The organism is Mucilaginibacter sabulilitoris, from assembly GCF_034262375.1.
Classification (GTDB): Bacteria; Bacteroidota; Bacteroidia; order Sphingobacteriales; family Sphingobacteriaceae; genus Mucilaginibacter; species Mucilaginibacter sabulilitoris.
Genome location: NZ_CP139558.1, coordinates 5,301,637 through 5,532,322 on the forward strand (window position 1 = coordinate 5,301,637; position 230,686 = coordinate 5,532,322).

The window sequence follows — 230,686 nt, forward strand, 5'->3', positions numbered from 1 at the left end:
AAGAAAACAGTACACATTATTATATACGGTTTCACCTGTATATCACTGCTGGTTTGTAACCTGCTATTCAACGCCTTTATGTCGGGCACAACAACAGGCCCGCGCGAACCTTCTATTACTCCGTTCAGCAAAAACCTTTACTATTTCGGCACCGTCATGTGCGATTGGATGGGACTTACCCCCGATCAGTATTTTTTGGCTACGCCATTGGCTATAATAATATTGGTTGGCTTTATAGCCGCGCTGGCTTACAATTATTATCGCCGTCATTTAAACAGCTTCGAGAACCTGGCCATTACCTTTGCTTTGGTTTACGGGCTGTTCATTATTTTGTCATCGACCTTTTCGCGCTACGAACGTATCAATCATCGTTTGCTGGCGCCTATTTACATACCTGCGCTGTGGGGTTATACCAGCTGGGGCCTGTTATTATTAAAACGGATAGCCAATATAAATACCCGGAGAATAGTTGCGGCAGTATTTATTATACTGATGCTGGGTTTTGTTACTAAAGAATACCTGATTGATAAGGCCCGCTATAACGATCAGATAGCCGACGAATACGGCAACCCCGGTTATACCGATAACAGCTGGATGGAATCGCCATTTGCAGGCTACCTTAAGCATATTGATAAGAATATGTTTAAACCGGGTATTACCATTTATACGGACGCGCATGAGGCGGTATATTTCTTCTCGGGCATGTCATCGTACCTGGTACCTCATAAATTCTTCAAAAAAGATATTGCTAAGTTTTATCAGAAAAAACGGTTCTACCTCATCTGGTTCAAAAATCTCGAGAACCCGGAACTGATCAATATTAAGGATATTGAAAAAGTAAAATCACTGAAAATGATCAAAGATTTTGGCGATGAGGGTGCTATTTATGAATATAGTGAATAATCGGGGCTAAAATTTGCAAAATTTAAAAATCATCAGATTTCATTACACCTTATTGCGAAAATCTTAAAATTTAGCAATTTCTGATTCAAATATTTTGATTTAAAAAACAACTGTCTATATTTGCGACAGCTAATCTATAGTTTTACTATATAAAAATGAACGGTATCGCACTACATCATCTTCATCTGCATCACCACCATGTGGTGATCAGCTAATATGTATGTTTCTACGCGAAATAACAACCTCCGTTTATACTCTTTTTTATCATAGTTTCTTAAACTCAATCTTTTGAAAACACTTAAAATAGCAATCCAGAAATCTGGTCGGCTCAACGAAAAATCTGTTGAATTATTAAAAAATTGCGGCTTAAACTTCGAAAATTATAAAAGCTCGCTCATCTCCCCGGTATCAAACTTCCCTTTAGAAATTCTTTTTCTGCGCGATGACGATATTCCCGAATACGTTCAGGACGGTATTGCCGATCTGGGCATTGTTGGCGAAAACGTGATACAGGAAACCGAAGTTGAGGTAAGCTACCTGCAGCGTTTGGGCTTTGGCAAATGTTCATTAAAAATAGCCGTGCCAAATAACAATACCATCCAAAGCCTTGCCGATTTAAATGGTAAAGCCGTGGCCACCACCTACCCGGTTATACTGGGTAAGTTCCTGAAAAAGGAAGGTATAAATGCCGATATCCGCACCATTTCCGGTTCTGTTGAGATTTCACCCGGCCTGGGTTTAAGTGATGCCATTTGCGACCTGGTTTCAACAGGCGGTACTTTAAAAAGCAACGGATTAAAACCATTTGTAGATGTGATGTCATCAGAGGCGGTATTGATTGGCTGCAAAGATTCTGAAAAAGACGACCTGATACAGGAACTGATACAACGTATCCAGTCTGTTTTACGTGCCAAAGAAACTAAGTATGTGGTACTTAACGTTCATAGAGATAATCTTGATAAAGTAATCGCCCTACTGCCGGGCGTTAAAAGCCCATCGGTAGTTGGACTGGCCGAGGCCGACTGGGTAGCAGTACATACGGTTATACCTGAACGCGATTTCTGGGACAGGATAAGCCAGCTGAAACAAGCCGGCGCGCAAGGCATTGTGGTAATGCCTATTGAGAAAATAATATTGTAGCCCCCCCGCCCCCCTAAAGGGGGTGGGAATAAGGCTATAACATAAATATTAACCTTTTAAATTCCCCCTTTTAGGGGGTTAGGGGGCTTATGAAACTATTTAATTATTCAGACCTAAGTACAGCAGACATCCAAAAACTGGTTCAGCGCAATGTTGATCCGGCCAATGAGATCCGCACTATTGTTGATGAGGTAATTGCTAATGTACAGCAGCATGGCGACAAGGCCCTGTATGATTACGCCCGCAAATTTGACAAGGTTGACCTTAGTAACCTGTACCTTGACAAAACTGATTTAGAAGAACTTGCTGAATCTGTATCGGCAGAACAAAAAGCTGCGCTGCAAACCGCATATAACAATATCCATAAATTCCACAAATCGCAGGTAAAGGCTGAGGATAAGGTGGAAACCATGCCCGGCGTAACCTGCTGGCGCGAATTACGACCGATTGAAAAAGTGGGCTTGTACATTCCCGGCGGCACGGCTGTTTTACCAAGTACTTTTTTAATGCTGGGCATACCCGCCCGCATAGCTGGTTGCAGCGAAATTGTAGTTTGCTCACCACCGCAAAAAAACGGCAAGGTTAACGCCTTTATAGCGTATGTGGCACTGCTGCTTGGAATTGAGAAAATATATCTGATTGGTGGTTCGCAGGCCATTGCGGCTATGGCTTATGGTACAGAAAGCGTTACTAAGGTTGATAAGATTTTCGGCCCCGGCAACCAGTTTGTAACTAAGGCCAAAACCATCATCCAGTCGACAACTACAACTGCTATTGATATGCCGGCGGGCCCGTCAGAAGTATTGGTAATTGCCGATGAATCTGCAAACCCGACTTACATAGCTGCCGATCTGCTGGCACAGGCAGAGCATGGCATTGATAGTCAATCGGTATTGGTATGTACATCGGCCCAAATAGCGCAGCAAGCACTTGCCGAAGTGGAAAAACAATTACCTGTGTTGCCACGTGCCGAAATAGCCAAACTGGCCATTGATAACTCGTACATAGTAGTTACATCAAATTTGGATGACGCTATGGACTTCAGTAACCAGTACGCTCCTGAACATTTAATACTGGCAACCGAGAGGTGGAAGGAGATAACCGGTTTTATCATTAACGCGGGGTCGGTTTTCCTGGGTAATCTAACCCCGGAAAGTGCTGGCGATTACGCATCGGGCACCAACCATACCCTGCCAACCAGCAGCTATGCGAGGGCTTATTCTGGTGTATCTGTCGATTCGTTTGTTAAAAAGATCACTTTCCAGCACATCACCCGTGAAGGCATCCAAAACATTGGCCCAAGCGTTGAAATTTTGGCAGAACTGGAAGGCTTGCACGCACACAGGAATGCAGTATCAATAAGGAATAGTAATTAAAAAAGTTAAAACATGTCATTGCGAGGAGGTACGACGAAGCAATCGCGAATGGTAAAGATTAACCTTGCAAAGTTCGCGATTGCCACGCTACGCTAGCAATGACATAATTAATACAACAATGTACAATATCAACAATATACTCCGCGAAAACATCAAAAACCTAACTCCCTACTCCTCCGCACGTGATGAGTACCAGGGCGAGGCCAGTGTTTTCCTGGACGCTAACGAAAACGCATTTGGGTCGCCTTTGGAGCAGGCGTTTAACCGCTATCCCGATCCTTTGCAGTACCAGTTAAAAAAACGCATCACCGAAATTAAGGGCGTACCACCTCGCAATATTTTTGTTGGCAACGGCAGCGATGAGGCTATCGATATCCTTTACCGCAGCTTTTGTAACCCGGGTGTGGATAATGTGATTATTGTGCCCCCTACTTATGGCATGTACCAGGTATCAGCCAATATTAATGATGTAGAAGCACGCAAGGTTTTGTTAACCGAAGACTATCAGCTTAACCTCGAGGGCATTGCCGAAGCCATTGATGAGCACACAAAACTCATCTTTATCTGCTCGCCCAACAACCCTACCGGCAATTCTATTAACCGCGCCGATGTAGAAACTTTACTGGCAAACTTTAATGGGCTGGTAATAGTTGATGAGGCTTATATCAATTTCAGTCGCCAAAAAACTTTTATACAGGAACTTACGGAGTATGCAAACCTGGTAGTATTGCAAACACTTTCCAAAGCATGGGGGTTGGCGGGTTTACGCGTAGGCATGGCATTTGCCAGTGAAGAGATTATTGAGGTGATGAACAAGGTAAAACCACCCTATAATGTTAACGAGGCATCGCAGCAACTGGCTTTAGAAGCTTTGAACAATATTGACCAGATCAACGCCTGGATTAGGGAAACCCTGCTACAACGCGACAGACTGGTGCTTGAACTTAAAAACTTTGATTTTGTGCTGGATATTTACCCTTCGGATGCTAACTTTATCCTCGTGAAAACTACCGATGCCAACAATATTTATGACTATCTGGTCGGCAAAGGCATCATTATCCGCAACCGCTCCAAAGTTGAACTCTGCGAAGGCTGCTTACGTATTACCGTAGGCACACCCGAAGAAAACACTACATTACTTGAAGAGTTAAAGAAGTTTTAAATGAAACTTTTTATGCACAGAAAGATGAAATCATTAATTCAATAACTCATTAAATCAATAATTATAATAGATGAGTAATTTACAGAAAATATTGTTTATTGACCGCGACGGCACCCTCATTACCGAGCCTGCCGATGAGCAGATAGACTCCTTTGAAAAACTGGAGTTTTATCCCGGCGCGTTGACCTACCTGCCAAAAATTGCCAAGGAGCTTGATTTTGAGCTGGTAATGGTTACCAACCAGGACGGTTTGGGTACAGCGTCATACCCTGAAGATACTTTCTGGCCGGTGCAAAACTTCATCCTGAAAACGTTTGAAGCCGAAGGCGTAAAGTTTAGCAATATCGTGATTGACCGCACTTTCCCGGCCGAAAAAGCGCCTACCCGCAAACCCGGTACCGCATTGCTTACACAATACCTGGATGCCGAAAAATATGACCTGCAAGGTTCATTTACTATCGGCGACCGCAAGAATGATGTACTGCTGGCCCGTAATTTAGGCGCTAAGGCTATTTGGCTCAATAACAATTCGGACCTGGGTGGTGCTGAATTTACAGAAGCTGATCATATTGGCGATACCATTGCCCTCGAAACTACCGACTGGCAAAAGATCTATGAGTTTCTGAAATTGGGCCAGCGCGTAGTTGAACACCGTCGGGCTACTAAAGAAACTGACATTTACATCAAAATAAACCTTGATGGCACGGGCGATGCCAAAGTATCAACCGGACTGCACTTTTTTGACCACATGCTTGACCAGATAGCCCGACATGGCAGTATTGATCTGGAGATCACGGCTAAAGGCGATCTGCATATAGATGAACACCATACCGTTGAAGATACCGGCATTGCTTTAGGCGAGGTTTTTGCTACCGCTTTAGGTAACAAAAAAGGCATTGAACGCTACGGTTTTTGCCTGCCTATGGACGATTGCCTTGCACAGGCAGCCATTGATTTTGGCGGGCGCAACTGGATAGTTTGGGAAGCAGAATTTAATCGCGAAAAAGTGGGTGATGTACCTACAGAGATGTTCTACCATTTCTTTAAGTCGTTCTCAGACGCGGCCAAATGCAATCTGAACATCAAAGCCGAAGGGCAAAATGAGCATCACAAAATTGAGGCTATATTTAAAGCCTTTGCAAAGGCAATAAAAATGGCCGTTAAGCGTGATGTAGAGAAGATGGTTTTACCAAGTACAAAAGGGGTATTGTAAGCCCCCCGCCCCCTGAAGGGGGTGTTTTTGATTAGCATAATGGACAAGAATCAAGAAAATAAAGTAATCACTTCAAAAGCTCCCCCTTTAGGGGGCGGGGGGGGCGTCGGCATCATTCGATACGGCGCCGGTAATATATTTTCGCTCACGGCGGCTTTAGATCGCTTGGGTATTCCTTACGGTATGATCAACAAAACCGAGGATTTTGACAAGTACGACCGGTACATTATTCCGGGAGTTGGCCATGCGGGCGCGGCCATGAACAAACTGAAACAAACCGGGCTGGTGCCTACCATTAAGGCACTTAACAAACCTACACTTGGCATTTGTGTAGGCATGCAGTTGCTTACCTCCTATTCCGAGGAAGGAGACAGTGATTTATTGGGCATATTCCCTATAAAAACACTGCGGTTTAAGGATAGCAACACCTATAAAGTACCGCATACTGGCTGGAACCAGGTGTTCCCCGAAAAGGAAAATTTATTATTTAAAAATATACCGTCCGGATCACACTTTTACTTTGTACATTCATACTTTATTGAGTATGATAAAGCATACACTTTATCATCGGCCACATACAACAATGAATTTTCGGCATCAATTTGGCATAATAACTTCTACGGAGTACAATTTCACCCCGAAAAATCGGGCGTGTACGGCGAAACATTGTTAACAAACTTTTCAAAATTATAGACGACATGTATATTATCCCTGCTATTGACATATTGAACAAAAAGGTGGTGCGTTTACGTGAGGGCGATTACGGGCAGGTAACAGAATATGATGTTACACTTGAAGAAATGATTGAGCGTTACCAAAGCAATGGTACTAATTTCATCCACATTATTGACCTCAACGGCGCTAAAAATGATTTTAGCAATCAACAATACCTGTTTGATGTGATCCGCAAAACCGACATGAAGGTGCAATACGGCGGCGGCATCCGCAGTATTGACAAGGTTAAAGAACTGATAGATGCCGGTATCCATCGTGTAATTGTTGGCACACAGGCGATTACCAATCCAAACTTTTTGCCTGATCTTGGTAAAGAAATCTGCGGTAAAGACAAATGCTCCGACCAGGTGGTTATCGCTATCGATGTGCTCGACGAGGTGATCAAATACTCGGGATGGATGGAAAGTTCGCCCATTAAACTAAAGGATTACATTGATAAATGCCTTGCATTGGGCTTTTTCCGCTTTTTATGTACCGATATTAATAAAGATGGTAAACTGGGCGGTGCAGGTATTGAGTTGTATGAAAAACTGCTTGACCACTCACCGTTCATCAAACTTATTGCGTCTGGCGGTGTAAGCTCTATGAAAGATATTGAGCAGCTAAGCCGTTTAAAGGTAGAATCGTGCGTTGTAGGCAAAGCCATTTACGAAGGTCACATCACCATCGAGGACGTAAAAAACTGGAACCTGGACGCGCTGATATCGATTTAGAAATTCCTTTTATACTACTTTGTCATTGCGAGCTATAGCGTGGCAATCGCGAATATACAGAACAGACAAGCAAGTTCGCGATTGCTTCGTTCCTCGCAATGACATTTATAGACACCCATGTTAAGTAAAAGAATCATCCCCTGCCTTGATGTTAAAGACGGTCGTACGGTAAAAGGTGTAAACTTTGTTGATCTCCGTGATGCCGGCGATCCGGTGGAACTGGCCTGGAACTACTCCAACCAGGGCGCGGACGAACTTGTTTTCCTGGATATTACCGCAACTGTTGAACGCCGCAAAACCATGGTGGAGCTGGTGAAGGCCGTTGCCCGGCAAATCAATATTCCGTTTACCATCGGCGGTGGTATTAATGAGATTGCCGATGCTGATGCCTTATTAAATGCCGGTGCCGATAAAATATCCATCAATTCGGCCGCGGTGCGTAACCCGGCCCTCATTGATGAACTGGCCAAAGTGTTCGGTGTTCAGTTTGTGGTGATCGCTGTAGATACCCGCCATAATAACGGTAAAAATATAGTTCATTTAAATGGTGGCCGTTTACCAACTGAGCGTGAGACGTTGGAATGGATACTGGAGGCCGAAAGCCGCGGTGCAGGTGAGATCCTGCTTACTTCCATGGACCATGACGGCACCAAGAACGGATTTGATAACGGTTTGCTAAAAACTGTTAATGATGCAGTACACATCCCGGTTATAGCCTCTGGCGGGGCCGGCGCGGTACAGCATTTTGTTGACGTATTTGACAAAACAAATGTAGATGCAGCCCTGGCGGCGTCGGTATTCCATTATGGCGAAATATTGATCCCCGATTTGAAAGCTGTATTAAAAAGTAATAATATTGAGGTAAGGATTTAATTGGGTGCGGGTTGACCGGTTCGAGTTATGAGGTGCGAGATTCAAATCGTACCAGTATGGGCAACAGGAATTTGGCAACACGAACCCCGAACCTTGTAAACACAAACCACAACCCTGGCAACAGGCAACAGATATGAACATAGATTTCAACAAAACCGACGGACTGGTACCGGTAATTATACAGGATGAGCAAACGCTTGAAGTGCTGATGCTGGGCTATATGAACCAGGAGGCTTACGATAAAACCGTACAGGAAAACATCGTTACCTTTTTCTCCCGCTCAAAAAACCGCCTGTGGACCAAAGGCGAAACCAGCAGCAATTTTCTGCATGTAAAAAACATCAGCATTGATTGCGATAACGATACCATCCTGATCAAGGTTAAAGCCGACGGCCCGACCTGCCATACCGGTTCGCGCAGCTGCTTTAAAACAGAATACAACCAGAACTTTATACTGGAGCTGGAGAATATTATTGCCGACAGGTATGAAAACCCGGTTGAAGGATCATACGTGAACAAACTGCGCAGTAAGGGTCTTAATAAGATAGCCCAGAAAGTTGGCGAAGAAGGTGTTGAAACCGTTATAGCGGCCCTGGCCGAAACAGAAACCGATCTGATCAATGAATCGTCAGATCTGGTTTTTCACCTGCTTGTGCTACTCCGCGAAAAAGGTCTCGACCTGAAAACCATTGCAAAAAATTTAGAAGGAAGACATAAATAGCAGTTTGGAGTTTTGAGTTAGCAGTTATGAGTTGGTGCTCATGTTTCAATACTTAACTCAAAACTCATTATTCAAAACTCATCACTCCCTATGAATGTTGAAAAAATAGCAGAACTTACCGGGCATGGCAACCCCATTTTTACGCTGGAGCTTTCTCAAAAACCGGGTATACTATTTACCGGCGGTAACGATAAGGGGCTGGTGGAGTGGAGTTTGAAAGATTTTACTTTCATTAAAGTGATGTTCCCGGTTAATGCTTCCATTTATGCTATTCACGGGCCTGAGGGTTACCCGATATTATTAACCGGCCTGCGCAGCGGCGAAGTGCTGGTATTTGATTTTGTACGGCAAAAACTCATCAAATCGCTTGCGCACCACCGCAAGCCCATATTTGATATTAAATCTGTAAGTAAAAAAAACGAATTGCTTATAGCCTCCGAAGATGGCACCGTATCGGTATGGAACCTTGCCAGCCTGGAGATGGTGCATACCATCAAAGTATCGGCAGATACGGTACGCTGTATAGCCATCTCGCCCAATGAAAAACAGGTGGCCTTTGGATGCCGCGACAACACTATAAAAATTTACGATCTGGACGATTATACGTTGATCAAAGCCATACACGGCCATACCATGTCGGTTTTTGCTTTGGCATACAGCACCGACGGCACCTACCTGGCCTCGGGCTGCCGCGATGCGCAGATCAAGATCTGGGACAGTGTTACCTTTGAGCCTATCAAAAATATCCCTGCGCATTTGTTTGCTGTTAATCATATCCTGTTTCACCCTACCCGGCCATATTTTGCCACGGCCAGCATGGATAAGGGCATCAAGATATGGGGAACGGACGATTTTAAACTATACAAGATCATCAGTCGCGAAAAGGGCCATCCCGGCCATGTGCTATCTGTTAATAAACTGGCCTGGAACGGCGATCAGTTGATATCCGTAAGTGATGATAAAAACGTCGCGGTTTGGGATATAAAATTTGATTGATTCGAAATAACAGACAAATTCAGGAGAAATCAATAGACAAACCTGGGAGACAGATGTAATGTGTCTCTACAAAAAAACCCAAAAAAGTGTGTCAGTCTGAACTTGTCGAAGACCCGCGCCTAAGACCTGCCCACCATGTTTCGACAAGCTCAACATGACAGCCCCCTATTATTATGCGCTCACTACATAAACCTCTTGATACTATGCAACTGATGCGTATGGCGCTTTTGCTCCTTTGAATAAATGCCGGTACTATCTATACTATCAATCTTCACTTTACCCGATGCATGTATGATATATTCATTATTGAGCATGATGCCAACATGCGTTACCTTGCCTGCCTCGTTATGAAAAAAAGCCAGATCACCTAAACGGGCTTCAGTTAAATCATTTACCAAAACACCTTCATCAACCTGCTGACTGGCATCGCGTTTTATTTTAATACCATTCAGCTTAAATACCGCTTGTGTAAACCCGGAGCAGTCAATACCAAAATGGGTGCGCCCACCCCATAAATATGGAGAATTCAGGAACGATTTAGCAGTTGTACCAATATCTTCACGCTCGCCTATTTCACCAATAATCTCAAAGCGTTCAGTACCTATATTGCACGTTGTTCCCTCTAAAAAAGCGAGCGAGCTGCCCACAGGTAAGTAAATTACACTATTATCGGCTGTTTTCCATGCCTGGGTTACTGCACGGTAGGTTAATGGGGCGGATGTCTGTTTAATGCTTTTATAAGCCACATGGCCAAGCATAGTAAACTGCAATCGGCCTATCCATCCAGTATAATTGTCGCTTTCGGTGGTAATTTTCACCCAGCGTTCCTGCCATTCAATAATTTCGAAGGCCTCACCAAATAATACCTGCGACACCTGTTCGCTCCGGTCATTGGGCTCTGCACGCAGCGGTACTACCGCCAGATTACAAATACCGTATTCCATTTACAAATGTGAAATACAAAATAAAGAAAAAAATTAATGCTTTTATTAATAGGCAGGTAATTACCCCATCTCTTTAATAATCATGCTGTCAAAATATGTGGCACAAAAAAAGGGACAGTAAACTATCCCCTTTTTAATATCATATAAAAAAGCTATTACTCGTTCATGTGCAGCCATTCTTTTTTGGCCAGCAGTTCTTCTTCGCTTTCGCGGATGTCTTCATCATCCACGCAGCAATCTACAGGGCATACTGCAGCACATTGCGGCTCGTCATGAAAACCAACACATTCGGTACACTTATCGGGCACAATGTAATATATATCGTCAGATAGTGCCGCCTGAGTTTCCTCGGCATTTAAAGTATTTCCATCGCCAAAATCGATAACACCCTTAAGCCCTGTGCCATCGCTAAAGCGCCATGCCGCGCCAGCATCATAAATAGCATTATTTGGGCATTCGGGTTCGCAGGCCCCGCAGTTTATGCATTCATCGGTGATTTTAATCGCCATATTTCTAAATATCTAATATTCTCAATTAACTTTGCCTGCAATTAACAGGCGTACAAATATAACAAAAAAAGGGTTTCAGGGTTTAAATCCTTACCACATATATGTCAAAATTTAATATAAAAAACTCAATAAATTCATTTTCAAGCTTAGGAACGCTGTTAACGGAGCCAGATGCACCGCTTATGGCCGTAATTAACGACGAGCAATATCACAATGCCTGGTTTACACCCGAAAGCGTTTTGCGGGCAGTAACTGCCATTGGCAAAATGCTCAACAAGGCCGATCTGCAAACATGGCTGTCAAAATATGAATCGGGCAACAACGGGCAAAACAAAAAAGTGGGCCTTATTTTGGCCGGCAACATCCCGCTGGTGGGCTTTCATGATGTGCTGTGCGTACTGGCCTCGGGCAATCACGCGCTTATCAAAGTATCATCGCAGGACGCTTACCTTATCAAACACATTTTGCATCGTTTAGTCGATATTGATGGCAGCTTTGCCGCTCAATTCAGTTTTGTTGAAAGGCTTACTGATTTTGATGCCATTATAGCTACCGGCAGTAATAACAGCTCGCGTTACTTTGACTATTATTTTAGCAAAGTGCCCAATATTATCCGTAAAAATCGTAACAGCGTAGCCTTACTAACCGGTACTGAAACCGCCGAAGACCTGCTTAACCTGGGCCACGATGTTTTTGATTATTACGGGCTGGGCTGTCGCAACGTATCCAAACTGCTGGTTCCGGAGGATTATAATTTTAACCACTTTTTTGAATCTATTGAGAGCTTTAAGACTATCATCCATCATCATAAATACAGCAATAATTACGATTATAATAAATCTATATACCTGGTAAATGGTGATAAGCATTTGGATAACGGCTTTTTAATGGTAAAGGAAGACGACAGGATGGCATCGCCCCTGGCTGTCCTGTACTTTAGCTATTATACCGATCTGCCAGCAGCACAGCAAATACTTATGGAGCAAAGCGAAAATATACAGTGCATTGTTACTACTTCCCCTATCAGCGTACCTAACCAGGTAGTAGGTTTTGGCCAAAGCCAGCAACCCGCTTTATGGGATTATGCCGATGGCATTGATACAATGGATTTCTTGGCAAATCTTTAAAATTACAATACCTTTGGGAGGTGAGCCAAAAGCTGAAAGCCGAAGGCATAAAGCTTTTTATGGTGATTAATTGCTTTAAGCTTTGTGCTTTAAGCCTTAAGCTCAAAAAAATGTATATTATAAAAGTTAAAGGCGTTGCCAAAATACCTGATTATGTACAACTGCGCGATGATAAATTTACGTTGCTGGCTTATTTCAGGGTTGACAGGCCCGATAAATCATTGGACAAGGCGGGACTGGCCGATAAGGCCGAATATATTATGAATATTATAAAAGACCTGCCGTTTGGGCAGATCTTAAAATTAGAGCTATAAAAATAACATGATCGGAAACTCTGTAATTAAGCTAAACAATGTTGATATTTTTCAGCAGTCGCACCTGGTACTATCAAATGTTAACCTGCATGTTGACAAAGGAGATTTTGTATGGCTAATCGGCCAGACAGGATCTGGTAAAAGCAGCCTGCTTAAAGTAATTTATGGCGACCTGAACATAAAAAATGGCACCGGCCACGCCTGCGGCTATGAGTTAAGCAAACTTGCAGGCCGCGAAGTTCCGTATCTGCGCCGCAAGCTGGGCATTGTTTTTCAGGATTTTCAGTTACTTACCGACCGCTCTATTGAACAAAACCTGCTTTTTGTGATGCGCGCCACCGGCTGGACAGACAAAAAACTGATTGCCGACCGTACACTCGACGTGCTTGAAAAGGTAGGCCTGCGTTCAAAATTAAAGAAAATGCCGCATGAACTATCGGGCGGCGAGCAGCAGCGTGTGGTTATTGCCCGCGCCTTGCTTAACGACCCGGAGATTATCCTGGCCGATGAGCCAACCGGTAACCTCGATCCCGAAACATCCGAAGAAATTGTACTGCTGCTCAAACAGATCAGCCAGTCGGGTACTTCGGTATTAGTTGCAACGCATGATTATCACATCATACGCGCTTTCCCTTCGCGCATCATCAAGTGCGAAAATGGCAAGGTACTGGAAGATGCGGAGATATAACCACTGATTTTGGGGTGATTGTTGTAATTGCGTTGATTTTGACCGTTGATTCGGGGTGATTTTTATGATTTCGTTGATTTTTATATGAATCTTAATTGTCTGGACCACGATTTCTGAGATTAAAAGATTATCACGATTATTTGAACAGATTAAAAATATCCTATAATCTCAAAATCTGTTTAATCATGGTTCAGATAAAATCAAAGAGGTAATCAACGCCATCAGCGTAATCAAAAAAATCAACGGTCAACCTGTCACTCCTGCTTAAAAGGCGTCATGGCTTCCTGATAAAATCACATACCACTGACAGCTTGTCGGCTTTAGGGTAATGGCAGGATACTTGATTGGCACTATCAGCTATGAATTTTAACGATATGTTGAAGAAAAAGAAGAAAGAAAATACGGATACTACAGAAAATATGAATACGGCAGAACAGGAAAATTTACAGGACGGGCAGGATGTGGCCCAAACTGAAGCTACTGAACAGGAAACGGTAGCAACACCAACAGCCGAAGACAAATTGAAAGAAGAACTGGCACAGGCAAATGATAAATACCTGCGCTTGTATGCCGAGTTTGATAACTTCAGAAGACGTACCATCAAAGAGCGCGCGGAAGCCCGCGAAACCGAAGGCAAAGAATTGTTGGTTGCCTTATTACCGGTGCTTGATGATTTTGAGCGTGCCCAGCGTTCAATGGAAAAAGCGGTTGATGTGGCTCCTGTTAAAGAAGGGGTTACCTTGATCCAGAACAAGTTAAAAAATATACTCGGGCAAAAAGGCTTAAAAGAAATGGAATCAATAGGCGCACCGTTTGATGCCGACCTGCACGAAGCCATTACCAATATACCCGCCCCTACCGACGACCTTAAAGGTAAGGTAATTGACGAAATGGAAAAAGGCTATTACCTGAAAGACCGGGTAATTCGCTTTGCCAAAGTGATAGTAGGAGCATAATTGATTTCGGATTTGGGATGTTCGATTTGAGATTTTGATATTTCAATTGATCATCCATCCAAACATCAGTGTAAAAATTTAACGATACATAAATCCGAAATCGAAATTTCGGGATCCGAAATAAATAAAGAACATGGCTAAGAGAGATTATTACGATATACTGGGTGTTGCCAAAGGGGCAAATGCCGATGATATAAAAAAGGCATATCGTAAAATGGCTATTAAATATCACCCCGATAAAAACGAAGGTGATAAAGACGCGGAAGAAAAATTCAAGGAAGCAGCCGAAGCTTATGAAGTATTGAGCAGTCCTGAAAAACGCCAGCGTTATGATCAGTTTGGTCATGCGGCCAATGCTTCATCGCCAAATGGCGGCGGCTACGGCGGCGGCGGCATGAACATGGACGATATATTCAGCCAGTTTGGCGATATTTTTGGCGGCGGCAGTCCGTTTGAAGGTTTCTTTGGCGGCGGCGGTCGCCAGGGTGGCGGTGCCGGTGGCAGGCGTGTAGCCCGCGGCAGCAACCTGCGTATCAAAGTTCGCCTCACTTTAGAAGAAATTGCTAATGGCGCCGAAAAGAAAATTAAGGTTAACAAACAAATAATCTGTAAAACCTGCGACGGTTCGGGCGCTAAAGATAAATCATCGTTCCAAACGTGTAAAACCTGCGGTGGCTCGGGCGCGGTGCGCAGGGTAACCAATACCATACTGGGCCAGATGCAAACTACCAGCACCTGCCCTACCTGTAACGGCGAAGGTTCAACCATACTGTCAAAATGTAATGTTTGTCATGGTGATGGCGTAGTTCGCGGCGAAGAACTGATTACTATTAACGTACCTGCCGGTGTAAGTGAAGGCATGCAACTGAGCATGAGCGGCAAAGGTAACGCTGCCCCACGCGGCGGTGTACCAGGCGACCTTATTATACTCATTGAGGAAATACCTCATGAAACCCTTAAACGCGATGGCAACAACGTAATATATGACCTGCATGTAAACTTTGTTGACGCTACTTTGGGCACAACCATTGAAGTACCAACCATTGACGGCAAAGCCAAAATAAAAATTGATCCGGGAACACAGGGCGGTAAAATACTGCGCCTGAAAGGCAAAGGCGTACCGGAGGTAAACTCTTATCACCGCGGCGACCAACTGGTGCACATCAACATCTGGACACCAAAAGCGCTGAGCCGTGAAGAACGCGAACTGCTTGAAAAACTCCAGAACTCACCCAACTTTAAACCCAATCCGGGCAAAAACGAAAAAAGCTTTTTCGAACGGATGAAGGAATATTTTGAATAAGGCTGAGAGCAGAAAGCGGAAAGCCTAAAGCATTTTTTAAAGCCCTGGATTTAATACGAGGGCACTGAAAAAGTCCAATTAATATGTGAGGTAAAAAGGAGGGCTTAAAAAAATCAATTTGATACGTTGAGAATCGTTTATACGACTCGGCGATGAGACTTGTAGGCCTATAAGACAAGGAAAAGGGGTTGTTCGTGCTTATTGAACAACCCCTTCATTTTTGCCGGATTTTCCGGGACTTTTTCAGTGCCCTCTTTAATACTCCGGGGCTTTTTGTTTGTTTGCTTATTGTTTATAACTTGGTACTGAATCAACCATCACTACCTATGAACAATAAACCGGCAACTCAAGTAGCTGTAATTGCTGCTTTTTTACAAATCGCTATTCAACTTATTTTTATCTACATCGGTACAGATGCTTTCGGCATGAACGTATATCTCCGTTATCTTCTATCTGGATTATCCATGCTTATGTATCTCCTGGTACTCGTTTTTTTGTTAAGCGTACTCAAATTCTTCAATGAAAAAAACAGCATCATAACCGCTTTTGGTGTGTACATTGTTTTTACTATATTTTATAATATTTTAAACATGATTGTTGGCATGTGGGTCACCAATCTTGTTACCTATTATACCGTTACGAGCATTTTTCATTTTTTATTGGTGTTGTATGTGGTTACCATGTCATTTATGGTTAAGCATCCGGTAATACGCAAGGGTTTTGTGCTGTTTGCTATTTTATCATTGATAACCGCTGTCACCGTTATGGCTTTGCCTATGTTATTTGGATTACTTCATATAGGCTTTCAGGCATACCGGTATATTTACCTGGTAAATGTGCTGCCGCCAGTTGCCGCCATCGTTATTTTTAACAAAACAACCGAAAGCACCAAAAACCCCGGTTTTACAGGCGACAAACCTTTGTTTAACGACGACCGGTTTAAGCCACTACCCTAAACTGCTGGTGTAACATTCTTTAATTGTCTGTATCTAAACCGTACTAATCATTTTTAAAGCCATTAAATGCTAAGCATACGCCACATTGATAAACAATACGCAGGGCACCGGGCCCTAAGCGATGTAAGTCTTGAAGTAGAAAGCGGACAAATATTCGGGCTCCTGGGGCCCAACGGCGCCGGTAAAACCTCGCTTATACGTATCGTAAACCAGATAACCGCCCCCGATTCGGGCGAGATTTATTTTAACGGTCAAAAGCTTAACCAGTCGCACATTAACCGCATAGGTTATTTGCCGGAAGAACGCGGGCTTTATAAAAAAATGGAGATCGGCGAGCAAATGATATACCTCGCCCGCCTGAAAGGCATGAGCCGCGACGAAGCCAACAAGCGTCTCAAATACTGGTTTGAAAAACTGAAGATTGAGACATGGTGGAAAAAAAAGATCGAAGAACTGTCAAAGGGGATGCAGCAAAAAGCCCAGTTTGTGGCTACCGTGCTGCATGAGCCAGAACTCATTATCCTTGATGAACCCTTCAGCGGTTTCGACCCGGTAAATGCCGAAGTAATTAAAGACGAGATACTGGAGCTAAACCGTAAGGGCGCCACTATCCTATTCTCCACCCACCGCATGGAATCGGTAGAGGAACTTTGCGACGCCATAGCCCTGATCCATAAATCGGAGAAAATACTCGACGGCAAGGTAAAGCAGATCCGCAACTCCTACCGCAACGAAACCTACCTGGTAGAGTATATGGGCCAGCAACTGCACTTTAATGGCGTACAACCTTTTGAGGTTATTGGCGAAACCGTTTCTGACGATAACAGCCATACCATCCGCATTAAATTAAAGGAGGGCAATAACTCCAACGATGTGCTGCAATACCTTATACCGCAAACCCGTGTTAATATGCTGCAGGAAGTGGTACCCAGCATGAACGAAATATTTATTGAAAAAGTAAACCAGATACGTTAAACCATGAACAAAGTATTACTTATTATACAGCGCGAATACCTTACCCGTGTAAGAAAGAGATCGTTCATTGCGATGATATTTGTTGTGCCGGGCCTGATACTGGTTATGGGGTTTGTGATAGCATTGGTAGCCAAAAACAGCGACAAGCTAACCGGCATGCAGGCCATTAATGTAATTGACGAAAGCGGCAACTTCATCTCAAAGTTTCACAATACCGAAAACATCAGGTTTAAACCCGGCGGCCAATCGCTTGAAGCTTTAAAAGCTATAACCAAGCATGATGAAAATCTGTTGATACTCTCTATCCCCGCCGATTATGAAAAAAAGAATAACGTTAAGGTATTTTCCAAAAAGAAAACCTCATTAATTGTTACCGGTGAGATAGAAAAACAAATGAACGAGATAGCCATCAATAACGGTATGCTGAAACACCATATCGACCCGGATATTTTACGTTCCATTAAAAGCAATATTAGCGTAAATGCTGTTGAAGTTACTGATACGGGTACGAAGGACGCCAACGTGGGCGCCAATATGGGTGTAGGTATTGCGGGTGCTATTCTCATCTATTTATCATTATTTATTTATGGTGCACAGGTAATGCGGGGCGTTATTGAAGAAAAAACGAGCCGCATTATTGAGGTGATCATATCGTCGGTTAAACCTTTTCAGCTCATGCTGGGTAAAATTATCGGGGTTGGGCTGGTTGGCTTAACCCAATTTGGCGCCTGGATTGTTTTATCGGTCATATCAACCAAAATTGCCGGGCAGGCCTTTAGTTCGCCCCAGGGCTCTATGATGAGCTTCCTTGCCATTTTGCAAACTATACCACTGGGTTATATTTTGGCTTGTTTCCTGTTTTATTTCCTTTCAGGCTACCTATTGTACAGCGCCCTGTTTGCCGCAGTAGGTTCGGCGGTTGACAGCGAAACGGAAACACAGCAATTCATGTTCCCCATTACCTTACCCTTACTCTTCACCTACATATTATCGGTATCGGTATTATTCCGCGCGCCGGACAGTGCGCTGGCCGTATGGCTTTCTATGATCCCTTTTACATCGCCCGTGGCCATGATGGTAAGGATACCGTTTGGGGTGCCTGGCTGGCAGTTGGCCATATCTATGGGCTTAATGATCGCAGGCTTTTTATTTACTACCTGGGTGGCCTCGCGCATTTACAGAGTCGGCGTGCTTATGTATGGCAAAAAAGTAAGTTTTAAAGAATTGAGTAAATGGTTCTTTTATAAAGAGTAGCAATAGATGATGAGCATACACAATTAAATCAGATACCAGTAAACACAAAAGCCCCCTTTATATGATATAAAGGAGGCTTTTTTAATATTAAAATGAATTAGAATGAGAAGCGTATCCCTAAACCAAACCTGGCTGCAGAGAAATCTGAATTATCGCCTACATAAAACGCGGGGCGCCAATCGAACGACAGATCAAGCGGGGTTGTAGCAATTTTATAATCTAAACCGGCCATCGGGCGGATATAAAAATCGGTATTGCCATTGCCAAAACCTAAAGCCGGGCCAATTCCCAAATAGTAATTTAAACCACCTGCATTTTGGATAGGCGCATTATACTGATAGTATGCGGCCAAATATGTGCCGCCGCCGCCAAATAACAATTCGAGCTGGCCTGCGTTGTTTTTATCAAAAAAATGCTTTAAGGCCGGACCTACCAGGGTAGAGCCATCACCAAAATCAACTGAAAGGCCCGCAGAATTTTCAGTATCTGTGAATCTTTTTTGGGCCTGGGCGTTGTTTACAAAGTAAAAAGAAGCGGCTAAAAATAATAATAGTAATTTTTTCATAATGATTGTTTAGATGAACGAATAAGTACTTTTTTAACATCCCCTTAAACAAATATCATACCGATTGGGCCTCGGCGGGGTAATTTATATTATGCTTTTAAAGCAAATAAAGCGACTAAAAACAGCCTGTTAAACGCTAATTATAGTCTAACAAGCTGCAATACGGCCTTTTATTACATTTGAACAAATAGTATTACAAATTTTTGAGCTGATGAATTACCTATGTATAAATAATAGTACGATGGAAATTTGAAATGTTAAAATTGGGTGTATTGTAAACTATTAAATACAATTTACTGTTCCTTGTATGCTTATTTTACAGCCGCAGCTCTGCCTTGTATTCAAAATAATACTTAATAATGACCTGAATGTTTAAACAATTTTGGCGATTATTTATTTTAGAAGCATGATTAAACGTGTTGCCGTAATGGATCTTGGTACCAATACCTTCCATTTATTAATTGCCGAGGGCTCTGCAGCCAGCTACCGGGAAATCGCACATCGCCAGGAAGCCGTAAAGCTTGGCGAAGGCGGCATAAATAAAGGTTACATTTTACCGGAGGCGTACAAACGCGGACTGGATACCATGCTGAAATTCCATGAGCAGATACAGGCCAGTCAGGTGCAGGAGGTGCGGGCTATAGCCACATCCGCGTTGCGCAGCTCGTCAAACGGGAACGATTTCATGAAGGAGGTAAAAGCCAAAACAGGTATCGAAATAGAGATCATTAACGGCGACCAGGAGGCGGGTTTTATTTATAATGGTGTAAAAATGAGCGGCTGTTTATCGGCCAAAAACTCACTGATCATGGATATTGGCGGCGGTAGCGTAGAGTTTATTTTGGGCAATGCCGATCACATTATCTGGAAACAGAGTTTTGAAATTGGCGCAGCCCGGCTCATGGACCTCTTCCACCGCACAGACCCTATCCCCCCTGCATCTATCGAGGCCCTAAACCTCTACCTCGAAGATCATTTATTCGATCTGTTTACCGCGGTTGCGGGGCACAAGGTTGATTGTTTGATTGGTTCATCGGGCGCGTTTGAAACCTTTGCAGGCGTTATTGAAACAGAGAAGGGCCATACTTTTGATTTGAAAACCATTAAACATTACAGCTTTGATGAAGAAGAACTGCTTACGCAAACCAACAAATTTGTACAGTCAACCCATCAGCAAAGGGTCGGCAATAAAGCCATTATCCCGGTACGGGTTGATATGATCGTAGTGGCGTCGCTCATTACCCGCTTTATTATGCACAAGCTGGATATATACAATGTGTTAATGTGTACCAACTCGTTAAAAGAAGGCGTTTTGGCGGATATGCTGGGTTAATCCCGGTGATGAAGACTCACCCCGGCATCGCTTCGTTCGCCGACCCTACGGCTTCGTCGCAAAGAGGGTGCAGAAAAAAACGCATCATTGCGAGGCACGAAGCAATCTCTACATAGGCAGGTCAATGATGCAGATTTAAATTATCTGCCTTGCTTTGTATAGCATAGAGATTATTAATGTTGTGTTTGTTTTTTTAGTGGTAGCAATGAGCTCACTCCGTTCGGTTGGCTTTGTACCTCGCAAGGACGTGTAGTGATCCAGCATAAGCGCTAATCGGGTAAGTCTAAATTCTGGATCATAAAAGGTACTCCGTAAGATGAAAGATTACATTTCTAAATGACAAAATTTCGCTTGATGCATTGATCATAACCCCCCGAAAGACACACACGTTGAAAAGCCTATTGCCAAAACAAGTATTGCACTCAAAAGCCATATCCAACTTCGCTTGGTTATGGCCATAACAATGCAAACAATTACATGAGCCAGTATTAAAAATGCGTCAAATATAAACCCTCCGCCATTGGTACCAATTGTTAATAGTGAGGTATAAATTACCAGTACAAGAATATTAATGCCCACAATTTTCATCCCGGCAGCACCTTTATTTTGCTGCTTTACGGGGATGCTCTTTAACTCTCCGGGATTATTTTCACCAGTGGGTAATGGGTTTTGGTCTTTATTATCTTCCATTATACAGGTATTTCGCTTCGTAATTGTTCCAGGTATTCGCGTTTATCATCACGGTAAAAAATGTTCATAGTTTCAAACGGGATGATCTGCATGTCTTTATTTACAATATGTACGCATGATTTTTTAATGGCACGTACATCAAAGTTCTGCGCATCGATAAACTGCATAATGATCACTCTGAACAGGTTATCATAACTCAGGCTGGGGGCGTCAATTTCGGGCAGACAGCACAGCAGCGAGTGCAAATGCTCCTTTGCCTTATCAACTGAATTACCCGTGCTGAACATATTGAGCAAATGCCCTTTCAACCGTTCGTCCTGCTCATACACAATGGTGTTACGGGAGTTATCCAGCAGATCGTCGGGGTTTATCATGCGTGTTAGCGGAATTACCTCACCGCCCAGTTTTAGCGCATAGCCCATCACCAGCGCATCCGGGTTGCAGGGTACCGGTATCAGGTCGTTTTTATTAAATATGTTAGTTTGTTCCAGTATGGCAGTACGTACTTCGGTCAGGGTATAACGGTCGGTTTGCTCATTAAAATTCTCCAACCGGCCGGCCTGCTGCGTAGGCTGAAAGGTTACGCCGCGCACGCAAGGCTGTTTCAGCGCGTATTCAATAATCTTCCCTATTTCATCGGTATTTAAGTCTTTTTGCAGGGTAACCACCAACGTGGTGGAGAGGTTATATTTATTCAGATTTTCAATGGCTTTTATCCTTACTTCACGCAGATCTTCGCCCCTGAGTTGTTCTAACGCTTCTTTCCTAAAGGAATCAAACTGCAGGTAAATCTCAAAATCGGGCATATAGCTGGCCAGTCGTTTTACAAACTGTTCGTCCTTGGCAATCCTGATGCCGTTAGTGTTCACCATCAGGTGTTTAATGGGTTTTGTTTTGGCTATGTCCAGTATTTCAAAAAACTGCGGATGTACGGTTGGTTCGCCCCCGCTTATTTGTACCACATCGGGCTGGCCTTCATTTTCAACAACTACATCAAACATCTGCTCAATTTCGTCCAGGGTGCGGTGCCTCCCGTAACTGGGCGAAGACATGGCATAGCACGTAGGGCAGCTTAAATTACACCTGTCGGTAACTTCTACCACAGTAAGGCAGGAGTGCTGCTCGTGATCCTGGCACAGGCCACAATCATACGGACAACCATAATGTGTTTTAGCGTTAAATTTAAGCGGCATTTCGCTGCGCTTAGCGTAGTTACGGCAGTTTTTATAATAGTCTACATCGGTGGCTATCAGCACCTTTTCAAAACCATGCTGGCGGCAGTTCTTGAGCATGTAAACTTTATTATCCTCAAAAACTATCTTGGCATCAACCCTGCGCAAACAGGTAGAGCAAATGCTCTGCGTAAAATCATAATATATGTACGGACGTTCAGGCATAAGCTTTTATAAGTTTTGAGGGATATAAAAATACTTTATAATAATACAAAATACCACTGATACAAACCAATTGTATTACCGACAACCCAAAATCAAAAAAGTAATCGGGCTTTATAAATTCAATCAACAGCCTGAATAGCAGATAGCTCACCATAAACACCTTAAAGCGTGCGCCACCGGCAAAACTGTGCTTCTTTTCAATAAGCTGCAATGCTACCCAAAGCAGCAGCCAGAATATAATCTCATACAAATTGGTAGGATGCCTGCGGATGCCATCGCCAAAATCAATAGCCCAGGGCAGGTTTGATGCTATGCCATAAGTGCCGTCTTCCAGTCCTGCCAGGAAACAACCCGTTCGCCCGATGATCATGGCCAATATAAGTGGATAAACCATCATATCTCCCGATGAAACCGTTACCCCTATCTGCTTTTTGGTAAGCTCTACCCCTATTAAGCCGCCCAGCATACCGCCAACAATGGTTTTGTTGCCCATAAAATAGATCAACCCAAAATGCGACAATAACATAGGGTTCTCCAATACTCCCACTACATGCGACCCCACAAAAGCCCCAAAAGCCGCACCTATAAATATGAGCAGGCGGTTATGATCGCTAATCTGATCAACGGTTTGCCTGCGCAGATAAAGATAGTAACGATAGCCCACAAAGTAACTGAGGGTTTCGCACACAAAATGCACCGGGATATGTGATTTGCCTATGGTTATATTTACCGGAAAATGCAAGGTTATAATAATATAAGCCCTAAAATACTCTTTTTATTTTATGCCTTGTTCTGAAAAGACTCACCCCGGCATCGCTTCGCTTGCCGACCCTCTACGGCTTCGCCGCAAAGAGGGTGCAGGAACTTTTTATTATATGTTGTATTGCATTACTTATTCAGTAACCCTTCCTCTTTCCCCAACCCTCTTTACGGCGAAGCCGTAGAGTCAAGTTCACCCCTGCCTTTATAATAACGTTATCCACAAAATTTCTGTTTTTACCCCCCCCTGCCCCCCCCCATTTCAACAATAACAATAGTTGTTAAAAACTGTCTTTATCAGACCAAAGGAGGGTGATCCAGCGTAGCGCAGATCGGGTGAGTCTCCCCCATTTTTAACTTCCCCCCATCCTTTGTATATTGGGCTCTCAAATACGTATTAATGAAATTAACATTTACCAGCCTTGCATTGCTTGCCGGTTTAGCGCTCAATGTGCAGGCACAGCAAAGAAATATCAATCCCGACGATACTACCTCCAACTACAACCCGGCCGAAGCTTTTTCGCCGCAGTTTTATACCGACAAGGGAAATGATTTTCATGCAGCCAATGGTAACCCAGGTCCGCGGTACTGGCAAAACCGGGCCAACTACACGCTGAACGTAAAGCTGGATACCGCTGCCAAAACCATCAGCGGTACCGAAACTATCGATTATATCAACAACAGTCCTGATGCCTTACAATACTTGTGGCTGCAAATGGACCAGAACACTTATAAAAAAGATGCCCGCTCCAACTTTGTAACCGGCAAAGTGCCTAACCCGGCCGATCATACCACCGGCTACCAGATTGAATCGGTAGCGGTTGAGGAAGGTGGCGTAACCAAAGAGGTGAAATATGTGATTAGCGACGCGCGCATGCAAATACGCCTGTCAAAAGCGGTATTGCCTAACAAAGGAACCATCCGCCTAAAAATTAAATACCATTACACCATTCCTGGTGCTTTCGGGGGCCGTACCGATTATGCAGATACCAAAAACGGGAAGATATTTGAAATTGCACAATGGTTTCCGCGTATGTGCGTGTATGATGATAGTCGCGGCTGGGACACCTTACCATTTTTGGGCAGCGGCGAGTTTTACCTGGACTATGGTGATATTGACTACAGTGTAAATGTTCCCTGGGATATGATCGTAGCCGGCTCGGGTGAGTTGCAAAACCCTAAAGAAGTGTTAACTGCCAAACAAATAGCCCGTTTGGAATCTGCCCGTAACAGCGACAAAACCGTAATGATCCGCGACCTGGCTGAGGTGAACGACCCGGCAAGTCGCCCGGTGCAAAAAGGCACCCTTACCTGGCACTTTAAAATGCTCAACACCCGCGATGTGGCCTTCGGCGCGTCTAAAGCCTTTATATGGGATGCCGCCCGTGTAAACCTGCCCGGTGGCAAAAAATCATTGGCCATGAGTGTTTACCCTGCCGAAAGCTATGGCAACGATGCCTGGGGCAGAGCTACCGAATACCTGAAAAAATCAATCGAATATTTCTCTGAAAAATGGTTTGTTTACCCTTATCCTGTTGCCGTTAATGAGGCGGGTATTGCAGGAGGTATGGAATATCCCGGTATTGTGTTTGATGGCATTACCGACAAAGGCGCTGTATTATACTGGGTAACTGCACATGAAATTGGCCATAACTGGTTCCCGATGATCGTAGGATCTGACGAGCGCCGCTTTGCCTGGATGGACGAAGGTTTGAACACTTTTATTGACGTGTATGCTTCAGATGCGTTTAACAAAGGTGAGTATGCTCCGAAACGCGACAGCGAATATGCTGAGAATGGCGGCAATCCGGCCGATGAGATTATCCCTTTTATTACCGCACCGGGATCGCCAACTATCATGACCGCGCCCGACGCCATTGCCGAAAAATACCGTCACCCCCTCACCTATTTTAAACCCGCTTTCGGACTGGTTTTGCTTCGGGAGCAGATACTGGGTAAGGACAGGTTTGATTATGCTTTCCGCAACTATATAAACCAATGGGCCTATAAACATCCGCAGCCGGACGACTTTTTCCGCTCGATGGAAAACGGTGCCGGCGAAGACCTGAGCTGGTTCTGGAAAGGCTGGTTCTACAACAACTGGACACTCGACCTGGCGCTCATTGATGCCAAACAGGTAGATAATAAGACAGGGAAAGGCATAAGTATTACCGTGGTAAGCAAGCAAAAACTGCCTATGCCATTTACGGTAGAGATAAAATATAAAGACGGCAGCAAAGCCCGCACCTACCTGCCCGTTGAAACCTGGCTGCAAAGCAAACAGATAACCCTAACCCTGCCTACAAACCAGGAAGCAGAAAGCGTAACCGTTGACCCTGATGCCGCCCTGCCCGATTTGAACAGGAAGAATAATATGTTGAAGGTGAAATAGAGCCTCACCCAAGCCCTCTCCTTTGGAGAGGGCTTAAAAATTAACTTGAAATCGCGGAGATAGCCAACGAAAATAATAATGATTTCAGAAATAGAGCAAGAGACATCCGATATTGACTGGTTTTTCACTAATGGAAAAGAAATTGGATTTGTAGCATCAAGTGGTGGTAAACTACCTAATTCTATTTCAAATAAATCATTAGATGAAATAAAGCTACTGGTTGATTATTTTAGGAGTTTGCCACAGAAAAGTGAGGTATCTATAAATCCAAATCTTAATCAATTTATTATACCTGGCACAAATAAGAAAAGCTACCTTTCTTATTTTATTGAAATGACTGAAAAAGGTCTTTTTTCATTTGATAAAAGTGTTTCAAATAGGTTTTCAGATACTAATTATCATTTAGTAACAAAACCCATGGATCCATTTCAAATTTCTGATCTGCCATTAGAAATACTTAAAATATTAACCAAAACAACTATTAAAGGGGATATCGGGCTAAATTTAAATGTGGCCTGTTTTGACAACCAATAATCTCTCTGCTACCGCAAGTGCATTCTACTATAAACTTCGACTCCTGAGACGTCTCTCCTTGTGGTTGCCCGAGTTTTGTCAAATCCCGGTATCCGAAGTCTCCGACTTCGGATAATTATGCCAGTAGTCTTCAGACTACCCGAATAAAATCTTACTATCCTATATCAAATTATTCATCAAAAAAGCCAAAACTTCTTAAACTTTTATAATCCGCCAAAAATTTGTTAAAACGCATTAATATTGATGATTTTATTATTGTTTAGGAATACTTTTGAATGAATTTCGGATGCATTTGAATGTTTATATGTTAAAATAAGAGTTTAAAAAGTTCCGGATAAAGAGCCTCAACCATATTCCGAATTTTAAAAGACAAGGTTCTCAAAAACCGTTCACCTCATTAATTTGTCAATCTTACAATCCATATTAAACTATTAATAACCTAAAGCTTTATCTTTGTTAAATGAACACAGCCGATCTGTTGCAACGCTCTTTGCGGTTTGATTTTTTGACCCAGGATGAAGGGGTTTACCTGTATAATAATGCGTCTACCGCCGATCTGATGTATACCGCCAACGAACTGCGTAAAAAGCAGGTTCCACATGGCAAGGTTACCTGGCAAATAGATCGTAATGTTAATACTACCAATGTTTGTATAGCCAACTGCAAGTTCTGCAACTTTTTCCGCAGGCCTGGCCATGACGAAAGCTATATTACTGATATTGAGACTTATAAAAAGAAAATAGAGGAAACTTTTCGTTACGGCGGCGACCAACTCCTGTTGCAGGGCGGTCATCATCCCGATCTTGGTTTGCAGTTTTATACCGACCTCTTCAGGGAGCTTAAACAGCTGTACCCCAAGCTAAAACTACATTCCTTAGGTCCGCCGGAAATTGCACACGTAGCCAAACTGGAAGGCATGGCTCATATAGATGTGCTGCGCGCTATGAAAGAAGCCGGACTGGATTCGCTCCCTGGTGCTGGTGCCGAAATACTGAACGACCGCGTACGCCGCCTGATATCAAAGGGCAAATGCGGCGGGCAGGAATGGCTTGACGTAATGCGTGCCGCTCATCAATTAAACCTGCCTACATCGGCAACCATGATGTTTGGGCATATTGAAACTATTGCAGAACGCTTTGAACACCTCGTTTGGATTCGCGAAGTGCAAGCCGAAAAGCCTGAAGATCATTACGGTTTCGTAGCATTTATACCCTGGCCATTCCAGGATGATGGCACGCTTTTGCGTAAAGTGCGTGGCATCACCAACAACGTAACCGGCGACGAATATATCCGTATGATAGCCCTGAGCCGCATTATGCTGCCCAATATCAAAAACATACAGGCATCATGGCTTACAGTTGGCAAGCAGGTAGCCCAGTTGTGTTTACATGCCGGCGCAAATGATTTTGGATCGATCATGATCGAGGAAAATGTGGTTTCGGCAGCCGGTGCACCGCACAGGTTTACCGCCAAAGGCATACAGGAATCCATCATAGAAGCCGGTTTTGAACCGCAGCTGCGCACTCAAAAATACGACTGGCGTGATATCCCCGCCGAAATTGAAGAACAGGTTATAAATTATTAGTATCTAGTTTTGGGTATGAGTTTTGAGTTTTACTTCTAATCTAATATTAATATTACTCAAAACTTACCACTCATTACTCACCACTTAAAAAATGGAACATCACATTGAGGCATTAATTTTCGCGTCGGAACAGGGTATCCGTTTAGAGGAAATTATGTATTGCCTGCAGGCCGCATTTGAACGCGATTTCACTACCGAAGAGGTTACTGAAAGTATAAACGCCATTCAAAATAAATATTTGGCCGATAACCTGGCAATTGAACTGGTTAAAATAAATAACGGCTACCAGTTTTTAACAAAAAAGCAGTATCATCCGGTAATTAACCTGCTACAGCTACAACGCTCCAAAAAACGCCTCACCCAGGCGGCTTTAGAAACGCTGGCCATTATTGCTTATAAACAACCGGTAACTAAAACCGATGTTGAACAAATACGAGGCGTAAATTGCGATTACTCGATACAAAAATTGCTCGAAAAGGAGCTTATTGCTATTATTGGGAAGTCGGAAAGTATTGGAAAACCCATTTTATATGGCACCAGCAACATGTTTATGGACTATTTTGGAATAAACAGCATAGAGGAATTACCTCAAATTAAGGATTTTACAACCAGCAGTGTTGCCATTGGCGAGCAAACAGAATAATTTTAAAAGATATTTTTAATAAAAATGATTTTAATTATTTTTACTACTGAATTAGCCGATAAAAGTAACCCATAAAATTTATACTTTTAGGCCTATTTAATTTATATTGATAAAGTTTTACAAATAAAATCCGTTACAATGGGAGCGCCAAAAAAACCGACCACTAAAAAGATCGACAACTCGGAAGATGAACTTGATGAAGACGATGATCAACTTACTCCTGCTAAGAAAAAAGTAGTTGATGAGGATGAGGATGATTATGATCTGCCTTTAGATGATGATCTGGGTAGAGGTTATGAATCATTTGACGATGACGACGACGACGATTATTAATTTTTAATACATAACTAATTTACAAAGCATTCAGAGGTATGCCCCTGAATGCTTTTTTTATATTCAGCCTTCCTAACATTACCTATGGTCATTACAGAAGTAAGCGATAAAGCATCAAAAAAAGCATTTTTAAACGTGACCCGCATCATTTATAAAGATGATCAAATCTGGGTTTGCCCGCTTGATAATGATGTGGAAGCGGTGTTTGATCCGGCTAAGAACAACTTTCATCAGGACGGTAAATGCACACGTTGGATACTAACTGATAATAATGGCCAGTTGATTGGCCGGGTTGCTGCATTCATCAATAATAAAAAAGCCTATCACTATGAGCAGCCTACCGGCGGCATGGGCTTTTTTGAATGTATTGATAATAAAGAGGCAGCGTTTTTGCTGTTTGATACCGCAAAAAAATGGCTGCAGGATAACGGCATGAAAGCCATGGATGGCCCAATTAATTTTGGCGAAAATGACAACTTTTGGGGTCTGCTGATTGAAGGGTTTACCCATCCCTCCTACGGAATGAATTACAATCCGCCTTATTACAAAGCATTTTTTGAGGATTATGGCTTCAAGACCCTTTATGAGCAGATCACCAATCACCTGGATGTACATAAACCCTTTTCTGAAAGATTCACCAAAATTGCCAACTGGGTAATACAAAAGCCAGGATATGAGTTTAAACATTTCAGGATAAAGGAAATGGAAAAATTCGCGGCCGATTTTATTTCTATCTATAATGATGCCTGGCGCGGTTTTGAAAACTTTGTACCTATAACCCAGGCCACCATAGCCGAAAGCTTTGAAAAAATGAGGCCGTTGATGGATGAAAAGCTAATATGGTTTGCTTATGTTGACAATGAACCGGCATCATTCCTGATTATTTTACCAGATGCCAACCAGATGCTTAAGCCACTAAATGGCAAGCTTAACCTGATAGGGAAACTCAAATTTTTATATTACAGATGGAAGGGCGTGTCAAGAATGCGGGCCATTGTAATGGGAACCAAGCAAAAATTCCAGAAACACGGATTGGAGTCGGCAATATTTATTAAATTGAAAGAATATGTATTACCTCTGAAGCAATATGACGAACTTGAATTATCCTGGGTTGGAGATTTCAATGAGAAAATGATTGCCATACATAGCGCTGTGGGAGCTACATTTGGCAAAAAGCATTTAACAATGCGTTATATTTTTTAATAAGCCCGGTTTGAGCCGGGCACAAATTATGCAGTTGCCTTTGAATGTCTAAGCTCTTCAAACAATTCGATTACCTTTTTTTGCAGGTCAATGACTTCTGTTTCACGATCCATTAAACGTTTATTAACAGTTTCAAGCTCGTTTACAAATTTTTGATCCTGCTCGGCATCATTAAATGTAAGTAGCTGAACTACTGACATTTCGAACAAGGTAGCTATTTGCTCGAGCCTTGATAAATTAATATCGGTAATCCCGGTTTCGATCTTTGAAAAAGCGGGAATAGAAATATCTAATCGCTTTGCAACATCCTCCTGGCTCCACCCTTTTTGATGACGTAATAGTCTGATTTTTTTTCCAAGTGTTTTCATGTGATTTAATAATAGTATTAGGTTTCGCGAAAGTTAATTACTTTGCAATATTATTTATTATTGGGTTAATTATCAACTAATTTGTATATTTTTTTATTTAAGAGTGAACATATCTAAAACATTTTGCGTTTAAGTATGTTTACGCCCAAAAAATACCTCCTTAAATATCGCTATTCCAACGCATTAACTCATAATTAATTTGATGATTATCATCAAACCGTAATTTAAAATCATATTTAATAAAGTATTTGCAGATTAAAAATCCTGTTGTATCTTTGTACTGTAACTTTTTATATTACAGATGAACGGGCAATTTCAAATAGCTATACACATACTCACACTCCTCGACCATGCGCCCGGTGAGCTTTTATCATCTGAATATATTGCCGGTAGTATTAATATAAACCCGGCATTGGTACGCAAAGAAATACGCAACCTGCGTAGTCATGGGCTCATTAATAGTAAAGAGGGTAAAACGGGCGGCTATTCGCTGGCTTTGCCATCACAAAAAATACACTTTAGTGATGTATACAAGGCGGTTAATCATCATCCGGCTTTGGGGCAGGCTAAAAATATGCCAAATCCGCAGTGTCCGGTTGGCCGTCAAATTAATCAGCACCTTAATGCCATGGCCAACGAAGTTGATGCGGCTATTATTAATAAACTAAGCACCATTACCCTGGCGGATTTTAGTCAGAAATTCAAATAAAAAAATTTATTAAAAACTGTAACAAATTTAATTACATTAAAAACAAACAATATGAAATTAGCATTGATAGGCGCCACAGGAAATGTAGGCCAAACCATTTTAAACGAAGCATTACAACGCGGGTATGACGTAACCGCAATAGCCCGCAACCCCGAAAAGCTCAATATCATAAATGATAAGCTTACGCTTAAAGCTGTTGATATATTTGACATTGACAGTTTAGCCGCTGTACTTGCCGGACATGACGCCGTGGTAAGCTCTTATAATTCTGGCTGGACAAACCCTAATATTTATGACGACTTTATAGCCGGTTCGGAGGCTATACAGAAAGCGGTTAAGCAATCAGGAGTTAAGCGTTTACTGGTAATTGGCGGCGCAGGCAGCCTGGAAATTGCTCCTGGCGTTCAATTGGTTGATTCGCCTGATTTTCCGGCAGCATACAAACCTGGTGCATCCGCAGCCCGCGACTATTTGAATATTTTGAAGCAAGAACAGGATCTGGACTGGACATTTTTAAGTCCGGCTATTAACATGCACCCGGACGCGCACGGCGAGCCTACCCGCAAGTTCCGTTTAGGCACTGATCAACCCGTATTTAATGAAAAGGGTGAAAATTTTATACTTATTGAAGACCTTGCCGTTGCAATTATCAACGAACTGGAAAACAACCAGTTTATAAAGCGAAGGTTTACGGTAGGGTATTAATAGCCTACCTATTGTCATGCTGAGCGGAGCGAAGCAATTGGCTTCACCCAACCCTCTCCAAAAGGAGAGGGCTTTAAAATGCTTTTTAAAGTCTCCCCCCTTTGGGGGAGATTTAGAGGGGGCATCCTCGCAATGACATATTTAAGAATATAAGTTTCTTATTTAATAAACTTGGCTGCTACCCAATTGTCTGTTTTTTTATGAATAATATATTTCAGTCCATGTTTACGGGCTTCATCAGTAATGATTTCCAGGTCGGGTGATTCGTAAAAACCACTGAAATAGATTTCACCATCGGGTTTCAGCACTTCGGCATACCGTTCCATTTGGTCGAGCAGGATATTGCGGTTAATATTTGCCAAAATAATATCATATTGCTCGTCAGGGATAGCCTCTTTTGAACCACATAGTGGTATTATATTATCGATACGGTTTAACGCCGAATTTTCAATGGTGCTATCAAAGCACACCGAGTCATAATCAATGGCAGTTATTTCAGCTGCGTTGAGTTTAGCAGCCATTATGGCTAAAATACCCGTGCCACAGCCCATATCAAGTACGTTTTTACCTTCAAAATTATTCTCAAGCATCAGTTCGAGCATCATGGATGTAGTTTGGTGGTGCCCGGTACCAAAGGCCATTTTGGGGTCTATTACAATTTCGTACGGAAACTCAGGTTTGGCCGCATGAAAGGTCGCCCTCACGTATATTTTATCAGCTATTTCTATGGGTTCAAAATTACTTTCCCATACCTCGTTCCAGTTTTTTTGCGGAATGAGTGTTATTTCATAGCTAAAAGTAAACATATCCCGATATGGTAGTAATTGCTCACTGAGCTTTTCTTCGTCAAAATCAGTAGTAGGTATGTATGCTTTAAAACCAAATTCCAGTTCTTCAAAAGTATCAAACCCAATTTCACCCAAAGCGTTGATCAGCAGGTCTTGCTGATAATCTTCGGTGGTAATGATAGTAAAAAGCAGTTCGTAGTAGTTCATTATTAAATAAATAACAAATAAGTCATCCTGAACTTGTTCAGGATCTCTCAGGACAATTAATCTGTGCGGCTTAATGCGCGAATGGAATGCCGAAATAAGTTCGGCATGACGTTAATTATACAGAGCTTTCCATTTCTTTATCTTGTTGTATGGCTTTTATAATCCTGGGTTTACCCAATAGGTATAATATTACAAAGGTAATAACCCAATAAATAAGCTGTATTTCAGAAAGGTACCACCAAAAGCTCAGCAAAGGTTTCCGTCCTTGTGTAGGGTCCCATATAATGTAGCTAATAGAGCCTGCAAACGCTATACAAATAAAAGCAATGCAAATCCCGATAATTACGCGGGCTTTTAAACTATGTGCACCTTTACTATCCCATAACGGTACAATAATGAGGTACTGGGTTAAAATGCCCACCACCAGCAGCAAGGGCCAAAAAAGATGAAAGTAAGCCATTAAACTGTATAAGTTGCCGTTACCAATCTCGATCAGCTTCATGGGATGGTCGGGCATGTTGTATTTAACGACCATCCAAAAAATGCCGAAATCAATTAAAACCGGTAACAAAACCTTTAATAGCTTCTTCATGATTTAGATATGAGTATGGAGATATGAGATTATTTGTTTTTAGTCTCTAACATCACAGATTTGTTTCTGTTTGAGATGTACGCGGTTTGATGTTATCTCAATACTCTATACTCATATCCCAAATCAAATTAATTGAATGTTTTTATAATATCAACAAAATCGCGCGATTTAAGCGAGGCACCACCAATAAGGCCACCATCAATATCTGGCTGGGCAAATAGTTCGGCAGCATTTTTAGGGTTACAGCTACCGCCATACAATATGGTAGTATTGTCGGCAACTTCCTGGTTATATTTAGCGGCAATCTCTTTACGGATAAATTCATGAATTTCCTGAGCCTGTGCTGATGATGCAGTTACCCCTGTGCCAATAGCCCAAACCGGCTCATAAGCAAGCACCAGTTTAGAAAATTGTGCCGCATCTAAATGGAACACACCTTCAACAAGCTGGGTTTTAATCACGTTAAAATGCTCATTGGCTTCACGTTCCTGCAGGGTTTCACCAATACAAAATATCGGGTGTAAATCATTCGCTAAAACGGTATCAGTTTTTTTTGCCAGCAATTCATTGCTTTCGCCAAAATACTGACGGCGTTCAGAGTGACCGATAATTACATAAGTGGCACCAACCGATTTGATCATTCTTGCAGATATTTCGCCGGTATAAGCGCCAGATTCAGCCTGATGTGCATTTTGTGCCCCTACTGAAACTTTTTGATAGCCCTTTGCCAATTGAACAAGGCTGTGTATATGTATAAAAGGACTACAAACAACTACTTCCTGTGTTCCGGTTGCTTCATCTTTTACCATATTGATGATCTCTGAAAATACACCCAAACCTTCATTATAATCAAGGTTCATTTTCCAGTTTCCGGCAACAATTTTTTTCCTCATGATTTTTATTTTAGTGTGATTAATGTTAGATGATTGAATAGAATATAATTTTCTATTCCTTGTGTAATTATTAAAACCGCCTGTACTCCTCGGTTAACTCAAATATTTTTTTTAGTATATTTTGTTCGGTTTCGTCAAACACCCTGTGTTCGCGACGGTCAAAAACTTTCCGGGCGGTTTCAAACATTTTATTAATGAGATATACTTCAAAACCTTGTGCTCCTCCCCATGCAAAATCAGGTACAAAATGGCGCGGAAAGCCAGATCCGAAAATATTGGCGCTTACCCCTACCACTGTACCGGTATTAAACATGGTATTAATACCACATTTAGCATGATCGGCCATGATAAGACCGCAAAACTGCAAACCCGTATTACGAAAATGTTGCGTACTGTAATCCCAGAGTTTAACATCCGCATAATTATTTTTAAGGTTGGAGTTATTGGAGTCGGCACCTATGTTGCACCATTCACCTAATACAGAGTTACCCAGGTAACCTTCGTGCCCTTTGGATGAATAGCCCCAGATCACGGCGTTATTCATTTCGCCGCCCACGCGCGAATATGGCCCAACTGTAGTGGCACCATATATTTTAGCCCCCATTTTAACCTGAGAATGTTCGCAAATGGCAAATGGCCCGCGAATGTGCGTACCTTCCCAAATCTCAGTATTGGCCGCTAAATAAATAGGGCCGTTGGTGGTGTTAAATGTTGAACAATCGGCTATAGCTCCTTCTTCGGCAAAAAAATCTTCGCCAATAATAGTATTGGTTGAACTTATAGTGCCGCTTTCACGGCCTTTGGTAAGCAGCTGAAAATCTTTCCGTAACTCTATATCATTCTTCCTGAAAACATCTTCAGGGTAACGGATAGAAACAAACGGATTGGAATATTCAACAACACTGCTAAACTCAGCTTCTGTTGCAAAATTGCCTGCATTAGTTTGGTTTAGTCTTACTGCCAGCAGCTGATCATTGTACTTGAGGGCCTGACCGGTTTGCAGCTTATTAACAGCATCCAATAAATCTTCATCCGGACAAACAGCTCCGTTGATAAACAAATTATCGGCTTCAATTTTAGCAGGAAACTTAACCCGTAAATAATCAAGCGTATGAAAAGAAAATTCCTGGTTTAAATATTTTGCCCACTTTTCGGCTATGGTAAGTATACCTATACGTAAATCGGCCACGGGGCGTGTATAAGTAAGGGGTAGCAGTGTTTGGTGTGCGTTATCGTCAAAAAGGATAATAGCCATGGCGCAAAAATAAAAAAAGTCCCCCGATACGTCGGGAGACTTGTAAATATTTTAATTAAACAACAATTATTTTTTGTTGTAACGTGTACGGAATTTATCGATACGTCCTGCAGTGTCAACCAGTTTCATTTTACCGGTATAGAAAGGGTGAGAAGTATGAGAAATTTCTAATTTCACTAATGGATACTCGTTACCGTCTTCCCATTTTACGGATTCACGGGTATCGATGCAAGATTTAGTTATGAAAGAGTAGTCGTTAGACATGTCTTTAAAAACAACTAATCTATAGTTTGATGGATGCAGATCTTTTTTCATTATATATAAATAAACTTACCTTCTGTACTTTTAAAAGAGGCGCAAATGTAATTAAAAAACTGAAAAGTAAAAAATCAAAAGTAAAAAGTTTTCCACTATTTAAATATCATAAAATCAGCGGTTATCAACACTCTGGCACAGTTCAACCAACACCCCGTTAGCGCTTTTAGGGTGCACAAAACATACCAGTTTATTATCGGCACCCAGCTTTGGCTTATCGCTCAGCAGCACAAAGCCCTCTTGCTTTAAACGCTGCATTTCGGCTTCAATATCATCCACATCAAAAGCTATATGGTGTATGCCTTCACCTTTTTTTGCTATAAATTTGGCTATGGCACTATCTTCATGAGTAGCCTGCAGCAATTCAATTTTGTTGGGCCCGGTTTGTAAAAAGGCTGTCTCCACCCCCTCCTGCTCCACACGTTCGGTCTTATAAACGGTGGTGTTTAATAACTTTTCATATATATCGCCTGCAATTTTAATATCACTTACCGCTATGCCAATATGCTCAACTTTATTCATGTCCAAATATTGTAAATTAATGGTCAGGTTTGATAATTTAGCCCTTGTTTTAAGTGAATTTCAATAAAAACTTGCGTATCTTTGTTTTGTTAATACATTTAGAATATGAATATCCCAATTTATTTAGATAATAATGCAACAACCCCGATGGATCCACGGGTTTTGGAAGCTATGTTACCTTATTTTAACGAAAAATTTGGTAATGCTGCCAGTCGTAACCATCCTTTTGGATGGGTGGCCGAAGAGGGTGTTGATTATGCACGTGAGCAAGTGGCCAAATTAATTGGCGCTTCTGATAAGGAGATCATTTTTACTTCGGGCGCTACCGAGTCAGATAACCTTGCCATTAAAGGTGTATTTGAAATGTATAAAGATAAAGGCAATCACATTATCACTACCGTTACAGAGCATAAAGCCGTGCTTGACGCTTGTAAACACGTGGAGAAATTGGGAGGAAGGGTTACTTATCTGCCGGTTAAAGAAGATGGCCTGATAGACCTTGCAGAGTTAGAAAAAAATATGACCTCGGAAACCATTCTGGTGTCTATCATGTATGGCAATAATGAAATTGGCGTAGTACAACCCATCAAAGAAATTGCGGCTATAGCGCACAAACATGGTGCGTTGTTCATGACAGATGCAACACAGGCGGTTGGTAAAATTCCGGTTGATGTTAATGCTGATGGTATTGACCTGCTGGCATTATCGGCACATAAAATATACGGACCTAAAGGCGTTGGCGCTTTATACGTACGCCGTAAAGGCCCACGTGTTAAAGTTACTGCCCAGATGGATGGCGGTGGTCACGAACGCGGTATGCGTTCTGGCACTTTAAACGTACCGGGTATTGTTGGCTTGGGTAAAGCCTGCGAACTTTGCGGTTTAGAAATGGAAAGCGAAGCAAAACGTCTTTCAGCTTTACGTGATAAACTACAGGCATCTTTAACCCAACTGGAAGAAAGCTATGTAAACGGTAACGTTGAACACCGTTTGCCACATGTAGCCAACATATCTTTCAAATATGTTGAAGGTGAAGGCTTAATGATGGCCATGAAAGATTTGGCTGTATCATCAGGTTCAGCATGTACTTCTGCCTCATTGGAGCCGTCATACGTGCTGAAAAGCCTGGGCTTGTCAGACGATCTGGCACATTCATCTATCCGTTTTGGATTAGGCAGGTTTACTACCGAAGAAGAGGTTGATTACGCTATTGAAGTAACCAAAAAAGCGGTTACCCACCTGCGCGAACTATCACCACTTTGGGAAATGTTTAAAGAGGGCATCGACCTTAACTCAATTGAGTGGGCAGAACATTAATCGTTAATAATAATATGCAGATGTGCAGATTTCAAATGTGCAATGTATCAAAAGATAAATATTACGAGTTTTGATTATCAATAATTCATTAACTCACTAATTCAATAATTAAAAGAAAATGGCATATTCAGATAAAGTAATCGATCACTATACTAACCCCCGCAACGTGGGCACTTTGGATAAAAGCAGCCACAAAGTTGGTACCGGCTTAGTTGGTGCGCCTGAGTGTGGCGACGTTATGCGCCTGCAAATTCAGGTTGATGATAACAATGTTATCACCGATGCAAAATTTAAAACTTTCGGATGCGGTTCAGCAATCGCTTCTTCATCATTAGCTACAGAGTGGTTAAAAGGCAAAAGTATTGACGATGCCATGAAAATTGACAACATGGACATTGTTGAAGAACTTGCACTGCCACCGGTAAAAATTCACTGCTCAGTATTAGCAGAAGACGCTATTAAAGCAGCTATTAATGATTTCCGCGTAAAAAATGGCTTAGCGCCAATTGAAAGCGAAAAAGTACATCATTAATTGGTAGCAAGTATCAAGTAGTTAGTATCAAGATATAATTGGTACTAATCTTGATTAGAATACTTGATACTAACTACTTGATACTAAAAAAGAATAAAAATGGTAACTGTAACTGATAAAGCAAAAAGTAAAATAGAACACCTCATGCAGGATTCAGCACTTGATGCGTCTTATTTTCTGCGTGTTTCTGTTCAGGGAGGTGGTTGCTCTGGTTTATCATACAATCTTGATTTTGATAACGAGGAAAAAAAAGGCGACCAGTTTTTTGAAGATAAAGGCATCCGCTTTGCGCTTGACATGAAATCGTTCCTGTACCTTGCCGGTACCGAGCTTGATTTTACCGACGGCCTTAACGGCAAGGGCTTTGCTTTTAATAACCCTAACGCAAGCCGTACCTGCGGCTGCGGCGAGAGCTTCTCTGTATAAAGGCAGCTTACTTTTTAACAATATTAACACCGGCCCCAATTAGGGCCGGTGTTGTTTTAAATTGATTTTCATAAAAATTTGTCATCCTAAGGCACGAAGGATCTTCTTCAACTATACAAATCACCTAACAGATTCTTCGCTACGCTCAGAATAACAAAAGGGCAAATTAAAACATACTCTCTACCCCATCCGGAGCTACCTGCTCAACACTCCAATGCTCGATTATCTTACCATCAGCAATGCGATATATTTCATAAAGCGCGAACAACTTCTCAGCACGTTTAAAGGACGATTGTACAGCGACAAAATCACCTTCGCCAATAATGCGGTATAACTTAGTATCGCGGGCCGGGTCATCGCTTAAATAATTACTCAGGCTTTTACCACTCTTAATTACCCCGAAGTCATGTTCAATATAATCATGATGAATAAAACCGGCAGCTGGTTGCTTATTGAAAACAGCGTTGTAGAAACCCTCAACTACATGCTTACTATCGACTGTTGTTGCACTTTCGTTAATTTCATTAATGCCATTGGTAGCGGTAACAGATAAGCCCGTTTGATCGGGTATTTCCTGTATCGCGTCCCAGTGTTCGGCCAGCATACCATCTTTTAGTTTAAAAAGATCAATAACCACCATGCGTTTACCCATAAACCGGATATCCAGATGGGTAACCACGAAATCGCCTTCCTGAATAGCCCTGATGATGGGAGATTTTGCCCCAGCAAGCGGAGCCGGCAGTGTTTTTAAATAATTGATCATTTCAGTAACGCCCGCCCTACCCTGTTTTACAGTTGGGTTATGCTGAATATAATCTTCGCGCACAAACTCCGGTATAAGCTCGGCCTTGCGCTGGCCAACAATCAGTTTATAAAACGACAATACTCTTTGTTTATTTGATGTGGTATCCATAATAGTATTTGCTTTAACGGCCGGGTATACGCGTACATAAGCGCAGCAAAACCCCCATGCCAATAGGTTTACAATTTTCATTACCTGTTCTAAAAAAATAAATGTTGTAAAAATTAGTTCGTGCGAAACACTGATGCTAAAAGCTCAGCATTTTTAGCAACCTGCTTAGCAGGCCGGATTTTTGGCAATCCTTCTTTGATATGTTGTAAAAATAATTATGGCTTAAAGATAGATTATTTTAGAGATAAGGATGAAAGATTTTGGGATAAAAGAATTGACTTAGCTATACGGCAAAGACTCGCCCGATCTGCGCTTCGCTGGATCACCCTCCTCTGCACCTGCGGCGCAAAGAGGGTTTAGGAATAAAAAACAAATAAAACGCGTCATTGCAGGTATGAAGCAAAAAGCCCCCTCTAAATCTCCCCTTGAGGGAGACATTAAAATACTTTTTTTAAGCCCTCTCCTTTGGAGAGGGTTGGGTGAGGCTTTCCACCTCGCAACGACGCGTGTTGAAATTTTAAAAACCCTCTTTATGGCGAAGCCAAAGGAGGGTCGTCCAGCGCAGCGATGCCGGGGTGAGTCTCTCCCCCCTATTCCTCTGCAGGGGTTACATAAAATCGGTTGTCGAAATTTACCAAAAACAGCTCGGTAGTAGCGCGGGTACAGGCGGTATAAAACCAGCGCAGAAAATCCATATTGATCATTTCTTCGGTAACATAGCCCTGGTCAACAAATACGGCATCCCATTGCCCGCCCTGGGCTTTGTGACAGGTAATGGCGTAGGCAAATTTTATTTGCAGCGCATTATAGTATGGATTGAGCTTTAATTCGTTATGCATAGCACGCTTATTGGCCAAATGCTCATAATCTTTCATCACCTCCAGGTAAAAACGCTTCTGATCGGCCTGTAAAAGGGCAGGCGAATCGGCATATAGCGTATCAAGCAATACCTTACAATCAAGCACCGGATCTTCGGCATAGTCAATAAACTCAATCTGTACGTCGGCAAAGCGAAACCCATACATATCCTCTATGCGGCGTACCTTTTTAATGCGGGCTATATCGCCATTGGCAATAAAGCCGGTGCTGCTCTCATCCTGATCCTGTAACCAGAAATAGTTGTTTTTAACCACCATGATCTGGTCGCCGCCGGTAAGTTCTTCCTCGCGATATAAAATCCTGTTCCTGATCTGACCGTTATATTGGTTAGCATTTTTGTTAGAGCGGCAAATAATGAGCGTACGGTCGTACCCATATTTCCGATAAGCATACTCCAACCCTTCAGAAAGCCGTTCACCTGTCATCCTGAAAACATCCTTATAACCTTTGGTAGTTATTTTCGGAGTAGTTATTTCCGTTTTACGGATAATGTCCCTGATACGGGTGGCATTATATAATATCCCAGAATTTTTTCCCTGCCGCAGCACATCGGTAAGTTCATAGCTAAATATGGTTACCCCAAATTTATCCTTCATGATTTTCTCATCTAGGGCAGGGCTGTTCTCAGAGCCCACAGGCGGCAATTGGGCGGTGTCACCCACTAATACCAGCTTACAATTTTTAGTGTTATATACGTATTTCAAAAGGTCGTACAGCAGCGATGCCCGATTGCTGCCATTAGGCTCGTCAGATATCATAGAGGCTTCGTCAACGATAAACAAAGTATCGCTGGCCAGGTTATCGGCAATGGAGAAACCCTCATCAATAGTTAAGGCCGATTTTTTGCGGTAAATGCGCTTATGTATGGTAAAAGCCTTCCGGCCAGAATAGTTGGTGATCACTTTAGCAGCCCGCCCCGTAGGCGCCAGCAAAACAGCCTTATATTTATATTGGCGCAAAGCCTTTACCAAAGCACCCAATACAGTGGTTTTACCTGTACCGGCATAGCCTTTTAATATAAAACACTCGTCGCCATCGTCGCTGATTAAAAACTCGTGCAGGCGATCAAACAACTCCAGTTGCTGGCCAGTTGGCTGATGCGGAAAAGCTTTTCGTATATGATCGGTTTCAGTCACCTTGCAAAAATGCTGATAAGTAATTTAATTAAGTAAGATTAGTTTTACATTTGACCATGGAATTTGATGAAAATAAAGACGAGGAAATTGAAGATAAATATTCGGAAGACGATTATGTAGATATTTATTCGAAAGGCGCCATATTAGGCTTTTCGGTTTTTTTTGGAGTTATATTTGGCGGCGTACTACTTATGCTCAATTTAAGGGCTGCCGGATATAAAAGAGCAGCCTGGCAGGTTTTGCTTTTTTCGGCCTTTTATCATATTCTTTCGGGCGTACTCATTAGTGCTACAGGTTTAAGGGTAAATGTAGCTGCTATAAAAGCTGGTGCAAGCGGTACGCCGTTGAACCCGGCAGATATGCAGACTGTTATATCCCTTTATGCCTTAACTTTGCTCATTAATTTAGCGGGTGGCCTGGTGCTAACAAGATATTTCTTCAAAAAATATTTCCCCGATAACGACTATTATCCAAAACCAATATGGACACCTCTATTAGTAGCTATACTGATTGCTATAGCAGCTTCTTATATTGTAAGAATAGGTTAAGGCATTTTTAGGCTATTTATAGAGTATCTGCCTAAAAATCATCTTAATAAAAATACTTAGAAGTTGGATTAATCAGGATTAACTGAGGGGTGGTTTATCTTAAAAAACCGTATAGGATTACAGCTGCAAGTATTACAAGTATCATTATTGCGTGTTTCAATACACTATCAAAAGATTCTTCCATTTTTTAAAATACTCCCGGATAAACCACACCGGGAGACACCTAACTTTAACTAATAAAACGATTATTGAATTTATACGGATGAGCTATTTTTTAAGTTGCAAATAATAAGTCTTGGGTTATTGGAGTTTTGGGGCCTAAACTTTCGGGTTATTCCCGATGCTCCAGTTTTCAAAATTGAATTTCGTCCTGATTTTGCCTCTTTCTGCATTTTTAGTATTGAAATGCATTAATACTTAAAAAATATTACTTTTGTTAAACTGGCATGAGCGAATACAATTATAACTACCATGATGATAACTTTAGCCTTGATGAGGCTCATGGTTATACTTTACTGATTCAAATAGAAAAAACATCGTTTTCATATGCGATAACCGATCAGGATAAGCTGGTGGCCTGTGCAGATATGCATCCGCTTGATGAATTAATTAACCCACAAGAACTGCTCGATCTTTTATCCGCCAATTACAAAAATGTGGTTATCGGTTTGCCGGCAAACGGCTTTACACTGGTACCCCAAGCCCTTTTTAATCACGAACGAGTAACCGATTTTGCCCGTTTTCTTGATGTAAAAGCAGGCGAAAAAATATCTGCCCAAATATTGGACAGCGATAATACCATTGTTTACAAAACTGATGAGGGCGTTGTAAATGCTGCCGAAGAGTTTGGACTGCGCAATACAGTATTTGCATCAAAAGGATGGATAACGGCTATCGCTCAAAATAACCCTGCCGATACAGATCTTTTTCTCCATATTAATAATGGGATTGCCGAGTTTACCGCTTTTAAAACCGGTAAATTACGCTTTTACAATAGGTTTGAATTTCAGAACAATGAGGAACTGACGTATTTTACAGCGTTGGTAACCCAGGAGCTTAACCTACAACCCGCAGATATCAGTGTTTATTTAAGCGGCGATATAGATGCTGACGGTGAAAGCATTGCGCGCCTGGCCGAGTTTTTTGGCAAGGTGGAGCTGAATAACCTGCAGGTTGTACAGATGCCGCGGGAAATAAATTCACACAAAGTATTGTCACTTGCCGCTCTATTTCTATGCGTATCATCGGAGGCAGTTTAAAGGGGCTTAGGCTCAATCCACCCAAAAACCTTCCGGTACGCCCCACAACTGATCTGGCAAAGGAGGCTCTTTTCAATATATTGCAAAATCAGATAGAATTTGAAGGTATTAAGGTGCTCGACCTGTTTAGCGGTACCGGCAATATATCTATGGAATTTGCATCAAGAGGCGCCGCACAGGTAATTTCTGTCGACCGTAGCATCCATTGTGTAAATTATTTAAAAGACGCTTCGCGACAGCATAAACTGGAGCAGATAAAGGTTTATAAGGAAGATGTTTTTAAATATCTGCAAATGGAAACCGAGCAATATGATCTCATATTTGCCGATCCGCCTTATGACCTCAACAAGATTCCCGAAATATCCAAAATAGTTTTTGAACGGAATATCCTAAAACCTGGCGCGTTACTGGTTGTGGAACACCAGTCTATGCAAAATTTGAGCAATCACCCGGCTTTTGTGGAGCAGCGTAAATATGGACATTCTTCCTTCTCATTTTTTCGGGCAGACGAGTAACCTGAAACACACAAACCAATATGGCAAACGATAAAGTAAAAGATCTTAAAACCGAAATCCTCTCGAACAATTGGTACACCCTCAAGAAAGTTACTTTTGACTTGCAACAAGCCGATGGGTCATGGAAAAACATGTCGCGCGAGGCTTATGACCGGGGCAATGGGGCGGTTATCCTGTTGTACAACAAAGCCAGTCAAAATGTGATACTCACCCGTCAGTTCAGGCTACCAACCTATATTAACGGCAACCCAGATGGTTATTTGATTGAATGCTGTGCCGGGCTGCTGGATGAAAACAACCCGGAAGACTGCATCCGAAAAGAAACTGAGGAAGAAACCGGCTATAAGGTTACCGATGTTAAAAAAATATTCGAGGCCTACATGTCACCGGGGTCCGTTACCGAAATCTTATACTTTTTCGTGGCCGAATATGCCAAAGACATGAAAATCAGCGATGGCGGCGGCCTGCCAGAGGAAACTGAACATATTGAAGTACTGGAGCTTCCGTTTACCGAAGCGTACGATATGATTGGTACCGGTGAGATAAAAGATGCTAAAACTATAATGCTGCTGCAATATGCTCAGCTAAACAATTTATTGAGTTAATTTTTGCCGATATATACCTATTTTTGAACTGTATAAACATCAACCTACCATGAAAATCGCTCTTTTCCCCGGCTCTTTTGATCCAGTTACCAAAGCTCATGTTGATATTGTAAAACGGTCTGTGGGTTTGTTTGACAAGGTTTATATTGGCATAGGCGCCAACAGCAGCAAACAAGGGCTCCTGAGCATCGAAACCCGCGAACAAATGCTTAGGGCGGTATTTAAACATGACGAGCGCATACACATAGTAGCTTATGAGGGCCTTACCGTAAACTTTTGCAAAAGCATTGGCGCTACTTACATGATCAGAGGGATACGTACCGTGTCTGACTTTGAATATGAAAAGGCGATAGCCCAGATGAACCACGCACTGGTACCTGATATTGAAAGCATTTTTATAGTAAGCAAACCAGGCTATTCATCCATAAGCTCAACCATAGTACGCGAAATTATGCGGCACAACGGCGATGTTGCCCAGTTTATTCCTAATGAGGCATTAATTTATTTGTAGCCAGTTTTTCTTTATGCAACACATCTAAAATAGATGGGAATGTATTATCGATAATTGGCTCGATATGCTCTTTTTCAAACCAGCGTACATCGGTAATACCTTCTTCTTTCTGGGGTTTTAATTTCTCTTTGCCCTTGCTCTCCATGTTAAACCAGTGCGTTTTTTTGAGCACCACTTCGCCACGATTGATATATACGTGGTAGGTTTTGCATATTTTGTCTTTTAGCTTGCTTACTTTAATGCCGCACTCCTCCTCTACCTCGCGCACAGCAGCTTCTTTCACTTTTTCATCTTTCTCAATTTTCCCTTTAGGCAGGTCCCATTTATCATTGCGGTAAATAAATAAATAATTGCCTGCAGGGTTCATTACAAGCCCGCCGGCAGCCTCAATAAGCGTTATATTTTTTATAACAGATTTTAAAAATGCTTTAGCGTCACCGCACTGTATGTAGAACAGTTTATTTTGATTTGCCAGTATCCAGGTGTAAATAATTCGCAAATCAAACGTCTCTGCGTCAAGCTTTTCATACTTTTCAGCCTTGGCAGGTTCGGATTCTGTTATCAGGATAACCTTTTCGTTAATATAAATTCTGTATTTTTGAGCCATGTTCAATAATAATGAGATCGAGCAGCAAGTAGCTGAATTCCTGCTGCAAATTAAAGCAATTAAATTACAACCTAACAATCCTTTTACATGGGCGTCGGGATGGAAATCGCCAATTTATTGCGATAACCGTGTTACACTATCTCATCCGTCTATCCGTACCTACATCAGGCAGCAATTAACGGCCGTTATACAAGAAAAATTTGGCAGTGTAGGCTGCATAGCCGGTGTGGCTACAGCAGGCATTCCGCAAGGGGCACTGGTAGCGCAGGACCTTGGCCTGCCTTTTATTTACGTACGTTCAAAACCAAAAGATCACGGAACCGGGAGTTTAATTGAAGGTGATATAACAACTACCACAGGAAAAAGAGTTGTGGTTATTGAAGACCTTATATCAACCGGAAAAAGCAGCCTCCAGGCCGTTGAGGATTTGAGAGCGGCAGGTTATGAAGTAGCTGGCCTTGCCGCCATATTTAGCTATGGCTTTGACATTGCCACCGAAAACTTTAAGCAAGCAAATTGCCCGTTTGTCACCTTATCAAACTATAATGCGTTAATTAAATACGCCGAAGAACATCAATATATAGCCGATAAAGACGTGGCTGTTTTAAAACAATGGCGTGAAAACCCATCAGCATGGGGACAAATAGCATCCAGTTAAAATTAGTTTTAAGTGATGAGTGGTAAGTTATTTTTCACCATACACTCAAAACTCAGTACCCATAACTTTCAACTCAAAGAAATGACCACCTTTACAAGTAATATCAGCATCAATAAACCCATAAATGAAGTTTATAATTTCTTGGCCGATTTTAATAATCACCAGAAACTGATGCCAGAAAATATACAGGAGTGGGAATCAACAGCCGACGAGGCTAATTTTAGTATTCAAAATATGGCTAAACTATCTTTGAAGGTAGAAAGCCGTATTCCGGATGAAGAAATAAGAATCATACCGGCAGCCAAACCGCCGTTTGACCTGGAAATAAAATGGTCGTTATCTTCTGATAACGACCATACCAATGTTCTCTTAACTATTAATGCAGATCTGAGCATGATGATGAAAATGCTCGCCTCGGGGCCCCTGCAAAAACTGGCCGATTATGAAACGCAAAGTTTAAGTGAGATATTAAACTAAGTACACATCAACCTTAAGTTAATAAACTTTTCTTTTCTGTATATTATTAATGGCTATTATAACATTTATAATAACCAAAGCGATAATTAGTACTCCCATGACTGTTATTATTTAATAATTGTATAAAATTGTTTAGTCAAAGGCTGTTCCATTTTTTCCGATTAGTTAATTATGCCGTAAAACGCTCTTAAAGGCATTTTCTACACTAAATATACTTATAATTTGGGCAATAATATACACAGCAGTGTCAATTAAGCTAACCACACTATATTCTTCAATCCCCAAATATCCCCAAACATAATGTGAGCTTTATGCGCCGGAAATGAAGTATTTACCGTATTTTTGCCGCAAATTACAGGTGCAGCATGATTACGGTATCCAATCTATCTTTACGTTACGGAAAACGGACTTTGTTTGAAGACGTTAACCTTAAGTTTTCTCAAGGCAATTGCTATGGCATTATTGGCGCCAACGGAGCAGGGAAATCAACTTTTCTGAAAATCCTTTCTGGCGACATTGACCCAACAAGCGGTTCGGTAAGCTTTACCCCCGGTGAGCGTATGGCCGTATTAAGCCAGAACCACTATGCTTTCGACGAATTTTCGGTTATTGAAACCGTTATGATGGGCTACAAAGAAATGTATGCCGTTATGAAGGAGAAAGATGCCATATACCTGAAAGAAGATTTCAGCGATGCCGATGGTGAGCGTGCGGGTGAACTGGAAAATTTGTTTGCTGAAATGGATGGCTGGAATGCCGAAAGCAACGCCGCTACCCTGTTAAGCAATCTGGGTATTAAAGAAGAATTTCATTACAAGCAGGTAAAGGATCTTGATAACACCCAAAAAGTACGTGTGTTATTAGCACAGGCACTTTTTGGTAAACCAGATATTTTATTACTGGATGAGCCTACCAACGATTTGGATATACATACCGTAAGCTGGCTGGAAGATTTCCTGGCCTCGTATGAAGCCATCGTATTAGTGGTATCGCACGACAGACACTTCCTGGATACGGTTTGTACCCACGTAGTTGACATCGATTTTGCTAAAATGACCATTTATACTGGTAACTATACGTTCTGGTATGAATCAAGCCAGCTGGCCTTAAAACAACGTGCCGACCAGAATAAAAAAGCAGAAGACCGTGTAAAGGAACTGCAAGAGTTTATCCGTCGTTTTAGCGCCAATGCTTCCAAATCCAAACAAGCTACCAGCCGTAAAAAAGCGCTTGATAAAATCAACCTCGACGAGATACAACCGTCAAACCGCAAATACCCTGGCATTATTTTCAATAACCTGGGTCGTGAAGCGGGCGATCAGATACTACAGGTTGAAAACCTGAGTAAAACCCTTAATGGCGAACTTTTATTTAACAATATCAGCTTCACAGTAAATAAAGGGGATAAGATTGCTATCCTGTCGCAAAACAGTTTGGCAACCACTGCCCTATACAATATTTTAACCGGCAGGGATACCGATTTTAAAGGCAACTTTAAATGGGGTGTTACCATTAACTCCGCAGACATCCCTATTGATAATGCCGATTATTTTAAAGGAAAAGACGAAAACCTTATTGACTGGCTGCGTGAATACTCACCGGGTGAAAAAGATGACCAGTTTATTCGTGGCTTTTTGGGCCGTATGTTGTTTTCGGGTGAGGAAGTATTGAAAAAAAGCAATGTATTATCGGGTGGCGAGAAAATGCGCTGCATGTTTAGCCGTATGATGCTGCAACAGGCCAACGTTTTAATGTTTGATGAGCCTACCAACCACCTCGACCTGGAATCGATCACTGCGCTTAATAATGGCATGAAAGATTTCAGGGGCACAATCTTGTTCACTTCGCGTGACCACGAGTTGGTAGAGACCGTAGCCAACCGTATTGTTGAGCTAACCCCGGGCGGCTATATAGATAAACTGATGACCTACGACGAATACATTAACAGCGACGTTGTACAGAAACAACGCGAAGATTTGTACGCTATGGTATAACTGTAAACAGTTTTTTTAAATAAAAAGGCATCTTTAAAGATGCCTTTTTATTTATATCTTATTCCTAACCTCTGGCCGGGGTAATATTTTAGGTTCAAAATGTTTCCTGGTTTTGATAATAACGGTCGGCTCATTATCTATAACCTTTGTATCGTTAACTTCGCCTATCTTTTTAGCTTCTTCTTTTAATTGCATTTTCAGCAGGTCGTCCTGGGGTTTCTGAATCCTGAAATACCATCCAAGTATTCCAAGTATGAACAGAAAAACACCAATAGCAAGCAAGGCATAAAAGTATAAATAGTACTCGGTGTACTTGCCGCTTAAATCAGTAATTTTTATATCTGTATCTTCCTTGTCTTTTGTTAAACCATCAGATATTGCAGTAAATAATAAGCTTGCATCATTAAATATGTGATTTTTTGATCTGGCTGTAACTCGTGCTAAAAAGTCCCGCACCTGCTTTTTTGCATCCTTTGGCTGGTTATTTATTATTGAGGCAACCCCTTTTTGAATTTCACGGTTAGCTATCTGAGGTAAAAGCCGGCTTAGTTGTTTTTTTATCTCTTCATTACTTTCATTTACTTTGAGCCTATCCAACAGCACTGTTATTTTTGTGTTGTCTTCATCTGAATAACTTAAAATATTATTAAATAACTTTCTGATATTTGTATTGGTAGTATCATAACTCATATCTGTTTTAAAACCCAGATACCAATCCCTGGTGTCTTTTGCGGTGAACGGGGTATCCGTTTCTTTTGCCAGGGAATAAGCTTTGTAGCTTTCCTGGTATTCTTTTTTCAGGGTGTCAATATTAGCCGATCGTTTTTTTAATGAATCGAGCCGGTGAAAGGTTTGTGATTTATCAAATTTATTTAAATGATTATCATTATAATAAAACGAGTAAACAATGAGTACAAGTCCAAACATAAAGCCAAACTTGTACAAGCTGTCGGTGGGAAACGGCAAATTAAACATAGTGTTAAGGTTTTGATTTATAGATAAATATAAATAAAACCCCACTCTAATCAGCGAATAAATGTAAAAAAGGCTAACCATTTCTGATTAACCTTCACAATACATTTTTGATATGCTTTCCTGACAGAATATTTTAACATTCGTCTTCACTCGTATTATTTGCTATGAAATAACCGAAGGCTGAACTTGCCACTAATGCTATTATTAAAGTAATCATAACTATTATTTTTAGGTAAATGTCTATTAATACCACAAAAAGAAGTTATTATAGTTTTATTGATTTTAATTATCACGAGTTTCATAACAAAAAAGGCCAATCATTGAAGAATAGCCCTTATTTATTCATAATTATTAAAAAAAATTAACTATAGTTTATTGTAGCTTTCTGTTAGGTTATTTTGGATTTGACCATACTGCAACAGCTATATGGGACGGTGAACCACTTTTCTTCAAGCTCATTTCCTGACATATCATAATACACAAAGCGAAACGTTTTGCCTTGCAACCCTCAAAAAAACAAGCTTAACATAAGATGAAATGATAAAAAAACTTAAAAAACCCGCTGTATTACAGCTAAATTTCGTTTATTTGCAACCCGGAAAAAAATAACCTGACTTGGTAGCTCAGCCGGTAGAGCAACTGACTCTTAATCAGTGGGTCGAGAGTTCGAGCCTCTCCCAGGTCACTTAAGGAGACAACACATAGGTGTTGCCTCCTTTTTTTATGCCCATAAGAAAATGATAACCACGTCATTAGGTCCCCACAAAAAAGAGTTCAAAATTTTCCGGTAAGACGTTATACTAATTTAAAGTATTTGCTATCTTTCATTGGCGATTTCGATCTTAGGTTCAAAAGACTTCTATTGTAAAATAAAACTTGCCGGGGCATAAGCACCAAGATCAAACACGAATCCATCCTTTACAACCTTAATTGGCTTTCCGCTTATTTCGCCACGAAGGTTTACTGGCGTGGCCTTGCGAAATGTTTTACCCACGGGTAGCGTAACGCTAACCATATCATTATTGCCTGCTTGTTCCCATAAGCGTAACAATGTCCCTTTATTATTATCGGGGTCTTCGCCGAAGGCCGTTATTAAAACACCAACCCTTGAAACTGAGATGCCGGTTTTACGGGCTGGTAATTTTCCGGCTTCACCTTCCGCCACACCTGTTAACAATGGTAATCGTGTTTCCCATCCATTTTGAGTTAGATTGTTAACTGTGTGAGTACCTTTATTAAGCGGCCATATACGCACGCTTTCGCTCCATGAACCTTCCTGCCATAGAGCGAAGTTGGTATTCCACATATTATTGTAAAGGTTTACAAAAACAGATGCAATGGTTGGCACATAATCCATCGAGTATTTCCACAACCCGGGTTCACCAAGGCTTAGTAATGGCGCATCCGCTGAAGCCAATGCCATACCCGATTTGTTGGCTTGGGTAATGGCGACTCCGGTAGCTGCAGCCATAAGGTACCTGTTCGTGCCGGGGATAATATCTATTGCAGGGTCAATTGGACCTCCCAAACGCCCTACTGTAAACTTCGGCTTCTCCACATTGAACGGAAAACATAGCCATCCACCTTCAGCTTGCTTATCAGACGTTTTTGAGTCCACAGCCCATTCAACATCTACATAAACAGCATTTCTCGGGAAGGTAAACTTCAACGTATATCCCTTTGCAAAGCCATCTGTTGTCACCGCCGTTAATGCGGCAATATCTGCAACGTTGGTGTGCGTAACCGCTATTTTCCAGGCATTTGGTGTGAACGCCAAATAAGGTATTTCTGATGCCTTTGGCATGCCGGGTTTACCAAAGTCGTTTAGTCCCCAACCATCCTTTACGCGGCTGTATGCGTTAAAAAATCTATCTACCTCATTGGTGCTAAAACGCTCATGCAAAAACTGCCCGATAGCATACCTTGATGATTGATCAACCAATTCACGACCGGTTGATTTTTCAATTAAAGAAGTGATACCTCCCTTTTTCAAATCAAAAACAACTTTAAAATAAGGGGTACTAAAACTTGTTGCTTCGTCCGTGGTAATGATTCCTTCCTTTAATTCATTGAAAGCGAAACTGGTGTACCCAGAAGCAGCCACCTCGTTCACGTAAAAATATTTTCCTTTTTCCCAGGGATTTTCGATCATCCCTGATCTTTTCCATGGCAAGGGGTTATATACCACCATACGTTTTCCTTGTTTGTTAACCGCAGCGGCCAATAAATCAAGATCAGTATGGAGCTCTTTGCTTACAATCTCATTGGTGTTACGGATGTACTGCCGCTTGTCATCATAAGAGCGAAGCCATTTTCGTTTACTTCCTGTTGCAGTATTATAGGCATCGCTATTTTTAAGCGCCGCATAATTTCCGTTTTCCGGAAGTGGTTCTGCAGCAGCTTCGTCCATCCATCTTTTCCATGCATCGCCATAGCTGTAACGAGGGCCGAATTCCGCATTCATGCCCCAGGTGTGTTCGGCATATAAAAGGCTCTGTTCGTAAGCTTTCGCCAGCTTTGCGGCAACAGGTGCAAGCGGGATGCCCCATGATTCCATCTGTGTGTGCAAGCCATCGAGCGTTGATTCCAATGGGCGGATATTCCTTGCCATTTTTGTTTCCTGCGGATTTGATTGTAGGCCATGGATCCAGGTATCGGGGCAATCTCCCTTTACAGTTGGCAGATCGGGTTTTTCGGCGAGCACAGCTTTAGCAAAATCGTCAAGTGTACCAAAGTGAATTTTTACACCGGGTAATTCTTTTGCAGCATAGGCAAGAAGTTTGTCAATTTCCGCTGAGGTTGGTGGGCCATGATTATCGCCTGTCATTTGCATGGCCAGGTAGTTCTTACAGGGCCAGTTTGGTGTTGGCTTTATGTCGGATCCATAAAGGGGGGTATAGTTGCATAATACTTTTGATCCATCGGCCCCTTCCCACCAGAACAGCTCGGGAAAACGTGGGTACTGGCTGGCGGGGTTACAGCCCAATTGCAAAAATTGTATGCCTGCATTTTTTAGTAAGGTTGGCAAGATCCAGGAATGGCTTGGTACATCTGTCATTTTTGCACTAATGGGTAACGGTAGACCGTATTTTCTTGCTACGGCTGAAGAAAACCCCACCCCCCTTACCAGATCTTCATAATCCAGCGACTCTGTATGCATGGTAAACGGAAGTGCGTGAACAACAATTGTTCCTTCCTTTATTGCTTTTTCAATTCTTGCTTTTCGTTCCGGTGTTTGTAACGGACCGAGTATTTGTGCCTGCAGGGGCCAGCCGGGAACCGTCCAGGCAAAGCGTTTTTCTTTTGGCTGCGTTCGGCTTTTTTCAATTACCGTCAATGCATTGTCCATCATTTCTTCCCTGTACCGTTTAAATACATTTTCAGGCAGATCAGTAAATCCCAAATCGAAATGGGTTTTAAACACTACCCATATATCGGTTACTTTTGGATTGATATTCTTTTTTTCAACAGCTTGCTGGGCATTAGCCGCAAACCCAAATAGTACAACAAAAAGAGAGTACAGTAATTTTTTTATTTTCATATAATTACATTTTTAAATCAAATAGCCTGCTTGCATTAAGGCACAAATTGTTTGGCGTTGCAGATTAGATATTTTACCAGGCTTTTATTTTTTTTTTACCGTTCTGTTTAATTTCAAAAGGACCTTTGCCATTCATCAATATTACCTGGCAAATTTTGCCTCAATAGTTATAAATCCCATTGCCGGAACGATAATTCCTTCCTCCGCCTCCTTATTGGTATTTTTATCACCATCAATTATGGTCAGCGATTCCGGTTTTCGGCTAAGCCAATCAACTTTTACCAACTCATCTTTTTCCGACACTGACCGAAGCCTCAACTGTGTATTATTCCCGATGCTATCAGTTTTAAGGATTGATATAAGTACCTTAGAGCTACCTTCTAAGGATAAAGGTGGCTTGCTCTCTATGTTCTTGTTTACAGGAGTGGCAATTAATGGCTGTGCTTGTTCAAGTCCAAAACGATTGGATAGCCCGGCATTATAGGCGGAGTTATGTGGAAGAATCCGGTAACGAAACTCTATTTTACCTTCCTGACTTAATGGATAATTGGTATGCCAATGATTATTTAAAGCCCATGAATAAATTGTGGCACTTGGATTAATATTTTTAATCCATTTTTTTGAATCGGTAGCGCTTCCTATAATATTCGCTGTCATATTTCCCACTTCAAAAACAGGGGCATCCAATGAACACCAGGTTACTCCTTTACCATTATTGGATATATCCAACCATCTTTGAAAACCTATCCAATTTCGGTTTGCACCCAATAGCATATCGGTGTCTATTTTCATTACTCCCCATGGGATATCAATCCGTATTATGGGATTATTGACATTAAACGCAAATCCAAAATGTATTCCCTCCTTTTTTAGGATGGCCTGTTTATCAACAATATTTTTAATTTCGAGATATGGGCGCCCAGCAATAATGGTAATCTCCCGCTTTAGGCTATTGCATCCTTCTGCTTGTGATTCCACCAAAATTGAAGCTATCACCGGGCCGTTTTCCTTAATTGATATTTTCACGTTAGAAGTACCGGTAGCTTTTTCCGGGCTATCATCGCCATGCAAGTACCGATAACTATTAAGATTACATGTAGCCTTTGTATCAACAAATTCCTTTGAATCATTGGTTAAACTGGATATATCACCCGTTTGTGAATCAATAACCACACGTACTACTCCATTATCCAATATATTGCCTTGTACAAGTTTCCCTGTATTGCTATATTTCTTATTTTTCAGAAAGTAATTTTTTGACCCAAAAGCAGGAATATCTTTGGCAAGAAAAACCAGTTCTCCAGTTGAAAGGCGTTGTGAAACGATTGTATTTCCCTGATCATCCCTTATACTATTAAAATTCTTACTTTGTTCATTAGAAATATGAACCAATCCGTCGCGCGCCCAGGAAAGGGTATTAAAAACACCTACAATTGGACTTACATTTTGATTAATTGAAGAAAATGCCGAACACATTAGTGATTTACTTCGGTCTTCAGCTTGCTGAAAATAGCCAAATTTAACGTTCAGAATATCATTGGTAATGGGTTGCTTAGAAGGATCGTTATAACACCAGGTATGTTCTGTACCCATACTTACATTTCTCCAGGCCTCCCTGATTTCCTGCCGTGGGGCCGCTTCTCCCGGACGCAGCATCGTCCAAAGCGTCTCATCCTGAATTAAACGTTCCTTTGAAGCCCGATTCATACTGGTTTGCTTTGCAGCAGTCCCCAGACCATCAGTCCAGTATTCGGTAAAATCGCCGGATAAAACCGGCAGTTGATCGCCATATTTTTTTTCAAATGATTGCATGATCTCTGTTGCACTGGCAATAACCAGATGCGGAAAGGCATAATCTTCGTTCCAGCTTTTAACAGCATCCGGCAAATCTGCATCAATTGGTGTATTATCAGCCATTGCCCAGGACATAGCGAAAATATCATAAGGATAGTAGTCTGATTTTTCCAGTTCTGGTAATTTTTCAGCAAGATACTGGTCAACAAAATGATCTCGTGGATGATCTGTTTTTACAATTTGTAATAATTTAGAAGTATCGGTCTGCCCAAGCATTTTTGGCCAGTAATCATGTCCTTTGGCCCTTTCCCCGGGAGTATAATTACCAGGCTGCAGAAAAAGAATTTTTGATTTACCATCAGGACCTTTCCACCAAAATGGTTTAAAACTCATTTTTGTAGAACGCCCGACCCTGTCGGACCCATTATTCATTGCAAGAATGTATTTAATACCTTGTCTTGCGGCAACAGGCACTATTCCCCACGACATACCTGGAACGTCTACCTGAACATACGTTTCGATTTTTCTTTCGGTTAATTTTTCAAGTTCCCTGCTATGACCAAGAAATTCAAACATTTCTTCATCCGCCGCTGCGCTTGTATTGGTGTTGACATAACTGGCATCCAAATGTAGGTAGCCTTTTTGCACAGCATCAATGATATACTGTTTTTGATCAGGAGTGGCTCTTTTAAGAAATCTTTCCACAGGCCATAGTACTTCCGGATTCCACAAATAGCGAGAATCTTTAGGATAATTAGCCGTTTTTTTTGCCAACTCAATACCATTGATCAGATTTCTTCTGTGTATAGTTTCTACGTTGGCCTGTGTATTGGTATAGCCTATATCAACATGCGAGTGCGGATAAATGTAAACGGTCCATTGTCGCAGTGCCGGAACCATGATCGAGCCCTTTAGTTCTCTAGTCCCTCGTTTAAGAATGAATTTCGCCACCCCATCAGATTTTACACTTGCGCCAGATGGAAGTAATACAGCCATGCTGTCAATCCCATTTGTAGTACTTATCCGTGCTATCTCTTTTTTTCCATTAAATTCAACTTCAATTGTTCCTTTGCCCGAAAACTTAGTTCCCCCAAAATACAACATAATCTCTCTCCCTGGATTCCCATCAGGACGATGCCGATAAAAGGATTGCACTTTAAAATCCAAAGCTTTAGGGAAATCCTTTTCAAATAGCAAAGCCGGTTTGTGTTTTGTACTACTCTTAGCCCATAAAATGGGCGTGCTCAATAAGAGGACAACGAAAACATATGAGCTTTTTGAGATAATTCTTTTGTTCCTCATTTAATTAATATTTTTTTAGTTTAGAAATGGTTTCTAAATAGAGACCATTTTGACATCATTTATTGTAACCTAATTTGTTTGACAGCTATATCTTTTGCTAAGGAAAATTCCGTTACCAAGCAACCACACTGTCATAATTAAAGAATTGGTTGCGAGATAGTCTAAACCCGCCCAAATAGATCCAGGAAATAATAAGCTTTATATGTACAAACATATGAACATATAATTTAATTCCAAATTTATTAAAAGATATAGTCAAATACCCCTAATTGTAGTGAAGATTCCTTTATATTCCTATATCATCTTTAATGCTGCGTTCATAAACCCTAATGTATAAGCCATCCCCGCATGCCAGGGTGCATCACACGAAATTTGTGGGCTGTGATCCGGGATCAATACCCCTTTAAAATTCTTACTTTTTAAAATTTTCAATATTTTGAACATATCAATATCTCCTTCATCAACAAATACTTCCCTGTAGTGCGGTGCTTTACCTTTTACATTCCTAAAATGGATATAGGCAATATGATCTGCATATTGTTCTGTAGCCTGATAGACATCTCCTTCGGTCATCTCGGCGATAGATCCCAAACAAAATTCTAAAGCATTCGATTTTGAGGGCTTAATATTTAATAGCTTTTGATACATATCAGGCTGATACACCAACCTCGGGGTACCCCTCAGCACAGGCACGGGTGGGTCATCCGGATGGGCGGCGAGTACTACGCCCGCCTCTTCTGCTACCGGAACCAACTCATCCAAAAAATAATTCAGTCTTGACCATAGCTCGTGATGCGTTATCGATTGCATATATCCTTTTTCAGCATTGGTTTCATAGACCATATTCCATACCATCCCATTTGGAATCGGTCTGTCATCTATTCCATCCATTCCTACAGAAGTAGCCTTTCCGCGTGCGAATCCTCCGGTTATGCGGCTGCTTACACCTGCGAGGCTGAAGTTATAACCCATTATGGGAATCCCCGCTTTCCCAACATTCCTGATGATCTGCTTCACATCTTCCATTTGTTGCTTTTTGCGGGGTCCGTCTAATAAAATATCATGCCAGTTTGCGGGGTCAAAATTTTCAATGGCTTCTAATTCAAGGCCTGAGCTATTTATTTCTCTTTTTAAATCCAACAACTCTTCCACTGACCAAATCTTATCAGGGTCGCCAGCTTTCCCCCAGCCCGAGCCGTCACCTATCGGCTGATCATTATTGCTTATTTGATTCCCTTTATTAAAATAATCTACCAGGTGCACAATCAAATGCGTACACCCACATTGTTTGGCAAAATCAAAATGCTGTTTATTCAGCATATGTTTATATAAACCCAATCCTAATTTCATAGTTGTATTTCCTAAGATCAAAAACGACACTTAAAGTATCCCGTATTTCTTAAAGGCATCGGTGCTGGACATCCCATTTTCTATTTCCTTTCGTACCAGTTTTTCTCCACGCGCTTTGATAAGTGCCTTATTTACGACTTCCACTTCATATTTAGCCGGAATAACAAGTACCCCATCTAAATCCCCAAAGATCAAATCACCAGGCTTTATCCAAACATCACCCATCTGGATATCACAATTATAATCAGCAACCTGTGTCCTGACACCAGAGTCCTGGGCGTATCTTCCCCTGCTGAAAACCGGCCAGTGCTGCTCCATCACTTTTTCGGAGTCCCGGTAAAATCCATTAATGACGGCCCCTACAGCGCCTCTCTTTTTTGCGGTTGCTGTAAGTATTTCTCCCCAGTAAGCGCAGCGCATGTCACCACCGGTTGCCACATAAATTTCGCCTTCTTTTAACTGATCGAGAGCTTCTGTAAGCTTGCCAAACGGCTGTTTTTGCGGGCCATATACATCGATCATCAATACCGTCATAGCCCTGCCGATAAGCTTATCTCCATCATTGACCGGTTTGATGGGCTGTGGCAGAAACTGATGATAACAGCCCAATTCATCAAGTATATCTCCCACAACAGGTGTGTACAATTCTCTTTTGAAGAGCTCAATTAGCTGTGCATCATTTTTCCAGATCGGATTGTTATTATTATTATTATTGGGTTCCATTATTTGTTATATCTTTTGAATTTCTGGTAAAAAAGTATTTGATTGAACAGTTATTTTAAGGCAGATTGAATAATATCGAACAAATCAATCTTCTCATTGTCGTTTAAGGGCACATAAATACAATCGTGAACATGCGTATTGCTATTCTCAACAATGATTAGCTCCGCGTCAGTATCCATAGCTATATTGTGCCAGGTATTAGCCTTGATGTTATAGGTAATTCCAGGCTGCATTTTAAGACAGTAAAAAGAATAGGCATTTCCATTACGCTCTGCTGCTATCAATACCGCCGTCCCTTTTAGCAGGATAAATACCTCATCTGTCTGCGTATGTTTATCGATCTTAACAATGTCTGTAAAACCCTGGCCCGGCATGTAATTTAATTTCGCCACCTGCCAGTTATCCCGAATCAAAAAGGGATCATAACCCTCTCCTTTGTATATGTACGTTTCGATTAACATTTTCTGTCTTTATTTCTTTGGCCTGGGATCATAAGGAATTGTGCTTTCTTTATATCCCCCATCAATATATATTTCTGTCGCAGTATAGTAGGCCGCTTTATCACTGGCCAGAAATGCACAGGTCCATGCCACATCATCAACAAGTCCAACTCTACCCAAAGGGATCCAGTTATTAAATTTCTCTCTGCCGAATTTATCGATCTCCTCCCTGTTCATTTCAGTTTCTATGGCTCCGGGAGAGACGGAAACTACGCGAATGTTACGTTCAGCTAATTCGAGCGCAAGGCACTTTGTCATCATATTTAATCCTGCTTTAGCAGCGCAATAATGGATCAGCCCTTTTCTGGGTACTTTATCATGAATAGATGAAATATTGATGATAACACCACTGTTTTGATCTACCATTCTTTTACCTGCCTCTTGTGAACAGATAAATGCGCCCCGTAAATCAACATTGAATACCCTGTCCCAATCATCCAAATTCAGGTGCAGGGCATGCTCTATTGTTTCACAGGCAGCATTATTCACTAAAATATCGATCCCGCCCAAAACCTGATCAGCAAATTCAAACATCGCTACAACGGATGCCTGATCAGCAACATCCGTACGAAAACAAGATGCCTTTACCCCATATAAAGTCTTCAAATCGCTTACCACCGCTTCTGCTGCCTGCTGATCATGAAGATAATTGACCAATATATCTGCGCCGCAAGCAGCCATGGCATGGCATATCCCCGCGCCAATGCCTTGGCTCGCCCCGGTGACGAGAACTCTTTTATTTTTTAAATCGATACTGTTATTTATCATATTTTTTAATTATCAATTTGATCAAATGCTCAACCATTTAGGGTAATCAGATAAAACGAGGCAGCCGTCAGCTGTAATTAAAACATTATCCTCAATTCTTACCCCGCCATTAATTTCCATTCCATAAATACCAGGTTCAACGGTCAATAACATTCCTTCCTCTAAAACACCAACCGAACCTGGCGATAAAGTTGGCCCCGGATCGTGATACCTGAAGCCGACATGATGCCCCAACGCATGATTGTAGAGATGACCGAAACCTGCTTTATCAATATACGTTCTGGCAGCAGCATCAACTTCTCCCATTTTAACACCTGGTTTCATCATGGATATGGCCAATTGCTGTGCTTCAAAAACCGTATTGAAAATTTTTTTTTGATGGTCAGACACTACACTTGTTTGCCCGGTATGGGTAATATCAGCCCAGTAACCATTTACACAAACACTCATTTCCAGCATTATCATTTCGCTTTCTTCCAGTATTCTCCCGGTCGTTCTGTTAAATCTGCCCCCAAAGGCAGCATTAACACCGGATTGGATCAGGGGCCACGCTTTTGCAAAGTGAGCCCCGTTTTTACCGGTCATGGTCTGCACTTCCATTTCTATTGCTGATGCAATAATCGCTTCGGAATTACCAACTTTTAGATTATTGTAGAATGTTTGTATGGCCATAGCTGCAACTTCATGAACAAGTTTCAAACACCTTACATCTTCCTCATTTTTATATAAATAGAGTTTCAGCAAATCGTTAGTCACATCATTAAAACCGGAATCACTTAAGCCAAGCAATTGTTCAATCAGATCATAAGGCAAATGAGGCTGCTCGCCCGACATTCTGCAAGGGGCAGTGCCTCCAATATTTTTTATAAAAGAAACCGGATATTTATTCAGCCCTCTTTTACCTATTAAATCTTTAAGCTGACTAAATAAATCCTTCCATGGATCAGCACAATTAATGTTTCCCCATGGGAATTTTCTTATTTCTATATTACCTGGCAGGATATCATCCGGTTCCAGCTCAGGAACAAATAAAACCGGTGCATCATCTCTTGTATATACCAGGAATGACAGGCCCCACTGGGGCATATATCCCAAAGCAAGCACCAGTTCGTCGGGTCTCCAAAAAACAAGAGCTCCAAGTGAATGTTGTTTTATAATTTGCTGAAACATCAGGCGTTTTTGCACATTCATTTCGATCGGTTATTTAATGCGTATGGTTTCAATTGAGTAAGGTTTAATCTTTAACTGGATGCCTTCATGTGCTTTAACCGGCGTATCGTCTTCCTCTATTATATTGGTACTGCTAACTGAATTTATTTTACCAAACCAGTTTATTTTGGCATCAACGGTTTTACCCCGCATATCAACCAAGCGCATAATGATGTTATTCTCATCTTCAGATTTCTTTATTGTTGAAATAACAAGATTATCACCAGTTACACCGGCGAAACTAAAGTTCAGGGGCAAACCAGGCCTAAGTTGATCTACGTTCAATACTACGGGTTGAAGGGGTTGATTTTGCTGTTTCCCTGAATGCACACTATTTTGCCAGTCGCCTTGATTGGATGTTAAGCTAAACTGAAAAGAATGATTACCGGTTTGCAAATAATAGTTGCCTTCACTATGACAACTTTTACGGCTTGATAATAAAATAGGCTGAAGAACGGTATTGATATTGGTAGAATCTGTGGCATCAATCCAATCAAATACTGCAACAGAACTGCTAATGGTAACTGATGTGTTATTTTTACTTGCATTAAACCAGTCCTGAACCTCACGCGGATGAACCTTACTGCATTCCGTAGAATAATCCTGAACACCATAAGAAAACCCTGCAGCACCTTTTATTTCGCTCTTTCCAACCTCTACTACGCCCATTGGAACCTCATAAGCAACTTTTGATTGTGTTTGCTTTAACGGGAAAGCCATCCTGTACTCGCGGTAGCGTTCGCCGGAAAACCCTAAGATCTCCGCTTTAAAATCAATCTGCTTTAGGTCGTCATATAACGTCACCGTTTGATGGATGGTGGCAAATTTTGTTTGCTGAGTGAGCTCCCATGTTTTACGTACAGGTCCGTATTCTACACAATTCCATTTGGGTTTATATTGGCTTACTTTTTCAAAACCATTCATTGTTACCGGTTGCACATCATTGAATTCCCCAGCTCCATTACCTATTGATTCCAGCTGGAATATTTCGCCCCCTAATAACTTCTTAGGCTCCAAAAGCTCTGTTTGCAGATCTTTATCGAAAACGCTTTTGAGACCACCATCGGCAAATTCAACTTTATAAAATTTATTCTCATATACATTTATATTAGCTGTGGCGTTAATGGCAGATGCATTGGTTGGCGCTAAAGGGACTCCATTTTTATTCAACCCATTTATATATGGTTGCAGGTAATAACTTTTATATCCAAGCGATGGTACTTTACTTGCAACAAAAGCGAGCGTTATCACTTCGTCTGATCCGTTGGCGGGTTTTGCTTTTACAAGCTGACTCGGAACTTCAATGCCAGAGGCTGCGTCAATAATCTTATAGGACAGGGTATCTTGCCCATACACATTTACACTCACCTCTACCTTATCGCTCCGCTCCCATGATAATGGATTAAAAACTACAATAGCGCGACCCTTTTTATTAAAGCCTATTGATTGCGTGATAGAAGTTAAACTCTTTTTTAATATATCATTAGCTATAGTGTAAGCATTTTCAAACTTATTCCTAAATGTCAGGTCGGTCATATCTCCATGTTTTCCACCCCAGCCATGATCGGGATAAATAGCATTTTCCCAGGCTGTGGTAAAATCTTTTTCGGGATAGTTCGAAAAATCATTTCGAATAGTGGCGTTAATCGCAGCAAATTTTTCGGCTGCTGTAAGCGTTCTGTTAGCCATCCTTGAGTCTGTTAAGGCATGTTCGTGTGTGGGCCCGTGGATATATAACCAAACATTGGGGCGTTCACCGATCAATTTTTCGTACCGCGCGTTTGGCGCATCAAGGCCTTTAAATGAGGCGGCCGAACTCGAAAATTTCAGTTGAGGTAATCCTTCGCTTTTTGCAGATTTATTCCATGATGCCATCAAAGAGCTAAATTCCATAGGTTGTAACCAATCGGAAGAAATAAGAATAGGAAGCGCCGGTTTGAATTTGTTTGTTTTGAAATACACATCCCAAGCATTAAGGTGATTAATTACCCCTTCTTTCTTTTTTTTATCTGTTTTTACGTCCCATATATCCCTGCCAGAACCATCATAATGGCCGGGAGTATACATCAACACATTGCTGCCATCAGGACTGTACCAACGGTAAATGCCTGCCTCGTGTCTTGAAATATCGAGATACTTTATTCCTGCTTTGGCCAATATTTGTGGCATTTGCATAGCCCTTCCTGGGACATCTTCATTTGAGGCCACGGTAAAATCACAGCCAGGAAGTATTTTTTTTAACCATTTCCTCCCCAAATAAGTTTCACGGATCAATGCTTCCCCATCATACATGGATTCATAAGGCATATTATAAGTGCCTCCCCATTCCAGTCTTCCCTCTTTGGTATATTTCAGGATGTCGTTATACCGATCGGGGTGTCTTTTCAAATATTCCCGTAAACTCAAGGCATCTTCTACGCGAAAACAATAATCAGGATTTGTCTTCATGATCGCCAAAACCGGGGTAATCATTTTTTCATCTCTGAATTTTTCACAAGCTGCGATGGAATCCATCCAGGCTATATCCTGATGGCTGGAACTTATGAAATTGACGGTGCCTTTTTTAAAGTAAGAATGATCCGTATTTTTTGATCCATGCGGCCGGTAATTGGTTTGTGCGTATAAATTGACCATGCAACCATAGGAAAGTATTATAGTTGATATGATTAGTTTTTTCATTTGATGATTTTTAATTATCGAATAACTCATAAAATATTTTTTATTCCTGCTCAATCGAGGACAGTTTTGTATTTTCCTTCCAGTAATGTTCAATTTCTTCAAGTGACTCTCCCTTAGTCTCAGGCACATATTTTTTCACAAAATATGCTGCCGGCAACATTACCAATCCATATAAAAGGAAAACATTTCCTACGCCTATCGAGTCTCTTAGAATTGGATAAGTTTGCGTTACAAATGTTGAACCCAGGAACAAAGACAGGGTTGCCATAGACATTGCCCTGCCCCGTATTTTTGTTGGGTAAATTTCAGAGATCACTACCCATACCCCTGGCCCCAGCGTAGAAGCAAAAACGGCGATATAGTATATAAACGAGCTAAGCAGAACATTTCCTGCAACACTTTCACGGGTAAATGCCCAGCCTATCAAAAACAATGCAACACTTAGCCCAATGAACCCCCATATCAACAATGGCTTTCTTCCCCATTTATCAATCTTCCAAATGGCTAACAGTGTAAATATCATATTGAAGAAACCAATTACAGACGCGCTGCCCATCGCGGAGCCTGCCTTTAATCCCGCTTTTTCAAAAATAGCGGGTGCATAATACATCACGGTAGTGATTCCTGATAGCTGGCTTAAAAAAGGCAAAGCCAAACCGATTAGCAAAGCAACACGCATACCTGGTTCCAACAGTTGCCTGAAACTCCCCGTTTCTCCCGAAATGGCTTTTTCTATTTCAAACAATTCAGATTCAGCTGAATCTTTCCCATTTACACGTTCAAGAATCCTTCCTGCTTCAGCGGTTTTGCCCATTTTTACCAACCATCTGGGGCTTTCTGGCACAAACAACAGAAATATGAAAAACAATAACGCAGGCACCATGTTTGAGCCCAGCATTCCCCGCCAAACTTCAGCCACCAGGTAGTAATGCATAAAACTACTGGCGCTTGCAGCCCCATTGCTTGCATAGTTCAAAAGGAATGAGTTTGATAAATAAGAACATAAAATTCCTAAAGTAATGGCAAGCTGATATAGTGAAACCAACCTACCCCTTAATTTTGCAGGTGACAGTTCGGAAATGAACATAGGGGCAACCATAGCGGCGAAGCCAACTCCGATACCCCCGACGATCCTTGCAATTACAAGGAAGGCCGGGGTTATGGCAATGGCACAACCGATAGCAGATACAATAAATAAGATCGCTGAAGAAAGCAATATGAGCCTTCGTCCATATTTGTCGGCCAAATAGCCCGAAATCGAGGCTCCAAATACACAACCCAATAACGCAGAACTCATTAACCAACCTTCCATAACAGCAGATAAATGAAACTGGTTTCGCAAAAAGTTAATCGCTCCGGATATAACAGCTGTGTCAAACCCAAACAAAAACCCGCCTAATCCAGCTGTAAAACAAATCAGTGTTACATATGCGTTGCCCTGTAATTTCATGCTATTAGGTTGTGTAAAATTTTTAAGTCTTTTTGTTGTTTTTTATAATTTAGTTCAGATTGTACACTAAAGGTAATTAATAAGCTTTCTAATATCCCAGATTCTGGGTAAGCTTTGGGTTCGCATCTATTTCTGCCTGAGGTATCGGGAATAAGTAATGTTTAGCCTGAAATTTTGCGGTGTTGTTACCAGGGAAAGTATATCCCACCATGGGAACAAAAGCATCATTTTTCGTATCGTATACCATCCTTGTTCTTACCATGTCAAACCAGGTGATGTTTTCAAAACAAAGTTCATGGTTTCTTTCGCGCCACACAGCCTGGCGAAACTGGTCTTGGCTTAAGCCGGTCAAAGGCGCCAAATTTGCCCTTGCGCGTATCGCATTAATATAACTATAACTATTTGCATCTGCAGTCCCGTCTGCCTCATTTTGAGCTTCAGCATAGAGAAGCATGATATCCGAAAGACGTATTATAGGGAAACATTTACCGGAATATTGCCCACTCGCCTGAGCCACGTCATCCCAAAACTTGTAAATATGTTGCCCGTTTTTGAACTGCACATCCACCCCTGTTGAAAAATTGGGGGCATGAGAAAAAAAGAACTGCTTTTCCTGTTTCCGCTTATCAGATGCGCTATATGATGCAAAAAAAGTATCTTCCGGCAAAAGTGTACCTATTTCTTGCTGTCCGTTAGAAATGAAACTGAAACTTGGGAGCGTAAAGGAAAACATCGGGTTCCCTGCAATTGCAGGCGCAAATTGCACCATAAAAATGTTCTCCATTTTATTATCATTTGCCGCGTCGCGGAACTGATCATAGTTCTGGTAAAGTGTATATTTCCCCGAGTTAATTACATCCAAAGCCTCTTGTTTAGCCAGTGGCAATTTGTCCTTTTGCTGCAAAGGGAAACCTGCCATTGTCTCATAAACCTTTGCTAAAAGTGACTTTACTGCCCCAATAGCTACTTTTCCCGTATTATCTGAAAAGGGTAATCCGCTTTTTTCTGCAGCAAGTAAATCAGGCACAATCAGTTTTTCATAAACGTCTTTCGTAGCTGTGCGTGGTATCTGAAGTCCCGTTGCACTGGTGGTAGGTTCGGTAACTAAAGGAACATCGCCAAACTCTCTGACCAGGTTAAAATAGAACCATGCCCGCAAAAATTTGGCTTGTCCCAGTAACTGATTTTTTTGCACATCGGTAACAATGGAGGATGAAATTAAAGGTATATTCTGAATAGCCAGATTTGCCGCGTTAATACCTTTATAGGAACTGCGCCACCATACATTAAAATAAAGATCTGTAGTTTGCATGGCCAGGTTCCGCAAGTTGGCATTGTTATTAGATTGATTGATATCACTTTTCGCCTGACCGGTTGGATTTTCCAGCATAAGCATGGCATCTTCTTCATAAAGGCCCACAGCTGCATAGAAATCACGCGTAAAAGCATAGATACCATTTACAGCGTTTTGTGCCTGCTGGTAGCTTTTGTAATAATTTTCCGGAGTATAAAAACTTGCGGGCTTTTCATCCAAAAATTTGTTGCATGAAATTGCAGATATGCTGAAAAGCGCAATTGATAATATTATTATTTTTTTCATCATCTTAATTTTTTAATTATAAAGTGGCATTTAAACCAAAATTAAATGTCCTGGCTTTTGGCTGAGCATAGAACTCTATCCCATAAGCGAATGGCTGTGGGTAAGTTGATACTTCAGGATCGTAGCCTGTTTTATATTTAGTAATCAGGAAAGCATTTTGCACCCCTGTAAACAGGCGCAAATTCTTTAAATGCAAGGCATTGCAAAGGCTTTTCGGTACAGTGTATGATAGTGAAATATTCTTGCCCCGAATGAAAGATCCATCCTGAACATAGTGACTATCCTGACGTAATGAAGGGCCATCACCATTTAATCTTACCTGTGCAATGCTGGTATTTTGATTTGCAGGTGTCCAGGCGTTCAGAACAGTCGTATAACCGTTGGCAAGGGTTTGTCTGTCTTCGGAAGTAGCATATCCAAGGTTTAATACATTATTACCCTGACTTACCTGAATATCGACAACCAGTTCAAAGTTTTTATATGAAAATCTATTGATGAATTCTGATACAAAATTCGGATAAGCATGACCCAAAATAGACTTGGTATCCGAATCCTTTATATCGCCAGGTTTGGCACCAACCAATGCAGCCTGTGCAGCTTCATCGGTACCCCAGGTTCCCAAACGGGTAAGTCCGTAAAAAGTTCCAACTGGCTGTCCAACCCGTAATATATTGGTTTGGTCAAGAAATGACGGGCCTGGAAAAATATCCTCATTGTGCAAGCCTAATGCTAATATTTTGTTTCTATTAGCTGAGAAATTTAAAGTAGTACTCCAGTTAAAAGCACCTACAATATTGTTTGTGTTCAGAGCCAATTCAAAACCCCTGTTGCGTACCGATCCTATATTGGTTAAAACATTATCAAATCCCGATGATAAAGGAACCGGGGCATACAATAACAGACCATTTGTAATCTTGTTGTAAACGTCTGCTGTAAGATTGATACGGTTGTTAAACAAGCCTAAATCTACACCCAAGTCGGCCTGATCCGTCTTTTCCCATTTAAGATTGGGGTTAGGAATTGTACCTTGTACTTCACCGCCAGCGCGGTTCCCTGCAAATATCGCTGTATTAGACGACAAAGCTCCAATAGACTGGTATTGTCCAATCTCAGAATTTCCGGTGCTGCCATAGCTTATTCTTAATTTCAAATTGCTTATGGTTTTAGAATCCTTTAAAAAGTTTTCTTCTGATACCCGCCATGCAGCAGCAGCAGAGGGAAAAAATGCATATTTGTGGTTTGCACCAAACTTGGAAGATCCGTCGTATCGGCCTGTTGCGGTGAACAAATATTTATCTGACAAGGAATAAGTTACACGGGAAAAATAAGAGTGAATTTGCCAGTCATAAGCGCTGGATGTGGGCGGATTGGGAACTATTCCAGCACCCAGGTTATTCCATAAATAAAAATCACTATCAAAATTTGACGCGGAAGCACCAACTATTTGATCATGCTTTTTTGCCCACTCCGTACCTAAAACAACATTTAAGTTATTTGCCTTATTGAATTGCTTTTTGTAGGTAAAATAGCTCGAACTCTGCCAGTAAAGTGACTTCTCCGAATTTATACCTGCGGATATATTCTGATAAAGGCCTCGCTGCACAGCCGAACCGCTGGAAGCGTAGTCATTTTCATCGGTATAGCTTTCTGCTGAGAAGCTGGTCTTGAATTCCAGATTATCCGATAAACGGATATTGAAATAGGTGTTCGCTAAAACATTGATCCTGTTATGAATATTATAATAGTTGGTTAAAAGATTTACCGGGTTATCAGCGCCTTCGGAATTTAAATGCATAAAGTTACCTCCCCATTTACCATCAGGCAGTTTTACAGGAATCATCGGAAAAGCTTCCATGACTTCGCGTGGGGCTGTTAAACCACCTACCCCATCATCTTGTATTCTTTCCTTTGATGAAACACCTGATAAGTTTAAGCCAGTAGTAAGCCAGTCGTTAACTTTTGCATCAAGGTTGATTCTTGCTGAATATTTTTTATTATAAGTAAATAACATTAAAGCTTGGTCATTCTGATACCCATAGTTCATATTATATTTCAAGTCAGAATTACCCCCGGAGATCGACAAATTATCATTTTGAGAAAAACTCGGTTTGTATACTTCTTTCTGCCAGTCGGTATTATATTTAGGAGTACCATCGGCATTGTACAGCAGCGGCTCCAGTTTTGCAAAATCCGGATATGCCCTGCCGGGAACAAAAGCATAAGCTGCCCTTTCCATGGCTTGATATTGTGTTGAATTCAATAACGGTATCTCTCTTGGCAATACATTATATCCTCCTGTAAGACTTAAGTTTACTACAGCCTTCCCGTCCTTGCCGCGCTTGGTCGTAATGATAATTACACCACCCGAACCTCTTGCTCCATAAATTGCTGTTGAAGAAGCATCTTTCAAAACATCAATGGTTGCAATATCGTTAGGGTTAATGGTAGAATAATCTACGCCAATTACTCCGTCTACTACAAACAGTGGGTTATTGGAAGCATTGATAGAGTTAAATCCCCTTATATTCACACGCATATCGCCAGGACGACCGGAATTAGAAGTAATGCTTAAGCCAGGAACCTGACCTTGCAGTGCACCAAGTGCATTTGGAGATGGCCTTTCGGTAATTATCGCACTGCTAACAGAGGCCACAGAACCTGTTACGTCTACTTTCCGCTGTGTTCCATAACCGATTACCACTACGTCTTTCAGTGCGGTATTTTCAGACACCATGGAAATATTGATGACTGTCTGTGTATGTACAGCCACCTCTTGTGATTTATATCCAGTGCTGCGGAACACGAGGATAGCGTTGGTTTTTACCCTTAATGAAAATGCACCTTTATCATTAGATGGGGTGGCATTTGCCGTGCCCTTTTCCATTACAGTTACGCCGGGCAAGGGTAGTTTATTTTCGTCGATGATAATCCCGGAAACTGTTCTTGATTCCTGGGCTCTTACGCTGAGGGCGAAAATCGATAGGCTTAAACAAATTAAAACCCAAAGTTTTCCAGATCCATTGAGATGTAGATTTCCTTTCATTAATTTAAATTTTAGTGTTAATTAGGTTTATTTGAATTTATATTGGTAATTCAAAAATACTTGGGTTTCAAGCAGGTTTTTAAAATTCATTTAATGGATACTTAAACTATTTTAATCATATATTTAATTTCATCCATGTATTATTAAAAAAACATTACATTTAAACACATAAACAAACCCTGAAAATTCATTAAAACTTCATGAAACCTAATCTGATTAAAATTGGGAACGATGACATTAATTCCCTCTTAATTAAGAAAATTGAGGAGCATCACTATAGTTCCCCCTTCCATTTTCACAATTTATGTGAATTAAATTATGTGGTTGATAGCTGGGGAAAAAGGATGGTGGGAGATAATATTGATAATTTCTCAGCGGGTGATCTGGTTTTGATGAGTCCTAATCTTCCTCATATTTGGTATAATGATCCTTCTGTTTTAAACAACCCTTCCGAAAATAAATTGGCAAAAGCGGTTGTTATTTATTTTCCGTACGACTTTTTGATGAAGACTGCGGGTGATGATATCGTGATATTGAAGACCCAAAAGTTACTGGAAAAGGCCAAAAGGGGAATAAGGTTTTACGGAAAAACCCAGGAGGAGGTAACTTTAAAACTGAATCGTATCATGGAGAAAAATGGTTTTTCTAAAACCATCGAGTTTCTGGAGATCATGAATATTCTTATTGAGTCAAAGGAATTTGAACCACTGGCTTCCGTGGGCTTTACGCATAACCTAAATGAAAAGGATACAGAAAGAATGAACAAGGTTTTAAAATATATCATGCAGAACTTCGCTAAACCAATTTCTTTAAATGAAATTGCAGAAATTGCAAATATGACCCCGCCGGCGTTTTCCGGTTTTTTTAAAAAAAGAACGCAAAAATGCTTTAGTTCATTCTTAAATGAAATACGGATAGGACATGCCTGTAAATTATTGCAGGATCTTGAAATCCCCATCTCAGAGATTTGCTATTTATCAGGTTTTCAAAACTTTACAAATTTCAATAAATTCTTTAAACATTTCACCGGTAAAATCCCTCGGGAATATAGAAAGCATTGTATTGATTTACAAAGTTAAGGGGTAAAAATGACTATTTGGAGATAGTCACAATCAGACAATAATTTACCTTGATAATGTTACCAGATTTATAACCTTGTATAGATTATTAAATAATTCGTTATAGTTTTCCTCATCGAGTATTTTTTTGCTGATTAACTTGTTACCCATACCGATAGCGCAAACACCCGCCCGAAACCAGGATCTAATATTTCTCCGTTCCAAATCTATTCCACCAGTAGCCATAAAGAGCATATTCGGGAATAACTCCCGAACGGCGGATAAAAAATTAGTCCCTAACACCCCTGCCGGGAAAAGTTTAACCAATTGGGCCCCTAAACTCTGGGCATTAAAGATTTCAGTAGGCGTCATACACCCAGGTATCCATAACAAATCATTTTGTTTTGCCAAATCCGCTACATCAGTATTGACAATAGGCGCTACCAAAAAGTCAGCACCTGCAGAAATAAAGTTTTCTGCATCCTGAGCAGATTTGACGGTACCAATACCCAGGAATAAATCGGGCATTTCGACTTCCTGTATTTTTTTTAAGATCGAAAAATTGTCCAATGCGGCTTCTCCCCTGTTAGTATATTCGACCACCCTTATACCTGTTTTGTATATTAGTCGTATAATTTCAGCGCTTACCTCCACAGAATGACAATAAAACAGTGGCAAAACCCCCTGATGTGCGATAGCTGCGATTAAATTCTGTTTATTTTTTTTCATTTTGAATAGCTTCTTGAATTTCCAGAACATCTTTATCGGTTGCATCACCCTGAACAAATAATTTTGTAAAACCAGCGGCTGTAGCAAATTCCAATACTTCCTTTGCAGACATTCCATTATAAAATCCATAAATCAGTCCGGCCATATAACAATCTCCGCTACCCACTTTATTTACAATATTTAGTGCATTATATTCCGTGGAAACACAAAGAAAGTCATCCGTAAATAGTGTTGAATAATAAATAAGGCCGTTCAGGGTATCAAAGCGGAAGGTATTGGCCACAACCTTGCATTTTGGATATTGCTTAATAATTTCTTTCGATAGAGATTCGGCTTCGTTCATATATGCTGTTTTATTTTCAACTGCAGCATTTTTAAATCCCGGACTTAAAGGGATATCCAACATGGTATTGAAGGCCCAAAGGTTACCCATGAGCAAATCGGCATACCGGGCAAGCTGAGGCATAATTTGTGTAGGTTTTTTTCCATATTGCCAAAGTTTAGGCCGATAATTCAGGTCTATAGAAATCGTTACATTTTTACGTTTAGCTACTTCTAACGCTTCTAAACAAATATCAGCTGAATTTTGGCTCAAGGCCGGGCAAATAGCGCTAAAATGTAACCACCCTACCCCGTTTAAGGCATCCTCCCAATTAATCTGACCTACGTGGAGATCAGCATAAGCACTATGAGCGCGATCATATATTGCACCACCGTGTTTCAGGTCATCGCCGTTGTTTAGAAAGTAAAGGCCAATTCTTTCACCGTGATAAAGCACATTAGATAAATCAATGCCTTTTTCATTGAGGTGACTAATTAATTGTTCCGAAACATTATTGAGCGGTAATGCGGTAAGATAGGCAGAAGGCATGCCCCAAAGAGAGAGAGCAGAAGCTACATTAAGCTCAGCACCTCCAATAAAAAAGGGCAGATTTTTTTGTTCAATCCACCGACCCTTAGTGTCTGGCATGATACGTAGCAATAGTTCGCCAAATGATAATATTCTACCATCGGCCTGTTTTATTATTATTTTGCTCATATTAATCATTATCAGGATTACACTTAATGTCCGGATTTACGAAAACTGAATCCAGTTAATTAGGCAAAAGCATTGTTCTTCGCCTAATTGAGGGGAATTAGTTTCAATAAAAATCCAAAAGTATATTGGTTGGAACTATAATTGTAACACTCTATTAATTGATACTTAAAGTATTTTATTAATATACTTGAATAGTCCGGATGGCTAGACCAAGCCATTCCATGCGCATTAAATCAAATAGTTGTGTTGGGTAAGGATAACAGATTAATATAGTCAAGTGTAACGAAATGGCTTGTTTGCTATTCCGAAATGAGGCGATCAACGACATATCAATATCTATGATACTCAGACTATAGTTAAGATTCTTGAACTTCGTAATAGTAATGACGTTGCATTCGGTCGCGTTGTTAATGAAACCCCATTAATGCTCTTTTTCATAACGGAGAATATTGAGAATTTGACAATTTCTAAAGAAGTGATTGATATTATCAATGGCTACGATAATGTCACATATTACAGATAGATTAATTTACGAAAACAAAAAAGCTATGTCAAACTATCGTTCTATGTATTTGACCGAAATTAATGAGAACGAGGATCAAACTTAGCAATATGGCTGATCGGTTGATTTTACTCATCAATTGTGTTTTATCAATGCATTTTCTCAAACGTCGAATCCTTGGCAATTAATACATCAGCCATTTTATAGGTAGATATCTATTTTACTATCCCGGCAAAGCAGCCAATTTCCTCAAATCCTCCATAAAAAGGTTCGAAAACTGTGGTCGCAACGTCACTTAAGGAGACAACACATAGGTGTTGCCTCCTTTTTTTTTGCCCATAAGAAAATGATAACCGCGTCGTTAGGTCACCACAAAAAAGAGTTCGAAATTTTCCGGCATGACTCTATAGTAATTTTAAATTGGGTCTATTTTCACTCAAATTATTGAGAAATGACATTTTTTCGGAGTTCGATTTCCTGTTCAGGTTATTTAAGTCGGGAGCCACTTCGTGCAACTGGGTAGATTTCGCAATAACGCAGAGAAAATTCAAAATAACAGTAGCCTCGTCGGCATCAACGTTAATGTTATTTTTTTCCAATATACAAATAGCCTTTTTGATAGTCACTTTCTTTTCTTTAAAGCTAAATGAACTTTGATATCGATGGTCATTTAATCAAGTTGATATTTCACGCTTTTTTTGACCGATAAAATTGTTGATAACATTTTATTCAGGCAAAGTGCCCCCCCAATTAACATTGATGTTTATGAGGGGTATCAAATTGATGATATATTTTTTATCATTTATTTCTAAACTTTAAAAAAAGATCATTGCATGGTTTCATATTAACCTGTTTATCGATACAGTTTAACTTAATTGTAACTTTTTGAAGATCACTTTTCAAATCATTCGATAAAACCTGATACTCTTTTTTAGGTTAGTGAAGTCATCGAATTGAATCTTATCATCAATAAATAACCTTCTCGCTTTGGAAACGAAAAATTCCTGGTCTTCAATTTGCTTTTCTACCAGGTTGTCAGGTAGGTAGTTGTAATATGAAGCGATCAAAGCCCAAAAAGAGATTGCGTTATCTCCAAAAGCCAAGGTCATTATAATCGGCGGCCGCAAGGGTAACACGATCATGCTCAGTGATAAGTAGCTAATATGAGCAAGCCGGGTATAATGTTATTAGTGTTGTGTCCGGCCTGCTATTTCCAATGATGTCATCTTTTGCTCTGCAAAAGCCACTGTTCTGTTATCCCCGTTTTTGATATACCCTCATTGCAAAGGCATAAGCCACGAGCATAATTCCTATGCACCAGGCAAGAGCTACCCATATTTCATTACCTACCGGTTGGTTTGAAAGCAGCGCGCGGATGGTTTCCACTATCGCGGTCACCGGCTGATTTTCCGCGAAAGCGCGAACCGGGCGCGGCATGGACCTGGTAGGCACAAATGCAGAGCTGATTAACGGCAGGAAGTGGATGGGATAAGCAATTACACCCGCGCCATCCACTGATTTTGCGGACAATCCGGCAATCGCTGCAATCCATGTCAAAGCCAGCGTAAATAACGCGAGTATGCCAGCCACGGCAAGCCATGACAATACCCCAGCCGGTGAGCGAAAGCCCATCAGGAGCGCCACGAGAACGATCACGACAACCGACATCACATTGGATACAAGCGAAGTCAGCACATGCCCCCACAGCGCAGCCGAGCGCGCAATTGGCATAGAGTGAAAACGCTCGAATATGCCCCTTTGCTTATCTAAGAATAGGCGGTAAGATACGTAGCCAACACTGTTTGCGACCGCAATGAGCAGTATACCGGGCAACAGGTAATTCACATAGCTGCCTGTGCCTGTTTGAATTGCGCCTCCTAATACATAAACGAACAACATCATCATCGCAATCGGCATAATGGTGACTGTAATGATGGTGTCCAAGCTGCGAAAGATGTGGCGCATGGAACGTCCAAGCATGACCTCCATATCTGCGAAAAAATAGTTCTTTATCGTTTCCATTTTAATTTTCCTCCTTTTTGCCGATAATTGAAAGAAATATATCCTCCAACGTAGGCTGTTTTTCAATATATTCAATTTTTGCGGGTGGAAACCGCTTTTTCAGCTCCACTAACGTGTCGCTCACGATGATCTTACCCTGATGAAGAATAGCAATCCGATCGGCGATCTGTTCAGCTTCGTCCAGATATTGGGTGGTCAGGAAGACCGTTGTACCGTTTCCTGCAAGCGCTTTGACGATCCTCCAGAACTCGATACGCACCTCGGGGTCAAGCCCAGTGGTCGGTTCGTCGAGGAAAATGATTGGCGGATCTCCTACAAGGCTCATGGCGATGTCGAGTCTGCGGTGCATACCGCCAGAATAGGTGGAAACCCTACGGTCAGCGGCATTGCCCAGCCCAAAACGGTTCAGCAGATCGTCCGCGAGCTGGCGTGAATTTTTGAGATGCCGCAGCCGGGCAATCATGATCAGGTTTTCCCGCCCTGTCAATATCTCGTCTACGGCGACAAATTGCCCGGCCAGGCTGATCGACTGTCGCACGCTGTTGGGCTTTGACGCCACATCGAATCCGTTTACAGTAACGATTCCCCTGTCTTGTTTCAGCAGCGTGGTGAGGATCTTGACAATCGTTGTTTTGCCTGCGCCGTTAGAGCCAAGCAAAGCGAAAATGCTACCTTTTTCCACCTCGAAATCTACACCCTTCAGCACATAAAGCTGCTTATAGGACTTATGCAGCCCTTTAACTTGAATTGAATTGTTTTGCATATCCGTAGCTTTTATATAATTGTAACTTTTGACAGATCAACCCCTACGCCTTTGAGTGCGGCATAGGTCAGCTTATCCATCGTGGCCCCGTCAAAACGGATGGTTTGGAGTGTACGGTAAAACCGGTTCGTTAAGGCATAGGTGGCGCGAAAAGATACATTCCGGAGTGTTGCGCCATGAAATGTAGCTTCATGCAGCGACGTGCTTTGAAATTTAACGCCGGTAAAAGTTTGCTTATCAAAGCATACTCCGCTAAGATCGGAATATTTAAAAACCACGCCGTTAAAGACACAGTTTTGAAAGACCGTTTTCCTGAGATCGGTCTTGGTCAGCATAACGTCGATCAATGAGGCATTGGTGAATTTTGCATCGTTCAACGCCGAACTGCGGAATTGGGTGCGTACGAGGATGGTCTCATTAAAGCTCGCTCCTGCAAGGTCATTGGCAGAAAAAGTGCAATCTGTCAGGTTCGTCCGATCGAAATTAGTTTCACTTATATCGCTGCCCACAAATGAGCTGCCTGTCAGATCCGCGCCTGAAAAATCAGCGCCACGCAGCGCACTTCCATTAAATTTCCGTTTAGGTGCGGTAACGCCCGAGAAGTCACTCCCCTGCAGGTTGCTCCCGCTGAAGTTCATTAGCTCCTGTGAACCCGACTCGTTCGTAGCCTGCGCTCCCGTTTGTTCTATGCCGGCAATGCCGTCGCTGGCCATTTTAAAAGCTGTTTCATCGGCTGCGGATGGAGCGTTTCCTGAAAAATAATTCAGGTCAACACCAAAAATTTCAGCGAGGCGGTTAACCGTAATAATGTCCGGGATTGACTCCCCGCGTTCCCATTTCCCAACGGCCTGCGGGCTAATAAATAAGCGTTCAGCCAGTTCTGCCTGAGAAATATTTATCTTTTTTCGTGCTTCGGCAATTTTGCTACCGATCATCTTCATTTCCATAATACTGTTTTTTTATTTGAATTTTCGACACTACAAAGATAGATGGGTTCATTTTTAGGGTCAGCAAAAACCTGGCTACTATTAGTTGTAATGACGCTACTTATAGTTGTTATTTAACAATTTACACCTATCAAGGACGTATTATCTCCGAATATTTTAACGTGAACTTTTGTTAGTGGACATTCAGGTATGTTTGACTCTCCCCGCCCCATGTAGTTACGGGTGATAAAATGGTGGATGAAATTTTGCCCCCATTGAACGTAGTATTTAGATCAATTCCATGTCTTCCAATAGTATCAAAAGATGATTCTGAAACCAGATTTTGCCATTGACAATACAAGCGCTAATGAACTAAGTGGATTTATAAAGCTTTAGTTTTTTCAACAAAACTGCAATTATCTCTCTATGGAGATAAGTAGGATTGTCGAAGAGTTTCTCCTGAATTTAATTTAGTATTATAATTGGTGTGCTGCGGCAATCACCTGCAGATTGTCTAACCTTACTACCAGGTGTATATATAGAAATTTCAACGGGTGTGCTATTTTTTTCATCATAATTGTGGCTTTGAATAAAATCCGTTCCCATAAATTTACCGACACTATAAACCAATCTAAAATCCCATTTATCCTATAAGTATGAAGACAAAATTCATAGGAGCTATTATCTTACTTTTTTTTTCCGCACGATCATTTGCCCAGGATTTTCAAAGAACCAAGTTTGGGGTAAAAGCTAACACCCAATCTATAGACATAGAAGTTCAGTTTTACTCCGCAACAATTGTCAGAATTATTAAATTGCCCGAGGGCGGGCTTTTAAAACAGGAAAGCTTATCGGTAATAAAAGAACCTGAAACAACTGCTCTAACTGTCAACGAAAAAAACAATACCGTTTATTTAAAAAGCACAGCTTTGCAGGTTGCATTAGATCTAAAAACTGGCAGGGTTTCTTTTTCAGATGCCGGGGACAATCCATTGTTTACAGAAAAAGATTACGGCACTCAGTTTACGGTAGTGAACGATGCCGGTAAAATTAGCTCTTCGGTAAGGCAGGCCTTTCTGTTAGATAAGGATGAGGTTATTTATGGCTTGGGCCAGCAACAAAATGGTAAACTGAACCAGCGAGGCCAAAAGGTATACCTTCGGCAGGAGAATATGAAGGTGGGTATACCCTTCTTCCAGTCAATTAAAGGCTACGGCGTATTTTGGGACAATTACTCACCGACAACATTTAACGACAATATCCAGGAAACTTCCTTTGATTCGGAGATAGGTAACTGTGCTGATTACTATTACATGTATGGCAAAAACCCTGATGGCGTTGTGGCCTGTATGCGTGATCTGACCGGGCAGACACCAATGATGCCGTTGTGGGTTTATGGTTTTAACCAATCACGAGAGCGTTATAAAACTCAATTTGAGCTCGTTAATGTGGTTAAAAAATATCGTGAATTAAAAATACCGCTTGATGGCATTGTGCAGGACTGGCAATATTGGGGCAAGGATGATAACTGGAATGCAATGGGCTTTGAAGCAACCACTTATCCCCGACCACAAAGTATGGTGGATAGCGTGCATAAATTAAATGCGCATCTTTTTATTGTATCATGGCCGGGTTTTGCCCCTAAAACAAAACAATACCAGGAGTTTAAGGCCAAAAACATGCTCATTAATTTCGACACCTGGCCACCCGGGGCAAATACGCGCCCGTATGATGTTTACAACCCATCTGCAAGGGACATTTACTGGAATTATCTGAATAAAGGTATTTTCTCCCTGGGTACTGACGCATGGTGGCTGGATTCGACCGAACCGGATCATATCAATGTGAAAGATGATGATTTCAATCAGCCTACATACCTGGGCAGTTATCGCAGCGTAGAGAATGCGTTCCCATTACAGCACACCCGCGGAGTATACGAGCACCAACGTCAAACCTCGCAGGATAAGCGTGTGATTTTGTTAACCCGTTCGGCGTTTGCCGGACAACAACGCTATGGTTCTAATACCTGGAGCGGAGATGTTGGCTCAAACTGGCCCACACTTAAAAGACAAATACCCGCGGCTGTGAATTTTTCTTTAACTGGTCTTCCTTATTGGAATGGTGATATAGGAGGCTTCTTCGCCGGCAGTTTTGTAAAGGGCGGCGGTGCTAAGAATCCTGATTTCCAGGAGCTTTATGTACGCTGGATGCAGTTTGCAACTTTTACGCCGATGATGCGTTCGCACGGAACAGATATACCGCGGGAAATATACCAGTTCGGCAAGCCTGGCGACTGGGCCTTTGATGTACAGGAGAAGTTCATCAACCTGCGTTACAGTTTATTACCATATCTGTATTCAACCGCCAGGAATGTAACACACGGCTCAGGGTCCTTCATCAGGGCCTTAAGCTCAGAATTTAATACAGACAAGCAAGGCTTTGAGAACAACAGTGAATATCTGTTTGGCCGCTCCTTCCTGGTAGCTCCGGTTACTGATAAAGGCACTAAAAGCTGGCCCGTTTATTTACCATCGGGTGCTACCTGGTACGACTTCTGGACAGGAGAGTCGATAGCCGGAGGCAAGACGGTAGACCGGACAACGTCTTTAGATATCATTCCGGTATACGTAAAAGCAGGTTCTATTGTACCGTGGGGACCTAAAGTGCAGTATGCTACGGAAAAAAAATGGGATAATCTGCAAATCAGGATTTATCCGGGTGCCGATGGAGATTTTACGCTCTACGAAGATGAGAACGACAATTACAACTACGAAAGCGGGAAATATACGGAGATCATCTTCCATTGGAACAATGAATCCAGCACACTGACGATCTCTAAAAAGAAAGGGGGCTTTACAGGTTCCCTCTCTAACAGAAAGTTTAATATCGTTTTAGTAAACAAAATGAAAGGGACAGGAGAAAAATTATCCAAAAAAGTTGACAGGATCGTTAATTATAAAGGAGAGGCCGTTTCAGTAAAGATGTAGGTTAAAACAGTGCCGTTGCTATTTGTTTAACCGGGGAATGGCAACGGCACACTTTCAAAAACGGTGTATGTTATTTCATAGAATCAGAAATTGTATATTTAAAGCTCATTTTGATTAATTGCTCTAAAGGCAAGCCTAAATTAAAAATCCGGAAACCGCGCGTTAGCAACATATGACCGGAGTTTTTTTATTTCTTTAAATCCTGGCACTATGTTGAATAAGGCGCCATATTAAATATACGGTTGTGAGAGTGTTGTTTATCTTGTTATTGTTGTTGATTACCCATGGATCATTTGCGCAACAATTTCGTGCTTATACCCCTATAGAAAGCAGTAACGGACTTTCAGAAAGCAGCGTCAGGAGCATTAATCAATTGCCGGACGGAAGAATAGCGGTGGTTACGGTGGGCATGGTTAACCTGTATAACGGGACATCGTTTCAATATATCCACATAAATGATGAGCACACCTATCCGTTAATAGGCTATATAGGTTTTCATCATGTTTATGTGGAAAATGAAAACCATCTCTGGATCAAGACACGGGGAAAGCTCATGCTGATTAACCCAGGAACAGAACGATATGAAGAGCACCCGGAAAAAGTATTGGCAAGTATGGGCATTCATGAGCCCCTATCGGACTTTTTTATGGATGCCGGAAAAAACTTATGGTTGATAACAGTTTCCGGCAAGCTATTATACCGGGCTTCGGCTTCCAACAAAACCACGACCTTTTTATCAAGAGTAATGTCTCCGGCGGGATCTTCTGACCCCATTTACGATGTCGCCGTGACTGATGGAAATTTACATGTCTTCTATCGTTCGGGATTAGTGGTTGTTTATGATGTAGTTACCAAAAAGGAGATCAGCAGGCAAAATACACTGGAAGGGTTAACGTCCGGTGCTTATATGAACACTTTATACGTGGTTCAGGGCAACCACACCCTTTATCTGTTAAGAAATGGTAAGCGTGGCGTGATGCTGGTTTATAACGATAAACAGCGAAAGTGGGAAAAGGTGATCGAAACTGACTACTGGCTAAACTCTTTGGCTACCGGGCCCGGAGGGGAAGTTGTGATTTGTTGCAGGAAAGGACTTTGGACAATGGATAATACCCTTAAGGAACAAAGATTCAGCCCGACACTTCACCTGGTAGACGGCACGCTTATCAATATAGAGGTCAGCAACTTGTTTTTTGACGCCCAGGGCGGCCTTTGGCTGGGAACGTTGAATAAAGGGTTGCTATATTTTCATCCGGATCGTTTCCGGTTCAGAAATATCGGAAAATCACTCTTTCCTTTGCAGGAAAACCAGGAATTATATATTACCAGCTTTGCAGAAGATAAAGCGGGTGGTCTGTTGGTCGGAACTGACCAGGGAATTTTCCGCTATTCCGATAAGGAGGAAACACTTACCCTTTTTGCACCTGTTTTAAAAGGTGTAAACTGTAAATCCATGTTATCCGATCAACAGGGAAATATCCTGGTTTGTACATCTGAAGGTTTATTTATTATCTCGGGAACAAAGATCAGTCGTTACGCATTTGGCAACCTGAACAGTTTACTGAAGATAGCGGAGGGACGGTATTATATTTGCACCGAAAATAATGGTCTCGCTGAATTTAATATTTATTCGGGTAAACTAACCAGCATCCCCATAAAAAATGCAGATAGGGACAAACTCAGTTCGATTCGCCAGATGGTCTGGTACCAAGGCTCGTTATTAGGAATCTCGAACAGCGGGTTATTTACTTATAATACGCATACCAATGAGTTTAAATTGATTAACTATCAGCAAAACTTCCGCATGTTTCATCATAATAACCATCAATATAATTGTTTGCTGGCCGACAGCCGAGGTTTGTTATGGTTTGGTACGCAGGACGGTTTAAATGTTTGGGATGGAAGGAAACAAAAGTTGCGTAGTTTTCATACTGAAGATGGTCTTGTCAATAACGCGATCCAGTCGATTACCGAAGACGATCAGAAATCGATCTGGGTTTCAACCGCCAATGGAGTATCTCGTGTCAGGGTGCTTGACAGTATTCCTGAAAGACAGTTTAATTTTATGAATTTTAACCATTACGACGGTGTAATAAATAATGAATTTGCACAGGGGGCATCTTATATGACCCGGAACGGATCACTTTTGTTAGGCGGAATCGACGGTTTTAACAAAGTGGATCTGCGGCGGATCTTTGATGCCCGAAAAAACCTTGATCCGATTTTTGTAGACTTCCAGGTGTTTGGGCAATCCATTAAACCAGGAGACTTTTATAATGGAAATAAAATTCTGAAACGTTCAATCACTACCTCCACGGCCGTAATATTAAACCATAATCAAAATTTTCTTACCCTCGCTTTTTCGGCGCTTAATTATATCAACCCCTCTCAGTCTTATTATCAGTATTTTCTGGACGGCGTGGATGACAATTGGCATGAGACGGCGACAACTGATGGAATTGGCAGGGCCACTTACACCAACCTGGCCCCGGGATCATACCAGCTTAAAGTGCGGGCCGCGGACAATAGCAGGAATTGGGGTGGGAAAACAATTACATTAAAGATCACTATTCTTCCTCCGTGGTGGAAAACTACTTTCATGCTGGCGTTATATTGGATAGCCGGGATCGGGTTCATCTACTTTACCATTTTATGGATCGTCAGAAAAAGTAAGGCCAAACAACTTAAACTTCAACAGCAAAAGCTGGATGAGATGAAATTCAGCTTTTTTACCAATATCAGTCATGAACTGAGAACGCCGCTTACCCTGATCCTAAGTCCGCTTGAGGTGATATTAGAAAAAGTCGGAGATGCACCGCTCAAATCCCAGCTTACGGGTATCTACCGGAATGCACAATCATTATTAAACCTGGTTAATCAGCTGCTTAAATTCAGACGACTTGAACTAAACGGAGAAATCCTGCATTTAAACTATGCGAATGCTGACTTGCTAACCGCCAATTTGTGCAGACCTTTTCAGGAGATAGCACCTGGCAGAGGCATTTCCTTTCAAAGGATTTGTCCGCAAGAACTATGGCTGTTTCTTGATCAGGAAAAATTCGGTATGATATTGAATAACCTGTTATCAAACGCGTTCAAGTTCACTCCGGATGGAGGAGCAATAACCCTTACGATTGAAAACACGCTTTTACCTGACCGGCTTACCCCTGCTATATCCGTCAGTGTTGCTGATACAGGTTCAGGTATACCCGAGGTCGATCTTCCAAAAGTTTTTAACCGGTTTTTCCAGGGGGGCAATCAGGGGGCAACAAATACAGGAAGCGGTATAGGACTTCACCTGGTGCAGGAATATGTACAATTGCATCATGGCACTATAGACGTAAAAAGCGAACCTGGAAAAGGGAGTGTGTTTACATTTTCTATCCCGTTAAATCTTGAGCCTCTTTTATCGGAAACGATCAAACAGGAACCCGATATAAGTAGAACTACTGGCAGGATCAGCATTTTAATTGCTGAAGATAATGATGAGTTCCGTAAATTCCTGGAAGAACAGTTAATACAACTATATGATGTCATTCTTGCTGCTGATGGGAAGGAAGCCCATGACCTGGTGCTAAAACAATCGCCAGACTTGATAATCAGCGACATCATGATGCCTGGCATGAGCGGTATAGGGCTATGCAGCAGCTTAAAAAAGGATATCAGGACCTCGCATATACCAGTAATACTATTAACAGCCTTAACTTCCGATGAATCGCAATATGAAGGATACCAGGTAAGGGCGGACGCTTATGTAACCAAGCCGTTCAATATTAATATTCTTACAGTACGGATACGCAATCTGATTGAGCAGCAGGAACAGCGTAAACAGTTGTTTAAGACAGCTATCGTTATTCAACCCTCTATGGTAACTGCTTCCGAAATTGACCAAAAATTAATAAAAAGGGCTTTGGACTGTGTAGAGAAAAAATTGAGCGACTCGACATACTCTGTTGAAGAATTCAGCAGCGATATGAACATGGAAAGATCGGGGCTGTATCGTAAATTGGTTTCCATAACCGGGCAGACACCATCCGTTTTCATTCGCTCTGTAAGACTTAAAAAAGCAGCGCAACTGTTAGCTTTGCGGGAGATATCCGTAGCAGAAATTGCTGATCGCGTAGGTTTTAGCAATCCGGCATACTTCAGCAAATGCTTTCAGGAAGAATTTGATGTTAAACCTTCTCATTATGCAGATCATCACGCGGCCAGTAACGAAGCTTCTCAAATCAACTAATTGCCAATAATTCTGACGTTAGGCAGCGTTTATTCTTATTTGTAACATAAACAAGCGTTTATTCTTCCAAATTGCCCGCAATTTCATCACAGTTATTATTTTTTTCAACATCAGTGTTTTTTACAAGGGCTTATCCAGCCGTACCTTCAACTGTCTGATAGCCAATATCAGAACCAGTTATAAAACCAATTTTCATTCAAGATGAGACTAACAGCTAGCGCTGATTCGGCTGCCGTTTTTCAAGCCCTCCTATTGATTGTGTAATAGCAATTAATAGATTAAAACTGTAATGAGGTAGCCAGTCACCTTTATGTATATCCCGATCAACTAATTAATCAAGGTTTAACCATTAAAACAAAGCTTATGAACAGACCATACTAATTTTTTATCGATTAATAAGTGTTAAAAAAACAATTATTAATCCCCTTTTCCAAAACCTATAAACCAATAATTATAAACTAATTTCATGAAAACAAACAGACTTTATTCAAAGTGCAGGTTGCTATGTGCCTTTTTCTTAGCATTCCTGTCTCTGTGTGCCAATGCCCAAAACGGTAACATAACCGTAAAGGGGATAGTAAAAGATAACAAAGGTATACCGCTCCCAGGAGTAAGTATCAAGGTAAAAGGAACTGTGACGGGTACCCTGACTTCACTGGAAGGCGATTATAAACTGAACGCCCCCGCTAATTCGACGCTGGTATTTACTTTTATTGGTTTTGCAACCAAAGAAATTCCAGTACACAACCTTAGCGTAATCAACGTCACGCTTTCAGATAACAACCAATCACTGAGTGAGGTGGTTGTTATAGGCTATGGCGCGCAACGAAAAGCTGATGTAACCAGCGCGGTCACGACAGTCAAATCAACGGATTTTGTGACGGGGCCAGTCTCTGATGCCGCTGAATTGCTTAAAGGGAAAGTGGCGGGTCTTTCTGTTTCAAGCCCTTCAGGTGACCCCAATGCCCAATCGCAAATTATGTTACGCGGTAATAATTCGTTGTATGGTAATTTAGGGCTGCTGTATATTATAGATGGGGTTCCGGGTGATTTGTTGACTGTAGCGCCGGAAGATATCGCCGAAATATCGGTATTAAAAGATGGATCATCAGCGGCAATTTACGGGGTACGTGGGTCGAATGGTGTAATCATTATCACAACCAAGCGTGCCAGCGGCAATGCGATCAACCAGGTGGATTACAATGGCAATGAGACTTATAGCCAGATTTCAAGAGAACCAGCCTTACTTACCGGAGATGATTACCGGAGGCAGATTGCTGGAGGTACCAGGCAGGCCTCTTACGACCTTGGAAGCAATACCGACTGGATCAAGGCCATGAGCAATAATTTTCCGGTTTCCCATATTCATGGGCTAACTTTCAGAGGAGGTAATAACCAGACAAATTACCTTGCTTCCCTGAATTATCGTTACAACCAGGGTATTTTCCTGAAAAGTGACCACCAACAGATCACCGGCCGGGTTGATATTAACCATTCCATGCTGGATGGAAAACTAAAATTCAACCTTGGCCTGCTGCAAACTAACTTTAATGACCATCCATTTAATGTTTACGATTATGAGCAGCAACTGAAAATGAACCCTACTGCTCCCGTGAGGATGCCGGATGGAAGTTTTTACCAGGAACCCAACAATTTCGAATACCAGAACCCGGTATCTGACATTTTTAACACCGATCAGCCGCAAACAAGCTTCACCAGCAAATACAACGCTACGATAACTTTTTTACCAATAGAAGGTTTAAGGTTTTCCGCTATCGGTTCCTATACAAAGCACGGTTATCTGAACCGGTATTTCGCCAATTTTGAAAATATTTCAACCATCCGTGATAACCAGGGTGGTGTAGCAGATATTCAGCAGGGGCAGTCTGTAGACAGGTATCTGAATTTTTCGGCTGAATATTCAAAGGCCTTCGGCGACCACCGCCTAACACTATTGGGTGGTTATGAATACCAGGATAACAATTCTTTTACTACCGAAATGGGCAATCATAATTTCCCAACTGACCTATTCGGCTACAATGCCATACAACAGGGGGCCGCGCTAAAAGCAGGTAACGCTTTGATGAATAGCGGGCAGAGTTTAACTAACCTGATCAGCTATATTGGCAGGCTGACTTACAATTACAAGGATAAATACCTGCTACTCGCAAGCCTACGTGTTGATGGAGCAAGCCAATTTTACGGAGCAAGTAAGCCTTTCGGAACATTTCCTGCTGTACAAGCCGGATGGAGGATCACCAAGGAATCATTTATGCAAGATCAAAAAATATTCGACGACTTGAAGTTCCGCGCAGGGTATGGCGTAACAGGCAATCCCCCAAGACAATCTTTTCTGGGTGTCGGTTTACTTGGCTATGGTAATTATATTTTATATAACGGCCAGTTTATACAAACGCTGGCCCCAGCTCAAAATGCTAATCCCGGGCTTCGCTGGGAAGAAAAACATGAAACTGATTTGGGACTGGACTACAGTTTGTTAAAAGGACTGATTACCGGCACCTTTGATGTTTACCAACGTAAAGTAACTAACCTGCTATATAATTTTTCGGTGCCCAGCCCACCTAACCTTTACCCCTCAACGTTCGCCAACGCGGGAACAATGCAAAATAAGGGGCTGGAGGCCGTGATTAATATCAATGCTATACGTAAAACAAATTTTCAATGGACAACCTCCTTTAACTTCTCTACGAATTCCAACAAGTTAATCAGTCTGTCTAATGACCTCTACAAAGCCACAACCCCTTATTTTACCACTGGTAACACCGGCGACCCTATCACCACTTTTACCAATATCGTACAGGTGGGTCACAACATCGGCGATTTTTATGGATTCAAGGTGACGGGCGTATCGCCGGATGGCAAATGGATTTATCAGGAGCCTGACGGTACCACTAAGCAATATGACCAGTTTAACCACAGTTTTAATGACAAGCAGGTATTAGGAAACGGTATTCCCAAATACTACGCTGGGTGGAATAACACGCTCCATTACAAAGATTGGGATTTTGGTGTGACCATGCGCGGTGCTTTTGGTTTTCAGATTCTAAACGCCCTGCGGATGAACTACGAAAACACCTCTGTAACTAATTATAACCGCTTAAAATCATCGGAGGATAAGGTATTTGGTACTGCAGTGCTGAACAAAACCGTACCGCTTGAATTCAACAGTTACTACGTAGAAAATGGTAATTATTGGAAGATCGACAATATCAATCTGGGATATACCTGGCGCAAGCTGAAAAGTAAATTCGTACACAATCCGCGAATTTATCTTTCTACCCTGAACACCTTCACCATTACCAAATATAAAGGCCTTGATCCTGAAGTTGACCGTTTCGGAGATACGAACGGGCTTGCTCCAGGCATGGAATCCCGTGACACCTACCCAACGATCAGGACATATACCATCGGGCTTTCAGCCAGTTTTTAATCACCATGTTATGAAAATTGAAATGAAAAAGATATGTTTTATAATTAGTGGAATAATATTCCTTTTCGGAAGTTTTTCCTGCACAAAACTGGCAACCAAAAACTATAGCCAGATCGTATCGAGTGAATTTACTCCTGGTTCTGCCGATGTTGCGGCATTAGTAGGGGCTCCGTATACCAGTTGGAGGACCTTGGAATTAGGCAGAAGCTCCAACGCCATATGGCGGACAAATGAAATCTCCGCCGATGAAGAGGTAATCCCACAAAGGCCAAACGGATGGGTAGATGGCGGCATTTACAGGCGTATGCATACCCATAAATGGACGGCAGACGAAGATAACAGCTATCAGATCTGGACTAACGCCTATGCGGGAATCACCGGATGCAACAGGGTATTGTACCAGATAGATGCAGGCCTGATACCGATACCTACATCAGGAAAAGCACAGATTACAGCAGAACTAAAGGTACTGCGCGCGTCTTTTTATTATGCACTGATTGATTTTTTCGGGAACGTGCCTATCGTGACCAAATTTGATCTACCGGCAGGTTTTGTACCAACGCAAAGTACAAGAAAAGAAGTATATGATTTCATCATTTCGGAACTGACGTCTAATGTGCCCTTACTAAGTACGCTGAATGATGCTACTACATACGGGCGTTTCAATAAATGGGCGGGAGAAGCCTTATTAGCCAAAATGTACCTGAATGCCGGTGTTTATACCGGAACCCCGGATTATGCGAATTGTATAACCGCTTGCAACACCATTATAGCATCCGGCCTTTATTCGTTGGAAAGCAATCAGGCTAATGTTTTCCTGCAGCAAAATCAAAATTCGAAGGAGATATTGTTCGCCATACCGTTTGATCAGGTTTTTACTGCAGACGGAAACACGGCATGGACCTTACACATGGAAACGCTTCAACCGGAGAACCAGGCGACCTACAATTTTCAAAACTCGCCATGGGGCGGTATCTGCGCCATTCCACAATTTATCAATACGTTCGACCCACAGGATAGCCGTCTGACAAGTAACTGGGTGCAGGGTCAGCAGTACACAGCAGCTGGGGCACCACTGAACGGGACAATAGGGGCTTTTAAAAACAAACCCTTAGCCTATATCAATTCATTGCCCGGAGTCGATTCCTCTGAAGAAGTACATGGTTTCAGGTTGGGCAAATACCAGATCGTTGCCGGAGAACTGGTGGGTATGAGCAACGATTTCCCCTTGTTGAGATATGCCGACGTACTGATGATGAAAGCAGAAGCTTTGCTAAGGTCGGGAGATGCCGCTACCGCAGCAACACTGGTTACCCAGGTAAGGCAAAGGGCATTTACCAGTAACCCTGCCAAAGCCGTCGTTACAGCCGCGCAACTTTCCTCCGGAAGTACAGTGTATGATTATGGGTTGAACAATCACCTCACAACCACCCATGAAACGGTATCAGATATTCAATATGGCCGCTTTCTGGATGAATTAGGATGGGAATTTGCCCAGGAAGGAAGGCGCAGACAGGATCTGATCAGGTTTGGCGTATTTACGACCAAATCATGGTTGTCGCACTCGCCTAATGGCGCATACCGCACGTTGCTTCCTATACCAACCAGCGCGCTTCATACCAATGGCAATCTGAAACAAAATCCGGGTTATTAAACATACCTAATAAAAAGAAGCTAATCGAGTAAATAACAGGGCGAACTTAATGCCGCCCTGTTATTTATCTAATATCATTGACAATCGAGCTAAAAAATTAATCGATGCCATGGCAAAAGAGTTACACCTGTCGAAAAAGAAAATAAGATGGTTTAAGGGATTGGCTATGCTCACACCAATTGTACTGATGATCATATTTGAATGTGTTTTGCGCCTGGTTGGATATGGGCATGATACAAATCTTTTCATACGTTACCCGGACGATCCATCTTATTGGGTGATCAACAAGTACGCTTCAGAACCCTATTTTTCTGATACCGCCAATGCGACAAGGGGAAACATTGAGATTTTTAAAGTAAAAAAGGCCGCAAACACTGTAAGGTTATTTGTTCTGGGCGAATCTACTACTGCTGGATATCCTTACGGTCACAATGGCTCTTTTCACCGCTGGCTGCAATACCGGCTTATGCATAATTACCCCGGTATTCATTTTGAAATTATCAATGTTTCATTAACAGCCATTAATTCTTATACCGTTCTGGATTTTGGTAAGCAGATCCTGGATTATCAGCCGGATGGCGTCCTGATCTATACCGGGCATAATGAATATTATGGAGCTTTGGGTACCTGTTCAACCAGCCATATTGCCAATAACCGAATGGTAGTTAAGCTGGTTATCGGTTTGCGGCATTTCCGGACGGTCCAGTTAATTGAAAATATTTACCGACACATCAAAAACAATCAAACCCCATCTATTGACAAAAGAGAAAATTTGATGAAACGAATGGCGGCAAGTCAGGAAATCAGGTATGGCTCAACAGAATATTACAGTGGGATCAACCAGTTTAAAACAAATATGGATGAGCTTTGCGGGTTATTACAACATCAAGCCATCCCGGTTTTTTTGAGCACACTGGTGAGCAATGAAAAAGACCAGGCTCCCTTCATCAGCAGCCTCAGATCAGCTAACGCCGCCGATAATTATAAAAAGGCAAATATCTTATATGCTTCCGGTAATTACCGGTTAGCCAGACAACAGTTTGTTAAAGCTAAGGAATTGGACATGCTCCGCTTCAGGGCACCGGAAGCAATAAACGACATCATCGAATCTTTTGCCATAAAGTATAAAAATGTACATATCGTAGATGCAAAAAAGACATTTGAACAGCACTCACCACACCAGATATTGGGATATGAAACTCTTTTGGAACATGTACACCCCAATCTTTATGGGTACGCGCTGCTTTCTGATGCTTTTTATCAAAGTATAGAAAAGGCAAACCTGATTAAAGGATATGCACAAAGACAAATGTCATTTCAGGAACTTATACTTAAGATGCCAGTAACCCGTGTTGATTCGCTATATGGTGTATATACAATTATGATGTTAAAATCAGGTTGGCCTTTTAATGACCCTATTCCCGCCAGTTTTAAACGGGGGAATACCACGGAAGAGCAATTGGCAGGTTCTCTATCCGTCAACCGGATCAGTTGGGCTGGTGCTATGGATCAATTGTTCAGGTGTAGTATGCGGTCAAATGATAAGAAAACAGCGTTGAAGGCGGTTGAAGCCGTCTTACTGGAGTCGCCCCAAAATATAACCTATAAAATTTATGCAGCAAGGCTGAACTTCGATCTTAACAATTTTAATGATGCCGAGTTTTATTTTAAGATGGCCTATGACCAGGAACAATCATTCGAAAACGTACAAAATATGTACCTGATGTATTTAAAAACAGATCAGCCGGAAAAATCACTACCATACGTTGAGCAGGCATTAAGACTACGTCCACAGGATGTTAATTTACCCGGTATGAAGTCAATAGTCAAGAATATTACGGACTTGAAAAGTAAACTTAAATCATCACCCGGCAATCCGGAATTAATGAATAAGATCGGATTAGACTATCATATAATAGCAGTTGAAGACGTAGCTCGAAAGTATGGAACAACTTATTAATCATGACTTGATGAAGAAATACTCACCCAATAAAAAATTCGGACTGATACTCGGAATAGGCTGCGTAGCATTCAGTATATATTTAACAATCTCCAAGCACAACCACCTGTTATTACTTGATGTAATAGGACTGACATTGCTTTTAGCTGCATGGTTATTTCCAGATCTGCTAAATCCCATTCGGATATTCTGGGATAAAGTGGGTAAAATTCTGGGATATCTAAATTCTATAATCATATTGTCGATTGTGTTTTTTATTCTCTTAACTCCGATTGGCCTTCTGATCAGTCTGCTTAAAAAAAAGGGGATTGAAACGAAATGGCAAAAGGAAAGCCTAAGTTACTGGCAGGCTTCAGAACAACCGGAAAAAGATTCATTCAGGCGACAATTTTAGCTTGATCTTAAAACTTTCATAAAATGGAAATAATCTTTGAATTTTTACTGTTCCTTAAATCACGTAAGCGCTACTGGCTAATACCTTTATTTGTGATTTTGTTTTTACTGGGGTTTTTATTGGTATTGGCCCAGGCTTCGGCACTTGCGCCATTTATCTACACTTTATTCTAAGCGCATGTATATTCTTGGGATTTCAGCATTCTTTCATGATAGTGCCGCCTGTCTTTTGAAAGATGATCAAATCGTCGCAGCCGCACAGGAAGAGCGGTTTAGCCGAATAAAAAACGATGAGGGCTTCCCGGCATGTGCTATCCGTTATTGCCTGCAGGCCGGTAATATCGGGCTAAATGAGATTGATCATATCGTTTTTTATGAAAAGTCATTTTTGAAATTTGAACGGTTAGTGGAAACCTATCTTGCCTTTGCGCCTAAAGGTTTCTTTTCATTCATCAAATCGATGCCGGTTTGGTTAAAGAAAAAGCTTTTTTTAAAAAAGACTATACTACAAGGCCTGAAAAGCATCGATGAATCGTGGAATTCTTCAAGCCTCAATTTATTATTTAGTACGCACCACCTTTCCCACGCGGCTTCCGTATTCTATCCCTCACCCTTTGAAAGCGCGGTGATATTGACATTAGATGGGGTTGGCGAATGGATAACTACTTCCGTATCAACGGGCAACGGCAATAAAATAAAATTTCACAAGGAAATCAAATTCCCGCATTCTATCGGGCTGTTATATTCTTCATTTACCTATTACCTGGGCTTTAAGGTGAATTGTGATGAATATAAGGTTATGGGATTAGCTCCTTATGGTAAACCTATCTTCGCTGAACTTATTTTCGAAGAGTTGATAGACTTAAAACCAGACGGGTCATTCCGGTTAAACTTGAAGTATTTCACTTACTGTACCGGGCTTACTATGACGGGGGCTGCTTTAGAAAAGCTTTTTGGCGCCCCGCGCCGTAAGCCAACCGATCAAATTACGCAGTTCCATATGGATATCGCCAGTTCTATACAAACCGCAACAGAGCAGATCATGTTAAAAATAACACGTGCCCTCTATCTGGAATTTCGCCTTGAAAACCTTTGCCTTGCTGGAGGGGTTGCGCTAAATTGTGTGGCTAATAGTAAGGTACTTCAACAATCCGGATTCAAAGATATCTGGGTTCAGCCTGCTGCCGGTGACGCCGGGGGAGCATTGGGAGCCGCATATACAGTATACCATGATTATTTAGAAAGCTCACGGAAGAGTACATTCCCCTCGGACAAAATGCAAAATGCCTTACTTGGGCCATCTTTTGAAGATTACGAGATAAAAACTGAGCTGTTAAAGCAAGAAACTGTTTTTGAAGAACTAACCAAAGACAACTATTACAGCGCTGTTGCAGATGAGATTGCCCGGGGCAAAGTCGTTGGCTATTTCAGGGGCAGAATGGAATTCGGCCCGAGGGCGCTTGGTTCAAGAAGTATACTCGCTGACCCAAGGAATCCTCACATGCAAGCCATTCTTAATCAAAAAATAAAATTCAGAGAATCTTTTCGACCTTTCGCCCCAGCTATTTTAGAAGAACATGCTTCTTTCTATTTCGAAAAAGTCGGCAATAGTCCATATATGTTACTGGTTGCTGATATCGCCAAAGGGGTAAGATTACCGCTTAATAATGAAGAAAATGCGTTGTGCGGATTTGATCGGTTAAACCAAGTACGATCAAATATCCCGGCTGTGACTCATGTAGATTATTCCGCAAGAGTTCAGACAGTCCACAGTGAAAACCACCCTGATTTCTACAACTTGATAACTGCTTTTTTTAATCTTACCGGATGCCCGTTAGTGATCAATACGTCTTTCAACCGGATGGATGAACCCATTGTCAATACAGTGACCGAGGCGTTAACTTGCTTCTTACATACAAACATGGACATTTTGGTAATTGGAAGTTTTCTTATCAGGAAATAGGTAAAACCTTAAGACTGTCAATAAAAACAGCCACTTCTGTCGGCTCCGCAATTAGTTTTCTGCTTAGATATCTTTCAGCATCAATAGCCGCCATACAACCGGTACCCGCCGCTGTCACCGCTTGCCGGTAAACATGGTCCTGTGCATCGCCACAAGCAAAAATGCCTTCGATGTTTGTTTTGCTTGATCCGGGCTGAGTAATGATATATCCATTCTCGTCCATATTGATCCAGGCATTGAATATTTCGGTATTAGGATGATGGCCAATAGCGACGAAAAATCCGGTCACATTTAGTGTTCTTTCCTCAGCGGTTTTATTATTAAATATGCTTACACCGGTCACCACCTGTCCGTCACCAATGATCTCTTTGGTTTCCGTATTGTAGAGCACCTCGATATTGTGGGTATTTTGAACCCGATGTATCATGGCCTTTGAAGCACGAAACTCATCACGACGCACCAGCATATATACCTTTTTACAAAGTTTAGCAAGGTAGGTGGCCTCTTCAACGGCGGTATCCCCCGCCCCCACGATAGCAACCTCGTGCCCGCGAAAAAAGAACCCATCGCAAACAGCACAGGCTGAAACACCAAAACCGTTGTATTTTTGTTCTGATTCCAGTCCAAGCCATTTGGCTGAAGCGCCCGTAGAAATAATTATCGTATCAGCCGTGATGATTTGACTGTCGTCTATTATAACTTTATGCGGAAGGCTGGAAAAGTCGACTGATGTCACATAACCAAACCGAATATCCGTACCCAGGCGGGCTGCCTGTTTCTCAAAATTCTCCATCATGGCTGGCCCTGTAATTCCATCCGGATAGCCTGGATAGTTTTCAACTTCGGTAGTTTGAGTCAATTGTCCTCCGGCAACCAAGCCCGTGTATAACACAGGCTTTAGATCTGCACGGGAGGCATAAATGGCTGCAGTATATCCCGCCGGACCTGAACCTATGATCAGGCATGTCACATGTTCTATGTAGTTATTTTCCATCTTCATTGTTTGCTAAGGTTCCGTTGAAAGTAGTTTTTCCGCATTTAAGCCAGTTCAGATATTCGTGTACACTTGGAGTATAGCCGATGGGATTGTTGACAAGTCTTTGCTTATTATCCACTATGGCATACAAGGGCTGGGAAACCTGGCCGAAATTTTCTGCCTCAAAGGTAGCCCACCTGTCGCCGTAGGTCAGTATATCTTTCTTGTTTTTATCCTTAGTCTCGAAAGTAAAGCGCTCGAGCACGGGCAATTTTGCCCGGTCATCGACGTAAAGGGATACGAGAATATAATTCTCCTTGATGTAGGTGTTCACAGCAGACTGGCTCCAGACATTTTCCTCCATTTTCCGGCAATTGACACAAGCCCATCCTGTAAAGTCTATTAACAGCGGCTTATGCAGGGAATCGGACAGTTTCAATGCCTTTTCGTAGTCATTGATCACGTTCGCCTCCAGTCTGCTGTTGTCACCGACACTTTTGTTATAGATGCTGTAGGTAAGTGGCGGCGGAAATCCGCTGAGTAACTGCATATTGGTCTTATCACCAGGCAAAGCGCCCGGAATTAAATAAGCCGCGAATACCAGCGCAATAATGCCTATGACCTTGCGGCCTATACTGCTCTTTTGTCCTTTATAATCATGGGGCAATCTTAAAATGCCGAACGAGTACATTGCCAGACCAAGCGCAATAACTATCCACGTAATCAGGAATACCTCGCGCTTTAGTACGCCCCAGTGCATCACCAGATCAGCATTCGACAAAAATTTCAGCGCTAAGGCGACTTCGATAAATGCCAGTACTTTCTTGACAGTATCCAGCCAGCCGCCTGATTTTGGCAGCGATTTGAGCATACCGGGAAAAATGGCAAATACAGTAAATGGCAATGCCAACGCGATACCGAAGCCTGCAAGGCCGGCAGTAAGCGGCCACGCGCCTCCACTCAATGAGCCCACAAGCAGCGATCCCAGGATTGGCCCGGTGCAGGAAAATGATACCACAGCTAAGGTAAGCGACATGAAAAAGATACCGCCTAAATTGGTAATGCTGCTCTTTTCATCTGTTTTATTGACAACGCTACTCGGCAATGTGATCTCGAAAAAACCGAAGAAAGATAGGGCGAAAAAGATAAATATGGTGAAGAACGCCAGGTTAAGCCACGCATTTGTGGAAATGGTATTGAAAATCTCAGGGTTCACGTTTCCCAGGATATGAAACGGGACACTCATCAAAATATATATCAGGAAAATAAAAAGCCCGAAGACCATCCCATTCTTTATAGCAACCTTCCTGTTAGGCGAAGCTTTGGTAAAAAATGACACCGTTAGCGGTACTATCGGGAAAACGCAAGGCGTCAGCAATGCGATCAGCCCCCCGGCAAATCCCAAAAGAAAAATAGCCAGCAGGCTTTTTTTCTCCATTGTATAACCGCCACAGCCGGAAATCGGGCTTTGCAGATCGATCGACGCTATCCTTATTTGGGGCTGATCGGCATTGGAGCGTGCAACCCCGGCTACAGGGATTTGAAAATCAACATCCATAGGATAGAATTCCTTACCATTACTGGCGAAAATGGTTAGCGTGCCTTTAAAGTCGGGAGGAACAATGCCGTCAACTGCCACTTGCACTGAGATAGAAATGTTTCCTTTATAAATGTTTGTTGACTTACCTTCAAACAGCGGGTCTTTCAGCGCTGCAGCAAAAGAGCCAAAAGTTGGACCAGATTCGATATGCACCTTTTCATATTGAAATTTAAAAGCTGGCGGAGTAAGCCCTTCTACGTTATTGTTTATGCCATAAACATACCATCCATTGGGCAATGTTGCCATCGCCTTTATGTTGTAGGCTGAAGGGCCTGTTTTTTTGCAGGAAAACCCCCATTTTAACACTGGCTGCGTCTGACCTGTAAATGAAGCCGTTACAATTGCCGCCAATATTATAGCAAGTTTGACAATGATCTTTTTCATCCTTTTTAATTTATGGCAATGTCGAATGGTATTGTTTCAGGCGGGAGGCACTTTTTGTCGTTGCAAACCATGTATTCAATAGTGCCGTGCAAACTTGTTTTGGCTTTTGAAATCACCTTGATGGTTTGTACAAAGCTTACGTCCCCTTTAAAATATTTGACATCCACTCCAAAGTTTTTGTCGTGAACTACTTTGAGCTCGCCTTGCTCGTTTATCTGGCCGTTCATTTTCAGAAGCGGATTTCCGCTAAATGTTATTTTGGTTGGGACAGGGCCACCTGCCGGGGTGGTTTCGGAATAAATATGCCAGGGTTCTGAAACTGTGGCAGACAAAAAGACATTATAGGTGTAAGCAGAAACTTTTTTGTAACTGAAGTTCCAGCTAACCGGCTTGTTTTGCGCATGCAATGGCAGCCAAACAGCCAACGTGAGGATGATTGATAATAGCTTTTTCATTGTATTAGCTTTTATAGGAATTGATTGTCCTGATACTTTTACCTATGCTTGGAAATGGTTCTGCTGCGGCTTCATGTTCAATAAAATAGTATTGTAACCCGGCTTTCTGAGCAGATTCAAAATATTTTCGGTTATCCAGCACGCCGTCGCCAACAGGCAGCACCGTTGTATAGTCTTTGCTCAGGTCTTTAATGTGCCACAAGGGGAACCGCCCAGGGTATCTGCTGAACAATTGCAAAGGGTCCTGCCCAGCCTTAATTGCCCAGGCGATGTCCAGTTCAAACTTCAGTGCGTCCGGATCGGTTTGTGTTAGAAAAACCTCGTAGGGTATTTGACCGTCAACTATCTTAAAGTCGGCAGGCTCATTATGATAGACCAATTGTATACCTGCCTTTTTACAAGCCGGGGCAGACTGATTTAAAATATCGAGTGAAAATTTGATTTCATCCTTCGTGCCTATGGGTAAATGAGCAGCCACAAGATATTGTAAACCGCCTGCCGAAGCATCCTCCAGGATCTCATTCAGATTATCCTTGAGGTTCTTCATCGGAGGAATGGTCATTGGCTTGCCGTCCGCGTCTTTTGCCCCTGCCGGCATTTTAAAAGGCGCCCCAAAGACATGGTGCGATCTCCAGGACATTCTCAAGCTTTTCAATAACCCGGTAAATTCTTTGGCTGGCATCCCATAGTAATCCCCTTTTTTGCTGAATGCAGATTCAATATTCTTAACCCCAGTTTCGGCTACCTTATGCATTGTGCCGGCAACATTGTTATCTATGACATTGAAAAAGGTGAACAATTGTACTCCGGGAGCGGGGAGGGTGTTAGCGGTGCCTCCGGGAAGGCGAAAACCGGTCATGGCAAGTGCAAGTGAGCCGGTTAAGCCCGTTATGATGAATTGTCGTCTGTTTTGCATTTGAATGTGTTGTTAGAATGTTTTTAATCGAAAAAACTCTATTTTAACTGGGCCTTATATTGTTCAGGAATATCAAAAACACGTCCTAAAGAATTTGCAATCAACTTCTTCATTTCATAAGGGTCAATAGCGCCTTGTGTACTGTAGATCACTTTTCCGCCCGGTGCAATCAATGCTGTATAAGGCAAGGCGCCTTGCCAATCTTTATTAATTGCATCTATGATCTGATCTTTGTTGCCGTCTGCGATATAATTCTTAAAACTTGCCTGTTTATTTTCCAGGAAGCTTAATGCTGCCGGCGTACGACCTAACTCATCCATACTGATGGAGATTGTTTCAAAATTGCGGAGCCTGTACATCCTGTTTATTGTAACAAAATCAGGGAACTCAGTTACACAAGGACCGCACCAGGTTGCCCAAACATTTACCAGCCTATAATTTTTTGTATCATTCGCTAACAGTGCTTTCAGGCTGTCAACTCCAATTTTCTCCAGAACTACCTTCTCCTCTTTCCATTTTGCAGCTTCTGCGGCAACAAGATCATGCTTTGAGGGCCATTTGATCGAGCATCCGAATGTCTTGGTCTTTTCAACTTTAACCGGCTGATTTGCCAGCAGGTTATTTAAGGTATTTTTTGTATCAAAAGATTTTGCTGCGCCAGGTACGCCGAAGGCATCGTCAATACGGCCTGTATACCGCAATTTTCTTTGCTGGTCAAAAATAAATACGTGCGGAGTGGCCTGGGGGCCATAAAGTATAGAAGCACTTGAAGTGGCACCGTCAAATAGGTAAGGAAAATTAAAGTTTTTCTCCTTCGACCTGGTCTTCATTTCATCAAAGCTGTCACCAAGGTCGGTATAACCCATTTCATCTAACCGGATGGACCCGGCATCGTTGGGCGAGATGGCAACGAACGCTACATTTTTAGGTGTGTAATCCGTAACCAGTTTCTTAATCGTATCCTCATAAGCCTGTGCGGTTGGGCAATGGTTGCAGGTGAAAATAACAACCAGGAATTTACTTTTTACAAAGCTTTTAAGGGTATAGGTTTTACCGTCAACACCCTGCAATGAAAAGTCGGGGGCCGCTGAGCCAATTGCCAGTGCAGGGTGACTATTTAATTGAGCTGATGCTATCCCGATTGAAAGGCAAACGAAGGCCATCATCAAAATAATCCTGCCGAAGCCCGTGGCCCGGAAGTAGTTTAGTTGCATAACGACTTATTTTTAAGGTTAATAAAATGATTATGCAACCAAATTAGCGGGTGAGCAGTTGATAAGGAAGCGCCGGTGAGTAGTTGACAGTTGGAAATGGTAGTTGACGTGATTAAGGGGGTAGTTGGCGAAAACTAATCAAAATCGTTTTAACAATCCATCCTTCCGGCTGCGGGAAACATTAACAACGGACCCATCGCTCATCACAAGATACCCACCCTCGCCGCGGACATAACGATTGATTTCGTTCATATTTACCATAAAGGAGTGATGCACGCGCTCAAAATGAGAAAATTCATTCAACTGTTCTTCAACCTCTTTAAAGGTTCGGGTAGCGGTTATTTTTCTCTTGTCTTTAAGGAACAAAAGTGTGTAATTATCGTCCGCCTCACAATAAATAATCTCCGCAACGGCAATTAACTCAAATCCGTGTGAAGTGGGGATAGCGATTTTATTAAATGAATTAGGATTGTGCTGAAAACGTTTAAAAAGGAGGTCAAACTGTGCGGCCGGTGGCCTGTTAACCTGTAGTTTCACCTTATGAACAGATGCGATCAATTCCTTTGGATCGACAGGTTTGAGCAAATAGTCCAATGCACTGAATTTAATGGCCCTAATGGCATACTGGTCAAAACTGGTAGTGAAGATGACAGAAAAATTGATATTTTTGACCTTTTCCAGCATTTGGAAACCGTTCATTTGAGGCATTTCGATGTCGGTAAAAATCAGGTCTGGTTTTAGTGTTTCAATGGCATCCAGGCCCGCCTTTCCAGATCTGAATGTCCCGGTCAGCTTGATGTCAGGACAATATTCCTGTAACTGTATGCTGAGCGTATCAATGCAATGTTGCTCGTCGTCGATAATAATGGTTTTAATCATAGCAGATAGGTAAAATTAAAATAACTTCAGTCCCTGCCGGATTCCCTTCTGTATCGGTCAAATCATTGATCGTGACGGGAGCTTTGGATGGCGTTTCATTGTACATGATTTTAATGCGCTGGGTTGTCAAATCAATTCCGTAAGACCGATGGTTTTTTACATGGTTGTTCTCTTCCGGCACGGCCTGAGCACGACCGACCCCGTCATCGCTTACTTTCGTTATTAGCATATTATCCGCTTCGGTAATTACAATTTCCACAAGGCCGGGCGTTTCCTTTGGCATCAATCCATGCCATATCGCATTCTCGACGAATGGTTGTATAATAAGCGGCGGTACCTTTATCATCGAAATATCTACATCATTTTCAATTGTAAGGTTATAAGAAAAACGATTGTCGAACCTAAGCATTTCCAGTTCAAGATAAAGCCTCAGCGCGTTTAGTTCGTCTTCAAGGGTAATTATAGTGTTTTGCGAATTTTGTAATATCATCCGAACCAGGCGAGAAAATTTAGTCAGATATTCCGCGGCATCAGTTTTATTATTTTGCAGTATGAAACGGTTGATCGAGTTGAGGGAGTTGAAAATAAAATGCGGGTTCATCTGTGTTCTCAGCATTTGCATTTCCAGTTCGGCTAATTTTTTGGTATTCTCTAATTTCTCTATCTGTAATTCATTTTGGGTTAACTGTCTTAGATGATCTGCATTTTTTCTTTTCAAATAAGCGTTTCTTATTAAAACGCCGAAAATTAAACACAGACCCAGTACCCCGATAAGCATAAACATGCGTTGTTGCGACACGCTTTTTAATTCCTCAACTTGCAATTGCTTATCCCGGTTGAGCAGATCTATTTTAAGTTTTGCCTGGGCAAGCTGCGCGGATGCTTTAAAAAAGGCAAGTTTCCTGGCCGATTGGGTTATGCCGATGACCTTATTCAGGCTTGTATATTCTTTCAAATGCGCATATGCACTTTTATAGTTTCCACGGCTTTCTTCAATTTGGTACAATAGATAATTTGCTTCCAAAACATATTGCCTTGCACCGCTCTGCGAAGCGCTGCTCAAAAGTTCCTTAAGATAGACAGATGCCTGCTTGGGTCTGTGCAACGTATTATAGGTTTTACCCAGTTCGAGCAATGTGCGCATCACCCAATTGTTATCATTTACCTGTTTGAAACCGGTAAGCGCTGTATTCAAATAATAAAGCGCAGTATCATATTTCCCCATCGACACATACATTTCGCCCAAAAGTGTATAGGGTTTGGAAAAATCATATTTGTCGGTTTTATTTAATGTGCTTAAGTAAGATTGATAATAATACTTAGCGTGTTCAAAGTCATCTTTCAGGGAGTAGACCTCCCCTACTTTAAGATAATTCTGAATTTTTAAGCTGCTATCTTTTATACGCCCGTAGAAATCCAGGGCGGTTTCATAATCTCCTACATCTGCATAAAGTTGACCAAGGGCTACATTCGCCTCTTCCGCGTGAAAATTTAACGCCTCGATAGCATATTGGAATGACTTATCATAATTCCCACGCTCTTCTTCAGCGAGCGCCAACAGACTGGAAGAAGCTCCGATGCCCGACGAATCACGCATTGCTGTGAAAATACCCTGGGCTTTTCCAAATGCCGTTACTGCACCGTGAAAATCGCTTCGTGCCCATATGGCCTGCCCCCAACGTATGAGCGCCCAGGCCCGCCCACTTCCATTGCTAAAGAGCGCGAGCGCTTGCTTCCCTTCAAGTTCTGATTCAGAAAAGCGCCTTTTGGCATAATAAATAGAACTAAGGTTAAGATGAGCGTTGCCTTCGCCGTTTATATAATTTATGCCTCTCGCCCTTTTTACTGTTAAGATAGCGAGTTCCCGTGCCTCGGTATATTGCCTGAGGTCTATCAAATGTTGAACAGATTTATTGTTCGCGTCAATGGAGTCTCGCAGTTTTTGCACCGCAGTGGATGTACCATTTACCGGTGGGTTTGATTGGGCACAGCAAGTCAAAGCAATGACCATTACCAAAAGAAAGGCAACCGGACTGACTACAGAAAACCATATAACTCGTTGCATTAAGCATTAAAGTTAGCGAAGATTTGGGTGTCCAAAGTAAAGAAAATAGATTTAGTTAATTAGTTCGCCCAGATGTGGATATGACAATTGGTTGTTTCTTAAATATGGCAAAGAAATCAAAATTTGACAGGCTTTATAAGATAAATCAATTTGCCGTTGATAGGACAATGACAAACTGATTTTAAATTAACAATTGTCCACTCTATAATGAGTTTGTCGATAATTTATAAATTACCGACTTATGCCCAACAATTGTAATGTGATATGGCACAACGCCTTTAGAAAAATCCACCTTTTTACATGGCGTTACAGATACGCCAGGTAAACTAACAAATTGAGGTTTAAAAAGCTTGGGGTTTAAACCTGGCGTTAACGGCATATAAACCGTCTTTTTAACCGTATCAATTACTAATTGATTACCGGCTAATCCCTTCCCCTTAACAGTTTGAAGAACAGCATCCGCAGTCATGTAGCGACTAATAAGCTTTTTACTTTCACTTAAGGTAACCGGCATAACTGTACCGTGTCGCGGCTTAAAATTCATAGATACTTCTTCATCTATTACCTTAAAATTTTTAAGATCAGTTGATTTTGTAAATTGGTAAAGGCCACTGGTGTACATATCATACATCAGGATAAACCCGGTGCCATCGTTCAATTTAAATGTGCCCGCCCCTTCAACCGGCTTTGTAGTTTGTTGAACATATTTATCACTTTGAAGCGAATAACCACCGGTTAAGCTTTTGGAAACGGCAATTTTAATTCCCGGCATCCTATCTTCTGTTTTAAAGAACAAATAATAAGTATCATCTTTCTTCTCTATATCGCCATCTATACAAGCGGCGCTGTCTGGACTAAAGAATAACTGCTTAGGCTCACCTTCAAAATCTGTAAACTCTTTATTGGCATATATATAATAGATCTTATCGGGATTACTGCCCTGTTTTAAAGAAAAGTAAACCATATATTTTTTAACAACATCATCGTAGATGGTTTGTGGCGCCCACACGCGCAAAAGACTATCCTGATTCGGAAAACGTTTTTGAAAATTAATATATGAGGAAGACCAATGAATCAAATCTTTTGATTTAAGTAGCACCAATCCACGGTTAGAATTCCATCCCTTATCAGAAACCATATCTGTTGCAACCATATAAAATGTTTTCCCGTCGGCGCATCGCAGTATATGGGGATCCCGAACACCGCCGGTTTCACTAATAACTGAACTATTTACAACCGGTTCGTTATGATTTAATGCAAAATAATGGTATCCATCCGTGCTGATTGCGAATCGGATGGCCTCCTCACTTTTTTGATTTCCGGTAAAATATGCAAACAGGTAACCTTGGTAGTCTGATTCAAGACCCCGATTGTGTTTTTGCGCTGAAACTGTTAATTGACAATTGAACGAGAAAAAAATTATTAAGGCAATATTTATCGCAATTCTTGTGTATTTCATATCAAAATAAAAAATCATAATATCGTAGGTTATTGCAACTGATCTAAAATCGGTTTGCTCACTGCCGACAGTTCTTTGTTCTCTGGTTTAAGCACTTCAAAAACTAAAATTTCATTTTTTCCGATATGCAACCATTCACGAGGCACATATAATGTTTGCTGTGGGCCGATTTGCCAATATCTGCCTAAGTTATGGCCGTTAATCCAAACCACTCCTTTACCCCAATCGGTCATATTCAGATAAGTATCTCCTAATGAAGCCAAAGAAAAAGTCCCTTTCTTCATGACCGGTGTGTTTAAATTAGACAAGCTGGGTTTAGGTTTGTAATTGCCCACAGTTTTTAACGGCAACGGAAAGTTTTGCCAGCCCGTTACTTCATTATTTTGAAAAAACACCTTACCCACTATTCCCTTTTTATTCTGTAACAAATATTTACCAAAATTGATGCGCCCCAGATTTTCTACCAAAATATCCAATGTTACATTTCCATCGGGCAAATTGACGTTAATACTATCCAATCCTGTACGACGATCGAGCTTTCCAACCGTTTGCCCATTAATTATCACTACAGCGAAGTCTCTAAGGTCTTTTACCTTTAGTATACCTGATTTTCCTCCTTCAACTTTTGTGCGATATAACATAAAGCCGTAATCGAGTTTCATGTCCTCAAAGGTTAGCGGGCTTTGACTACTCCTGCCTTTAAGCTTCAATTCGTTAAGGTCAGCCACATTTTCAAGCTCAATTTTGGGTATTGAAATGGTCGGCTTGGCCGGAGGAACAGCGGGCAAATTAATACCGGCGGATAGATGTTTTTGAATTACATTTCTAAAGGCCTCAAATTTCGATGTCGGGTTTCCTGCTTCGTCAAGAGGGGCATCATAATCGTAACTGCTGATTTGCGGTTCAAACGGAGCTTGATCATTATAATTAGCACCGTTCATAAATCCCCTGGTTGTTCCGCCATGAAACATGTACATATTTATAGAAATTCCGGCTGCAAGCACAGAATCTAATTTACCGGTATATTGATCTGCCGGCACAGTATGGTGTTTTGTCCCCCACCAGTCAAACCATGCCGGATACCATTCAGCAATGTAGTAAGGCCCTTTGCCTTCGTGGTTTTGATTGATGAGTTCTTTTACCTTAGCCGGGTTATCTAAACCGTTAACTGCCGGCAACAAACCAGGTAAATGTCCTTTTACCAAATCAGCCGCAGGGTCGCACGTATATAACAGGCCGTCAAATCCGGCATCTTTAAACATTTTTTGATTAATCGCAAGGTATTCCTTATCAGCGCCGTATGATCCATACTCATTTTCAATTTGAACCATCAGGATGTTACCGCCATGATTTATTTGGTACACGGATAATCTTTTTCCCAGTTCTTTAATGTAATTTTCGTATTCCCTTAAATATTGAGCATTCTTACTTCTGACAATTACCCCCTCTTCATTCTCTAACCAGTACGGGTAACCGCCAAACTCCCACTCGGCACATACGTAAGGGCTTGGGCGCAAAATTACCCATAAACCCTCCTGCTGGGCTATTTTGATAAACTCAACAATATCATTGTTACCTGAAAAATCAAATTGCCCTTTCTGAGGCTCATGCAGGTTCCAAAAAACATACGTGCCTATGGTGTTAAGCCCCATAGCTTTTGCCATTTTCATTCTGTCACGCCATGCTTCTCTTGGTATGCGGGGATAATGTAGCTCACCGGAGATCATCTGGAAAGGTTTCCCATCTAAAAGAAAGTCTTTATCTCCTAAGCTAAATTGATGTTTAGGTTGAGCTTTGACCAAGCTGCCAGCCAACAAGATGGCCGTTAACAAAAAAAGATTGAATGATCTCATTAAAAATATATAAAGTGTTATTTAATAAATAATTGGTTCATTGCTAAAAACCGCATCAAGGTTGCGATTATGTTTAGCTGATGTTGCTAAAATGGATGTAAAATCAATTAATAAAAAGGGGCTAATCAGTAAAATCAGAGGGGCAAACCACGAAAAACATGTTCAAAACGATTGTTTCGTAATGCTTGGGGCCAAAGCAAAAAGAATATCAATACCGACAAGCATAAGTTACCGCTAAAGAATGATTTTTAGCAATTTTCAAACAAGGTTATTTTCTTTCGGCCCCCTGGTTAACCATGGCGTTATTAAAACTCTTTCTGAACTTTTTGATGTATTCAGAAGGTTTTAAATCAAACACTTTTTTAAACTGCTCACGAAAATATTTGATATCTTTTATTCCAACGGCATAGGCAGTTTCCAATATATTTAAATCGCTATGGACAAATAACTGTGCGGCTTTTCGCAATCTGATCGACCTTATAAAGCTATTTGCTGGTTGCCCTGAAATCATTTTGATCTTTTTGTAAATCCCCGAATACGACATATTTAATTCAGAAGCTAAGGATTGAAGATTAAATTCCGGATCAGTGATATGCTTTTCCACAATCCGGATACAGGAATCCAGGAACCGTTTATATTCAATTGAGATAGTGTGTGGGTTATTGTTCAGTGTAATTTCATTATAAAAGTATTGCTGAAGTGTGTTTCTGCTTTTAAGTAGCCCGTTGACCCGTGCTTTCAGGATATCTTTGTCAAAAGGTTTTCCAATATAATCATCAGCGCCCCCTTCAATGCCCTTTAATTTGATCTCATTTGATGCACTCGCGGTTAAAAGGATCACGGGGACATGAGAGGTTGCCATATTTTCTTTAATAGAAGCACAAACTTCTATTCCGGTCATACCCTGCATCATAACATCACATATAACGATATCAGGCCACTGCTCTTTAATAATTTTAATTCCGTCATCGCCGTTTGGCGCTACAAGAACGTTATATTCAAGTTTAAATATCTGACGAAGGTATTCTCTCATATCCTCATGGTCATCGATAATTAACAGCGTTTTGAATTCCGACACTGATACCCCCACACCAGGATCCGCTACAGATATTATATCATTGGCTGTAGTTTCAGAATCGATCAGTTCCATTAAGAACAAGGAAGTAGTTGTTGGCTGTTCTGAGATCATCTGATCTTTTAAATGCAATCTTCCTTTTTTCAAAGTAACGGTAAAGGCTGTCCCCGTTCCGGCCTGACTGTGATATTTCACGGTTCCGGCCTGGCGCTCTACAAAATTTTTAACAAGATAAAGGCCGAGACCAAATCCTCCGGTTGATGTACTGGCCAAATCAGATACCTGGTAAAACCGGCTAAAAAGTTTGTCGCCCACCTCGGAAGATATCCCACAGCCTGTATCCTCAACAATTATTGATATCTCTTGTTCAGATTCTTCCGCGCAGACACGGATTTTTCCGAACCTGGGGGTAAATTTCATGGCATTCGAGAGTAAATTAAACAATACGATTTCTGTTTTTTCTCTATCTGCATAAACATTCAAACAATCGGATGATGATACAAACTCCAAATTAATTTGTTTCCTTTTCGCTTCATGTACAAAACATAAATAAACCTCCTTACATAAATCTATTAAGTTTACCTTGCTTATTCTCAGCTGATCAGATTCCGACTCTGCCTTTTTAAAAAGAAGCAGTTGATCAACCAGACCTAATAGCCGACGGGCGTTTCTGTAAACAATGTTTAAATTGGAGGTATCCATCACCTCTTTTTTATTATACAAAAGTTCCTTAATGGGATTAATGATCAATGTCAATGGTGTTCTGAACTCATGAGAAATATTAGTAAAGAAGGCGAGCTTTCGTTCACTAAGTTCTTTTTCCTTTTCGCTTTCATAGTGAGCTATTTGAATTTCATATTTTAACTTGGCCTGGCGGTCCCTATACAAGAGATACAAATAAACCATTCCGCCAATAAATATGGCATAAATTGTATATGCCCACCAGGTTCGGTACCACGGGGGGGAAATAATGATAGTAAGGGATTTTGGCGTCTTGTTCCAGATGCCATCATTATTACTTGCAATTACCTTAAATGTATAAGTTCCAGGATTAAGGTTAGTGTAAGTAACCTTTCGTTGATTATTATTAAAATTCCATTTTTCGTCAAAACCTTCCAGCTTATAACGGTAAACATTCTTCTCTGAATGAGTATAATTAAGTGATACAAATTCAATTGAAAATACATTTTGGTCGTAATTAAGAAAAGCAGTATCAGCTATGCTAACCGGTTTTTTCAATACTGAATTTGTACCTGACCTTACGGATTTATCAAACACTTTAAAATCAGAAAAGTAAATTTGCGGGATTTTATTATTCAATTTAATTTTTGACGGATCGAAAACCACTATACCGGAATTTCCTCCTAAATAAATCCGACCATCAGCAGACCGATAAATAAGCGAATGCGAAAACACGCCGTCGCCTTCATCAAAATTAGTGATGGCTAATGTTTGGGGCCTAAACTTTGATACCCCTGTGGCAGAATTGATCCAAAGATTACCAAAGCTGTCTTCAACGAGATTATTAAAAACATTACTTGCAAATCCATTTTTACGTGAATAAACAATAAAAGAATCGCTTTCCGGAACGTATTTATTCAATCCATCGGCTGTACAGATCCAGATATTCTTTTTGCTATCCTCGAATACACAATGCACAATATTATTGCTCAGGCTGCCGGCAATTTTATCATTATAAGTATAGTGGTGAAAAATCCCGGTTTTCGGGTCAAAACGATCAACCCCGTTTCCGCTCGTTCCAATCCATACATTACCCTTGTTATCTTTTAAAAGATTATAAATGTGGTTACTGGCAATTGAATTAGGATTTTTATCATCGTTATAATAATGTTTAAATCGCTGTTTTTCTTCATCATATATCTTTAAACCGGCGTCTGTTGCCAGCCAATATTCATGAGGACTTACTTCAAGAATATCTCTGAAAACATCTTCATTGAAGAAATTACTCAGGGCAGAATGATGAAAGTGATGTATAAATCTATTGTTGGTACTGTCAAACTTATCAAACCCATTTTCTGTTGCTGCCCATAGCACACCACTATTGTCTAAATATATTTTGCCAACCTGATTGCTGCTGATACTTGATGGATCATTTGTGTGATGAAATAGCTTTGTCGCCTTGTTTATTAAATCAAACTGATAAAGTCCTTCGTTGGTAGCCAACCACAGCATATTGCCTTGCAATAACATACTTTTTGCTTCGCGAGGTGCGATTGATAAGGGAATGAAGTGGAATTTATATTGCGTAAAATCAACTTTTGTTAAAGCATCTTTACCACAAAGCCACATAATTCCGGCTCCGTCATTATAAACATAGCCATCGGCAATACTATTAACATTTCCAATTTTTCGCCATTGACCATTACCCTTATTAATAAAATAAAATCCACCGTTACTCCCAACAACTAAAGTGGAATCATTAGCCTGGTCAATGCTAAAGGCGCCAATATTAAGATTATCATGACTTGAAAAGCGGGTATACCGTTGGAGCTTAGGATCAAAACAAAAAAGACCGCTCCAATAGGTACCCACCCAAATACAGCCACTTTTTTGATCGTATAAAAGGCTCCAAATATCATTAGGACTTTTTTTAAGCTGAGATTCCGTTTGCGGATAATTTGTAAAACGTTTACTGACCTTATCGAATTTATTTAATCCACCATTCCAATTCCCTAACCAAAGCTTTTTCTTGTTATCCTCAACAATTGCGTTTACCGACTTCCCTTTTATTGAATGGTCGTTCAGGTTAGGTTTATAGCTAATAAATGATCGTTGATTTGCCACATATTGATTAAAACCGTCGTCGGTCCCTATCCAGATGGTTCCTTCTTTGTCACATAATATCGAAAAAATCTTGTTGTTACTTAGCGACTGTTTGACTTTATCGCTGTGATAAAATCGTTCAAATTTCTCTGTGTTGGGATCTAAAACATTTAGGCCGTCCATTGTCCCAACCCATATTTTTCCGTTTTTATCTTCTGCAAGGGCATTAATATAATTTGAGCTGATGCTTGCCGTGTTCCCAGGAATATTCACTAAACTTTCAAAGGAGTAGCCATCAAATTTACAAAGCCCATTATCTGTGCCTATCCACATATATCCACGCTTGTCCTTAAGTGCCACTGTTATATTTTCAGATGGCAGGCCGTCATGAGTAGTATATGATTTCAACGCAAAGTTTTTGATATCATTGATTGGAAGGTTTGTCAGAGTTTGCGCATTCAGACCAGTTATAAAACAAACATCAATAAGAAAATACAAGAGAACTTTATACATAATCCATTATCACTTTTAATTACCCGTATAAAATAGGACTTACACCTTCGCAAGCCATTAATAATATATTGTACTTAATACACTTATAAATATCATAATGACGCGACCCTAAAGACGTGAAGAACACAGCCTGTTAGTTGTATGAGGCATAGGCGAGAATCTTCAATATTGATGCATTAAATTCCATATTTGATGCATTTCTCGCTTTTGATAATGACAACCAAACTTCATTTAACCGCATGAAACAATTCCTTCAAATTTAGCCTACCCTCTCGTAGAATGCTGAAACATTAAGTTTATAAGTACTCAAATTTAAAAATTATTAATTGTACTTATAACAATAATTCAAAATACCACCAAGTATTAAACGGAACTGCTACATGTTAGAGAAAAAACAAATAAGAAGATGGCAAAAAGTTGAGGTATTGTATTAAAAGTATGTAAAATGACACTTTATCCCCGCAATATTGAGGCTTTACCCCCTTTTCAATTTCTGCTTTTTAAGAGAAATTTAGGTTAAACCATATAAACACAGATTTTACCTTTTTATTATTAATTGTAGCCGCTTTCACTGGCTAATCAGATTGCTGACAGCCGCATCTGGTAGCGATTGATGGTTAATTATGGCCCGGGATCTGATTTTTTTGATATGTCTACCACAAAAATATTTGAATTACTCCAGAATATACATCTGGTTGTTTTACAATCACCCTATGTCATTACTTGCTTCGTGACAACGTCAGGAAGGTCTCCCCCATGTCTAAAGTCAAAATCGAACAATCATAAAAACTAATTATTTAACATTTAATATAAGCACATGAGAAAAAATTTAACTATCGGGGCACTATGCTGCCTGTTAGCCTCCTTAGTGAGCTGTTCTAAAAACGCTATTGAAAAAAACGTTGACCTGTCCCGGCAAAATACTAAAAAACAAACACTTGCACTTTCAACTACTAACACAAACGGTTTTAGGGGCATAAACTGGGCCGATCCAAATGGTAATGAGGGTGACGGAAGGGTTGTATTGCCCAGCGGTATGACAACATCCCTCACCTCAACGCAGGCCGCCGCTTTGGCAACCAGTATATCCAGTGCCGTTAAAACAAGTGGTGGAACTACCATCAGGATGCCGATAAACCCCTGGACGGCATCAAGCTCAACCTATTGGCCGGTTTACCAGGCTGCAATTAACGCAGTTGTGGCAAACGGTTGCAAAGTGATCCTTTGTTATTGGCCAGTTGGTGTTCATCACGTACCCGATACAGCACAGTGGCATACCATGTGGACAACTGTAAATAATGTATATAAAAACAATACATCAATATTATATGAGCCAATCAATGAGCCTGTTGATTATTCAAGTACCGATTTGAACAACTTATATGCCGGTTTTTTAACCACTTATAACCCGGCGGATGGAAAATGTATCCTGGATGGCACCGGTTATGCTGCAGACGTAACTGCTGTTGGTGCCGATTCAAGATTAGCCAACCAATACCTTGGTTTACACTGCTACTGGTGGTTCTGGGGCTCATACAATGTTTGGTCAAGTTATTATAATATCATGTCGGCCAGAACAGGCTCCTATGCTTCCCGTACAATAGTTACAGAGGTTGGTATCGAAACATTCAGAAACATGAGTTTCTGGTGGCAATGGGATACCGGCGTATATGTTGATCAGGCATTCCTGACCGGATCACTTGCCTATGCCAAGGATAATTCAATGGGAACAATTGCATGGTCTGGCGTTAATGATATTGATACCTATCGCTGGTATACGGCAAACAATAACCTTACCGAGGTTAGCCCCGGTACTGCAAATATGTTCAGATGGTCATGGAAACTTACTGCTTCACCTGTTTGGATAGGGCCGGTTGCTGATGGCAGGTACAAGCTTCAAAACCGGGCTTCAGGCCTCATGCTTGATAATTTAGGCAGTACAACTGATGGCGCAGCTATAGCTCAATGGGCCGACGGAACAAGTAACAATCAGAAATGGAATATAAGCTATACAGCCGGTTATTATACCTTAAGCTGTGTAACAGGGAAAGAATGCCTTGATGTGGGTACCAATACTACCGACGGATCAAATGTTTTACAGTATGTGGTAGGCACAAGTACCAATCAACGTTGGTCGCTTGCTTCTACAGGAGACGGATATTACAGGGTGATTAACCTTACAACTGGTAAATGTCTTGATACAGGAGGTTTAACTGCTAATGGATCATCTGTACAACAGTGGTACCAGGGTTCAAGTAACAATCAGCAATGGAAACTTATCGCTCAATAAAAATACTGCGCTATTGCCGGGTGTAGACACCTGACTTTGGTTAAAAGGCTGTCTTAAAAAAAGGCAGCTTTTTTAGTTGATAACTTATTTCATTAGTAGTTGTTTACGTCAAATTGAAATATAAAAAGCATACTCTGAGGCTGTCTAAAATCATATATAAAAACCTTTTCGTAGAGATGTAATTATGCGTTTCCTGTAAAACAGAACTCTTTTGATAATGATCATGCACTATAAATTGCATACGGGCGACGCAATTATGCGTCTCTCCCCCAAATTAACATTCTTAGGTCACACATAAAACAAGCCCTCGATAGACCATCACAATTGGAAGTTCTATCGAGGGCTATAGTTAAAACAAGTTATGAATTACATCACTTAAATATGTAACACCAGGACATATTAATATCCTGGGTTGTTGGGCAACAATTTTTTGTTAATATCTATATCAGCCTGGGGCACTGGCCATAGCCATCCTTTGGCAGCGTTAAATGTTCTGGTCTCTAACTTAGCCTGTTTAAATTGCCATGTGGATGTGCTTGCTGGATTACTCAGCAAAGATTTATCATAGCCATACGCATCATGTACCAGGGACTGATCCTTCCATCGCAACATATCAGCATACCTGGTACCTTCCATAAAAAATTCAACCCTGCGTTCATGACGTAAAACCACCCGTAATTGTGACTGGCTTAAGCCCGTACCTTCTACAGCTTCAACTTTTGGCATGTTTACCCTTGCCCGAACCTGGTCAATGAGTGTATAGATTTCTGCCGAGGTGCTTCCAGATTCAATTAAAGCCTCAGCACGAATCAGCAATACATCAGCATAACGCATCAGGATAGTATTAAGGGAGCAATTATTGGGGTCCGCAATGCCGATTGCAGCGTACTTACGCGGACGCGCTCCCGATGGAACTACGTCATTAGCAGGAATGTAAGTAGTTGAGCCCCATTGGGAGCCGGGCAACACAACCGACGCAGCCAGTCTTGGGTCACGATTGAGATAAGGATTTTGAGAATTGTATCCTGAAGCCGAATTAGTGATAGGCAATCCATTGGTCATATAATATGAATCGATCAAATCAGCAGTCACGTTTGGCGTTGGCCAAACACTCAAAGATAAGGCAGATGATGGCCATGGCTGTGGCTGTGTGGTTGGTATATATTGGATATCAAAAATCACTTCGCTGTTGTTTTCATGTGCCTCATCAAACGTCTGACTATAATTGGGATATAGACTGTAGGCTTTAAGATTGATTACATCCTGCGCCGCCTGCGCAGCATCCGCCCATTTCTCATTATATAACAAGACTTTGGCTTTATAGGCCAGTGCGGCACCCTTTGTTGCGCGACCAACGTCAGTACCAGAATAGGAGGTTGGCAGTGCTGCTGCTGCATCCGTCAGGTCAGCTACGATCTGGGTCAGCACCGTGGCTTTGGCTGTCCGGGAAACATAAGCGTCCGAAAGTAATTGAACTTGAGTAATTAAGGGTACGTCGCCAAAATAAGCAATCAGATCAGTATAAGCGTAGCCACGTAAAAACTTCGCCTCAGCCGACATTTGACTCTTTACTACAGCATCAACATTTGCGGTGGCAACATCCTTTAAAAACTCATTAGCCCTGGAGATAATGGCAAAATCCTGACTCCACTTAGCATTAGGAGCCCAGCTGTTGGATGTTGTCTGCCATTCGCCTACTTCTTTAGACCCTTGCCAGGCATCCTGACAATAGGCGTTATCCGATTCAAAATCAAACTGAAAAAATTGCGACGGTGTTGCATTGGGCTGTATCGCATTGTAAATTCCAACCAAAGCCATTTTCACCTGGGTTTCATTCTGGTAGAAAGTTGTAGGAGACAAACGGTCTTTTGGAGTTTTGTTAAGAAGGTCCTTTTTGCAGCTTGCAAGATTGATAGCAGCAAATACGATTAAGACTTTATATATAGTTTTCATGATTTTATCATTTAGAAATTAACATTTACGCCTGCGGTCATAACACGAACCTGCGGATACGCTTCAGCCCTGGTTTGGTCTGCGGTTTGTTCGGGGTCAAAGCCTTTGAATTTGGTGAACGTGAAAGCGTTTTGCACATTCGCATATATCCTGAGTGAGCTTAAGCCAATTTTTTTAATGGCAGCCGGACTTAAGGTATACCCCAATTCAATATTTTTGATCCTCAGATAGGATGCATTTTCCACATAGAAAGACGAGTGGATATTGTTTTTCCCTCCATCCATTGTCAGACGAGGATACGTATTAGATTGGTTTTGTGGTGTCCATCTGTTTAACCACCAGGTACCCAGATTTGCAAATCCGCTAAAGGGTGATGCTATTTCATAATAGGTATAGCCCTGCATACCCTGTACACCCTGAAAAAATGCACCCAGGTCGAAACCTTTCCAGGCTATATTGAAGTTAAATGCATACGTAATATCAGGGAACTGCTTGCCAATGATTTTTCGATCATGATTTTGGTCGACTATACCGTCACCGTTTAGATCAGCATATTTTATATCGCCAGGTTGGGTATTGCTGTAATCAGTTACTTTAACAATACCTGGTTTAAGTGTATAATCACGCTTTGCATAAGGAATCGATGAATCGCTGTTATTTTGCCATGTAAAATCAGAGATCTGATAAATTCCCGTCATTTGGTAACCGTAGAATGAATTTATAGCAGAACCAACAACAATTGCTTTTGGAGAAGTAAACTGCTGGGGCACATTCATGCTGAGGATCTTGTTTACAATATGTGATACATTCAGGGAAGTTCTTAATTTGATACCATTATCAAATGCCTTTCTGTAGGTGATACCAAGCTCGAACCCCTTGTTTTGTACTTCGCCTGCATTAGCCATTGGAGGTGATTGGGCAATCGTTAATGGGATCGGCTGGGTCAGCAAAAGGTTCTTAGTCCTTTTATCAAAATAATCTGCAGTAATTTCAATGTTATTATGCAAAGAGATGTCGAGGCCCAGATCCAGTTGCTGAGCAGTTTCCCAGGTCAGGTTTTTATTAGTCATTTGAGTAATAGCAACACCAGAATTAAGTGTTCCGCCGAACGAATAGTTCTGGCCAGAGCTCAGGATATCGCTGCCGTTATAATAATTGCTGATGTTTTGGTTACCCAAACGGCCCCAGGAAGCACGAACCTTTGCAAAATCCAGCCAGCTCTGGTTTTTCATGAAACCTTCCTTAGATACTACCCAGCCAGCAGAAAATGAAGGAAATGTTCCCCATTGCTTACCTTGGGCAAACCGCGAAGAACCGTCTCTCCTGATATTGGCTTCAAATAAATATTTTTCATCAAAAGCGTAATTAAAACGGCCAAAATATGAGCGAAGACCAAGGTCATAACTCCCGGCGTTATTGGTTTGGGTGGCTGGATCGCCAAGGTTCAATACCCGTTGCGTGTTATTCACAAAATGTAAACGATAACCGCTTTGCCAGTCATAGGTAAACTCCTCTTCACTATAGCCAGCCAAAAAATTAAATGAATGGCGATTCATTGTCTTGTTGTATTTCAATAAACCGGTAAGCAACGAGTGGCCGTCAATCTCACTTGTTGCAGTCAAATCTGAAGGTAATTGTGTAACGGTTCCGTTTTGGTTTTGCAAAGTCACGTTAGCGTGAAAAGCATTGCCATTGGTGGAGATTACGTTATAGCCGTAAGTAAGTTGCGCACTTAATCCTGGCAAAATTTTATATTCAGCTTCGGCCTGGCCACTAAAATTATAGCGTTTTGTAAGATTTGTACTGCCTTCTTTAATCTCTCCATAATAGTTACGTTCGCCGTTAACCGAAACCCAGTTTCCGTTGGCATCTTTAAGCGGATGTATTGGTGCTAAGGTTGCATACCATTCGGCGTTCCAAAGGTCGGTTGGTTCATTTTTTATCCCCACGTTTCCGGATATATTGCCTGAAACACGGAGTTTTTTATCTTTTAGATGGTAGCTGTCAAGATTAAGGCGGAAGTCTGTTTTCTTATAATTGGTTGCAACCAATATGCCATCCTGATCCAAATGGCCCAGCATAAAGGAATAATTAACATTATCACTGCCCCCGGTTGCACTTACCCTGTGATTTTGCATATAAGCATTACCATAGTACACGTCAAAATAATTGATATCCGGGTACAACGGGTTATTGTGAGCCGCATACTTTTGGATTATTGAGTCGGGATATGTGGGGGGCGTTCCACTATTTATATCTGCCTCATTATGCAGCGTAGTATACTGAACCGAGTTTAATACTTTAGGTAGCCTTGTCGGGCTCTGAATACCTGCATATCCGCTATAATTGACACGGATTTTGCCTGCCGATCCCCGTTTAGTGGTAATTAATATAACACCGTTCGCAGCACGGTTACCGTAAATAGCCGAAGATGCGGCATCCTTCAGCACTGAAATTGATTGAACATCATTAGGGTTTACATCTCCAATGGTTCCCGGAAAACCGTCAACTAATACCAATGGGGAATTATCTCCAAATGTTCCCACCCCGCGAATGTCTATTACGGTATTGTCATCTCCCGGTTTACCTGAGCTTTGCAGCGCAAACACACCGGAAACGGTGCCCTGTAGTGCCTGGCTGGTATTTGTTAAAGGGCGGCTTTCCAGATCCTGCGTATTTACAATACCTACAGAACCTGTCAGATTTTCTTTCTTCTGCGTTCCGTAACCTACCACCACCACATCATTCAGGGTTTTCATTGATGGTTTAAGTTTTATTGCGATATCAGTTTTCCCGTTAATTGCAATTTCAACTTTCTCATAGGAGATATAAGTTACCACGAACACAGCATTTTCGGGTACATTGCTAAGCTGAAAGTTGCCTTTTATATCAGTTAGCGCACCTTTATTAGTTCCCTTTACATTGATAGAAACTCCTACCAGCGGCTGATCATTAGTAGCATCAACCACAGAGCCCTTTACAGTAATTGCAGCTTTATAAGAAGCTGTTCGAGCTGATATAGGCCTGTTGTGGTGAGTTAATAAACTGGGGGTTGACGCGTTAGCACCAATTGGCAATATGAACAATGCCAAAGCGTTAAATGTGGTGCGGAAACCCCTGGAATACAAATAATTTGAAATAAGTAATTTTCGTTTCATAATTGGGTTATAAATAATTTAAGTTGTTGGGTTGGATAAGCAGGGCAGCAATATGTCAACATGGCCGGTAAAAAGCCGCCGACAACCGAAAAGCATGTCTTTAAATGAAGAAATGCAGTTCCCGGAATCAGCTATAACATACAATTCCCATGGCAGGTGTACCCTGGCATTTTCGTGAAGCGTTTTTAATTAAGATGCCGGCGGTTTTCCTTTCTCCGGAGCATACGCTACTTTCAGAATCTTTCTCATGATGGTTTTATTAAAAGAATAATTGGTTTACACGATGGTCATTTCGATATGACTATTCGTGAGAGCAAAGTCTTTTAAAAACACAGAAAACAAAAGGGGCTAAACGGCAAAAAAGAGGGGACAAAGAGGCAATATCATATTGAAAAGCAATTTTCCATGACTTAGTCTTCAAAACATGCCTTCAAAAGTGATATATTTTTAAATCAACGTAGAGGTATAATATGCAATGGCTTAGAATTGTGGCATTAATTAAAAAAATCACAAATATTTATTAGCATAGCTAATGAAGGGCACTTAGAAACTCAAAAAAATCCTATTTCGAAAGCTATATATGTTAAAATAGAAGTTCATAATTTAATATGGATTTATCTTGTCAGGAATAGATGGTACATTCGCCGGGCTGGGTATTTTTAATTATACTTCGACGACAATTTGAGTATGGCTTTTTATCCTATTACTAATGCTATTATAACAAACAGCTTCCTTGTTTTACAGATGCTATATTTCCATTTCCAATAAAGCGTAGCTTAATGTCTTACCATGGGTATCCATCACCAAAGATGTGGTAACGCCTCCGGATAATGCCTGGCTACATACAAACTGTAAAGCATGGATATTGGGCATTTCGTAGCGAATGACGTTACCATGCAGAATACTTTTTAGATGAAGGCGGACCTTTTCGGCTGTCACTCGTTCACATAATAAATCATAGTCCTTTTCTTCATAGGGAATAAGGGACAAAATGAGCGTATTACCCTTGTCTCCCGCGCGACTATGTGCGATATCATAAAGCCTGATGCTCATATTCTTTCAAGGTTATCTTTGCCTGTATTTTGTTCCTGTCAATCAGGGTGGATACGATCCCGATCACTTCATTGGTGTACTTTCGCACGCCACCACCTCCCGCTGGGCCGTTGGTATAAAGTGCCTCTACCTCCTCTCCTATGATCGCCGCTTCTCGTTCATGAAGTGCATTTCCTGCTACCCGAAGCCTTACTTCATAGGGTTTATAGTCGCTGCTTAATGATGATGGATGAACTGAAGTATGCCCGATGTAGTCAAACCTGAGCGCCGAAAAGTTGTCATTTAACCTCTGTTTGATAATTTTCCCGGCCAATTTCGCGCGCTCCAATGCATGGGCACCGGCATAAGTAATCTCGCCTTCTCCTCTAAAACCCGCCTTATAACCAATACTTACTTTTAGTGACTGCGGTTTTATACAACCACCTCCTCCATTCATTTCTACCAAATCTGAAGCTGTTTGCCGCAAACTGACAGTCGTAAAATCCGCGATGACATCCGGCGTAAAATAAGCATGTGGATCGGTAACCTCATACAACAACTGTTCCTTGGCCGTTGCCAGGGTGATGCTACCGCCAGTACCTTCAACTTTGCCGATGATGGAGCTGCCATCAGCGTAAACATCCGCGAAGGGATGTCCCAGTGTATGCATATTATCGACCGGCTTTTTTACCGGATCAGCAAAATATCCCCCGGTAATCTGCCCTGCACATTCCAGCAAATGCCCCGTCACGGTTGCTTTCCCGATAATATCCGGGTCATCTAACGACCAACCGAATTCATGCACCAAGGGTGCAACAAACAAAGAAGGATCAGCAACACGTCCAGTAATTATGATATCAGCATCAGACTGTAAAGCCGGCAAAAGAGCATCCGCTCCGAGATAAGCGTTTGCAGACAAAAGCTGACCGGAGCAGGAAATGGGTTTCCCTGTTTCCATAGCGATCTCTTCACCGGTGAAATGTTCCAAAACATCATCACCTGTTATCGCTGCTACCTTAACTGAAATACCCTGTTTTTTGGCTATTCTAATAATTTCATCAGCCGCTGCAACTGGATTTGCCGCACCCATATTGGTGATCAGCCGCACCTTGTTCTGTTTAAGCACGGGCAGCAGCAGTTCGATCCGACGTTCCAAAAGCGGGTCATATCCCTGCATGGAATCAGCCGCTTTTCTTTTTTGGGCCAACGCGATGGTGCGTTCGGCAAGGCATTCCAATACTAAATAATCAAGCGCCCCCTTTTCGGCTAAAACCACCGCGGGTTCCAGCCTGTCCCCTGAAAATCCGGCGCCACAACCAATCCTAACTTTGTTTTTTTGCATAGTTTATATATGAATAGCCCCGGTTAATATTGCGATAAGCGTCATGATTAGTGTTGTTCCCAAGGCCCATTTGAAGGTGAACTTCTGATGATCCGCCAGCTCTACTTCAGATAAGCCGACCAGCACAAAAGTAGACGCTGTTAAAGGGCTCAAGGGAAAACCGGTTGTCATCTGGCCCAATATAGCGGCTCTGCCTATTTCTATGCTGTTTAAGCCATAATGCATTGCCGCTGTTTTCAAAACAGGGATAACGCCGAAATAATACGCATCGGGGGTAAATACCAGACTTAACGGCATCCCTGTTACACCTACCAGTACAGGCAAATAGCCAGCGTGTTCTTTGGGTATAATAGCAACCATAGACAGCGCCATGGCATCGATCATTTTTGTACCCAAAAGGATACCGGAGAACACTCCCGCTGCGAAAATTACGACCGAAACGGAAAATACGTTTGCAGCATGTTCCTGTAACCTCTTCCGTTGTTCCACCTGGGATGGATAGTTGACCAATAAGGCCACCGCAAAACCCATGATAAAAAGAGCTGCGGGAGGAACAAGACCCAAAACCAGGGCTACTATCAACAAAACAGTGAATATACCGTTGAACCAAAATAATTGCGGACGACGTATTCTTTTTTGATTTTCCGAAAGTTCCTGCTCATGGTCATAATCCAGATGTACAATGCCCAAACGACGACGCTCCTGCCGGCCCAGCCAGTAAGCAACACTCAATACCCATAAAATGCCGCATGCCATGGCCGGAAGGACCGGGATCAGGAGATGGGTCGGATCCGTCTTCATCACATTAAGCGCCCTTGCCAGCGTACCCGACCAGGGAACCAGGTGCATGACACCAGCACTTAAGGCCACGATACAAGGTAGAATCAGTTTATTCATCCCCAGTCTTTTATATATCGGCAACAAGGCAGTTATGGTGATCATGAAAGTGGCGGTGCCGTCACCATCCAGATGAACCAACATCGTTAATATGGCGGTACCCAACGTAATCTTAAGCGGATCGCCTTTGGCCAGCTTAATAATTCGCTTGATGATGGGATCAAACAAACCTGTGTCAATCATGATGGCAAAATACAATACCGCAAACACAAGCAATATCCCTGTTGGGGCTACCTGTTTAATTCCAGTCAATATCATTTCGCCTATTTCCTTTGGCTCAAACCCGCCGACAAGGGCAAAAATTACCGGTACAATAATGAGCGAAAGCAAAACCGAAAGCCGCTTTGTAAATATGAGCGATAAAAAAACGATAATAGTTAAAAAACCCAGGATCGATAGCATATGGTTTTAATGTATGGTTCCGTTAGCCAAAAATACTTTTTGAAAGAACAGGAATTGGTACGATACCGCGCTGCTCCAGTAAGGCCAGTCGTGTTTGCCCGGCCTTTCAATATAATCATGTGGTGTACCGTTGGCTAATAATAGCTGATGCAATTTGCGGTTGGGTTTAATCATGATATCATCAAACCCACAATCAAAAATCAGCTTTACATCGTTGACCTTCATCTTATCAACCATACCTACAGCACAATATTCGCGGTACGGGTTCGCGGTATCCGTTGGCGGGCCAAGCAAATGTTCAAAGTTGGCGCTGCGCGATTTGGCAAATTCGGGTGGTACATTCCAGGTAGCGGTGTTGATATTCATTACACCACTCATGCTGCCGGCAGCGCAATACATATCGGGATGCCGTGTGGATAGGTACATCGCCCCATGACCTCCCATTGACAGGCCGGCTATAATCCTGCCCTTACGGTCTTTTACGGTGCGGTAAGTTCCGTCTATCTTTTCTACCAGTTCTTTAGTTATAAAGGTTTCGTACTGACTGCCTTTATCCAGCGGGCTGTCAAAGTAATAACTCATCAGCCCCGCATCGGGGGTAACAATGATAAAATTATACTGATCGGCAAGTTTGTGCAGCATCAGCTTATCATCGGTTTTTGTTAGCCAGTCGCGGTAATTACCCTGCCCGCCATGCAGCAGGTATATCACCGGGTAGTTCTGCCGGGAAGCCTGGTAAGACGCAGGTAATACCACAGCGGTTTTAACCGTTTTTTGCATGATCTGGCTTGAAATATTAAGCGTATCCACCTTCGCCGCATAGCCATCCATGCAACCCAACCAGAGTAAAAATGTAAAAATAAAGCAGATTCTTTTCATTGGGACTTATTTCATTTGACTTGTTTGTACTATCTGCAACATCCTGCCCTTTTGTATTAGCAACAATTTGCCACATGCCGTCTGTCAATGAAGATCCTTTCTGCGCAAAATCCTCCCCTACTACCGATTGACATCGTAGTCCTGTTTTTACCTGATCCGAGTACGTATCTTAGCTAAATCCCGATCATGGCAAAACAAATTATTGAAAGAGTAAAGATGTAGTGTTTCTTATTGGCTTATTGGTCTTGAGTACTCAATGCGTAAATACAACACAATGATAATAAAATCTAATATAACTATTTGATATAATGAAAAAAATGCAGCTTTTTAGATTTTGCTTTTCTTTAAATAAGTGAAGATTTTTTTGCTTCTTTTCGTAATCTGCCTCATGATACGCGGTGATTCGCTAATCTTGGTGAACCCGGCACTTTCAAATTAACTTGCCGCAATCAAAGACGCAGTATGGATGAGTTTTAAAATTTTTCAAGATATTTTATCATTAATCAATGGGTTATTCTCACCCTCCGATTAATCAAAAGACGGAGGGGTTCGATACATTTTGGATCAAATCTTAAAAACTGCTGATTTTACGCCGTTAAATATCCTTTTTTCTCCTTAAGGCTACTATTCGCTTACAATCCGCAATAAATGAGTTCAACAGGCGTACTTTTGGGTCACACATACGAAATCAAAGACCCTATCAGGGATCTTAGTTTCCAATCGGATAACGTCCAAAATTTACTTTAAAATGCTGCCCGCATAACCTTCAATGGCTCTTTGCGGGGCGCGGTTAATGTAAAACGATCTGTCCTGTGGTGCCCAGGTGCCCAGGCCATCAACATAACGGTTAAACATGCAGAAGGATGCGGCTATCAGCACCGTATCATGAATTTCTTTATCTGTAGCACCTTCCTGCCGGGCTTCATCTACCTGTTCCGGAGTTACATACTTGCCGCCTTTTTGCACGCTGGCCGCAATGGCTAATAAAGCCTTCATTTTGGGTGGCAGGCTGGCCGAGGTGAAGTCGGCTTTGATGGCATCTATCTGCTCCATGTTGCAATCCAGGTAATGGCCGGCGGCAGCCCCATGCACATTCTGGCAAAAAAAGCAATCGTTTAAATAAGATACGTAAGTGCCTATTAGTTCACGCTCGCCGCGGCTTAAGGTATTGTCGCCGCGTAACAAGAATTCAGCAAGTGCATTTAAAGGAGCTTCTGTTTCTGGCCGGTAAAACATCAATCCCCTGATGCCGGGCAGGTCGTTATTTAATTCAATATGTGCCATGGTGTTTTTTTATAATGAATAATTATTGCTGCGGTTGCGGCGGTAAAGTATAACCCTTCGCCATACGTACCCCCATCTCAACATAAGCTTCAGGGTCGGTTGGTGTAAGACTGGCCAAACCATCAACATAACGATTAAACATGCTGAAGGAAGCCGCTATCAATACGGTATCATGTAATTCCCGGTCGGTAGCTCCGAGTGCTTTAGCTGCATCAATATCGGTTTGCTTTACTTCTGTACCTAATATTTGTACTTTACCGGCTATGTTTAACAGGGCCTTCAGCTTGTCGCTTATGGGCGCCTGTTGCATGTCTTTCAACACCTCATCAACAATAGGTTTATCATCCTCATACAAACATCTCGCGGCGGCAGCGTGACTGCTGTAGCAAAACGTACAGTTATTGCGGTACGATACATAAGCCGCTATCAGCTCACGCTCAGCTGGTGATAAGGTAGATTCGCCACGCAATAAAATTTGAGCCAGTTCATAAAGTGGTTTACCTGTTTCGGGCCTGAACATCACGAGTGAGCGGATGCCGGGGACCCCTTCGGGTACATTAATATGTGCCATGATTTTTTATTTAGATTGTAATTGATCAATTATTTAATTCTTTACTTACGCGCTTGAAATTCTAACTTTTAACCTTCTTTTCGTGCCCAAATAGTACTACCAGAAAGCCTACTATAAAAACTAACGAGAAAATGAAAATCGCATTGCCATATCCGCCAAGAGTTGATACCAGCACACCTACAAATAATACAGCGGTGGCCGTAAATATCCTTCCTATGTTAAAACAAAAACCGGTAGCTGTGGCCCTGATACCGGTTGAAAATAGCTGTGGTATATAAGCCGATAATACACCCTGGCTTGCACCAAAAAATAAAGCCAGTATACCTATTTCCGCGTAGATAACCGGGCTGAACGTATTGTTAGTTTTAAACAGCACGAATGACAGCACAGCACATACCGCAAAACAAATGAGCATTGACCGGCGTAATGTTAAGAGGTTTACCATCCATCCCGATAAAAAACCACCGGTTAAACCGCCCATGCCTAAAAACATCATGCTTAAGCCACGCTCTTTAGCGGCATCATGATCGGTAATAAGGCTTTGCACCCAGGTTGGGAGCCACGAAAATATGGCCCACAAGCCTATCAGCATAGTGCCAAAGGTTAACGAACCTACTATGAGTTCGCGGCGATGAGCAGGTGACAGGAGCTTATTCAATGGGTTGTTGCGGTTGACAATATCGTTACGATAAGTGAGCCAGCTTTGCGATTCGGTTAATACCCAGGTTCCGATTAAAGCAAGTGCCAGTGGCACTATACCGATGAGGAAGCCTGACCGCCAGGACGATACCACAAAATTGATAGCGCCCGCCGAAAAAATACCCACCGGAAAAGCGATAGATAAAATGCCGATAATTACAGCCTTGCTTTTGGCGGGCCAAACCTCGCTTACGAGTGTAATGGTTGTTACCAGCACACCGCCTACGCCAAAACCACTCATGAAACGGCATAGCACAACACCCCACCAATTGGGCATTTGCCCGGTAAGTATGGTGAATATACCGTAACAGCTAATTGCCATGAGTAATGTGGCTTTACGCCCCATTTTATCGCTGATAACACCCCAGGTAAAACCTCCTAAAGCCCAGCCAAAAATAAAAATGGCGTTGATATATCCGCTCACCGCGTTGATCTCATCAGCAGGCAAATTACCTTGCAAGTCTTTCACTACCACGGGTAAATAGGTAGACATTAAGGTAGATACTGTGCCCCCCAATGCACTGCTTAAAAAGCAAATGGAGAATAACATAACCCGGTAAGCTGCGCTGATACCTGTTTGTGGTTTTGCAGCTGCCTCATTAACTATAAGTGTGCTCATGTTATTTATTTTAAAAGGTCATCAAATACTATCGATACATAATAAATGGCTCCAATGGCCGGCGAACCATACGATTGGTAAATTTGCTTGTTAAAAATATTACTGCCGCCCAGTTTAACAGTCGATTTGAATTTTGGAAGTTTTTTGCTGATCTGTGCGTCAACCACCGAATAAGCATTTACACGCCCCGGACGGGTGCCATTAAAGGTACCATACCAATCAAATGCGCTTTGCCAGTGCCACGCCACGTTAAACCCAAAGTCGCTGGCAACGTTGCTGTTGCCAAAAGTGGCATTGGTTGCCCATTTTGGTGTGTTAAAAGCGGCGATGTTATTCGGATTGGCATTGCGCAGGTTAAAGGTTGATAAAGTGGCGTTGCCTCCTAATGCATAGCCTTTACCAAATAAATAAGTAAGGCCGGCGCTTGCTCCCTGGGCCGATACCTTGTCGGGCGCATTAGTGTATAATTGAAACGCATGAACCTTACCGTTAGGGATATCACTCGCAGCCGCGGTGTTAATTGTACCATCGGCAGCAACAACAGGATTTTCGGGCTGAATAACTACCGTATTGAGTATAAAATTGGTGTAACTGCTATAGTAGTAGTTTGCATCAATTAAAAGGTTGTCATCAATCAGGCCTTTATAACCCACTTCAAATGCTTTTTGCTGCTCAGGTTTTATATACGCTACGTTTGATTTTTGCAGCAGGTTTTTATTGTTTGCAACAGCTTGCGGGAAAGGCGTACCTGCCTGCATAGCTGCGCCAAATGCAGCGCCGAAAGCACTTACAGACGACGCAGTAAATGAGTTTTCATAAACGTTTAACCCTGCACTGTTTTTAGGTGCACCACCTAATATGGTAATTGGGCCTACGTTAAGGTGAATAAACTGATCAACAGGAGTTGGGTTACGGAAGCCTGTTTGATAGGATGCCCTGAAATTGTGCATTTTATCAACGGTATAAACTGCCGAAAAACGAGGGGTAAAACTGCCTTTAAAGTTTTCGTTTTTATCATAACGGATGGAAGCTGTAAGTTTTAGGTTGTCGTCAAACAGTTTTTTTGCAGCTTGTAAAAACGCGCCATATTCCTGTATGGTTACGCGGTTGGTTTTGTCATCAAATAAGCTTCCGTTGGTAAACATGCGATAATCGCGAAAGCTACCGCCTGCAAGTAGTTCAAATATCTTGATAACCTGGGTAAAATCATATTGACCATCGGCATGGTAAAACTTGCTGTTGCTGAATACACCTGCGCCGCTCAATCCATAATTATGGATGGATGCATCTTTGGCGCTGTTAAAAGCTTCGGTACCCGGTAAAAAACGGCCCTGATCGGCAAAGGCTCTGGCAGCCGTGTTATCATGAGCTGTTACGCCGGCTGCATTGCCAGTATATGCTGCTGAATAACGGGTAAACCAGGTATCATCTGCTTTATCTGGTGTTACGGTATTGCCATTCAAGTCCTTTACCCAATCGCGGTTAATGAACTGTGCAAGCGAGCGTGTGTTGTAAGAATCGTGCGAATTTTCTGAAACCGAATAACCGCGCACAAAAAAGTTGCTACCTTTTAATTCTACGCGGTGTGTTTGCAGCACAAAATTATTCAGGTCAAAACGGCTACTGCCTGTATAGCTTGCAGTACCACGGCCATAGTTATACTGGTAAATTGCCTCTAAATTATTATTGATACGGTATTGCAGCGCACCGTTTAATTTAAGGCTGTAAACATTGTAGTTCATTAGGTCTTTCTCTTCATAACCTGTGCGTGATACCAAACCAATACCCGGCAATGTGCGTGACACTTCATCTCCATAAATGTTCAAAGCATCGCGGCCAGGGTTATTGGGACCGCGCTGCGCTGCGGGCGTAGAGGCACTTACATCTGTATAATCATCAGCATACCAATCGCGCCCGGTCAGGTATGATGCATTTAGTTTAAAGGCAAACTTATCGTTAAAAGCTTTGGCATACCGGGCAGCAAAATCATATAATCCCTGAGGCTTTACAGCTGATTCGCCAAAATGGTTAAGGCCTGTTTTTACCTGTACAGTTAAACCCTGGTATTTGAACGGATCTTTTGTTTTTAAAGATAATAAGCCGTTGAATGCCACCGGTCCATACAATGCGGAGGCGGCACCCGGAATAACTTCCACACTTTCAATATCAATGTCAGACGCACCAAAAAGGTTACCTACAGAAAAATTAAGGCCTGGGGTTTGGTTGTCAACACCATCAACCAGTTGCAAAAACCTGCTGTTTCCGGTACTGTTAAAGCCCCGGGTGTTTACCTGCTTGTAGGTTAAGCTGCTGGTTACTGCTTCAACACCTTTTAAGTTTTGTAGTCCATCATAAAAAGAGAACGAAGGGTTTTCTTTGATGGCTTTTAGGCTCATTTTCTCGATACTAACCGGCGATTGCAAAATGCTTTGGTTAATACGCGTTGCAGACGACACTACCTCATCAAGTATGATGGATTTTTGCTGTAGCTTGAGATTAACAACTTCGCCTATAGAAGTAACATTACTTTCTATAGGCTCATAACCTACAGCTGTTATCAGCAGCGTAAAGGGTGGTTTTATTTTATTAAGATTAAGGCTAAAATTACCTTTTGAATCGGTTATGGTACCGGTTAGTTTTCCATTTATGCTAATACCTGCGCCGGCAACCGGAGAGCCGGTAGCGGCGTCGGTTAAGGTACCCGTTATTTTATTTTCCTGTTGTGCAAACAAGTTTACTGATGATAGTAATAATATGATGAATAAAAGTTTTTTCATGTGACTGAGTTCAAATTAATTAGAATAGGGCTTTATTTTTTTAAATGATCATAGCCTTGCGGTAACCGGGTATAGCCATGGTTAACCAGTCGATCTGCCAATACATTGTAATAGCCAGCATCGGCCGGTAATGCGGTAGCCAACCCGTCAACGTAGCGGTTATAGAGGCAAAATAAAGCAGCAATAAGCACGGTATCATGTATTTCAACATCAGTAGCGCCTGCGGCCTTAGCCCTGTTGATTTCGGTTGTGGTTACATTTTTGCCGCTTTGGCCTGTTAGTTTGGCAATTGTGAGCAAGGCTTTCATTTTCTCACTAATAGGTGCAGTTTCAATGTTTTCTTTAACTCTTTGCGCGGTATCGTTTTCGCCAAAATAGAGATCGGCGGCGGCCGTGTGGGCTGTGGTGCAAAACTTGCATTGGTTGCCGTGTGATACAATTGTGGCTATCAGTTCGCGATCGCCTTCTGATAATGTAGAAGGTCCACGCAGTAAAATCTGTGTCAGATCGCGAATAGGAGCCGCACTATCTTTACGGTACTCCAGTAGCCCGGTAATACCAGGCAAATGTGATTCAAGCGGAATATATGGCATGAGCTTAATTTGAGATTTAAAAATTGGCCGGAGAGTGGTGTTCCTATTGGCGCTATACGATATGTACCGCAACTTTTGCCAAAGGTTAAACACACCAAGGCAAACTATTTATTGTGCAGACTAATTCAGATAAAGCAATTCAATAGTACTAACAGCACTATCCAGAAAAAATAGATTGTAGAGAGGGGTTAACAGGCAGTTTTAGGTGGTTGCTCAGGAATGTCCTGGTGGTAATGAACCAACGGCTGTACAGCTCGTACTGCAGGTTGTTGTAATGTTTTTATGGGGCAGTTAAACTCAATTTGAGCAAAAGAGATATTTAGATTTTCTTGCACAATGATTTTGAAGGGAACATGGTCTTTTTGCGGAACGGGGTTATCCTTGGCGCTTTTGGTATTTAATACATTATTGCCGACCAATTGGGTAGTGTCGTAATTGGGAATACACATCAGGTGAAGCCCTGTCCGTGTCATTTTCATTTTTACATAATTGTAATTGACAGATCCAAACTGGATTTGCCCAACGATATTTTCAAAATTTGCCCAATCGTGAATATTGGGCAGATTAACAGGAATAATTATCTCTGTTAAATCCTTACAATTGTAAAGGCCTTTGCGGGTTTGCTCAGTAAAAAACTTGTCTGTTTTATAAACCAAATATTGACGAAATGCCAGCTGCCCGCCAATATTCAGCAGATGAATGTTTAATAACATCAGAGCAACAAACTTTTTCAAATTGGTTTAATTACAAAAGGTTAACTAAAGATGTGATTTTTAAGCGTGGTTTCAAAATTTATTTTGAATGAGTGATAAGGTCCCTTTGATGCACGAAATTATTGGCAATGCTTACGTTGAAGAACAGTTCGAAATTTGTATCGTCTGGAGTACAAAATATTCTAAAGTGAACTCGAATACAAAAAACACAGACCAACACTTACTTTTTCAAATCTATAATTTTCTTATGATCACTTATAAAGGAGTTAAGTTTGTTGACCATAGAGACTCCATAGTTGATATAAACTTTTTTTATTTTAATTAAACAAATTAATAATGAACGACAACGCATTAGAATTATTTAACCCTCAAAGTAAATCTTTGGTTTTTAAAGTTTTCACGTTTGAGAATGATGAGTATTTTAATAGTTTAAAGCAGTATAATTATTTTTCTGTGATCTTGATTTTATCAGGTAAAGGAAGTCTTATGGCCGATATTTCAGAATACAGCTTTAAGGAAAATAGCCTTATGTGCTTTTCTCTTTATCAGCCGTTTAAGATCCAATGCGAAAAGGGTTTCAAAGGGATCATGGTTAATTTTCATCCTGAGTTTTTTTGTCTTCATAAACACCGGAACGAAGTTTCATGCAATGGCGTTCTTTTTAATAACATTTATGCGTCACCGATCATCAATTTACCTATTGATGAAACGCAATATTTGTTAACAATTATAACCGGGCTTAAAATTGAAATGGAACGTACGGGAACCCATCAACTCGAGGTATTGATATCTTATTTAAAAATATTGCTGATCAACGCCTCCCGAATCAAAATTAAACAGACGCATTTGGAATATGCTTCAATTGAAAAAAGACCGGTTATTCTAAGTAATTTAAAAAATGCCATTGAGGAGCATTTCAAACTACTTCACAGTCCTGGCGACTATGCTGAATTACTAAACATTTCCACCGCAGCGTTAAATAGAATAAGCAAAACTCACTTTAATAAGACATTGTCAAACCTCATAGCTGACAGAATAATTATTGAAGCAAAGAGACAGTTATACCTAACCTCCAAACCCGTTAAGTTGATCGCTTACGAATTGGGGTTTAATGACGAGTTTTATTTTAGCCGTTTTTTTAAGAGCAATGTGGCTATATCTCCTCAGTATTTCAGAGATACGGTTGGCTTTGACCGTGAAAGTATCTGATACCCAACAAAAGCTAAATTTTTATGATAATAATTTCGTGATCGCTTATGGTTTATCCATGTCATTACCCGATTTATCCATGTTGCCAGGTTTTGCAAACAATGACATTTGCATCATGACAATAGAACAAAGATTTCCGCTACCCCCATGGGATATGGAAAACGCGGCACAAAAATTACAAATCATAGAAGACGAATGGAACACTCTTGACCCGGAAAAAGTAATAACAGGTTATGCTCCTGAGGCTGAAGTTCGCTATGGCACAGAGTTTTTGAACGGACATGAAGAAATTAAACAATTCTTAAACCGTAAATGGGAACAACAATTGGGTTTTAAACTAAAGCTGGATCTTTGGGGGGCACTTAAAGGCAGGATGGCTGTAAGGTTTGAGTGTGAATGGCATGATATTGCCGGACAATGGTATAGAAGTTATGGTGTACAGGTTTTTGAGTTTGACGACAATGGATATGTGCAAATGAATTTTACCAGTTTTAATGACGAACCTATAACTGAAAGCGATCGAAAATTGGTGTGAGCTGTTCGACGGTTGTACTTTGGTCACTTAAGAAGGCGCCCTTAATCGGACGTCTTCTTCTTTTGAACCGCAAGCACCAGCCTAAATCAGGAACCATACTACTTTAACAACTTTACCATTATATTATTTATCCACGCTTCCTGCTTCGGAAAATCACGATAACTTTTAATATCACTAAGTAACTGACTGTCTGGATTTATCCCTGCAGATTGCAGTATGGCATAATCCTGCAACGCTTCTGCGAAAACCTCCCATCTGATAGAGTCATACGGACCATCGGGCCCCGGATAAACCACAAACGGATCGCCCTCGGCTATACCCGGATAGGCGGTAGCAGCACCCTCATTGAATGGATCGATAGATTGTTCGGTATCCAGCTTATACCAAAAATTGTATCCCCAGTGCAGGAAACCCTGCGCTTTTAGTTTATAGAACAGAAAGCCCGACATGCGTATTTTTGCCAAAGGGGTATCGTAAAAACGATTAAGCCATGGCCCACGCGGCCCGGTACAATAATAAACCCAATGCGGTATACCTTCTTTTAAATAACTTTCAGCCGAACTGATAATAGGAACCGGAATATCAGTCAGCTTTTCACGGCCATACCTTATATCGCTCAGCGCGTCCATTACTTTCATCCAGGGCGCTAATTCATGCAGAATATTTCTTGCTTTTTTGTAGTTTTCGATATGTTCAGACCATGGCTCATCGGATAAATGGAAATAAGAGTTTTCCAATAAATTCTCCTTCTTTAAAAAGTGATGGAATTCCGGAAGATATTGCTTCAAAAAATTAATATATACAGGGTCTGTAGCTTTCAAGTGCTCATCCCATAACATTTTATACGTACCATCTTCGTTTTTAGCATATATGTGCATGGCATCCGCTACCCCCCAGTACAGCCATAAATGGGCCCACTCAAACTTTGCATAACCTAATTCATGGCACATATCAACAAACCGTTTTACGTTTGTCCAATCAAAAGTATACTTGCCCGGGCTGGTTTCATTAACAATCAGCATTTGGCAGGGTTTCTTAAATACAGCCCGCAATTCAAACAGGTTTTGAATAAAAGCCACATCATTGCCGTGTTCAATCAGGTTTTTCATTTGCGCGCGGGTGAGCTGCCACCAGCGTTCATCATACAACGCTGTTTTATAATACAACGCTGTGGCTTCGCCCCGCCACCAATGGGTTACGTGAAAATCATGACGCGGTTTGACCACCAAACGAGCCACCTTAATTTTAACCGAAAGGTGCTGTTCCTTCTGCGCTTTTCCTTCTGTCCATGATAGTTTTACTTTACACTCATGCTCGCCGGGCAATATCGCTGCCGGTACGGTTAAGGTTATCCAAAATGAACGGCTGGCATAAGGTGTTGCGTCGGATTTGGAAACAGGGTAAAGCGGTTCGGGTAACATCCCCGGCAAATAGCCAATACCGTCTATTTCCTCTTTGCTTACATCAGTATTGAAATGCGGGAAAGGCACCAGTCCTACATATCGCACCTGTGTATGGATATCTCCGCCTTCTACAACGCAAGCAATCTGCGTTTGATCCTTCATTTGGTTATGGAATGCCACCTGAAAAGATATCTTGCTGTTTCGGGCGGCGAGTAGTGTCATATTACTCCTTTGCAGCACCGGTGATTGTGGAAACACTTTATTTAAAGCGCTTTCCAGCCAAACATCCATATGTTGGTTAAGTGAGTCGGTTTTATCTGCCGCATAAACTGAGGGAATGCTAAACAAGCAGAGGATAAACGCTCGTGAAATGAGTATCAGAATTTTGCTTTTCATCTCTATGACGATTTCTTTAATAGGTTATAAGTTTATAATACATGAATACGTATTCAAAATTATTATAAAGCTAAAAAATCCACTCATATTTTACTTAACTTTTAAAATAAAAATATATATTTTTAACCCTTTCTGTTTTAACAACAGTCTGAATTCGTATTCATAAGAAAAAATAATCAGCGCTATTGGTTCACACTCTCCTCACGCAAAATCGGATATCACGGGTATTTATATAAATTATCCATTATATTAGGGCATTAAACACAATTCCAATAGTGGCGCCAGGATTAACTTATTCCTGCATGTTTAAACAACAATATATAAAAAGCAACGTATAATGTGTGGCTTCACAGAAGCACGAAAAGCTAAAATATGATGGATTTCTAAATCTGATATATTTTAGCACCTGCCTTAAACTTATAAATGGAAAATAAAAATTACTTCATACGCCTGATAGCTGGCATACTTATTATATCATCTTTTGTAATGTGTACCAAAAGTACAAACGTAGCCGAAACGGCGCCAAACTCCACTCCTGCTCAAGATACAATTCCCGAAACCCTGAGTACCCAGGCAGTTGCTAACTGCAATTATACTGTTCAGCCTTCTGAATGGATGGTTGACGGAACAAAGATACCGGCCGGATCTACAGTGTGTATCCCTGCCGGAACCCGAGGCGCTTTGCTGCTTAAAAACTTTAAAGGGACAGCGGCAAATCCTATAATTTTTATTAATAAGGGTGGTAAAGTAACCTTTTCAACAACAGCTACTGCTTCATATGCTTTTAAGACACAAAACTGCCAGTATTTCAAAGTATTAGGAAACGGAGCTCCAGGTGTTACCTACGGATTTAATGTAAATGGCGGCAACATCGGCATGACAATGGATAATTTGAGCTCTGATTTTGAGATCGCAAATGTTGAAGTTCGTAATAGCGGATTTGCGGGTATTATGGCAAAAACCGACCCTACATGCGACGCTACAACCTGGCGGGGCCATTTTACAATGAAAAATATCATCATTCATAACAACTATGTTCACAAAACAGGTGGTGAAGGGCTGTATATAGGAAATTCCTTTTATGCCGACGGGGTATCACTTGCCTGTGGTAAGGTTTTACCTCATGATGTAGTGAATGCCAAAATATACAAAAATATAACCGATTCTACCGGCTGTGAAGGTATTCAGGTGGGCAGCGCTACTTCAGGATGCTATATCTATAACAATACGGTTAAAACTCCAGGGATAAGCCCGTTTGCAAATGACCAAAACAATGGCATACAAATAGGTGAAGGTACCGGGGGCAAATGTTACAATAACCTGATCAAGAACGCGCCCGGTAACGGCATTATCCTGCTCGGCCTGGGAGATAATATATTGTTTAATAACTATATCATAAATTCAAAAGCTTACGGCATTTTTGCAGATTCAAGATACACCCCGGGGCCTCATTTTTGGTTTATAAACAATACCATCATTGCGCCAGTTTTAGGTGGTATAAAATTAAACTCCGAAACTATTCCAATGAATACAGCCATTAACAACGCTATCATACACCCAGGATCAGGCCTTTACATCATCAGAAAGAGCACCAGTGTTAAGCTTACGGCTTCAAATAATTATACAAGCACAAGTGTAAGCTCATGCAGATTTGTAAATTACGAGTCGGATAACTTTCATTTATATTCGGCATCACCGCTTATTAATAAAGGAGCAAACGCTTCAACATATGGGGTAAATTCCGATTTTTATGGTATTAAACGTCCATCGGGTAACGCCTTTGACATTGGAGCTACTGAGTATTGATATTGCCGGCAAACATCATATCCGATCCTGGTGAATAAGGTATAACTTTACAAATTGCTTTGCCTTAAGCTTCTAATTTACTATGTTTGCATAGTAATATTTATCATGAAATTCGCCTGGCTAAAATATTTACTGGTATTTGTATGTATATTTTCTATACTGGAGAGCACCGGCGTGTCAATTACTTCGATTTTTAAAAAAGCCAGCGTTTGTCAAACCGATTGCAGCCTGGTTAATGACGATGACGATGCAGCAGAAAAGACCGAAAACAAAGAAAACAACCCGAAAGAATTTTGGTCTCTAAATCCTGATCTCTTGTTGCCGCAGTTCCACATGCACGGTAAAGTAATTGATTATCCAGACGAAAAAAGCAATCATCACTTAGCCTGGGTTCCCCCTGTACCTACCCCTCCGCCAAATTATACGATTTAATTTTATTGTTACTGTTAAAAACTCTTGCCACAAAGCTGGCAGGTAAAAATATTATCAAAATTAAATCTATAAATCATGAAACTTCCCTTTCAATTCATATTGCTATTTATGTTGTTCTCAGTTGTTAGTAAAGCTACATTTGCCCAACAAGTAAATCATAATACCCTGAAAATCAACGCTACACCTATTGTCAATTCTCTCGATTATATTGTCAAGCTGCAACCCGTTAGTTATGAATATGACCATAACGGATACAAACAACTTAACTTACCAACCGGTAAACAATTTGGTTTTACTGCACATGATGCAAAACTAATAGTCCCATCTGCTGTAAGTAACCGCAATCACTGGTATCCAGCAGGCAAGGGCAATCAACGTGCAATTACCACACAAGAGGTTAACCTTGAAAAATTAGTGCCGTTATTAGTTGGCGCTGTAAAAGAACAGCAGGCACAAATCAACGATCTTAGGACCGAGATAGAACAATTAAAAAAAAGCAAGTAGGCTTAATTGCATACATAAGATGTGGCAGTTGCCGCATCTTATGTATTTCGCTTTGTTCATTTGCCTTATTTATATAATAAAGTTACTGCGGCAAAATTTCGGTAGCAGCTGGTTTTGCCCCTACGCTGCTCTTAGCACCCTTAAAGCCGTACCAATAAGTAGTCGCGGCAAAATCCGACAGGCCATTTTCCCAGCCGAGGGTTTCTAAGGTGTAACGAAAGGAACGATTAAACGTCACACCGTCAAGATTTCTGGTACGGGTGAACGTATTGTACCCGTAGGAGTCCGGGTTATCGGCCCGTGGTGCGTTGGCAAAGGGCGTTTGATACAGCACTACCGGCGCCCAGGAAGTGTTATAGTAATCTTCCGTTCCTGTGCCAAATTCTACAGGAAATTTAGCGCCATCCGACCATATCTTCTGATCTCCCTCGCCGTACCATTTATGCATGTGGTTGTAAACTGCTAAAACATCTCCCAGGAAAATACCCTTGCCGGTAATCGCGTTTAACTCCCAGTCGGCAGGTCTGTCTTTTTCGGTTTGTTTTATGGCTACGTTATTTTCATTTTTCCAATCCGCATGAAAATACATACTGCGATTATCCCAATGCCACTTATCAGAAACGACCGACAAAGAAGCCTGGATAGCAACGGCGCCTTTATTCAACAGCGTAATTTTGGCCGATTTTTGATAAGGCATTACCCAGCGGCTAATCACCGTTCCATCGGCGCTAACTGTTCTGTACCAGCTTTGCAGCTGCTTACCGCCAACACCACTGCCAGAAAAATCGCCTACCGGACACCAGACTGTTTGTTGTCCGTCAAACTCAATAGATAGTATAGTCGAACGTAAAGCCTGTTCATAGTCTTCATTTTTTGAGGTTTTGATTTTCAGCGTAATCAAACGTACAGCCTGCGATCTGGAAGGTAAATTCAAAGATGCCTTTGCTGCCGGAAGAATTGTACAGTCCATTTCTGATTTTCGCCCGGGAATGGTATTTGTCGGGGTCAACAGCTTTTGATCAACCGAATCTGCAAGTTCTTTGAGTTTTTTTAACCCGGACAGGGTAAACGTTCCCACTTTGGTATCTGGCGAATAAGTTCGGTAATTTATCTGATAATAACGTGGCTGGTTATCCGTGTCCAGATCTTCCCAGGTAATTTTGCAATGTTTTGCATAAGGCATGGGCAAATAGAGTGTGCTCCCTCCTTTTTCTTTAGCTTCATAACTGGAATGTGGCTCCAGCAAAGCTTTTCCTAACGGCAACCCGCTTTTCATAAGATCATAGGCTGGGATAACCAATTCTGGTTCGGTATTGCGGTCAAAATAGATCCGGATATTTCCGTTGCGCCGGAAAGTTGTAAGCCAAAATCTGACAACAGCACCGGGGCCATCGGCATCCATCATTACCTTTTCCTTGCGTCCATTCACTTGTTCCGTCCTGATGTATTGTGACCGGTCATCATTGGCAAACCATCCTGGTTGATCGGGCGATACAGAATTTCTGTCGTAACTGCTGGCTTGCATCGTTGTATATACAGGTGCGGGCCATCTGGCAACTGCGCCGGCATATGTCATTTCCCTGAGCAGGGTTTTCAAACTAACACTTGTTTGTGCAGAGCAATGGCCATAATAAAACAGGAATAACGCCGCAATTCCCGGCCAAAACATAATTTTCATTCTCATAATTTATTCAGGTGTCAGTTCTTTAGTGTATTTGGGACTTAATTGTGAAATAAGGCTGTATATTAATTTCTAAGAACAAATTGCCAGCCCCTGCTCAAATCAGTTTTTTTAAATGTACAATTTTCTTACAACCCACAACAAACGAAACTCAATGCTAATATTTTCAGATTGTTACCTGACTATAAAACAGCTGCCTAAAGCAACCTTTCGCCTGTAGATAACGAATAATAAAGGTGTTAGCTAACAGGAACATGAGCATTAAAAACAACGTCCAATTAAAACTGCCGGTCATTGCGCAAAAAGGTCGCTTGAATGATAAATTGGTACAGCTTATATGTGCGCCATTATTCTGGATATTAGCCATCAGCGCAATTATACGATACGTTTATTACTCCGTATTGCTTAATACCATTGCCGTTGATTCGGCATCTTATTTAAACTTTCATGCCAACATACTGCTAGGCGAAACAGATGGCCGCCGCACACCGGTCTATCCGTATTTTATAAAACTGATTAACCTGTTTGGCAGCCAAAGCCTTATTGACCATATTGTTACCGCGCAAATTTTAATATCTTTTTTATCCATTATTCTGTTTTACAAAATAGTACGCACGTTTTTTAAAAGCCGTATTATGATATTCGTTGCTTCAATATCGTATGGTGCAATGCTGCCAATTATCAATTTTGATAAAATGGTACTTACCGAATCGCTCTCCGTTACCTTCGGCTTAATTTTCATGTATATGGTGATTAACTATCTGCAAAAGCCTGCTCATTTAAAAGCCTGGCTGCTTACCTTGTTTGTATTTATAGCCATCATGCTGCGCCCTTCGTTTATCTATTTGCTGCCTTTGGTAATAGTTTTTTGGGGGCTAAGATTGCTGATATTCAAAAAAGATCGCAGCATGTGTCTGTCTGGTTTGGCGGCATCAGTAGTTGTGATATTTTTAATACTGGGCTATTCCGTTTTAAATAAAAGGAACAATGGTTTTAACGGCATCTCGCAGATAAGCAACGGCAATCAAATGGCTGTTATTGTCGGTGCTAACATTTACATGTACGGTAACGACACCGAAATATCGACGGCCGTAAAATACAATTCAGAGCTCGAACAAAAGTACCCAGGCAAACATGTTAGCGGAATAAACATTATGCAACGGTTTGATCCGGACAGGGTTCATATTTTTATTGTTAATTGTATAAAAAACCGGCCTGTGGCTTATATGCAATATATTGGCAGTAAACTGTTCGATCTGCAGGCTGTTAACATATTTACCAATTACGCTGGGCATAAGCGAAGCTCTTTGGCGTTTAAGATAGAGAAGGCTGAATATTCAATATTTTATATAACCTTTAATATCCTTTACTTTTTTATTTTGCTTGACCTGATTCTGATCATTATCGTATGGATCAAAAACAGACAAACTCCCTGGTTTAACATGGTGCTTTGGCTGCTTATTTGCGGCCAGATGACGATAGCCATCCTGGGTGGCTACTCTGAATACCAGCGACTTATCCTGGCTATTATTCCCGCATTGCTTATCGCATCGTTTTCTTATATTGATAAAATATATTTCATGGTTGATATAAAAAGGCGTTCTGTGTTGGTTTAATATACCGGCTTGTCATGATATTTGGTTTGAAAATAGATTGTCGCAAAATCCCCCTTAATTTGTCATTTTCAGCACGTTGCTTTTTATAATGTTCACGTTATGTTTGTATTATAAAATCAACTAATAGAATTATTTACCTTAAGACAAATAAAATGACTACAACAGAAAAAACATCCATTACTGTAGAAGCTACCGTTAATGCCCAAGTTGAAAAAGTTTGGAAAACTTGGAGCGATCCTGAACATATTGTTAAATGGTGTAGCCCATCTGACGACTGGCACACCCCCAGGGCAGAAAACGATCTGCGCGAAGGTGGTAAATTCTTGTCGAGAATGGAGGCTAAAGACGGGAGCTTCGGTTTTGATTTCGGAGGTGTGTACGACCGCGTAAAAACCAACGAAGAAATAGCCTATACCATCGGCGATGGACGGAAAGTAGAAATCTGGTTTACTCCGGATGGAGATACCACAAGAGTAAAGGAAACCTTTGAAGCAGAAGATATCAACCCTATTGAAATGCAGCAAGGCGGCTGGCAAGCTATTTTGAACAATTTCAAAAGCTATACCGAATCGTTAAAATAACGGAGCGGTATAGAACATCATCACAAATAAATTAAATGATTATGAATACCCTGGATAAACAATTTAGAGCAATGCTGCAAAAAAGCCCTAATAAGGGAGGCTGGACTTATTTGGTTTGGCCCGGTTCTGTTGAGTTTTTTGGAACAAAGGGTTTAGTGAAAGTAAAAGGCCTGGTTGACGGTCACCCATTTCAAAGCTCATTTATGGCCCTCGGCAACGGTACGCACAAATTACCTATAAAAGCCGATCTGCGTAAGTTGATTTCAAAAGATGTTGGTGATATGGTGACCATAGATTTGCAGGAACGTTTATAACATAAATAAATCCTGCGGAAATTATAAAGCCTTTCAGTATTGCTGAAAGGCTTTTGAATATGAATAAGGTTTTAACCAATGCTGGTTTGCATTAAATTATCGGGTAATTGGCAGGTTCTGCTTCCATCTGCTGAGTAACAAGCGCTTTAATTTCAGGAATAATTGACAGGTCTACTTCGCCATACGCTTTTTTCATTTGATCTAATGTATTCAGCCATCCCTTCACCCGTTCAGGCGTTGGCTTTTCTTTGTTTTTCAACAGCTCTAAAGCTTCCTGGCCAATTAGCGCGGCTGTATACAGCTTTTTAGCATTTTCATTAATATCATTATTTATCAATCCGCTATTGATTAGTGGTTCCAATGCGGTATTATTAGCTTTCCATTTTTCAAGTTGTGCGGCAATCAGTCCGGCATCTGTTTCATTTGGGCTATTCAGGTAATGTTTCACGGTCATTCGAAACTGTCTTTGTATCTCCGAATCAACAAAAACAATATCCGATACATCCGTTAAAGGGGCCGTTTGGTAGGTGGCATTTAATGGCTTTGTCATTCGGGCGAAAAGTTTTTTATAGCCTTTTACCGGGGTTAAAACATCAGTAAGTGTTTTTAGTGGTGTAATATCTCTACCTCTTGTAATACGCCTCAAACCGCGTTCATAACTGCTGATATGTTGCACCCCTATTTCATCTAATTGTGTATTGATCAGAAACAGGCGGCGATACATATCATCAATATCTTTTACCTGTTCAGGCGACCAAAGTCTTTCAGCAATGGCAGCCGCCCTCGGCCATATCCTGGTTTCTATATTGTCTTTATCAACTGCTTCAGCCCATTGAGCAGCTTCACCGCCAATAACTTTTGATGCAAGCGTATCCGAAAGCTTATCAACCAGCAAATCATTCTGGTAATGCGTATAGGCCGGCATAAAAACGTCCAGATAGAAGCCTTTGGAAACAATAACAGGATGCCCGAGTTTGGCGGCAGCATTCATTTTCGAACCGTCTGTCCACACCTGCACGGCTACATCTTTAGGCAGGTTTTCGGATAAAAGCTCCTCCCAGCCTATGGTATGTACGTGATGTTTGGTTAACAGCCGCTGCACCCGGTTTACAAAATATGCTTGTAGCGCATGGGTGTCAGGAATATTGTTTTTTTTCATAAAGGCTGCTATATCAGGATTGTTTTTCCATGATACGCCATTGTTTTCATCAGCGCCAATGTGCATGTAAGGTGAGTCAAAAAGTAAGGACATTTCTCCTAAAAATTTATCCAGAAAAATATAAGTGGACTCTTTAGAAGGATCAAAAGAGGGGGTTGGGCTGGTATTGATCATATTCATAATATCCATTGGCTTGCCTGTAAACGCGAAACGCGGACCTGGCTGATACATTGCGCCCGGAGTACTTGACAGATACGGATACCCTGCCAAAAAACTGGTAGTATGCCCGGGCATATCAAATTCAGGCACTATTATAATACCCCGTTTCTTAGCATAGGTAATCAGTTCCCTGATCTGTGCCTGTGTAAAATATTCGCCATAAGAACCTTTTTTTTGTAGCCCGGGATAAACTTTTGATTCTATCCTGAAACCTTCATCATCAGAAAGGTGCAAGTGCAATATGTTCATTTTTACCGCTGTCATAGCGTCGATGTTCCGTTCAATTACATCAACCGGAATAAAGTGACGAGCCACGTCTATCATCAGGCCGCGCCATACAAAACGAGGACTATCCTGAATATTAACCGCCGGTAAAAAGAAACCCTCCTGATCATGCTGTACCAATTGTAAAAAGGTTTCGAGCCCGTGTAAAGCACCTATGGTTTCAGGAGCTTCCAATACGATGTTTTTGGTGCTTACCGTTAAGGAATATGACTCATCCCTGCCTATTTTCATCCCCTTCTTATGTTTTACATTTATTATAAACAAACTGGTATCGCTTACATCTTTAACCGTTATACGCTGCTGCCCAAAATACAGCGCTGTACGCCTGTTAAGTGTTTGGAACGCACGGTTAACAGCAAAATACAATATACTATCACCTGGGTCAGTTTTTACGGCTATGGTAAAGTTGGCCATTAGCGCGAAACGTCCACTGGTAAAATTTATATGCTGCGGAACCGGTAAAAGGGTGACGGTTTTCATATCCTGTGCATTAATTTTTAAAGCCACAAGCAACAGAAAAAGGGTTTGCAAAATTTTTCTCATGATGATAAGGGTTTAAGATTATTTAATATTTTGATGCCTTTGGCGGTACAAATGCCTCTTAAATAAATGGTAAGGGTATTTGCTACCAGGTCAAAGGGTGAAAGTTCAAACTTGTCATACTGTCCTGTTCGGGTGAGGGAGCGATACAATAATCCCAAAGTCTCCAATACCACGGGCTCGTGGAGTTCCGGATGAAAATAACCCTGGTCTATTCCATCTTTTATAGCGTTTATAATAAACTTGTGATATATTTCCTGATATTTTGAAAGTACATTATCATGAATTTCGGGGTAATAATAATTAAGGTCATGGTAAAATACAGGCGCCGCTTTAAAATCCTCTTCCAGACCTTTAAAAAATATAAAGAACAACCGATTTGCCGGATCCATATCCGACCTTCCAAAATCATTAAACTCCTGGCTCATCCTTCCATAATGTATTACCAGACAAGCCTCTAAAAGCTCTTCCTTGCTATTAAAATGCTTATATACTGTTTTGGTAGATATACCTAATGGCGCAATGATTTGCTGAATGGTCATTTTCCGGATGCCGTTCAGTAAAAATTGCTTAAGGGCGTTTTGAATGATATCTTCTTTAGTCATTTACAAATGGAAAATAAAATTATAAAAATATTTTCCATTTGCAAAATACTTTTGTTCGCCATCATTAGACCCGCCATGATATCGTTCCTTGATGTGAAGCAATAATGAAAATACTTTTCACTTAAAACAAAAGCCTGCAGAAAATACATTCTACAGGCTTTTTACATAAGCGTTTATTTTAATTGGGCTACTTCACCTCATCCAATTGTAAAACCACACTTGAGCGGTGACTATTTACACGCGGGTTTACGCCAACGTTCATTAAGAAATCTCCGGTTAAAACAAGGTCGCTATCCAATGATGATTTTGAACCCGGATAAAGGTTAATTTCCTTAACCTGATATTTCTTCTGCGGATCAAGGCCTTTTAAACGGATAGGCACTTTAGTACCGGCTCCATAACGATTGTTCACCAGATAGTTAAATACAACGCCTTTTGATTTGGCGGCATCGACATACATAATGCTGGCAGCATCATTATCCCACGGGCTTTGCAAACGGTATTGGTCGCCATGCCATATCGCGTCTTTTAACTCGTCATAACTTTTCAGAGCGCCATGTATATAATTCATATCCTGCTCACCCAGTTTGCTTACCACAATGTCAAAACCCAGCTTACCCATCATAGCTACATCAGTACGGAACTTGATTGGTTGCTTACCCCAATCCGTAACATGGTTTGAGCTGGTGATAGCCGGGTAGAAGTAAGAATACTCCCACTGGATAAAAATCCTTTCCAGTGGATCGGTATTATCGCTTGGCCAGTACTCAGTGAAATATTTAAGCGCGCCGTAATCAACCCGGCCTCCACCGCCCGAGCATAGCATTAAAGGAACCTTAGGATACTTTGCCCTTACACGCTCCAGCACTTTATATAAGCCGCGCACATAGTCGGTATATAAATGCGACTGGTCTTTTTTCAGGTAAGCCGAATAAGCATTGTAAATTACCGCGTTGCAATCCCACTTAATATAAGCCAGATCAGGATTTTTGGTGAACAGATCGTCAACCACACCAAATACAAAATCCTGTACTTTTGGATTAGTCAGATCAAGCACTAACTGGTTACGGAAATATTTCTCCGGACGATTAGGTTGTTTAATTACCCAATCCGGATGTTTATGATACAGATCACTGGCCGGATTAATCATTTCAGGCTCAATCCAGATACCGAATTTTACGCCATTTGCCTGTGCCTCTTCAACTAACGAACTGATGCCATTTGGTAGTTTTTGTTTATTTTCCTGCCAATCGCCTAAACCGGCGTTGTCCCCATTACGCGGATATTTGTTGCCAAACCAGCCGTCGTCGAGTAAAAACAAATCAACGCCCAGTTTTTTAGTATCTTTTAATAATTCGGCAAGTTTGCTCTCATTAAAATCAAAATAGGTGGATTCCCAGTTATTTAATAATGTAAGCCTTGAGCCCTCGCCATCCACAATCTTATACTTGCGGGCCCAGCGTTGCAGCTTACGACTGGCATCGCCCTTACCCTGGTTAGAATAGGTGTAAACAAATGCCGGTGTGGTAAAATCCTCGCCGGGTTTTAAATGATACTCTGCAGCAGCATTGTTAATGCCCGGTATTATTCTCAGGTTATCGGAAACATCAAGCTCCAGGTCAATTTTAAAGTTGCCCGACCATTCCAACGCACCTAATAAAACTTTGCCCTCATCTTCGGTAGCCGGTTTATCCATTGATACCATGAACATTGATGGCTCATACAAATTGGCGCGGGTTCCCAGCTTACTGTCGATGGTTTTAATTCCATGCGTTAATTTCGCTTCTTCGGGTTGCATTTCCAGCGCCCAGTTGCCGTGATATTGTTTAAGCCAAAAACCTGCACCTTTCAAGTTTAGGTTTGCCGATGCGAATTTATTGAGTGTTACAATCCCCTTTTCGTTATGCTTGATAACCGACCATTGTTCGGTAACATCCTCTTTAAAATAGGTTTTATAAAACAACTTTACCTCAAAATCATAAACAGGGTCTTTAAGGGTGATTGTTAACAGCGATATATCATCATCAACCTTTGTAACCACATGGCTCACATAAGCCAAACTTAATGATTTATTACCATCTGCATGGGTAACTGTGATGGCGGGCTCGGCCAAATTTGCTGAACCCGACGGCGTATAGGCCGAATTCAGGATGCCCGAATCATCGGCCTGATTATACATCTTCTGAATGTTTTCATACTCTTTGGTGTTGCTCAGTTTTGCACCAAAATAAACCATCTTCAGGTTTTTGCCAGCATCGGTTTGCAGTACCAGCGCATTGTTCTGGGTTTCAACGGGGATGGTTACCGTTTGTGCAAAACTGTTACCTGCGGTAAAGGTGGCGCCAGCCAACAGGCACAAGGGTATTAAATGATTTCGAAACGTTTTTCTCACTTTTATCAGGTTATTATTTAAGGTTACTATATCAGTCTATTATTTTACTTCAAGCTTATACAAAGCGGCATCGGCAGCGCCAATTTTTATATTCATACTGGCCTGGTTACCCTGCAATAATTCACGAACAATATATTTCTTTTGCAGGGAAAGTCCTATCCTTTTTGCGTCAATTGTTAATTGCTTTGGCTCGTTTGAGTAATTAAACACAGCCAGGTAAACCGCGTTGCCAATTTTGCGTGTAAACATTTCAGAAGCGTTTTCGCCGGTGTTACCTTCTACTGGTTCAAATGCTTTACCGTTTTCAATAACTTTAAGCAACTCTTTATTCTGGTACCAGGCCTTTGCCCTAGCACTCCATTGCCCATGTTCAGAAAAATCATCGCCGGTAATAAATGTACCTGTAATAGCTGCAGAGAGCATCCGGGCACGATTGGCGCCTTTACTTTCTGTTGATAATACTACGTGATCGGCATCAACATAATTGTATAAAAAAGTTTGCCACCAGCCATAGCTTATACTGTTGAGGGTATATTGTGTATCTTTTATCGTTTTAAAAGCATCACAGGCAATACGACGAGTGTGTACATACCGGCAGGTAGCCAAGCTTGGCGAAATAGCGGCGTAGATCAGCATCTGATCGCCTAATTTATTGATCAGGTATTCCATACCTTCGCGATAAGCCTGCATACCTGTAGTAACTTTCGGGTCATAAAAATGAGTTGACTCGGCAGTGGCATGCCCTAAAAAGTCAATTTTGATCATTTTAAAGCCGCATTCCCTCAGTTTCCCGATAACAAGGTCGATATGTTGTTTGGTACCCGGGTGTGTCGGATCGATGGCGCGGGCGCCATCTATATCGTGGAAGCCGTTGCCAACCTTTGTCCATAGGTCGCCATAAGTATAATTGCTGCCCTGTACTTTTCTATCCGGACCACCTTTCCATCCCCAATCGGTAAATGGGGCCCAGTAAACGCCTGGCTGCAATCCTTTACTTTTACAGTAATCAGCAAACTGCTTCAATTTACTATAATCACCCTCCAGGCCGCCTTTCAGCATAAAATCCCAGTACGAATCCAGATCAATAAAGGCAGTGTTTCCGGCACGGAAATTTGATAGGCTATCAGCAAAAAAATCAGCAACCTTTGTAGCTTTTTCGTAGTTAAGTTTTTCCTGCATTACGCCCCAGCTGTTCCAGCCTACGGGAGTGGGTTTTGTCCAGTTAAAAACAAAAGGCGGTTCGGCAATACGATTGGCCCTGGCATACTCTTCCAAACCGGTGCGCCAGTCGGCAAAATACCCTACAAATATTTTTGGCGATCTGATAAGGTCACCGCTAATTTCACCATGCGTTATATTGTCGCGGGTAACACTTTCTTCGGTATATCCACTCCAAACGGTTACGGTATTACCACTGTCTGTTTTGGCCGTACTGCGTACACCTGTTTTCCATACTTCGTGCTCCACTGAACCTACGACGAAGCCGTTACGAGTTGTGTTGTCATATACCGCCCCAACCTCCGCGCTCATGTTAATGAACGGTGCGACAAACGGTTTGGCGTTATAGCGGATGAAGGTATCATTATCAAACGGCACAAAAATGCTGCGTGCATCGCCGGTAACAGCAGGAATATTCCCCGAAAATGGCGTTATGGAATTACTTTTTAAGTTTTTACCTGTAGCTTCTATTTGGGTGAGAAAAAATTCCCTGTTTGCATAAGTATAAAACACCTGCTTTACAGTGGTTAAATTTTTACCGGTTAGCGTAATTACATGTTTTGTGCCCCTGCCAAAACCGTCATTTACCAGAGCTTCACTGTATACCCTTGAGGTATAGTCTTTTGACGCAGCGGTTTTATTATTTATTTTAAATGTAGCGGTTACATTGGAATATGCCACGTATTTACCCTGATAAACAGTATATGTTCCGTTCGCCAAGTCGTACAAGATAGAGCTACCTTCGCCATAGGTAATAATAACCTGTTTTGGGGTTGCCGGCAGGTGAGCCGATACCGCAAATGGCAATAATAATAAGGCGATGAACAGCCTGGATGATGTTCTTATAAAATTATTCATTGTTGCGATTAATGGTTGGTCAGGCTTTTTGGGCAGTTACTGTTTTTATTGCCCCGTTCACTTTAACCTTCACACTGTGAGGCGTGGTTGAGATAATTTTATAGCTGGTTACCTTACCATCTTTCCACTTAAAATCAACCGTAAAATTGCCGCGGGCTCTTAAACCCTTAACCTCGCCTGATGCTTTCCAGCAATCCGGAATAGCGGGCAGCAGATTGATATAACCCTCGTGGCTTTGTATCAACATTTCGGCAATACCGGCGGTAGTACCAAAGTTTCCGTCAATCTGGAACGGCGGACCGGCAGACAACAGATTGGCATAAATGCCACCGCCTGAACCGTAATTTATATCAGTACGCAGTGTTGGTTTCATAATTTCGGTAAACAATTTGTAGGCCCTGTTACCATCATGTAGCCGTGCCCAAAACAATTGTTTATAAGCAATTGACCAGCTTGGCCCATCGTCGCCGCGTACATTCAAAGTTTTTTTTGCGGCTTCGGCCAACTCGGGTGTACCTTCTGGAGTAATTTCAGCGGCCGGGTATATACCGTAAAGGTGAGATATATGTCTGTGTTGTGGTTCCGTTTCCTGATAATCTTCCAGCCATTCCTGTATGCGGCCATCTTTGCTGACTACGCCTGCCGGAGGTATTTGTTTCAACCTTACTTTGAGGGTATCACGAAAAGCCGGGTCAATACCTAATGTTTCAGAAGCGGTAATTACATTGGTAAATAACTCCCTCATGATCTGGTTATCTATAGTTGCCCCCATGCAAATGCTGGCGTGCCGACCGCTGCCATCGGGCATCATAAAGCTATTTTCGGGTGATGAAGACGGTGCGGTAACCATCCATCCGGTTTTAGGATCTTTAATGAGGATACTGCTGTAAAATTGCGCCGAACCTTTTAAAATAGGATAAATACTTTTTAAATAAGCCTTATCGTTAGTAAAAGCATAATGATCCCAAATATTACTGCATAACCAACCCGAACCTGCTTTGGTGACACCCCATGAGGCACTTTCACCGGGTTCGGTAAAGCCCCATACGTTGGTAATTACATGAGCCACCCATCCGTCGGCGTTGTAATACGCTTTAGCGGTTTTTTCACCGTTTTTAACAAGACCGCGCACCAACTCAACCAGCGGTAAATTAAGTTCAGAAAGATTAGCTACCTCTACCGGGAAATGGTTCATTTGTACGTTCACATCAAGGTGATAATCACCGTTCCATGGCGTGTGTATCTGATTTGCCCATAATCCTTGCAGGTTTGGCGGCAACAAACCGATGCGGGTACTGCAAATACTCAGATACCTTCCAAACTGAAAAAACAGTACAGGCATATCCTTATGAGTATCGGGTGATTTATGAAAACTTAACAATTGCTGATCGGTAGTTTCAGGATTATCGCCATTTACCCCTAAATTAATATCTACCCGATTAAACAGCTTTTGAAAGTTTGCAATATGCTGTTGCTTTTGCTGTGCATAGGGCCTTTTCATAGCGGCATCAAGATCACGCTGGATACATTGTTTAAAATCGGGCTTTCTGAAATCGGTAGCTGCTGATATATAAATAATAACCTCAGTAGCATTTTTCACAACCAGACTGTTTGATGTAGAACTAATGCTGCCACCTGTTAATTTAGCCCGTACATTGGCCAGGTATTGCATGCCATTTCCATCGGTACCATTATCAAGACGGCCCTGCATTTGCAGTGTATTTCCTGATGTGCTGGTAACAGATCTTTCGGGGCGTGACATATTGATACTAAAATTAAGCTGGCCGGGTTTATCGGCTGTTAACCTAATCATATCCACATCATCACCAAAGCTGGTAAAATACTCGCGTTTATAGGTAACGCCGTTAACCTGGTAGCTGCAATTGGCCATAGCATTACTTAACGAAAGCTCTCTTTGATAATTGGTTGCCTTTGCATCGGCCTGCTTATAGTCAAACTTCAGGTCAAGATCGCCTAAAACCTGGTAGCAACCCCATTGCCTGCCGCCAGAACCCGGGCCTTTACATACAAAGTCCTTATCAATCAGGGCCTGAGCTTCCACATTTTTTCCGGCGAGCAGCAATTCGCGTATTTGCGGCAAGCTTTTATAAGCATCGTAATTGTTGGCATCCTGCGGTGAGCCAGACCACAGGGTAATATCGTTCAGAACAATTTTTTCATCATTCACTCCGCCATCGGGCATCATCCCCAGGCGCCCGTTTCCGAGCGGCAGGGTTTCTTCCCAGGTTGCGGCGGGTTTGTCATAATGCAATCTTAACACCTGCTTTTGGGCAAAACTCCATGTTGATGCAAACAGCAGTACCGTTGTTATAGATGTGAAACGTTTGGTTATCATTAGTTTAATTTATAATTAGGATAATTAGGCTTTTACTGGTATTACGGGGATATTAACGGCGTCTTTGTTCAGCTCCAAAACAATTACCGAACAGTTTTCGTCGGGTAAAGTGGCGGGCAACTCAATCTTATAGTTATCCTTATCCGTTTTAATAATTACAGCACCACCATTCATAAAATAGGCTTTGGTGATTTTAACATTTGCTAAAGCCGGAATACTTAATGTGCCGTCTTTACGCTGAAATATATGCAGATAAACTTTATTGCCTTTGCGGGTTGCACCATAGGTTTCATTAGGAACATAAGGACCACCCTGGGTGCCATATATGCTTTCGCCGTAGAGTTTTAACCAGGCACCCATTTCCTGCAGGCGTTTAACCTGTCTGCCTTCAATATGGCCATCCATTGCTGGCCCTACATTAAACAGCAAATTGCCATTACCCGATGCCGATGTTACCAAAGTTTGAAGACATTGTTTAAGCGATTTCATCGGATCGTTAGGTTTCCATGCCCATTGGTTACAAATAGTAATGCAGCTTTCCCAAGGTTCATTCATGTTTAGCTTGCCAATGGTTTGCTCTGGCGTTAAAAAATCGCCTACCGCATCCCCATCCAATTTATCGTTTACTTTACCAAGCCTGTTATTTACAATAACATTGGCATCAACACTTTTAATAAATTGGTATATTTCTTTGCCGTCGGCGGTTGTCCATGGTTTTTCCCAATAGCCATCAAACCAAAGCATGAAGGGTTTGTATTTGGTTATCACCTCGCGCAATTCATTTTTCATGCGGGTTTTAAAAGCGGTCATGTTGCCTCCTAAGCCTTTGCTTTGTGTAGTGTCATGCGGGTTATGGATAGGATAATCAGGATCATGCCAGTCGAGTACGGTAAAATATATACAAAAGGTTACGTCCTGTTTTTTACAGGCTTCGGCAAGCTCGCCTACTATGTCCCTTTTAAAAGGCGAATTAGCAACATTATAATCAGAATAAGCGGTAGGCCATAGGCAAAAACCATCGTGATGTTTGGCCGTAATTACCAAATACTTCATGCCGGCATCCTTTGCCGTTTTTACCCAGACATCGGCATTAAACAACCGCGGATTAAATTCGTGGTAAAGGCTATCATAGTCGGCCTGTGCAACCTGGTCATTACGGCTCCAGCCAATTTCTGTTCCGCGCTGAGTTACCGGCCCGAAGTGAATAAACATACCAAAGCGCTTATCCATAAACTGATCCATAACCGCTTTAGGTGTTTTTTGCTGGGCAATGGCCGTACAGGTGCTCATTACCAGTGCTATCAGCAACGCCGCCTTTTTCTTCTTCATATTGGGTTTATAATAGTTTACTTGTTGTTCACAAAAAAATGCACAATGCGACAGGCATGCCCCTTGCTTGCGCTGTTTTTTTGTTCGCTTATCCTGATCCGGAGCACATGGCTGCCGTTAGCTAAATTATCCCCCAGTAAATGATAAATAGGCAGGTGCAACCAGCTGCTAAATTCAGTGAACAGATCAAGATCTTTAAATTCGTCTTTGTCAACCGCGTAGGATATGGTACCCGCATCGCCGCCAGCAACTACGGCTATACCAACTGCATTGCCTTTAAACGGCAATGATAACTCAGAACCCGGCTCGGTAGCATTTAACACCGGCACATTCACAAACCCATCGCGGACTTGTAAGCCGTCCGAGGGTTTCCAGTTTGGCGTAATTTGCCATCCCTCACCCGGTTTGGCGTTGGTCAGATCATAATAGCTACCGTTTTCAAAACGGGCCTTATCAATTGGTTTAGGTAAAGTCAGTTTAAATGGCGCTTTGTATGTAGTTTCAACACAAGTCTGCAGCAGGCTTTTAATATTGGCGAAATACAGCTCCTGACCATAATGGGCCGGGTGTATATCTTTAAAATCGTCAGCCCAGCTTAGTTCCTTGTTTTTTATTTTATCATTAACTTCTAAAGCCAGGTTTATATAGGGTAGGTTATAGTGAGCGGCCACCATTTCGTGGTTTACCAGCTCAGGCGATACTTTGCCCTTGCTATAATTTTCTATTTTTTGAGGGTCGACAAATGCCATGAAAACAATGTCGGTATATGGATTAGCATTACGCGCGTGCCGCACAATACCTTCTAATGAGCGCACCTGTGTAGTGCTATCGGTACCCCTGTCGTTCACAGCGGCTTCTACAAATAACAGATCGGTTTTGCCTGAGTCGAGCACGTCTCTTTGTACACGGAAAGCATGAGGTAAACTACCTAACGAAGGAATGCCTGCAGCGATGAAATGAAAATCGGTTTCAGGGTAGGTTTCTTTGAGGTATTTGCAAACCTTATCACGCCAGCCCGGATTAAAGGTAATAGAACCTCCCAAAAAAGAAACCGTAGCTTTTTTCTTAACTGCAGCGGCGTAATAAAAGTTATTAAGCTTACTGCCTGTTTTAATGTAGTTGCTATAAGGCAGCACCTTTTTTACCGGATAAGAATTATTGATAATAAAATCGGCGTAATAATCCGGGCGATCAATCTTAAAATGATGTCCCTGCAATTCCATTGGCCCCTGGGTTATAGGGTTTATACTCATCGGGCCACCTAAGGCCAGGTATTTTTTTTCAAAGGGGTAAGTGTTTTCATCGGGCGGAGCAAGCTTGTCATTTAAGCCAATAGTGTGCAATACCGGTACACGGAATGACGCCAAACCTTCCAAATTATCAATAGGATTATCATTGTAAGCTATGGCCTGATCTTCGGTAAAATGGTAAATCTGTTTTAACTCTTTCCAGGCAGCGGCATCGCCGGGGCCCTTTCCTTTGCCTCCCGGCCAGCTTTTAATGTCGCACACCGGAGTTTCCGCATAAATGCAGCTTACCTTATCCGGGTTACGCTTGGCCCAGCCATAAGCATATAACCCGCCGCGACTTACAGCCTCCAAAGCCACCTTTGGCGCAAAGGCCAGTTTGCCAGTCAGGTAAGTATAAAATTTATCCCAAACCTGCAACGATGCCGGGCTGCCATACTGGTTATCAACATTAACAAAGGCTACATAAAAACCTTTGGTTAGCAATATGCTGTCAATTTCGGTATGCCAATCAGGGAATGAGGCGCGCCAAACCCATGGGTTACCCGGCAGCGGATGCGTGGGTTTTACGTAATAAGCATCGTGGCCATCAATATTCACCTGCACTTTCTCAAAGCCTTTCCACAATGCTACTTTGTTGTCCTGACCTTTTACCTGCAGGCCAGCGCTGATTGCTAATGTTAAGATTAATAGGTGTTTAAATTTTATCATTTTTTATATGGAAATTTTTATCAGTACAAGGCATAGCCCTGTTTGAACATTAAAAAGTTGCAGCATATAATTATTTGACCTCGTTTTATTGGCGTGGTAAATGTATTTGGTAATTACCTTGCAAAAAATGGATAAACCATCGAAACAGATGGACAATCCCTTTAAAAATCAAATAAACTGCCGGTATAAATGGTTAAATAGATGCAGAGAACGTATAAAGCCGGCCCGCTTCTGTTTTAAAGCTATAACCAAAATCATTGCCTGCGTTTGCATTCTTTACTACCTTAACAGTAGTTTTTAATACATTAGGAACACGAAGCTTGCAGTCGCCTCCGGCTAACGATTTTATGGTTAGTTTAACGATCTTACCGTTTTTCCACTGCATGTCGGTAATTTCAAAATCGCCTCTGGCACGCAGGCCCTGTACACTGCCGGTTGCCCATACTTTTGGCAATGCCGGTAATAACTGAATTTCGTCAGTTTGGCTTTGTACCAGCATTTCGGCTACGCCTGCGGCATATCCAAAATTTCCATCAATCTGGAATGGCGGGTGTGCGCAAAATAAATTGGAGTAAAGGCCACCACCTTCATTATAGTCAACCCCGGAGCCGCCAACCAGCGTAATAAAGTTTTTAACGATGGTATGCGCGTGGTCGCCATCCTGCAAACGCGCCCAGAAGTTCATTTTCCAGGCCATTGACCAGCCTGTAGATACATCGCCGCGTGCCAGCAAACTTACTTTAGCGGCTTTAGCCAGGTCGGGGGTTTTAATGGTGCTTATCCTATGACCAGGATGCAAACCAAAAAGGTTTGATGAATGACGGTGCGTATCTTTAGGATCATCGCGGTCTGTTTCCCACTCCTGCAGCTGGCCCCATTTGCCTATTTTGGGTTTTAGTAAATGCTCGCGCATATCGGCAACCCGATCACGATATGCCTTATCAATACCTAAAGCATCGGCAGCCTCCATATAATTGGTGAACAGGTCGTATACAATCTCCTGATCATAAGTCACCCCATCTTCGGTAGGTCCATGCTCTGGCGACCAGCCCAGCGGCGAAACCAGCGTACCATCAGGGCGGCGTTTCAGGTGATCGTCCCAAAACTCTACCACTTCTTTCATTATAGGGTAGCCGAAGTTTTTCAAATATGCTTTATCCTTTGTAAAAGCGTAATGCTCCCAAATCCCCTGCATATACCAGGCACTGCCGGGTGTATTCCACAAAAAGCTGGAACCTCCATAAATGTTGTTTTCGGTTTTAACCGTCCAGCCACGAACGCCGGGATACTGTTTCTTTGTGCTCTCCTTTTTCACCTCACGCATACTGTTAATGTAATCGAGGTAAGGAAAATGGCATTCGGATAAATTTGTTGGCTCGGCCAGCCAGTAATTCATTTGTATGTTGATGTTGGAGTGATAGTCTGATCGCCATGGCGGATTATTGCTGTTGTTCCATAAGCCCTGTAAGTTGGCCGGTAAGCCGCCTTTTCGCGATGAATTGATGAGCAGGTACCTGCCATATTGAAACAGCAAAGCCTCTAACTGCGGATCACCTTCAGTTTTATAATCCAGCAAACGTTTATAGGTAGGCAAAGCGCTTCTCTGAGCCGGTGTATTACCTAAATTCAGGGCAACCCTGCCAAATAGAGACTGATAATCATGAAGATGCGCGGCTAATAATTGCTGATATGTTTTAACTGTAGCAGCAGACAAGGCTTGTTTTACCCTGATATCAGGAGCTCCGTCGCGCCAGTTTTGTTCACGTTTGTTGCTGTAATTTGTAGCTGCATCCAGGTATATGGTAAAGCCATCCGCCTGCTTTATATTTAGCTGTGAGCCACCGTTACCATCCGATTCTACAGCTACTTGTCCTCCTTCTGTTTTTACGGTTACTGCAGCGTTGTAAGCTAAACCATTATCGAGCTTACCGGTAATTTGCAGGGAAGTGCCGTTACCTGACACCACTGCGTTATGCGCATCCTTCAGTTTAATGATGGCTGAATAAGCGCCTTTTTGATCAGCAGTAAAATGCAGTACCATTACCTTATCAGGAAAGCTGCAGAAATACTCACGCTTATAAGTCACACCATTATCGGTATAGTTTATTTGCTGCACAGCTTTGCTGATATCCAGTTGCCTGCGATAATTTGGTGGAACTTTTTGGGTAGAATCCTTACCCTTAAAGTCAATATACAAATCGCCAAAAGCCTGATAGGCGCCGGTTTCGTTTTCATCGCCTGTCCATAAGCTAATTTCGTTAAACTGTATGTGCTCCTGACCCAAACCGCCAAATACCATCCCTCCTATACGACCATTACCCATGGGATAAGCTTCGGTCATCCATGTTTTGGCTGGTTTATCATCCCAAATTGTTAAACTTTTTTGATGTAAGCCTGGGTTTAATTGCTGGGCTGTTACACCTGATGCAAACGCTACTTGCGTAACGAACAGCGAAAAACAGAGTATTTTTCTTACCATTTTAAAAAGGGGAATTTCTATTAAAGATGAAAAATTTGTTTAATTGGTTAAACCGCGATTTTGCCGCAATCACTTCTAAATGATATTTCGACCGCAATTTGCGCTAAAATAAATATTAAATGTAATGCTTACAGTTTTAATTTTACCCATATATTAAGCTAATTTGGCATCGGTACAATTACAGTATTCAGGCAATTGCCAATTAGCTTTATAGCAAGAGCCAAAATGAAGAACAACTACTGCTATTTAATCTTATAACCAAACAATTATTTAGTAATGAAAAACCTCTTCCATGTTTTGCCATATTTGCTTACGGGCAGCGGCTTCTGGTAATGGGATTTGCGCCGGGTTAGTTTCTTTCCACCAACGCTGAGTCGTTGTATCGGCAGCCATTTTGGCCATATCCTTGTTAAAATTATGCCCGGTATATTCAAAATAACTGAACAGGTAATACTTTCCTTCAATTTTTTGAACATAGATAGAATAGTTACGGATATTACACTCCTGAATCTTTCTCAATACTCTGGGCCACACGGCAGCATGCAGCTTTTTATAGTAGGCCATTTTCTCGGGCTTTAATCCGGTCACCATACCATAGCGTTGTACTTTCGCGATATCGGCTGTAGTAGTTTGGGGTAATGTTTTATTTTGCTGAGCATTATTGCAGGCTGCAAAATACATACAGCAAATCATGATAAAAACTGAGGTTAACCCTATCTTATTCATAAAAATCAAATTATCTGAATATGTAAAAGAGCATTGCCATAATAAATACCAGTAACAATGACAGCACTTTATAATTCCCTAAACCATGCCATGCCGCGCCTTGCAATGGTTCCCATGGCGACCGCCAATAAAGCGTTGAGCTCTCTTTAGTATGTTTTACCGGATACGCGTAGGATAATGTTACTTGTATAACCACACATATCACAAACAAATAAAAAGCCATCATCATGAATGGTATTTGTCCGATAGCCGTATCGGGATATAATTTATTCAAGGTAAACACCAGCACACCAATAGCAGAGCCTATCCATAAAGTGTATTTGGCTGATACTGCCGATGCCTTTTCCCAAAAAACACCCAATAAAAATACACAGGTAATGGGTGGAGCAATATGGGCGATAATATCGTTCAGTCCATCAAAAATGCTTCCATACTTATTTAATAACGGCAGCAACGCCAGCGACAATATCAACGATACCCCCGCAGCAATTTTACCAATTTTAACCAAGCTGGCATCTTTAGCTTCGGGGTTGTACCGCTTGTATATATCATAGCTTACTATGGTTGAAATGGAGTTTAACGCGCCGGAGATCTGGCTCATTAAGCCTGATAATAATGCGGCCACCAACACCCCTATTAAACCCTGCGGGATAAGCTGGGTAATCATTAAGGTATAAATACCTTTACTGTCAAAAACCTCCTTACCCCCTACAATACTTTTTAAGGCTGAAATATCCAGGTGACCGCTTTGTGCCAGCGTGTAGGCGAACAAGCCCGGCATTACGAAGATAAAAACAGGTAATATTTTAATAAACCCGCAAAACAGCGGGCCAACCCGGGCATGGTTTTCATCTTTTGCACCCAACACCCGCTGCACAATGGTTTGGTCGGCACACCAGTACCAGATACCTAACACCGGATACCCTAAAAATACTGCATACCAGGGCATGCCACTTGGGTCGCCGTGCGGACGAAGCATCGAGAGCTTATTCATTTCGCCAGTGTGCTTCAAAACGTCAACCATTGGCTCCCAGCCACCCATTTTAGTATAGGCGGCAATGCTCATTATAATAGCGCCACCTAACAGCACTACCGTTTGGATAGATTCGGTCACCACTACCGCCGTTAAGCCGCCAACAACGGTATAAATGGTGGTAATAATGGATATGACAATAACACTTGTGTACATATCAACCCCAAACAAAGTATGCAGCACTACCCCACCTGCCAGCAAAGAGAAAGCGATATGGATAAGTACTGCGGATACTACCGATATAATAGCAAGCCAGTCGCGGCTGGCCCGGTCGTACCTTTTCTCTAAAAAGTCGGGCAGGGTAGCTACGCCTGATTTAATGTAAAACGGCGCGAAGAACAAAGCCAGCAATATTAAGGTAAACGCCGCCATCCATTCAAAATCGCCGTTAAGCAAGCCTTTGTCAAAACCGCTTTGCGCGAGACTAACCAGGTGAACACAGGAAATGTTGGTTGCAAATAATGCCAACCCAATCATAGGCCAGCGCAGCTTTTTACCTGCTAAAAAATACTCGCCGGCCTCGTTATTATTGTTTTTGGTTTTACGCTGATGGCGTATACCCGACCACAACCCAATTACAAAAATAAAGGCGATGTACAAGGCGCTGATAATTAAATCGGGAGTATGTATCATAAATAAATTCTAAATCCTAAACTCTAAATCCTAAATTGGCCCATTTTCACTCACTACTCACTTAAAGCTATCAAATCACAACTGCTTCCCGTTTCCTGAGGTGTGTGATAAACACCATTGCTGATATTAACCGGATGTTTAAAATGCTGTTGCAAATGTGGTATATGTTCCAAAAACAAAGCCTCATGCCCTACCGAAATATGATTGAACAAGACCAGGTGCTGGTGCAGTTGCCCCATATCGCCGACGTGCGGCACAACGGGCACACCAAATTTTTTACACAACAGACTTATGGTAATAAATTCGCTCACCCCGCCAACCCGCACTGCGTCAACCTGAACAAAGGATGCGCAACCGGTTTGCAGATAGTTTTTAAAGATGATTTTATTGGGTACATGTTCGCCCAGCGCCAGTTTTACCGGAGCAATGGCATCGGCCAGGGTTCTGTGAGCAAGCACATCATCAGGGTGCGTTGGCTCTTCTACCCAGTATGGGTTCATGCTCTTAAATTTATTGCAGATCGATATAGCTTGCGGCAGGTTCCATTGCTGGTTAGCATCAAGCATTACCTTTACTTTATCGCCTGCAACCTCCCTTACAATATGGGCGCGGCGTATATCTCTTTCCGGATCAACTGAGCCTACCTTAAGCTTCATTGCTGTAAATCCTTCTGCTAATGCTTTTTTACAGTTTTCGCGAACCTTTTCGTCCGAGTAATTAAACCAACCGATAGAAGTATCATAACCAGGATATCCCGTTTGTAAAACGCCTAACCGCTCACTGCTTGTCAATTGTCCATCGCGCAGCATTTGAATAGCCTGTTCATGGGTAAGCTCATCTTCGAGGTACGATAGGTCTAACGTAGCAACTATTTGCTCGGGCGAAAGATCGTTCAGTAATCTCCACAGTGGCACACCTCTTTTTTTGGCCCAAAGGTCATAACAGGCGTTGGTAACCGAAGCCAGCGCCAGGTGCACCACACCTTTATGCGGCCCCAACCACCTGAATTGCTGATCGTTTGATAGCTGATTGAACAGTTTACCAAAACCGGCCATCATTTCTTCAATATCGTTACCAACCAATTTACTTGCGTAGTAATGCGCGGCCTTGCAAACCAAGTCATTACCTTCGCCAAGGGTGAAGGCAAAACCAGTACCTGTTAACCCGCTGTCGTCAAACAAACGGGTTACCGCGTATGAGTAAATAGGGTCTTTATGTATAGCATCACTGCCAGCACTGCCATCAAGTGCATAGCGCACATCATCAACTTTAATATTTTTTATCATTCTTAAGGCTGCTTTATTTAAATAGATTGGTTTATAACTCTTCTGTAACCCAGCTCGGCCCCGCCGCTTACTGGCAAAATGCAGCCGGTAATAAACCGTGCCTGCTCAGATACCAGGAACAAACAGGCATCGGCCACCACATCGCCTTCGGGGCAATAACCAAGGGCATGTATTTCATTGAGATAATTAGCAATGATTAATGAATCGGGCTGCTGCCGGCTCCAGGCACGCAGCATGGGTGTCCATACCCCCGCCGGTGCGACAGCATTAACCCTGATGCCATAAGGCGCATAATCAAGCGCCATTGATTTGGTTAACGCATTAACAGCGCCTTTGGTAGCGCTGTAAGCCGCATGTATCTGTTGCCCTATTTCGCCTACCAAGCTGCTTGTGTTCAGGATATTTCCACGTGTTTTTTTTAATTCTTCAATACCAAACCTGGTAGTATTATAAATACCTTTCACATTTATATTAAACAGATTATCCCATTCCTCGCCGGTAGTTTCATGCACTGCCTTTGATGGGTTTGATATACCTGCGTTATTATGTATCACATCAATTCTTCCAAAATTGGTGGCTGTTTTTGCAACTGCGCGTTCCATATCAGCGGCAACGGATACGTCGGCCATAATAAAAAGTGTTTCTCCGGACAATTTTTCAGCAGCTTGTTTAATGCTCTCTTCCGAATTGGAGATAATACTGAGTTGGGCTCCTGCTGTCTGGTATACTTTAGCGCACTCAAAACCAATACCTTCTGTACCCCCGGTTAAAAAAATCACTTTATTTTTTAGTAGCATGTTGTTGATAGTTAAAATTTAATACACCGCATCGCGTTAATTGATATTGTGAAAGCACAAGCGGGTACTATGATTTTCTTGACCTGGTTAAAATTGGTTATTACTGAATAATCAAAAGTAATAGCACCTATTGTACATTATAATAGGCAAAACATTTTTTTTAATGGATTATACAATTAAAATCAGCCATCAAAATAGTTTCAGGTAACAAAATAGTGTGATAGGTGTGCAATACGCTTTGATCGATTGTTTTTGCGAATTGTTTTGTCTATAATAGCATAACATATTATTGGTAAAACCTTTTAACAATGTAATATTCAATTGCAAATTCAAATATTACCTGCATGAGCAACACCTTTAAAAGACGAGATGGCTTTATAGGAGAAAAACTTTTTGGCATCCCTCAAAAAATATTAAAGGAGGCTAAGGAGCGCGACCCTGAACTTTTTCCTGTTTACATTACCAACATTGGTTATTTTCCGAAAGCTACATTCCACTACCGCGAACGCAGAAAAGGCTGTGAGGACAATATACTTATTTACTGCCTGCAGGGAAAGGGATATTATATATTGGATAGCAAACGTTACGAGGTACACTCTAACCAGTTTATTATTATACCGGCTACAGACAAATACATTCGTTACTGGGCCGATAAGGATGACCCGTGGACTATTTATTGGGTGCATTACACCGGCGATAATATTCAGGCCTTTAATAAATCGCTTAATTTAAGCCTCATCAAAGGCCCGGTACAAATACCATTTAATGATAAAGCCATTGAAATATGGCAAAATATTTATCAAACCCTTGAAATGGGTTACAGCATTGAGAACCTCTGCAGCGCCAATTTTTGCCTGTACCATTTGATAGCCATATTTCTGTTTCCGCAAAGACATATTCAATATGATAAGGAAGATGATGGCGACATTATTACTAAAACCATCAATAATATGCGCGATAACCTGAGTAAAAAGCTCACGGTTGACGACATGGCAAATAAACACAATTTGTCAGTTTCCCACTTTTCCAACATTTTCAGAAAAGCTACCGGAATGCCACCTATTGATTACTTTATTCACCTGAAAATGCAAAAGGCATGCCAGCTCTTATACACCAATGCCGATAAGATTAAGGAGGTTGCTACAAAACTTGGGTATGACGACCCGTATTATTTTTCGAGGATATTTAAAAAGTATATTGGCACCTCGCCGGAGCAGTACAGGGTTACAGCGAAAAATACAGGATAATATACTTATCAAACGGTCTGCTAACCTGAGCTTATGGAAGGGTTGAGCGTAGAGCCTTTGCCCAAGAGTCTTCGACAGGTTGACAGGCCCTTTCCCGGAAATATTGAAGAAAAGATCAGACTTACGAAGTTTTAAAAGCTTCATAAGTCTGCTTTAAAGAGGTAAAATATCAAACTACTTCCCCCAGGCCTTATTGGGTTTTGGCCCCATAACTAACTCTAATGTTGCTCCTGATGAAATGGCAGTATAATCCAGATAACACCTGTGGTATGGCCTGCCATTAAGCGTAGCGCTTTGTATATAAACATTGGCAGGCGAATTATTTTTTGCTACAATAGTAAACGCTTTGCCTTTGGCATACTTGGGATCAAGATTGATCTTCGTTCTGTTAAACACCGGACTGGTAATTTCGAAACGCATATCGCCCGGGCAAACCTGTGCAATACCACTCGCGGCGAGCACATACCAGGCCGACATCTGCCCTACATCCTCGTTACCTACCAAACCCTCTACTTTATTATGATATGCTCTCTGACAAATAATCCTTGTCCATTTTTGGGTGAGCCATGGGGCACCTAAGCGGTTAAATAAAAACGGAACGTGATGCACAGGCTCATTGGCATGGTTGTAATAGTTGTTCCATAGCAAATTGGATGGTGCTTTTTCAAAGAAGTCGGTTAAGTCGGCAATAGCTTTTTGGTTACCACCTAACAGTTTGGCCAACCCGGGCACATCCTGCGGTACAAACCATCCCTGCTGATAAGGGTTACTCTCTACTGTGCCATAACCTTGCTGTAACCTTCCCTCCGCTGGCCATTTCTCCCATTGGCCATTATCCATTTTAGGGCGAAACCAGCCCTTATCCTTATCGAACACATTTTGATAAGCCAATGCCCTTGCCGAATATTTTGCAGCGTCGTCTGTTTTACCGGTGGCTTTGGCCAATTGGGCAATACACCAGTCAAAATAAGCATATTCAAGGGTGCCAGATATACTGCTGCCACCTGTGCTAAAACCGCGATCTCCGTTGCCATATTTAGCAGCGGTATTTAAGCTGTATTGATAAGCCTTATCAATATCATATCCCTTAATACCTTTTTTATAAGCATCTGCAATAACTGATATAGACGGGTTGCCGATCATGCACCCGCTGTAAGCGTTTAATAGCTCCCAGCGGTCAAAATATTGACTGCCGTTTTCGGTAGCTAAAGTAATTTGTGAATTGATAAGATCATTCACCAAACCAGGATTGATGAGGGTTTGCAGCGGCATCTGGCTTCGGAAAACATCCCAGCCGCTAAATATGGTTCTTTTGGTAAAATGATCTGCCGTGTGTGCTTTCAGATCGCCACCGGGATATTTTCCGTCTACATCCTGAAATGTGCGCGGATCGATCATGGTATGATACAGGGCGGTGTAAAAATTATACTTTTCTTCGGTTGAGCCGCCTGTTACCTGTATTTTGGAGAGCGCCTTGTTCCACAGGCTCCGGGCTTGTTGATGAACCTTGTCAAAATCAAAATCCTTTATTTCAGTTTCCAGGTTATTCCTGGCCCCTTCAATACTGTTGTAGGAGATGCCGGCCTTTAATATTACCTGTTCATTAGCCTTGGTAGCAAAATCGGTATAAAAACCCAAATGCTTGCCTAACTTTTCATTTGTTCCCGGCAATATAGCCGCATGTGCTATGATATTCTGATATTTTGCGCTTTCAATATCCTGCAATTTACGACCCTGCCCTTCTGGTATGTTCGCGCTCCACACGCCATAGTCTTTTAAAGGTTTGTTAAACCGGGCATAAAAGTAAACGGTATAAAAAGATTTTCCATCGCCGTTGCCCCAGCCCCCGCCTTCGGGTGTACATTTTATCCAGCCTTGAATGGTGTGTTCGTCAACTATCTTAACATATTGAGCAACCGATGTGCCGCCAACGCGACGGGCCAGATCTATCTGAATTCTTGAACCGCTGTTTTCCGGAAAGGTAAACCTCATGATACCGCAGTGAGGCGCGGCTGTAAGCTCCGCTTTAATTTTGTTATCAGTAAGATTAACAGAATAATAGCCAGCGGAAGCTTTCTCGCTTTGCTTGTCATAATAAGAACGATAGCCGTCATGATCTCCTTCTTTGCCCGCGCTGGTTTGCAATGTACCGGCAGTTGGCATCACTAAAAAATTACCCAGATCTCCATACCAGCCCACACCACTCATTTGGTTTAATGCAAAGCCCTCAATGGTTTTGTGCTCATAGCTATAACCAGACCCATTATCACCTCCGGTTATCGTATTGGGGCTCACCTGCACCATTCCAAAGGGCACCGCAGCACCCGGAAAAGTTTTACCAAGACCAGCCGGATTACCCGCCAAATGCATATTGGTACTGGCGCCAATAAACGGGTTCACATAATCAGCTAATTGCTTTTGTTGTGCAAATACGTTTGCACCGGCAAATAAGCTTATACTGATGAAGGTGATTTTAAGAATAGTACTATTTCTGAGCATTGTTGATCTTCTAAAATTACTAAATCGATTTACTGGATAAATATATAAATGTTTAGGGTATTCGCCAACAGATAAATATCCCTTAACCACACCAACAAACATAGATTAAAATATGATATTGAATAGATTATTTATGGAAATAATAGGAAATTTATTATTTAAAATTACCGCTTCTATTTCCGTACAATAAGTACGTCAATTTTTTTACAATGGCTACAGGTTTAGTTTGCTTGTTTAACAGCCGTTCCCCAGGTGTAGATCCGTTTAATACCGGGATTTTTTTTCAGGTTGGCCACCGTCTGACCGGTAATTTTGGTTTCATTTAAATTAACCGCCTGCAGGTGTTTTAACGAAAGCAGATCGGCGCTCACACCATCAGTAACCGGATTTTTTTCGATCCGCAATTTCTCAAGGTTAGTAAATGACCGCAGTATAGCCAAGTCTTTATCCGTAAAATTATTACCCGATAGGTTGAGCCAGATAATGTTTTTTGCCAAAGGCATTAGGTCGGCCTGTATATCGGCCATTTTAATACCAGAATTTGCAGGAAGCGTAACATCAAGCATTATCGGTTTCTTCAGCATCATCCTAACCATAAGCCCTTTTGTTCGCAGGCGGTTCACCAGCATAGTATCAGCCTGTAAAGGAATATCCGGATTAATAGCCTGTATAAAACCCTTCTCACCTTCTTCCCCTCCAGCATCGTTATTAAAACCCAGGTAGGCACCAATTTTAGATTTAATACTGTCGGAATTTTTGAGCTGCGCTATGGTTTTACCTTGAACGGCGTTGGCCTGCGCTATCCACCATTTAATAATCAGTACTTCGGTTTTGGTAAGGGGCGGTTTGCCATCGGCCGGCATAAAATCCTTATGCTCTGGGTCGAGCGTAATACGCTTATACAATTCGCTTTCACTGAGTTTACCGGCAACAACAGCCGGTCCGTTCTTGCCGCCCTTTAATAAGGTTTGTAAACTCTCTACCGATAGATTTCCTTTTTGCTTGCCCCCCTGGTGGCATTGCGCGCATTTTCTTTGCAGTATAGGCGCCACCACATCTTCATAGATCATTGCGCTTTCAATGCTGGCCGGCTTATCGCGTACTTCCTGCATCAGGGTGCGCATGGTCAGATAGTCGCTGCCGTGGGTAAGGCTCGCACCCTGGTGGCCGCTGTAGCTCATCAGGCCGATTAAACCCACAAGCAATACCGAAAACAATTTACCGGGGATACGAACCTCCTTTTGAACCTTATCCGTAGATATAAAATACAGCAGCCCTGAAATGGCCGCCAGCATAATACCCGAAAACTTATGCTGGGTTAAGGTAGCCGGGTCATAATCACCCGAGAGCGATAGAATATAACCAAATATACAGGCCAAAATTGCCGATATAAAGCCTATGAGCAAGGTTACAGATACGGCAGGCTTCAAATTTTCGTACTTTTTAAAGTAGGATAAAATATTAAAAACTGCCGCCAATAAAATAAAACCAATAGGCAGATGTACAATAAGCGGGTGCAAATGGCCCGAAAATTCAGTTATATTCCCTAATATCATACACGCGTTAACTTTACCGGGGCCGTGTGGTAAGCATTCCACTGGCATACGTACACATTTTTATCTTCATCTACACAAACATCATGGCCATGCTGAAAAATTGGATTGGAGGCCTGTAATGTTTGCTGCAACACACCGTTTTTATAAACAGGAGCAGCGCCGCCCGGATTCGATACTACTTTGTTGTCGGCATCCAATACAGTTACAAATCCCGAATAATCAAAGCGTTTGCCCTCTGCATTTTTTGACCAGCAAACACCGGCGTAGATATTTGAATCATTAATTACCGCACGGCATACATACATACCCGGCATGTCAATTTTTTTAATGAATTTGCCATCAAGCGTAAATATCTTGAAACAGTTTTCTTCGCGCGAGGTACAGATCAGCGTAGGGTTATTTTTGTCGCGGGTATCAACCGATACGCCGTGCGCATTAACCAGGTTATGGTCTTTATTAGCGTTATGGTGACCACCAAAATGGCGGATGTATTGGCCTTTACTATTATACTGGATAATATAGTCAGATCCATAACCATCGGCTACGTAAATATCGCCATTGGGCGCTACCGCGGTTTCGGTTGGTTTAAACGGCTCATCGTCTTTGTAGATCCCTATAGTACGAGGGTGACCTATAGCGAATATCAATTTACCATCGAGCGTGGTTTTTAATACCTGGCCCGACTGACCATAATTGGCGCCTGTTCTGTCTAAAGCCCAGCCGCAATCGGTTAGCAACAAAAAGTCTTCGCCGCCCTCTTTACTGATTGATAATCCGTGGCCACCAGGCAACGAAGTCCCCCAGTAATCCAGCAATTTGCCCGATTTATCGAAGATGAGGATATTGTTATTGGTGTGGTCGCCCAACATTATGAGGCGGCCTTTACTGTCCTGTACCATTTCGTGGCAATTGGCCAGCGGGTTGCTGTTCACGCTTATTTTTGCCCAGTTTTTATCGGCTTTGTAGGTAAAGCCGCCTTGGCCTATTGTTTGATCATCTGACTTCATATCTTTATGTAATATTGCAAAACTTTTAGCGGGTGCAGTTGCCACCAATGCTGATGCAATGGCAGAATTTTTTATAAAATTTCTTCTCGATTTTTCCATGGTTTATAATATGTTAAATTGTTCGGACATAAAGGAAATGAATCGGGAGTTAAGAACCAAGAGAATAATAAAAAAAGTGTGATTTAAGTGCATTTAATTATCGTTTATGCTGATTCTTATATCCGGTTTTTCTCACTCTTATCTAAGATAATATATCTTTCACAACTTTTCCTTCAACATCTGTAAGCCTGAACCGCCTGCCCTGAAATTTATAGGTAAATCGCTCATGATCAATACCCATCAGGTACATCAGCGTTGCCTGAAAATCATGTACGTGCACCGGATCTTTAACAATATTGTAGCTAAAATCATCCGTTTCGCCATAGCTTAAACCCGGTTTTACGCCTGCGCCGGCCATCCACATGGTAAAACAACGCGGATGGTGATCGCGCCCATAATCATTAGCGGTAAGTTTCCCCTGCGAATAAACGGTACGGCCAAATTCGCCGCCCCATATTACCAGGGTATCTTCCAGTAGCCCCCTCCTTTTCAAGTCTTTTATTAAAGCGGCAGTAGCCTGGTCGGTAGCCTTACATTGGGTGGCAATGGCCGATGGCAAACTGGTATGCTGATCCCATCCCTGGTGATATAGCTGCACAAACTTCACATCTTTTTCGAGCAGCTTACGCGCCAGCAGGCAATTAGCAGCATAAGTGCCTGAATCGCGGCTATCCGGCCCGTACATTTCAAAAACTTCATCAGGTTCATCGGCAGTGCTCATAACCTCGGGTACGGATGTTTGCATGCGGTAAGCCATTTCATATTGTGATATGCGCGCTTCTACTTCCGGATCGCCGTATGCTTGGTTTTGCAGCTGGTTAAGTTTTGAGAGATAGTCGAGCATTTCTTTCCTGTCCTTGCCATCGTAGCCATCGGGATTGTTCAAATACAATACCGGGTCTTTCCCGGCCCTGAACTGTACACCCTGGTGTTTTGATGGCAAAAAGCCGTTACCCCAAAGCCTGGCATAAAGCGGCTGATCCTTTTGTCCGTTTTTGGAAACCAGTACAATAAATGTAGGCAGGTTTTGATTATCAGAGCCTAAACCATAGCTTATCCAGGAGCCTATTGATGGCCTGCCCGGGAGCTGGTTACCGGTCTGGAAAAAAGTAATAGCCGGGTCGTGATTAATAGCTTCGGAATGCATGGATTTGATAATGCACAAATCATCAACCACCTGGGCGGTATGCGGCATCAATTCGCTCATCCAGGTTTGGCTTTGGCCATGCTGGCTGAATTTATAGTAGGAAGGCACCATAGGCAGCGCGCTTTGATTGGCGCTCATGCCGGTAAGCCGCTGCCCTTTGCGTACCGAGTCGGGCAGGTTTTGGCCAAACATGGTAGTCAGTTTTGGCTTATAATCAAACAACTCAAACTGCGATGGCCCCCCGCTCTGAAACAGGTACACCACTCTTTTGGCCTTTGGCGCAAAATGAGGTATGGCCCGCAGAATATCGGCTTCCAGATCGCCCTGAGTAGCAGTGGCAGCGCCTTTTGGCGAATTACCGAAAAGACTATTGCCAAACAATGATCCTACAGCCAGAGCACCCAGACCAAGCGAGGTTTTGGTTAAAAACTGACGCCTGTCGAGCTTTTTATTAAGTTCGTTAAATTCAGGCGTGTGCAGCCTGAACTCTTCATCATGGTGAAAATCTGACATCCTTTTTATCTTTTAGTTAATGATGCATCGGAGTTTAATATGGCGTTGGCTATAACCGTATTGGCGGCTATTAAAGCACCATCTATCTTTTTATCAACTTTATATTGCCCAGTATTAAGCCAGCCTTTTTCCTTTTCGGGGTGCTGCCTGAATTTTTTGAGCTCCACCTGTTGCAGGGTAAGCAGCAGATCAACCTCTTTTGGCAGCGGCTTACGGCCGGTTAACTTACGATACGTATTTGTAATGGCGGCACGGCTGTCATTTGACCGGCTTATTTGCTCGCCCATAACCTTGGATGCCTCAACAAATGTAGGATCGTTAAGCGTTACCAATGCTTGTAAAGGTGTATTGGTTGGCTGCCTGCGCATAATGCAATAGCTTCGCGATGGCGCATCAAATGTAGCCAGCGTTGGGTTAGGCACAGATCGTTTAACTACTACGTATAAACTGCGCCGATAAACAGCCTTGCCGGTATCTGGGGTGTAGGTGGTATTGTTTATTTCCCATAATCCCTCGGGCTGGTATGGCTTTACACTTTTACCCCCTATTTGGGTATTTAATAACCCACTGGCCATTAAGGCGTTATCACGTATCATTTCGGCCGTCATGCGGTAAGCGGGGCCGTGTGACAGAAAACGATTTTCGGCATCTTTTTCAACTGCTTCTTTACTTCCGCGTGAATCTTGCCGGTAGGTGGCCGACATTACAATGAGTTTATTTATTGCCTTTACATTCCAACCCGATTCTACGAACTGAACCGCCAGCCAATCCAGCAATTCCGGGTGACTTGGCATTTCGCCCTGGTTGCCAAAATCTTCGGATGTTTTTACTATACCCGTACCAAAAAAGTTTTGCCATATTCGGTTCACCGCTACCCTTGCTGCCAGCGGGTTATTGGGATTAATTACCCACTGGGCCAACCCTAACCTGTTTTTGGGGGCGTTTTTAGGAAATGGCAATATAGCTTCCGGAGTGTTCGGAAAAACCTGTTCACCCGGCATATCGTAATTACCCCTTTTTAACAGGAATGACTTTTTAGGTTTGGGCATTTCCTGCATTACCATTAACTCGTCGATATTTTCTGTCGAATCAGCCAGGATAGTGCGAAGCGCCTTTAACTTTTGTTCTTCGGCTAGCATACCTGGGTCAACCGCGGTTAAGTAGTAAGCTTTAAGCGAGTTGGTTTCATCGGCAGATAACGATGCCTGATCTTTAGCAGCAATGGCAGCCCAGCTTGCTTTTTGTGCCAGTGTTTTAACTTCAAACGGTGTTAACGTACGGTTGTAAACTGCTATGTCATCGGCCTTACCATCTTTAAAACCACGCCCGCGCCACCAGCCGCCAATTTGCAGCCCCGGCTGCGCGCCACCGCCAACAAACAAAATATCTTTGGTGAGCTGATCCATGGTAGTTTCCATCTTCATCTCGATGCCGTTCAGATACAATCTGAAACCTGCCGCCTTTGATGATCCATCGTATGTTGCTGTAAGCTGGATCCATTGATCGCGCGGCACATCGTCAATGCTAACTTTAGTAATAGCATTCGACGGTCCTGTATGCGCCATGTTCAATTCCAGTTTATTGTTTTTAAGGTACAGGTGATATCCTCTAAAATTGTATAAGCGCTCGGCACTGCTTTTATGAAAAATAACCCCTTCGGTAAGTTGTTTAGGAATATTAACCCATATACCCACACTAAAAGGTTCGGATCTGCGGAACACCCCTACCTTATTCAGATCGAGCCAGGTATCACCATTAAGTACTATGGCTTTGCCATTGTCCCTGTTTTCAAATACCGGTTTATCGCCCGGTAACCCGCTTTCGCGTTTCATAACACCCGCATCTTTACCGCTTACATTGCTGACCAGGTTACCCTTATCAAATGTGTAGTAAGCCTGTAGGCCATTGGCAGGCACTTTATCGGCGGCCAGTTTTTTGTAGCCTCCGGTATTCAGCCAGCTTTCAAAACCGGCTGCGGCTTTGCTTTGTACGAGGGAAATATTATGCTGCTCCTGCATTATGTTGTTGTTTATAAACGCCAGTATTTTTTCTTTTTGCTTAGTGGGCAGCATCAGGGTTGGTGTTGGCAAGGCATCGTCCCATGAAATTTGGCCGGCTTCTTTTACGTTGTTAAAAAAGCTGTAAAGCTGATAGTAGTTTTTTTGCGATATCGGGTCGAACTTATGGTCGTGGCATTTAGCGCAACCAACCGACATGCCCAGCATAGCGGTGCCAAAAGTATTGGTACGGTCAATTACATATTCGGTTTGAAACTCCTCTTCTACTATACCACCCTCCATATTTTGGGGGTGATTACGGTTAAAAGCGGTAGCAATGATCATGTCACGCGTAGGGTGCGGCATCAGATCACCAGCCAGCTGCCACTGGATAAATTTATCATACGGAAAATTGCTGTTAAACGCCTTGATCACCCAATCCCTGTAGGGCGACATATCCCTTAACCTGTCAACCGTATATCCGTGCGAATCGGCATAGCGGGCAACGTCAAGCCAGTCAACCGCCATCTTTTCGCCATAATGCGGAGATTTAAGCAGACGGTCTACCTGTTTTTCATAAGCATTGGGCGAGTTATCTTTTAAATAGTTGTCTATTTCCTGTAACGTCGGCGGCAGACCTGTTAAATCTAAAGAAAGGCGGCGCAGCAGCAATTCCTTATCGGCCTGTTTGGATGGTTGTAGCTTTTTTTGCTCCAGCTTGGCCAGTACAAAATTGTCTATCGGGTTATTTACCGTCCAGTCTTTATGGTCAACCTCAGGCACATCGGGTTTTACAGGTTTCACAAAGGCCCAGTGTGGTTTATATTTGGCCCCATCTTTTATCCATTTGATCAGGATTGCCTTTTCGGTAGCTGTAAGGGTATGATGCGATTCGGGCGAAGGCATCATGTATTTTGGATCGGACGACAGGATACGGTGAAAAAACTCGCTTCCTTCCAGGTTTCCGGGATCAATGGCCACCTTACCTTTATCTTCGGGTAGCTCAGCATAAGCAAATTTGGCTATATCCAGCCTTAAGCCAGCCTTTTGTTTGGCTTTATCAGGGCCGTGACATGCAAAGCATTTATCAGAAAGAATAGGCTTGACGTCCACATTATAATCCAGTGATTTGGGCAGCACATCATAAGCCTCCTTAACATCAGGCGGTAACGTGACCGATGAAGTATAAAAATACATACCCGCAGCCAGCACCAATATGGCACCCATAAATATAAAAAGAAGCCTTCGCATGAAGAGAAATTTATACGGTTTATAATTTTATAAATTTACAGGGTGTAAGTGAGTAAAAATTTCACAAACACAACTTAAGTTTACACAAATCCGACTTTATTTCATAAACAGATACCATTTTTTTTAAATTGCACATATCGTATTGATATGAACAGAAGCATTTTAAAGTCGACATTTTCCCTGCTGAATACCGATCATGTTCAGTTGAACAAAAACTGGAATTATAAAAATGTTACCAGTACTTTTTACCGGCTCTATTACATTGACGGCGGTGAGGGAAAGTTATATAACACTACAGACGAGTTAAGACTGGAAGAGGGTTATTTATACCTGATACCGAGCTTTACTACCTGTAATTATTATTGCGATAATTATTTAAGCCAGTATTATGTTACATTTTCAGAAGAGTCGGCCGATGGGTCATCGTTATTTTCGTCAAACCGGAAACTTTTTAAAATAAAAGCTGCTGAAGCAGATATTATCTGCTTTGAAAAGGTATTGCAATTAAACCCCAATCGCAGCCTGTTACACGTTTCTTATAACCCTGCGGTTTATGAGAAACGGCCTGTATTAAAAACTTTTACCGAGCTGAATGAGTTTATGCACGTATCGGCCTATGTAGAAACCTATGGTATTTTGCTGCAGCTGATTTCCCGGTTCCTGAAACCCGAACATTTTTTTGTGGAAGACAACAGCGTTATCCACTCTAAGATATCAGACGCTATTAACTATATACAAACTAATCTGCAATCGGTCATTACCGTTGCAGATCTCGCCAAGCGGGCCAATCACAATCCGGATTATTTTTCGAGGCTATTTTATGAAAATACCGGCGAACGGCCGCTAACCTATATACAATCCAAACGAATAGAGCGTGCGCAGTTGCTGTTAACTACTACCAATATGCCCTTTTATGAAATAGCTACGGAAACAGGTTTTGAAAATTTATCTTATTTTTCACGGATATTTAAAAATATAACAGGGCAAACCCCCAGTTCATACAAAAAGCACAGTCTTGTTATTTAGCAGGCCGTCAAAATTGAATTAGGTCAATTAAAATATTAGTTTTAAATTGTTAGCTTTTAAATAATGCCCATTGCGGGCGTTAACAACCATATATGAGTTTAGAACCTTTTATCGCGTTTTTTTTGGTTACCCAATACAGGAGAACTTTAAAACTGCATGACATCAACAACAGTCAGTGGAACCAATACGTGCAATATGCATTTTGGGCATCCATAGCTTTTATATGCCTGATGTTTGCATCAAGTGACCATTGGCTATTTGCTATATTTAGTCACCTTTTTACGTTTCTTTTATTAGCGGTACCTTATACTTTTGACGAATTTAAAACCAACCGGCCGCTGGTAACATCAGTGCTTCCCTATGTTGTCATTTCACTGTTTTCTACCATTGTTCAAAAGCTTTTTCTTAATTTTTATAACGATTATAACGAGTTTTTTGAAAGTGCCAAATGGTTTGCCATATTATGGTTTTGCGCCATGTGGTTTATTAACCGCAGACAAAACAAGGCGCTGGAACTCGAACGTAAGAGGCGGCGGGACGAGGAAGAGCAAAACCGCATGATGGCCGCCATGAAGGTAAATCTTGAAGGCGAAGTAAAACAACGCACTGCAGAGCTTACCAAACAAAAGGAGGAATTACAGCAGGCCCTGTCCGAACTTAAAAGCACACAGGCACAGCTGGTGCAGCAGGAAAAAATGGCGTCGCTGGGTGAGCTCACCGCCGGCATAGCGCATGAAATTCAAAATCCGTTGAACTTTGTAAACAACTTTAGCGAGGTAAGTATTGAATTACTTGATGAATTAAAAGAGGGTGTGTTTAAGCATCTTCCCGATGACGATAAAGAGGATGCGGATGATATTATTAATGACCTTACTCAAAACCTGGCCAAAATAAACCAGCATGGCAAACGTGCCGATGCTATTGTAAAAGGCATGCTCCAGCATTCAAGGGCAACTACCAGTAAAAAAGAGCCTACCGACATCAATGCCCTGGCCGATGAGTATCTTCGTTTAAGCTATCACGGGCTGCGGGCTAAGGATAAATCATTCAACGCCGGCATGAAAACCAGCTTTGACCCAAACATTGGAATGATTGAAGCCATGGCCCAGGATCTGGGCAGGGTATTATTAAACCTTTATAATAACTCATTTTACTCGGTTGCCGAAAAGAAAAGACTCATTGGCGAAGGATATGAGCCAACAGTAAGCGTAACTACCAAACATATCACACCTCCATCTGGCGGCAACGCGGTTGAAATTACGGTAAGTGATAACGGGATGGGCATTCCGCAAAAGGTGCTGGATAAAATTTACCAGCCCTTTTTTACCACCAAGCCTACTGGCCAGGGAACCGGTTTGGGCCTGTCTATGAGTTATGATATTATAACCAAAGCACATAATGGTGAATTGAAGGTAGAAACTACCGAAGGGGAGTTTGCACGCTTTACTATTACTATCCCAACTGCGGGTAAATAAAAAAACGAATACAAAACTTAACTTTGGGGGCATTAATAATATATGAAAATACTGGTTGTTGACGATGAGGTGGACGTACAACCTCTGTTTATGCAACGCTTCAGGAAAGAGATAAAGAGTGGCGAAATAGTATTTAACTTTGCGCTATCGGGCGAAGAAGCTATGACCTACCTGGAAAAGAACCATTCTGAAGTGATACTTATTTTATCGGACATTAACATGCCGGGCATGAGCGGGCTGGAGCTGCTAAAAAACATAAGGCATACTTATGAAAAACCGCCTCCGGTTGTAATGATGATAACAGCCTACGGCGATGACGAAAACTACAGACAATCGATGGAATTGGGCGCTGATGATTTTTTGACCAAGCCCCTTGATTTTCATAACTTAAAGGAAAAACTAAAACATATAGAACAATAATGGCCAAAATACTGGTGGTTGATGACGAATCTGATCTGGAATTGCTGATTAAACAGAAGTTCAGGAGAAAGATACGCGAAAAAGTGTATGATTTTGTATTTGCTCAAAATGGGCTTGAAGCTTTAAAAAAACTGGCCGAAGAGCCTGATATTGATGTGGTTTTAAGCGACATCAACATGCCCGAAATGGATGGCCTCACCCTGCTCACCAAACTGCCCGAGGCTAACCCCATACTAAAGGCAGTTATGGTATCGGCCTATGGCGATATGGATAATATACGCACGGCCATGAACCGCGGTGCTTTTGATTTTGTATGCAAGCCCGTAAATTTTGATGACCTTGATGTCACCATCGAAAAAACGTTATCACACGTTATTGAGCTTAAAAAAACCTTACAGGCCATCAAGGAAAATAACATACTGCGCATGTATGTTGATGAAAATGTTTTAAACTTCATGACGCATAAAGAGTTTGAAACAAGCCTGTTATCAAACGAAACGGTTGAAGCTACCGTTTTATTTGTTGATATATGCGGTTTCACGGCCATATCTGAACATATACCTGCCAATACGGTTGTTGGTATCATCAACAAACTTTTTGATATGATGGTGCACGAGATCATAGCGCAAAACGGGCATATTGACAAGTTTATGGGCGATGCCATCATGGCGGTTTTCAGGGGTGAATATCACCTTGACCGTGCTATTGACGCGGCGTTGGCTGTGCGGGAAAAAATACATACTGCCGATGCTATTGTATATGGTCAAAAATCATTCAAACCCGAAGTATCCATAGGCATTAATTCTGGCGAAATGATATCGGGTAACATTGGTTCAACCTCATTAAAACGGTTAGATTATACAGTAATTGGCGACGCCGTAAACCTTGCGCAACGTTTACAATCTGTGGCACACGCCAACCAGATCATTGTTACCGGAGAGGTTTACGAAAAGGCAAAAGAATCGTTTGAACTGAATAAAATTGGCGAAGTAAGCCTTAAAAATAAAGCAAAACCGGTGGAGATATATGAGGTGGTTTCTTAATGGCATAAAGTAATTAGTATCAGGTATAAAGATTAATTCTCAGTCTTCTATCATAGCTTCTATCCATCATCAAACAACAAAGTTTTAATAAAAGAAATTTGACAAAAGAAGAAAAAAATTCGATCTGTACCTTACAGTTCTCAGGTTTTTGGCATTTAGCATAACCCCCAATTTAAGGCGTATTTATCTTGATGTGGATTTAGATTCACACAAAATGTATTTAACGGCTTACTATTCATACAATCCTTCTGAATTGGAGTCGGAGTTACTAGATGATATTGAAACTAATAGTCAGGCACATATTCCAGACTTCTTAATTTACACAGAGGTCAAGTTAGGCAATGATTATGGTGAAAATAAAAAGCACGATTTTGTTGTGTTTGCAATTTATGAAGAGAGCTGATGAAATATTCTAAAGCGTTATTCATGTCTCAAAATAAATCTTGATACCTGATACTAACTACTTAATATTAAACTAAAACTCAATGTTCCCTCACCCTTTTCTTTAACACCCCACCGGCTGCCTCTTTAATGCTGTTGGTGAATACAAACGCTTTAGGATCTATGCTGTGTACCAGGTTTTTTAACCGGCGTACCTCTAAACGGGTTATCACGGTAAAAATAATATCAACGGGATGGCTCACATCAAAACTTTCTTTCAGGAAACCACGCTCGCCTTTGTATATCGTGATGCCACGGCCCATTTCCATTACTAATTTTTCCTTTATGACCTCGCTTTGGGCCGATATGATATTTACAGCAGTATATTCTTCCAAACCGTCAATTACAAAGCTTATGGTACGTGATGCTGTATAATAGGTTAAAATAGAATACAAGGCTGTAGGCAACCCAAGTTCAAAGGCAGCGATCAGGAAAATAATAATGTTAATACCTAAAATAATTTCGCTGATGGTAAAGCTGCTGCGTTTAAGGGTATAAAGCGCCATGATCTCGATACCGTCAAGCGCACAACCTCCGCGTATGGAAAGCCCGACACCAAGACCCATAAAAACCCCTCCAAATATCGAAACCAATAATTTATCCGAAGTAATAACCGGGTATGGTACATATAATAAACAAATTCCCAGTGCTATAACGCATGCAAAGGTTTTTAAGGCAAACACCTTATTAACCTGATATATGCCCATAACTATAAACGGAATATTAGCTATTATAATAACAAAGGCAATATTGATATGATACAGTTCATGAATAAGCAGTGATATACCGGTAACACCGCCATCAAAAAAACTATTAGGCACTAAAAAACCTTTAAGTGCAAAACCGCAAAATAAAATCCCGGCTATTACAGTTAATACATCCTTAATTATTGCAGGTAAACTGTGTTCCGTTTTTGTCATGAATTATATTTTTAAAATTCTTTTTTAATGATTTCTTCTAAATGTTCCTGTTTAAGAGCGCTGCGCAATTCAATAACCGTTTTGGTGAAATAATGATGGCCCTGAAAAAAAGCAATCTGTATTTTATTCCACTCCCCTTCTGTTTTTAAACCATCGGTAATTACAAGTTCCGAAAATAGCTTTTTACTGAGTACAAAAAAATCATTCCGGCCTAAATAATCCAAATCGGAATCACAAATAATTTGCCCTAAATAGTTATGCGGATCCTGGGGCAATTTGGTAGCCATAATAATATCACATATCTGTTCAATATCATCACCGGTGTAATCAAAGCCGGGCAAATGCAAACGGGCTATTTCGCACGACCGTAGTTCATGATCTGTTTTACCACCATATAAAAACCCCGAATCATGAAACAACGCGGCTGTAAGCAATAGTTTTGTTTCATATTCTCCTACCCTTTCGTTATTAGCTATCAACCCGGCTGCATTATATACATCAATGGCATGCATAGCGTTATGATAGTAAAAATGCTCCGGCAGCTCTTTGTCTAATTTGTCCAGTATAAATTCCCTGGCCTGTTCTATCTGCATCAGTATTAAAATAGGTTGCTAATATAATAAATTGCAATACGGAAGATGTACGTGATATGTTTCTGGGATAAACAAAATACAAGCCGCTCCTTATCCCTGTATACAAGTAAACAATTATATTAGCCAAATGAATAGCTGGTTTAAAAGTTACAAGGGTATTATACTGCTAATGGGAGGCATTATAGCAGGCAGTATAGCCGGGTTATTTTTAGGCGATAAGGTGGCGTTGATAAAACCCATCGGGGATATTTTCCTTAACCTGCTGTTCACGGCCGTTGTTCCGCTGGTTTTCTTCGCCATAGCATCGGCCATTGCCGGACTCGATGGTTCCAAAAGGCTGGGCAAATTATTGGGTGTTACCTCACTTGTATTTGTATCAACCGTATTGGTGGCGGCCATTTTAACCATCATAGCGGCCTGGATATTTCCTATACACCAGCACCTGGTAGCCAGCCCCATAACCGAAGCTATAGTTAAAAAACCCTTCGGCGATCAGCTTACACAACTATTTACCACCGGCGAGTTTTATGAATTACTTTCGCGTAAAAGCATGCTGGCGGCAATCATTTTTTCGATACTGATAGGTTTTGCCACTTTACAATCAGGGGAAAAAGGCGCGCCCTTTGCCCGTTTTTTACAGAGCGGTAACGAAGTGTTTAAAAACATATTTATCCTGATCATGAAACTGGGGCCGATAGGCTTGGGCGCGTACTTTGCTTACCAGGTAGGTGTGTTCGGTCCGCAATTGTTTGGCGGTTATGCCCGTTCCATGGCATTGTATTATGGCCTGGGCGCGTTTTATTTTGTGGTAATATTTAGTTTATACGCTTTTATAGCCGGCGGTATTACCGGTATAAAAAGATACTGGCGCAACAACATTATACCATCGGCAACGGCTGTAGGTACCTGCAGCAGCATTGCTACTATACCCGCCAACCTTGATGCTGCTAAAAAAATCGGCATCCCCGATATTATTGCCGATGTAACCATTCCGCTTGGCGGTACACTGCATAAGGATGGCTCCAGCATATCCTCTATTGTTAAAATGGTGGTGGTATTTGCCTTGTTTGGTAAAAGCTTTAATAGTGCCGATACCATTGCGCTGGCACTGGGCATGACTGTTCTGGTAAGCCTTGTAGAGGGCGGCATACCCAATGGCGGTTACATAGGCGAGTTGCTGTTTATATCGGCCTACGGCTTTCCGCCCGAGGCCCTCCCTCCTGCAATGATCATAGGCACACTCGTTGATCCCATGGCTACCCTTTTAAACGCCACAGGCGACACCGTTGCCGCCATGCTGGTGACGCGCTTTATGGAAGGTAAAAACTGGCTCAAAAGCAACGAAACCGTCTCTGAAGACAAGCCTGAGATTTAATACTTCAAATAATTATATTTGTTAAGCGGGCACCTTATCATCCTGTTTAACAAATCATGCTGCATATTTTATACATTATAGCTATTACCGCCGAAGCCATGACAGCTGCCCTGTCGGCCGGCCGCCGGGATATGGATTGGGTGGGTGTTTGTATCATTGCCTGGGTCACTGCGCTGGGCGGCGGTACCGTGCGCAATATTTTGTTTAACCATTACCCTATGAGCTGGGTGGAGCACCCGGAGTATTTACTAATCACTGCGGGTGCGGCTATCCTGGCGGCAATTATTGCATCGATAATGACTAAACTAAAAAAGCTGTTCCTCTATCTGGATGCTTTAGGTCTGGTAGTATTTACCATTATAGGTTGTCAGATAGCACAGCAAATAAATCTGCCTGTATTTATTATTATGCTAAGCGGCATGATCACCGGCTGCGCGGGCGGCGTACTGCGCGATGTATTGTGTAATGATGTACCCCTATTATTTCATAAAGAGATATATGCCAGCGCATCTATAGTTACCGGGGCAGTTTACCTGGGCATTGAATATTTAGGCGCAAGCTCTGGGATTGCCATTATTGTGGCCTGTGTTATTGGTTTGGCCTTACGTTTATTATCCATTCGGTATAAATGGCAAATGCCCAAATTTGTTTACCACGAAGAATGGCATTAAACAAAAAACGGCCGCCCTTAAGGCAGCCGTTTTTTACACTAATTATTAATAATTACCAACCGGTATTTTGGGTCAGTTTGGTATTGGTATTTCTTTCACGCTGCGGAACCGGCCACAGGTAATATTGTGCTTTCATAGTAACTCCCTGCTCATTTGGAGTTGAAGTAGCAGGACCAAATGTGTTGTTTTTCACATCATAAATCTGGTGGGTACGCTGAATATCAAAATAAGCCTTATTCTCATAGGCAAGCTCATGATAACGCTCTTTCCATATTGCAATGCGAAACTGATCTTTTGATAATCCAGCCAAAGGTTTCAGATTAGCACGTGTACGTATCTGGTTCACAGCATCATAAGCATCGGCGGTTGGGCCATTTACTTCGTTCGAAGCTTCAGCATAGGTCAGCATGGCCTCGGGTAAACGTAACAGCGTCCAGTTCTCATCGCATTTGCCGCTGTTAGCAGTACCCGATACAGAACTTTCAACCTGGAAGTATTTATACAAACAGTGCTCCCCAAAGTTAATCGTGTCTGCTGGGTTATTGGCGTTGGGATACTTGGAAAAATAAAATTGTTTCTCTTCGGTACGCTTATCGCCGGCTTCATAGCTTTTAAAGAAATCATCTGTAGGTATCATTGCACCTAAGTGATCGCCATATGCCCCCACCTGAAGATTAAACGGAACAGTTAACTGAGTTATAGCGTTTGTGGCTACCCCAACCAGGTACTGACTCTGGAATATCAGTTCGCCCTGATTTTTGTGCGGGTTATCATGCAGGTAAGCGTAATTATCAAACAGGGTGTATAATGGCAATACCTGTTTAGCTTCCGCAGCTGCCTTAGCGTAGTTTTCGGTTTTTTGTAACGGATAACCGGCCATAGTAAGATAAACACTTGAAAGCAGGGTATGAACCGCGCCCATTGACGTCCTTCCGGTTTGATCGGTATTTGGCAAACCTGATTGTTCTGCTGCGAGCAGGTCATTTACAACCTGGTCATAAACCTGTGCCTGTGGGGTACGCTCTGGATATAAAAGCGGACTTTTCAAATCAACCGGAGCAGTTAGCAAAGGCACATCGCCATATAACCTCACCAGGTGATAGTAATAAAACGCCCTCAAAAAATAAACCTCTCCAAGTAATGATTTTTTAACAGCTGCGTCCATGTTTATAGCAGGGATACGCGCCAAAGCCAGATTACACTCTTCGATAGCGGTGTAGCAGCTTTTCCAAACCGTTTCAAAACCAGGGTTGGTTGGATCGGTATTCTGGTTAATTACTTTTTTGTTATTGGTACTTTGTCCCAGCGTGGTAGTATGCCCGGCAAAAAGTTCTAAGGTGATAAATGGAGCTTCACCATAAGCATCGCCATTTTGGAAAAAGTAAAGGCCATAGTTGATGTTATTAATATAACCACCATAAATTCCGTTTACAAAAGTGCGGGCCTGGTTGGCAGAAGTAAAGTAATTGTCTTGTGTAAAATTGCTCCGGCTATCTTCTTCAAGATACTTTTTGCAACTGCTTACACTTGTTATTATGGCCAGCATCAGGATACCGGTACTATATTTTTTAAAATTAAATTTCATGATCTACGATTTAAAGTATCTAATTAAAAACTTGCATTTAAACCAAGTAAAAATATTCTTGGCTTAGGATAATCATAAAACTGTATGCCTTGGGTAAAGTTGCTGTTTGTTTGTGCCCCATTGACCATACCAGCATTATAGGTTGAGGTTTCAGGATCATATCCTGTATATTTTGTGATCAGGAACAAATTTTGAGCCTGCGCGTAAATCCTTAAGCGGCTTAACTTTATTTTATGAGTTATTGATTCGGGGAATGTATAACCAAGGGTAACGTTTCTGCCACGGATGAAATTGCCGCTTTCAACTTTTGTAGAGTATATTTCTGTTGAATAATATACGTAAGCTGGCCTGTCTTCGGCTATACTGGTATTCTGATTGGTTGGCGTCCATGCATTCAGTACAGTAGCATAACTGTTGGCCTGGCCTGTACGGTCCTGACCTGAGTGACGGGTTAGGTTCATGATCTGGTTACCATAGTTAAACTGAAGCTCAACCCCTAAATCAATGTTTTTGTATTTAAAGGTGTTGGTAAATGTACCATAGCCCGAAGGAGTTGATTTACCGAGAATTTGTTTGTCGTCAACAGTAACCTTTCCATCGCCATTTGTATCCTGAATTTTCAAGTCGCCTGGCAGCATGTTATACTTGGCAGCTTCGGCTGCTTCAGCAGTTCCCCATGTACCTAATACTTTGTAGCCATAAAAAACACTGGCCGGCTGGCCAACACGTAACAAGTTAAATTGCGACAGGAAAGTTGGATCAAGGAATATATCGTCATTGGCATCACCTAAATGCAGAATTTTATTTTTCAGGAACGATATATTGAAGCCTGTATTCCAGCTAAAGTTCTCTGTTTTGATGTTAACTGTATTAAGGGATAGTTCGATACCCTCATTTTGCAAGCTACCAATGTTTTTATATACGCTTGAGAAACCGCTTGACTCAGGCAGTGGTGCATTAAGTAAAAGCGCTTTGGTTTTTTTGATATAAGCGTCCGCGTCTAAAGTAATGCGGTTGTCAAACAATCCGAATGCAACACCAAAGTTGTATTCGGATGTTTTTTCCCACTGCAGATCAGGGTTACCCGGGCTGCCGATATCAATTACAGTAGCCGAATTACGGTTGCCACCAAACGGATAGCTACCTATTGGTAAAAGTGCCTGTGACCTATACTGACCAATTTCAGAGTTACCGGTTAAACCATAGCTAAACCTTAATTTCAAGTCAGAAATAGTTTTGTTGTCTTTCAGGAAATCTTCTTGAGATACACGCCAGGCTAAAGCCGCTGATGGAAAGAAACCATATTTTGAACCTGCACCAAAACGTGATGAACCATCTTCACGACCGGTAACGGTTAACAAATACTTATCTTTATAACCATAATTTACACGGGCAAAAAATGATTGCATTTGCCATGCATAATAAAATGATGACGGTGTTCCGGGAAGCGCGCCTGCACCAAGGTTATTAAATTGGAAATAATCGTCGGCTAAGTTAGATGTTGATGAACCAACGTTTAACTCATTGAAATTTTGACGCTCAGTACCTAATACCACATTCAATGAATGTATCTTATTGAATGTTTTATTATAGGTAAAGTGGTTTTCCCATTGCCAGAAAGTATCATTACGCTCATTAATAGAAGCAGAGCTATTACTTTGATCAGCTGTGGCACCACCTACCAAACCGCTTGCAAATTTCGGATCATAGTTTGCAGATGTAGTTACACCGAGTGTACTGCGAAATTCAAGGCCCGGTGCAAGGTTTAAATTTAAATAACCGTTACCACTGAATACGCGTGTTCTGTATAGGTTATGTACTTCATTTGCCTGCGCAACCGGGTTATCACCGCCTTCCATGTTTGGATAGTCGGTTCTTTTTCCGTAAGTACCGTCAGGGTATTTAATAGGTACAATCGGGATCATTTCAATTAACATACGGGGAATATTGTTACCCCCGGTTCCATCATCGGCAGAACGGCGCTCTGAATTGTTATAGTTAAATGTAGCACCAACTTTTAACCACGGTTTTACCTGGTGATCAATAGTTAAACGCGCGTTATAGCGTTTCTGATAGCTGTTTAATATAATACCTTCATCATCGGCGTAGTTCAGGAATAATCCGTAAGTAAGGTTATCACTGCCGCCTGTAAATGTTACGTTATGGTTTTGGCTATACGCGGTACGTGTAGTAGCTTTTTGCCAGTCAACGTCATATAACGGTTTCAGGTTAGAATCGAACAGTTTACCAATTAAAGCGGTACGAATCTTTACCGGATTATCGTCGGTATATTTACCGGCTGCCCAACCTGTTGGGTCGTATTTTTTGATGTTGTTATAAGAAACATCTTCTACGTGTAAAAACTGTTCTGAATTTAATACCGGTAGTTCTTTAGCCATATTGCTTATACTTCCGTAAGCATCATAACTAACACTGCCGCCTTTTTTACCACGTTTGGTAGTTACCAAAATTACACCGTTTGCACCACGTGTACCGTAAATAGCTGTTGATGATGCATCTTTCAGTACGTCGATAGTTTCGATATCGTTAGGGTTAAGAGAGGCGCCGCCTTCTGTCCAAACAACACCATCAACCACATATAAAGGGTCTGTCGCAGCATTGATAGAGCTGTAACCGCGTATACGGATTTTGGTTGCACCACCTGGTGCGCCAGAGTTGGTTGATACGTTAACACCGGCAATTTTTCCGGCAAGTTCCTGCTCTACGTTAATGGCAGGCCTGTCTTGCAATTGTTTAGCGTTAACACTACCAACCGAGCCGGTTAAATCAACACGTTTTTGTGTACCGTAACCTACCACAACAACCTCATTTAAGGCTTTGGGTGTTTCAACCAGGGTTACGTCAAGCTGTGCCTTATTGCCAATAGCCACCTCCTGGGTATTGTAACCAATAAAACTGAACACAAGCGTTCCGTTACCATCGGGCGCATTCAGGGTATATTTACCATTTACATCCGTAACGGTACCCAGGTTGGTGCCTTTTATTTTAACGCTTACGCCAGGTAGCGGGCCTTTGGCATCGCTTACCGTGCCTTGTACCTTAATTGCCGCAACCGGTATTTCGGGCGCGTCTTTCTTTTTTACTACAATAGTTTGATCAAATATTTTGTATGCTAAAGGCTGGTCTTTAAAGCATTGTTCAAGTGCCTGTTCGAGTGAAGCATTTGATACTTCAACATTTACACCTGCGGCTTTTGATACATCCTTTTTGTCATACAAAAAGTGAAAACCAGTTTGTTTTTCAATTGACCTCAGTACTTTTTCAACGGTAGTATTCTTTTCATGTAGGGTTACTATTTGACTGTAACTTTTTGCGCTGACATTAGTAAGGGCAGCAATTATAATAATAGCTGTTAGCTTCATAGCCAGTATTATTTTTGATAATTGAGGCCATGCCAAAGGCGTGGCCTTAGAATTAAAATTCATAAGTTTGTAGAGTTTGGGTTAAACATTAACTTTCAATTCGTCGATTGCATTTTTTTGGGACCCAGATATTTAGCCGGGAAAGTGCAGCGAACACTTCCCGGTTTTTTTATGCTCCGTATTTTTGTTGCCGGCATGTATGATATACATGATAAAAGCGACAGAATAAAGGCAGCGGGGTCCGGCCCTGGGCTAACTTATTTTTTGTATTTCTTCCATCATAGAGTTGTTTAAATTGAACAATTGGTGATTTATTGGTATGTATAATTTATTCATATTGCAAACTGTGTTATTCCATTATGGTGATGTGCTTATCCTCTATCCTGAAGTTAACGCCTGCATACTTAAGCATGCCCAGCAATTCAGATGCTTTTACGTTGCGCGATATGCGGCCCGTAAACTCCCTTACAGGTATCTGTCCCTCGTAACTTACTTCCACATCGTACCAACGGGCTGCCTGGCGCATGATTGACTGTATGCTGGCATCTGTAAACTGAAACAAACCATCTTTCCAGGCCACCGAATCTTCGGCATCGGCATCATCAATTATCCTTATTTGGCCGCTTTGGTTAAGCGATGCCTGCTGACCAGGTTTTAAAATACTGGAGTAATTGTTATTACTGATCTTAACAGCCCCTTCAAGCAGGGTGGTTTTCATTACCGCCTCATCATTATAGGCCATCATGTTAAAATGGGTGCCTAATACTTCAACCACGGTACGGTGCGCTTTTACCCTAAAGGGTTTAGCAGGGTTTTTAGCCACCTCAAAATAAGCTTCTCCGGTAATTTCAACTTCCCGTGTATTACCTGTAAATACCGCCGGAAAGCTAAGCGTTGAGGCCGAATTGAGCCAAACCTTACTACCGTCGTTTAATACCAACTGGTATTGCCCCCCACGTGGAGTGGTAATAGTATTCATAACAGGCACACTATTATCCGTGCCGTTTTGGCCGTCCTCATACACCAGCTGCCCGTCGCGTGTTTTATTTATCCGGGTGCTGCCTTCTTTTGCCAAAACACCGTTTTTGGCATCGTCAAGATAAATCGTTTTACCATTTGCTAATGTTAATAAAGCGCGATTACCTCCGGGCAATACATCATGTACGGGCTCTACCTTGGTTATGTTTTTTTTAGGATCACGCTCCTTTTCTGTATTTACCAAAACGTAGGCCCCAAAACCCACAAAAAGTAAAAAAGCGGCGGCAGCACCAAGCTTTATCCAAAGCTTATTGTTATCCGGAGGCTTTATTTTGTATATATTATCTTCCTGTTTATTGTTTTCAATAATGCTGTTAAGCATATCCATGCTTTTTGCGGGGTCAAAAAGCGGTTCATTTATTTCAAGGTTGTTCCAGGCTTCATGAATAAGCCCTGTTAGTTCCGTATCATCTGCTGATGCATGAATGATCTGAAAAAGCTCGTCCCTCTCCTGCTCTGTAGCCGTTTGATTATAATAACTATTGAAAAGATAACGTAACCTTGCATTCAATGCACTCATACCCTGTAAGTGTTTGTCTAAGTAAATAATTGGTAATGCGGTTTTAGGGCAACCTCAGATACATGACAACTACAGGTATAAAAAAGGGGGTATCACTTTTTAAAAAAAATGAAAAAAGTTTTTAGTGTTATCGTTAAAAGCGCAATAACTTCCAGATGCTCATGCACGTACTGGGTTATGGACGTAGTGGCAATTTGCAGATATTTTTTTACCGTTTCGCGCGATAGCTCCAGCTGGTCGGCTATCTCGGCATATTTAAGTCGGCCGTGCCGGCTCAATAAATAAACCTTTTGCTGCTGCGGCGGCAACTGGTCAATAGCCTCATCAAGCAGGTTGTAGTACATATCGGTATCAGCGGTCTCGGTTATGCTATTACCTTCAAGGTCATCCTCAAACGTTTTAACCATAACACGTTCTTTTGCCAGTTTTTTTAAGCAGTTTAAAGCGTGGTTTTTAGAAATAACAAACAAATAAGCTTTAAAGTTATCAACCCCAACCAGTGTTTCACGTGTCAGCCATATTTTTACAAAAACATCCTGCACTACCTCTTCAGCCAGTTCGGTTGAGTCTGTTATGCGTAACATATGAACCCCCAATTGCTGGTGGTATAACATAAACAACTGGCGAAAAGCATGCTCATTGCCCAACGCCACCTGTAACAGTAGTTCGCTCTCATTTAACTGAGCAGTATCAAACATAGATTAGTATATAAATAATGGCAAATAATAAAACCTTTTAACTTTTTATGCACTATTTTAAACAGATAAAACATGTGCTATAACAGTATTATTGTGATAAGGTTTATTCTTTTTAGAGAACCATTTCATTCTATAAATGCAAAAATTAAGGTTTATTCCTAATGCTCAGGCGGTTGTCCTGTTAATTTATTTTCAATCCTTTTATCTGGGATAAACCACATGGCAGATACAAACGCGTACAAAATAAAACTGGCCATACTGTTTATCCAGGCGATACCGATGGCTACGACATAAACAAGTACCGAAATTTTAGCTTTCCAGTCGTTACCCACGGCATCCGCTATTAATGAATTTTCGCCATGATGCCGTACAAGGGCTGCTGTTAAAATGGCATAGGCAACTCCGCACATGACAAGTATAAAGCCGTAGCATGCTACAGGCCATGTGGTGAAATGGTTTTCGCCCATCCAACCGGTTACAAATGGTATGAGCGACAACCAGAAAAGCAGGTGAAGGTTGGCCCATAAAATCGTACCATTTATTGATTTTACTATTTGCAGAAGGTGGTGATGACTGTTCCAGTATATCCCTACGTAAACAAAGCTTAATATATAACTTAGAAAAACTGAGATGAGCGGCTTTAACGCCTCAATGCTATCGCCATGGGGCACCTTCATTTCCAACACCATAATGGTAATAATGATGGCGATTACGCCATCACTAAGAGCTTCCATCCTACCTTTTCCAAATGCCATTTGTTGCTTTTTGTTAATAATAGTGCAAATTAATTTTTAGTTCCGAATACCTGGTACCTCTTCATTGCTTCAATAAAATAGTAATCGGCATAGGTTAAAGGTACATCAATTTCGGTACCTGCAGGGAAATGGCCCACGCTGTGTTTTAAAATAAAGCCTCCGTTTGTTCCGGCTGCTGCTTTATACTGCGGCGATGACAATGTTTTAAGAATGGTTTGCGCCGCGTTAAAATATTCCTGCCCGCTATTATTGTCGGCATAACGGCACAACTCTAACAGGGCCGATGCCGCTATGGCTGCTGCCGATGCATCCTTTAAAGCATTGGGGATGTTTGTAGCATTATAATCCCAATAAGGTATTTTATCGGCCGGCTCATTAGTGTTGTGCAATATAAAACGGGCTATATGCTGCGCCTGATCCAAATATTTTTTATCCTTTGTTTCGCGGTACATGACGGTAAACCCATACAACCCCCAGGCCTGCCCGCGCGCCCAGGCCGATTCATTGGCAAAGCCCTGCGCCGTTTTCTTTTCTTTAACCGCTCCTGTTTGCGCATCATAATTAATTACGTGATATGAACTGTAATCAGGACGGTAGTGGTTTTTCAAGGTAGTGTTGGCATGGGTTACCGCTATTTTATAATAGCTTGAATCGCCGGTTTCATGCGTAGCCCAAAACAGCAATTCGAGGTTCATCATGTTATCGATGATCACCAGGTAATCTGAAGGATTTTTAGAATCCCATGACTTGATACAGCCAACTTTTGGATTAAACCGGGTTGACAGCGATTTAGCGCTATTGATAAGTATCTGCTTATATTCAGGCTTAGGTTCAATAACATTGGCATTGCCAAAGCTGCAATACATCATAAAACCCAGGTCGTGTGTATGGGTATTAAACTGCTCCTTAGCCAAAACACCCAAAATGCGGTTAGCTTCGGTTAGTAATTGCTGATCGTGGTTTTGCTGATACAGGTATAATAAACTGCCCGGGTAAAAACCACTGCACCACCAGCCCGAATTGCTGTTTTCCTGTTTATTATTATCGGGGTGATAGGTTTTCGGGAACTCTTCCGGACCTATTCTGGTTGCCAGCAACTTGTACTGTGCATCGGCATCTTTAAAGTTTTTTTTAATGGTTGATAAAAGCTGTTTTTCTGGCTTATAATTATCCTGGGCAAACAAGCTGCTACTAAAGGAAATTAAACAAAATACGCAAGCTACAGCGGGTAGAATTCTGAATCTCATAGAATATGTTTATAACTGACTTTGGCTGGCTATAAAAATGCATATTTTGTTGGAATTACGTGTAAACATTTATTAAAAGCTTACATACTTTAAAGTCTTTTTTAAAAGGGTTTACCTTACCCGTATTGTTTGGCAGCTCAAAAAACCAAAATGGTTATTTCAAAACGAATATCCCTACTCACCCAACCCAAAACAAACGTATTCATCACCCGACTTACTGCCAATTTTACCGCCGCCGCAAGCTATCACCACATATTGTTTACCATCAATTTCATAGGTTGCAGGTGTGGCGTAACCAGCGGCAGGCAACTGAGCTTCCCAAACTACTCTACCAGTCTTTTTATCAAAGGCACGTATCTTTTCGTCTTTGGTAGCGGCAATAAATACCAACCCGCCCTTAGTAACCAGCGGACCACCATAGTTCTCCGTTCCGGTAATGGGAATGCCCCTTTTGGTCAGTTCCGGGTATTCGCCCAAAGGAACTTTCCATAACAATTTGCCCGAGGAAAGGTCGATAGCGTTCAGCGTGCCCCAAGGTGGTTTTATACCCGGATAACCATCTTTATCTAAAAAGCGGTTATACCCTGTCATGGTATAAGGCACTTCATCAACTGCTTTTTTCTCTGTTTTGGTGCTTGTTGTCCTGTCGCTGGTTGGTTCTTTGGCTACAATTTTAGCCGCCTTAGCTTCAGGTAATTTCAACAAAAATGCCAGCAGCGCCTTTTTATCCTCAGGGGTAATTTGTTTAAATGATGGCATCATATTCCGTCCGTTGGCAATGATCTGGCTTACCTGCTCCTCTTTGTATTTTTTGCCGATGTCAACCAATGAGGGATACGATGTGCCATTCCCCTTCAATTCGGGGCCATGACAGGCCAGGCAGTTTTTATTATAGATCACCTGCCCGATACCTTTCAATGAATGATCACCGGTTGATTTGGGCACATCTATCATCACCTGCGCCCACGGCAGTTCGGAACTGTTCACATACATGATCTTTGATTCCTGATCAACTGCCGCGCCGCCCCATTCACCCCCACCATCAAACCCGGGAAATATCCAGCCCCCTGCCTTACTTGGTGGGGTAAACATCAGCCTGTTTTTCACCTGATTATACTTTTGCAACATGTCCTGATGTGTTTCCGGCGAAATGTCAGTTATATCCTCCGGATTAAATATTTGCCGTGCAAAAGGTTGCGGCAATATTGGAATAGGCTGTGTTGGCCAGGGTTGCTCGCCAGGCAAAGCCATAGTAGGCACCGGCTTTTCTAATATCGGGAATATTGGTTTACCGTTGGTGCGGTCAAACATAAAAATGTAACCGTGCTTGGTGGTTTGCGCCACGGCATCTATTTGTTTGCCATTATGCACTATTGTTACAAGGTTTGGATTAGCCGCCAGGTCACGATCCCACAGATCATGGTGCACCACCTGAAAATGCCATATCAGTTTACCCATAGCTGCGTCAAGCGCCAGTAACGAGTTGCCAAACAGGTTTTTACCCTTGCGGAAACCACCATAAAAATCGCCGCCGATGGAACCGGTAGGGATATATACGATGCCCCGTTTTTCGTCGAGCGCCATACCAGCCCAGCTATTGGCGCCTCCAAATTTTTTCCAGGCAGCGGTGTCCTGCCAGGTTTCATAACCTTTTTCGCCAGGCTGAGGTATGGTATGAAAAATCCACCTCAATTTACCTGTACGCGTATCATAAGCACGGATATGACCGGGAGCGGCATCTGCCGATTCGGCTACACGCGTGCCTACTATAAACAGATCTTTATAAACCACACCTGGGGTGGTGCCCGCTACAAATGATTTTGTTTCGCGCCCCAGATCTTTGGTCAAATCAACATATCCGTTCTTTCCGAATGTTTTTACCGGTATGCCCGTTTCTGCGTCAACGGCAAAGGTTTTTGTGCCCACGCTATAGAATATACGCTTTTCACCACCATCATCATTCTGCCAGTAAATCACGCCGCGGCTAACTTTATAATAAGCCATCGGGTCGCCATTACCTGTAGTATCGCCTTTCGCAGGATCAAACAGCCACTTTTGTACACCTGTAGCAGCGTTCAGCGCAAACAGCTTAAGTTTAGGACTGGTGGCGTACAATACCCCATCAACCATAATTGGATTGCACTGATTTTGGCTGTGGTTACCTGTATCCCTGTCATGAGTGCTGTAAGTCCAGGCTACCTTTAGCTTATTTACATTAGTAAGGTTGATTTCCTCGTTTGACGAATAACGGTTGCCCTCCTTTGTACCTGCATATGTTTGCCAGCCGCTGTATTCGGGCATATTATCAGTCTTCGGACTTTTACACGAACAATACACGACAGATAAAATGCCTAACAAAGGGAACATCCTCATTTTCATAAACGAAAGACTTAGGTTTTATTTATTAATTAAACTGGTTGGTGCAACTTCATTGCTCAGCAATTTACCAAAAAGTTCCCATCGTTTTTCGGGTGCTTTGGCAGTACCGCCATTTCTTTCAATGTAATTTTTCACCAGGTCTTGTCCGTAGTTATAATTAATTACATAGCTGCGGTATTTTTTAATAAAACTAATTGATTTACTGGCCGTTTCATCATTCATCAAACAGTATTTCATCAAATAGCTCTGCGCCTTATCGCGTGACATGGTGTTGTTGATCAATCTCCGTGCAGCCTCATTACGGGCATAGTTTAAATTACCTTTAATAGCCAAAGCCTTAAAATACAGCTCGATACCCGCGGTATCCAAGCCGGCCAGCGGCAGCAGCACATTTTTAGCAAATTTTACCTTTTCGTCACCAGGAAAAGCTACCTCAATTCCGTAGTTGGCGCTTCCCTCGGCAATGAGCGATTGCGGGCTGAAGAGTGGATAGAGTGATATCTCCACCCATCCTTTGTCATGATACAAGTTCTTCTCCAACAGCATGTTATATACATGGTGACCCGGGTAACTTTCATGACTGCCCACATCAATAGCCCGGTCAATAAACACTTTGAGATCGGTATTTATTTGCACGGTGCTTTTATAATTGCCTTTGTACCAGTTATAACCACTCCATGGCTTATTGGTTACATACTCCAGCGTAAATGTTTCGCCGGCAGGTAATTTATAATGAGCAAGCGTACGCTTACGGGCCTCGGCAATAGCCGCTTTTATTACCGGATCAAGCTTATCTTTAGGGATAATAAACTTATTGGCCAGTTTCTGAAAACGGTCGTTCACGCGTCCTTTTCCGGGTAAAATACTATCTAACAGTGCTATTTTAGTTTTAAAATAGTCTTCTGTATAAACCGGGGCGGCAACACCAAAAAGCTCTCTTGATTCCTCGTCAAAAGGCCGTTCTTCGCCCGAGAATATCCTGATGCGGCGGCTAAAGGCAATCAACTGATCGGCCATCCAGGCGGCCCGCATTTTATTGGTATCAATTGCAGATGAGGTGGATATCACTTTCAGTTCATTCATCAGGCTGTTGGCATTTGCCAGCAGGCTGTCTTTGGGAAACTCCTTAGCCGCCTCATTTTTAGGCTTTAACGAATCGGGACCATAATAGGCATCTACAAAGTCACTGTCATACTGGCCTATGGTTAGGCCCAGTTTTACATATTCGACAGCAAGACTGTTCAGTTTTTTATTTTCGAGCTCCTGTGCCGGATCATGGCCGCATGATAACATAAAAAGTATAGGTAAAAAAAGCAGCAATTTCTTCATGGTAAATTTGTCCTGTTCAAATAAATGTTGAACAAGATAATAATTCCATTGTTTATAAAACGAAAATAGCCGATCGGGTTCTTGCTAACTTTTTAAAGTTTTATTTTAACATTTAATGACTTAAAAAGCCGTTAAAGCTTAGTTTTCAGCAACTAAAAGCTTTCAAAACCTTTTAAAAACAATTCATTTTAACACTTTTTTACACGCTTTTTTGAATTTTAATAAGTATCAGCTAATTGATTCCCAGTACCGAATAAAACAAAACCGGATGTTTTTGATGTTTGTACGATAACAAAACAGCCCTGCTTTCTATGGTCAGAAAGCAGGGCTGTTATTGATATAAATATACAAAAATTTATTGAATTTAAGAGCATTGCGGCAGGCCTTCGCACGTCCTTCGACAAGCTCAGGATGACAGCCCCAGTTACTTTACGCCCAGTTAAAATCAACTATCTTACCGTCCAGTTTCCATTTATCGGGTTGCGGGTTGGTTGCCCAATCGAGCGGCTCGCCGAGGGGCTGTACTTTGGCCGCCTCAGAAAAAGCCTGTTTAATAGCAGTTTTTTGCGCCTCACCCAAGGCCTCGGGTTGGGCCGATATAAAGAGCGGTGCGCCACTGCCGGCCAGCAGTTCCAGCCATTGTTTATTCCGTTCCCAGCTGATATCGGTGGTAAGGCCCACGCAATCGCCATCAACGGCATAAAACTTATTGTGCTGCGGCAAGCGGAAAGCAAGTGTGTTAACACCCATTTTACGGGTACGGCTCCACTCCTTACCGCTGGTATCGTCGCCTATGCGGCAAAGTTCAAACACACCGGCCGAGAGGTGGCTCATGGTATTACAGCCAATAATATACATATCATTACCAGCCGCAGCGCGAATAGCTCCGTATAGGTCATTAATGATCTCGGCCGTAGTTTTGCTCCGGTCGTTAAAGTTCCAGCCGGGAGCGGTTATACTCCCTTTCATATCAAAACCCCATCTGCCGGTAATGTCATAGGTGCTGAAATCATGCTTAACCATATCATACCCCCATTGCTTGTACACATCAAAATTGTGTTTGATACGGGCAATGTTTTCGGGTATAGTGGGATCAAGTACCGGATTTTTAGGGTTATCCCTGCCGGGGATCTTTGGCGCAAGCAAACTGGCTTTTTCATCATGTTTGGCACAAAGCGGCCGCATCCATAAACCGGGGCGCATACCCAGCTTTTTGATTTCACCGGCCAGCAGGTGCATATCCTTAAACTTATCGTTTGGCTTTGAAAAATCATCATTCCAGCCGCCATCTCCTGGCAATAGCGGTGAGTATTGCGCCCAGCCCGCGTCCACTACCGAAAACGGACGGTTATGGGTATCTGTAACCAATTCGGCCATCATAGCTGTGGTCTTCTTGATCAGATCGAACGAATTATTGCCATAAGCAAAATACCAATCATTTATACCATAAACAGGTTGTTTGGGCAGACGTGGCTTAGCGCACATCATACCGCAAAACCTGTGTGTGGTAAAGTATGGATTTTCGCCCGCAAGGCCATCGGTAGTAATAATATCGGCAGCATGCAGCTCGCGGCTGCCCAGCAGTACACCATTACCACCCGAGTGGGTATCTAAAGTAAGTTCAAGGCTATCATTAGTCAGCCCCCACCAACATATGCTATGGCAGCCTGTTTTTACCCCAAAGCAAGCGGTTTGTTTATCGTCATGTATAATTACATACCACGGATTTTTAACCCCGTCGGGTTTGGTTTTCCATTGCAGATCGCCATAAGAGCGTTCCCAATGGTCGCCCAGGAATTTGGAACCCGGCGACAGGTTATGCTTCCATTTTAAGCGTACCGAGTTAAGCTGCTGTGTTAGCGAAGTAACAAATACGCCTTTTGCATTACCCGCATTTTTTAAGTTCACCGTAATATCTTTATAGGTAAACGTTGTGCCGCCGGTGCCCTGAAGTTTAAACCATTCATCGCCAGATTGTGCCCAAACCTCATCGGGAGCATTAATAGCACTTGTTTGTGCCGAGGTTGCATAAGTAAGCCTACTGAAAAGCACAGCTGCCACAGTAGTTGCAGAAAGTTTTATAAAGTGTCGCCTTTGCATAGTGATGTATTGGTTTTACAACGTTACTAAAAGGTTTCAGCTAATGAAAATATTTTGTAAAACAACATAGACTCACCCCGGCTACGCTTCGCTCGCCGACCCTATACGCCTGCGGCGCAAAGAGGGTGCAGGGTTTTTATTTTATTTGTGTTGCATTGATTATTAAGTATTCATTCCTCTTTCCCCAACCCTCCGGCTTCGCCGCAAAGAGGGTGATCCAGCGAAGCGTAGATCGGGTGAGTCGGGGCGCGGAGAGGCCTGCCCACTATACTTCGACTGAGCTCAGTATGACATCGTTCGCGATTGCTTCGTCGTACCTCCCCGCAATGATATATTTTTGTTGGATATATTACTTTTTCTGTTTCGACTCCAATGCAATAGGGTCAACTTCAACAAGCTCGAGCGATTTTACCATATTCTTTGTGGTGCTTTTGTATTTTTTAAAATGTGGCTTTTCTAAATGCGCCTTATACGCGTCGGCATCGGCATATATTTCAAAAACGGTGATGTGTGTAGGATTATCTTTGTCGGCAACAGCATATAGGGTAATTACTCCGGACTCAACACGCACCGAAGTTTCGACATTTTCTTTCAGTGCAGCTTTATACTTATCCAATTGAGCCGGATCAATCTGAAGTTTGGCCACACGTACAATTTGCTTTTTGTTTTGAGCGGAGGCGCTACCGAGTAAAAATAAGGTTAACGTAAACATTGCAAAAATTGGTAACAGCTTACGGCTGATTTTCAATAATCCTGTTATACGGGCATCTTTTCCAAATACTCCCGGCCTTAAAATTACAGCGCCCATCTTTCCCGCTTTTCCTGGTGGCTGTATTGATCGTCCGTCACCTGCTCCATCCAGTCAACAGGCGAGCCATTATCTTTTTCCTGTACGGCTATATGGCTCATGGCTGTAGTGGCGGTAGCGCCATGCCAATGCTTTTCGCCGGGTGAAAACCATACTACATCTCCCTGATGGATTTCTTCTATTTGTCCGCCTTCACGCTGTACCCAGCCCCTGCCTGCCGTAACAATGAGTGTTTGCCCAAGCGGATGGGTATGCCACGCGGTGCGGGCCCCCGGCTCAAAGGTAACCAGCGCCATAACTACACGGGATGGCTCTGGCGGACTATTAAGCGGATCAATGCGTACTTCTCCTGTAAAATATTCTTCCAATCCTTTACCCGATGGCTGTGAGCCGCTGCGTTTAATTTCCATAATTAGCTTTTTATTGATATATAAAGATAAGCCATAACGGTTTATTAAGTGACGTATGTAGGGCTTTTTTGTTTTTATTATTGGAGATAGTATGGCGTTTCGACTCACCCCGGCACCGCTTCGCTCGCCGACCCCCTCTGCGCCTGCGGCGCAAAGGGGGTGCCTGGTGTGGAAAGCCTCACCCAACCCTCTCCAAAGGTGAGGGCTTAAAAAAAGTATTTTAATGTCTCCCTCAAGGGGAGATTTAGAGGGGCTCTTTGCTTCGTACCTCAATGACGCGTTTTTTATTTACTTTCTTAACCCTCTTTGCGGCGAAGCCGGAGGAGGGTGGTCCAGCGAAGCGCAGATCGGGTGAGTCAGACGCGGAGAGGCCTGCCCACCATGCTTCGACGAAGCTCAGCATGACACCTGTTTTTACATTAATTAAAATATATAGTAAATTCCGTTTGCTTGTCGGCAATGGTTTTGAGGCTAAACTCGGAGCCATGGTTTAGCAGTATTTCCCTAACAAGAGTAAGGCCTATCCCCTGTCCGTCTTTTTTGGTGCTGAAAAACGGCGAAAACAGGTTGGCATGTTGTTCCGCGCTTATGCCCTTACCCGTATCGGTTATGACCAGTTTTTTCTCGGCAGGCATGGCAGTAAACTTCACCAGGCCGCCGTCTTCAATTGCTTCAATGGCATTTTTCACAATGTTTATAAGGGCCTGCTCTAACTGCTGTTCATCGGCCATGATACTGATGGCTTCTTCGGGCAGGCTAAATTCAAATATTACCGCGTTATCCCGTGCTTTCGCATCCATTAATATGGCTACGGCATTTATTACCTTTTGCAGCACAACGGGTTGCTTGTTGGCCGGCGGCAGTTTAACCAGATCGGCAAAATTGCGCATAAACAAGTTAAGGTTCTGGTTTCGGTCCATAGCTACCTGCAGGGCATCCTTTAGCGTATCAAACCTATGGTTCTCCCAAAGCTGGTTAGTTTTCATGGCCGATTGCATAATGGAGTTTACCGGACCAATGGTATTATTAACCTCATGTGCCATCATCCTGATCACCTTGCCGTACACCTTCTTTTCGGCAGCTAATATCTCTGCTGTGAGGTCCTCTATCATAATAAAATGGCGCGAAAAACCACGGTCAACAAAGTGCGATTTTTGCAGTTTGAATGAGTTTACCCCATCGAGCTTAATGACTATTGTTTCGCCCGATTTAATTTTTCTGATCTGTTTAAACAACGGGTGATCCAACTCCTGAACAGATTGGTTACGCAGCTCATCCTCAGTAAGCGAAAGCAATTGCAGCGCTTTGGGATTGATTTGCTGTATTCGATCATCAAAATCAAGGATAATAATACCAGTTGGAGAAGTATGTATGAGTTTCTCCAAAAAGAAATGCTGCTGTTCCTGCCGGGTGCGTTCTGTTCTCAACTCATCCATCATCTGGTTATAAACATTAATTAGTTCATCAATTTCGTGCTTACCGGTAGATAAAAACTTAACATTAAAATCCTTGTCTTTAATGGCATCTACCCCTTGCATTAATGATTTTAAAGGCTGAATAAGTTGGTTGTAGAGCCGCCATGCAATGATGATGGAAATGATTACAAACACCTCCGAAACGATGAAGAATATTTTGTTCTGATCGAAAATAAAGTAAGTAAGCACCAGCGTTATAAGGTGCAGTATCACCACGAACAAAATATATTTAGTCCTCAGTTTCATCGTATGGTATCTGGTATTTATCCAAGCGCCGGTACAGGGCACTGCGCGTGAGCCCCAGCGAGGCGGCCGCTCTGCTTATTTTGTTCTTATGATGATCCATGGCCCGTTTTATCATCTCTACCTCTACTTCTTCGAGCGTTAAAGTACCTACGCCGGGCAATTGCATGTTCCCTTTTTTCACCGGCGATAATTCAAGCTGCGACCGGAAATCATCAATACCCAGTTCGTCTTTTTTACTCACCAGTATAGAGCGTTCTACCAGGTTTTTTAACTGCCTGATGTTACCCGGCAACGGCAACTGCTGCAGCCATTTCATGGCGCTTGCAGCTACCGACAGTTTGGGCCGATTGTATATTTCCTTTAAGTTATTAATAAAAAAGTTTACCAGCAAAGGGATATCCTTTGGCCGCTCGCGCAGCGCGGGCAGATAAACCGTAATGAGGTTAATACGATAAAGCAGGTCTTCGCGGAACGTGCCTTTGCTTACCATATCGTTAAGATTTTTATTGGTGGCACATACTACGCGCACATCAACCGTTTTGGTGCGGCTGCTGCCCAGCACCTCGTAGGTGCGATCCTGCAACACACGCAGCAGCTTTACCTGGCTGCTGGCATCCAGATCGCCAATTTCATCTAAAAAAATGGTGCCTTTATTAGACATTTCAAAACGACCGATCCTGTCAAACCGGGCATCGGTAAAGGCCCCCCGCACATGGCCAAACATTTCGCTCTCGAACAGCGAGGTAGATACCCCACCCAGGTTCACCTTTATAAAAGGTTTATTACGCTTTAAACTGTTCTGGTGAATGGCCTCGGCTATCAGCTCTTTACCCGTGCCGCTTTCGCCCATAATAAGGATGGAAGCATCGGTTGGGGCTACCCGGCCAATAGTTTCCAGGATATTGAGCACCTGGGGGTCTTCGCCAATAATATGCTGAAAATTGTAGGTTTTATCTAACTGCTTACGGGTACGGTGCTCGGTTTTACTTTCCTGCAAATCGAGCAGGGTTTTAACCGACTGGATAAGGTGCTCATTACTCCAGGGTTTATTGATAAAATCATTCGCGCCCATTTTCATACCTTTTACGGCCAGTTCGATACTACCCCAACCGGTTATCAGTATAACAGGAATACCCGCATTAAGCTGTTTTATTTTGCCCAGCAGTTCCAGTCCTTCGCTGCCCGAAGTATCTATCGAAAAATTAAGATCGAGGATAATCAATTCCTGGGTATTTTTCCGGATCACCTTTAAGGCATCGCCCGGATTTTCGGTGCATACCGTATCATAACCCTCGCTTTTAAGCAAGAGTGTAAGCGAGGTTCGTACAGCCAGATCATCATCAATAACCAATATCATAATAGCAGGTTAATATCGTAATTATTCTTCATGTAAAGCCACCGCCGGATAAATTGCCGCGGCCTGCCTGCCCGGGTATAGCGAACACACAAATACCAGCGCGTAAATAAATATAACAGCCAGCAAAATGGCCATGAGGTAGATGCCTGCCGAAAGGTCAAAAACATTAAGTATTGGGAACTGCACCGCGAAGAATGTGCCGACGATTAACGATATCGTTGCCAGTATCATTGACTCGGTAATAAGCTGTGAGGAAACAGAACCGCCCGTAGCCCCTACCGCCCTGCGCAAACCAATTTCGCCGCGCCTCCGGTTAATATTATACCACAATACGCCAAATAAGCCCAGGGCAACATTAATGATCAGGAAGCTACCTACTATGGTTAATACAATCATGGGCACTAAGGTAAAGTAGTTGATGTTTGTACGTTTATTCACCATGTGTTCTATCTCTACGTTTGAATCTTTCATGTAATTGGCCAGCGTTTTATATAAACGAGCTTCAAAAGCGGCCCCGGTATTGGGGGCTACCTTTACCATGATCTTTCCAAACCAGCGGAAAGCCCCGGTGTCCGCACGATGGTAAAGAGCGTAACCGGAAGGGGCATAATCTCCTTTTACTTTAACTCCCTGTATCACGCCTATTATCTGCATTCTCTGTTTATCGTCAGCATTTCCTAATACTTTACCTATAGCGGTTTCGCTGCCAAATATCTTTTCTTTTAACTCGTTGTTTATTACCACATGCTCATACTTGCCAATGGCGTCTGCCTTATTGAACCAGCGGCCTTCGAGCACTTTTGCGTTTAAGGCTTCTTTATAACCATCGTCAGACGTGTACCAGTTTACAGGACTTGTCTGTTTTTTATTATAAGTAACCAAACTTGTCCACATGCTATTTGAAAACGGAACGTTGTTACTGCAAAAACTTAGCTCCCTTATCTCGGGCATGGCTTTAATGGTACTTCTTAAAGTTTCATAATACCTGTTAACCGAGTCGGTACTTTTGCTTTTAAAGGTATTGTTGTAAGATACAACCCATAAATTCTTGTACTCAAAGCCCATCGGTTTTTTATAATTGTTGTAATAGTAAACCAGCAATGTAAACACTGCAAACAACACCAGGAATGAGAATAACATCTCGGACATCAACAAAAAGTTTTGTTTCTTTTTATTCCAGATCAGTTTAAATAAATGCTTTAACATGATATTTTAATTTAAATGATTTGACAGTTTTTATTGTGCTTTTAAAGCGGTTACCACATTAAGCTTTGACATACGCCACGCCGGGTAAACCCCAGACAGCAGGCCAAACAAAAAGCAGATGAGCAAACCAATAGCTAATACGGTGAAATTGACAGACAATATTAAATTAGGTATCAGATTAAACCCGTTTAACACCTGGATAGCCACAAACGATAACACAACACCAATGAGCCCGCCCAATAAAGTGAGTATAATATTCTCCACAATAAACTGGTAAACCAATGTTTTGGATGATGCGCCAAAAGCTTTGCGCACCCCTATCTCAGACGAGCGCTCCATGATACGGGTAATATTAATATTCACGAGATTGAGGCTCGGCAACAGAGTTACCAGCAGCACAAATATGCCAATGGCCGTAAGCACAATGGTCACCCCGGATTTATCTTCATTACCGGTATTCACATAGCTAACGATATAGGAGTCGGCATGGCTGTACATTTTGACAACATTTTTATTTTCTTTAGGCAGCCTTTGCACCATGGCATCGTACTCGGCGCACATCTTTGATAAGTCGGCTGTGGAGTTGGCCAGCATTATTCCGTAGAAATCACCCTGGTATCCCTTGCCTTTCCTGAAATCTGTTTTTGATACGGTAAAAGGCAAATAAATATCACTGTATATCATGTAACTGGTTATCGGTACATTTTTCACTACGCCGGTTACCTTGTATTTTACGTTGTCGGCTTCAATATATTTACCTACTACCGATGGAACATCGCCAAAGTAGTCCCTTTTCATATCTTCAGATATTACGGCTACTTTATCGGCATTATCAACCTGTTGTTTGGTAAGGGCTTTACCCTCAATAAAATCATATTCCATAATGTCCCAATAATCGGCGTTGGTATACTTATAGTTTACGGCCAGCTTTTTATTATTAACATAGGTGTTAGTACCGTTATAGCCCGAAGAAATCCCCAGTTTAACCGGTGTTTTTAAACCGCCCACATAATGGCTCAGGTAGTAATAAGACAAAGCACTCGAGCTGTTCCCGTCCTTCTCTTTTGACTGGAATTTTGAGATGTACAATGATCGGTCGCGTTTCCTGTCGGGATAGCTGTCACCGACAATTTTTTCAATAAACGAGGTTAGCACCAGCAAAATGGTAAGCGTAAAGCTGATACCAAACAAGCTGATAAAGGTGAAAAACTTGCGCCGGCGCAGCACCGCTATGGCTATTTTAAAATAATTTTTAAGCATGATTGTAATTTTAAGCAGGTTAATTACTGAACTTGTGAGCCATCAAACAAGCGCACAAGCCTGTGGGTTTTATGGGCCATATTCTCATCGTGCGTAACCATTATAATGGTAGTGCCCTCGTTACGGTTCAGGTTGATGAGGATGTCCATAATTTCGTTGCCCATGGCGCTGTCCAAATTACCGGTAGGCTCATCGGCCAGGATAATTTCGGGGCGCCCCACTATGGCCCGGGCTATAGCCACACGCTGCCTTTGCCCGCCCGAAAGCTGCGTTGGGAAATGCTTTATTCGATTAGCAAGGCCCACTTTTTCCAATGCTTCTGTGGCCAGCTGTTTGCGCTCCTTGGCGGTGCTGTCGCGATATAATAAGGGCAACTCTACATTGTCGAGCACCTGCAGGTCATTAATGAGGTGGTAGCTTTGAAAAATAAAACCAAGTTTTTTGTTGCGGAACTGTGCCAGCTGTTTATCGTTCAGGTGATCGGTTTTTTGATCGCTTATTTTGATCTCTCCTTTTGAAGGCGCGTCGAGTAGTCCAATAATGTTAAGCAGCGTGCTTTTACCACAGCCGGATGGCCCCATGATAGATAAAAATTCGCCTTTAGCCACGTCAAGGTTTATGCTATTGAGTGCCAAAGTTTCTATGGTGTCTGTGCGGTACACCTTTTCGATGTTTTGTAAACGTATCATATTTTTAATTAATGAATTATTGAGTTAATGAATTAGTGATGGTTATTTTAATTATTGAGTTATTGAATGACTGAATTATTGATTGGTATAGTTTTTTGACTTGTTACTTTTGAATTTTGACTAATCACTGATAGGTTATTTTATGATTGCCTTCAAAGTCATATAACGACAGGTAACGCAGCTGGTAGTAAGCCCCCCAGAAATCGCGGAGCGAGGTTATGTAATCGCGTTTGGCCTGGTCGTTCTCGCGAAAGGCAATACCCAGGTCAGTAATACCGAGATCACCAAGCACATAGCGTTCACGGGCTATCTGGTATTTCTCTGATGCTATGCTATCAGCCTGGGCGGTGTACACCAATTGCTCCTTCATCACATTAAAAAGCGACACCTGCGTTACTATCTGCTGCTGAAAGGTTTGCTTGTCCTGCTCTACTGTGTATTCGGTAAGTTGCTGGTTGGCCATTGCCGTTTTGGTGCGCGATTTCGACCTGCCCCAATCCAGTATAGGTACAGATAACTGTACCTGCAGTACCTGCTGATTCTGCGGATTCTTATACACTCCCGGAATGCTGGTGGCCGTATTTGAAAAGCCCAGGTTGGCATTAAGTGTTGCGGTTAAACCTGTTTCGCCTTTGGCTTTGGCTACATCGCGCTTAGCTTCGGCCATGCGTCTCAGGAAACCAATGGCGGCCGAACGGTTTGCAAAGGCTTCGACCAAAACTTTATCCGGGGTAACACGCATTTGGCTGATATTTTCGGGCACCATCAGTACAATTTTATTATCGCTCTCCTGCCCTATATAACTGCGCAGGGTGAGGGTGGCAATTTCTATATCGCGTTTTGCCGTGCCTACGGCTTTTTTGGCATTAATAAGCTCCAGTTTTAATTGCAATATGTCGTTTTTTGATACTTTCCCCAGCTCAAATTTAATGTTGGCAATGCCCATTATTTTTTCGGTATTGGCATAATTGGTTTCGGCAATGTGCAAGTTAACCTGTGCCAGCAACAGATCAAAGAAATAACCCTCAACTGTTACGGCTATATTTTCCAGGTCCTCAATATAGGTCTGTTTGCTCTCGTTGTATTTTAACGGCTCAATGCGTTTGTCCCATTTAAGGCTGTTGAACTGAAACAGTGGCTGTTTATAAGCAATACCATATGGAATACCGTTATACAATACGTTATGCCGGTCAAAATCATTAAAGCGCTGCAGTTGGGTTGTACCGAAAATAGTACCGCCGGTAGCTGTAATGCTCTGGCTAAAATCAAGCTGGAGCAATGAGTTATCGTTGTGCACCGGCTGAAACAATATGGTACCATCAGGCTGCTGCACCTGGGTAAATGTTTTATTATAATCGGGTAATGTGCCGCTTAGGGCAAGTTGCGGCTGATAGTTTGATTTATAAGTGCGGTATTCCCAATATTTGGTCTCGCGCACGGTGGCAGCCTGTTTAGCGGCAATGGAATTTGTTTTGGCCATTTCAACCACCTGTTGCAGGGTTAGCCGCGTGGTATCGCTGCTACCCTGGCAATAGGCCGTAGCACTTATGATCAATAATAATATGATGTATAAAAGTTTCATTCTCTTTAATTTGTATAATCCGATAACCCACTCAACCCTCCCGCCAATCGGCAGGAGGATTAATGTTATGAAGAACTCCCTTCCCACGGGGAGCTGAGTGGTTTAATCAGTTAATAGTTATTTCCTTTGAGTTTTTATACCCGCTCATGTCTGATGTGATAATCTCGTCGCCTGGTTTTACACCATCCATTACCTCCACATAATCAAAATTGGTAAGGCCAATATGTACTGTTCTGCGTTGGGCCTTGCCATTGCCCACTACAAAAATGTCCTGCAGGTTTGAGCCCTTAAATGCAGGTCCGTTGGCCACCCGCATAATTTTATTGTGCGTAGCGGTCACCAAAAAAACATCAACTTTCATGTTTGGGCGAAGGAGCTTGTTTGACCTATCGTCGAGCTGTATATCAAAAGAAATAATACTGTTTTGTATAGATGGCGACACGTTGGTAACATGCCCGCGCAGCTGGTTGTCATTGATGCGGATAATTACCGGGATGCCGCTGTGCAGATCATCAAGCGAATTATCAGATATGCTACCCTGAACTTTAAAGCTGCTCAGATCGGCTATGCGGGCCAGGGTTTCCCCCTCATGTATGTTGGCACCTATGTTTTTGTTTACGTAGGTAATAACACCTTTGCGGGTGGCAATTATATTGGCCAGGTTTAATTTGCGTTGCAATTCATTCAGATCGTTCTCCTGTATAGCCGCGGCTATTTGGGCCTCTTTGATCTCGATCCGCATGGTTTGCTGTTTGTTTTTTATTTCATTTTCGAGTTGTTTTTTCTCCAGTTGGGCCACTTTAAGGTTAAGTTCGGCCTGTTCAATACCCTCGCGAGTACCGCCGCCGGCTTTATACAAGCGCTTGGCATTCTCAACCGCGTCGATAAGGTTACTGATGCGCAGTTGTTTAATATCATTGTTCGATTGGATATCATAAAAGCTCTTGCCCAGATCGAGCTTTAGTTTGCTGATCTCGTTCCGTTTTGATTCGAGCTGAAATTTTAGTTTCTCGTATTCGGTTTGAGTTGCCGATTTATCGAGCGTGATAATGGATTGGCCGGTATTCACTTTATTACCTGCATCCATCAGCGCGTTTTTTATGGAAGCATTGATAGGACTGGTAATGATCTCTTCAAACTCAGGCAATACCTCGCCCGTAGCATTGATAGTATTTTCTATATTGCCTATTTCAACCTGGGCGGTGGTGATTTCTGCTTTGTCTATTGACGACTTGATATATCCCCGCAAAACCCAAACCGCCAGTATTAAACCTGCTATAGTAATTAAAGTAACCCAAACGGCTTTTCTTCGTTTTTGTGTGGTAACTTCAAGCGCTATTTCCTTATCCATTATTATACTTTTTGGATACGGTGTTGCAAGAGCTATACCAACATTAAATAATTACTAATCAGTTATTTATGAAATTTTTATTTAAAAAAAGTGATCGATTCCGGACATTTTTTTTGATAATGGACAAGGGGGAATGCCGGAGGATACTTGTGATTCGACTCACCCCGATAACGCTGCGCTTGTCGACCCTCTGCGCCTTTGGCGCAAAGAGGGTGTTTTAATATTTAATCATTTCCTGTCATGCTGAACGGAGTGAAGCATCTATTCTATAATATGCATAGTTTACTAATAGATCCTTCGCTTCGCTCAGGATGACAAATAGACTAAAACTTCCTTCAGCCCTCTTTGCGGCAAAGCCGGAGAGGGTGATCCAGCAAAGCGTAGATCGGGTGGATCTTAGGCTGGGTAAAAACCTAATGAGATTGCTTGCCATTGTTCGCGATTGCTTCGTCGTTCCTCCTCGCAATGACATGGGTTTCACCTCTTCTTCCCCGCAATGACATGAGGGGTTATCGAAGAGTCGTGTGGAGAGGGCCTGCCCACCATGCTTCGACAAGCTACCCATGACATAATAATTTAAGCAGGCACAAGTTCCATATTTAATTCAAGGGCGAGTCTTTCTAATCGCCTTTGTTTCTGTTCTTTAAGAATGTTCTCATACGAGTGAAGGCCCTTCTCTACAAAGTCGGCGCCTTTTACGATTAAACGCCAGTATTGAGCAGCCAGTTTTCTGGCTGTAGCTTTAATAGCTATCGCGGGGCCTTTTCTACCCCTTAATCTTCTTGCAAATGAACCCCAGCCGATATACTTGCTGTTCAATAATCCATGGGCCATCTGTTTGAATATTTGCCCAACGGTCGGCTTACCCTTGCTTTTACTTTTGTTTTTCTTTCCAGAACGGTCATGCCCCGGCGATAAACCAAGCCAACTGGTGAAATGTTTTTCACTTGGCCATCGGCTAAGATCCGAACCTACCTCTGTGTATAACTGTAACCAGTTGTAATCTGTAATACCCGGGAGTTTGGTCGCGTCTTTACCATCAAATATTTTCAACAAGTGATCCCCCAGATTATCGATATTAGGTTTGTTGTGACGGATCGCTTTGCGTTTCCCGCCGCTTATTCCCGGCGGTAGGCTCTTGTCCCTGTTGATCCGCTGTAAAACACGATCAATCTGACTGTCGCATTCCTGTATCTGACCCTGATAAAAACCATAGCCCTTATAGGCCTGACCCAAGGCAAAAAGCCCCTGGGCTGTATAATGGCCCTGCAAGGCCTTCAATAGTTCTTCTCCTTTATTCTCCCTGATCTTTTTATGGCACAGTGAAAACAACTTAGCAGGATCACGCTCACCCTGCAGTATCGCATCGATCAACGCCATGCCGCTTACTCCATGGACCTGGCTTAATACCTCCGGCAAACGGATATTCATTTCTATCAGTGCCTTCTGCATGTGTTGAACATGCATGGCCGCACTCCGAAGGTGATCCTCCCGAAGACGCTGATAACTACGCAATTCTTTGATGTGCCCCTCTGAAACATAACAGCGGTTCAGTAAACCATAGCTATGCAACTGCTGTATCCACTGGCAATCCTTTACATCTGTTTTTCTGCCTGGTAACTGCCGTGTCTGCCGACCGTCAACAAGCCACACATCTAATCCCGCATCCAAAAGAATATCATAAAGCACATACCAGTAAACTCCTGTCGCTTCCATGGCTACCGTACTTACTTTATGCTCCAATAAATAATTCTTAAGTGATACCAGATCACTGGTGAAAGTTTCAAACGAACGAACCGGCTGACTTTCAAGCCCCACGAATAGCTTACGGGCGCCTATATCTATGCCCGCTGCATGAAAATGCATCTTTTCCATCCTTATAATCTTTTTTAAGAAGCCGTGCCCGAAGGAGTTTAAAGAAAAGACAGGCTACCCATCGGACAAATCACTCTTGTAAGGATCGTACCATACCTTCAGACTCTATGCTTCAGAACCATACTCAGCAACAGGCAATAAGCACTATAACTTGATCGGACACACTGCACGGCTCAGCAAAGCTATGTCATTTCTCCTTCAGAGGCCAAGGATTTAATCACTCAGCATGACACCTCGTTCCTCGTAACAACGGGTGAAGAGAAGTAATCACGTTTGACGGAATTAATAACCCTTTTTGCGAAGGCGTAGAAAGGGTGGTCAAGCACAGCGATGACCGGGTGAGTCAATAGCCCGTCTTAATTTTCCTTTAAATGCTTTTTTATTTTTCCTAGCAGATCAGTTATTTCAAATGGTTTGGCCAGGAAATCGTCGGCTCCAGCTTCGTAGGCAGAGCGCTCAATATCTCTGCTGGCCGATATCATGATGATGGGGATACCTTTTGTGTTTTTCTTTTGCTTTAATTTGCGGCAAATATCACGACCGTCAAAGCCCGACATCCAGATATCCAACAGCAACAAATCTGGAAACTCAGTTTGCATATCCAAAAGTGTAGCTCCATTAACTGTCGACGAAACCTCGTAACCTTCAAAATCAAGCATGATCTCTACCGCATCCACAATCCCCGGATCATCGTCCGCTATCATTATCTTTTTCATATTTACCGGCAAGTTCATACACACCGCAAAAATCAAGCCTTTAATAGTAAAAAAGACAGTTAATTTAATTATTGTGATCTACAGGTTTCCGTACAGGCAGCGAAAAGTAAAATATAGAGCCTTGTCCTTCTTCGCTTTCTACCCAGATCCGGCCTCCTTCGCGCTTAATAATTTCTGATGAGATGTACAGTCCTAAACCCAACCCCGGAAACGTATGCTGCGTTTCGCCGCTTACCCGGTAAAACTGTTCAAAAACCCGTTGTTGTTTTTCTTTTGATATACCTATACCAAAATCCTGTACACTTACTACTACCTCATCATTATTCAGGTGGGTATTAATAATAATGTTTTTTGTATGCGGCGAGTACTTTATGGCATTGGTGATGAAGTTTACCAGTACCTGGCTTATCCGTTCCCTGTCGGCATGAATAAAGCCTGTTGGTTGCAAATCTTCAATAAGGTTATGCTTTTCTGTAGTTCGCTGTAAATCCTCTACCACTTCGGTAATAAGATGGTTAAAATCAAACGTGGTATAATTAAACTGGAGCCTGCCCGAGTTTATTTTGGTAACGTCAAGTAAATCGCCAATAAGGCTGTTAAGGCGGTTTAACTGCGCATCCATTTTTGAGATCATTGATGCTTCGCGGGTGTCGCCTTTTTGGGTCAATATTCGTTCCAGCACTTGGGTGTACGCTTTAATACTGGTAACAGGTGTTTTTAGCTCGTGACTCGCTATTCCTATAAATTCATCTTTTTGTTGCTGCAGTAATTTTTGCTCCGTAATATCGATGGTTACCCCTACCATGAGTATGGCCTTATCGTTTTCATCATAACTGGCTTTTCCAGATGCGCTTACCCAATGGATAGAACCGTTTGGCCATTTAACCTGATATTCTGCACTGTATACACTATGATTCGCTACCGCCGCCTCTACCTTATCTTTTACAGTGTCCCGGTAATCGGGCTGTATTGCAGCCATCAGGTCGGCGAAGTTAAAAGTAGCGTTAGCGTCAAGCCCATAATTGGCTTTACATTGCGGGGTACAGGTCATTAAACCAGTAGCCAGTTCAAGCTCATATGAACCCAGGCGGCCGGCCTCCAGAGCAATCTCTAAACGCTGGTTGGTTTTGTGTTGTTCTTCGCGGGCTTTTTTACGTTCGGTAATATCCCGCGCCACGGCAAATAAGTAGGGTTTTTCAGACAATACGAGGCCAACCATATTTATTTCAACCGGGTAAACTGTTTCGTTTTTCCGTTTATGAATGGTTTCAAACGGAGGGAGGGTTTGTGTTTGCGCCAGCTTAAATGATTCATGAAATATTTCGCTTATGTACAAAACATCAATATCACTTACCTTAAGTTTTAACCCCTCCTCTTCACTATATCCCCATTGCTTAAATGCTTCCTGATTTAAATAGGCAAATGATCCTTCCTCGCATATCAGCATAAATACATCCGAGGCATTGTCTGCCATAAATTTAACTCTTGTCAGTTCCTCTTCCGCGTTTCTTTGTTTCGTAATATCAATAACGGTACCCAGCAACCGAACGGGGCTGCGGAGTTTATCATAATAAACCTTGCCCTCAACTTCAATCCAGCGTGTGCGTCCATCTTTCAGCACTATCCTTACCGCATAATAAAGACTGCCTGTTTTTAGTGCCTGCGCGTACGCTCTCTCGCGTATGTACCGGTCGTCGGGGTGCAGTTTTGATATAATCCTGTTATGCGGAGTTGGCCCATCCTCCCCGAAAATAGCATTAAAGCGAGGCGAAGTAATAATGCTGCCGGTGGTAAGACTTAAATCAAATGTGCCCATTTCGGCAGCATCAAGCGCAAGCCTTGCCCGTTCTTCAGCATCTTCTATTTTACGCCGGGCAATCACCTCTTCGGTAATATCCTGCATGGTGCCGTTAAACCTTATGGCAACACCTTCTTCATTAAAACGTGTTCGCCCTTTTGCCCTGACAACGCGCTCGGTTTGTGTATGCGGATCAATTAAACTATATTCAATATCATATTTACCGCCGGACGATGGGTTCATCACAGCCTGTATTGCTCTTGATACTCGTTCACGATCATAAGCAACTACCGATTTTAGGGCCTGGGTGAGGTCTATTTCTTCCCGGGGCAATAAACCAAACCATTCCTTAAGCCTGTCATTTGCTATAAACTTATTAGTCTGTGGGTTCATGTCCCAGGTGCCAAACTCGGCAGAATCAATAGCAAACTCCAATTCGGCCTTGCTTTCTGTTATTTCACTTAAGGTTTGTACTTTTTCGGTGGTTTCAGTACAGGCTACTATAATTCCCGCAGGTTCGCCCAACTCATTTATTACCGGGCTGTAACTAAAAGTCCAGTAAATATCTTCAATGGCTCCATTACGATAAAATGGGATCAGCTGGTCTTCGCTCCAGGTTGCGCCACCACCAGAAAGCACCTGGTTAATAAGCGGCTCCAATATGTGCCAAATCTCGGCCCAAAAAACCTTACCGGGTTGACCCAAAAGCGTTGGGTGCTTACCATTTACCCCTAAACTTGGGCGATAAGCATCATTATAAAAACAAATCAGATCGGGGCCCCAGTACATGAACATCGGGAAGCGGCTGTTTAAAACAATGCCTAATGCAGTACGCAGACTTACAGGCCAATGATCAGGACTCCCCAATGATGTTTGCGACCAATCATGAGCCCTGATCAGTGCACCCATCTCGCCACCGCCCTGCCAAAATTTATAATCTTGTTGTTGCATTTACCGCCGCCATATTAAAAGGTATGCCTATTTCTCTAAAATAAAGTCCTTGTAATAAAATTTCTTTATTTTAAATTAATAAATACAACAACCTGCGGGGCTAAAATTTGTTTCGCGAGGCTATTAAAAATCAGAATATGCCATTGGATAAAGGAAAATTATATCAGCATGCGATACATTATGCTGGTACTCAGCCTTTGCCGATAAGCTTTTCCAATACGAGTCGTTATTAAACGCGTCCCAGTGTTTGTCCCTGTCGGCCTTATCATTAAAGGTGGTCATGTACATAAGGTTTGGCATACGCGGACCGGCTATAACTTCGGAGTAAAATACGGCATTAAAGCCCAAACGCTTAAAAAGGCCAACCTCATCGCCATCATTAAACATACGCACCTTATTGAAATTATATTTTTCGGTAGGGCTTTCGTAGCTGCGCAGTTCATATACCCTATCTGCTTTGTTGCCGGTTAAATTGGGCACAGCCGGGGCCGGCATTTTAGGGAAAGCCTGCATTACAATGGTTTCAATACGATTATAGGGGGCATCTTTATAGTCGGCATCGATATAATCTTCGCCATCGGTTAGGTATTTGGTGTCGGCCTGTAGTTTTTGGTCGATACCGGTTAGCTTATCCATTGATGTAAAAGGCGTAAAAACATAGATGCGCAGGTCTGCAGTATCTTGTTGTATCGGTTTAAATACGCCTACCTGGCTAATCCCAGCCCTGTGCATGGCGGGTACATAGGCCTGTTCCAGATAGCGTTCAATCCGACCTTCCTGAGCGGTAGTTTTATAATGATATACCTTAAGCTGATAGTAATATCTTTTGGCGGCGCCGGCAGAAGAAGCAGACATACATCCTATCATTAATACGATAGTAGCAACAAGGTTTAAGGTGGTTTTGTAACGTAGTTTCATAAGCAGATTTAATCAGGTAAATATAATTTCAAATCTGTTAATTTCCAGTAGATTCCCTAAATGTATTTGTCACATTTTTATACCATCAATATGCCTGGCTTAGGGTATAAAAAAGAGCCTGTAAAATAATTTACAGGCTCTCTTATATTTTACTAAAACGGGTTACAACTCGCGCACCCAGATATTACGGAAACTAAGCGGCTCGCTTTTATCACCGTGAGCTTGTAGTTTTATAGGTGTGGCACCATGTTTTTTACCTTCATAAGATGGTTTACCAACGTATTGAGTTGGGCCAAGCAGTTCAAAGTTGTTTTCAACCAGCACACCGTTAAAGAATACAGTAGCTCTTGCGGCTGATTTTAATGTACCATCCTCGTTAAATACAGGAGCTGTCCAAACCACATCATAAACGTTCCACTCACCTGGTTTGCGGCATGGGTTTGCCAACGGAATAGCTTGTTTGTAAATACTGCCCGCCATACCATTTACATAGGTTTTGTTGTTATAAGCATCTAAAACCTGCAACTCATAACCCGGATCGCCTTTACCCAGTGATGCTAAAAACACACCGCTGTTACCGCGGGCCTGGCCTTCGCCTGTTATATTTGAAGGCACTCTCCACTCAATATGTAATTGGTAGTTGGTGAATGATCTTTTGGTTTCAATACCGCCGGTATGTTTATCAACCGTTAATACATCGCCTTTAAACGGCCATTTTGCCGGGCTTTTATCTTCGTTTGATACCCATTCGTCAAGGTTTTTACCATTGAACAAAATGATAGCATCAGAAGGGGCATCACCCAATACTTTGGCAGGGGTAACTACCTTTGGAACTGGTTCGTATACTTCTGTGTCTTCGTGTTTGGCGCCTTCCTGTGCGTTAGCCATCAAAAAGCTTCCGGCTAAAAGGGCTGTTAATATAACTGGATATTTCATATTGGTATTATAATTTGGTTTAAACGTGAAGCGTATTTTTTAAGTATGACGCGCTTTTGGTGATACTTACATAAGGATCAATATTGGTGTAATTTTCCTGTTCAACAATAAAATGTTTAACACCGCCAAGTTTGGCTTTACCCAATATGGTTTTAAAATCAATATCGCCATTACCTATTTCAGTATTTAATTCGGCGTTGGTTTTATCACGATCTTTAATATGCACAAAAGTAAAACGGCCCGGATGTTTCTGGAATATAGCAACCGGATCCTGCCCGGCACGTACAACCCAGTAAATATCCATTTCCATATTCACAAGTTTAGGATCGGTGTTGTTTAGTACTACATCATAAAAAGTAGTATCACCAACAGGATGCCATTCAAAGTTGTGATTATGATAACCTAATTTTAAGCCCGAAGCTTTACAGATCTCGGCAATCTTATTCATTTTTTCAGCTACGGCTTTACAGTCGTCAACCGTTTTGATGAAGTTGTGGTTTAATGAAGGGATGATAATATAAGTTTGACCGATAGTATTAGCCACCTCAATATAGGTTTTCAACTCATCGGTTTTACCCTCGCCAAAATAGCTGTCAAGGCCGTAGTGGCCGCTTGGAGTAGTTAAACCATTATCTTTTAGCAGTTGGCTAAAATCTTTACTGTGTAAACCCCAGTAACCTGTTTCTTTATTGTAACCAAAGGTCTCCACTTCCTTGTAACCGGCTTTAGCCACCTGGGCTATAACACCTTTTACATCTTTTGGTAACTGGTCGCGCAAGCTATATAATTGCAGCCCGATGCCATTAGCACTTTTGGCCGAAAGAAAATTAGGTTTCATCATTACACCTGCAGTAATTAATCCGGCCTGTGCTAAAAATGTTCTTCTGGTTGTCATGTATATTTATTTGGTTAATGTATTATTAGAGCAGTTATTTGCGATAAGGTTTAAACGTCGCAAATATGAACCGCTTTACGTAATGATGCTACTTTGTCTTTTTGCTTAGGTATAAACTCCTGCGCAACAAAACCTTTATGCCCGGTAGCTACAATGGCTTTCATAATGGCAGGGTAATAAAGCTCCTGTGTTTCATCAATTTCATTACGCCCCGGTACACCGCCGGTATGGTAATGATTAATGTATGGATGAAACTCCCGGATATTACGGATCACGTCGCCTTCATCTATCTGCATGTGGTAAATATCATACAGCAGCTTAAAGTTTTCTGATCCCAGTCTTTTAGCTAGCTCGGCACCCCATGAAACCCTGTCGCACTGGTAATCTTTGTGGTCAATTTTACTGTTCAGCAGTTCCATTACCAGAATTACGTTGTGTTTTTCGGCAAGGGCTACCAATGGCTTCAAACCTTCCACACAGTTATTCCAACCCGTTTCGTTGTCTTTACCGCGGCGGCTCCCGCTAAAGCATATCAGGTTCTTATAACCGGCCTCTGCTACTTTAGGTATCATTTCCGAATAGTTTTTCTGCAATTGCGCGTGAAACTGCTTATCGCCAAAACCATCGGTCAGGTTTATTTCGGCGCCATTACACATGGACGAATAAAGGCCATATTTTTTTAATGTAGGCCAGTCGGCAGGGCCAACCAGGTCTATACCTTTAATACCAATATCCTTGGCCGCGGCGCAAAGCTGCTCCACGGTCATATCGTTATAACACCAGCGGCAAACCGCGTGGTTAATATTGCCCTTTAAGGTATCAGCTGCCATTTGTTTTTCTTGTTCGGGTTGTGTAAATGAGGTTAACATACCTGATGCCGTTATGGCTGCAGTGCCGGCAAGCATATTTTTGATTGCCGATCTTCGGTTTTGATTTGATCCCATGATTTATATCTCGGTTTGTGCAGAAGGTTCCTGTATATCTAAACCCGGCTTAGTAGCCATGCTTGTTTTATCCCTGAATAATAACAGGAACAATACCAGTACTAAGGCGGCTATACCAGCCGGTATAAGCCAAATGGTTTGCCAGTTATGCGTCGTATCAGAGGTTTTCCAATGGTCTACTATCGGGCCGGAAATGTATGAACCTATAAGCATACCAACACCATATGTGGCTAAAGTAATAAAGCCCTGGGCCGCGCTTTTAAAACGCTCACCTGCTAAGTTATCGGTGTATATCTGTCCTGTTACAAAGAAGAAGTCATAGCATATACCGTGCATCACAATACCGGCAATCAGCATCCAGTCGTTATTACCAACGTTTCCGTAAGCAAAAAATATGTAACGCAATACCCAGGCTAACATACCCACAGCAAGCATTTTTTTAACCCCCAGCCGCACAAAGAATAAAGGCATCAATGCCATAAACAACAATTCAGACATCTGCCCCATTGATTGTTTACCTGCTGCGGCCGTCATACCAACCTCATTTAAGAACGGATTGGTAAAGTTGTAGTAAAACGCAAGCGGTATGCATATAGCGACAGAAGCCAGGAAAAAAGTAAGGTATGACTTGTTTTTAAGCAAGCCAATGGAATCAAGGCCTATAATATCGCCAAATGATGTTTTTTGTCCTTTTTTAACGGGAGGAGTATCTGGTAATGTAAAACTTAGCAATCCTAAAATTAATGACGCTATTGATGCCATTTTAAATGTAAGCACTAATGTTCCTGCTTTTTCCCATCCAAGCCATCCTATTGTTAAACCTGCAACTATCCATCCGGCAGTTCCAAACACCCTGATCCAGGGAAATTCTTTGCTCGGATTTTGCATTTGCTTAAATGATACCGAATTTACCAATGCCAGTGTTGGCATATAGATAATCATGTAAAATAAAATATTTGGATAAAATTTATCAAAATCAGCAATGGTGGTAGCATAAAAAAGGGATGCGGCCCCAAGTAAATGCAAAACGCCCAGTATCCTTTGTGCCGAAAAATATTTATCGGCAATTAATCCGATCACAAAAGGAGCAATGATGGCCCCTAATGATTGTGTAGCGTAAGCACCCGCATTTTGAGTACCTGTTGCCTTTAACGTTACCGTTAAATAAGTACCCATAGTAACAAACCATGCTCCCCAGATAAAAAACTCCAGGAACATCATTGTAGAAAGTTTCACCCTGATTCCAGTGGTCATAATAATTTTATAAGGTAGATAAATTCAGGGTTATTTCTTCAGCGATAAAATGTATTTAACCATCTCCTTGGCATCATTAACAGCTAATGCAGGGTGTGGTGTCATTGGAATATCGCCCCAGTTACCTTTACCACCTGCAATAACCTTATTGGCAAGCGTTTCAATATTGGCCTCGGTTGGCTCATATTTAGCAGCAACATCCTGAAATGCAGGACCTATCAGTTTAGTATCGACTTTGTGGCAGGTGTTGCAATCTGCAGCAGCCATTAAGCTCTCGCCTGTTGTTGAGCCCGCTGAACCGCCAGTTGCTTCGGTGCCGTTTTTGGCAACAACTGTATCGGCATCAGAATTTGATGCTTTAGCTGTTTGATTTGCAGCATTAGTGCTGTCAGCTCCGCCTTTGTCTGATGAATTGCCGCCACAAGCGGTAACTACCGCACTAATACAAAGAATAAAAAAAGCCTTTTTCATAAATAATTTGTTTTTTAATAATAACCTGCCAGGATAATATCTGTTTTTATTTATTGCTCCTGGCGGTTTTACGCCTGATTTTTGATAATTGATTAACGAGGGCGAAAAATACAATTTTTTATAACAAATGGTGTACTTTTTACACCGTAACTGTGTTTAAAAGTGTTGTTTTTTTCTTACCTCGCATGTAAAACACTAAACCGGCAAAAGCAACTATCAATACTACAGGGATAATAAGGGTTGTATTCAATACCTCAGGGCCAGCCGCTGATCTGGCCGCGTCAAAAGCTTTGGCCATATCTGTTCCTGCCGCCGCCGAACGGTAAGCATCAATATTAGCCCCGGCGGGGAGTTTCTGAACCATGATACCATCATAGTATCCGCCCATGAATATCATATAAATGGATACGCCAAACATACCAGCACCACCCATTAAGTTTAATCCAACAGCACCGGTGCGCGGCAAATTTTCTGCTACAAAGCCAATCATACATGGCCAAAAGAACGCCACACCCAGGCCAAAAACAACGGCAGCTAAATAAATGGCATCGCCAGTTAAATGAACCATCAGGTATATACCTAAAGCCGATAGAATGGCTGAGATAAGCAGTACGCCCTGAGGAGCCAGGCGGTGTACTATAGGGCTGGCAAACGCCCTGCCCAGTACTTGTACCGAAGCAACAAAGGTTAGGATCAGGATAGCGTTATCTGTTACCGTTTTGAACAGTACATCTGTCCATTGGTTGGTAAATAATTCGGTAATAGCCGTACCGAACATACATACGATCATGAATATAAATAATGGATTAACCAATGCCTTATACATATCGCCTGTGCTAACACCTGCGGATACCCGTTCGGTAACCGGAAATTCCAGTTTGGAGAAAAGAAAACCGTAGATGAGTGTAGGGATAAGCATCAGTGCTACCTCCAGCTGTGAAATCCAGTATGGTTTGGGCGATACGCCATGTGCAAGCGCGGTATCAAGCCCGAATACGATAAGCGTACCGATAACAATACCCGCCGGAAACCACAGGTGAAAGTGATTTAATTTGGTAGTTTTATTGTCTGTATACAAAGAAGCAACCAAAGGATTACAGGATGCCTCAACAGTACCGTTGGCAATGCCAATCATTAAGGTTGAAAGAAAAAGTGTCCAGTAGCCATTAGCAAAAATGGTGAGCAGGATACCAATCAAATGGAAAACAAACGCAGACACCAGCAGTTTTTTCATGCCGATAATATCTACAATAAAGCCTCCTACTATAATAGCCAACGGGAAGCCCCAGAAAGCCGTTGCAGCAATTGTTCCCAGTTCTGAAGCATTAAGATGAAATCTTACACCCTGGTCGTTCAGGATACCGGCACGGATGCCAAAAGATAATGATGTTACTAACAGGGATAAGCAACTGGCCCTGAAAAGCTGTGTACGGTTAATGGTTTGCATTTAAAGATACTTAGGTTAAATTAATTGGTTAATTGGTATATCAAATATAATGCTTTTATCTTCTCACACATCTATTTATGTCATTGCGAGGAGGAACGACGAAGCAATCGCATACCCGGCTTATTCGTCCTGCATGTGAGATTGCTACGCTTCGCTCGCAATGACATACTTTGAGTTTTTTAAATTCCCAGCGTTTTCCGGTTAAAAGCATCGTCAGAACCTGACGCGGCAAAATCATCAAAAGCACGCTCGGTAACCCTGATGATATGATCTTTTATAAATGTGGCACCTTCTCTTGCACCATCTTCCGGATGTTTAAGCGCGCATTCCCATTCTAATACGGCCCATCCTTTAAAATCATATTGGGTTAACTTGCTGAATATGCCCTTGAAATCAACCTGACCGTCGCCCAATGAACGGAAACGGCCCGCGCGGTCAACCCAGTTCTGGTAACCACCATAAACACCCTGGCGACCAGTTGGGTTAAATTCAGCATCCTTAACATGGAACATTTTAATGCGGTCATGATAGATGTCTATATATTCCAAATAATCAAGACATTGCAGCACAAAGTGTGATGGATCATACAGCAGGTTGGCACGTTTATGATTGTTCACCTTCTCTAAGAACATTTCATATGTGATACCATCATGCAGATCTTCGCCCGGATGTATTTCGTAGCAAAGGTCGATACCGTTTTCCTCGTACACATCCAGTATCGGTGTCCAGCGTTTGGCCAGTTCGTCAAAAGCTGTATCAACAATACCGGCAGGGCGCTGCGGCCATGGGTACATCATTGGCCAAAGCAAGGCACCACTGAAAGTTACCGAAGCGTTTAACCCAAGGTTCCTGGAAGCCTGCGCAGCATATTTCAATTGCTGCACGGCCCATTTTTGTCTTTCGGCTGGGTTATTACGATAAGCTTCGGGCGCAAAAGCGTCAAAAAGCGAATCATAAACAGGGTTTACTGCTACCAACTGTCCTTGCAGGTGGGTTGACAATTCAGTGATTTCTAATCCGGCTGCATTTACAATGCCCTTTATTTCGTCGGCATAAGTTTTGCTTTCAGCCGCTTTTTGCAGGTCAATAAAACGCGCATCTAATGTTGGCAGCTGAACACCTTTGTAGCCAAGGTCTGCCGCCCATTTACAAATAGACTCCAAACTGTTAAATGGTGCAGCATCGCCTATAAATTGTGCTATAAATATGGCTGGTCCTTTTATGGTTGTCATGGTAAGTTTTTAAATAGAAAATTCAGTCCACTTTTTATCTGATTTGCCCGAGGCTATTACATTTTCAATAAATGCCATGCCGCGGACACCGTCTTTAATTCCGGGATAGTCCTGTTCTTCAGGAGAAGGGGTTTTGCCTGCGATGCTTGCCTTAACGGTTAAGGCAAAGTTGCGGTACAGGTTGGCAAAAGCTTCCAGGTAACCTTCCGGGTGACCCGGAGGGGTACGCGTGTTATGCTGTGCAAATGAACTGGTGTAACCCGCGCCGGTGCGCCATACCTCCATTGGTTTATCGGTGTACATCAAGGTTAACGAATTGGCATCGCTCTGGTGCCATTCTAAACCGCCTTTTTCGCCGTAAACGCGTATTTTAACATTATTTTCTTCGCCGGCTGCAATTTGGGTAGCGGTTAGTACACCGCTTGCGCCGTTATTGAATTTAAGCAGCGCAGCGCCGTCATCATCAAGCTTACGGCCTTCCACCACAATATTAATATCGGCACATATCTGCGTTACTTCCAAACCGGTTACATATTCGGCCAGGTTAAAGGCGTGCGTGCCAATATCGCCCATGGCACCAGCTATACCACTTTTACCAGGGTCGGTACGCCATGAAGCCTGTTTATTATCATCGCCTTCCAGAAAGCTGCTCAACCATCCCTGAGGATACTCCACATATACTTTACGTATTTTGCCTAGCTTACCGGCTTTTATCAATTGCTTAGCCTCTTTAATCATTGGGTAGCCTGTGTAAGTATGGGTAAGGCAAAACAGTTTACCTGTTGCCTGTACCACCTTATCCAGTTCTTTGGCTTCGGCCAGCGAAAAAGTCATGGGTTTATCTAAAATAACGTGGAAACCATTCTCCAGCGCCATTTTTGCAGGATCAAAGTGTACGTGATTGGGGGTTACAATACTGATAACCTGTACACGCTCATCTTCGGGCAGTTGTTTTTCTTTTTCAATAAGCTCGTTGTAAGAGTTATATACCCGGTCGGGTTTTATACCAAGCAGCAAACCGCTGGCTTTTGATTTTTCGGGATTGCTGCTAAAAGCGCCGCAAACCAATTCATATTCACCGTCTATACGGGCGGCTATACGGTGTACAGCGCCTATAAAAGCACCCTGACCGCCGCCGATCATTCCTAATCTTAATTTCATTGATTGTGTTTTGGTTAATTTGGTTAGATCGAGGGGAGCAGGTCAAAATAAACAGTGATCATTCACATGACCACTATTTATTTGCTAATCATTCCAAAATTTCCGAAACACTACTCACCCTTTCAAAAACAAATTTAGTTATCATGTAGCCCAGGCTTTGTCACCTTTTTTGTAAGGAACGCAGCCGTCATATCGTCCGGGTACAGCAATGTAGCGCAGGGCTTTTGTTGCACCAACCTCTGATGTGAAGAAGCCCAGCAATGTAAGTTCCTTCATCATTCTGAAATAATGGTTAGGATCTTCTGGTTTCTTGTTTTTGGTATAAGCTTTTTGTTCCGCGTCAAGCTCGGTAAGCAATTCGGTGCGTTGTTTTGCATCGGCTTCCATAAACTTTTTGCCATTTTTTTTCTTGCTGGCATCATCCAGATCAGCTATACCTTTTACAAATACCTTCTGATCATCCGGCGTATAGCAATCCTGAACCATCAGGGCCATAAAACTGCCCACATTTGCTGCTTTTGCACCCGGGGTTGTAGTTGCAGGCAAAATGGTTTCGCTAACTTCATTAAATAAAGCAACGTTGTCTTCGTCAAACAGTTCGTTTACTTTTTTTGAAGTTGATTTACACCCGGAAATAAAAAACTCGGCCCCAATAATGGTACCTCCAAGTATTAAACCAACCCTGCCAATAGCTTCTCTTCTATTCATAATTTGGTTATTGATTTATTTAATTATCGAATTGTTGAATTATCGAATTATTGATTTAATAACTATTGAGTCGCTATATGCTGATCCTTAAGAAATCAATAATTCAATAACTCAATAATTCAACCCTATTTATAGCTTACGCTTTCAGTTTAAACCCATCAGGATAATCCCTCTGGATGTATTTGTTAACTGCATCAAAGTTGGTTACCTTCATTGCCTGGTTATCCCATACCAATTTCACGTCTCCACCCTGAAGATCATGACCACGTACAGCAAGGTTAGCCATTAACAATGCTTCGGTAAGCGGACCGGCCTTGTCAAATGATGAGCTTAGTTCGGTTTTACCGTATCCGGCAATACAGCCTTCAACCCATTGTGCGTAGTGTCCATTAGCACCGCCTGGTACACGTGCCCATTTTTGAGGCGCATTAGCGCTTTGGGTAAGTGATTTAGGCAACAGCGTTGCAGCATCAGAATAGGTGCTTGCGTACATTTTACCTTTTGTACCGATGAACAATGTACCGTTACCTTCTTCGCCGCCAAATTTTTCACTTGCTCCTAATTCAGCAGGTCTTTCTGGCTGTATACCGCCATCCATCCAGTGCATAGTAACGTCACCTTTGGTTTTATCAGTTTTAGGGAATGTTAAAGTAATGTGGCTTGACGGAGGGCAGCTTTCAGGGAAGTGACCTTGTTTAAACTCATCAACATACACACTACCAACGCTGGCCTGTACGTCTTTAACATATTGTAACCCGAGTACACGGAACGGAGCTTCAACCAGGTGACAGCCCATATCGCCCAGGGCGCCGGTACCATAATCCCACCATCCGCGCCAGTTAAATGGCACCAGTTTATCAACATAGTCTTTTTTAGGCGCAGTACCCAACCAAAGGTTCCAGTCAAGTTCTTTAGGAATGTTAGGGTCGGGCTGAGGCCATGCGATACCTTGCGGCCACACAGGGCGGTTTGTCCAGCAGTAAACGGTATGCACATCACCAATCAGATCAGCATCATACCATTCAGACATGAGGCGGGTACCATCGTTTGATGAACCCTGGTTACCCATTTGTGTAACCACTTTATATTTTTTCGCTGCCTCGGTCAGTAAACGGGCTTCCCAGATATCATGCGTCATTGGTTTTTGCACATAAACGTGCTTGCCTAACTGCATCGCATGGTAAGTGATAATGGCGTGGTTATGATCAGGAGTAGAAATAGATACGGCATCAAAATGTTTTGATTCCTTATCATACATTTCGCGCCAATCTTTATAATATTTGGCTTTAGGGAAAGCAGACCTTGATTTAGCAGACCTTCTGTCGTCTACGTCGCATAAATAAGCGATTTCGGCTTTGCCGCTTTTGTAAAAGTTGGCAATGTCGCTCTGGCCTTTACCGCCGGCGCCAACACTGGCAATAAGCAGCTTATCGCTTGGTGCAATAAAGCCTTTACCGCCCAATACAAAGCGCGGTACGATCATAAAACTTGCCGCAGCAATAGTACTGCTTTTAAGAAACTCCCGCCTCGACGGTTTCGGAGTACTTTTGTCCTGTTCTTCAGTCATGGGTATTATTATTTGGATATCTGGTTAATTAGATCTCGTTCTTTTTTAAGGCGTCAACAGCATAGTTTGCCGCCCGGGCTGTCATAGCCATATAAGTAAGTGACGGGTTTTGGCATGCAGCCGATACCATGAATGAACCATCGGTTACAAACACGTTTTTGGCATCCCAAACCTGGTTCCATTTGTTAAGAACCGATGTTTTAGGGTCATGGCCCATGCGCGCGGTGCCCATTTCATGGATGCCCCTGCCCAAAAACGGATTAGCGCTATGGCTTTGTACATCTTTAGCGCCCATTGCTTCCAACATTTCTTTAGCATCCTTCTCTATTTCGATACGCATCTTAAGCTCGTTCTCTTTCAGTTCAGCATCAAAAGCTAAAACTGGTAAGCCCCATTTATCTTTTTTGGTTTTATCAAGAGTTATCTTGTTTTCATGATATGGTAGTGTTTCGCCGAAGCCGCCCATACCTAACTGCCATGATCCTGGTTCGGTCAAGGCATCTTTGAAGCCACCGCCAATGTTCATTTCGGCAATGTCACGGCTCCAACCTTCGCGACTTGCGGCTCCCTGATAGCCAAAGCCACGGATATAATCACGTTTTTCGCCATTTAGGTTACGGTAACGCGGGATATAGAAACCATTGGCACGGCGACCGAAATAGTATTTATCCTCATATCCTTCTATCCTGCCCGACGCACCTACATTAAGGTGATGATCCATTACGTTATGGCCCAGTTCACCGCTGCTGCTGCCTAAGCCATCCGGCCAAATATCAGTAGCAGAGTTCATCATTATCCAGGTTGAATTAAATGTTGAAGCATTAAGGAACACAACTTTTGCAAAATACTCATAGGTTTGATTGGTTTCCGCATCAAGCACCTCAACACCTTTAGCTTTTTTAGTATCCTTATCGTATAATATTTTGGTAACTATTGACCATGGACGAACAGTTAAATTGCCAGTTGCCATAGCTGCCGGCAATGTAGCCGACTGTGTGCTGAAATAAGCCCCGAACGGACAACCCAGCCAGCATTTGTTACGATACTGGCAATTGGTGCGGTTATTATGCGGCACGGTGATATTAGCGGTACGGCCAATGATCATGTGACGTGCTTCTTTATAAAATTCTCTTAATCTTTTAGATACGTCTTTCTCTACGCAGTTCATTTCCATAGGCGGCATAAAATCACCATCGGGTAAAATGGGCAAACCATCTTTATTACCGGAAATGCCTGCAAATTTTTCTGCATAGCTGTACCACGGCGCAACGTCTTTATAACGGATTGGCCAGTCAATGGCGATGCCATCTTTCAGATTGGCTTCAAAATCAACATCGGCCCAGCGGTATGACTGCCTGCCCCACATTAATGAGCGGCCGCCAACGTGGTAGCCCCTGAACCAGTCGAACCTTTTTATTTCTGTATACGGGCTATCTTTATCACTTGCCCAATAATCTAAATTGGTTTCGTTTAATGGATAATCGCGTTTTAATACCGGGTAGTCTTCGATCATTTTCTGGGTGCGGCCCCCTCTGTGCGGGAACTCCCATGGTGCTTTATTAGCGTTCACATAATCTTTAACGTGTTCGATGTTTCGGCCACGCTCCAGCATAATGGTTTTCAAACCTTTTTCTGTTAGTTCTTTGGCAGCCCACCCGCCAGAAATCCCTGAGCCAACTACTATAGCGTCATAAGTGTTTGCAGACATATTTATTCGGTTAAATGAATTTGTTTATTAATTGGTTACACCGTTAAATGTATGAATAAAAATTATTTTACAAATATTTCATTGTGTTTTTTTTACACTTAGGAATTAGTGATCAGCTTTGAGTTCTGAGTACGGAGTTTAGCCTCAATAATTTATATCAGGTAAAACTCATAACTCATTACTTTCAACTTAATACTATATATTCCCTTTTTTCATTTCACTAACCGCATAGTCGGCCGCGCGGGCGGTCAGGGCCATATAGGTTAGCGATGGGTTCTGACACGAGGTTGAGGTCATGCAGGCACCATCGGTTACAAATACATTATTAACAGCATGCACCTGGTTCCATTTATTAAGCACAGATGTTTTAGGATCATGCCCCATACGCGCGCCACCCATTTCATGTATGTCCAAACCGGGCGCCCTATGATCGCTGCTCGCCTGAATATTGGTAAAGCCGGCGCTGGTAAACATTTCTGTTAACTGCTCAATGTAATCCTTTTTCATCTTCTCATCGTTGTCATCATAATCCATCGAGATCTTTAACAACGGCACGCCCCAGTCATCCTTTAACTTGGCATCAAGCGCCACGTAGCTGGCTTCTTTAGGTATGGTTTCCCCCATCATGTGGGAGCCTACCGACCATGGACCCAGGTCATCATTTACCAGGTTATCTTTAAGGCTGCTGCCTATGCCATCCCAGCCGCGCTGCCTGCGCCTGTAAGCACTGAAGCCAGATGCGTAACCGCGTAAAAAGTCGGTTTCTTGTTTGAATACGTTCCTGAAACGCGGGATGTAACCGCCGCCGGCCGGATTGCGACCATCGGTTGTCCACTCTTTAAAACCATCGTACTCGGCACTCATATGTGCCGAATAATTATGAAAGGCCACATATTTGCCCAATACACCGCTATCATTCCCTAATCCATTAGGGAAACGGTGCGATGTAGAGTTTAACAATACAAGGTTAGTATTCATGGCGGCCGCATTTACAAAAATGATGCGGGCGAAATAATCAATGGTTTCTTTGGTATTGGTATCAACAACACGAACGCCGGTTGCCTTACCCAATTTATCGTCGTAAATAATAGAGTGCACCACAGAAAACGGGCGCAGAGTTAAATTGCCCGATTTTAATGCCCAGGGTATGGTTGACGAGTTGGCACTGAAGTAGCCGCCAAACGGGCAGCCACGCTGGCAAAGAATGCGCTCCTGGCACTGCGCCCTGCCCTGATCCAGATGAATCTGGTTTGGCTTTGATAAATGCGCACACCGTGCACTGATTACGTGACGGTTGCTGTATTTACTTTTAACATGCTTGCTGAAGTATTGCTCAACACTGTTAAGTGGAAACGCTGGTAAGAACTCCCCATCGGGCAGTTCGGCAAGACCATCTTTATTGCCTGATATACCCGCAAATTTTTCAACATAACTGTACCATGGCGCTATGTCTTTATAACGGATTGGCCAGTCGACCGCAAAGCCATCTCGGGCGGGACCTTCAAAATCAAAATCGCTCCAGCGCTGTGTTTGCCTGGCCCATAATAATGATTTACCCCCTACCTGATAGCCGCGGATCCAGTCAAACGGCTTATCCTGAACATAAGGGTGCTCTTTATCTTTCACAAAAAAGTGGGCAGCATCTTCATGAAAGGCATAGCAACGATTCACTATAGGATTAGCTTCCTGAACAGCCATCGGCATTTCGCCGCGGTGCTCAAACTCCCAGGGGTACATATTAGTTGTAGGGTAATCCTTAATATGCTTTACATCGCGCCCACGCTCCAGCATCAGAGTTTTGAGCCCTTTTCCGGTAAGTTCTTTAGCAGCCCAGCCACCACTCATCCCCGAACCAATTACTATAGCATCAAAAGTACGGTCCTTAACGCTATCAATATTTAAATTAGCCATTTCTTATACTGCTTGCTTTTTCCTAACCGGGTAAAACGCGTTGTACCTGCCCGGTACCAATTCGTAAACCACTTGTTTAGTCATAAAATATTTTGAGGTGGTATAGCCGTTTACCGTTTGCCCTTTGACCATACCATAAAAACTTTTCAATTCAGCAGGATAGGTTGTACTTTTAGGGTCTTTATCCTGTTCAATACTCAAAAGGGTTTGTTCGCGCTGTTTTTGATCACACTCGCCAAATGAACGACTGTATTGCTTTTTAACAAGATCTGTAAACTGGCCCATACCGGTCATAAAATCCTGCTGATCTTTTTTGGTATAACAATCATCAACCATTTTTAATACAAATAGATGCAACTGCAGATCCTTAGCACCAGGTGTATTTGTTTTAGGGATAATGGTTTCGGCCATATCACCAATCAGCTTTTCCTGATCGGCATTAATATCAACATTTTTAAGTTTAACTGAGGCTTTGCCGCTATTATGTACACACGATGGCAATAATGCCGCCCCCCCAATAATTAATGCCAGATTTTTAATAGCGATACGCCTGTGCATATAAAGTAAATTGTTTTAGCAATGTTTAATTAAATATACCTGCATTATAAAATGTATACAGGTATATTTTTATAGTTGGTATGTTTTGGTTCGTAAACGATTTTCAAACTTAGTAATTTTAACTACCTTAAAAAGGGTTAGTCTGAAATTTATTCTATTTGGAAAGTTACCTTAATAATATTAATAACCCCATTTTTTCATGATTTGTAAATCAATTTTTACACAATCAACCGGGTCTTTACCCTGATAGGCTTCCTGCTCAATAATAAACAGCACGGTACCACCTTTTCTACTGGCTGCACGTACAATTTCCTTAACCGGCAACACACCTGCACCCAATATGGTACTTTCGGTATCATCGCCATCGCTTCTTGGAGCCACCTTAATTTCGTCCTTTACGTGCAACGATTCAAAACGTCCCGGATATTTATTAATAAAATCAAGCGCTACCCCGCCGGTACTGAACATATTGCCAATATCCATTTGCTGTGCAACCAGCTTAGGGTCGGTATTTTGGATGATAAAATCGTACAAAGTAATATCCCCTACTTTGGTACTGATCTCAAAATTATGGTTATGGTACCCAAATTTCATCGCGAATTTTTGGCACAGTTCACCGCATTTATTAAACTGCTCCATAAAACGCTTTAAAGCATCGGTATCATGGCGCAGGCTTTCATCAAGCCAGGGACTGATCACATATTTTTGGCCAACTGTAGCGGCGTCCTCAACGGTGTATTTCCAGGCGTCGGTAAAATCATTTTTAGCGGCGTCCCAATGCTGGGCTGTCATCACAGTATGGCCGCTTGGCATTTTCAACTCCAGATCGGTAAGTAGCTTTTTAAAATCCTTAGCTGTATAACCGTAAAACTTACGGTCGACGTAGTTGGCGTGTTCAACATGGTTATAACCGGCATCTGCCAGCTTTTTAAGCGTCGCCTTCGGATCGGCTTTCATGGCATCACGTACGCTATAAAGCTGTACCCCAACACGTTGCAGGCGTTTTTCTCCGGCTAATAAATTATCTGGCAACAAAGTTGCGCCAGCCAGTGCGATGGCGCCGGTTTTTAAAAATGATCTGCGGGAGGTTTGCATAGTGTTTTTTGTTTAAAGGTTAATATAATTGGAGTTAAGAGATAAGAATTAAAAGTCAAGATAAAAGTAATTTATATCAAAACGAATTATCCTGTTATAATTCTATATATTCTCTGTGATTCTAAATTCCGAATTCCCCCTACTTGCTCATTGGAAATGCAGGAAACAATAATTGTGAATTACTTACAAAGGCAATGTGTTTACTATCTGGCGACCATGATGGTGTATTGATAGTGCCCTGCCCGCCATACAGATAGGCCACTACTTTTGAAGGGCCACCGCCCACGGGCATCACCCTGATGAATACGTGCTTATAAAATGGATGATCGCCGGGCTCTACTTCATTTTTAAGGAAAGTAATGTAGCATATCCATTTACCATCGGGCGATACATGCGGGAACCAGTTGTTATGATCGTCGTTAGTGATCTGGGTTTGTTCGCTGCCATCGGCTTTCATGCGCCAAACCTGCATTAAACCGCTGCGCACGGAATTAAAATAAATGTATTTACCATCGGGTGTGTATTCGGGGCCATCATCAAGACCAGGAGTAGTGGTTAACCGTTCTTCGGGACCTCCGCCTGAAGGGATACGGTAAACATCGAACTCCTTACCCCGCTGACCACAAAATACGATGTACTTGCCATCGGGCGACCAGCCATGCATATAGCTTGCACCATGTCCTGTTTCTGTTACCCGTTTAGCCTCACCTCCTGATGATGATACGGTATAACCAATTGATGGGCCGCCATCGCCGCTACTAATAGCCAGCATTTTGCCATCGAACGACAACACGTGATCGTTATTGTTATTTTTTGCCTGACCGGTGTTTAAAACGGTTGGTTCACCGGTTTTAAGATCGAACTTAAATAATGAACCCTCACTGTTATAAATAAGGGATTTACCATCATGCATCCAGTTTGGTGCCTGCAACGACTTTGGCGATTGATAAATAACAGTACTGTTTTGCGTAGCCATATCCAACAATTCGATGCTGCTGCCCAGGTATTGTTTATACGGAACTAACGAAGTTGGTGCAGGCACCACAATACGTACATTATTAAAGGTAGCTTTTTCAACTACATCTGCATTATGCGAACAAATGAATATACCTACATACACTTCGTCGCCCAGGTCAAGGTCGTCTACTTCTTCACTTACAAACATATCGCCTTTACGGGCTACCGACATGGTATAGATGTTACCTTTCCGTTCCAGCTGGATAACATCTGCGCCTGTAATGCTTGATTTTTTTTCTTCGGTTATACCGCCAACTGCTTTACGGTATTGTAATGATGTAAGACCATCGCCATGAACAACAGCGTTAATATGTTTGGAATTAGAATCGAGCGAGGTACGTATCATTAACCCAACCTTACGGTGCGCCTCTACACCTTTGCCAATAAAGGCCGCGTTGGTACGCAATATAAAATCGCCTTTCATGCGTTTCCATACAAAATGAAAAGCATCGCTTGTGGCCCATATATTACTGCCCGCGCCCGCCAGATGGTACTGCTGCAATTTAGGATCATACTGGGTATTGCCTTTATGCTTTACAATTCCCACATCCGTTTCATCATCAAATATCCCTAAACCTGAAGATTGCGCATTTGCTTTTTGATAAAAAAAGGCAGCGCATATTAAGCAAAAAAATAAACTAAGTATTTTATTACGCATGGTGTGGGTGTTTAAGTTACACTATATAATTGGTTCACTAAGTTATAAATTCCATTCGTAAATAAAACAGTACTATTTTATCAATATCATATATTTTACACAAGGATATTTGGCCACCGATATTAGTTCAACAAAAAAAGAGTAATGTAAACATTACTCCTTTTTAATTATATATATACCTTACCGTTATTCAACTTCAAACAGCGATTTAGTTTCTTGTGAATATTTTACAACCGGCACAGCAACAGGCTTTACCGTGCAATACTCCAGCAAAAATTGCTTCTTGGAATCGCGGTATGAACTCACCGCACCTATCATGCTCAGGAATTTAATATAACACCAGGCCAGGTCAAGCTGATGAGCTTTAAAGCCGGAACGGGCACTTTTAGGGAACAAATGATGATTATTATGCCATTCGCCGGCTACATAACCAGGCCATAGTTGATTGATAGACATGTCATCACGATTATGATCAATACCATCACGGCGCTTGTCCTGACCTTTACCGTGGCCTTCATAATTAAAGGTACGCACCCCTACGGCCCATATTCCGGCAGAACCAAATACGGCACAAGCCAGCGCCGGACCGCCCAATAAATAAAACGCCGCAAACCAGAAGCCCCAATTAAGGATGATGCCGGCAACGGTACGATACGGGTTAGCGATAGTACCCCATTTTTGGTACTGAGTGTAGGTATTCGGTTTTATGCCGGTATGTTTCATTAAGTTGATGCAACGGTTATAGTCGGCCTCACTCATTTTGCGGGCAACAGGCTGGTGGTTAACATCGGCCAGAAAGCAATACATAAAACCGCCCTGCGCGTTATAAGGATCGCCGGGCTGGTCAGACAATGCATGGTGCACATGGTGCGATATAGCATATATCTCTTCAGGAATAATTTTGAGTGTAAGGTTTTGCGTAAAAAACCTCCAGAATTTATTACTGAAAGTATAAGCGCCATGGGTACAATAGCGGTGGTGCCATATGGTACCGTGTGTCCCCATGATGATCATACTGTACACAAAAGCTACGATGAGGCCGGTAATACTAAAATATTTAAATATGAATAAAGCTAAAAATGGCACTAAGGCCAATACCAGGAGCCAGCTCAGGAACGAAAGCCAGTTTTTTTTATCCTTAAATACATTCAGTCTTGAAAAAAATTCTTTTACAATTTTGCCATTGGTAGGTTTTGCAAGGTTGCCATCTTCGTCTGTCCAGCCATACGAGGGTGGTTCAAGCACTGAGTTTAAAAAAGCCATTAAGTTTTGGGAGATTAGTTTAAATAGAGAGTAGTTTAATTGCGTACAATGTAAGTGAAATATATCATCAAATTGTCATTTTCTAAATATAAATATGATTAATGCCAATCCCAATAAAAACCTAAACCCTTTTCGGAATAGTCCGTTGAGTTGTAAGTGGGATAAGTCAAAATTTGAGCAATGATTGTTGAGATGATAGGCGTTGACTGGGCTTTTCAAATATTAACAGTTATACGTAACTATTAACTTTCTTGTTCAGGACTCTTTGATATATAAACTCCAAACCTGAACTTATATTTCAATGAAAGTATAATATTGTCAGATTATTGTCAGGAATCAACCGCTGATTGGGATGATTATTTCGATTTCGTTGATTATTAATCAGCTTGCGGCATACAAAAGTTTGTCATGCTAAACGTAGTGAAGCATCTGTTCTGATGCTTGCAATATCATGATCAGATCCTTCGTACCTCAGGATGACAAATGGAGTTTTTTGTATAACTTGCTGGTACAATTTCATTCATTACTACTCTCCCGCCACCAAACAGCGCTCGCCTAAAAGCAGGGCTATGCAATGCTCATAATTATCGGGCATCTGAATTTGTTCCACTTCTTTCATGTAGCTTTGTTTTATTTCCTTACGCCGGCGTGCTTCAATAAAACGACGTACCTGCTCACGGTTTTCTAATATCAATCCGGGCACCTTAACGGGTTTATTATTTTCATCTTTAGCTACCATGGTAAAGTAGCTGGTATTGGTATGCATTACCGAACTGTTTTTGATATTTTCTGATACTACCCTGATACCTACAACCAGTGATGTTTTTCCCACATAGTTAACCGAGGCCATAAGCGATACCAGCTCACCTACCTCAACCGGCTGTAAAAAATCAACCGTATCAATAGATGCAGTTACGCAGTAGTTCCCGGCATGTTTGGCAGCACATACATACGCAACCTTATCCATAAGTGACAATAAAATACCTCCATGTATCTTTCCGCCGAAATTGGAGTATGATGGTATCATCAGTTCGGTAATGGTAGTTTGCGAAAAACCTACTGTTTTGTAATCAGATTCATCTGTAAGTGCTGTCATGTGCTATGGTTTTGTTACAAGTTTAAGCATCAGCGGGCGAATTATTGCAACAATTGTATTACACACACTTATTCTTTTAAACTAAATTAAACCTTTGCGGTCAATAGCCCTATATAACCTGAACTATGACCAGACTACTACTACTTACTTTTATTTGTTCCATTTTTATAACCCAGGTGTTTGCACAACAGCCCCGTGAAGTTAGCGGAACGGTTGTCGACAGTGTGGGCTCGGTTCCGGGCATTAATGTAAAACTAACCTCTGATAAGGATAGTATGGCCGTTGCCACCAGTACTACAGGTGTTTTCAGTTTCCCGGCGGTTAATTCCAAAAACTTTAAAATAACGGTAAGTGGTATCGGTTATCAAACGTTGGTGCGCAAATTTGTGATGGATGATGATATCAAACCCATAAAACTCGACGCAATTAAGGTAAA

179 protein-coding genes, 1 tRNA gene and 2 pseudogenes (2 of these 182 running past the window's edge) are annotated in these 230,686 nt (G+C 42.0%); 66 read left to right on the forward strand and 116 right to left on the reverse strand.

Annotation, left to right across the window (positions count from 1 at the left end; genetic code table 11):
* The 10 genes and pseudogenes from SNE25_RS22755 to SNE25_RS22800 form a co-directional block, all read left to right on the forward strand.
* Positions 1 to 903: the 3' portion of a hypothetical protein gene (locus tag SNE25_RS22755; RefSeq protein WP_321561312.1), read on the forward strand. Its footprint begins 612 nt before the window's first position; the window shows 903 of its 1,515 coding nt (coding positions 613-1,515); the start codon falls outside the window, past its left edge; its stop codon occupies positions 901 to 903.
* Between the two features lie 288 nt (positions 904 to 1,191).
* Positions 1,192 to 2,043 (forward strand): ATP phosphoribosyltransferase, encoded by an 852-nt coding sequence (hisG, locus tag SNE25_RS22760; protein WP_321561313.1) that lies wholly within the window; start codon positions 1,192 to 1,194, stop codon positions 2,041 to 2,043.
* Between the two features lie 89 nt (positions 2,044 to 2,132).
* Positions 2,133 to 3,419 (forward strand): histidinol dehydrogenase, encoded by a 1,287-nt coding sequence (gene hisD, locus SNE25_RS22765; RefSeq protein ID WP_321561314.1) that lies wholly within the window; start codon positions 2,133 to 2,135, stop codon positions 3,417 to 3,419.
* Between the two features lie 118 nt (positions 3,420 to 3,537).
* Positions 3,538 to 4,581, forward strand: a complete 1,044-nt coding sequence (gene hisC, locus SNE25_RS22770; protein WP_321561315.1) for a histidinol-phosphate transaminase — start codon at positions 3,538 to 3,540, stop codon at positions 4,579 to 4,581.
* A 70-nt stretch (positions 4,582 to 4,651) separates the two neighbouring features.
* Positions 4,652 to 5,794 (forward strand): bifunctional histidinol-phosphatase/imidazoleglycerol-phosphate dehydratase HisB, encoded by a 1,143-nt coding sequence (gene hisB / locus SNE25_RS22775; protein ID WP_321561316.1) that lies wholly within the window; start codon positions 4,652 to 4,654, stop codon positions 5,792 to 5,794.
* Between the two features lie 39 nt (positions 5,795 to 5,833).
* A complete protein-coding gene (gene hisH, locus SNE25_RS22780; RefSeq protein WP_321561317.1) occupies positions 5,834 to 6,487 on the forward strand; it encodes an imidazole glycerol phosphate synthase subunit HisH in 654 nt (217 codons plus the stop codon).
* A 5-nt stretch (positions 6,488 to 6,492) separates the two neighbouring features.
* On the forward strand, positions 6,493 to 7,242 hold the full coding sequence (locus tag SNE25_RS22785; RefSeq protein WP_321561318.1) for a 1-(5-phosphoribosyl)-5-[(5-phosphoribosylamino)methylideneamino]imidazole-4-carboxamide isomerase: 750 nt from the start codon (positions 6,493 to 6,495) through the stop codon (positions 7,240 to 7,242).
* Between the two features lie 117 nt (positions 7,243 to 7,359).
* On the forward strand, positions 7,360 to 8,115 hold the full coding sequence (gene hisF, locus SNE25_RS22790) for an imidazole glycerol phosphate synthase subunit HisF (RefSeq protein ID WP_321561319.1): 756 nt from the start codon (positions 7,360 to 7,362) through the stop codon (positions 8,113 to 8,115).
* A gap of 127 nt (positions 8,116 to 8,242) precedes the next feature.
* A pseudogene (gene hisIE / locus SNE25_RS22795) lies at positions 8,243 to 8,836 on the forward strand (bifunctional phosphoribosyl-AMP cyclohydrolase/phosphoribosyl-ATP diphosphatase HisIE); the annotation flags it as partial.
* 90 nt (positions 8,837 to 8,926) lie between these two features.
* Positions 8,927 to 9,832: a WD40 repeat domain-containing protein gene (locus SNE25_RS22800; RefSeq protein ID WP_321561320.1), complete on the forward strand. Its 906-nt coding sequence runs from the start codon at positions 8,927 to 8,929 to the stop codon at positions 9,830 to 9,832.
* Between the two features lie 182 nt (positions 9,833 to 10,014).
* Here the strand turns inward: SNE25_RS22800 and SNE25_RS22805 are convergent, their stop codons facing one another.
* Complete coding sequence (locus SNE25_RS22805) at positions 10,015 to 10,776, reverse strand: C40 family peptidase (RefSeq protein ID WP_321561321.1); 762 nt, start codon at positions 10,774 to 10,776, stop codon at positions 10,015 to 10,017.
* 155 nt (positions 10,777 to 10,931) lie between these two features.
* Positions 10,932 to 11,285 carry a 4Fe-4S dicluster domain-containing protein gene (locus SNE25_RS22810; protein WP_321561322.1) on the reverse strand — a complete coding sequence of 118 codons (354 nt, stop codon included), beginning with the start codon at positions 11,283 to 11,285 and terminating at the stop codon, positions 10,932 to 10,934.
* Between the two features lie 101 nt (positions 11,286 to 11,386).
* On the opposite strand from SNE25_RS22810, the gene SNE25_RS22815 reads away from it, so the two are divergent.
* The 8 genes from SNE25_RS22815 (at position 11,387) to SNE25_RS22850 (ending at position 18,858) form a co-directional block, all read left to right on the forward strand.
* Entirely contained in the window at positions 11,387 to 12,412 is a 1,026-nt protein-coding gene (locus tag SNE25_RS22815; protein WP_321561323.1) for an acyl-CoA reductase, read from the forward strand.
* A 110-nt stretch (positions 12,413 to 12,522) separates the two neighbouring features.
* The gene (locus SNE25_RS22820; RefSeq protein WP_310096727.1) at positions 12,523 to 12,726 is read left to right on the forward strand and encodes a fructose-6-phosphate aldolase; all 204 of its coding nucleotides are present in this window, start codon (positions 12,523 to 12,525) and stop codon (positions 12,724 to 12,726) included.
* Positions 12,727 to 12,733: 7 nt separating this feature from the next.
* Positions 12,734 to 13,414 (forward strand): cell division ATP-binding protein FtsE, encoded by a 681-nt coding sequence (locus SNE25_RS22825; protein ID WP_321561324.1) that lies wholly within the window; start codon positions 12,734 to 12,736, stop codon positions 13,412 to 13,414.
* Positions 13,415 to 13,773: 359 nt separating this feature from the next.
* Complete coding sequence (locus SNE25_RS22830) at positions 13,774 to 14,370, forward strand: nucleotide exchange factor GrpE (RefSeq protein ID WP_321561325.1); 597 nt, start codon at positions 13,774 to 13,776, stop codon at positions 14,368 to 14,370.
* A 133-nt stretch (positions 14,371 to 14,503) separates the two neighbouring features.
* Entirely contained in the window at positions 14,504 to 15,673 is a 1,170-nt protein-coding gene (dnaJ, locus tag SNE25_RS22835; protein WP_321561326.1) for a molecular chaperone DnaJ, read from the forward strand.
* Positions 15,674 to 15,999: 326 nt separating this feature from the next.
* Positions 16,000 to 16,629 (forward strand): hypothetical protein, encoded by a 630-nt coding sequence (locus SNE25_RS22840; RefSeq protein ID WP_321561327.1) that lies wholly within the window; start codon positions 16,000 to 16,002, stop codon positions 16,627 to 16,629.
* 66 nt (positions 16,630 to 16,695) lie between these two features.
* Entirely contained in the window at positions 16,696 to 17,604 is a 909-nt protein-coding gene (locus tag SNE25_RS22845) for an ABC transporter ATP-binding protein (protein ID WP_321561328.1), read from the forward strand.
* Between the two features lie 3 nt (positions 17,605 to 17,607).
* Positions 17,608 to 18,858, forward strand: coding sequence for an ABC transporter permease (locus tag SNE25_RS22850; protein ID WP_321561329.1), 1,251 nt, complete (start codon positions 17,608 to 17,610; stop codon positions 18,856 to 18,858).
* Between the two features lie 97 nt (positions 18,859 to 18,955).
* Here the strand turns inward: SNE25_RS22850 and SNE25_RS22855 are convergent, their stop codons facing one another.
* Complete coding sequence (locus SNE25_RS22855) at positions 18,956 to 19,423, reverse strand: hypothetical protein (protein WP_321561330.1); 468 nt, start codon at positions 19,421 to 19,423, stop codon at positions 18,956 to 18,958.
* Between the two features lie 406 nt (positions 19,424 to 19,829).
* Between SNE25_RS22855 and SNE25_RS22860 the strand changes: the two genes are divergently transcribed.
* Positions 19,830 to 20,756, forward strand: coding sequence for a Ppx/GppA phosphatase family protein (locus SNE25_RS22860; protein ID WP_321561331.1), 927 nt, complete (start codon positions 19,830 to 19,832; stop codon positions 20,754 to 20,756).
* A 363-nt stretch (positions 20,757 to 21,119) separates the two neighbouring features.
* On the opposite strand, the gene SNE25_RS22865 is transcribed toward SNE25_RS22860, so the two are convergent.
* From SNE25_RS22865 to SNE25_RS22875, 3 genes are read right to left on the reverse strand one after another with little or no spacing between them, the layout of a single operon-like run.
* Complete coding sequence (locus SNE25_RS22865; protein WP_321561332.1) at positions 21,120 to 21,446, reverse strand: hypothetical protein; 327 nt, start codon at positions 21,444 to 21,446, stop codon at positions 21,120 to 21,122.
* Positions 21,446 to 22,843 (reverse strand): radical SAM protein, encoded by a 1,398-nt coding sequence (locus tag SNE25_RS22870; RefSeq protein WP_321561333.1) that lies wholly within the window; start codon positions 22,841 to 22,843, stop codon positions 21,446 to 21,448. The genes SNE25_RS22865 and SNE25_RS22870 overlap by 1 nt, the downstream gene beginning before the upstream one ends.
* Positions 22,836 to 23,585 carry a prolipoprotein diacylglyceryl transferase gene (locus SNE25_RS22875; RefSeq protein WP_321561334.1) on the reverse strand — a complete coding sequence of 250 codons (750 nt, stop codon included), beginning with the start codon at positions 23,583 to 23,585 and terminating at the stop codon, positions 22,836 to 22,838. The genes SNE25_RS22870 and SNE25_RS22875 overlap by 8 nt, the downstream gene beginning before the upstream one ends.
* Positions 23,586 to 24,002: 417 nt before the next feature.
* On the opposite strand from SNE25_RS22875, the gene SNE25_RS22880 reads away from it, so the two are divergent.
* The 6 genes from SNE25_RS22880 to SNE25_RS22905 all read left to right on the forward strand — a co-directional run bounded on the left by SNE25_RS22880 (position 24,003) and on the right by SNE25_RS22905 (position 30,292).
* Positions 24,003 to 25,994 (forward strand): M1 family metallopeptidase, encoded by a 1,992-nt coding sequence (locus tag SNE25_RS22880; RefSeq protein ID WP_321561335.1) that lies wholly within the window; start codon positions 24,003 to 24,005, stop codon positions 25,992 to 25,994.
* A 78-nt stretch (positions 25,995 to 26,072) separates the two neighbouring features.
* Entirely contained in the window at positions 26,073 to 26,528 is a 456-nt protein-coding gene (locus SNE25_RS22885) for a hypothetical protein (RefSeq protein WP_321561336.1), read from the forward strand.
* Positions 26,529 to 26,988: 460 nt separating this feature from the next.
* Positions 26,989 to 28,113 carry a cyclic dehypoxanthinyl futalosine synthase gene (mqnC, locus tag SNE25_RS22890; protein ID WP_321561337.1) on the forward strand — a complete coding sequence of 375 codons (1,125 nt, stop codon included), beginning with the start codon at positions 26,989 to 26,991 and terminating at the stop codon, positions 28,111 to 28,113.
* A gap of 91 nt (positions 28,114 to 28,204) precedes the next feature.
* Positions 28,205 to 28,756, forward strand: a complete 552-nt coding sequence (gene scpB / locus SNE25_RS22895; RefSeq protein ID WP_321561338.1) for an SMC-Scp complex subunit ScpB — start codon at positions 28,205 to 28,207, stop codon at positions 28,754 to 28,756.
* A gap of 138 nt (positions 28,757 to 28,894) precedes the next feature.
* Positions 28,895 to 29,089: a hypothetical protein gene (locus SNE25_RS22900; RefSeq protein ID WP_321561339.1), complete on the forward strand. Its 195-nt coding sequence runs from the start codon at positions 28,895 to 28,897 to the stop codon at positions 29,087 to 29,089.
* A gap of 84 nt (positions 29,090 to 29,173) precedes the next feature.
* Entirely contained in the window at positions 29,174 to 30,292 is a 1,119-nt protein-coding gene (locus SNE25_RS22905) for a GNAT family N-acetyltransferase (RefSeq protein WP_321561340.1), read from the forward strand.
* A 26-nt stretch (positions 30,293 to 30,318) separates the two neighbouring features.
* On the opposite strand, the gene SNE25_RS22910 is transcribed toward SNE25_RS22905, so the two are convergent.
* Positions 30,319 to 30,660 carry a helix-turn-helix domain-containing protein gene (locus SNE25_RS22910; RefSeq protein ID WP_076378169.1) on the reverse strand — a complete coding sequence of 114 codons (342 nt, stop codon included), beginning with the start codon at positions 30,658 to 30,660 and terminating at the stop codon, positions 30,319 to 30,321.
* 301 nt (positions 30,661 to 30,961) lie between these two features.
* On the opposite strand from SNE25_RS22910, the gene SNE25_RS22915 reads away from it, so the two are divergent.
* Together SNE25_RS22915 and SNE25_RS22920 are read left to right on the forward strand one after the other, a co-directional pair.
* Complete coding sequence (locus tag SNE25_RS22915) at positions 30,962 to 31,369, forward strand: Rrf2 family transcriptional regulator (RefSeq protein WP_321561341.1); 408 nt, start codon at positions 30,962 to 30,964, stop codon at positions 31,367 to 31,369.
* A gap of 51 nt (positions 31,370 to 31,420) precedes the next feature.
* A complete protein-coding gene (locus SNE25_RS22920) occupies positions 31,421 to 32,074 on the forward strand; it encodes an NAD(P)-dependent oxidoreductase (protein WP_321561342.1) in 654 nt (217 codons plus the stop codon).
* A gap of 158 nt (positions 32,075 to 32,232) precedes the next feature.
* On the opposite strand, the gene prmA is transcribed toward SNE25_RS22920, so the two are convergent.
* The 6 genes from prmA to mce form a co-directional block, all read right to left on the reverse strand.
* Complete coding sequence (gene prmA, locus SNE25_RS22925; RefSeq protein WP_321561343.1) at positions 32,233 to 33,069, reverse strand: 50S ribosomal protein L11 methyltransferase; 837 nt, start codon at positions 33,067 to 33,069, stop codon at positions 32,233 to 32,235.
* A 115-nt stretch (positions 33,070 to 33,184) separates the two neighbouring features.
* Complete coding sequence (locus SNE25_RS22930) at positions 33,185 to 33,661, reverse strand: hypothetical protein (protein WP_321561344.1); 477 nt, start codon at positions 33,659 to 33,661, stop codon at positions 33,185 to 33,187.
* 128 nt (positions 33,662 to 33,789) lie between these two features.
* Positions 33,790 to 34,554: a triose-phosphate isomerase gene (gene tpiA / locus SNE25_RS22935; protein ID WP_321561345.1), complete on the reverse strand. Its 765-nt coding sequence runs from the start codon at positions 34,552 to 34,554 to the stop codon at positions 33,790 to 33,792.
* Between the two features lie 70 nt (positions 34,555 to 34,624).
* A complete protein-coding gene (locus SNE25_RS22940; RefSeq protein ID WP_321561346.1) occupies positions 34,625 to 35,809 on the reverse strand; it encodes a GlmU family protein in 1,185 nt (394 codons plus the stop codon).
* A gap of 66 nt (positions 35,810 to 35,875) precedes the next feature.
* Positions 35,876 to 36,124, reverse strand: coding sequence for a type B 50S ribosomal protein L31 (locus tag SNE25_RS22945; protein ID WP_076378181.1), 249 nt, complete (start codon positions 36,122 to 36,124; stop codon positions 35,876 to 35,878).
* Between the two features lie 114 nt (positions 36,125 to 36,238).
* Complete coding sequence (gene mce / locus SNE25_RS22950; protein ID WP_321561347.1) at positions 36,239 to 36,646, reverse strand: methylmalonyl-CoA epimerase; 408 nt, start codon at positions 36,644 to 36,646, stop codon at positions 36,239 to 36,241.
* Positions 36,647 to 36,751: 105 nt separating this feature from the next.
* Between mce and SNE25_RS22955 the strand changes: the two genes are divergently transcribed.
* The 3 genes from SNE25_RS22955 to SNE25_RS22965 all read left to right on the forward strand — a co-directional run bounded on the left by SNE25_RS22955 (position 36,752) and on the right by SNE25_RS22965 (position 38,921).
* Positions 36,752 to 37,963, forward strand: coding sequence for an IscS subfamily cysteine desulfurase (locus SNE25_RS22955; protein WP_321561348.1), 1,212 nt, complete (start codon positions 36,752 to 36,754; stop codon positions 37,961 to 37,963).
* 118 nt (positions 37,964 to 38,081) lie between these two features.
* A complete protein-coding gene (gene iscU, locus SNE25_RS22960) occupies positions 38,082 to 38,495 on the forward strand; it encodes a Fe-S cluster assembly scaffold IscU (protein WP_076378185.1) in 414 nt (137 codons plus the stop codon).
* A 99-nt stretch (positions 38,496 to 38,594) separates the two neighbouring features.
* The gene (locus SNE25_RS22965; protein ID WP_321561349.1) at positions 38,595 to 38,921 is read left to right on the forward strand and encodes a HesB/IscA family protein; all 327 of its coding nucleotides are present in this window, start codon (positions 38,595 to 38,597) and stop codon (positions 38,919 to 38,921) included.
* A 166-nt stretch (positions 38,922 to 39,087) separates the two neighbouring features.
* Here SNE25_RS22965 and SNE25_RS22970 read toward each other — a convergent pair whose 3' ends face one another.
* Positions 39,088 to 39,915, reverse strand: a complete 828-nt coding sequence (locus tag SNE25_RS22970; RefSeq protein WP_321561350.1) for a nuclear transport factor 2 family protein — start codon at positions 39,913 to 39,915, stop codon at positions 39,088 to 39,090.
* A 509-nt stretch (positions 39,916 to 40,424) separates the two neighbouring features.
* Complete coding sequence (locus SNE25_RS22975) at positions 40,425 to 41,849, reverse strand: ATP-dependent DNA helicase (protein ID WP_321561351.1); 1,425 nt, start codon at positions 41,847 to 41,849, stop codon at positions 40,425 to 40,427.
* A 56-nt stretch (positions 41,850 to 41,905) separates the two neighbouring features.
* Between SNE25_RS22975 and SNE25_RS22980 the strand changes: the two genes are divergently transcribed.
* The 5 genes from SNE25_RS22980 (at position 41,906) to coaD (ending at position 45,287) form a co-directional block, all read left to right on the forward strand.
* Positions 41,906 to 42,397, forward strand: coding sequence for a hypothetical protein (locus SNE25_RS22980; protein WP_321561352.1), 492 nt, complete (start codon positions 41,906 to 41,908; stop codon positions 42,395 to 42,397).
* Positions 42,398 to 42,843: 446 nt separating this feature from the next.
* On the forward strand, positions 42,844 to 43,656 hold the full coding sequence (locus SNE25_RS22985; RefSeq protein ID WP_321561353.1) for a DUF3822 family protein: 813 nt from the start codon (positions 42,844 to 42,846) through the stop codon (positions 43,654 to 43,656).
* Positions 43,632 to 44,171: a 16S rRNA (guanine(966)-N(2))-methyltransferase RsmD gene (gene rsmD / locus SNE25_RS22990; protein ID WP_321561354.1), complete on the forward strand. Its 540-nt coding sequence runs from the start codon at positions 43,632 to 43,634 to the stop codon at positions 44,169 to 44,171. The genes SNE25_RS22985 and rsmD overlap by 25 nt, the downstream gene beginning before the upstream one ends.
* Positions 44,172 to 44,191: 20 nt before the next feature.
* Complete coding sequence (nudK, locus tag SNE25_RS22995; protein ID WP_321561355.1) at positions 44,192 to 44,776, forward strand: GDP-mannose pyrophosphatase NudK; 585 nt, start codon at positions 44,192 to 44,194, stop codon at positions 44,774 to 44,776.
* A 49-nt stretch (positions 44,777 to 44,825) separates the two neighbouring features.
* Positions 44,826 to 45,287, forward strand: coding sequence for a pantetheine-phosphate adenylyltransferase (coaD, locus tag SNE25_RS23000; RefSeq protein ID WP_321561356.1), 462 nt, complete (start codon positions 44,826 to 44,828; stop codon positions 45,285 to 45,287).
* On the opposite strand, the gene SNE25_RS23005 is transcribed toward coaD, so the two are convergent.
* Positions 45,262 to 45,894, reverse strand: coding sequence for an NUDIX hydrolase (locus tag SNE25_RS23005; RefSeq protein WP_321561357.1), 633 nt, complete (start codon positions 45,892 to 45,894; stop codon positions 45,262 to 45,264). The two genes, coaD and SNE25_RS23005, sit on opposite strands and share 26 nt — an antisense overlap.
* On the opposite strand from SNE25_RS23005, the gene pyrE reads away from it, so the two are divergent.
* From pyrE to SNE25_RS23020, 3 genes are all read left to right on the forward strand, one after another.
* The gene (pyrE, locus tag SNE25_RS23010) at positions 45,893 to 46,552 is read left to right on the forward strand and encodes an orotate phosphoribosyltransferase (protein ID WP_321561358.1); all 660 of its coding nucleotides are present in this window, start codon (positions 45,893 to 45,895) and stop codon (positions 46,550 to 46,552) included. The two genes, SNE25_RS23005 and pyrE, sit on opposite strands and share 2 nt — an antisense overlap.
* Before the next feature lie 81 nt (positions 46,553 to 46,633).
* Positions 46,634 to 47,029: an SRPBCC family protein gene (locus tag SNE25_RS23015; RefSeq protein ID WP_321561359.1), complete on the forward strand. Its 396-nt coding sequence runs from the start codon at positions 46,634 to 46,636 to the stop codon at positions 47,027 to 47,029.
* Between the two features lie 365 nt (positions 47,030 to 47,394).
* Positions 47,395 to 49,023 (forward strand): ABC-F family ATP-binding cassette domain-containing protein, encoded by a 1,629-nt coding sequence (locus SNE25_RS23020; RefSeq protein WP_321561360.1) that lies wholly within the window; start codon positions 47,395 to 47,397, stop codon positions 49,021 to 49,023.
* A 51-nt stretch (positions 49,024 to 49,074) separates the two neighbouring features.
* Here SNE25_RS23020 and SNE25_RS23025 read toward each other — a convergent pair whose 3' ends face one another.
* Positions 49,075 to 49,998 carry a hypothetical protein gene (locus tag SNE25_RS23025; protein WP_321561361.1) on the reverse strand — a complete coding sequence of 308 codons (924 nt, stop codon included), beginning with the start codon at positions 49,996 to 49,998 and terminating at the stop codon, positions 49,075 to 49,077.
* A 612-nt stretch (positions 49,999 to 50,610) separates the two neighbouring features.
* On the opposite strand from SNE25_RS23025, the gene SNE25_RS23030 reads away from it, so the two are divergent.
* A tRNA-Lys gene (locus tag SNE25_RS23030) sits at positions 50,611 to 50,683 on the forward strand.
* Between the two features lie 174 nt (positions 50,684 to 50,857).
* Here the strand turns inward: SNE25_RS23030 and SNE25_RS23035 are convergent.
* The 11 genes from SNE25_RS23035 to SNE25_RS23085 all read right to left on the reverse strand — a co-directional run bounded on the left by SNE25_RS23035 (position 50,858) and on the right by SNE25_RS23085 (position 69,957).
* Positions 50,858 to 53,539, reverse strand: a complete 2,682-nt coding sequence (locus tag SNE25_RS23035) for a DUF5054 domain-containing protein (RefSeq protein ID WP_321561362.1) — start codon at positions 53,537 to 53,539, stop codon at positions 50,858 to 50,860.
* A gap of 141 nt (positions 53,540 to 53,680) precedes the next feature.
* Entirely contained in the window at positions 53,681 to 56,530 is a 2,850-nt protein-coding gene (locus SNE25_RS23040; protein ID WP_321561363.1) for a glycoside hydrolase family 38 N-terminal domain-containing protein, read from the reverse strand.
* A 399-nt stretch (positions 56,531 to 56,929) separates the two neighbouring features.
* Positions 56,930 to 57,985, reverse strand: a complete 1,056-nt coding sequence (locus tag SNE25_RS23045) for a mannonate dehydratase (protein ID WP_321561364.1) — start codon at positions 57,983 to 57,985, stop codon at positions 56,930 to 56,932.
* Between the two features lie 30 nt (positions 57,986 to 58,015).
* Complete coding sequence (locus SNE25_RS23050; RefSeq protein WP_321561365.1) at positions 58,016 to 58,708, reverse strand: RraA family protein; 693 nt, start codon at positions 58,706 to 58,708, stop codon at positions 58,016 to 58,018.
* Between the two features lie 50 nt (positions 58,709 to 58,758).
* Positions 58,759 to 59,169, reverse strand: a complete 411-nt coding sequence (locus SNE25_RS23055) for a hypothetical protein (RefSeq protein WP_321561366.1) — start codon at positions 59,167 to 59,169, stop codon at positions 58,759 to 58,761.
* Positions 59,170 to 59,178: 9 nt separating this feature from the next.
* Positions 59,179 to 59,976 carry an SDR family NAD(P)-dependent oxidoreductase gene (locus tag SNE25_RS23060; RefSeq protein WP_321561367.1) on the reverse strand — a complete coding sequence of 266 codons (798 nt, stop codon included), beginning with the start codon at positions 59,974 to 59,976 and terminating at the stop codon, positions 59,179 to 59,181.
* Positions 59,977 to 59,997: 21 nt separating this feature from the next.
* Entirely contained in the window at positions 59,998 to 61,167 is a 1,170-nt protein-coding gene (locus tag SNE25_RS23065; RefSeq protein ID WP_321561368.1) for a M24 family metallopeptidase, read from the reverse strand.
* A gap of 9 nt (positions 61,168 to 61,176) precedes the next feature.
* Complete coding sequence (locus tag SNE25_RS23070) at positions 61,177 to 63,864, reverse strand: glycoside hydrolase family 38 N-terminal domain-containing protein (protein ID WP_321561369.1); 2,688 nt, start codon at positions 63,862 to 63,864, stop codon at positions 61,177 to 61,179.
* A gap of 40 nt (positions 63,865 to 63,904) precedes the next feature.
* Complete coding sequence (locus SNE25_RS23075; RefSeq protein ID WP_321561370.1) at positions 63,905 to 65,314, reverse strand: sugar porter family MFS transporter; 1,410 nt, start codon at positions 65,312 to 65,314, stop codon at positions 63,905 to 63,907.
* 88 nt (positions 65,315 to 65,402) lie between these two features.
* Entirely contained in the window at positions 65,403 to 66,917 is a 1,515-nt protein-coding gene (locus tag SNE25_RS23080) for a RagB/SusD family nutrient uptake outer membrane protein (protein WP_321561371.1), read from the reverse strand.
* Between the two features lie 13 nt (positions 66,918 to 66,930).
* Positions 66,931 to 69,957: a SusC/RagA family TonB-linked outer membrane protein gene (locus SNE25_RS23085; protein ID WP_321561372.1), complete on the reverse strand. Its 3,027-nt coding sequence runs from the start codon at positions 69,955 to 69,957 to the stop codon at positions 66,931 to 66,933.
* A gap of 200 nt (positions 69,958 to 70,157) precedes the next feature.
* Here SNE25_RS23085 and SNE25_RS23090 point away from each other — a divergent pair, with 200 nt between their 5' ends.
* The gene (locus SNE25_RS23090; RefSeq protein WP_321561373.1) at positions 70,158 to 71,036 is read left to right on the forward strand and encodes an AraC family transcriptional regulator; all 879 of its coding nucleotides are present in this window, start codon (positions 70,158 to 70,160) and stop codon (positions 71,034 to 71,036) included.
* A 45-nt stretch (positions 71,037 to 71,081) separates the two neighbouring features.
* Here SNE25_RS23090 and SNE25_RS23095 read toward each other — a convergent pair whose 3' ends face one another.
* From SNE25_RS23095 to SNE25_RS23115, 5 genes are all read right to left on the reverse strand, one after another.
* The gene (locus SNE25_RS23095; protein WP_321561374.1) at positions 71,082 to 71,744 is read right to left on the reverse strand and encodes a bifunctional 4-hydroxy-2-oxoglutarate aldolase/2-dehydro-3-deoxy-phosphogluconate aldolase; all 663 of its coding nucleotides are present in this window, start codon (positions 71,742 to 71,744) and stop codon (positions 71,082 to 71,084) included.
* Positions 71,731 to 72,792 (reverse strand): sugar kinase, encoded by a 1,062-nt coding sequence (locus tag SNE25_RS23100; protein WP_321561375.1) that lies wholly within the window; start codon positions 72,790 to 72,792, stop codon positions 71,731 to 71,733. The genes SNE25_RS23095 and SNE25_RS23100 overlap by 14 nt, the downstream gene beginning before the upstream one ends.
* A 1,747-nt stretch (positions 72,793 to 74,539) precedes the next feature.
* On the reverse strand, positions 74,540 to 75,307 hold the full coding sequence (locus tag SNE25_RS23105) for an ABC transporter permease (RefSeq protein ID WP_321561376.1): 768 nt from the start codon (positions 75,305 to 75,307) through the stop codon (positions 74,540 to 74,542).
* A gap of 1 nt (position 75,308) precedes the next feature.
* Positions 75,309 to 76,070 carry an ABC transporter ATP-binding protein gene (locus tag SNE25_RS23110; protein WP_321561377.1) on the reverse strand — a complete coding sequence of 254 codons (762 nt, stop codon included), beginning with the start codon at positions 76,068 to 76,070 and terminating at the stop codon, positions 75,309 to 75,311.
* 11 nt (positions 76,071 to 76,081) lie between these two features.
* Complete coding sequence (locus SNE25_RS23115; RefSeq protein WP_321561378.1) at positions 76,082 to 77,017, reverse strand: pentapeptide repeat-containing protein; 936 nt, start codon at positions 77,015 to 77,017, stop codon at positions 76,082 to 76,084.
* 635 nt (positions 77,018 to 77,652) lie between these two features.
* On the opposite strand from SNE25_RS23115, the gene SNE25_RS23120 reads away from it, so the two are divergent.
* The 8 genes from SNE25_RS23120 (at position 77,653) to SNE25_RS23155 (ending at position 93,641) form a co-directional block, all read left to right on the forward strand.
* Positions 77,653 to 79,983 (forward strand): glycoside hydrolase family 31 protein, encoded by a 2,331-nt coding sequence (locus SNE25_RS23120; RefSeq protein WP_321561379.1) that lies wholly within the window; start codon positions 77,653 to 77,655, stop codon positions 79,981 to 79,983.
* Between the two features lie 244 nt (positions 79,984 to 80,227).
* On the forward strand, positions 80,228 to 84,220 hold the full coding sequence (locus tag SNE25_RS23125) for a hybrid sensor histidine kinase/response regulator transcription factor (protein WP_321561380.1): 3,993 nt from the start codon (positions 80,228 to 80,230) through the stop codon (positions 84,218 to 84,220).
* A gap of 466 nt (positions 84,221 to 84,686) precedes the next feature.
* A complete protein-coding gene (locus SNE25_RS23130; RefSeq protein ID WP_321561381.1) occupies positions 84,687 to 87,671 on the forward strand; it encodes a SusC/RagA family TonB-linked outer membrane protein in 2,985 nt (994 codons plus the stop codon).
* Between the two features lie 10 nt (positions 87,672 to 87,681).
* The gene (locus SNE25_RS23135; RefSeq protein ID WP_321561382.1) at positions 87,682 to 89,325 is read left to right on the forward strand and encodes a RagB/SusD family nutrient uptake outer membrane protein; all 1,644 of its coding nucleotides are present in this window, start codon (positions 87,682 to 87,684) and stop codon (positions 89,323 to 89,325) included.
* A gap of 109 nt (positions 89,326 to 89,434) precedes the next feature.
* Positions 89,435 to 91,285, forward strand: a complete 1,851-nt coding sequence (locus tag SNE25_RS23140; protein ID WP_321561383.1) for a GDSL-type esterase/lipase family protein — start codon at positions 89,435 to 89,437, stop codon at positions 91,283 to 91,285.
* Between the two features lie 10 nt (positions 91,286 to 91,295).
* Complete coding sequence (locus SNE25_RS23145; RefSeq protein ID WP_321561384.1) at positions 91,296 to 91,679, forward strand: SxtJ family membrane protein; 384 nt, start codon at positions 91,296 to 91,298, stop codon at positions 91,677 to 91,679.
* 23 nt (positions 91,680 to 91,702) lie between these two features.
* Positions 91,703 to 91,852, forward strand: a complete 150-nt coding sequence (locus SNE25_RS23150) for a DUF5989 family protein (protein ID WP_321561385.1) — start codon at positions 91,703 to 91,705, stop codon at positions 91,850 to 91,852.
* A complete protein-coding gene (locus SNE25_RS23155) occupies positions 91,824 to 93,641 on the forward strand; it encodes a carbamoyltransferase family protein (RefSeq protein ID WP_321561386.1) in 1,818 nt (605 codons plus the stop codon). The genes SNE25_RS23150 and SNE25_RS23155 overlap by 29 nt, the downstream gene beginning before the upstream one ends.
* On the opposite strand, the gene trxB is transcribed toward SNE25_RS23155, so the two are convergent.
* The 11 genes and pseudogenes from trxB to SNE25_RS23205 form a co-directional block, all read right to left on the reverse strand.
* Positions 93,631 to 94,641, reverse strand: coding sequence for a thioredoxin-disulfide reductase (gene trxB / locus SNE25_RS23160; RefSeq protein ID WP_321561387.1), 1,011 nt, complete (start codon positions 94,639 to 94,641; stop codon positions 93,631 to 93,633). The two genes, SNE25_RS23155 and trxB, sit on opposite strands and share 11 nt — an antisense overlap.
* Positions 94,625 to 96,601, reverse strand: coding sequence for a protein-disulfide reductase DsbD family protein (locus tag SNE25_RS23165; RefSeq protein WP_321561388.1), 1,977 nt, complete (start codon positions 96,599 to 96,601; stop codon positions 94,625 to 94,627). Before SNE25_RS23165 ends, trxB begins: the two co-directional genes overlap by 17 nt.
* 5 nt (positions 96,602 to 96,606) lie before the next feature.
* Complete coding sequence (locus SNE25_RS23170) at positions 96,607 to 97,056, reverse strand: protein-disulfide reductase DsbD domain-containing protein (protein WP_321561389.1); 450 nt, start codon at positions 97,054 to 97,056, stop codon at positions 96,607 to 96,609.
* Positions 97,057 to 97,060: 4 nt separating this feature from the next.
* Positions 97,061 to 97,972 (reverse strand): sugar phosphate isomerase/epimerase family protein, encoded by a 912-nt coding sequence (locus tag SNE25_RS23175; RefSeq protein ID WP_321561390.1) that lies wholly within the window; start codon positions 97,970 to 97,972, stop codon positions 97,061 to 97,063.
* Between the two features lie 38 nt (positions 97,973 to 98,010).
* Entirely contained in the window at positions 98,011 to 99,186 is a 1,176-nt protein-coding gene (locus SNE25_RS23180) for a redoxin family protein (RefSeq protein ID WP_321561391.1), read from the reverse strand.
* Positions 99,187 to 99,324: 138 nt separating this feature from the next.
* Positions 99,325 to 100,065, reverse strand: a complete 741-nt coding sequence (locus SNE25_RS23185; RefSeq protein ID WP_321561392.1) for a LytR/AlgR family response regulator transcription factor — start codon at positions 100,063 to 100,065, stop codon at positions 99,325 to 99,327.
* Positions 100,058 to 100,687 carry a sensor histidine kinase gene (locus SNE25_RS31945; RefSeq protein WP_407667053.1) on the reverse strand — a complete coding sequence of 210 codons (630 nt, stop codon included), beginning with the start codon at positions 100,685 to 100,687 and terminating at the stop codon, positions 100,058 to 100,060. Before SNE25_RS31945 ends, SNE25_RS23185 begins: the two co-directional genes overlap by 8 nt.
* A 447-nt stretch (positions 100,688 to 101,134) precedes the next feature.
* Positions 101,135 to 102,130, reverse strand: a pseudogene (locus tag SNE25_RS31950) (tetratricopeptide repeat protein); the annotation flags it as partial.
* Positions 102,131 to 102,332: 202 nt separating this feature from the next.
* On the reverse strand, positions 102,333 to 103,607 hold the full coding sequence (locus SNE25_RS23195; protein WP_321561394.1) for a glycoside hydrolase family 43 protein: 1,275 nt from the start codon (positions 103,605 to 103,607) through the stop codon (positions 102,333 to 102,335).
* Between the two features lie 11 nt (positions 103,608 to 103,618).
* Positions 103,619 to 105,442: a glycoside hydrolase family 35 protein gene (locus SNE25_RS23200; RefSeq protein WP_321561395.1), complete on the reverse strand. Its 1,824-nt coding sequence runs from the start codon at positions 105,440 to 105,442 to the stop codon at positions 103,619 to 103,621.
* Positions 105,443 to 105,710: 268 nt separating this feature from the next.
* On the reverse strand, positions 105,711 to 109,709 hold the full coding sequence (locus tag SNE25_RS23205; protein ID WP_321561396.1) for a two-component regulator propeller domain-containing protein: 3,999 nt from the start codon (positions 109,707 to 109,709) through the stop codon (positions 105,711 to 105,713).
* Between the two features lie 922 nt (positions 109,710 to 110,631).
* On the opposite strand from SNE25_RS23205, the gene SNE25_RS23210 reads away from it, so the two are divergent.
* Entirely contained in the window at positions 110,632 to 112,104 is a 1,473-nt protein-coding gene (locus tag SNE25_RS23210; RefSeq protein ID WP_321561397.1) for an RICIN domain-containing protein, read from the forward strand.
* Between the two features lie 399 nt (positions 112,105 to 112,503).
* Here SNE25_RS23210 and SNE25_RS23215 read toward each other — a convergent pair whose 3' ends face one another.
* From SNE25_RS23215 to SNE25_RS23270, 12 genes are all read right to left on the reverse strand, one after another.
* The gene (locus SNE25_RS23215) at positions 112,504 to 114,057 is read right to left on the reverse strand and encodes a RagB/SusD family nutrient uptake outer membrane protein (RefSeq protein WP_321561398.1); all 1,554 of its coding nucleotides are present in this window, start codon (positions 114,055 to 114,057) and stop codon (positions 112,504 to 112,506) included.
* 11 nt (positions 114,058 to 114,068) lie between these two features.
* Complete coding sequence (locus tag SNE25_RS23220; protein WP_321561399.1) at positions 114,069 to 117,215, reverse strand: SusC/RagA family TonB-linked outer membrane protein; 3,147 nt, start codon at positions 117,213 to 117,215, stop codon at positions 114,069 to 114,071.
* A 747-nt stretch (positions 117,216 to 117,962) separates the two neighbouring features.
* The gene (locus SNE25_RS23225; RefSeq protein WP_321561400.1) at positions 117,963 to 118,268 is read right to left on the reverse strand and encodes an AtuA-related protein; all 306 of its coding nucleotides are present in this window, start codon (positions 118,266 to 118,268) and stop codon (positions 117,963 to 117,965) included.
* Positions 118,249 to 119,589 carry an acyclic terpene utilization AtuA family protein gene (locus SNE25_RS23230; RefSeq protein WP_321561401.1) on the reverse strand — a complete coding sequence of 447 codons (1,341 nt, stop codon included), beginning with the start codon at positions 119,587 to 119,589 and terminating at the stop codon, positions 118,249 to 118,251. Before SNE25_RS23230 ends, SNE25_RS23225 begins: the two co-directional genes overlap by 20 nt.
* 3 nt (positions 119,590 to 119,592) lie before the next feature.
* On the reverse strand, positions 119,593 to 120,888 hold the full coding sequence (locus SNE25_RS23235; protein ID WP_321561402.1) for a CitMHS family transporter: 1,296 nt from the start codon (positions 120,886 to 120,888) through the stop codon (positions 119,593 to 119,595).
* A 6-nt stretch (positions 120,889 to 120,894) separates the two neighbouring features.
* Positions 120,895 to 121,767 carry an alpha/beta hydrolase gene (locus SNE25_RS23240; protein ID WP_321561403.1) on the reverse strand — a complete coding sequence of 291 codons (873 nt, stop codon included), beginning with the start codon at positions 121,765 to 121,767 and terminating at the stop codon, positions 120,895 to 120,897.
* Between the two features lie 738 nt (positions 121,768 to 122,505).
* Positions 122,506 to 123,051 (reverse strand): carboxymuconolactone decarboxylase family protein, encoded by a 546-nt coding sequence (locus SNE25_RS23245; RefSeq protein WP_321561404.1) that lies wholly within the window; start codon positions 123,049 to 123,051, stop codon positions 122,506 to 122,508.
* A gap of 22 nt (positions 123,052 to 123,073) precedes the next feature.
* On the reverse strand, positions 123,074 to 123,622 hold the full coding sequence (locus tag SNE25_RS23250; RefSeq protein WP_321561405.1) for a carboxymuconolactone decarboxylase family protein: 549 nt from the start codon (positions 123,620 to 123,622) through the stop codon (positions 123,074 to 123,076).
* A 61-nt stretch (positions 123,623 to 123,683) separates the two neighbouring features.
* On the reverse strand, positions 123,684 to 124,940 hold the full coding sequence (locus SNE25_RS23255) for an MFS transporter (protein WP_321561406.1): 1,257 nt from the start codon (positions 124,938 to 124,940) through the stop codon (positions 123,684 to 123,686).
* Positions 124,941 to 124,945: 5 nt separating this feature from the next.
* Positions 124,946 to 127,717, reverse strand: coding sequence for a TonB-dependent receptor (locus tag SNE25_RS23260; protein WP_321561407.1), 2,772 nt, complete (start codon positions 127,715 to 127,717; stop codon positions 124,946 to 124,948).
* A gap of 32 nt (positions 127,718 to 127,749) precedes the next feature.
* Complete coding sequence (locus tag SNE25_RS23265; RefSeq protein WP_321561408.1) at positions 127,750 to 128,310, reverse strand: carboxymuconolactone decarboxylase family protein; 561 nt, start codon at positions 128,308 to 128,310, stop codon at positions 127,750 to 127,752.
* A 188-nt stretch (positions 128,311 to 128,498) separates the two neighbouring features.
* Positions 128,499 to 129,044 (reverse strand): hypothetical protein, encoded by a 546-nt coding sequence (locus SNE25_RS23270; RefSeq protein WP_321561409.1) that lies wholly within the window; start codon positions 129,042 to 129,044, stop codon positions 128,499 to 128,501.
* 315 nt (positions 129,045 to 129,359) lie between these two features.
* On the opposite strand from SNE25_RS23270, the gene SNE25_RS23275 reads away from it, so the two are divergent.
* Together SNE25_RS23275 and SNE25_RS23280 are read left to right on the forward strand one after the other, a co-directional pair.
* Positions 129,360 to 130,232, forward strand: coding sequence for a helix-turn-helix domain-containing protein (locus tag SNE25_RS23275; protein ID WP_321561410.1), 873 nt, complete (start codon positions 129,360 to 129,362; stop codon positions 130,230 to 130,232).
* A gap of 115 nt (positions 130,233 to 130,347) precedes the next feature.
* On the forward strand, positions 130,348 to 130,767 hold the full coding sequence (locus SNE25_RS23280) for a DUF1348 family protein (RefSeq protein ID WP_321561411.1): 420 nt from the start codon (positions 130,348 to 130,350) through the stop codon (positions 130,765 to 130,767).
* A gap of 98 nt (positions 130,768 to 130,865) precedes the next feature.
* On the opposite strand, the gene SNE25_RS23285 is transcribed toward SNE25_RS23280, so the two are convergent.
* On the reverse strand, positions 130,866 to 132,566 hold the full coding sequence (locus SNE25_RS23285) for a DUF4091 domain-containing protein (RefSeq protein ID WP_321561412.1): 1,701 nt from the start codon (positions 132,564 to 132,566) through the stop codon (positions 130,866 to 130,868).
* Between the two features lie 423 nt (positions 132,567 to 132,989).
* Between SNE25_RS23285 and SNE25_RS23290 the strand changes: the two genes are divergently transcribed.
* The 3 genes from SNE25_RS23290 (at position 132,990) to SNE25_RS23300 (ending at position 135,308) form a co-directional block, all read left to right on the forward strand.
* On the forward strand, positions 132,990 to 134,372 hold the full coding sequence (locus SNE25_RS23290) for a right-handed parallel beta-helix repeat-containing protein (protein ID WP_321561413.1): 1,383 nt from the start codon (positions 132,990 to 132,992) through the stop codon (positions 134,370 to 134,372).
* 105 nt (positions 134,373 to 134,477) lie between these two features.
* Complete coding sequence (locus tag SNE25_RS23295; protein WP_321561414.1) at positions 134,478 to 134,804, forward strand: hypothetical protein; 327 nt, start codon at positions 134,478 to 134,480, stop codon at positions 134,802 to 134,804.
* 75 nt (positions 134,805 to 134,879) lie between these two features.
* A complete protein-coding gene (locus SNE25_RS23300) occupies positions 134,880 to 135,308 on the forward strand; it encodes a tail fiber domain-containing protein (protein WP_321561415.1) in 429 nt (142 codons plus the stop codon).
* A gap of 82 nt (positions 135,309 to 135,390) precedes the next feature.
* Here SNE25_RS23300 and SNE25_RS23305 read toward each other — a convergent pair whose 3' ends face one another.
* Positions 135,391 to 136,986 (reverse strand): glycoside hydrolase family 172 protein, encoded by a 1,596-nt coding sequence (locus SNE25_RS23305; protein ID WP_321561416.1) that lies wholly within the window; start codon positions 136,984 to 136,986, stop codon positions 135,391 to 135,393.
* Positions 136,987 to 137,243: 257 nt separating this feature from the next.
* On the opposite strand from SNE25_RS23305, the gene SNE25_RS23310 reads away from it, so the two are divergent.
* The 3 genes from SNE25_RS23310 to SNE25_RS23320 all read left to right on the forward strand — a co-directional run bounded on the left by SNE25_RS23310 (position 137,244) and on the right by SNE25_RS23320 (position 139,500).
* Positions 137,244 to 138,605 carry a glycosyltransferase family 39 protein gene (locus SNE25_RS23310; protein ID WP_321561417.1) on the forward strand — a complete coding sequence of 454 codons (1,362 nt, stop codon included), beginning with the start codon at positions 137,244 to 137,246 and terminating at the stop codon, positions 138,603 to 138,605.
* A 152-nt stretch (positions 138,606 to 138,757) separates the two neighbouring features.
* Complete coding sequence (locus SNE25_RS23315; RefSeq protein ID WP_321561418.1) at positions 138,758 to 139,186, forward strand: SRPBCC family protein; 429 nt, start codon at positions 138,758 to 138,760, stop codon at positions 139,184 to 139,186.
* Positions 139,187 to 139,227: 41 nt separating this feature from the next.
* The gene (locus tag SNE25_RS23320; RefSeq protein WP_321561419.1) at positions 139,228 to 139,500 is read left to right on the forward strand and encodes a DUF1905 domain-containing protein; all 273 of its coding nucleotides are present in this window, start codon (positions 139,228 to 139,230) and stop codon (positions 139,498 to 139,500) included.
* 91 nt (positions 139,501 to 139,591) lie between these two features.
* Here SNE25_RS23320 and SNE25_RS23325 read toward each other — a convergent pair whose 3' ends face one another.
* The 12 genes from SNE25_RS23325 to SNE25_RS23380 form a co-directional block, all read right to left on the reverse strand.
* A complete protein-coding gene (locus tag SNE25_RS23325) occupies positions 139,592 to 141,706 on the reverse strand; it encodes a beta-N-acetylhexosaminidase (protein WP_321561420.1) in 2,115 nt (704 codons plus the stop codon).
* A complete protein-coding gene (locus SNE25_RS23330) occupies positions 141,703 to 142,308 on the reverse strand; it encodes a TetR/AcrR family transcriptional regulator (protein ID WP_321561421.1) in 606 nt (201 codons plus the stop codon). The genes SNE25_RS23325 and SNE25_RS23330 overlap by 4 nt, the downstream gene beginning before the upstream one ends.
* A 187-nt stretch (positions 142,309 to 142,495) precedes the next feature.
* Positions 142,496 to 144,700 (reverse strand): alpha-galactosidase, encoded by a 2,205-nt coding sequence (locus SNE25_RS23335; protein WP_321561422.1) that lies wholly within the window; start codon positions 144,698 to 144,700, stop codon positions 142,496 to 142,498.
* A 39-nt stretch (positions 144,701 to 144,739) separates the two neighbouring features.
* On the reverse strand, positions 144,740 to 146,776 hold the full coding sequence (locus tag SNE25_RS23340) for an alpha-galactosidase (protein ID WP_321561423.1): 2,037 nt from the start codon (positions 146,774 to 146,776) through the stop codon (positions 144,740 to 144,742).
* A 19-nt stretch (positions 146,777 to 146,795) separates the two neighbouring features.
* On the reverse strand, positions 146,796 to 149,132 hold the full coding sequence (locus tag SNE25_RS23345; RefSeq protein ID WP_321561424.1) for a glycoside hydrolase family 95 protein: 2,337 nt from the start codon (positions 149,130 to 149,132) through the stop codon (positions 146,796 to 146,798).
* 24 nt (positions 149,133 to 149,156) lie between these two features.
* Entirely contained in the window at positions 149,157 to 150,461 is a 1,305-nt protein-coding gene (locus SNE25_RS23350) for an alpha-L-fucosidase (protein WP_321561425.1), read from the reverse strand.
* A gap of 17 nt (positions 150,462 to 150,478) precedes the next feature.
* Entirely contained in the window at positions 150,479 to 152,419 is a 1,941-nt protein-coding gene (locus tag SNE25_RS23355) for an SGNH/GDSL hydrolase family protein (protein ID WP_321561426.1), read from the reverse strand.
* Positions 152,420 to 152,612: 193 nt separating this feature from the next.
* Positions 152,613 to 154,898 (reverse strand): glycoside hydrolase family 95 protein, encoded by a 2,286-nt coding sequence (locus tag SNE25_RS23360; RefSeq protein ID WP_321561427.1) that lies wholly within the window; start codon positions 154,896 to 154,898, stop codon positions 152,613 to 152,615.
* Between the two features lie 270 nt (positions 154,899 to 155,168).
* Complete coding sequence (locus tag SNE25_RS23365; protein ID WP_321561428.1) at positions 155,169 to 155,624, reverse strand: L-rhamnose mutarotase; 456 nt, start codon at positions 155,622 to 155,624, stop codon at positions 155,169 to 155,171.
* Between the two features lie 10 nt (positions 155,625 to 155,634).
* Positions 155,635 to 157,290, reverse strand: a complete 1,656-nt coding sequence (locus SNE25_RS23370) for a sodium:solute symporter (protein WP_321561429.1) — start codon at positions 157,288 to 157,290, stop codon at positions 155,635 to 155,637.
* A gap of 53 nt (positions 157,291 to 157,343) precedes the next feature.
* Positions 157,344 to 158,576 (reverse strand): enolase C-terminal domain-like protein, encoded by a 1,233-nt coding sequence (locus tag SNE25_RS23375; RefSeq protein WP_321561430.1) that lies wholly within the window; start codon positions 158,574 to 158,576, stop codon positions 157,344 to 157,346.
* A gap of 17 nt (positions 158,577 to 158,593) precedes the next feature.
* Positions 158,594 to 159,373: an SDR family NAD(P)-dependent oxidoreductase gene (locus tag SNE25_RS23380; RefSeq protein WP_321561431.1), complete on the reverse strand. Its 780-nt coding sequence runs from the start codon at positions 159,371 to 159,373 to the stop codon at positions 158,594 to 158,596.
* Between the two features lie 344 nt (positions 159,374 to 159,717).
* Here SNE25_RS23380 and SNE25_RS23385 point away from each other — a divergent pair, with 344 nt between their 5' ends.
* A complete protein-coding gene (locus SNE25_RS23385) occupies positions 159,718 to 160,620 on the forward strand; it encodes an AraC family transcriptional regulator (RefSeq protein ID WP_321561432.1) in 903 nt (300 codons plus the stop codon).
* A gap of 174 nt (positions 160,621 to 160,794) precedes the next feature.
* Here SNE25_RS23385 and SNE25_RS23390 read toward each other — a convergent pair whose 3' ends face one another.
* The 5 genes from SNE25_RS23390 to SNE25_RS23410 form a co-directional block, all read right to left on the reverse strand.
* Positions 160,795 to 163,119: a GH92 family glycosyl hydrolase gene (locus SNE25_RS23390; RefSeq protein WP_321561433.1), complete on the reverse strand. Its 2,325-nt coding sequence runs from the start codon at positions 163,117 to 163,119 to the stop codon at positions 160,795 to 160,797.
* Positions 163,120 to 163,340: 221 nt separating this feature from the next.
* Positions 163,341 to 164,723, reverse strand: a complete 1,383-nt coding sequence (locus tag SNE25_RS23395) for a c-type cytochrome domain-containing protein (protein WP_321561434.1) — start codon at positions 164,721 to 164,723, stop codon at positions 163,341 to 163,343.
* Positions 164,672 to 165,781 carry a twin-arginine translocation signal domain-containing protein gene (locus tag SNE25_RS23400; RefSeq protein WP_321561435.1) on the reverse strand — a complete coding sequence of 370 codons (1,110 nt, stop codon included), beginning with the start codon at positions 165,779 to 165,781 and terminating at the stop codon, positions 164,672 to 164,674. Before SNE25_RS23400 ends, SNE25_RS23395 begins: the two co-directional genes overlap by 52 nt.
* Positions 165,782 to 165,923: 142 nt before the next feature.
* Entirely contained in the window at positions 165,924 to 167,441 is a 1,518-nt protein-coding gene (locus SNE25_RS23405; protein ID WP_321561436.1) for a DUF1501 domain-containing protein, read from the reverse strand.
* A 5-nt stretch (positions 167,442 to 167,446) separates the two neighbouring features.
* The gene (locus SNE25_RS23410) at positions 167,447 to 170,689 is read right to left on the reverse strand and encodes a DUF1553 domain-containing protein (protein WP_321561437.1); all 3,243 of its coding nucleotides are present in this window, start codon (positions 170,687 to 170,689) and stop codon (positions 167,447 to 167,449) included.
* Positions 170,690 to 170,836: 147 nt separating this feature from the next.
* Between SNE25_RS23410 and SNE25_RS23415 the strand changes: the two genes are divergently transcribed.
* The 5 genes from SNE25_RS23415 to SNE25_RS23435 all read left to right on the forward strand — a co-directional run bounded on the left by SNE25_RS23415 (position 170,837) and on the right by SNE25_RS23435 (position 175,056).
* Positions 170,837 to 171,715 (forward strand): helix-turn-helix transcriptional regulator, encoded by an 879-nt coding sequence (locus SNE25_RS23415; protein WP_321561438.1) that lies wholly within the window; start codon positions 170,837 to 170,839, stop codon positions 171,713 to 171,715.
* Between the two features lie 92 nt (positions 171,716 to 171,807).
* Positions 171,808 to 173,190, forward strand: a complete 1,383-nt coding sequence (locus SNE25_RS23420) for a sensor histidine kinase (protein ID WP_321561439.1) — start codon at positions 171,808 to 171,810, stop codon at positions 173,188 to 173,190.
* A 42-nt stretch (positions 173,191 to 173,232) separates the two neighbouring features.
* The gene (locus tag SNE25_RS23425; RefSeq protein WP_321561440.1) at positions 173,233 to 173,610 is read left to right on the forward strand and encodes a response regulator; all 378 of its coding nucleotides are present in this window, start codon (positions 173,233 to 173,235) and stop codon (positions 173,608 to 173,610) included.
* A complete protein-coding gene (locus SNE25_RS23430) occupies positions 173,610 to 174,653 on the forward strand; it encodes an adenylate/guanylate cyclase domain-containing protein (protein WP_321561441.1) in 1,044 nt (347 codons plus the stop codon). The genes SNE25_RS23425 and SNE25_RS23430 overlap by 1 nt, the downstream gene beginning before the upstream one ends.
* A gap of 193 nt (positions 174,654 to 174,846) precedes the next feature.
* Complete coding sequence (locus SNE25_RS23435) at positions 174,847 to 175,056, forward strand: hypothetical protein (protein ID WP_321561442.1); 210 nt, start codon at positions 174,847 to 174,849, stop codon at positions 175,054 to 175,056.
* Positions 175,057 to 175,135: 79 nt separating this feature from the next.
* Here SNE25_RS23435 and SNE25_RS23440 read toward each other — a convergent pair whose 3' ends face one another.
* Together SNE25_RS23440 and SNE25_RS23445 are read right to left on the reverse strand one after the other, a co-directional pair.
* On the reverse strand, positions 175,136 to 176,014 hold the full coding sequence (locus SNE25_RS23440) for a YitT family protein (protein WP_321561443.1): 879 nt from the start codon (positions 176,012 to 176,014) through the stop codon (positions 175,136 to 175,138).
* Positions 176,015 to 176,025: 11 nt separating this feature from the next.
* Positions 176,026 to 176,607 (reverse strand): HD domain-containing protein, encoded by a 582-nt coding sequence (locus SNE25_RS23445; protein WP_321561444.1) that lies wholly within the window; start codon positions 176,605 to 176,607, stop codon positions 176,026 to 176,028.
* Positions 176,608 to 176,734: 127 nt separating this feature from the next.
* Here SNE25_RS23445 and SNE25_RS23450 point away from each other — a divergent pair, with 127 nt between their 5' ends.
* Together SNE25_RS23450 and SNE25_RS23455 are read left to right on the forward strand one after the other, a co-directional pair.
* Positions 176,735 to 177,982 carry a dicarboxylate/amino acid:cation symporter gene (locus SNE25_RS23450; protein WP_321561445.1) on the forward strand — a complete coding sequence of 416 codons (1,248 nt, stop codon included), beginning with the start codon at positions 176,735 to 176,737 and terminating at the stop codon, positions 177,980 to 177,982.
* Positions 177,983 to 178,038: 56 nt separating this feature from the next.
* Positions 178,039 to 178,653: a trimeric intracellular cation channel family protein gene (locus SNE25_RS23455; RefSeq protein ID WP_321561446.1), complete on the forward strand. Its 615-nt coding sequence runs from the start codon at positions 178,039 to 178,041 to the stop codon at positions 178,651 to 178,653.
* Positions 178,654 to 178,705: 52 nt separating this feature from the next.
* Here the strand turns inward: SNE25_RS23455 and SNE25_RS23460 are convergent, their stop codons facing one another.
* From SNE25_RS23460 to SNE25_RS23650, 39 genes are all read right to left on the reverse strand, one after another.
* The gene (locus tag SNE25_RS23460; protein WP_321561447.1) at positions 178,706 to 180,238 is read right to left on the reverse strand and encodes a RagB/SusD family nutrient uptake outer membrane protein; all 1,533 of its coding nucleotides are present in this window, start codon (positions 180,236 to 180,238) and stop codon (positions 178,706 to 178,708) included.
* 23 nt (positions 180,239 to 180,261) lie between these two features.
* A complete protein-coding gene (locus tag SNE25_RS23465; RefSeq protein ID WP_321561448.1) occupies positions 180,262 to 183,684 on the reverse strand; it encodes a TonB-dependent receptor in 3,423 nt (1,140 codons plus the stop codon).
* 286 nt (positions 183,685 to 183,970) lie between these two features.
* The gene (locus SNE25_RS23470; protein WP_321561449.1) at positions 183,971 to 185,179 is read right to left on the reverse strand and encodes a FecR family protein; all 1,209 of its coding nucleotides are present in this window, start codon (positions 185,177 to 185,179) and stop codon (positions 183,971 to 183,973) included.
* A gap of 92 nt (positions 185,180 to 185,271) precedes the next feature.
* Positions 185,272 to 185,877, reverse strand: a complete 606-nt coding sequence (locus tag SNE25_RS23475) for an RNA polymerase sigma factor (protein ID WP_321561450.1) — start codon at positions 185,875 to 185,877, stop codon at positions 185,272 to 185,274.
* A gap of 158 nt (positions 185,878 to 186,035) precedes the next feature.
* Positions 186,036 to 186,632: a TMEM175 family protein gene (locus SNE25_RS23480; protein WP_321561451.1), complete on the reverse strand. Its 597-nt coding sequence runs from the start codon at positions 186,630 to 186,632 to the stop codon at positions 186,036 to 186,038.
* 29 nt (positions 186,633 to 186,661) lie between these two features.
* The gene (locus SNE25_RS23485; protein WP_321561452.1) at positions 186,662 to 187,879 is read right to left on the reverse strand and encodes a glycoside hydrolase family 88 protein; all 1,218 of its coding nucleotides are present in this window, start codon (positions 187,877 to 187,879) and stop codon (positions 186,662 to 186,664) included.
* 174 nt (positions 187,880 to 188,053) lie between these two features.
* Positions 188,054 to 190,180 carry an outer membrane protein assembly factor BamB family protein gene (locus tag SNE25_RS23490; RefSeq protein WP_321561453.1) on the reverse strand — a complete coding sequence of 709 codons (2,127 nt, stop codon included), beginning with the start codon at positions 190,178 to 190,180 and terminating at the stop codon, positions 188,054 to 188,056.
* 96 nt (positions 190,181 to 190,276) lie between these two features.
* Positions 190,277 to 191,587 carry a hypothetical protein gene (locus tag SNE25_RS23495; protein ID WP_321561454.1) on the reverse strand — a complete coding sequence of 437 codons (1,311 nt, stop codon included), beginning with the start codon at positions 191,585 to 191,587 and terminating at the stop codon, positions 190,277 to 190,279.
* 429 nt (positions 191,588 to 192,016) lie between these two features.
* Positions 192,017 to 193,687 carry an alpha-amylase family protein gene (locus SNE25_RS23500; protein WP_321561455.1) on the reverse strand — a complete coding sequence of 557 codons (1,671 nt, stop codon included), beginning with the start codon at positions 193,685 to 193,687 and terminating at the stop codon, positions 192,017 to 192,019.
* Positions 193,688 to 194,036: 349 nt separating this feature from the next.
* Complete coding sequence (locus tag SNE25_RS23505; RefSeq protein ID WP_321561456.1) at positions 194,037 to 194,495, reverse strand: putative quinol monooxygenase; 459 nt, start codon at positions 194,493 to 194,495, stop codon at positions 194,037 to 194,039.
* Positions 194,483 to 194,905 carry a (R)-mandelonitrile lyase gene (locus tag SNE25_RS23510; protein WP_321561457.1) on the reverse strand — a complete coding sequence of 141 codons (423 nt, stop codon included), beginning with the start codon at positions 194,903 to 194,905 and terminating at the stop codon, positions 194,483 to 194,485. Before SNE25_RS23510 ends, SNE25_RS23505 begins: the two co-directional genes overlap by 13 nt.
* 419 nt (positions 194,906 to 195,324) lie before the next feature.
* Positions 195,325 to 196,626: a sensor histidine kinase gene (locus SNE25_RS23515; RefSeq protein ID WP_321561458.1), complete on the reverse strand. Its 1,302-nt coding sequence runs from the start codon at positions 196,624 to 196,626 to the stop codon at positions 195,325 to 195,327.
* Positions 196,610 to 197,983, reverse strand: a complete 1,374-nt coding sequence (locus tag SNE25_RS23520) for a sigma-54-dependent transcriptional regulator (protein ID WP_321561459.1) — start codon at positions 197,981 to 197,983, stop codon at positions 196,610 to 196,612. The genes SNE25_RS23515 and SNE25_RS23520 overlap by 17 nt, the downstream gene beginning before the upstream one ends.
* A gap of 21 nt (positions 197,984 to 198,004) precedes the next feature.
* Positions 198,005 to 199,189: an ABC transporter permease gene (locus SNE25_RS23525; protein WP_321561460.1), complete on the reverse strand. Its 1,185-nt coding sequence runs from the start codon at positions 199,187 to 199,189 to the stop codon at positions 198,005 to 198,007.
* Positions 199,190 to 199,219: 30 nt separating this feature from the next.
* Entirely contained in the window at positions 199,220 to 200,449 is a 1,230-nt protein-coding gene (locus tag SNE25_RS23530; protein ID WP_321561461.1) for an ABC transporter permease, read from the reverse strand.
* 23 nt (positions 200,450 to 200,472) lie between these two features.
* Positions 200,473 to 201,138 carry an ABC transporter ATP-binding protein gene (locus tag SNE25_RS23535; RefSeq protein ID WP_321561462.1) on the reverse strand — a complete coding sequence of 222 codons (666 nt, stop codon included), beginning with the start codon at positions 201,136 to 201,138 and terminating at the stop codon, positions 200,473 to 200,475.
* 124 nt (positions 201,139 to 201,262) lie between these two features.
* Positions 201,263 to 202,720, reverse strand: coding sequence for a TolC family protein (locus SNE25_RS23540; protein ID WP_321561463.1), 1,458 nt, complete (start codon positions 202,718 to 202,720; stop codon positions 201,263 to 201,265).
* 106 nt (positions 202,721 to 202,826) lie between these two features.
* Positions 202,827 to 204,071, reverse strand: a complete 1,245-nt coding sequence (locus SNE25_RS23545) for an efflux RND transporter periplasmic adaptor subunit (RefSeq protein WP_321561464.1) — start codon at positions 204,069 to 204,071, stop codon at positions 202,827 to 202,829.
* Between the two features lie 576 nt (positions 204,072 to 204,647).
* Positions 204,648 to 205,946: an IS110 family RNA-guided transposase gene (locus SNE25_RS23550; protein ID WP_321561465.1), complete on the reverse strand. Its 1,299-nt coding sequence runs from the start codon at positions 205,944 to 205,946 to the stop codon at positions 204,648 to 204,650.
* A 356-nt stretch (positions 205,947 to 206,302) separates the two neighbouring features.
* On the reverse strand, positions 206,303 to 206,662 hold the full coding sequence (locus SNE25_RS23555) for a response regulator (protein WP_321561466.1): 360 nt from the start codon (positions 206,660 to 206,662) through the stop codon (positions 206,303 to 206,305).
* Between the two features lie 64 nt (positions 206,663 to 206,726).
* Positions 206,727 to 209,411 carry a PAS domain-containing protein gene (locus SNE25_RS23560; protein WP_321561467.1) on the reverse strand — a complete coding sequence of 895 codons (2,685 nt, stop codon included), beginning with the start codon at positions 209,409 to 209,411 and terminating at the stop codon, positions 206,727 to 206,729.
* A 123-nt stretch (positions 209,412 to 209,534) separates the two neighbouring features.
* Positions 209,535 to 210,329: an NIPSNAP family protein gene (locus tag SNE25_RS23565; RefSeq protein WP_321561468.1), complete on the reverse strand. Its 795-nt coding sequence runs from the start codon at positions 210,327 to 210,329 to the stop codon at positions 209,535 to 209,537.
* 162 nt (positions 210,330 to 210,491) lie between these two features.
* Complete coding sequence (locus SNE25_RS23570; RefSeq protein WP_321561469.1) at positions 210,492 to 211,265, reverse strand: 3-keto-disaccharide hydrolase; 774 nt, start codon at positions 211,263 to 211,265, stop codon at positions 210,492 to 210,494.
* A 19-nt stretch (positions 211,266 to 211,284) separates the two neighbouring features.
* Positions 211,285 to 212,160, reverse strand: a complete 876-nt coding sequence (locus SNE25_RS23575) for a sugar phosphate isomerase/epimerase family protein (protein ID WP_321561470.1) — start codon at positions 212,158 to 212,160, stop codon at positions 211,285 to 211,287.
* Positions 212,161 to 212,210: 50 nt separating this feature from the next.
* Positions 212,211 to 213,104 (reverse strand): hydroxypyruvate isomerase family protein, encoded by an 894-nt coding sequence (locus tag SNE25_RS23580; protein WP_321561471.1) that lies wholly within the window; start codon positions 213,102 to 213,104, stop codon positions 212,211 to 212,213.
* A 3-nt stretch (positions 213,105 to 213,107) separates the two neighbouring features.
* The gene (locus SNE25_RS23585) at positions 213,108 to 214,358 is read right to left on the reverse strand and encodes a nucleoside permease (protein ID WP_321561472.1); all 1,251 of its coding nucleotides are present in this window, start codon (positions 214,356 to 214,358) and stop codon (positions 213,108 to 213,110) included.
* Between the two features lie 30 nt (positions 214,359 to 214,388).
* Entirely contained in the window at positions 214,389 to 214,829 is a 441-nt protein-coding gene (locus SNE25_RS23590; RefSeq protein WP_321561473.1) for a c-type cytochrome, read from the reverse strand.
* 139 nt (positions 214,830 to 214,968) lie between these two features.
* Positions 214,969 to 216,276 carry an MFS transporter gene (locus SNE25_RS23595; protein WP_321561474.1) on the reverse strand — a complete coding sequence of 436 codons (1,308 nt, stop codon included), beginning with the start codon at positions 216,274 to 216,276 and terminating at the stop codon, positions 214,969 to 214,971.
* A 179-nt stretch (positions 216,277 to 216,455) separates the two neighbouring features.
* Complete coding sequence (locus tag SNE25_RS23600; protein WP_321561475.1) at positions 216,456 to 217,508, reverse strand: sugar phosphate isomerase/epimerase family protein; 1,053 nt, start codon at positions 217,506 to 217,508, stop codon at positions 216,456 to 216,458.
* A 9-nt stretch (positions 217,509 to 217,517) separates the two neighbouring features.
* On the reverse strand, positions 217,518 to 218,669 hold the full coding sequence (locus SNE25_RS23605) for a Gfo/Idh/MocA family protein (protein ID WP_321561476.1): 1,152 nt from the start codon (positions 218,667 to 218,669) through the stop codon (positions 217,518 to 217,520).
* 141 nt (positions 218,670 to 218,810) lie between these two features.
* Complete coding sequence (locus tag SNE25_RS23610) at positions 218,811 to 219,377, reverse strand: gluconate 2-dehydrogenase subunit 3 family protein (RefSeq protein WP_321561477.1); 567 nt, start codon at positions 219,375 to 219,377, stop codon at positions 218,811 to 218,813.
* 136 nt (positions 219,378 to 219,513) lie between these two features.
* Entirely contained in the window at positions 219,514 to 220,944 is a 1,431-nt protein-coding gene (locus SNE25_RS23615) for a Gfo/Idh/MocA family protein (RefSeq protein WP_321561478.1), read from the reverse strand.
* Between the two features lie 28 nt (positions 220,945 to 220,972).
* Positions 220,973 to 222,652 carry a GMC family oxidoreductase gene (locus tag SNE25_RS23620; protein WP_321561479.1) on the reverse strand — a complete coding sequence of 560 codons (1,680 nt, stop codon included), beginning with the start codon at positions 222,650 to 222,652 and terminating at the stop codon, positions 220,973 to 220,975.
* 195 nt (positions 222,653 to 222,847) lie between these two features.
* A complete protein-coding gene (locus SNE25_RS23625) occupies positions 222,848 to 224,563 on the reverse strand; it encodes a GMC family oxidoreductase (RefSeq protein WP_321561480.1) in 1,716 nt (571 codons plus the stop codon).
* Between the two features lie 3 nt (positions 224,564 to 224,566).
* Complete coding sequence (locus SNE25_RS23630; RefSeq protein WP_321561481.1) at positions 224,567 to 225,121, reverse strand: gluconate 2-dehydrogenase subunit 3 family protein; 555 nt, start codon at positions 225,119 to 225,121, stop codon at positions 224,567 to 224,569.
* 180 nt (positions 225,122 to 225,301) lie between these two features.
* Positions 225,302 to 226,216, reverse strand: a complete 915-nt coding sequence (locus tag SNE25_RS23635) for a TIM barrel protein (protein ID WP_321561482.1) — start codon at positions 226,214 to 226,216, stop codon at positions 225,302 to 225,304.
* A 139-nt stretch (positions 226,217 to 226,355) separates the two neighbouring features.
* A complete protein-coding gene (locus tag SNE25_RS23640; RefSeq protein ID WP_321561483.1) occupies positions 226,356 to 227,891 on the reverse strand; it encodes a TolB family protein in 1,536 nt (511 codons plus the stop codon).
* A 186-nt stretch (positions 227,892 to 228,077) separates the two neighbouring features.
* On the reverse strand, positions 228,078 to 229,154 hold the full coding sequence (locus SNE25_RS23645) for a fatty acid desaturase (protein ID WP_321561484.1): 1,077 nt from the start codon (positions 229,152 to 229,154) through the stop codon (positions 228,078 to 228,080).
* 526 nt (positions 229,155 to 229,680) lie between these two features.
* Entirely contained in the window at positions 229,681 to 230,250 is a 570-nt protein-coding gene (locus SNE25_RS23650; protein WP_321561485.1) for an acyl-CoA thioesterase, read from the reverse strand.
* Between the two features lie 125 nt (positions 230,251 to 230,375).
* Here SNE25_RS23650 and SNE25_RS23655 point away from each other — a divergent pair, with 125 nt between their 5' ends.
* On the forward strand, positions 230,376 to 230,686 hold the 5' portion of the coding sequence (locus tag SNE25_RS23655; protein ID WP_321561486.1) for a TonB-dependent receptor. 2,461 nt of this gene lie beyond the right edge of the window; the window shows 311 of its 2,772 coding nt (coding positions 1-311); it begins with the start codon at positions 230,376 to 230,378; the stop codon falls past the right edge of the window.

Excerpts from the sequence above, each read along its gene's own strand:
- SNE25_RS23220 (WP_321561399.1), bottom strand. The coding sequence starts at position 117,215 with ATGAAACGAAAATTACTTATTTCAAATTATTTGTATTCCAGGGGTTTC.
- SNE25_RS22980 (WP_321561352.1), top strand. The coding sequence starts at position 41,906 with ATGGAATTTGATGAAAATAAAGACGAGGAAATTGAAGATAAATATTCG.
- SNE25_RS23440 (WP_321561443.1), bottom strand. The coding sequence starts at position 176,014 with ATGACAAAAACGGAACACAGTTTACCTGCAATAATTAAGGATGTATTA.
- SNE25_RS22850 (WP_321561329.1), top strand. The coding sequence starts at position 17,608 with ATGAACAAAGTATTACTTATTATACAGCGCGAATACCTTACCCGTGTA.
- SNE25_RS22880 (WP_321561335.1), top strand. The coding sequence starts at position 24,003 with ATGAAATTAACATTTACCAGCCTTGCATTGCTTGCCGGTTTAGCGCTC.
- SNE25_RS23505 (WP_321561456.1), bottom strand. The coding sequence starts at position 194,495 with ATGGGCGCTGTAATTTTAAGGCCGGGAGTATTTGGAAAAGATGCCCGT.
- SNE25_RS23290 (WP_321561413.1), top strand. The coding sequence starts at position 132,990 with ATGGAAAATAAAAATTACTTCATACGCCTGATAGCTGGCATACTTATT.
- SNE25_RS22930 (WP_321561344.1), bottom strand. The coding sequence starts at position 33,661 with ATGAAGAAGCTATTAAAGGTTTTGTTACCGGTTTTAATTGATTTCGGC.
- SNE25_RS23295 (WP_321561414.1), top strand. The coding sequence starts at position 134,478 with ATGAAATTCGCCTGGCTAAAATATTTACTGGTATTTGTATGTATATTT.
- mce (WP_321561347.1), bottom strand. The coding sequence starts at position 36,646 with ATGAATAAAGTTGAGCATATTGGCATAGCGGTAAGTGATATTAAAATT.
- SNE25_RS23390 (WP_321561433.1), bottom strand. The coding sequence starts at position 163,119 with ATGCTCAGAAATAGTACTATTCTTAAAATCACCTTCATCAGTATAAGC.
- SNE25_RS23450 (WP_321561445.1), top strand. The coding sequence starts at position 176,735 with ATGAATAGCTGGTTTAAAAGTTACAAGGGTATTATACTGCTAATGGGA.
- dnaJ (WP_321561326.1), top strand. The coding sequence starts at position 14,504 with ATGGCTAAGAGAGATTATTACGATATACTGGGTGTTGCCAAAGGGGCA.
- SNE25_RS22845 (WP_321561328.1), top strand. The coding sequence starts at position 16,696 with ATGCTAAGCATACGCCACATTGATAAACAATACGCAGGGCACCGGGCC.
- SNE25_RS23645 (WP_321561484.1), bottom strand. The coding sequence starts at position 229,154 with ATGGCTTTTTTAAACTCAGTGCTTGAACCACCCTCGTATGGCTGGACA.
- SNE25_RS23020 (WP_321561360.1), top strand. The coding sequence starts at position 47,395 with ATGATTACGGTATCCAATCTATCTTTACGTTACGGAAAACGGACTTTG.
- SNE25_RS23590 (WP_321561473.1), bottom strand. The coding sequence starts at position 214,829 with ATGAAAAAGGCTTTTTTTATTCTTTGTATTAGTGCGGTAGTTACCGCT.
- SNE25_RS23315 (WP_321561418.1), top strand. The coding sequence starts at position 138,758 with ATGACTACAACAGAAAAAACATCCATTACTGTAGAAGCTACCGTTAAT.
- SNE25_RS23275 (WP_321561410.1), top strand. The coding sequence starts at position 129,360 with ATGAACGACAACGCATTAGAATTATTTAACCCTCAAAGTAAATCTTTG.
- SNE25_RS23310 (WP_321561417.1), top strand. The coding sequence starts at position 137,244 with ATGAGCATTAAAAACAACGTCCAATTAAAACTGCCGGTCATTGCGCAA.
- SNE25_RS23225 (WP_321561400.1), bottom strand. The coding sequence starts at position 118,268 with ATGAGCATCAGGCTTTATGATATCGCACATAGTCGCGCGGGAGACAAG.
- SNE25_RS22900 (WP_321561339.1), top strand. The coding sequence starts at position 28,895 with ATGGGAGCGCCAAAAAAACCGACCACTAAAAAGATCGACAACTCGGAA.
- SNE25_RS23620 (WP_321561479.1), bottom strand. The coding sequence starts at position 222,652 with ATGTCTGCAAACACTTATGACGCTATAGTAGTTGGCTCAGGGATTTCT.
- SNE25_RS23455 (WP_321561446.1), top strand. The coding sequence starts at position 178,039 with ATGCTGCATATTTTATACATTATAGCTATTACCGCCGAAGCCATGACA.
- SNE25_RS23025 (WP_321561361.1), bottom strand. The coding sequence starts at position 49,998 with ATGTTTAATTTGCCGTTTCCCACCGACAGCTTGTACAAGTTTGGCTTT.
- SNE25_RS22815 (WP_321561323.1), top strand. The coding sequence starts at position 11,387 with ATGTCAAAATTTAATATAAAAAACTCAATAAATTCATTTTCAAGCTTA.
- SNE25_RS23545 (WP_321561464.1), bottom strand. The coding sequence starts at position 204,071 with ATGGATAAGGAAATAGCGCTTGAAGTTACCACACAAAAACGAAGAAAA.
- SNE25_RS23420 (WP_321561439.1), top strand. The coding sequence starts at position 171,808 with ATGAGTTTAGAACCTTTTATCGCGTTTTTTTTGGTTACCCAATACAGG.
- SNE25_RS22855 (WP_321561330.1), bottom strand. The coding sequence starts at position 19,423 with ATGAAAAAATTACTATTATTATTTTTAGCCGCTTCTTTTTACTTTGTA.
- SNE25_RS23215 (WP_321561398.1), bottom strand. The coding sequence starts at position 114,057 with ATGAAAACTATATATAAAGTCTTAATCGTATTTGCTGCTATCAATCTT.
- SNE25_RS23265 (WP_321561408.1), bottom strand. The coding sequence starts at position 128,310 with ATGCCATATATTCCGCTTGAATCACATTTGCCTGGTATTACCGGGCTA.
- SNE25_RS22860 (WP_321561331.1), top strand. The coding sequence starts at position 19,830 with ATGATTAAACGTGTTGCCGTAATGGATCTTGGTACCAATACCTTCCAT.
- SNE25_RS23465 (WP_321561448.1), bottom strand. The coding sequence starts at position 183,684 with ATGAATTTTAATTCTAAGGCCACGCCTTTGGCATGGCCTCAATTATCA.
- SNE25_RS22915 (WP_321561341.1), top strand. The coding sequence starts at position 30,962 with ATGAACGGGCAATTTCAAATAGCTATACACATACTCACACTCCTCGAC.
- SNE25_RS23585 (WP_321561472.1), bottom strand. The coding sequence starts at position 214,358 with ATGACCACTGGAATCAGGGTGAAACTTTCTACAATGATGTTCCTGGAG.
- SNE25_RS23460 (WP_321561447.1), bottom strand. The coding sequence starts at position 180,238 with ATGAAATTTAATTTTAAAAAATATAGTACCGGTATCCTGATGCTGGCC.
- SNE25_RS22920 (WP_321561342.1), top strand. The coding sequence starts at position 31,421 with ATGAAATTAGCATTGATAGGCGCCACAGGAAATGTAGGCCAAACCATT.
- SNE25_RS23600 (WP_321561475.1), bottom strand. The coding sequence starts at position 217,508 with ATGACAACCATAAAAGGACCAGCCATATTTATAGCACAATTTATAGGC.
- SNE25_RS22840 (WP_321561327.1), top strand. The coding sequence starts at position 16,000 with ATGAACAATAAACCGGCAACTCAAGTAGCTGTAATTGCTGCTTTTTTA.
- SNE25_RS23150 (WP_321561385.1), top strand. The coding sequence starts at position 91,703 with ATGGAAATAATCTTTGAATTTTTACTGTTCCTTAAATCACGTAAGCGC.
- SNE25_RS23485 (WP_321561452.1), bottom strand. The coding sequence starts at position 187,879 with ATGAGATTCAGAATTCTACCCGCTGTAGCTTGCGTATTTTGTTTAATT.
- SNE25_RS23330 (WP_321561421.1), bottom strand. The coding sequence starts at position 142,308 with ATGACTAAAGAAGATATCATTCAAAACGCCCTTAAGCAATTTTTACTG.
- SNE25_RS23640 (WP_321561483.1), bottom strand. The coding sequence starts at position 227,891 with ATGCGTAATAAAATACTTAGTTTATTTTTTTGCTTAATATGCGCTGCC.
- SNE25_RS23525 (WP_321561460.1), bottom strand. The coding sequence starts at position 199,189 with ATGTTAAAGCATTTATTTAAACTGATCTGGAATAAAAAGAAACAAAAC.
- SNE25_RS23580 (WP_321561471.1), bottom strand. The coding sequence starts at position 213,104 with ATGGGATCAAATCAAAACCGAAGATCGGCAATCAAAAATATGCTTGCC.
- hisC (WP_321561315.1), top strand. The coding sequence starts at position 3,538 with ATGTACAATATCAACAATATACTCCGCGAAAACATCAAAAACCTAACT.
- SNE25_RS23570 (WP_321561469.1), bottom strand. The coding sequence starts at position 211,265 with ATGAAATATCCAGTTATATTAACAGCCCTTTTAGCCGGAAGCTTTTTG.
- SNE25_RS22965 (WP_321561349.1), top strand. The coding sequence starts at position 38,595 with ATGGTAACTGTAACTGATAAAGCAAAAAGTAAAATAGAACACCTCATG.
- SNE25_RS22970 (WP_321561350.1), bottom strand. The coding sequence starts at position 39,915 with ATGAAAATTGTAAACCTATTGGCATGGGGGTTTTGCTGCGCTTATGTA.
- SNE25_RS23145 (WP_321561384.1), top strand. The coding sequence starts at position 91,296 with ATGAAGAAATACTCACCCAATAAAAAATTCGGACTGATACTCGGAATA.
- SNE25_RS23045 (WP_321561364.1), bottom strand. The coding sequence starts at position 57,985 with ATGAAATTAGGATTGGGTTTATATAAACATATGCTGAATAAACAGCAT.
- SNE25_RS23400 (WP_321561435.1), bottom strand. The coding sequence starts at position 165,781 with ATGGAAAAATCGAGAAGAAATTTTATAAAAAATTCTGCCATTGCATCA.
- prmA (WP_321561343.1), bottom strand. The coding sequence starts at position 33,069 with ATGAACTACTACGAACTGCTTTTTACTATCATTACCACCGAAGATTAT.
- hisH (WP_321561317.1), top strand. The coding sequence starts at position 5,834 with ATGGACAAGAATCAAGAAAATAAAGTAATCACTTCAAAAGCTCCCCCT.
- SNE25_RS23050 (WP_321561365.1), bottom strand. The coding sequence starts at position 58,708 with ATGGAACCCAATAATAATAATAATAACAATCCGATCTGGAAAAATGAT.
- SNE25_RS23095 (WP_321561374.1), bottom strand. The coding sequence starts at position 71,744 with ATGAAAAAAAATAAACAGAATTTAATCGCAGCTATCGCACATCAGGGG.
- SNE25_RS23375 (WP_321561430.1), bottom strand. The coding sequence starts at position 158,576 with ATGATAAAAAATATTAAAGTTGATGATGTGCGCTATGCACTTGATGGC.
- SNE25_RS22820 (WP_310096727.1), top strand. The coding sequence starts at position 12,523 with ATGTATATTATAAAAGTTAAAGGCGTTGCCAAAATACCTGATTATGTA.
- tpiA (WP_321561345.1), bottom strand. The coding sequence starts at position 34,554 with ATGAGGAAAAAAATTGTTGCCGGAAACTGGAAAATGAACCTTGATTAT.
- SNE25_RS22830 (WP_321561325.1), top strand. The coding sequence starts at position 13,774 with ATGAATTTTAACGATATGTTGAAGAAAAAGAAGAAAGAAAATACGGAT.
- SNE25_RS23285 (WP_321561412.1), bottom strand. The coding sequence starts at position 132,566 with ATGAAAAGCAAAATTCTGATACTCATTTCACGAGCGTTTATCCTCTGC.
- SNE25_RS22800 (WP_321561320.1), top strand. The coding sequence starts at position 8,927 with ATGAATGTTGAAAAAATAGCAGAACTTACCGGGCATGGCAACCCCATT.
- SNE25_RS23055 (WP_321561366.1), bottom strand. The coding sequence starts at position 59,169 with ATGTTAATCGAAACGTACATATACAAAGGAGAGGGTTATGATCCCTTT.
- SNE25_RS23415 (WP_321561438.1), top strand. The coding sequence starts at position 170,837 with ATGAACAGAAGCATTTTAAAGTCGACATTTTCCCTGCTGAATACCGAT.
- SNE25_RS23385 (WP_321561432.1), top strand. The coding sequence starts at position 159,718 with ATGAGCAACACCTTTAAAAGACGAGATGGCTTTATAGGAGAAAAACTT.
- hisF (WP_321561319.1), top strand. The coding sequence starts at position 7,360 with ATGTTAAGTAAAAGAATCATCCCCTGCCTTGATGTTAAAGACGGTCGT.
- SNE25_RS23080 (WP_321561371.1), bottom strand. The coding sequence starts at position 66,917 with ATGATGAAAAAAATAATAATATTATCAATTGCGCTTTTCAGCATATCT.
- SNE25_RS23255 (WP_321561406.1), bottom strand. The coding sequence starts at position 124,940 with ATGAGCACACTTATAGTTAATGAGGCAGCTGCAAAACCACAAACAGGT.
- SNE25_RS22885 (WP_321561336.1), top strand. The coding sequence starts at position 26,073 with ATGATTTCAGAAATAGAGCAAGAGACATCCGATATTGACTGGTTTTTC.
- SNE25_RS23380 (WP_321561431.1), bottom strand. The coding sequence starts at position 159,373 with ATGCTACTAAAAAATAAAGTGATTTTTTTAACCGGGGGTACAGAAGGT.
- SNE25_RS22905 (WP_321561340.1), top strand. The coding sequence starts at position 29,174 with ATGGTCATTACAGAAGTAAGCGATAAAGCATCAAAAAAAGCATTTTTA.
- SNE25_RS23120 (WP_321561379.1), top strand. The coding sequence starts at position 77,653 with ATGAAGACAAAATTCATAGGAGCTATTATCTTACTTTTTTTTTCCGCA.
- SNE25_RS23350 (WP_321561425.1), bottom strand. The coding sequence starts at position 150,461 with ATGAAGAAGAAAAAGGCGGCGTTGCTGATAGCACTGGTAATGAGCACC.
- SNE25_RS23475 (WP_321561450.1), bottom strand. The coding sequence starts at position 185,877 with ATGTTTGATACTGCTCAGTTAAATGAGAGCGAACTACTGTTACAGGTG.
- SNE25_RS23565 (WP_321561468.1), bottom strand. The coding sequence starts at position 210,329 with ATGAAACTACGTTACAAAACCACCTTAAACCTTGTTGCTACTATCGTA.
- SNE25_RS22810 (WP_321561322.1), bottom strand. The coding sequence starts at position 11,285 with ATGGCGATTAAAATCACCGATGAATGCATAAACTGCGGGGCCTGCGAA.
- SNE25_RS23630 (WP_321561481.1), bottom strand. The coding sequence starts at position 225,121 with ATGCACAGGCGTATCGCTATTAAAAATCTGGCATTAATTATTGGGGGG.
- SNE25_RS22865 (WP_321561332.1), bottom strand. The coding sequence starts at position 21,446 with ATGGAAGATAATAAAGACCAAAACCCATTACCCACTGGTGAAAATAAT.
- SNE25_RS23185 (WP_321561392.1), bottom strand. The coding sequence starts at position 100,065 with ATGATTAAAACCATTATTATCGACGACGAGCAACATTGCATTGATACG.
- SNE25_RS23395 (WP_321561434.1), bottom strand. The coding sequence starts at position 164,723 with ATGCCAGTGGAATGCTTACCACACGGCCCCGGTAAAGTTAACGCGTGT.
- SNE25_RS23100 (WP_321561375.1), bottom strand. The coding sequence starts at position 72,792 with ATGATTAATATGAGCAAAATAATAATAAAACAGGCCGATGGTAGAATA.
- SNE25_RS23650 (WP_321561485.1), bottom strand. The coding sequence starts at position 230,250 with ATGACAGCACTTACAGATGAATCTGATTACAAAACAGTAGGTTTTTCG.
- SNE25_RS23235 (WP_321561402.1), bottom strand. The coding sequence starts at position 120,888 with ATGCTATCGATCCTGGGTTTTTTAACTATTATCGTTTTTTTATCGCTC.
- SNE25_RS23300 (WP_321561415.1), top strand. The coding sequence starts at position 134,880 with ATGAAACTTCCCTTTCAATTCATATTGCTATTTATGTTGTTCTCAGTT.
- SNE25_RS23340 (WP_321561423.1), bottom strand. The coding sequence starts at position 146,776 with ATGAATAATTTTATAAGAACATCATCCAGGCTGTTCATCGCCTTATTA.
- SNE25_RS23410 (WP_321561437.1), bottom strand. The coding sequence starts at position 170,689 with ATGCGAAGGCTTCTTTTTATATTTATGGGTGCCATATTGGTGCTGGCT.
- coaD (WP_321561356.1), top strand. The coding sequence starts at position 44,826 with ATGAAAATCGCTCTTTTCCCCGGCTCTTTTGATCCAGTTACCAAAGCT.
- SNE25_RS23540 (WP_321561463.1), bottom strand. The coding sequence starts at position 202,720 with ATGAAACTTTTATACATCATATTATTATTGATCATAAGTGCTACGGCC.
- trxB (WP_321561387.1), bottom strand. The coding sequence starts at position 94,641 with ATGAAGATGGAAAATAACTACATAGAACATGTGACATGCCTGATCATA.
- SNE25_RS23035 (WP_321561362.1), bottom strand. The coding sequence starts at position 53,539 with ATGAAAATAAAAAAATTACTGTACTCTCTTTTTGTTGTACTATTTGGG.
- SNE25_RS23530 (WP_321561461.1), bottom strand. The coding sequence starts at position 200,449 with ATGCTTAAAAATTATTTTAAAATAGCCATAGCGGTGCTGCGCCGGCGC.
- SNE25_RS23065 (WP_321561368.1), bottom strand. The coding sequence starts at position 61,167 with ATGAATGTGCAAAAACGCCTGATGTTTCAGCAAATTATAAAACAACAT.
- SNE25_RS23425 (WP_321561440.1), top strand. The coding sequence starts at position 173,233 with ATGAAAATACTGGTTGTTGACGATGAGGTGGACGTACAACCTCTGTTT.
- pyrE (WP_321561358.1), top strand. The coding sequence starts at position 45,893 with ATGTTCAATAATAATGAGATCGAGCAGCAAGTAGCTGAATTCCTGCTG.
- scpB (WP_321561338.1), top strand. The coding sequence starts at position 28,205 with ATGGAACATCACATTGAGGCATTAATTTTCGCGTCGGAACAGGGTATC.
- SNE25_RS22785 (WP_321561318.1), top strand. The coding sequence starts at position 6,493 with ATGTATATTATCCCTGCTATTGACATATTGAACAAAAAGGTGGTGCGT.
- SNE25_RS23490 (WP_321561453.1), bottom strand. The coding sequence starts at position 190,180 with ATGCCCGAATACAGCGGCTGGCAAACATATGCAGGTACAAAGGAGGGC.
- SNE25_RS23515 (WP_321561458.1), bottom strand. The coding sequence starts at position 196,626 with ATGAAACTGAGGACTAAATATATTTTGTTCGTGGTGATACTGCACCTT.
- SNE25_RS22805 (WP_321561321.1), bottom strand. The coding sequence starts at position 10,776 with ATGGAATACGGTATTTGTAATCTGGCGGTAGTACCGCTGCGTGCAGAG.
- hisD (WP_321561314.1), top strand. The coding sequence starts at position 2,133 with ATGAAACTATTTAATTATTCAGACCTAAGTACAGCAGACATCCAAAAA.
- SNE25_RS23070 (WP_321561369.1), bottom strand. The coding sequence starts at position 63,864 with ATGAAAAAACTAATCATATCAACTATAATACTTTCCTATGGTTGCATG.
- SNE25_RS23510 (WP_321561457.1), bottom strand. The coding sequence starts at position 194,905 with ATGGAAATTAAACGCAGCGGCTCACAGCCATCGGGTAAAGGATTGGAA.
- SNE25_RS22825 (WP_321561324.1), top strand. The coding sequence starts at position 12,734 with ATGATCGGAAACTCTGTAATTAAGCTAAACAATGTTGATATTTTTCAG.
- SNE25_RS23360 (WP_321561427.1), bottom strand. The coding sequence starts at position 154,898 with ATGGTAAGAAAAATACTCTGTTTTTCGCTGTTCGTTACGCAAGTAGCG.
- rsmD (WP_321561354.1), top strand. The coding sequence starts at position 43,632 with ATGCGTATCATCGGAGGCAGTTTAAAGGGGCTTAGGCTCAATCCACCC.
- SNE25_RS23075 (WP_321561370.1), bottom strand. The coding sequence starts at position 65,314 with ATGAAATTACAGGGCAACGCATATGTAACACTGATTTGTTTTACAGCT.
- SNE25_RS22945 (WP_076378181.1), bottom strand. The coding sequence starts at position 36,124 with ATGAAAAAAGATCTGCATCCATCAAACTATAGATTAGTTGTTTTTAAA.
- SNE25_RS23200 (WP_321561395.1), bottom strand. The coding sequence starts at position 105,442 with ATGAGATCATTCAATCTTTTTTTGTTAACGGCCATCTTGTTGGCTGGC.
- SNE25_RS23115 (WP_321561378.1), bottom strand. The coding sequence starts at position 77,017 with ATGGAAATGAAGATGATCGGTAGCAAAATTGCCGAAGCACGAAAAAAG.
- SNE25_RS23060 (WP_321561367.1), bottom strand. The coding sequence starts at position 59,976 with ATGATAAATAACAGTATCGATTTAAAAAATAAAAGAGTTCTCGTCACC.
- SNE25_RS23085 (WP_321561372.1), bottom strand. The coding sequence starts at position 69,957 with ATGAAAGGAAATCTACATCTCAATGGATCTGGAAAACTTTGGGTTTTA.
- SNE25_RS23180 (WP_321561391.1), bottom strand. The coding sequence starts at position 99,186 with ATGCAACTAAACTACTTCCGGGCCACGGGCTTCGGCAGGATTATTTTG.
- SNE25_RS22870 (WP_321561333.1), bottom strand. The coding sequence starts at position 22,843 with ATGCCTGAACGTCCGTACATATATTATGATTTTACGCAGAGCATTTGC.
- SNE25_RS23130 (WP_321561381.1), top strand. The coding sequence starts at position 84,687 with ATGAAAACAAACAGACTTTATTCAAAGTGCAGGTTGCTATGTGCCTTT.
- SNE25_RS23250 (WP_321561405.1), bottom strand. The coding sequence starts at position 123,622 with ATGGCACATATTAATGTACCCGAAGGGGTCCCCGGCATCCGCTCACTC.
- SNE25_RS23325 (WP_321561420.1), bottom strand. The coding sequence starts at position 141,706 with ATGAGAAAAATTTTGCAAACCCTTTTTCTGTTGCTTGTGGCTTTAAAA.
- SNE25_RS23615 (WP_321561478.1), bottom strand. The coding sequence starts at position 220,944 with ATGACTGAAGAACAGGACAAAAGTACTCCGAAACCGTCGAGGCGGGAG.
- SNE25_RS23260 (WP_321561407.1), bottom strand. The coding sequence starts at position 127,717 with ATGAAAAAACTTTTATTCATCATATTATTACTATCATCAGTAAACTTG.
- SNE25_RS23560 (WP_321561467.1), bottom strand. The coding sequence starts at position 209,411 with ATGCAACAACAAGATTATAAATTTTGGCAGGGCGGTGGCGAGATGGGT.
- SNE25_RS31945 (WP_407667053.1), bottom strand. The coding sequence starts at position 100,687 with ATGCAAATGCTGAGAACACAGATGAACCCGCATTTTATTTTCAACTCC.
- SNE25_RS23230 (WP_321561401.1), bottom strand. The coding sequence starts at position 119,589 with ATGCAAAAAAACAAAGTTAGGATTGGTTGTGGCGCCGGATTTTCAGGG.
- SNE25_RS23610 (WP_321561477.1), bottom strand. The coding sequence starts at position 219,377 with ATGAATAGAAGAGAAGCTATTGGCAGGGTTGGTTTAATACTTGGAGGT.
- SNE25_RS23550 (WP_321561465.1), bottom strand. The coding sequence starts at position 205,946 with ATGGAAAAGATGCATTTTCATGCAGCGGGCATAGATATAGGCGCCCGT.
- SNE25_RS23240 (WP_321561403.1), bottom strand. The coding sequence starts at position 121,767 with ATGAAAAGAATCTGCTTTATTTTTACATTTTTACTCTGGTTGGGTTGC.
- SNE25_RS23110 (WP_321561377.1), bottom strand. The coding sequence starts at position 76,070 with ATGCAAAACAATTCAATTCAAGTTAAAGGGCTGCATAAGTCCTATAAG.
- SNE25_RS23305 (WP_321561416.1), bottom strand. The coding sequence starts at position 136,986 with ATGAAAATTATGTTTTGGCCGGGAATTGCGGCGTTATTCCTGTTTTAT.
- SNE25_RS23370 (WP_321561429.1), bottom strand. The coding sequence starts at position 157,290 with ATGATACATACTCCCGATTTAATTATCAGCGCCTTGTACATCGCCTTT.
- SNE25_RS23495 (WP_321561454.1), bottom strand. The coding sequence starts at position 191,587 with ATGAAGAAATTGCTGCTTTTTTTACCTATACTTTTTATGTTATCATGC.
- SNE25_RS23595 (WP_321561474.1), bottom strand. The coding sequence starts at position 216,276 with ATGCAAACCATTAACCGTACACAGCTTTTCAGGGCCAGTTGCTTATCC.
- SNE25_RS23605 (WP_321561476.1), bottom strand. The coding sequence starts at position 218,669 with ATGAAATTAAGATTAGGAATGATCGGCGGCGGTCAGGGTGCTTTTATA.
- SNE25_RS23535 (WP_321561462.1), bottom strand. The coding sequence starts at position 201,138 with ATGATACGTTTACAAAACATCGAAAAGGTGTACCGCACAGACACCATA.
- SNE25_RS23365 (WP_321561428.1), bottom strand. The coding sequence starts at position 155,624 with ATGAATAAGATAGGGTTAACCTCAGTTTTTATCATGATTTGCTGTATG.
- hisB (WP_321561316.1), top strand. The coding sequence starts at position 4,652 with ATGAGTAATTTACAGAAAATATTGTTTATTGACCGCGACGGCACCCTC.
- SNE25_RS23575 (WP_321561470.1), bottom strand. The coding sequence starts at position 212,160 with ATGACAACCAGAAGAACATTTTTAGCACAGGCCGGATTAATTACTGCA.
- SNE25_RS23005 (WP_321561357.1), bottom strand. The coding sequence starts at position 45,894 with ATGGCTCAAAAATACAGAATTTATATTAACGAAAAGGTTATCCTGATA.
- SNE25_RS23445 (WP_321561444.1), bottom strand. The coding sequence starts at position 176,607 with ATGCAGATAGAACAGGCCAGGGAATTTATACTGGACAAATTAGACAAA.
- SNE25_RS23210 (WP_321561397.1), top strand. The coding sequence starts at position 110,632 with ATGAGAAAAAATTTAACTATCGGGGCACTATGCTGCCTGTTAGCCTCC.
- SNE25_RS23430 (WP_321561441.1), top strand. The coding sequence starts at position 173,610 with ATGGCCAAAATACTGGTGGTTGATGACGAATCTGATCTGGAATTGCTG.
- SNE25_RS23520 (WP_321561459.1), bottom strand. The coding sequence starts at position 197,983 with ATGATATTGGTTATTGATGATGATCTGGCTGTACGAACCTCGCTTACA.
- SNE25_RS23245 (WP_321561404.1), bottom strand. The coding sequence starts at position 123,051 with ATGGCACATATTGAATTAAATAACGACCTGCCCGGCATCAGGGGATTG.
- iscU (WP_076378185.1), top strand. The coding sequence starts at position 38,082 with ATGGCATATTCAGATAAAGTAATCGATCACTATACTAACCCCCGCAAC.
- SNE25_RS23625 (WP_321561480.1), bottom strand. The coding sequence starts at position 224,563 with ATGGCTAATTTAAATATTGATAGCGTTAAGGACCGTACTTTTGATGCT.
- SNE25_RS23345 (WP_321561424.1), bottom strand. The coding sequence starts at position 149,132 with ATGATAACCAAACGTTTCACATCTATAACAACGGTACTGCTGTTTGCA.
- SNE25_RS22955 (WP_321561348.1), top strand. The coding sequence starts at position 36,752 with ATGAATATCCCAATTTATTTAGATAATAATGCAACAACCCCGATGGAT.
- SNE25_RS22940 (WP_321561346.1), bottom strand. The coding sequence starts at position 35,809 with ATGGCTATTATCCTTTTTGACGATAACGCACACCAAACACTGCTACCC.
- SNE25_RS23015 (WP_321561359.1), top strand. The coding sequence starts at position 46,634 with ATGACCACCTTTACAAGTAATATCAGCATCAATAAACCCATAAATGAA.
- SNE25_RS23175 (WP_321561390.1), bottom strand. The coding sequence starts at position 97,972 with ATGCAAAACAGACGACAATTCATCATAACGGGCTTAACCGGCTCACTT.
- SNE25_RS22985 (WP_321561353.1), top strand. The coding sequence starts at position 42,844 with ATGAGCGAATACAATTATAACTACCATGATGATAACTTTAGCCTTGAT.
- SNE25_RS23090 (WP_321561373.1), top strand. The coding sequence starts at position 70,158 with ATGAAACCTAATCTGATTAAAATTGGGAACGATGACATTAATTCCCTC.
- SNE25_RS23555 (WP_321561466.1), bottom strand. The coding sequence starts at position 206,662 with ATGAAAAAGATAATGATAGCGGACGATGATCCGGGGATTGTGGATGCG.
- SNE25_RS23135 (WP_321561382.1), top strand. The coding sequence starts at position 87,682 with ATGAAAATTGAAATGAAAAAGATATGTTTTATAATTAGTGGAATAATA.
- SNE25_RS23105 (WP_321561376.1), bottom strand. The coding sequence starts at position 75,307 with ATGGAAACGATAAAGAACTATTTTTTCGCAGATATGGAGGTCATGCTT.
- SNE25_RS23320 (WP_321561419.1), top strand. The coding sequence starts at position 139,228 with ATGAATACCCTGGATAAACAATTTAGAGCAATGCTGCAAAAAAGCCCT.
- SNE25_RS23195 (WP_321561394.1), bottom strand. The coding sequence starts at position 103,607 with ATGATTTTTTATTTTGATATGAAATACACAAGAATTGCGATAAATATT.
- SNE25_RS23140 (WP_321561383.1), top strand. The coding sequence starts at position 89,435 with ATGGCAAAAGAGTTACACCTGTCGAAAAAGAAAATAAGATGGTTTAAG.
- mqnC (WP_321561337.1), top strand. The coding sequence starts at position 26,989 with ATGAACACAGCCGATCTGTTGCAACGCTCTTTGCGGTTTGATTTTTTG.
- SNE25_RS23405 (WP_321561436.1), bottom strand. The coding sequence starts at position 167,441 with ATGTCAGATTTTCACCATGATGAAGAGTTCAGGCTGCACACGCCTGAA.
- SNE25_RS23470 (WP_321561449.1), bottom strand. The coding sequence starts at position 185,179 with ATGAGTGCATTGAATGCAAGGTTACGTTATCTTTTCAATAGTTATTAT.
- SNE25_RS23355 (WP_321561426.1), bottom strand. The coding sequence starts at position 152,419 with ATGATAAAATTTAAACACCTATTAATCTTAACATTAGCAATCAGCGCT.
- SNE25_RS22910 (WP_076378169.1), bottom strand. The coding sequence starts at position 30,660 with ATGAAAACACTTGGAAAAAAAATCAGACTATTACGTCATCAAAAAGGG.
- SNE25_RS23280 (WP_321561411.1), top strand. The coding sequence starts at position 130,348 with ATGACAATAGAACAAAGATTTCCGCTACCCCCATGGGATATGGAAAAC.
- SNE25_RS23500 (WP_321561455.1), bottom strand. The coding sequence starts at position 193,687 with ATGCAAAGGCGACACTTTATAAAACTTTCTGCAACTACTGTGGCAGCT.
- nudK (WP_321561355.1), top strand. The coding sequence starts at position 44,192 with ATGGCAAACGATAAAGTAAAAGATCTTAAAACCGAAATCCTCTCGAAC.
- SNE25_RS23170 (WP_321561389.1), bottom strand. The coding sequence starts at position 97,056 with ATGAAAAAGCTATTATCAATCATCCTCACGTTGGCTGTTTGGCTGCCA.
- SNE25_RS23635 (WP_321561482.1), bottom strand. The coding sequence starts at position 226,216 with ATGCAAACCTCCCGCAGATCATTTTTAAAAACCGGCGCCATCGCACTG.
- SNE25_RS23480 (WP_321561451.1), bottom strand. The coding sequence starts at position 186,632 with ATGGCATTTGGAAAAGGTAGGATGGAAGCTCTTAGTGATGGCGTAATC.
- SNE25_RS23165 (WP_321561388.1), bottom strand. The coding sequence starts at position 96,601 with ATGAAAAAGATCATTGTCAAACTTGCTATAATATTGGCGGCAATTGTA.